Here is a 193459-nt window from a genome sequence, read left to right as displayed (position 1 = left end):
GCCCGCTCGGACGTATTTGACTATATCGAGCGCTTCCACAATCCTTGGATGCAGCGTAGGCTGGATGCTCAGGATCGGAAGTTCAGTGTCTTAACTCAACTGTCCGCGGAAACGGGGTAGAACCCAACCAAGATCAAAACTTCATTCTCTGTATCCGCACTGCATTGATGATGGCCAACAAGGCCACGCCGACATCGGCGAACACGGCTTCCCACATAGTGGCCAGGCCACCGGCACCAAGCACCAATACGATTGCTTTCACGACGAAGGCGAGAATGATGTTTTGCCAGACAATTCTCTTGGTTTGCTTGCCAATATTGATGGCCATGGGAATTTTGCTAGGCAAGTCATCCTGAATCACCACGTCAGCGGTTTCAATCGTTGCATCGCTGCCCAGTCCGCCCATGGCGATACCTACATCGCTGAGCGCGACCACTGGCGCATCATTGACACCGTCGCCTACGAAGGCCACCGATTCATTTCGCGCTTTGATTTCTTTTACTTTGTTGACTTTATCTTCCGGCAACAAATCACCAAAGGCGCTTTTAATACCTAAAGTATCAGCTACCAATTTCACCACACTGCCTTTATCACCACTGAGCATCGTCGTTTTGACTCCCAATGCGTTGAGCTTGTCGATGGTGAGTTGCGCATCTTCTTTGATACTATCGGCAATGGTGATATGTCCGACAAACCTATTGTCGTAAGCAATGGCAATGGTGGTGTAAACAATGCTGGCCGGATCAATGTCATAAACAATGGCAAATTTATCCATCAACTTGAAGTTGCCTACATGTAGTGCCTTGCCATTCACCTCGGCGACAAGCCCATGCCCGGAGATTTCTTCGACATTGTCGAGTTTGATCGAGGTATCCACGTTGCCAACATATTCATGGATGGCAGAAGCCACGGGGTGAGTACTCTGGCTTTCCAACGCATTCACCATGGCCATGATGTCGGCTTGGTTAAATTTGGGATTGAGAACGACTTCCTGAACTTTGAATACGCCCTCGGTCATGGTGCCGGTTTTATCCATCACCACACTCTGTACATTGGCAATGATGTCCAGGAAATTACTACCCTTGAATAAAATACCGTTCCGACTGGCAGCACCGATGCCACCGAAATAGCCCAGCGGAATTGAGATGACCAGAGCGCACGGACAGGAGATCACCAGGAATACCAAAGCACGGTATATCCAATCGTGGAATACGTAGTCGTCCACAAAAAACAGCGGAAGTACGCAAATGGCGATCGCCAGGAAAACGACAATCGGCGTGTATATTTTTGCGAACTTGCGGATGAACAACTCAGTCGGTGCTTTTTGTGCAGCCGCGTTTTGCACTAAATCCAGAATTTTGCTTAGCTTGCTATCGGTATAGGCGGTGGTGACTTTTACCTGCGCCACCGAATTGAGGTTAATCATTCCGGCTAGCACAGTATCGCCCTTGGCTTTGGTATCGGGCTTGCTTTCACCGGTTAGCGCGGCTGTGTTGAAAGAGGCTGTGTCAGACAATAGCTCACCGTCTAGGCCGAGCTTTTCACCCGCCTTTAGTTGTATGATATTGCCGATAACTGCCGTGTCGGCTTTGATAGTTTTAGCCTGGTTGTTTTCCAGAATCGTGACTTCATCCGGCCGCTGATCAAGCAACGACTTGATATTTGCTTTCGCACGCTTCACTGCCAACGTCTGGAACACTTCACCGACGGCATAAAACAACATCACCGCCACGCCTTCGGGATACTCGCCAATGGCAAAGGCACCAATGGTGGCAATGCCCATCAGGAAAAATTCAGAGAATACCTGGCCTTTACTAATGCTTTGAAAGGCTTCTTTGAGTACCGGCACACCGACCGGCACATAAGCGACTATGTACCAGACAACGCGAATCCAACTTGTAAACCAGTCGGGTTTCACATAGGAGTCCAGCGCGATCGCAATCAGTAGCAAAACCAGACTGATAATAGCGGGCCGAAACATATTTATCGGACTATCGCTGCTTGATGCATGGTCGTGACCATCGCCATCTTCGTGGCCGTGGTCATGGCCATCATTTTCGGAATGCCCTTCTTTTAATAACGCCGAAGCGCCCGCTTTGGAATAGATTTTTTCTTCCTGCGTGCAGCAAAGTTGTTTGCCATCTTTGTCGTATTTGTGTTGGTGTGGCATCTCTATACTTCCTGCAGGTAGATGAATGGAATTCCCTTGTCACCCAGCGTGCGCTGGGTGACCGGACTTTTCATCGGGTTGTGATTGTTCGCCCTAATCGATGCGAATGCTTTGCCCAATCTCGCTCACATAAATCCAGCCAGCATCGGGTTTGCCGGTGCGGGCGACTTTGCTAAAAATAGCAATGGCAGCTTCGACTTCATCGTCTTCACAGAACAATTCCATCTGGACTTCGTTGATCATTTTCTCGCCGAGCTCGACCGAGTATTCCTGCTCGCGGGTACTAAGTGCCTGCAACATGCCTTTGACATCGAACAAACTCAGTCGCGTGAAACCCGCGGCATCCAAGGCGTGTACGATGTCGCCCATACGGTTACGGTGTACGAAAGCTTTTAACTGTTTCATTGGGCAATCTCCTTGGCTTTATTTTCGGCGCGGGTTTCCATCCATTCGTACAACACGGGTAACAAAATCAGCGTGAGCAAGGTGGAACTAATCAATCCGCCGACAACCACCGTGGCTAAGGGTCTCTGCGTTTCTGCACCAACGCCACTTGAGAGCAGCATAGGCACAAGCCCAAGAATAGCTACGCTGGCGGTCATCAGCACCGGCCTAAGTCGCAAGGCCGTGCCTTGTACAACGGCTTCACGCACCGACAGCCCACGCTCACGCTGTTCATTCAAGAAGCTCACCAACACGATGCCGTTCAACATGGCGACACCGAACACCGCAATAAAGCCAATGGCTGACGGCACCGACAAATACTGCCCGGTGACAAACAATGCCAACAATCCACCGATGGTGGCAAACGGTACGTTAGCCAAAATCAAGGCCGCGTATTTGATAGAGTTAAAGGCGGTATAGAGCAAAACAAAAATGAAGAAGATTGTGACCGGTACAATCAGACTCAGTTTTGCCAAGGCACGCTGCTGGTTGGCAAAGGCACCGCCCCATTCAACCCAATAGCCAGGCGGCAATTTGACTTGCTGCTTGATGGCCGCACTGGCTTCGGCCACAAAGCCGTCGACATCGCGCCCCTTCACATCCATTTGGATGACGGCGTAGCGTTGCAATTGTTCGCGTCGAATAAATGAATAGCCTTCTGCCACGCTGACATTGGCAACTTCCGACAAAGGCACGATTGCACCAGAGGCCGCTTTCAATGGAATGCGACGTAGCGACTCGATGGAATCCCGTGTTTTGTCGTCCAAACGTACGGCAATATCAAAGCGTTTGACACCATCGAGCAACACACTGACCGGCTCGCCACCTAAACCATTACGGACGATGGTCAGTACTTCTTCGGCATTCATGCCGTGGCGTGCCAATTCACCGCGATTCACCTCAATTTTAATTTGAGGTTTGCCCAAGTTCGCTTCCAATGAAAGGTCAGCAACGCCTTGTACTTTTGCCAGCACGGGTTTGAGCTGCGCACTTATACGATCGAGTTCTTTCAGATCTTGACCATATAATTTCAAAGCCAGTGTGGCTCGCACGCCGGAAATCAGCTCTTCCACCCGCATTTGAATCGGCTGGGTAAAGCCCGACACCACGTTGGGGACTACTTCCTCAATGGTTTCCTGCATCGCCACTTCGAGCTCTTTAATGCTGCGTCCGGTTGTCCACTCATCTTCGGGTTTCAGCGCCGTGTAAATTTCCATGTAATTCACGTCCGCTGTTTCACCTTTTTCGGCACGACCAATCATGGCCAGAGTCGTTTCAACTTCGGGAAACTTTTTGAAGGCTTCGGCAATTTTATTACTGGTGTTTATCGATTCATCGAGTGAAGTGGACGGAATGCCCGTGACGCGCCACATGATCGAACCTTCCTGCAATTGCGGCATAAACTCTTTACCCAGGAACGGAAATAAAGCCAAGCTGCATACCAAAGCGATACTGGCAGTAACCACCACGACCTTTTTACGGGCCAACGCCTTGTCCAACAACGGGCGATAGTGTCGCTTTAGAAACGCCACCAGCCAGGTGTCTTTCTCGGGTTTGGGTTTGAGAATCATTGAGGCCAATACCGGAATCAGGGTCAAACTTAATACCAAAGAACCCGCCATCGCAAAGGCAATATTGAACGCCATTGGCTTGAATAATTTGCCTTCCAAGCCTTCCAGACTAAATAGCGGCAGGAACACCACAATAATAATCATGATCGCAAACGAGATCGGATTTGCGACTTCTTTGGCCGCGGCTAACACCGCCGAAGTTTTGTTGACCTTTTCACCGTGCTCGAGTCGCTCGGCCATGATGCGAAAGGCGTTCTCGACCAAGACCACCGAACCATCGACCATCATACCGATACCGATTGCCAAACCGGCCAACGACATCAGGTTTGCCGATAAGCCAAATTGCCCCATGCCGATAAACGCAATGAGCATCGCCAAAGGCAGTGTGATCACGACCACAATCGCCGATCGCAATTCGCCCAAAAACAGGAACAAAATAATCGCGACTAAAATGGAGCCTTCGATCAAGGCTGCCGTCGCAGTACCAACCGCTTTATTGACCAAATCGGTGCGCTCATAAATTGGCTTGAGCACAATTTCTTTCGGCAATGCACCAGACACCGTTTCCATTTTCTTTTTGACTTCTTCGACCACGTCTTTGGCATTTTCACCCATGCGGGAGAGTGCCATACCGAGTACGACTTCTTCGCCGTCGCGAGTCACTGCACCAAAGCGCGGTGCAGGGGCTTGTACAATATTGGCCACATCGCGCATATATACCGGCACGCCATCTTCGGCTTTCAGTACGATAGCTCCGATATCGTCGCTGGAAGCCAATAAGCCCAGGCCGCGCACGAGATATTGCTCGCGACCGACGTCCATCACATTGCCGCCGACCTGTCCGTTATTCGCAGGCAAGGCTTCAATGACGTCACGAAAGCCCATGCCACGGGCATACAGTCGTTGCGGATCAATTTGAATTTGGTATTCGCGTTCACCGCCGCCCCAAGACATTACATCGTCGACGCCTGGCGCCGTGCGCATGATTAAACGCACGGTCCAATCTTGCCAGGAGCGCAAGTCCATATCGGTAACTTGTTCTTTTGTAACGCCGGGTCCTCGTTCAACGGTGTACCAGAATACTTGCCCCAAGCCCGACGAGTTCGGTCCCATACTCGGCTTGCCGTAACCGTCGGGTAAACGATCGCCGACTTCCTGCAAGCGTTCATTCACCAATTGGCGAGCGAAATAGATATCCATGTCGTCTTCGAAATATACCGAGACATACGACAAACCAAACAAGCTTACCGAGCGAATTTCCTGCACTTTCGGAAGGCCAGCCATCGCGGACTCTACTGGAAAAGTCAAAAGTTGCTCGACGTCTTCTGCCGCCAAGCCTGGCGATTCCGTGTAGATATTGACCTGTGCCGGTGTGATATCGGGAAACGCATCAATCGGCACATTGCGTACGGCTTGGATGCCAAGAAACGCAATCACGGCAAAAACAATCAACACCAAAAATTTATAGCGCAGGGAAAGTTCAACTATTCGATTCAGCATGACGGGCCTCCTAACGTATCGGGGATAGCACGATTAGTGCCCATGACCTTCTCCCATTTGTGCTTTAAGAATTTGCGCTTTGAGCGTGTAAGCACCCTCAATCACAACCACATCGCCCACTTTTAAACCTTCGGTAATGACAGTGCGATTGCCAATCACGCTGCCTGTGCGAACGGAAACGGGATCAAGCGTGTTGTCGGCATTTTGACGAAAGACAATGGTATCGCCTTCCAGTTGCAGCACCGCTGCGGTCGGCACGGCGAGCTGGGTGTCTTTGCTGGCACCGGCATCTAGGTAGGCATCGACATAATCGCCGCCGTGCAAGCTATCGTCTATATTCATGACTTCAATGCGCACCAACGAATTACGGGTGCCTTCAGCAGTCCGGTGAGAGCGTTGCACGACTTTCCCGGTCAAGCGAACGTCTCCGTGAACAATGTCGGCTTTGCTTCCGACGGCAACGCGCTGGGCGTTTTCGGCGGGGAGTTTGGCATCGACCCAAACAATGGATTCATCTACTAAACGAAATAAGGTGCGACCTGGTTCAATGCGCTCACCAACCACAAAATTATCTTCGGTAACACGTCCGGCATGCGGTGCAGTTAAGGTGAATTCACCATTGGCACGCCCCACGGCGGAACCCGGCAAACCATAAGCACGGGCGGCGGCGCGGGCTTGCTCCACAGCGACTTGGGCTTCGCTATAACGACGACCCGAAACCGCATCGCGGCCCAGGGACTGCATGCGTTTCCATTCCTGTTCGGCAATCAGTAACGCGCCTTGGGTCTGTGCGACTTCAACCGACGACAAGGTCACCAAGGGAGCGCCTGCTTTGAGTTCATCGCCCAATTTGGCATGACGACGCACGACGAGGGAGTCCACGCGAGGGGTAATTAAGGTGGTGCCATAGGCGTTGTCGACGACTTCACCCGGTGTGCGCAACTCTTCGTTTAGCAATGTTTTTTCCAGCTTGGCCACACGGATACCGGCTGCTGCCATAGCTTTGGCGTCCATACTGATCGGCTTTGCTACTTCTTCGCCATGCTCGCCACCTTCTTCTTCGGCATGCTCGCCAGCCGCTTCTTCCTTGCCGTGTTCTTCTTTAGCTTCGCCGACATGTTGTTCGGTGGCTTTTTCTTTTGCTGCAGCTTCCGTTTCAGCTGTCTTTGATGAACACGCCGACAGAGTGATTAATAGGGCGACCATCACAGTCAGGCCAAAATATCGATTCAAATTCATTTGGAAGTGTCTCCGTTAAATGGGGTGTCCAAGCCGAGCCAGCTTTCGAGCTGGCCGGTGGCAGAAAGGTATTCGGTGCTACTGCGCCATAAACGGCTTTCAAGTTCTGCACCGGCTAATGCCGTGTCCAGCGTTTGTTTCAGTTGCAATAAATAATCGGCAGTCGAGATTTCGCCTGCGCGCCATAGTTTTTCGAGTAGTTCTGATCGGCTCTCTACGCTAGTGCCTTTGCTGCTGCGCCAAAGTTGTGCCGCTTTTTGCATGGCTGCGTAAGTGGTCCTGGCGCGTGTTGCCCGTGATTGCAGCTCGGTATTAACCCGTTCAACATCGATGTTGGCGGCATCCGAGTCGGCTTGTGCGGCCACCACTTCGGCACGATAGCTATTGCGGACATACAAGGGAATGCTGAGCTTAATTCCAACGATATTATCGGTAACATTGCCATAATCGATTCGCCCACTGGTAAAGCCGAGAGTTGGATCGGCAATGCGATCCTTTTTGGCGACGGCAATCAGGCGCTGCGCCGCTAATGCATTGGCATTAACCAGCTGCCATTCTGGAAGTGATTCCAGCTTGATGGCATGCTCGGTGTTAATGCTTGGCAGGTTGTTGGCCGACATCAAATTCATACTGCTGTGGTCGGGCTGTCCACCAACATTACGAAAGCTTTCTTCCTGCTCGGCCAGATCGGCCAGCAGATTGGCTTGTTCGCTTTGGGCTTCATCGCGTGCCAGCAATGCCAAGTCTCTTTCCAAGGATGAAATGTCGCCGACCTTGAATTGCTTTTCCGCCAAGTCAGCAAACCGAATCATCAAATCCAAGCGTTTATTGCCCACCTGCACGGCTTGCTGTGCACCTTGCAACGAAGACCAGGCAGTTAGCCAGTTGACGGCGAAGTCACGTCGGCGCAATTGTGCCTGCGCTTCGTCGAACTGCAATTGGGCCGCACCGGCATCGCGACGAGCCCGGCGTTTGCCACTGATATCAATTGCCATACTTAGTTCGGCCGAGGACGCGCGGTCAGTGCCTTCTTTATCAGAAACCAATTCCAGCTCAGGATTGTAAAGCGGACGGCTGGCCGCATCGGCTCTAGCTCTTGCTGCGGCCAATTGCGATTCGGTAATACGGGAGTTGGGGTGATTGTTCCAAGCGGATTGCAGGGCTTGTTTGATCGGTGCAGGTGCAGTGGTAGTGAGAACTGGCGCTACATTGGCTTTGCTGTAGCTGGCGAAGGCCAGCAAACACATGCCAAGCATCACCTCGATTCCTGGGAATCGAAAATGGGGGAACACAGACATTAGTAAATCCTCTAAACGGAGCTAAGCCGGCGAGTGTATCGTCGGGGAATTGTTTTTAGCTTGTTTAGATAATCGGCGGTCTGAAATCAGGCTGTAAGGCAGCTTGTTTAAAATAAATCGCTGATGGGAAATAATTCGATTGCGATATATAAATGGTTATGCCCTGTGCTGATGGCAACATGGCGGTAATATTATGACAGTTGTAATCAGGGCAGGCGTCTGACGCATGTTTTTGTGGATTAGTGGCATCACTTTCGGCAGTAGAACTAAAATTAGTTTCAGCACCTTCTAGATGCTTAACCTGCTCGCTGTTGGTTAAATGTTCGATAGGTTCGTAATTATCGAAAGTACTTGCCAATCCTAGCTTCATCACAAACAACAAAACTATTGCCCACATGTGTGGTCCCGTCCTGAGGCGAGCAATTAAGGGTAGTGAAGCAATAGGCATTTAATATTCTAGAATTTATAAGTCATGTTATACAATTCCAAAAGTCCACTTAAATCTGTCAATTTATACATTTTAAAATAGTTACTATAGTAAATCTACGTAATGCTATAAAGCCCAGTCTGTATATTTGCATCTAATTTTGACCCGCCATTTGCATTAAATATTGCCCCATTCAAAGCTTTAATAATTAGGCAACTGCCGATTTTAACTGGTCCAGATAGTCCGCCCACGCCTGCATCATAATTTTGCGCTCAGGAAGGTGCTTGGTGCGGTTGTATGCGCGGCCATTGGCGTCCTTAACGGCATGTGCCAATTGCTGTTCGATGAAGTCAACCCGGAACCCAAGCCCCTCATCCAGGATGGTGCGGGCGGTGGCACGGAAGCCGTGCGGTGTGACCTGTTCGTTGCTGTAGCCCAATGTTCTCAGTGCTATGCGAACGGCATTTTCTGACATCGGACGCCCACCCCGCCGGGCACTGGGAAAGACATAGCGGCCATAACCTGTCTGAAGCTGCAAGTCCCGCAGGATCGAGAGCGCCTGAGTACTCAGCGGCACGATATGGGGCTGGCGCATCTTCATCTTGTCGGCTGGGATGTCCCAATACGCCTGATCCCAGTCAATTTCAGCCCATTCCATGAAGCGAATCTCGCCCGGACGCTGAAACAGCATAGGCGTCAGCTGCGCTGCGGCCTTAACCACGTTTGTGCCCTTATACGCATCAATCGCCACCAGAAGCTTGCCCAGTTCGGCAGGATCGGTAATCGCCGCCCGGTGCTTGACCTTGAGATTAACCAAGGCCCCCTTCAGGTCCTGGGTCGCATCGCGCTCGGCACGACCCGTCGCAACGGCATAGCGCAACACCTGGCTGGCAACCCGCTTGGCCCTATTCGCCGTTTCATGCAGGCCATCGGCTTCAATCAACCGAAAGGCCGAAAGCAGTTGCATCGGCTTCAGCTCCGAAACGGAAAACCCGCCGATAACCGGGCAAAGCTTCTTGCCCAGTATCCATTCCAGCTTCGCAAGCGTGACAGTCGCAGCACCTTCTTTTCTGCATTTCTCAACATACTCACCGGCCACCAGGGCGAAGGTGTTGGCGGTAGATATTTGCTTCAAGTGCTTGTTATGCTTCTTCAGGGCGCTCGGATCGACACCCGAAGCCAGCTCAAGCTTGGCCATCCGCGTCTTCTCTCGGGCTGCTGAGAGCGTCACGGTCGGATAGACCCCCAAGGCCAAACGCTTCTCTTTGCCACCATAGCGGTACTTAAAGCGCCAGTATTTGGCACCCGTGGGCATCAGCTCCAGATACATCCCGTTGCCGTCAGCGAGCTTGTAAGGCTTGTCCTTGGGTTTTGCCTGCTTAATAGCGGCTTCGGTTAGCTTATTTTGACCTGCCATGATGACCGCGCCCCCAAGAGAATCGTCTTATGCCCCCTATTGTGCCCCGTAGTTGTTTCGGTTGCAATAGCATCTCTTTGGACGTCTTGGGATATAAAACCAATAAAAAACCCGCATTTACGCGGGTCTTTGGACATCGTTGAATTTTACAAAACTATATTATGGTGCCCCGGGCCGGACTCGAACCGGCACGGCCGCGAGGCCGGGGGATTTTAAGTCCCATGCGTCTACCAATTTCGCCACCGGGGCGGTGGATTGGCTGTATTTGGAGGCCTGGGTCGGAATCGAACCGGCGTACACGGCTTTGCAGGCCGCTGCATGACCACTCTGCCACCAGGCCGGTGGACTTGCGATTCTATCGGAAAACCGGGGCGGGTTCTACGCTAGAAAATGAAAAACCCCGGCGGACCGAGGTTTTTCGAAACTGGAGCGGGAAACGAGACTCGAACTCGCGACCCCGACCTTGGCAAGGTCGTGCTCTACCAACTGAGCTATTCCCGCGGAGAAGAATATTATCGGTTTTGGCGGATTTATTGTCAAGCCCGTGGGCGAAAATTTTTCATTTACTCATGCGCGGCCAGGCGGCGCGCAGGTAATCCCAGCCGGACCACAGGGTCAGGAACGCCGCGACCGACAGCAACACCTGTCCGATCAGGAAAATCGGCAGGCCGAACAGGTCCTGCTGGTAAAGCAGACAGCCCAACGCGACCATCTGGAAGATGGTCTTGAGCTTGCCCAGCGAAGCGACCTTGACCAGGCCGTGCGCGCCGACCTGCGCCATCCATTCGCGCAATGCCGAGATGGTGATTTCGCGGCCGACGATGACCGCGGCCAGCATCGCCATGTACACGGTATTGTGGCGCTGCACCACGATGAACAGGGTGATGGCGACCGCGAGCTTGTCGGCGACCGGATCGAGGAACGCGCCGAAATCCGAGCCCATGTTGAAGCGGCGCGCGATCCAGCCGTCCAGCCAGTCCGAGAGCGCGCCGAGCACGAACACCGCGGTGGTGACGATGTGGCTGGCCGGATGCTGCCAGTAGAACGCCGCCACCATCAGCGGGATGGTGACGATGCGGAACAGGGTCAGCCAGGTCGGGATGGTGATCGTCATCCGGACACCCGGTCGATGCCGTGCAGCTGCGCGTAGATGCGCTCGGCCAGAGCCCGGTTGATGCCGTCGACGCGCGCGATTTCCTCCACACCAGCCCCTTTCAAGCCTGACAGGCCGCCGAAATGCTTCAGCAGCTTGGCCCGGCGTTTGGCGCCGATGCCTTCGATGCGCTCTAGTGTACTCGTATCGCGCGCTTTTTGCCGCCGGCCGCGGTGGCCGGTGATGGCGAACCGGTGGGCTTCGTCGCGGACCTGCTGGATCAGCTGCAACGCCGGGGACGCCGCGCCGGGCTTGAGCTGGCGGCCGTCCGGCAGGATCAGCGTCTCGTCGCCGGGCTTGCGCGCCACGCCCTTGGCCACCCCCACAAGATGCACCGCGCGGCCATCGATGCCGAGTTCGGCCATGACGCCGCGGGCCTGTGCCAGTTGTCCTTCGCCGCCGTCGATCAGCAGCACGTCCGGCAGCACGCCCTGCTCCAGCGCGCGCTTGAAGCGCCGGCTCAGCGCCTGCTGCATGGCGGCGTAATCGTCGCCGGGGGTGATGCCGTCGATGTTGAAGCGGCGGTATTGGCCGGGCACCGCGCCTTCGGCGTCGAACACCACGTTGGAGGCGACCGTGGCCTCGCCCTGGGTGTGCGAGATGTCGAAGCATTCGATGCGCTGCGGCGGCGTCTCCAGGCCCAGCATCCGCTGCAGGTCCTGCAGGCGGTGGAGCTGGGCCTGCTTGCCGTGGCGCTCGGTGGCCAACGCCATCTGCGCGTTCTGCATCGCCATGGCCAGATAGCGCGCGCGTTCGCCACGGACCTGGTGCTTGATCTCGACCTTGCGGCCGCCGGTCTCCGAAAGCACCTTCTCGAACAACCCGAGGTCCTCGACGGCGTGGCTGAGCACCAACTCGCGCGGCGGCGTACGCTCCAGGTAATGTTGGGCGAGAAAGGCGGACAGCACCTCTTCCGGGCTTTCGGCGCCGTTGCATTTCGGGAAATACGAACGCGTGCCGAAGCTCATGCCGTTGCGGAAGCTCAAAACCATGACGCAGGCCGTACCCGCCTCCATGGCGACCGCCAAGACGTCCATGTCGACCTGTTCGCCCTCGACGTATTGCTTGGCCTGCACGGTGCGGATGGCGGCGACGGTGTCGCGCAGGCCGGCCGCCTGCTCGAACTCCAGGCGCTGGCTGGCTTCTTCCATGGCGCGGGTCAGGTCGTCGACCAGCTCGCCGCTGCGGCCGTTGAGGAACAGCGCCGCGCGCTTGATCGCCGCGTCGTAATCGCGGGTGCCGATCAGGCCGACGCAGGGCGCGCTGCAGCGCCCGATCTGGTGCTGCAGGCAGGGCCGCGAACGGTTGCGGAACACCGCGTCTTCGCAAGTGCGCAGGCGGAATATCTTCTGCATGAGGTCGAGCGTGGCGCGCACGGCGTTGACGCTGGGGTACGGCCCGAAATAGGTACCGGCCAGGGTACGCGCGCCGCGGTGGAACGCGATGCGCGGCCAGGTCTCGTCGGTGATCACCAGATAGGGATAGCTCTTGTCGTCGCGCAGCAGGATGTTGTAGCGCGGCTTCAGCGACTTGATCAGCTGGTTCTCCAGGATCAGCGCCTCGGCTTCGGTGCGCGTGACGGTCACCTCCATGCGCGCGATCTGCTTGACCATGTGGCCGATCCGGCGCGACGGCAGGTCGTCGCGGAAATAGCTGGCGACCCGCTTGCGCAGGTTGGCGGCCTTGCCGACGTACAGCACGGCGTCGCCGGCGCCGTACATCCGGTACACGCCGGGCGCGTTCGACAGGTCCTGTGCGAACAGCCTGCCGTCGAAAGTGCGTTCCTGCTCCGCTGCGTCCATGTTCAGGCCATCTGGATGTTCAGCCGCGACAGGAACTCGGATTCGAAGAAATACCGGTAGACCTGGTCGCCGGCGCCGTCGGCGATCCACAGCGATTCGCCGTCCAGCGCCAGCGCCGAGGGCTGGCGCAGCGTCTGCATCAGGGCAAGCGTCGACAGCTGGTTGTTGTTCATGCCGAGCATGCGGATCTTTCCGTTGTACGCGTCCGCGATCCAGATCACGCCGCGTTTGTCGTCCACCGCCAACGCGCGCGGATGCTGCAGGGCCGCGGACTGACGCGGGCCGTCGACGTCGCCGAACTGGTACAGCCCCTGCCCGAGCACGGTATTGATGCGGCCCTCCGGAACGGCCACGCTGCGTACGCTCGACGTGCTGCCTTCGGCCACATACAGCTGGCTGCCGCCGCCGGCCAGCGCCAGGGGATGCGCCAGCTTGGTGCGTGCGCCGACGCCATCGAGCAATCCCAGCGAGCCGGATCCGGCCAACGTGCTGAACGCGTGCGAGGCCAGGTTGTACAGCGCAAGCCGGTTGTTGCCGGCATCCGCCACCACCAGTGCGTCGTCGCGGACGCACAGCGCCGTGGGGTTGTTGATCCGCGGCGCGGCGGAATCGTCGCCGTACCCGTGGGAAACGCCCGGCTTGCCGTCGCCCAGCACGGTATCGACGCCGCCATGGCGCAGGTCGATCCGGCGTACGGCGTGATTGCCGGTGTCGGCCACGTACAGATGGCCTCGATAGACGTCCATGCCGGATGGGCGGTTGAAGCAGGCGTCGCCGGCCGGGCCGTCCAGGAACAGGGGGATGCCGTTGCCGAACACACGTTGCACGCTGCCGTCCGGCGCGCACTCCAGCACGCGGTGATGGCCGGTATCGGCGATATACAGTTTTCCGTCGGCCAAGGCCAGGCCGCCGGGGCAGTTCAATGCGGCGAACTGCTTGTGACCCGGCCGCACATGCAGGCCGGCTGGTTTGGGCGGAATCGCACCGGCCTTGGCGATCAGTTCCTGCAACAGGATTTCGATCGCCGGCAGCTGGTCGTCGCCGGCGAAATCGCCGGCACGCATTCCATTGTGGTCGATCAACACCGTGGTCGGCCAGGATTGCAGCGCGTAATGCTGCCAGACCGCCCAGTCGCGGTCGTTGGCGACCGGCAGATGGACGTCGAGACGGCGCAGGGCCTCCTGCAGGGTGGCGGCGTCGCGCTCGGCGTCGAATTTCGGCAGATGGATGGCCAGCACCGACAAGGCGTCCGGATATTTGCGCTGGATGGCGGCGAATCCGTGCAGCAGATTATGGCAGTACACCGACGAGGCGCTCCAGAACAGCAGCGCCACTACCCGTCCCCGGTGCGCGGCAAGCCGCTGCGGTTCGGCATTCAGCCATTCCAGCGTCGTGCTCAACTCATAGGCGGCTGACGGACCCATGGCCACTCCTCGCTTCAGGCGTCTCCGGCGGCGCGCGCGGAATCCGATGCCCGCCAGATACGCTCCGCCCGCGCCAAGTCTTCCTGAGTATCCACGCCGGGCGGGAATTCGGCAAGCGCGCGCGCCACCGCGATGCCGAAACCGTTTTCCAGCACGCGCAGCTGCTCCAACGATTCGCAACGCTCCAGCGGGCTGGCCGGCAAGGCGCTCAGCCGCTTCAGGAAGCCGGCGCGGTAGGCGTAGATGCCGATGTGGCGCAGGGCGGCTTCGGGCACCTGCCCGACCGCATCGCGCGGCCAGGGCGCCGGCGCGCGGGTGAAGTACAGCGCCCTGCCTCCGGCGTCTGCCACGACCTTGACCGCGTTCGGATCGGTGAACTGCGCCCAATCGCGGATCGGTGCCGCGAGGGTCGCCATCTCCAGCCCGGAGCGCTTCAGCAATTCGGCGACCTGACGGATACCCTCGGCCGGCGCGAACGGCTCGTCGCCCTGCAGATTGACGATGACGGCGTCGTTCGGCCAGCCGAGCGCGCGGGCGCATTCGGCCAGGCGATCGGTGCCGGATGGGTGCTCGGCCGAGGTCATGCATACCCGCACGCCGGGCAGATGCAAGGCCTCGGCGATGCGGGCGTCGTCGGTGGCGACCACCACCTCGCGCGCGCCGGCGGCCAAAGCGCGCTCCGCCACATGCTGCAGCATCGGCTTGCCGCCGATCGGCAGCAGCGGCTTGCCCGGCAGGCGGGTCGAAGCGTAACGCGCCGGAATGGCGACGATGAAATCGGTCATGGCATGCTCCTGGCCGCCGGCAAAAGGGCCGCCAGCCGTTCGAAAAAAGCGTCCGATAGGCGGGCTTCGACCGGCACCGCCCAGACATCGGCATGCGCGAACGGCGCGCATTTGACCGCGTCCTTTTCGGTCAGCAGCACCGTACCGCCCGGTAAATCATCCGTGCGGAAAGCATGATGATCGGGAAACACATGCGTGTCGACGGCCAATCCGGACTGGCGCAGGCTGCTGAAGAAGCGCTCCGGATTGCCGATGCCGGCCACGGCCTGCACCGTCTGGCCGCGGAATCGGTCGAGCGGTAATACGCGGCCGTCGCGCAGGTTGCGGCACAGGCCCGGCCGCATCGACATCGCATAGGCATCGTCCGCATCGGCGGCGGCGCCGTTGGCCACACGCAAATCCACGGCGCGCACCGGCTCGCGCAAGGGGCCCGCCGGCAACAGCCGGCCGTTACCGTAGCCGCGCGCGGCATCGAGCACTTCGATTTCGAGCATACGCGGCAGATTGCGGTGCTGCAGACCGTCGTCGGCGATGATGACGTCGCAGCCCTGCGCGACCAGGAAACGGGCGGCGGCCAGACGGTCGGCATCGACCCGCACCGGCACGCCGGTGCGCCGCGCGATCAGCAGCGGTTCGTCGCCGGCCTGCTGCGGCGTGCTGCTGGGCGCCACCGAATGCGGCAAGCGCAGTCGCCGGCCATAACCGCGGCTGACCACGCCGGGCCGATATCCGCGCTCGCGCAGATGCTCGGCCAAGGCGATGATCAGCGGCGTCTTGCCGGTGCCGCCGACGGTGAAATTGCCGACCACCAGTACCGGCGCCGGCAGGCGCTCGGCGTTGAACGGACGGCGGCGATTGAGGGCAACCGCATACAGGGAGGCCAGTACGCGCAGAATCCAAGGCGGCGTCGAATCGCCGTACCAGATCGCCTCAAGCCGCGATGCCAGGCCGGACATCAACCGGCATCCGGTTCCCGGAACTGCATCCGGTGCAGATGGCTGTACAGCCCGCCGCGCGCCAGCAGCTGCTCATGGGTACCGACCTCGGCCAAACGCCCTTCATCGAGCACCAGCACCTGATCGGCGTGTTCCACGGTGGACAGCCGGTGCGCGATGATCAAGGTGGTGCGGTCGGGAATCAGATGCGACAGCGCGTCCTGCACCAAGCGCTCGGATTCGTTGTCGAGCGCGGCGGTGGCCTCGTCCAGGATCAGGATCGGTGCGTCCTTGAGGATGGCGCGGGCGATGGCCAGGCGTTGCTTCTGGCCGCCACTCAAACGGCCGCCGCGTTCACCGACCGTGCTGTGGATGCCCTCGGGCAGCTTTTGCACGAACTCTTCGGCGTTGGCGGCGCGCAATGCCTGCCAGACCTCGGCTTCGCTGGCGTCGGCGCGGCCATAGCGGACGTTGGCCAGCACCGAATCGTCGAACAGCATCACCTGTTGGCCGACCAGCGCGATCTGCCGGCGCAGGCAGGCCAAGGTGAATTCGCGCACGTCGATGCCGTCGATCAGCAAGCGGCCGGCGCTGGGCTCGTAGAAGCGCGGCAACAGCCGGATCAAGGTCGACTTGCCGCTGCCCGAACGGCCGACGATGGCGGTGACCGTGCCGGGACGCGCGAGGAAATCGACGGTGTCGAGCGCCGGCCGGGACTGGCCGCGATACTGCACGCTGACGCCCTCGAAACGGATCTCGCCCTTGACCCGCGCGATATCGAGCGTGCCGGTATCCGGCTCATCGGGCTGGTCGAGCACCGCGAACAGGCGCTCGCTGGCCGCGATGCCGCGCTGGATCACGCTTTGCACGTTGGTGATGCGTTTCAGCGAGGGCAGCAGCACCATCATCGAGGTCATCAGGGTCACGAACGCGCCGGCGGTCATGCGGCCGTTCATGGCCTCGAACCCGGCCACCACCAGGATGATGGCCAGCGCGGCGGCGGCCAGCAGCTGCACGATCGACGAGGCGCTGGCGCGCGTGGACTCGACCTTCAGGTGCATGCGCAGGTTGTGGCCCGCGAGCCCGGCGTAGCGCGCCTCCTCGGCCTCGCGCATGCCGTAGATCTTCACTTCCTGGTGTGCCGACAGCGCCTCTTCGGCAGCCTGCGCCATATGCCCGACGCCTTCCTGGATGCCGCGGTTGATGCGGCGGTAACGGCGGCCGACCCGGCTGGAGATGTAGCCGATCACCGGCGCCACCAGCAATACCGCCAGCGTGACCTTGACGCTCTGCATCAGCATCACGCCGATCATCACCAAGATGGTCAGGGTATCGGTCAGCGACACCTTGATGGCTTCGCTGGTGGCGCTGGAGACCTGCTCGGTGTCGTAGTTGAGCCGGCTGACCAGCGCCGGGATCGGCTCGCGGTCGAAGCGGTCGCTGGGCATGCGCAGGAACTTGCCGAGCACCTGCCGGCGCAGGTCCAGCACCACGCTGCGGCCGGTGCGCGCCATGCCGTAATCGGTGACGAAGGTGGCGACGCCGCGCAGCACGAACAGGCCGAGGATTGACAGCGGCAACACCCAGCGCACGTCGGGATTCTTGGCCACGAAGGTCTGGTCGACCATCGGCTTCATCAGATAGGTGAAGGCGCCGGCCGACGCCGCCTCGACCAGCATGCCGAGCACGGCGATGCCGAGGAACGGCACATACGGCCGCGCGTAACCGAGCAGGCGTCGGTATATCGGCCATGCCGCCGTGGCATGGGGCGCGGCGTCACTCATCGCGGGCCTCCGGCGCGGTGGCGATCGACAGCCGGGTGAAGCCCAACTGTCCGGCGGCGTCCATGGCGGTGACCACCGACTGGTGGCTGGCCTTGGCGTCGGCCTGGATCACCAGCGTGCGCCCGGTATCGTTGCCGGCCTGCTGCCTGAGCGCATCCTTGAGGCTGGCCAAGTCCTTGCGCGCCAACGCATGGTCGCCGACGTAGTAATTGCCGGAGCGGTCGATGAGTACGGTCAAGGGCTTGCGTGCCGCTTCGGTCTGGTTGGCGCTGCTGCTGGGCAGGCTGATCTTCAGCGCCGACCGGTTGTTGAAGCTGGTGGTGACCACGAAGAAGATGATCAGGGTGAACACCACGTCGATCAGCGCGGTGAGGTTGATCTCGACCTCGTCGTCGGCGTTGGCGGTATCCAGTCGCATCGCAATCAGGCGCTCTGGCGGGCTTCGAGCACATCGAGCAGGTTGATCGCCACCTTCTCCATGGCGATCACGTAGCCGGCGACCTTGCCGCGGAAATAGCGGTGCAGAAGCAGCGCCGGAATCGCCAGGCACAGGCCGGCCGCAGTGGAGATCAGCGCCTGCCCGATGCCGCCGGCCAGCTGGTTGGCGTCACCGACGCCGGTGCTGAGGATGGTCAGGAACATCTGGATCATGCCGATCACGGTGCCGAGCAGGCCCAGCAGCGGCGCGACCGCGGCGATGGTGCCCAAGGTCGGCAGGAACCGGTTCAGGTCGTGGCTGATATGGCGGCCGACGTCCTCGATGCGCTCCTTGATGACCTCACGCGGCTTGTGCCGCACCAGCAGGGCCGCGGCCAACAGCTCGCCCAAGGGCGAATCCTGGCGCAGACGCTGGATTTCCGAACTCTCCAAGGTCTTGCCGCGCGACCAGTGTTCGATTTCCTGCACCATGCCGTGCGGAATCACTTCCGATGCGCGCAGGGTCCAGGCACGTTCCAAGGCGATGGCGGTGGCGGCCACGGCCAGCACCAGCAACGGCAGCATGACCCAACCCCCGGAGATCAGCAGCTCCAGCATAAACCCTCGATTTTCCGGTTACTTGTGCCATAGCATAGCCTGAGACGGGCGGGTCCGGCGAGATTTCCGCGGTTCAATGGCCATCGTGCGCTTCCCGCGGAATCGGCCGCGACCAATACCGGCGGCCGTGCTCGCGCTCCCGGCGTTGCAGCTGCCAGCCGGCCGAATCGCCCGCCAGTTCGACCCAGCCCTCAGCCGCGCTGTTCCATACCGTTGCGCCCCGCATTCGATACCGGCCGACGACCTCGGCGCGCGGATGCCGGAAGCGGTTCTGGAATCCGCTGGAGACCAACGCCTGCTTCGGCCGCACGGCATCGAGAAATTCGGCCGTGGAGGAGGTGGCGCTGCCATGGTGCGGCACGGTCATCAGCTCGGCGCGCAGTCCGGCGCCATGACGCGCGACCAGCGCCGCTTCGGCGTGTTCGCCGATATCGCCGGTCAGCAACAGCGTGCGTGCGCCGGCTTCGATCCGCAACACGCAGGAGGCGTCGTTGTCGGAGCCGACGGCGTCCGACCCGGGCCAGAGATAACTGAAACGCACGCCGTCCCATTGCCAGGATGCACCGGCACGGCAAGGCGAAGCCGTGTCGCCGGAAGCGTCCACCCGCCGCACGACGATGCCTTTGCGGATGGCCGACAGGCCGCCGGCATGGTCGTTGTCGCCGTGGCTGATCACGACTTTATCCAGACGCCCGACGTCGAGCGCGCGCAAGGCCGGCAACACGGTCGATTCGCCGCGGTTGAAGCCCTTTTCGCGGCCGGCGCCGGTGTCGTACAGCAACGCGTGGTTGCGGGTCCTGACCAGCACCGACAGCCCCTGCCCCACGTCGATCATCGCCACGCGCACGTTCTGATGCGGAATGTCCGGCATGGTCGGCCACAGCAACGGCAGCATCAGCGGCAAGCCCAGCCAGCGCCCGGGCACCCCGGCCGGCAACAGACACAGACCGGCGCCCAACATCGCCGCCAGCACCGCAACCAAGCCGCCCTCCGGCAGGAAGACCGCCGCGCCGGGCCACTGTTGCAGCCACAGCAGGCCTTGCCAGAACAGCGCCATCAGCCAGGCCGAAAGCCCCCAGAACACGGCCGCCAGCGTCGGCAGAAACGCGAATACGCAGCCGATCAAGGCCAGAGGCACGATCGCCAGGCTGATCAGCGGGATCGCCAGCAAATTGACTGCGGGGCTGACAAGACTGGTCTGCCCGAAGAAGGCCAAGGTCAGCGGCAACAGCACCAAGGTGCAGATCCACTGCGCCCACAGGAATGGGCCCAACAGGCCGGACTCGGCGCGTGGCATGAAGGCGACCAAGGCCAGCACACCAGTGAAGCTGAGCCAGAAGCCGGAAGCCAACAGCGCGAATGGATCCCACAACAGGATGGCGGCCATGCTCATGGCCACCGCTTGGACGACCGTTCCGCTCCGGTGCAGCAGCCGATGCGCCATGAACACCGCGATCATCAGCGCCGTGCGCACCGTCGGCACCGCGAAACCGGCCAACGTGGCATACCCGGCCGCGGCGGCGATGGCGACCATGGCCGATGCCATCGGCCGCGGCAGGCGCAGACCGAGCGCCGGAAACAGCCGATACAGCCCCGACAGGCCATACATCGCGAACAAGGCCACGATGCCGACATGGAAGCCGGAGATGGCGATCAGGTGCGTGATGCCGGTACGGCGCAGCACATCCCAGTCGTCTTCGGTGAGAAAACGCGTATCCCCCAGGGCCAGCGCGCGCACGAAACGCGCATCGCGACCCGGCATCGCCGAGGCGATCCGCCGCGACAGCCGTTCGCGTACGGCGTCGATGCCGCCGTCGTTGCCGATGCGGCGGGCCTGCCCGCGTACATAGCCCTGCGCGGCCCAACCTTTCTGCAGGGCGCGCATTTCGGCGTCGAAGCCGCCGGGGTTGCGGACGCCGTTCGGCGTACGCAACAGCAGCTCGAAGCGCCATACATCGCCGGCCGATAAACGCTCCGGTGTGCGGTACCAGGCCAGCTTGACGCGCTCGCCGGCAAGACGCGGAAAATCGGCGGACTCCAGGATTTCGGCCTCGAACTGCCAGCCGTCCTCGGCCTGCCGCGGCAAATCGACGATGCGCACCAGCGCCTGCCCGCGCTCGCCGGAGGCTTCCAACGGCAGGCGGCGCGACAGCGCATCCTGAGCGCTCAGGCCGGCGAAAGCCAGGCCGCACACCAGGGCGGCGGGCACGGCCAGACGCGGCAAAAGCAGCAGGCCGGCCAAAGCCGGCAACAGGAAAATTCCGAACGGGATGTCCGGCAAAACCGGCAAGAGCTGTAAGAGCGCGACGCCGGCGGCGAAGGCGAACAATGCGGTCGGGCGACAGGGACTCGGCCTGTGCGCCCGGGCGGTCATCCGCCGCGTTCCCGCAGGCGGCCCTGCGACAGTTCCAGCACGCGGTCACAGCGCGAGGCCAGCCGGACGTCATGGGTCACGATCACCAGAGCCGATTCCTGTTGGTCTTTCAACGCCATCAGCATGCCGAACACGGCATCGGCCGTGTTTTCATCCAGATTGCCGGTCGGCTCGTCGGCCAATACGCAGGCCGGACGGTTGACCAGGGCGCGCGCTACCGCCACCCGCTGGCGCTCGCCGCCGGATAGCTCCCCGGGCTTATGCCGCAGTCGGTGACCCAAGCCGACCTGCTCCAGCAGGGCCTGCGCCGGACCGGCCGCCTGCCGGCTGCCCTGCCCCGCGATCAGCAGCGGCATCATCACATTCTCCAATGCGCTGAATTCGGGCAACAGATGGTGGAACTGGTAGATGAAGCCGAGATGGCGGCTGCGCAGACGGCCGAGCGCGGCCTCTGAATGCCGATACAGGTCCTCGCCGAGCAGGCGTACATGCCCCTCGGTCGGCCGATCGAGCCCGGCCAGCAGATGCAACAGCGTGCTCTTGCCCGAGCCCGAGGCGCCGACCACCGCCAGCGATTCGCCGGCACGCACGGCGAGCTCGATGCCGGAGAACACGGGGGTGACCAAGTCGCCTTCGCGGTAGGTCTTGGCCAGGCCGTGGCCGGACAGAATGACCTCACTCATAGCGCAGCGCCTCCACCGGATTGGTGCGCGCGGCGCGCCAGGCCGGATACACGGTGGCCGACAGGCACATGACGATGGCGACCACGACCACGGTCAACACGTCGCCGGGCGCGACCACGGTCGGCACGCCGCTGATGTAGTACACGTCGGCCGGCATCAGTTCGGTGCCGGTCAGCCGTTCGACCACGCGCACCAGGTCGCTGAGGTTCAGCGACAGCAGCACGCCGGCGACGGTGCCGAGCGCGACCCCGAGCAGGCCGATGACCAGCCCCTGCACCATGAACACCTGCATGATCTGGCCCGGCGCCATGCCGAGGGTGCGCAGGATGGCGATGTCGGCCTGTTTGTCCTGCACCAGCATGACCTGCGAGGACACCAGATTGAACGCCGCGATGGCCACCACCAGCGACAGCAGGATGAACATCACGGTCTTTTCCATCTTCAGCGCGCGGAAGAAGTTGGCGTGGTCGCGCGTCCAGTCGCGCACCCGGTACACGCCTTCCATGCGGTTGGCCAGGTCGCGCGCCACGTCCCAGGCCTGCCAGATGTCGGCCAGCTTCAGGCGCACGCCGCTGACGTCGTCGCCCATGCGCAGCAGCGTCTGGCCGTCGCGCATGTGGATCAGCGCCAGGCCGTAGTCGTATTCCTGCGCGCCGACCGAGAAGATGCCGGTGACGGTGAAGCGCTTGGCGCGCGGCACCGAACCGAACGGCGTGGCGACCGATTCCGAGACGAAGGCGTTGACCGAGTCGCCGACGCGCACCTGCAACGCCGCCGCCAGCTCGCTGCCGAGCACGATGTTGAATTCGCCGGGCTTCAGGCTGTCGATGCGGCCCTGCACCATGCGCTCGGGCAACACCGAGACGTCGCCCTCCAGCGCCGGGTCGACGCCGCGCAACAGCGCGCCCTGGCGTTTACCGGCCTGCAGCAGGGTTTCGGTCTCGACATACGGTGCCGCGCCGACCACGCGCGCGTCTTCACGCGCCAGCGCCACCGCACCCCGCCAGTCCGACAACGAGCCGTCGGCGCCGGAAATGCTGGCGTGTGCCACCGTGCCGAGGATGCGGCTGCGCAACTCCTCCTGGAAGCCGTTCATCACCGACACGGTGGTGATCAACGCCACCACGCCGATGAAGATGCCGAGCACCGACGCCAGCGAGATGAAGGAGATGAAGCCGTTGCGGCGCTTGGCGCGCAGATAACGGAGACCGATGGCGGCGGAAAGGGGCTGGAACATGCGGTTTATAGTAGCGGGTTTGCGACGGTTGCAGGCAACGCCTGGGCGCGTTGCGTTCGATTGGCGTTCATCGCCTGCCGCAACGCACGCCGCTGCGTAGCCGGCATGGCGGCTGTCCACCAGACCAGGCTCAGGCGCCGTCCGGAATCCGGCAGGCGTGCCTGCAAGCGCACGAGATAGCCGTAATCACGCCAAGCCATGCGCTCCAGACGCTGCCGGTCGTCGTTGCGCGCCAGCCAGCACACGCCGCAGGCATCGCGGACCACGGCGATGACCGGCCGGCGCCAAAGCAGGACGGCACTCCGCGTGCCATAGCCCGACACGACCACAGCGATGCCGGCTTTGATGGCAGTGGGCAATCCGCACAGCGCCACGGCTGAAAGCGCCGCAATCAGCAATGCAAGGATGACTAACGCCTGCGGCCTGCCCGGCGGGCAATCAAGCCGGCAGGTCGGCGATGAGGGTGACGATGGCATCGAGCGTGGCGTCCTCCGGGCGTTCGCGCCCCATGAACCATCGCCACAGCTTATCGTCTTCGGTGTCGAGCAGACGTAGGAAAAGGTTTCTTTCGGACTCATCGGCCGTCGGCCAGCGACGGTCCAGATACCGCAGCATCAGCTGGTCGAGTTCGCGCATGCCGCGCCGGCAGCGCCAGCGCAGGCGCTTGATTTCGGGCGAATCGGATTCGACCGACATGATCAGCCCAGCCAGGACGCCAACAACACCACCCAGAACGCCCACAGCGCCAAGCCGCCGAGCAGATAGGCCTTGAAGCGGTCCAGCACCCGGTTGTAACTGCAGTGGATGACGCTGTGCAGATAGCGTAGGGCCACGAAAGCCCAGGCCAAACCGAGCAGCCAAGCGCCACCGGCTCCGGACTGAATGGCCAGCAACACGCCGGCGTAGAACAGCACCGGCAGCTCGAACAGGTTGCGGAAGTTATCGGCGGCGCGGCTGTCTTCCACGCCGGCGGCCATCTGCGCGCTGGTGGCCACCGACTGCGGGTGGATGCGCCGGCGCTTCATCTCGCCGATGCGGGTCTGGTACAGGCGCAGCCAGACCAGCAGGGTCAGCAACACCATCGCGACCAGCGGCCAGACCAGCGGATTCGGCACCTCAGGCTCCCTGACGTTGCAGGATCAGCTTCTTGATCTCGCCGATGGCTTTGGCCGGGTTCAGGCCTTTCGGGCAGGTACGGGCGCAGTTCATGATGGTGTGGCAGCGGTACAGCTTGAACGGGTCTTCCAGCTCATCCAGGCGGGTGCCGGTGTCCTCGTCGCGCGAATCGATGATCCAGCGGTAGGCCTGCAGCAGGATGGCCGGGCCGAGATAGCGGTCGCCGTTCCACCAGTAGCTGGGGCAGGACGTGCTGCAGCAAGCGCACAGAATGCACTCGTACAGGCCGTCGAGCTTGGCGCGGTCTTCCTTCGACTGCAGGCGCTCGCCGGAGGCCGGCGCCGCCGACTGCGTGCGCAGCCAAGGCTTGATCGAGGCGTATTGCGCGTAGAAGTGCGACAGATCCGGCACCAGGTCCTTGATCACCGGCATGTGCGGCAGCGGGTAGATCGGCACCTCTTTCTTGCCGCACTCGTCGATGGCCTTGGTGCAGGCCAGCGTGTTGCCGCCGTCGATGTTCATCGCGCAGGAGCCGCAGATGCCCTCGCGGCAGGAGCGCCGGAAGGTCAGCGTCGGATCGATCTCGTTCTTGATCTTGATCAGCGCGTCCAACACCATCGGGCCGCACTGGTCGAGATCGACCTCGTAGGTGTCGACGCGCGGGTTGGCGCTGTCGTCCGGATTCCAGCGGTAGATCTTGAAGGTGCGCAGGTTCTTGCCGCCCGATGCGGCCGGAAAGTGCTTGCCCTTGGTGATTTTCGAGTTTGCCGGCAGTGTGAATTCAGCCATGGTTGCGTCTCACCTCAGTATTTGCGTTCTTTCGGCGGGATGAAGGCCACGTCCGAGCTCAGCGTGTTCAGATGCACCGGACGGTAGTCGATGGTGGTCTCGCCCTTGTCGTCGATCCAGCACAGGGTGTGCTTCATCCAGTTCTCGTCGTCACGGGTCTTGAAGTCCTCGCGCGCGTGCGCGCCGCGGGATTCCTTGCGGTTCTCGGCCGACACCATGGTGACCACGGCCTGGCCCAGCAGGTTCTGCAGTTCCAGGGTTTCGATCAGGTCCGAGTTCCAGACCAGCGAGCGGTCGGAAACCTTGACGTCCTCGAAGCTGTTGAACGCCTCGCGGATCTTGCTGACGCCCTGTTGCAGGGTTTCGCCGGTGCGGAACACGGCGGCGTCGTTCTGCATGATGCGCTGCATGTTGTCGCGGATCTCGGCGGTCGGGGTGGAGCCGTTGGCGAAGCGCAGCTTGTCGAGGTTGGCCAGCGATTTGTCGAGCGCCGAGGCCGGCAGCGCCTTGTGCGGCTGACCGGGCTTGATGGTCTCGGCGCAGCGGTTGGCCACCGCGCGGCCGAACACCACCAGGTCGAGCAGCGAGTTCGAGCCCAGACGGTTGGCGCCGTGCACCGAGACGCAGGCGGCCTCGCCGATCGAGTACAGGCCCGGCACCACGGTGTCCGGGTTGCCGTTCTTGAGGGTGACCACTTCGCCGTGGTAGTTGGTCTGCAGGCCGCCCATGTTGTAGTGCACGGTCGGCAGCACCGGGATCGGCTGCTTGGTGACATCGACGCCGGCGAAGATCTTCGCGGTCTCGGCGATGCCCGGCAGCTTCTCGTGGATCACGGCCGGATCGAGGTGGGTCAGGTCGAGGTGGATGTGGTCGGCCTTGGCGCCCACGCCGCGGCCTTCGCGAATCTCGATGGTCATCGAGCGGCTGACCATGTCGCGCGGGGCGAGGTCCTTCACGCTCGGCGCGTAACGTTCCATGAAGCGCTCGCCGGAGGCGTTGCGCAGGATGCCGCCTTCGCCGCGCACGCCTTCGGTGATCAGGCAACCGGCGCCGTAGATGCCGGTCGGGTGGAACTGCACGAACTCCATGTCCTGCAGCGGCAGGCCGGCGCGCAGCGCCATGCCGCCGCCGTCGCCGGTGCAGGTGTGCGCCGAGGTCGCGGAGAAATAGGCGCGGCCGTAGCCGCCGGTGGCCAGCACCACGCCATGGGCGCGGAACACGTGCAGCGTGCCTTCGGCCATGTCGAGCGCGATCACGCCGCGGCAGACGCCCTCCTCGTCCATGATCAGGTCGAGGGCGAAGTATTCGATGAAGAAGCGGGCATCATGCGCCAGCGACTGCTGGTACAGGGTGTGCAGGATGGCGTGGCCAGTGCGGTCGGCGGCGGCGCAGGTGCGCTGTGCCGGCGGGCCTTCGCCGTACCGGGTGGTCATGCCGCCGAACGGGCGCTGGTAGATCTTGCCCTCTTCGGTGCGCGAGAACGGCACACCGTAGTGTTCGAGCTCGATGATGGCCGGAATGGCCTCGCGGCACATGTATTCGATGGCGTCCTGGTCGCCCAGCCAGTCCGAACCCTTGACGGTGTCGAAGAAGTGGTAGCGCCAGTCGTCCTCGCCCATGTTGGCCAGCGCCGCCGAAATGCCGCCCTGGGCCGCCACGGTATGCGAGCGGGTCGGGAACACCTTGGAGATGCAGGCGGTCTGCAGGCCCTTGGCGGCCAATCCGAACGTGGCGCGCAGGCCGGCGCCGCCGGCGCCGACCACGATCATGTCGTATTTGTGTTCGATGATTTTGTAGGCTTGGCTCATATCGGTCTCAGGCGCTCAGCGCGAGGCGGGCGATGGCGACCAGGGCGGCCACCGCGGCGAAGGAATAGACGATCTTGACGACGATCTGCAAGGCGACTTCCAGGCCCGGCGCATGGATGTAGTCCTCGACCACCACCTGCAGGCCCAGACGGGCGTGCCAGAACAGCGCCAACACGTACAGCGCGCAGGCCGCGCTGAACAACGGGTTGGCGAACAGGGCTTTCAACAGGGCGTAATCGGCGATGCCGTATTTGGCCAGGCAATACACCACGAACGGGGTGAACAGCGCCAGCACCACGGCACTCAGGCGCTGCGCCCACCAGTGGCCGAAGCCGGACTTGGCCGAGCCGAGGCCGCGCGCGGTCGCGATCGGATTGCGGTATTTCATGCAGCACCTCCCGTGCCCAGAGCCAGCCACCAGATGCCGGCGGTGGCCAACACGGTGAGCGCGATCACGGCATAGCCGGAACGGTACACCGACGGCAGGTCGAAGCCCTTGCCGGCGTCCCAGGCCAAATGGCGGATGCCGTTGAACAGGTGGTACATCAGCGCCGCGGAATAGGCGGCGAGCGCCAAGCGGCCCAACGGCGAGGCCAAACAGGCCTGCGTGGCGGCGAACGCCTGCTCGCCCATACCGGCCGAGACCAACACCCACAGCAGGCCCAGGCTGCCGACAGCCAAAATCACGCCGGTGATGCGGTGGAGGATCGACATCCCGCCGGTCATCCGTTGCGGATGGATCGACAGATGCGGCGACAAGGGGCGTTTTTGCGCGGACATAGGCTTACCCGTAGAGGTTAAAAATCGATGCAGCGGCCGTTCTTTTCCCAGTCGCCGAAACGGGTCGGTTCCGGGCCCTCGCGGCCGCCGATTTCCGGCGGCGGTTCCGGATGGAGCGCCGGCGCCGCCGACTCGGGCTCCGGGCTGTGCGCCACCGCGGTAATCTCGCTAGAATGGGGCGTTTCAATCATCCGACTATGTTAAATCCCATTGCCATGCCGTTCAAGTTAAATTTGCGTCCCGCACGGGAGTTCGCCCTGCCCGGCCATGCCGTGATCGGCGTCGACGGCCTTGATGCGCCTGTATTTTTGCAGTCGCAATGCATGAACGACGTGAACGCGCTGACGCCCGGCGCCTGGCAATACAACGGCTGGCTCAATCCACAAGGCCGCGTTCTGGCCCTGTTCTACCTCGCCAGGCTGGCTTCGGGCGCGTATCTGATGATCCTGCCGGCCGGCGATCCGGCGGCCTTGATCGACAGCTTGCGGCGCTTCGTGTTCCGCGCCAAAGTACGCCTGCAGCATATCGAGGAATGGCACGTCTGCGGCGAAATTGCCGGAGACGGCACAGCGCGGCCCGATGTGCTGAGCGAGGACGCCGACCGCCACCACCTAAATATTCCCGGCCAACGCTGGCAGCGGACGCTGCACGTTTCAACCCGGCGTTTCGCGCCCGACGCCGACGCGGCCGAGGTCTGGCACGCCTTGGACATGGCCATCGGCTGGCCGTGGCTGCATGCCGAGCAACTCGGCCGCTGGACGCCGCAGATGCTGGGTCTGCAGCGCCTATCCGCGTTCAGCCTGAAAAAAGGCTGCTATCCGGGCCAGGAAATCGTCGCGCGCACGCATTATCTCGGCAAGAGCAAACGCGATCTGTTTACGGTGCGCGGAACGGGCCTGCGGGCCGGGCAGCTGTTGCATGCAGGTGCGCAGGAAGCCGGCACGGTGGTCGATGCCGCTGCCGGCGGCGACTGGGGCGTGGCGGTTCTGCCGGCGCCGATGGAAGCCGCTGCGGAACTGTCGAATCAGGCCGGCCGGGTCGACGTCGTGGCGATTGAAATATGCTAGGCTTTGGTTTTGTGACGTCCCGTTACGGAGCCCCAGCATGTTGCGTAAAGCCCTGATCCTCGCCGGATTATCCGCGCTCAGCCTGAGCGCATCGGCCGCCAATTACACGGTCACCGTCGAGCCCAACTATCCCGCCAGCCAGGCGCAGGAAATCTACAAGCCGCTGATGGCCTACCTCGGCCGCGCCACCGGACACACGTTCACGCTGAAGACCGCCAACAACTACCATGGCTACTGGCGCGACATCCTGGCCAACGCGCCGGTCGATTTCTCGTTCGAGGAAGCCCATTTCGCCGACTTCCGCGCGCAGCGCCAAGGTTTCATACCGCTGGTGCGCGTCGCCGAACCGACCCAGTTCTCGCTGCTGGTGAGCCCGGAAAACACCGCCGGCGGCACGCAGGGCCTGATGGCCGGCACCATCATCAGCATGCCGTCGCCGAGTCTGGGCTATCTGTTCCTGGGCGAGTTGTATCCCAATCCGATCGCCCAGCCGGAAATCGCGTCCTCGGCTCAGACCCTGAAAGATGGCGTCGACGCGGTGTTCGCGCAGGAAGCCATGGCCGCCATGGTGCCGATCTACATCGCACAGCAATATCCGAACCTGGAATCGGTGCACCTGTCGCGCAGCCTGCCGGGCCGATCCTTCAGCGCCTCGGGCAAAGTGCCGGCCACTGTCCGCACCGCGGTGACCGACGCCATGCTGAAACTGCACGAGAACCCGAACCTGATCGACGTGTTGACCGAAATCGGCACTACGCAGTTCGTCAAGACCTCGGCCGCGGAAATCGCCGGCAACGAACGCATGCTGCGCCGAGTGTTCGGTTATCCGAAAACGACGCCGAAACCGGCCGCCGCGCCGGCACCGGCGGCAAGCGCGAAACCGGCGGCCGCGGCCGCCGTCAAGAAATAAGCCTTACACCAGCTCGATGGCGGCGCTGACGATGTCGGCGTCGGCCGGGATGACCGCGAAGGCGGCGCCCGCCAACGGCGTGTAGGTATCGGCGCCGACCACGCGGCGCAAGGGCTTGGCGCCGTGGCCGGACTCGACGATGGCGGTGATCACGCCCTCGCCCACGCCGGCGCTGCGGCGGCCTTCATCGACCACCAGAATGCGTTTGCATTCACCGGCATGCTTGGCGATGGCGTCCGCGTTCAGCGGCTGCAACCAGCGCAGGTCGACCACGCGCACCTTCCAGTTCAACGTCTGCTCGATCTGGCGGGCGGCGCGCAGGCTCATCGGCACGCCGTTGCCGAAGGTGAACACCACGACATCGCTGTTCTCCGGGAAATACACGCGCTCTGCGCCGATTTCCATCGCCTCCGACGGTTCCGGATAGGCCGTCTGCCACAGGCCGTCGCCGGCTTCGTACAGGTCCTTGGTCATGTACAGCGCGATCGGCTCCAGATAGGCGCAGACCCGGCCGTCGACCTTGGCCAGCGCCATCATCGAGCGCAGCATGGTCACCGCGTCGTCGCCGCGCGACGGGCAACCGACCAGCAAGCCGGGGATGTCGCGCAGGGCGGTGATCGAGTTGTCGTTGTGGAAGTGGCCGCCGAAGCCGCGCTGGTAGCCGAGCGAGGCCACGCGCATCACCATCGGATTGCGGTATTGGCCGTTGCTGAAGAACTGTAGCGAGCAGGCTTCGCCCCGGATCTGGTCGCAGGCGTTGTGAAAGTAGGCCAAATACTGGATTTCCGGCAACGGCAGCATGCCGAGGTTGGCGAAGCCCTGGGCCAGACCGAGGATCATGGTCTCGTCGAGCAGCGTGTTGAACACGCGGGCGCCCTTGAACGCCTTCTGCAGCCCCTTGGTCACGGTGTATACGCCGCCCTTCTGGGCCACGTCCTCGCCGAACAGCAGGCTCTCTGGGTATTTGCAGAACAGATCGTGCAACGCGTTGTTGATCTGGATCGCCAGATGGCGCGGCGGCTGCTTCTCCGGCAGTTTCTGCTCGGAACCGAACACCGCCAGGCGGCGCTCGGCGTAATCGGCGCGGCGGGCCTCGGCGCGCACGGCGTCCGGGGTGTACGGCGCCAGCGGCGCGATGACCTCTTCCAGCGTCTCCAGCTTCGGACGCTTATCGGCCTCCTCGGCGGCGGCGAAGCACTTGGCGCGGGTGGCCTCGTACAGATCGAGCACCGCCTGCTTGGACATCCAACCCGACTGCAGGGCGATTTCGGCCGAACGCAGCAGCGGATCGGTGGCTTCGACCGCCATCAGCTCCTCGAAGCTGCGCCATTCGATCTCGAAGTCGGTACCGGCGTGGCCCATGATGCGCGTGGTGCGCAAATGCAGGAAAGTCGGCCGGCGGGTACGGCGACAATGCTCCACCGCGGCTTGCACCTGGCCGTAGCCTTCGGCGATGTCGAGGCCGTCGGCATAGAAGTAATCCAGGCCGTCGCGGTGGCGGAAGGCGTTGTTGACCCAACCGGTCGGCGTCTTCACCGAAATGCCGATGCCGTTGTCCTCGCACACGTACAGTACCGGCGCCGGCAGCTTCTGGTAAGCCGTCCACTGCGCGGTGTTGAACGCGGTCTGGGCGCTGGCGTGGTTGCTGGAGGCGTCGCCGAACGAGCAGATCACGATCGAGTCGTCGGGGATCGGCGAGGCGTGGCCGATGCGCTTGGCCTGCTCGACGGCGATGGCGGTGCCGAGCGCCTTCGGCAGGTGCGAGGCGATGGTCGAGGTCTGCGGCAGCACCCACAGCGGCTTGCTGCCCCAGACTTTGTGGCGGCCGCCGGAAATCGGGTCTTCCTTGCTGGCGGCGAAGCTCAGCGCGGAGTCCATGATCGGATCCATGCCCGGCAGTTTGCGGAAGCGCTCGGCCATGAAGCCGCCGCTGCGGTAGTGCAGGAAGGCCGGATCGGTGTGGCGGGTCAGGCGCGCCACCATGGCATTGCCCTCGTGGCCGCTGGAGCCGATGGTGTAGAACACCTTCTGCTGCACACGCAGCACGCGCGCCATCAGATCGAGATGGCGTGAGATCAGCTGCGAGCGGAACAGCTCGTCGAAGTCGCGGGCGCTGCAGGCGCTGCCGTCGAGGATGGGCTCGTCGGGCGTCGGCTTGGGCAGGACGTCGCCCTGCCAGTTACGCACGAATTCGATGAAGTTGTCGTCGCAGACCTTGGCCCGGTTGACGTCCTTGTGGCGGGCCGGAATCGGCGTGACAGCGCTCATGTGCGGTACCTGTGTGGTTCGGTCAGAATGCGTTGATGCCGGTCAGTTCGCGGCCGACCACCAGCTGGTGCACGGTTTCGGTGCCCTCGTAGGTGATGACCGATTCCAGGTTCAGCGCATGGCGGATCGGGCAGTATTCGGTGGTGATGCCGGCGCCGCCGAGGATGTCGCGCGCTTCACGGGCGATGTCGATGGCCATGCGGCAGTTGTTCCACTTGGCCAGCGAGACCTGGGTCGGCTGCATGTTGCCGGCGTCCTTCAGGCGGCCGAGCTGCAGGCTGAGCAGCTGCGCCAAGGTGATGCGGCGGGCCATGTCGGCCAACTTGACCTGGATGGCCTGGTTGGCGGCCAGCGGGCGGCCGAACAGGATGCGGTCTTTGGTGTAGTTCACCACTTCGGTCAAACAGGCCTGGGCGGCGCCGATCGGGCCCCAAGTGATGCCATAACGGGCCTGGGTCAGGCAGCCGAGCGGACCTTTCAGGCCCTTCACGTTCGGCAGGCGCTGGCTGTCGGGGATGCGCACGTTGTCGAAGAACAGGCCGGAAGTGACCGAGGCGCGCAGGCTCATCTTGTGCTTGATCTCCTGGGCCACGAAGCCCGGGGTGCCTTTCTCGACGATGAAGCCCTGGATGCCTTCATCGGTCATCGCCCAGACGATGGCGATGTCGGCCAGATTGCCGTTGGTGATCCACATCTTGGCGCCGTTGATGACCCAGTCGCCGCCGTCCTTCTTGGCGTGGGTCTTCATGTTGGCCGGATCGGAGCCGCCGTGCGGTTCGGTCAGGCCGAAGCAGCCGATGATCTCGCCGCGGGCCATGCCCGGCAGGTATTTACGGCGCTGCTCTTCCGAACCGTAGGCGTAAATCGGGTACATGCACAGCGAGCTCTGAACCGAGACGAAGCTGCGGATGCCGGAATCGCCGCGCTCCAGCTCCTGGCAGATCAGGCCGTAGCTGACGCCGTTCAGGCCGGCGCAACCGTATTCTTCCGGCAAAGAGGAGCCCAGCAGACCCATGGCCGCGATTTCCGGCACCAGCTCCTTCGGGAAACGGCCTTGGTCGAACGCCTCGCCGATGATCGGAATGACCTTCTCGTCGGTGAAGCGCGCCACCGCGTCCTGGATCATGCGCTCTTCTTCCGAGAGCAGCGAGCGGATGTCGTACAAATCGTTCGGGTTCAGGGCCATACGGGGTTCCTCTGCGGGTTCAGCCCATCATTCTAACCGAAATCCCGCGGCCGAATTGTGCCAAAATGGCGAAAGCATTCCTGCCCTCGCGGAGCCCCGGCCATGATCAAGTTACTGGTTACCCGCTTTCTGGCCTACGCCGCCAAACTGCGTTTTCCCACCCTGTTCAAACTGACCGCGATCCTGTTCGCGCTGAACCTGCTGGTGCCCGATTTCATCCCGTTCATCGACGAGATCCTGCTGGGTCTGGGCACGGCGCTGCTGGCCAGCTGGAAAGCGCGCCGGAACCCGGACACGCCGGACGATGCGGCTGGTTGACAGCCACTGCCACCTGGATGTGGCCGACTTCACCGATGACCTGCCGCAGGTGTTGGCTCGCGGCCGCGAGGCCGGCATATCGGCGTTCGCGGTGCCGGCCATCGCGTTCGCCGGCTGGCCGGGATTGGCCGCGCTGGCGACCGCCGAGCCGGACATCAAGCCGGCCTACGGCCTGCATCCGATGTTCATCGCCGAACACACCCAGACCCATCTCGACGCCCTGCCCGATTGGCTGGCCCGTCCGGAGTGCGTGGCGGTCGGCGAATGCGGTCTGGATTTCTTCGTGCCGGGGCTGGACGTGGCGCATCAGGAGCGGGTGTTCATCGAACACATCCGCCAGGCCAAAGCTTTCGGCAAACCGTTGATCATGCACGCCCGCAAGGCCACCGAGCGGGTCATCCAGCTGCTGCGGCGGCATGGCCCGGTCTCGGGCGTGGTGCATTCGTATTCCGGCAGTCTGGAGCAGGCACGGCAACTGGCTGACATGGGCTTCCTGCTCGGCATCGGCGGCCCCATCACCTACCCGCGCAGCACCCGCTTACAAGCCATCGTGCGGGAACTCCCGCTCGCGCATCTATTACTGGAAACCGACGCGCCGGACCAGCCGATGTGCGGCGAACAAGGCCAGCGCAACGAACCAGCCAAACTGGCGAAGGTGTTGCAGGCAGTGGCCATGCTACGCGGACGGCCGCCGGCCGACATCGCCGAGGCGACCACCGCCAATGCCGAACGCCTATTTGGCTTTGCGGCTTAGCAGCAGCTCCACGGCCTTGGCCGCGGCCGCGAACGCGAACGCGCCGGTCACGTGCGTGGCGGCGCCCAGGCCATCACCGCAATCGAGCTTGAAGCCGCCCTCGGGGTCGATGGCCGGGCGGATGCCGCAGACCGAACCGTCCGGTTGCGGGTACTGCACGTTCTCCAGCGAATACACCGCCGGCACGCTGAAATAGCGGTTCTTGTTCTTCGGGAAATTGAATTCGGTGCGCAGCTTGCGGCGGATCAGGGCCAACAGCGCGTCGTGCTCGGTCTTGGCCAGATCGCGGATGCGGATCTGGGTCGGGTCAGTGCGGCCGCCGGCGGCGCCGACCACCACCAGCTTCTGCTTGCGGCGCCGGCACCAGACGATCAGTTCGACCTTGACCCGGAAGCTGTCGCAGGCGTCGATGACCAGATCGAACGGGCGATCCAGCAGCTTGGCCATATTCACGGGTGTGACGAACGACGCCACCGCCTCGACCTGCATGGCCGGATTGATGGCCAGGCAACGCTCACGCATGACGTCGACCTTGTTGCGGCCGAAGAAGCCGTCCATCGCGTGCGACTGCCGGTTGCTGTTGGAGACGCAGATGTCGTCGGCGTCGAGCAGGGTCAGGTGGCCGACGCCCGAGCGCGCCAAGGCCTCGACCAGCCAGGAGCCGACGCCACCGATGCCGATCACCGCGACCCGGCACTGCGCCAAACGGGCGAGCGCGCCCTTGCCGTACAGGCGCTCGACGCCCGCGAAGCGTTCCAGGGTAGTTTCCATGCCGCTATTGTAAGCCCTGCCCCGGTCTTTTAACATGAAGGCCTGCCCCCCAACGGACGCCACGCCATGCGCTTTCTGATCGCCCTACTGGTCGGCCTGTTGGCCGGCGCCCTGCTCACCTCGATACTGATGCGCAGCCTGGCCGCGGGCAGCGCGTATCCGAAAGGCGTGATGGCGGTGCAGGCCGCGCATTTCAGCGCCTTGAACACATTGGCCAAGGACAACCGCTGCAGCGCCGCGGAAATCCAGAAAGACCTGTTGCCGATGCGTATCCTGGCCGCCGACGTCGAACCGGCCTTCAAGACCCTGGCCGAGCAGGACCCGCAGTTCGTGCGCTATGCCGCCGACCTGCGCCGCGTGCTCGACCTGCAGCTGGCCAAAGGCATCGACAACTGCGCCGACCTGAACACCGGCCTGAGCTCGGTCAAGCAGGCCTGCGAGAACTGCCACCGGGATTACCAATGAGCGGCGTCGACACCCAGCTGGTGCTGTATGTCCTGTCGGGGCTGATGATTCTGTTCGGCCTGCTCGGCACCGTGCTGCCGATGCTGCCGGGCGTGCCGTTGGCCTTCCTGGGCATGCTGTTGGCGGCCTGGGTCGGCGGTTTCCGCGAAATCTCGGTATTCACCGTGGTCGTGCTGGGCGTGCTCACCGCAGCGTCCCTCGCCGTCGACTTGCTGGCCAGCGCTTGGGGCGCCAAACGCGCGGGCGCCAGCAAAACCGCCATGCTCGGGGCCGGCTTGGGCGGCGTGGTCGGCGTGATGCTGTTTAACCTGCCCGGTCTGATCATCGGCCCGTTCATCGGTGCGATGACGGTAGAGCTGGCCAAAGGCAAGCCGCTGAAGCAGGCCGGCAAGATCGGCGTCGCCACCTGGGTCGGCATGACGGTGGGCATGGTGCTGAACATCGGTCTGGCGTTCGCCATGCTCGGCATCTTCCTGTTCGCGCTCTGGTTCTGACGCGCCGCGTCCGGAATTCCATATGCTTCCGATTCTGCTGACCAGCCTGCTGGTCGCCAACCAGAGCCCGCCCGTGTTACCGGCGCCGCCCGCACCGCTGCCGGCGATGCAGGCGCTGGATGGCAGCGGCAGCGGCCGTTTTGAAATCCGCGACGGCGCCGGCAGCGAAAGCTGGCTCGGAGAGCGCTTTAAGGAAGCGACGTGGCGGCAGGACAACATGCTGCGCGGATTGAACGGCCGCAGCCCGCGCACGCAGGAGAAGTACCTGAGCAGCCCGGACTACGCGACTGTCAAGCAGAACCTATCCATGCTGGGGCGCTGGAAAGTGGGCGATGCCACGCATGCCTGGGTATTCGATGCGCCGAATCCGGAGGGCGGCATGAGCACCCGGGCGCTCGAACTGGAAGATCTGTCCGGCCCCGACGGCTACCATGTGCGCGCCACCGTGCATTGCTACGATCTGCCGGAGACCTGCGCCGTTTTCCAGGCAAAACAACAGAATCTGCTCGCGCCGAAACCGGCGGCGGCCGCCGGCGATCTGGCGCTTCGGCAGTGGCGTAACCGGGTATACGCCGAAACCTGCACCACACGGCAGACCGACATGGCCCACCCGCGCTACCCGATGGATGCCCTGCGCGAAGGCAAAGGCGGCACGGTGATCGTCGGCCTGTTGTTCAACACCTGCGGCAATGTGCGCGACGCGTGGTTGCTGCAGAGCGCCGGTCACCGCAGCCTTGACCGGGCCGTGCTCCGCAAAGCGCTGGAATGGCAACTCGACATGACCGCGATGCCGCAGGACGGCAGGCAAAAGCGCATCGCGAAAGTGCCGGTGCGATTCGAAGTCCAGAATTAAGCATTCCCAGCCAAGCCTCGACTCGACCGGGGCTCACGCCCACTCGCTCAAGCCTTCCGATTCGTACAGCGCCTTCCAGCTCGGACGAGCCTTCATCAGGTCGGCGAGGCGCGCCAGATTCGGGTAATCCAGCGCGGTCTTCGGCATGTTGCGCGACCAGCGCATCAGCATCACCAGCATGAAATCGGCCGCGCACGGCGCATCGCCCAGCAGATAAGGGCCGTTCTTGCCCAAATGCGCGTCCAGATTGGCGAACACGCCATGGATGCGCGCTTCGGCGGTGGCCTTGCCGGCTTCGGCATAGGCTTCGCCGGCGGCCTCCTGCGGATACCACCACAGGCGGAACGGCGGCTGCAGGCTGTTGGCCAGATGGAACATCCATTGCAGGAATTCGGCGCGGCGGGCGCTGCCGGGCGCCGGAATCAGACCGGCCTCGGGCTTGGCCTCGGCCAGCAGCACCGCCATCGCGGCGGCTTCGCACATCGGTTTGCCGTCGACCAACAACGTGGGCACCACGCCGCTCGGATTCAGCGCCAGGTATTCCGGGGTCTTGTGTTCGCGGGCGGCGATGTCGAGCTTGACCAGCGTGTGCGGCAGCTCGAGATCGATCAACAGCCAATGCACCGCCAGACTGGCGGCGCCGGGAGCGTAATACAGGGTGTACATAGGCGGACTCCTTCAGGTGCCGTGGCGGGCGCGGTAATCGGCGAGGAAGCGTTCGATGCGGTCGAGCGCCTCGGTCATTTCGTCGGTGTTGGGCAGGAACACCACGCGCACGTGATCGGGCTTCGGCCAGTTGAAGCCGGTGCCCTGCACCAACAGCACCTTCTCACGCTCCAGCAGTTCGGTGATGAACGCCTGGTCGTCGGCGATCGGATACACCGCCGGATCGAATTTCGGGAACAGGTACAGCGCGCCTTTCGGCTTCACGCAGCTGACGCCGGGGATCGCGGTCAGACGCTGCCAGGCCAGGTCGCGCTGGCGCGCCAACCGGCCGTCGGCGGCCACCAGGCGCTCGATGCTCTGGGTGCCGCCGAGCGCGGTCTGGATGGCGTACTGCGCCGGCACGTTGGCGCACAGGCGCATCGAGGTCACGATGTTCAGGCCGTCGATGTAATCCTTGGCGTGCGCGCGCGGACCGCTCAGGATCATCCAGCCGGCGCGGTAGCCGCAGGCCCGGTAGTTCTTCGACAGGCCGCCGAAGCTGATGCAGAACACGTCGTCGGCCAACGAGGCCATGGCGGTATGGCTTTCGCCGTCGAACAGGGTCTTGTCGTAGATCTCGTCGGCGAACACGATCAGCTGGTGCTCGCGCGCGATCCGCAGCAGCGCCTTCAGCATCGGCTCGGGATATACCGCGCCGGTCGGATTGTTCGGGTTGATCACCACCAGCGCCTTGGTGGCGGGCGTGATCTTGGCGCGCAGGTCGTCCAGATCCGGCTGCCAATCGGCCGATTCGTCGCACAGGTAATGCACCGGACGGCCGCCGGACAGCGACACCGCCGCGGTCCACAGCGGATAATCCGGCGCCGGCACCAGCACCTCGTCGCCGTCGTCGAGCAGCGCGTTCATCGCCAGCAGGATCAGCTCCGAGACGCCGTTGCCGATGTAGATGTCCTCCATGCCGACGCCGCGGATGCCGCGTTCCTGCGCGTAGTTCATCACCGCCTTGCGCGCCGAATAGATGCCCTTGGAATCGCTGTAGCCGCCGGCGCGCGGCAGGTTGCCGATGACGTCGCGCACGATGTCGTCGGGCGGATCGAAGCCGAACACCGCCAGGTTGCCGATGTTGAGCTTGATGATGCGGTGGCCGTCCTCTTCCAGCTGGCGGGCGCGTTCCAGCGCCGGACCGCGGATCTCGTAGCAGACCTCGTCGAGCTTGCGGGATTTCTTCAGGATCTTCATGGGCTACTCGAGCACCACCGGAATCTTGCCGATGCGCGCCTGCCACTGCTTCGGACCGGTCTCGTGCACCGATTCGCCGCGGGCGTCGACCGCGACGGTGACCGGCATGTCCTTCACGGTGAATTCGTAGATGGCTTCCATGCCCAGGTCCTCGAAGCCGACCACCTTCGCGGCCTTGATCGCCTTCGACACCAGATAGGCGGCGCCGCCGACGGCCATCAGATACACCGATTTGTGCTTCTTGATGGCCTCGATGGCGGCCGGTCCGCGCTCGGACTTGCCGATCATGCCGATCATCCCGGTCTGCGCCAGCACCTGTTCGGTGAACTTGTCCATGCGCGTGGCCGTGGTCGGGCCGGCCGGACCGACCACTTCGTCGCGCACCGGATCGACCGGACCGACGTAGTAGATCATCTTGCCGCGGAAATCGACCGGCAGCGGCTCGCCGCGGTTCAGCATCTCCACCATGCGCTTGTGCGCGGCGTCGCGGCCGGTATACATCTTGCCGCTCAGCAGCAGGGTCTCGCCCGGCTTCCAGGTCGCGGTCTCGGCCGGCGTCAGGGTGTCGAGGTCGACCGGGCGCGACTGCTTGAACTCCAGCGCCAGCTTCGGCCAATGCACCAGCGACGGCGGTTCCAGGCTGACCGGACCGCTGCCGTCGAGGGTGAAGTGCGCGTGCCGGGTGGCGGCGCAGTTGGGAATCAGCGCCACCGGCAGGTTGGCGGCGTGGGTCGGGAAATCCTTGACCTTGACGTCGAGCACGGTGGTCAGGCCGCCCAGTCCCTGCGCGCCGATGCCGAGCGCGTTGACCTTCTCGTACAGTTCCAGACGCAGCTCCTCGGCGCGGTTGGAGGCGCCGCGCGCCTTCAGATCGTTGATGTCGATCGGCTCCATCAGCGCTTCCTTGGCGAGCAGCATGGCCTTCTCGGCGGTGCCGCCGATGCCGATGCCGAGCATGCCCGGCGGGCACCAGCCGGCGCCCATGGTCGGCACGGTCTTGATCACCCAGTCGACGATCGAGTCGGACGGATTGAGCATGGCGAACTTCGATTTGGCCTCGGAGCCGCCGCCCTTGGCCGCGACGATGACGTCGACCGTGGCGCCCGGCACCACTTTCATGCTGACCACCGCCGGAGTGTTGTCCTTGGTGTTGATGCGCTTGCCGGCCGGATCGGCCAGCACCGAGGCGCGCAGCTTGTTGTCCGGGTGGTTGTAGGCGCGGCGCACGCCTTCGTTGACCATGTCCTCGACCGACATCCTGGCGTCCCAGCGCACGTCCATGCCGATCTCCAGGAACACGGTGACGATGCCGGTATCCTGGCACAGCGGCCGGTGGCCCTCGGCGCTCATGCGCGAGTTGATCAGGATCTGCGCCATCGCGTCCTTGGCCGCGGGCGACTCCTCGCGCTCGTAGGCGGCGGCGAGGTTGGTGATGTAATCGACCGGGTGATAGTACGAGATGTACTGCAGCGCGTCGGCGATGCTTTCGATGAAATCGGCTTGTTTGATGACGGCCATGGCGTTCTCCTTGGTCCGTCATTATAAACCGCGCCGGGGCGCGGTTCATGGCGTCAGTTCAGGTTATCGGGCGGCCAACGCGGCCTGCATGTAGGCCCGGGCCTCGTCGGCCAGGTCATCGTGGTCGAGCGCGTACTGGATGGTGGCCTCGATCAGCCCGATGCGGGTGCCGCAGTCGAAACGGCGGCCCTCGAACTGATAGGCCAGCACGCGTTGCCGTTCCAACAGCGTGGCGATGGCGTCGGTCAGCTGGATCTCGCCGCCGGCGCCGGAGCGCGTGGTCTCCAGGATCGGGAAGATGTCGCCGCTGAGCACGTAGCGGCCGACCACCGCCAGATCGCTGGGCGCGGCTTCCGGCTTGGGCTTCTCGACGATCCGGCGGATCTCGCCGAAGCGTCCGGTGAAATCCGGCGCGGCCACGATGCCGTAGCTGGAGGTCTGCTCGCGCGGCACCTGCTGCACCGAGACCACGCTGGCGTTCTGTTGGCCGGCCAGGTCGACCATCTGGCCGAGCGCACCGCGGCCCTTGCTCCAGATCAGGTCGTCCGGCAACAGCACCGCAAAGGGCTCGTCGCCGACCACCGGCCGGGCGCACAGCACGGCATGACCCAGGCCAAGCGCCTCGGCCTGGGTCACGAATACGCAACGCACGTGCTTGGGCAGCACGTCGCGGATCATCGCCAGCAACTCGGACTTACCAGCTTTCTCCAGCTTCTGCTCGAGTTCGTAGGCTTTGTCGAAGTAATCGGCCACCGCGTGCTTGTAGCGGTTGGTGACGAACACCAACGTGTCGATGCCGGCCTCGATGGCCTCATCGACCGCGTACTGGATCAGCGGCCGGTCGACCACCGGCAGCATCTCCTTCGGCACGGTCTTGGTGGCCGGCAGGAAACGGGTACCCAGTCCGGCGACCGGAAACACGGCTTTTTTCACGCGGAATGCCATAAATCGTCCTTGGTTTATGCGGTTTGGTGCGTTGGATTCATGAGCCGAGCAGGTTCAGCAGCGGCTTCACGCTGCCCCAGTGCTTGCAGCTGGGACACTGCCAGTGATGCGCGCGGGCGCCGAAACCGCAATTGCCGCAGCGGTAATTGGCGGAGCGCACCAGCAGCTGGTCGGTGATCTGCTTGAGCGTGCGCAAGGTCTCGTTGGCGTCGCCGACCGGCTGCGCCACCGCCTTTTCCAGCAATGCCGCCTCGCCGCGCACCGACGGCCGCTGCAACAGCTGCCGGGCCAGGAATTCCTGGGCCGCGGCCGGGCCGTCGTCACGCTCGATCAGTTCGGTCAGCGCCAGCAGCGGGGTCACGCCGGCGTAGCGCTCGATCACCTCCTGCAGGAAGCCGCGCGCGCGCAGCAGCTCGCCGCGGCGCTCGTAGCATTCCATCAGTTGCGGCAGCACCTCCGGCAGGAAATCGACGTCGTGCCGGGCCACGCGCTCGAAGGCGCGGATGGCGGCGGTGTCGTTGCCTTCCAAGAGGTCCAGCCGGCCCTCGATCATGCCGGCGCGCACGCACTGCGAATCGGCCGAATACGCCAACGCGATCTGGTCGCGGGCGGCCTTCGGGTTGCCGTCGTGCAGGTGCTTCTCGGCCATCTCGCAGTAATAATGCGCGACGCTCTCGCCCATCGGCTCGCCGGAGATCTGCTCGTACTTCAGCGCGTGCGCGATGGCCTGCGGCCAGTCGCGTTCGGCCTGATAGATGGATATCAGCTGCTGCAGCGCTTTCGGCGCGTGCACGCCCATCTGCACCAGGTCGTTGAACAGGGTTTCGGCGCGGTCCAGCAGGCCGGCGCGCATATAGTCCTCGCCGAGCTCGAGCGCGGCGCGGGTCTTCTGCTCCTCGCTCAGCCCGGTACGCGCGACCAGGTTCTGGTGCAGGCGGATGGCGCGGTCGACCTCGCCGCGCCGGCGGAACAGGTGGCCGAGCGCGAATTGGGTCTCGACCGTGTCCTTGTCGACTTCGGCGATCTGCAGGAAGATCTCCAGCGCCTTGTCCTGCTGCTCGTTGAGCAGGTAGTTCAGGCCACGGAAATAGGTGTTGGACAGGCGCGAAATCTTGGCGCCGCCCTTGATTTCGCCGCCGCGGCGGCCGAGCAGCCAACCGATGGCGACGGCGGCCGGAATGAGCAGCAGCCAGGCGGCATGGGTCATCATGGGGCGTCGTCTCCGTCTACCGTGCCGCGTTTCGGTGCGTTTTCAGCTCGGCGGTTGAGCAGCAGGCCGATGCTGGCCAAGGCGCCGCCGACCACCGCGCCGGCGAGCACGCACAAAAGCAGCACCAGGCCGAGATGGGCCTGGATGCGGGTGAAGAACAGATCGATGTCGACCGTCTGCCGGTTCAACGCGCCGATCAACAGGCCGGCTACGGCGAACAGCAGGGCGATGAGGGCTTTGAGGACGCGCATTTCCGTCTCCGATCCGATGCCTACAGCTTAACCGAAAAGACGGAACGGAATCAGGAGTGCGGCTGGATTTCGGTGACGTTGTTGACGCGGTCGCGCAGTTCCTTGCCCGGCTTGAAATGCGGCACGTGTTTGCCGCTGAGCTGGACCGCTTCGCCGGTCTTGGGGTTGCGCCCGGTGCGTGCCGGACGGTAATGCAGGGAGAAGCTGCCGAAGCCGCGGATTTCGATCCGCTTGCCGTCGGCCAGCGACGAGCTCATCATTTCCAGGATGGTCTTGACCGCGAGGTCGACGTCATCGGCTTTCAGCTGCGGTTGCTGCTTGGACAGGAATTCAATGAGTTCGGATTTGGTCATGTCGGGATACCCGGTAAAGTCCGGTCCGGCGCGAGGCCGGACCGGATGGTGCTGGATTACTCGCCTTTACCCATCTGTTCGCGCAGCAGCGCGCCCAGCTTGGTGGTGCCGCTGGAGGCGTCGGCCTTGTTGACCTCGGCCAGGGTCTCGGCCAGTTCGGCCTCGTCCTTGGCGCGGATCGACAGCTGCATGACGCGGCCCTTGCGGTCGTTGCCGATGTACTTGGCTTCGACCACGTCGCCCACCTTCAGGTACTGGGTGGCGTCCTCGACGCGCTCCTTGGCGATGTCGTTGGCCTTGATGTAGCCTTCGATGCCGCCTTCGAGCTCGACCACGGCGCCCTTGGCGTCGACTTCCTTGACGGTGGCCTTGACGATGGCGCCTTTCTGGGTGTTCGCGGCGAACTGGCCCATCGGATCCTGTTCCAGCTGTTTGACGCCCAGCGAGATGCGCTCGCGTTCCGGATCCACGGCCAGCACGACGGCTTCCAAGGTGTCGCCCTTCTTCAGGTTGCGCACGGCTTCTTCGCCGGTCGAGTTCCAGGAGATGTCGGACAGGTGGATCAGGCCGTCGATGCCGCCGTCCAGGCCGATGAACACGCCGAAATCGGTGATCGATTTGATCTGGCCGGAGACCTTGTCGCCCTTCTTGTGGATGGCGGCGAAGGCTTCCCACGGATTGGACACGCACTGCTTGATGCCCAGCGAGATGCGGCGGCGTTCGGCGTCGACGTCGAGCACCATGACTTCGACTTCGTCGCCCAGCTGCACGACCTTGCTCGGGTTGACGTTCTTGTTGGTCCAGTCCATTTCCGACACGTGCACCAGGCCTTCCACGCCCGGTTCGATTTCCACGAACGCGCCGTAATCGGTGACGTTGGAGACCTTGCCGAAGCAACGGGTGTTGGCCGGGTAACGGCGGGCGATGTTTTCCCACGGATCTTCGCCCAGCTGCTTGAGGCCCAGCGAGACGCGGTTGCGTTCGCGGTCGTACTTCAGCACTCGGACCTGCAGTTCGTCGCCGACGTTGACCACTTCGGACGGATGGCGCACGCGCTTCCAGGCCATGTCGGTGATGTGCAGCAGGCCGTCCACGCCGCCGAGGTCGACGAACGCGCCGTAATCTGTCAGGTTCTTGACCACGCCGGTGATGATGGTGCCTTCGGTCAGGCGCTCCAGCATCTGCTCGCGCTCGACGCTGTTTTCGCTCTCGACCACGGCGCGGCGGGAGACCACCACGTTATTGCGCTTGCGGTCGAGCTTGATGATCTTGAATTCCAGCTCTTTGCCTTCCAGGTAGCCCGGGTCGCGCACGGGGCGCACGTCCACCAGGGAACCCGGCAGGAAGGCGCGCACTTCGCGGATGTCGACGGTGAAGCCGCCCTTGACCTTGCCGCTGATGCGGCCGGTGACGATTTCGCCGGCGTCCATGACGGTTTCCAGCTCGTCCCAGACCAGGGCTTTCTTGGCTTTGTCGCGGGACAGCACGGTTTCGCCGAAGCCGTTTTCGACCGCTTCCAGCGCCACCTTGACGATGTCGCCGACGGCGACTTCGATTTCGCCTTCTTCGTTGCGGAACTGATTGATGTCGATGACGCCTTCCGATTTCAGGCCGACGTTGACGACGACCACGTCGGCGCGGATTTCTTCCACGGTGCCGGTGACGATGGCGCCGGATTTCAGGTTGTTCAGGGATGTTTGGCTTTGCTCAAACAGTTCGGCAAATGATTCAGTCATGATGTTTTCTCGAGTTGATGATCAGGCGACCCGCGAAGGGGTGCCCACCTGTTGTGTGCGGAATGCACGTGGATGAACCCTGCGAAGCCGCAGGGACCGGGGCCTATCGCGGAAAGCGCGGCCGCTCAGCGGCGGAAGCGCGGCGGCAGGGCGGAAAGCACCTGGCCGATCACCGCGTCGATGGGCATCGAGGTCGAATCGATGACGATGGCGTCATCGGCCGGCTTCAAGGGCGCCACCGCACGGTTGGCGTCCCGTTCGTCGCGGGCCACGATTTCATGCAATAGGGCGTCGAGTTTAACAGAAACCCCTTTTTCCATCAACTGTTTATACCGCCTCTGAGCACGTTCCAGCGGGCTGGCGGTCAGGAAGAACTTGTAGGGCGCATCGGGAAAGATCACCGTACCCATATCGCGGCCGTCGGCCACCAGCCCCGGCGGTTGCCGGAAACCCCGTTGCAGGGCGACCAAGGCCTGGCGGACCAAGGGCTGGGCGGCCAAGGCCGACGCCATCGAGCCGGCCAATTCCGAGCGGATTTCGGCCGTCGCCTCTTTTTCATTCACGAAAATCTTAGGTTCTTCATGCTGTTGCGTGACGAACTTGATGTCGGTTCGAGCTGCGCAGGCCGCCAGATTTTCCGGCTCATCCAAGCCGATACCCTCCCACGAGGCCGCAATGCCGACCGCCCGGTACAGGGCGCCGGAGTCTAGATAGCCCCAGCCCAAGGCCTGCGCCACCAGACGGCTGACCGTGCCTTTGCCGGCGCCGGCCGGGCCATCGATGGTGACAACGGGGACGGCATGTTCGCTCATTCAGGCTCCAGTGGGGTTCAGGCAGGGTCCAAGCGCATGCCGGCGGCATGGGCCAGCGCGATGAACCCGGGAAACGAGGTGGCCACATTAGCGCAATCGCGGATGCGCGTCACGCCTTGCGCGCATTGCGCCGCCACCGCAAAGCTCATCGCCAAGCGGTGGTCGCCCAAGCTGTCGATGTCGGCGGCCTGCAGCGGACCGCCGGTGATTTCGACGGCATCCGCCGATTCCGTAACCGCCGCGCCCATGGCGCGCAGGCCGCGGGCCATGCCGCCGAGCCGGTCCGACTCCTTGACCCGCAGTTCGGCAAGCCCCGTGGCGCGCGTGCGGCCTTCGGCCAGCGCCGCCGCGATGAAGAAGATCGGGCATTCATCGATCATGTCCGGCACCAACGCGTCCGGCAGGTCGATGCCGTGCAGGCGCGAGCTGCGCGCGCAGATGTCGGCCACCGGCTCGCCGTTCTGCAGGCGCTCGTTTTCGAAACGCAGGTCGGCGCCCATCAGACACAGGGCCTGGAACAGACCGGTCCGGCGCGGATTGACGCCGACGTCGGTGACGGTGACATCCGAACCGGGCACCAGCAGCGCCGCCACCAAGGGGAACGCCGCCGATGAGGGATCGCCGGGGATGCGGAAGGTTTGCGCGGACAGCCGGCCGCCGCCACGCACCGCCACCCTGCCCGGCCCGTACTCGATCGGCCAGCCGGCCGCCTTGAGCATGGCTTCGGTGTAATCGCGGGTCGGTCGCGGCTCGGTGATCACGGTTTCGCCCTCGGCGTACAACGCCGCGAAGATCAGCGCCGATTTGACCTGCGCGCTGGCCACCGCGGTGTCGATGGCCTGGCCGTGCAGGCGCTGCCCACCCCGGATGCGCAGCGGCGCGAACTCGCCGTCGCGGGCTTCGATGCGGGCACCCATGCGTTCCAGCAGGCGGATCACACGTGCCATCGGCCGCTTGGACAGCGATTCGTCGCCGACCAGCAGGCTATCGAAGGCCTGCGCGCCGAGCAGACCGGCGAGCAGGCGCATGCCGGTGCCGGCATTGCCGCAATCGAGCGGTTCGGGGTTTGGCTTCAGGCCGTGCAGGCCGACGCCATGCACGATGCGCGTCTGCGGATTCGGGGTGTCGATGCGCACGCCGAGCTGGCCGAAGATGCGCGCGGTGGCGCGGGTGTCCTCGCCTTCCAGAAAGCCCTCGATGCGGCTTTCGCCCTCGGCCAAGGCCGCCAGCATGATGGCGCGGTGCGAAATGGATTTGTCGCCGGGCACCTGCAACACGCCCTGCAGCCCGTGCGAAGGACCGGCCGACCAATCGAGCGTCACGCCAGCACCTCGCATAGCGCGGCCAGCAGGCGGTCGTTCTCGGCCGGCGTGGCCACGGTGACCCGGAGGTACTGGCGGAGTCCATAGCCGGCCATCGGCCGCAGGATCACGCCGCGCGCGAACAACGCCTGCTCGATGGCGGCGGTGTCGGGGCCGAAACGCACCAGCAGGAAATTGGTCTGCGACGGCAACACCGTCAAGCCCAGACCGGCTAGGCCCTCGGCCAGACGGGCGCGTTCGGCGGCGTTGCCGCGCCGCACCGACTCCAGATGCGCGGCATCGGCCAAGGCCGCTTCGGCCGCAGCCAAGGCCATCGCATTCAGATTGAAGGATTCGCGTACCGGTTCCATGGCGCGCACCACCGAAGCGTCGGCGACCAGATAACCGGCGCGCAGGCCGGCCAAACCGTAAGCTTTGGAGAACGTGCGCGCCACCACCAGATTCGGGAAGCGCGCGCGCAAGGCCATGGCCGATTGCAAGGCTGGATCGGTGACATATTCGATATACGCCTCGTCGGCCACCACCAGAACATCGGGCGGAACCTGCGCCATGAACGCGGCCAACGCCTCGGTGCCGAACCAGGTGCCGGTGGGGTTGTTCGGGTTGGCGAAGAACACCAGCTTGGTGGCCGGGGTGATGGCCGCGGCCAAAGCGTCCAGATCATGGCCGAGCGGCATGTCGGCCTGTTCACCGAACGCATCGGCCGATACCAGGCGCGCGCCGGCGGCCTGCGCCGCAATCGGATATACCGCGAAGCAGTAGCGGCTGACCACGATGCCCTCGCCGGGAGCGCTGAACACCTGCGCCAACTGCATCAACAGCTCGTGCGAGCCGTTGCCGAGCAGGATCTGGTCTTCTCTCACGCCGTGCAGACGCGCGATGGCGGTCTTCAGCGCCTTACCGGCCGGATCGGGATAGCGGTGGAGCTCCGGCAACACGGACTGCACGACGGCACTCACCGCCGGACTCGGGCCATAGGCGTTTTCGTTCGAACCCAGTTCGAGCAGACCGCCGTGACCGGCGAAACGCAGACGCAACGCCGGAATGTCGTGTCCGGGATCGTAGGCGGTCAGCGCGCGGATGGCCGGCGTCGCGCGCGCGCGGAAGTCGTACGCTTCCGCCATGGTTACAGCAGCGCCACCGGATAGGAACCGAGCACCACCACGTCGGAGGCGTACTCGCCCAGTTCGGACATGGCCTGGGCGACGTTGCCTTCCTCGACATGGCCGCTGACGTCGATGAAGAACACGTACTGCCAGCGACCGCTGTGCGCCGGCCGCGACTCGATGCGGTTCATGCTGACGCCGTGACGGGCGAACGGGCTGAGCACGTTGTACAGTGCGCCGGGTTGGTCGCGCACGAACACCAGCAGCGAGGTGCGGTCGTGCCCGGACGGCGAGAAGAACTCGCGGCCGATGACCAGGAAGCGCGTGGTATTGTCCTGCCGGTCCTCGATCGGGCCGGCGACCACCTTCAGGCCGTACACCTGGCCGGCGGTTTCGCCGGCGATGGCGGCGCAGTCGTCGGCCACGCGCGCGCGGCGCGCGGCTTCCGCGTTGCTGGACACCGGCACCTTCTCGGCGTGCGGCAGGTTGGCGCGCAACCAAGCCTTGCATTGCGCCAGCGACTGCGGATGCGAGTACACGCGCTCGATGTCCTCCAGCCGGCCGGTGCGCGACAGCAGATGCTGGTGCACGCGCAGTTCGACTTCGCCGCAGATCTTGAGCCTGGAGGTCAGGAACATGTCGAGCGTGGACTGGATGGTGCCCTGCCCCGAGTTCTCGACCGGCACCACGCCGAAGTCGGCGTTGCCGCTTTCGATCTCCTGGAACACTTCCTCGATGCTCGCCAGCGGCAAAGCCTGCGCGGAATGGCCGAAATGCTTGTGCAGCGCCTGCTGCGAGAACGTGCCTTCCGGGCCGAGGAAGCCGACTTTCAGCGGCTCCTGCTGGGCCAGACAGGCCGACATGATTTCGCGGAACAGGCGCAGCAGCACCTCGTCGCTGAGCGGCCCTTGGTTGCGGTCGAGCACACGACGCAAAATCTGCGATTCGCGCTCGGGACGGTAATACTCGACCGCGGCCTTGAGCTCGCCTTTGGCCTTGCGCACTTTCGCGGCCCAATGCGCGCGTTGGGTGATCAGCTCCTGGATCCTGCGGTCGATGCCGTCGATCTCGGCGCGTACTTCCTGCAGCCGGCCGGTATCGCCTGCGGCCGCATTCGGCGCGCGCTTGGCGGTCTTGGGCACGGCCTTGCCGGCGGCTTTCTTGGCCGGACGCTTGCGCTTATCAACCATGCCGCACCGCGAAATCGCGCATGAAATCGGCCAACGCCTGCACACCGGCCAACGGCATGGCGTTGTAGATCGAGGCGCGCATGCCGCCCAAGGCGCGGTGGCCCTTCAGGCCCATCAGGCCGGCGGCTTCGGTTTCGGCCAGGAACGTCTTGTCGAGCGCCTCGTCGTGCAGGGTGAACGGCACGTTCATGGTGGAACGCGCGGCCGGGTCGACCGGATTGCGGTAGAAGCCGCCGGAGCCGTCGATGGTCGAATACAGCAGGGCCGCCTTCTCGGCGTTGCGGCGGGCGAAGACCTCGACTCCGCCCTCGTCCCTCATCCACTGCAGCACCAGACCGGTCACGTACCAGGGGAAGGTCGGCGGGGTGTTGAACATGGAATCGTTCTTGACCTGGTTCTGCCAATCGAAGATGGGCGGCAGCTCGCGGCCGTGACGGCCGAGCAGGTCCTTGCGGATCACCGCCACGGTGATGCCGGCCGGCCCGATGTTCTTCTGGGCGCCGGCATAGATCATGCCGAAACGGCGGACATCGACCGGGCGGGCCAGGAAATTCGAGGAGAAATCAGCCACCAGCGGCACATCGGTCACGTCGGGAAGGCTGCTGAACTCGACGCCGTGGATGGTTTCGTTGGAGGTGTAATGGAAGTAGGCCGAATCGGCGGCGCGCGTCCAGGCGGCGGCGTCGGGAATCCGGCGATAGGCGTTGTCGGCATCGCTGGCGACCACATGCGTGCGCACCGAGGCTTTGGCGTTCTCCAGGGCCTTCTCGCCCCAATGGCCGGTCAACAGGTATTCGGCGGTCTGGCCGGCGCGGGCCAGATTCATCGCCAACAGCGCAGACACGGTGGTGGCGCCGCCCTGCAGGAACAGCACGGCGTAATCGTCCGGCACGCCCATCAGCTCGCGCAAGTCGGCTTCGGCCTTGGCGGCGCAGGCGATGAACGCCTTGCCGCGGTGGCTGACCTCCATGACCGACGCCCGCTCGCCCTGCCACTCCAGCAACTCGCGCTGGACCTGAAGCAGAACCGGTTCGGGCAACGTGGCCGGACCGGCACTGAAATTGAACGCGCGTGACATACTGAAAACTCCTGGCGGTGAGTTTTCTAGCCTAGCACGCGCGACAATCGCCGCGAAAGCCGGAATCCCGATATTTTTTAATAGTTCAGGGCGAGTACGTTAATAACAGGATCAGCAGGCCCGAGACCGCGACGGCGCTGGCCAACAGCAGCCATTGGGCGCGGGTGAACAGGCGCGGCGGCGCTTCGGGCGGCGCGGGTTGCGCCGTATCCGGCGCCGGTTCCTGCGCGTCCGGCGCATCGGAGAGCGACGGCGCAAGATCCGGTTGCGGCGCTTCCAAGCGGAACCGGTGCTGCTCGATGCCCAGCTGCGAGCCCGGTTGCAGCAGCGCTTCGGTGCAGACCCAGCCATCGACCCGCATCTCCAGCACCGGGCTGAGGTTCTTGACCAGAATGGCATTGCCTTGACGCTGCAGAAGCACGTGGCGCTCGGCCAAGGCCGGGTCGTCGATGCGGATTTCGGACAGCGTCGAGCGGCCCACGCACAGGCTGTTGACCAACGGATAGGCGCGGCCGGTCTCGGCGCCGGACAGCACGCGCAGCACCACGCGACCGGCGAAATTGAGCGGGCGCCCGGCGTCGGTGCGTGCGTCACCCGGTTTCAGGGCGGATTGCAGGCGCAGCGCCAGCGTGCCGAGATGGATGTCGTCGCCGGCGGACAGCAGGGCGGCGGCGGCGATGCGGCGGCCGTTGACATGCACCGGATGGCCGTCCTCGGCGGCGGCCGGTTCCAGCCACAGGGTCTGCGCGTCGGCATGCAACACGGCGTGCACCGGCGCCAGCTGCGGATGCGGCAGATAGATTTCACAGCCCGGATCGGCGCCGATGCGCATCCGTGGCCGGTCGAGTTCGACCGGCGGATGGCCGGCGATGTGGAAAACGTGGTGCATGCGGAAACCTTTTCGGAGAATTTACCACAGGCGTCCTGACAAAGCGGACGTTTCATTGTATTTTCTAGCGATTCCATTGCGAGAAGCGCCATGTCCGCCATCGACCTTACCCGTCCGCACAACCTCCCTCTGGCCGAGGCGAAAACCAAAGTCCAGCACGTGGCCGACCAGATCGCCGCCAAATTCGACGTCGATTGCGCCTGGGACGGCGACATGCTGAATTTCAGCCACTCGGGCGTCGACGGCCACATCACGGTCGACGCCAAATCGGTGCACGTGTTCGCCGAACTCGGCTTCATGCTGTCGATGATGAAAGGACCGATCGAAGACGCGATCGGCCGCTATCTGGACGACGAATTCAGCTGAACGGCGGCGCGAACGGCTCGGCGGCACCGGCCGCCAGACGCCGCGCGATGCAATGCTCCTGCCGATGGATGCGTGCCAAAAACGTCTCGGCGCCGCCCAGATGGTTGAAGGCCGTGAAGCCGCGCTCCAGAAATCCTTGAAGATGCTGCAAGCCGAGCAAGCGCGCCGGCAAGCGCGCGCTGGCCAACAACTTACCGACGCCATGGCGCTTGACCACGGCATCCAGGCGCTGGCCGACTTCGAGCACCAGATCGATCTGCCGCCGGCGCAGGCGCGGCAGGCCGACCGCGCGATAGACCTCGCCATAACGGCGTCCATCCAAGGCCTTCGGCTTCACCCCGGCTTTCAGCAAAGTGCGCGCCATGCGCAAATCGAGGGCATGGCTGAGCACCGAGAGCTCGATGGCATCGACCGCCGCCTGCAACAGGCTTTCCGGCAGGATGCGCGCCATTTTCGGCAGGATGCGCGCGGCTTCCAGGTCGCGCTGCAGGAAATCGGCGTCGCCGTACAGATCGGACAGGAAGAACGCCGCCGCCGGACGCGTCGCCGGATCGGCCAGGAATTCCGCAAAGCTGCTCGCCAGGCGTTCGGCCTGCCAGGCGCGTAGCGCCGACAGGCTGTTCGCCAGCCGCGGATCGTCGCGCTCCAGCCGGTGCGCGTCCTGCTGCCAGCGCAGGCGGCGGGCCAGCCGGGATTGCAAGTCGTTGAGCGCCATGGGCATTCCGGATTGCGTTGGATTGAGCTCATTTTAACCGTACAATGCCGGAGTACCGGTTTACTTGGCCATTCCATGCTCGTACTGCAACGCGCCACCCAACCCGTCCGCAACCAAGGCCGCATCGGATTGGCCATCGCCGGCGGCGGGCCGATCGGCGGCATGTACGAACTCGGCGCCCTGCGCGCGCTGGAGCGCGCCATCGACGGACTCGACCTGACCCGCCTGGACGTCTATGTAGGCGTCAGCTCCGGCGCGTTCCTGGCCGCCGGCCTGGTGAACCGGCTGAGCACGGCCGAGATGTGCCGCATCTTCATCACCGGCGACCACCCGGACATCCGTTTCAAGCCCCGCATGTTCCTCAAGCCCGCGTTCGCCGAATACGGCAAGCGCGCGGCCGCACTGCCTGGCCTGGCCTTCGACTGGTGCAAAAGCCTGATCACCGATCCGGCCGGCGCGCGCATGAACGAGATGATGCCGCGGCTGACCGGCGTGGTGCCGACCGGCCTGTTCGACAACGCCCCGATCGCACGCTTTCTCGAGGGCGTGTTCAGCGGCCCCGGGCGCAGCAACGACTTCCGCGCGCTCGAACGTCCGCTGTACGTGGTGGCGGTCGATCTGGACGCCGGCAAAGCGGTGCGCTTCGGCAGTAAAGGTTGGGACGGCGTGCCGATCTCGCAGGCGGTGCAGGCCAGCTCCGCCCTGCCCGGCCTGTATCCGCCGGTCGACATCAACGGCCACCATTTCGTCGACGGCGCGCTGCGTCGCACCATGCATGCCTCGGTCATACTCGACCACGGCATCGACCTGATGATCGGCTTGAACCCCTTCGTCCCGTTCAACGCCAAGAGCGACGCGACCACGCCGGAACCGAAAACCAAACTGGCCGACGGCGGCCTGCCGATGGTGCTGTCGCAGACCTTCCGCACCTTGCTGCAATCGCGCATGCAGGTCGGTCTGGAGAAGTACGCGCGCCAGTACCCGGAAACCGACCAGCTGGTGCTGGAGCCGAACGAAGACGACGCCGAGATGTTCTTCACCAACGTGTTCAGCTACTCCTCGCGCCACCGCGTCTGCGAACACGCGTTCCAGAGCACCCTGCGCGACCTCAAAAAGAACGCCAAGACCCTGGCGCCGGTACTGGCCAAGCACGGCATGCGCCTGAACAAGACGGTATTGGACGACCCGACCATCACGTTGCTGGACGACATCGGACCGGTTTCGCGCCGAACCGCGACCACCGCGCAGCTCTGGCACGACCTGGACGACATCGAGCACGCCCTGCGCAGCCGGAAAGCCTGACACGGCGCGGCCAGGGCCGCTTTTTTCTGGTGTGTTTGCTCTAGACAAAGCACCGAGACTGGCGTCATTCGGGTGCATCCCGCATTCCGAACCGACAACCACCGAGGACGTCCGCATGGCCACGCTCAAGAAGACCGCCCGCACGAAAACCGCCGCCCGCAAACCGGCCAAGGCCGCCTCGGCCCGCGCCGAGTCTGCTTCGCGCAACCTGCTCGAAACCGCCCAGCAGATATGGGCCGCCGGCGTCGGCGCCTTGGCCCGCGCCCAGGGCGAAGGCACCGACCTGTTCGAAGCCTTGGTCAAGAAGGGCATGAGCCTGGAAACCCAGACCCGCAAACTCGCCACCGGCAAGGTCGGCGTGGTGCGCGATGCGGTCGAAGACCGGGTCGACGATGTGCGCGAAAAGGCCGCCGACACCTGGGACCGCATGGAGAAGGTGTTCGAAGACCGCGTGCAGCGCGCGCTGACCCGTCTGGGCGTGCCGACCCGCGAAGATCTGGGTGCGCTCAGCAAACGCGTGGAGACGCTGACCGCCGAGTTGCGCAAGCAGAACGGCAAACCGGCGGCCGCCAAGCCGAAGACGGCGGCGAAGGCGCCGGCGAAGAAGCCCGTTGCCAAGAAATCGCCGACGAAGGGCGCCAGCGCGCAAGCCAAGGTCGCGAAGAAAGCCGGCAAGGTGGCCCTGCCGAAAGCCGCCACGCCGCACAACCCGAAAGCCTGACCCCCTGCTTCGGTACCCGTGAAAAAGCACCGCATCGCGGTGCTTTTTCGTTACGGGCAACAGGCCGGAACTACCAGTGCACGCCGCGCATCAGCGAGGCAAACGCGATCTGCTCGTTGGTCGGCTGCGCGGCTTCGCTCCGGCCGGCCATGCCCTTGGCGGCGGCCGAATCCGGGAACAGTTCGAACGCGGTACTGACCACCACTTCGTAGGCTTTCGGGAACAGCGCATGCGCGACCCCGGCGAACACGCCCAGGCGCGTGGCGATCCGGCGCGGCTTGTCGATGATGGCCTTGACGATCAGGTCGGCGGCCTCCTCCGGCGTCAGCGTCGGCACCGACTCGTACATCTTGGTCGGCGCGATCATCGGCGTCTTCACCAGCGGCATGTTGATGGTGGTGAAGTTGATGCCCTTGCCCGACAGCTCGCCTTGGGCGCAATGGCTGAAAGCATCCAACGCCGACTTGGAGGCGACGTAGGCCGAGAACCGCGGCGAGCTGGCCAGCACGCCGATCGAGGAGATGTTGATGATGTGGCCGCTGCGCTTGGCGATCATGCCCGGCAGCGACTGCATGATCAGCCGCAGCGCGCCGAAGTAGTTCAGCTGCATGGTGCGCTCGAAATCGTGGAAGCGGTCGAAACTGAGCTCGATCGAACGGCGGATCGAACGGCCGGCGTTGTTGACCAGGATGTCGATGCCGCCGTGCTCCTTCTCGATCTGCTCGATCAGGCGGTCGCAGGATTCCAAGTCGGCCAGATCGGACCGGTAGGCGAAGCACAGATGCCCGGCCTCGGTGATTTCGCGGCGGGTCGCCTCCAGCTCCTCCTCGCCTCGGGCGGCGATGACCACCTTGGCGCCGGCTTCGGCGATCTTGATGGCGGCGGCCTTGCCGATGCCGGACGAGCCGCCGGTGATCAGCACCACCTTGCCCTCGACCTTGCCGCGCAGCGAGCGGTCGATGAACAGATCCGGGTCGAGGTGGCGTTCCCAGTAATCCCACAGGCGCCAGGCATAGCTGTCCAGCGCCGGCACGGCGATCTTGCTGCCTTTCAGCGCGCGCTCGGCCTCGCGGCTGTCGAAACGGGTCGGATAGGTAATGAACGACAGCACCGACTGCGGGATCTTGAGGTCGCGCAGGACCATGTTGGTCAGGCGCTTGACCGGCGGCAGGCTGCCGACCGCCATGCGCATCGGGGCCGGGATGAACGCGAACATGCGCGCGTCCAGGCGCATGGTCATCTCCGGGGCATGCGCGGCGCGGGCGAAGGTGTTCATCAGCTCGCCGAAGCGCATCGGCTCGGGATCGACCAGATGGAAGCAATGGCCGTCCAGCCCGCGCTTGTGCGCGATGTGGTCCATCGCGTCGGCCACGAAATCGACCGGCACCACGTTGATGCGGCCGCCCTCGATGCCGAGGGTGGGCATCCACTGCGGCAGGGTCTGGCGGATCTTTTTGATCAGGGTGAACAGGTAGTACGGGCCATCGATCTTGTCGATCTCGCCGGTCTTGGAGTGGCCGACCACCATCGACGGGCGGTAGATGCGGTACGGCACCGCGTTCTGCCGGCGCACCAGGCCTTCGGATTCGTGCTTGGTCTTCAGGTACGGATCCTTCAGACCCTCGGCCTCCTCGAACATGTCTTCGCGGAATACGCCCGGATACAGGCCGGCGGCGGCGATCGAGCTGGCATGGTGGAAGCAGCCGGCCTGGATCGCGGTGGCCAGGTCCAGCGCATGCCGCGTACCGTCGATGTTGGCGGTCTTCTGGCTTTCGGCATCGGCGGTCATGTCGTACACGGCGGCCAGATGGAAGAAGTGCCGGATCTTGCCTTTCAGCATCTTGAGCTGCGCCGCCGAAACGCCGAGCTTGGCCTTGCCCAGGTCGCCGGTGACCGGAACTACGCGCTTCATGTCCCAACCCATGCGCGCGCCGATGTCCTGCAGCTTGCCGAGCGAGCCCTTGCGAACCAGCACGTACACCGTGCCTTTGCGCTTGAGCAGATTGCCGACCAGGAAGCGGCCGATGAAGCCGGTGGCGCCGGTGACGAAATAAGCCATGTCGATACCCGATCCCTTGGATGTGCCCGAAATTATTGGAATAAGCGCTTGATTTTTTACCGCAAAACGCATTCTAATGCATAATACTGGAATCCGACTTGACGTCAAAGACATCGCGCATGGCCACTTTGAAAGAGCAGTTCGAGCAGGCGGCGTTGGCCGCCAAGAACCTGGGCAAGCGCCCCGACAACGACACCCTGCTGCGCCTGTACGCCCTGTACAAGCAAGGCTCGGAAGGCGACGTCAGCGGACCGCCGCCGGGCATGTTCGATTTCGTGGCCTCGGCCAAGTACCAGGCCTGGCAGAAACTGGAAGGCACCAGCCCGGAATCGGCGATGAAGAAATACATCGCCCTGATTGAATCCCTGCAGGCCTGACGTGTCCGGCAAGACCCGCACGCGCATCCTGGACGCCGCCCTGCGCCTGTTCAACGAACAGGGCGAATCCAACATATCGACCAACCACATCGCAGACGAGCTGGAAATCAGCCCCGGCAACCTGTACTACCACTTCCGCAACAAGGACGACATCATCGAGCAGCTGTTCCAACGCTTCGAGGAGCGCATGGATACCGCCCTGCAGGTACCCGAGGGCCGGCCGGCCACGCTCGAGGACGTCTGGCTGCAGCTGCACCGGGTGTTCGAGTGCATCTGGGACTACCGGTTCCTGTACCGTGACATCATCAACATCCTGAGCCGGAACCGGAGCCTGCGCCTGCGTTTCGCGCGCATCCTGAAGCGCGGCTCGGCCAATGCGCACGGCATCATGCAGGGACTGAACGAGACCGGGGTGATGCGCGCCAGCGCCCGGGAAATCGAGGGTCTGGCCACCAACATCCTGGTGTTGGCCACGTTCTGGCTGAATTACGCGGGCGTCCGCGGCGAAAAGGACGAACAGAAGGCCATCCGCCAGGGCATCGTGCAGGTGATGATGCTGGTTTCGCCCTTCCTGCGCGACAGCGAACGCCTGCACCTGCATACCCTGTCGGCCGCCTACGCCGAATAATTAAGGAATTATTCAACAAGTTATTGCCTGGGCTCGGGTTTTGCCTTATAATTCCCGCTCCCGTTTCACCCGAACACTTAGGAATCCCCATGAAAGTCCTGTCGTCCCTCAAGTCGGCCAAGACCCGCCATCGTGACTGCAAGGTCGTGCGTCGGCGCGGCAAGGTCTTCGTGATCTGCAAGTCCAATCCGCGCTTCAAGGCCCGTCAGCGTTAATCGCCGGCCCTGCCGCGGTATCGAAAAAGCCGGCTGACGCCGGCTTTTTCGTGCCCCGCCCCTACCCCGAACCCGGAGCCCGCCGATGTCCGAACCTCTCCGTTTTCCGGCCGAATGGGAGCCGCAAGCCGGCATCCTGATGGCCTGGCCGCACGCCGGCACCGACTGGGCCGAGCGTCTGGAAACCACCGCCGTCTGCTTCGCCGCCCTGTGCGGCGCCATCACCCGCTTCGAGCCGCTGCTGCTGTTGGTGCCCGATGAATCCGTGGAGGCCGATGCCCGCGCCGCGCTGACCGCCGCCGGCTGCGATTTCAGCCGGCTGCGCCTGATTCGGATGCCCTACGACGACACTTGGCTACGCGATAGCGGCCCGATCACCCTGCGCGAGGGCGAGGGCTTCCGCCTGCTCGACTTCCATTTCACCGCCTGGGGCGGCAAGTTCGAGGCCGGACTGGACGACCAGATCGTGGCGCGCCTGGCCGAACAGGGCCATTTCGGCGCCGCCCGCCACCAACGCATCGAGTTCGCCCTGGAAGGCGGCGGCATCGAGACCGACGGCGACGGCACCCTGCTGTCGACCTGGCACTGCCTGCACGAGCGCCATCCGGACAAATCCCGCGCGGAAATCGAGGCCGTGCTGAAAGAAACGCTGCACCAGCACCGGGTACTCTGGCTGGAGCACGGTCATCTGGAGGGCGACGACACCGACGCCCACATCGATACCCTGGCCCGCTTCGCCTCGCCGTCGCGCATCGTGTACCAGGGCTGCCAGGACACGGCCGACAGCCATTACGGCGAACTGCAGGCCATGGCCGCCGAACTGCGTGCCCTGCGCCGCACCGACGGCACGCCTTACGAACTGTTCGAACTGCCCTGGCCGCAACCGGTGTTGGACGGCGGCCGCCGCCTGGCCGCGTCGTATGCCAATTTCCTGATCGTCAACGGCGCCGTGCTGATGCCGGTGTACGGCGATGCCGCCGACGCCGAGGCGCTGGCGGTGATGGCGCGCGCCTTCCCCAGCCGCGAAATCGTCGGCATCCCCTGCCGCGACCTAATCTGGCAGAATGGCAGCCTGCACTGCTGCACCATGCAACTCCCCGAAGGATTGTCGACATGAGCGCCCGAACCCTGAAAGCGGCCCTGATCCAGGAAATCGACCACGGCAGCGCCGAGGCCAACCTGACCGTGATCGAGCAGCGCGTGGCCGAGGCCGCAGCCGGCGGTGCCCGTCTGGTGCTGTTGCAGGAACTGCACAACGGCGCCTATTTCTGCCAGCACGAATCGCCGGCCGAATTCGACCGCGCCGAACCGATTCCCGGCCCGAGCACCGAACGGCTGTCGGCGCTGGCCGCCAAGCACGGCGTGGTGCTGGTGGCGTCATTGTTCGAACGCCGCGCCGCCGGCCTGTACCACAACACCGCGGTGGTGTTCGAGCGCGACGGCCGACTGCTCGGCAAATACCGCAAGATGCACATCCCGGACGATCCGGGTTTCTACGAGAAGTTCTACTTCACGCCCGGCGACCTCGGCTTCGAACCGATCGACACCAGCATCGGCCGCCTCGGCGTGCTGGTGTGCTGGGACCAGTGGTATCCGGAGGCCGCCCGCCTGATGGCGCTGGCCGGTGCCGAACTGCTGGTGTACCCGACCGCCATCGGCTGGGATCCGGACGATACCGAGGAGGAAAAGGCGCGCCAGCGCCAGGCCTGGCTGCTCAGCCACCGCGGCCATGCCGTGGCCAACGGCATCCCCGTGTTGAGCTGCAACCGCACCGGCTTCGAGCCCTCGCCGCTCGGCGCCAGCGGCATCCGTTTCTGGGGCAGCTCGCACGTGCTCGGTCCGCAGGGCGAATACCTGGCCGAGGCCGGCCTGGACGCGCCGGAAATCCTGATCGCCGACATCGACCTGGCGCGCAGCGAAAGCGTGCGCCGGATGTGGCCGTTCCTGCGCGACCGCCGCATCGACGCCTACGCCGACCTGCTCAAACGCTACCGCGACTGAGCCGATGAGCCTGCCCGATTTCGCCGGCCAGCCGGTCAAACAGGTCACCGTCGGTGCCGTCGAGTACACCCTGCTCGGCACCGCGCACGTCTCGCCGAAAAGCCTGGAGGCGGTCAAGGCCGCCATCGACAGCGGCCTATACGACACCGTGGCGGTGGAACTGGACGCCAACCGGCACCGACAGCTGACCGAACCGGACGCGCTGTACCGGCTCGACATCTTCCAGATCATCCGCGACGACAAGATCGGACTGGTCGCCGCCAACCTGTCGCTGGCCGCCTACCAGCGCCGGCTGGCCGATCAGCTCGGCATCGAGCCCGGCGCCGAACTGAAGGCGGCTTCGACCGAGGCGGTCGAGCGCGGTCTGCGCCTGGAGCTGATCGACCGCGACGCCGGCATCACCCTGAAACGCACCTGGGCCAAGCTCGGCTTTTTCCGGCGCGCGCAGTTGGCGGCCGGCTTGGGCGTCAGCTTGATCAGCTCGGATGACATCGGCGAAGCCGAAATCGAGCAACTGAAACAGGGCGACCTGCTGGAATCGAGCTTCGGCGAATTCGCCAAGCAGACGCCGCAGCTGTTCGAGAGCATCATCGCCGAACGCGACCGCTACATGGCCGCCAAACTGCTGACCCTGCAGGGCGCGTCGTCGGTGCGGCGGGTGCTGGCGGTGGTCGGCGCCGGGCACTTGGCCGGCCTGGCGCAGGCGCTGCAGGATGCGGACAACCGCAATCCGGAAATCCTGACCGCACTGGATGCGGTACCGGCCGGCTCGAACATCCCGTGGTTCACCCTGCTGCTCGTTGCCTTTCTCGGCCTGGGCTTCGCCTGGGGCTTCCAACAGGGTGGTCTGGCCTTGGCCGGCACCTTGCTGCTGCAATGGATCCTGATCACCGGCACCGGCGGCCTGATCGGCTGCCTGGCCGCGCGCGGGCACTGGCTGAGCTGCCTGGCGGCGTTCGTCGCCTCGCCGCTGACGCCCCTGCACCCGGCGCTGAGCTCCGGCATGGTCTCGGCCTATGTCGAGGCCAAGATGCACAAGCCGACCTACGAAGACCTGCTGCGGCTGAAGGACGACACCACCGAAATCGCCGGCTGGTGGAAGAACCGCTTCGCGCGCATTTTGGTCAACTTCATCCTGACCAACACCGGCACCGCGTTGGCGGTCTGGGCGGCCGGAGCCGCCCTGTTGCTCAAGGTCGGTTGAGTCGCGCTCAACCGACCCCGCGTGCGGCGCGCAATCCGCGCACCGCGCCGGTACGCAGATCGTCCAGGATCGCGTAGATGGTCGGCAGGAACAGCAGACTGACCACGGTCGAGAACGCCAGGCCGCCGGCGATGGCGCGCGCCATCGGGAAATACGGCGGACCGTCGCCGGCCATCTGGGTTTGGCCGAGCGAGATCGGCACCATGGCCAAAATCGCGGTGCCCATCGTCATCAGGATCGGCCGCAGGCGCTCGCGGCTGCCCTCCACCAGCGCATCGGTGCGCGACATGCCGCCGCGGCGCAGGTTGTTGATGTGCTCGATCATCACGATGCCGTTGTTGACCACCACGCCCATCAGCACCAGGATGCCGATGAAGGCCATGACGTTGAATTCGGTGCCGGTCAGCCAGAACAGCCAGAACACCCCCAGCACCGAGAACACCACGCCGCTCATGATCGCCGACGGGAACAGCAGCGATTCGAACACGGCCGCCATCACCACATAGATCATCACCAGCGCCAGCAACAGATTGAACAGCATCTGCTGCATCGCCTCGTTGTCGTCCTGCCCGCCGCCACCGTCGAAGCTGAAGGTGTAGCCGGGCGGGAACGCGACCTGCTTGAGACGCTCTTCCATGGCCTTGCGCGCTTCCGGCGGGGTCACCTTGTCGGCCATGTTGGCCTCGATGGCCAACGTGGTCTGGCGGTTCGAGCGCTGGATCTCGGTGGCCGCGGCCTTGACCTCGACGTCGACCAGGGCCAGCAGCGGTACGCTGTTGCCGTCCGGCGCCAGCACGGTGAAGCCCGCGATGTCCTCGGTGCCGAAATCCTCGGCGCCGGCGAAACGCACCCAGACCGGCACTTCCGTGTCGTCGCGGCGGAACTCGCGCAGCGGCGCGCCGCGCAGGGCCAGGCCGACGTACTGCGAGACCTGCTCGGCGCTGAAGCCGAACGCGGCCGCGCGCTCGCGGTCGACGCGCACGGACAGCTCGCTGTTCTTGTCGCCGACGTTGACACGCACGTCGCGCAGCTGCGGCAGCGTGGCCAGCATCGGTACGATGTCGGCACCCAGCGCCTTCAGCGTCTCCGAGGAGTCGCCGACCAGCTGGACCTGCACGGTATTGCCGCCGAAGCCTCCGCCGCCGCCCGGTCCGCCGCCCTGGTTGCCGATGCCGAGCTTGGCCCGGGCGGATTTCGGCAGTTCCTCGCGGATGCGGTCGACCAGCTTCTTGCTGTCTTGGGCGCTGTCGGATTCGAACTTGATGTTGGTGCCGCCCCAGCCCTGCTCGCTGAAGTACGAATAGATCTGGGTGATGCCGTAGGCCTTGCGGTTGGCCTCCAGGAAGGCCTCGACGCGGGCGATTTCGTCCGACATCTGCTCCTTGGTGTAGGCCCCGTTCCACTGGTAGAACACGCTGGTTTCGCCGATGTCCTCGCCGCCGAACATGTTGGTCTTCATCTGCGTCATCGGCACCAGGCTGACCGCGACGATCAGCAGGATGCCGAGCACGCTCTTGCCGCGGTGCTCCAGGGTCCAGCGCAGGAAGGCCGCATAGCGGCGCTGCAGGCGCGGGATCAGGCCGTCGTCGTTACGCACCGCCGGCGGCGTCTTCAGGCGCGCCGACAGCATCGGAATCAGGCTGACCGCGACCAGCCAGGAGGCCAGCAGCGAGACCGAGATGGTGATGGCGATCTGCGACATGAAGATGCTGAGCATGTTGCGTTCGCCGAACAGGTTCGGCACGAACACGATGCAGTGGCAGAGCGTGCCGGCCGACAGCGCGATGGCGACGTTGCGGGTGCCGATCAGCGAAGCGCGCACCGGCTGGCCGGGCATGCGTTCGCGCTCCTGGTAGATGCTCTCGACCACCACCACGGCGTTGTCGACCAGCATGCCGACCGCAAGCAGAAGGCCCATCATGGTCAGGATGTTGAGGGTGACGCCGGCGAAGTACATGAAGCCGAGGGTCATCACGAAGCAGATCGGAATGGCGGTGGTGACCATCAGCGTCGACGGCCAATGGCGCAGGAAGAAATACAGCACGATGATCGACAGCAGCAGACCGACCAGGCCGGCCTCGGCCAGTTCCAGCAAGGAGCCGGTCACCGCCTCGCCTTGGTCCTCGACCACCAGCACCTGCACGCCGTCCATTTCCGGATCGCGCGAGATGGTGTTGACCTCGGCCAGCACGTCGCGCGCCACCTGCACCAGGTTGGCGCTGCGCTCCTTGAAGATGTCGAGTCCGACCGCCGGTCGGCCGTCCAGGCGGCGGCCGTAATCCATGCGCGCCGGCTTGAGCTGCACGTCGGCGACGTCGGCCAGACGCGTGCCCTTGCCGTCGATGACGATGTCACGGTACTGCTGCAGGTCGTCGATCTCCCCGACCGGCTGCACCCGGAACCGGCGTCCGCCGTCGTCGATCTGACCGGCCGACACCGAGAAGTTGGCGTCGCGCAGGCGGCTGTTGAGCTGGTTCAGGCTGATGCCGCGGGCGTCGAGCCGGTCCTGCGCGATGGCGATCTCGACTTCGTTCGGCGGCGCGCCGGTGACCTCGACCCGGGCCACGCCGTTGATGCGTTCCAGCCGGCGCTTGAACTCGCGTTCGATCATGTCGTATTCGCGGGTCAGGTCGCGGTTGCTGGCCAGACGCACCTTCAGCACCGGTTCGTCGCTGGTCGAGAACTTCAGCACGAAGTAGCGTTGCAGGTCGTCCGGCAACTCGTCGCGGATGGCGTCGATGCGCTCGCGCGCCTCCGACGCGGCAATCGAGGCGTCGCGCTCCCAGTCCGAAAACTGGATGAACATCGAGGCGCCGTCGGCGCGTGCGCTGCCCTCCATGCGCTTGACGCCGGTCATGGTCGACACCGCCTCCTCGACCGGGCGCAGCACGGTACGCTCCACTTCCTCGGGCGTCGAGCCGCTGTACGGCAACTGCAGGAAGATACCCGGGAAGGTCACCGCCGGAAAGGCCTCCAGCGGCAGGCGCACGGCCGCGATCAGCCCGACCACGAACATCGAGACGAAGAACATCACCGTGGTGACGGGGCGCTTGATGCTGAATCCGGCGACGCTCATGCCGCACCGCCCTCCGCGTCCAGCTCGTCCTCGGAACGGGCGCGGGCCAAGCGGCCGCGGGCCACGTAGAAATCATCCGATTTCCGGTCGAGCAGGTCGTACACCACCGGGATGACCAGCAGGGTCAGCAAGGTCGAGACCAGCAGGCCGCCGATCACCGTGATGGCCATCGGCGCGCGCACCTCGGCGCCGTCACCGGTGGCCACCGCCAGCGGCAGGAAGCCGAACAGGGTGCACAGCGTGGTCATCACGATCGGGCGCAGGCGCGAGCGCGCGCCTTCGATCAGCGCCTCGCGTTTGGGCAGACCGGCCTCGCGCGCCTGGTTGACGCGGTCGACCAGGATGATGGCGTTCTTCACCACCAGGCCGACCAGCAGGATCAGGCCGATGAACACCACCACGGACACCGTGGAGCCGGTCAGCAGCAGGGCCAGGATCGCGCCGACCAGCGCCAGCGGAATGCTGAACAGGATGACGAACGGGTGCAGCAGCGATTCGAACTGCGAGGCCATCACCAGATAGACCAGGAACACCGCCAGCCCGAAGGCGAACAGCAGGGAGCCGATCGACTCGGCCAGCTCCTCGCCCTGCCCGCCGATGTGCATCCGGATGCCCGCGCTGAGCGGATCGGTACGCACCATATCCTCGACCTCGGCGACCGCGGTGCCCAGATCGATGTCGCGCAGGTTGGCCGACACCACCGCCACGCGCACCTGATCGGCGCGGTGGATCTCGCTCGGGCCGGTGGTGGCGACCACGTCGGCCACGGTGGACAGGGTCACCGGATTGGCGGCGCCGGGATTGACGATCAGGTTGCGGATGTCGTCCACGCTGGCGCGGTCGTTCTGGCTCGCCCGCACCAGCACGTCGATCTTGCGGCTGCGGAAGCTGTAGCGCGTGGCCACGTCGCCGCGCACGTTCTTCACCACCATGTCGGCGATCTGGCGCGTGGTCAGGCCCAGCGCGCCGGCACGTTCCTGGTCGAAGCGGATCTGCACTTCCGGGAAGCCCTGCTCGACGGTCGACTTGACGTCGGCGTAATGCGGGTTGGCGCGCAGCATGTCGGCCAACTTGCGGCCGGCGACCTGGATTTCGGCCAGATCCTGGCCGCGCAGCTCGATTTCCAGCGGCGCCGAGAAACTGAACAGTTCGGGGCGGCTGAAGTCGATCTGCGCGCCGGCCACCGCCTGGCCGCTGCGGCGCAACGCTTCGGTCAGGGCCGTTTCCTGCTTCTCGCCGCCGCCGGCCATCACCACCGTGAGCTTGCCGATGTTCTCGCCGCTCTCGGTCGGGCTGGCGTCCAGCCGGGTGCCGGAACCGCTGACGCCGTACAGCGCCTTGATGCCAGGATCGCCGGCATGCGTCTGCTGCAGCGAACGCACCACCTGGTCGGTGTCGCGCAGCGGCGTGCCCGGCGGCAGCTTGACCGTCATTTCGAAGCGGTCCTGCGCCAACTGCGGGATCAGGTCGGTGCCCAGCAGCGGGACCGCCAGCAGGCTCAGCGCAAACGCCGCGCCGGCCACCGCCAGCACGCCCGCGCGCCGCTCGAGCGCGCGCGGCAGCTGCCGCAGGTAAGCCTGCTCCAGCCGGTGATAGGGCGACATCGCCAGATCGCTCAAGCGGCCCATCACCGGACCGACGATCCGCGATGCCAGACGCCAGGCGCGTACGGCAAGCCAGAAGAGGCCGGTGTACAGCCAGCGCACGGCGGTGCCGGAACGGTATGCGAGCCAGGCCAGGGGCCGCTGCCAGGCGCGCGTCGGCTGCCAACGCGGATGCGCGGGCTCCTCGGCGAACGCCATCGGCGCGGTATCGCGCCAGCCGCTCAACATCGGGATCAGGGTCATCGAAACCACCAGCGAGATGCCGATGGCGGTCGCCACGGTCAACGCCTGGTCGCGGAACAATTCGCCGGCGATGCCCTCCACGAACACCAGCGGCAGGAACACCGCCATGGTGGTCAGGGTCGAGGCCACCACCGCCAGACTGACCTCTCGGGTGCCCTCGATGGCGGCGCGGAACACGCCCAAGCCGCGCTCACGCGCCTTGGCGATGCTCTCCAGCACCACGATCGAGTCGTCCACCACCAAGCCGGTGGCCAGCGCCAGGCCGCCGAGCGACATCACGTTCAGGGTCAGGTCGAACTGGTCCATGAAGAAGAACGTGGTGATGATCGACACCGGCAGCGACAGCGAGATCACGAACGTGCTCCAGCCGTCACGCAGGAACAGGAAGATGATCAGCACCGCCAACAGGCCGCCCAGCACGGCGTCGAACTTGACGTCGCTGATGGCGCTGCGGATGAACTTGGATTGGTCGTCGACCACGGTCAGTTCGATGTCGGACGGCATCTCGCGTTGCAGCTGCTCGAGTTTGGCAGAGACCGCATCGGCGGTCGAGACGGTATTGGCGTCGCCTTCCTTGTAGATGGCGAGCTCCACCGCCTCCTTGCCGCCGAGCCGGATGATCGATTCGCGCTCCTTGTGGCCTTGGCGCACCTCGGCCACGTCCTTCAGGCGCACCGGCATGCCGGCCGCCGGCGTGCTGCCGGAGCCGCCCGAACTGCTGCGCACGTTGCTGGCGGCGGCGATGGCCTCGGCCGAGCCGGTGCGCGCCGCGATCGCCATCATCTGCTGCGCGGCGCTGGCGGCACCGTTGTCGCTGGCCGACCGGGTGGTGACCAGCATGTCGCGCATCTCCTCGACGCTGGCGAACTGGTTCACCGTGCGCACCAGATAGCGTTGGTTGCCCTCCTCCAGGCGGCCGCCGGAGACGTTGATGTTCTCCTGCTTCAGGCGCTGGATCACGGTGTCGATCGGCAGGTTGAGCTGGGCCAGCTTCTGCTGGTCGATCTCGACCTGCACTTCGTCCTCCAGGCCGCCGCCGACCTTGACCGCGGCCACGCCTTCGACCGGCTCCAGCTTCTTTTTCAGGTCGTCGTCGGCGAAACGGCGCAGCTCGGTGAGCCGGCGCAGGTCGTCGGGGTTGCCGCCCTTGGCGGTCAGCACCAGACGGGTGATCGGCTCGGTGGTGGGATTGAAGCGCAGCAGCACGGGGGCCTTGGCCTCCAGCGGCAGTTGCAGGGTCTCGATCTTGTCGCGGACCTCCAGGCTGGCCTGGTCCATGTCGGTGCCCCAGGCGAATTCCAGCACCACGTCGCTCTGGCCGGTGCGCGAGACCGATTTCAGCTTGCGCAGGCCCTTGACCACGCCAAGCGCCTCTTCGGCGGGCTCGGTGATCAGCGTCTCCACTTCCGCCGGCGCCGCACCGGTATATTCGGTACGCACGGTGAGCGTCGGATAGCTCAGGTCCGGCAGCAGGTTGACCTTCAGGTTGGACAGCGCCAGGAAGCCGAACAGCAGGAACGTCAACGTCGCCATCAGGATGGTGACGCGCCGCCGGGTGGAGAACTCCACCAGGCTGAAGCCGCCGTCGGAACGTGCGGCCGGGTCGTGTTGAGCGCCGTCCATCATTTGGCGTCCGGTTTGGCGGCCGCCTTGGGCTTGTCGCCCAGGACCTGCACCGGGGTGCCGTCACGCAGCGCGACCTTGCCGGCGGTGACCACGCGGTCGCCGGCGTTCAGGCCGCCGCGGATTTCGATCCACTCGCCTTCGGTATAGCCGGCGCGGATGCCGACCCGGGCCGCTTTGCCGTCGCGCACCACGAACACCGCCGGATTGTTCTCGTCGTCCAACAACGCCGAACGCGGCACCACCAGGGCGTCGGCGCGTTGGTCGTAGTCGATGCGCAGGCGCCCGAACATGCCGGGCTGCAGCAGCTCGCCGGCGTCGAACGAGCAGACCACGCGGAAGGTGCCGCTGCCGGAATCGATCACCGGCGCGATGCGGTCGACGCGGCCTTCGAAGCGCTGGCCCGGCAGGGCATCGACGGTGAGCGCCACCGGTTGGCCGGCCTTCAGCGTGGCCAACTCGCGCTCCGGCACGTTCAAGGTGGCCTCCAGGCGGGAGATGTCGACGATGCGGAAGATCGGGGTGTTGATCTGCACGAAATTGCCCGGCTTGATCGAACGCTCGGCGATCACGCCGGAAATCGGCGCGGTCACGTTCGCGTAGGAGACCTCGAGATTGGCCAGGCGGTTGACCGCGCGCGCGTTCTCCAAGTCGTATTTCAGCTGGTCGACGTCGTTTGCCGACACCAGCTGCCGCTTCGACAGCTCCAGCGCGCGGTTGTAGTTGGCCTCCAGCTTGCGCACCTGGGCGTTGCTCTGCGCCGCCTGCAGGCGCGAACGGTCGGAGTCCAGGCGGACCAGGACCTGGCCGGCATGTACGCGCTGGCCGATTTCGGCGGATACCGCGAGCGCCACGCCGGAGGTCTTGGCGACCACCTGCGACTCGCCGCGCGCCTCCAGCGGCGCGGTGCCCGAGTAGCTGGCGGCGATGGCGCGCCGGCTGACCGGCACCGCCTCCACCGTGACCGGATCCGGCGCCTTCTGCCCGGCGCCCGGCTTGCCGTCCTGGGGTGCGCCTTCGGCCTTGGCATCGGGCTTGCCGCCGCAGGCGCCCAGCGCCAGACTCAGGCCGATCAGCAGAAAAGCGGATTTGACGTTATTGGAAGAAGATTGCATGGAGTGCCTGCCGGTTGCGCGAAGGTGGGAAATTACCGGCCATGCTAGCGTTGCGCCGGTCGCCGTGTATCTGCCTAAAGTCACGGATACTTGCCTGATACCGGTGAATTCTGGGTATAATTGCCCCACTCGAACCATTTCCCGGCCCCGATATGAGCAAAACACCCCTTCTTCTCGGCCTCGTGCTGGCGCTTGCCGCCGGTAACGCCCTGGCCAAAGGCGATGCGCGGAAAGGCAAGTCCCTGGCGTATACCTGCACCGGTTGCCATGGCATCGCAGAATACAAGAACGCCTACCCGAGCTACCACGTGCCGAAGATCGCCGGCCAGAACGAAGCCTATCTCGTCAGTGCGTTGACCGCCTACGCCAAGGGCGAGCGCAGCCATCCGACCATGAAAGCGCAGGCCATGAGCTTCAACGCCCAGGAAATCGCCGACATCGCCGCCTACATCTCCGCGCAGACGCCGGCGAAGAAATAAGGGAAGCCACCAGATGAAGACCCAACTCGCTCTCGCGCTTGCCGCATTCGTCCTCGCCGGACAAGCCTCCGCCATGGGCGTCAAAGGCAACGCCGCCGCCGGCAAGCAGAAGGCCGTCGTTTGCGCCGCCTGCCATGGCGCCGACGGCAACAAAACCCTCGACAACACCTACCCGAAGCTGGCCGGCCAGTATCCGGACTACCTGCTGAAAGTGCTGAAGGACTACAAGTCCGGCAAGCGCAACAATGCCGTGATGGCCGGCCAAGTCCAAGCCCTGAGCGAAGCCGATATGGCCAACCTCGCGGTGTACTTCGGTTCCTTGCCGGGTCAGATGGGCGTGGTCAAATAAACCGACTCGCATGATCTTAAAAAGCGGGCTACGGCCCGCTTTTTTCATGGCCGGATTTCGGCCTGCGGTTTGCGGCACTCCTGCTCGTACAGCGCGCGCGTGCGGCGCCAGACCGCCTGGGACTTGGCCGATACGATCAGATCCCACCAGGCCCGGCATTGGCGCTCTTCCTCCGGCGTGAGCGTATCCGGGTCGTCCTTGGCCACGAAATAGCCGTCGTCGTTGGCAGTGAAGCCGCAGGCGCCGCCGGCCGCCAACACCACCAGCTTGCATTGCAGGAAGGCGCCGGGACGGCCGGGAATGGGGATCCTGACCGTGGCCGTGGTCTTTTCCACCGCCGTCTCCAGCACACGCTCCAGACGCGGCCGGTCGCCCTGCCAGTCGGCCTCGAAGCGGGTGGCGCGATACTCCAGCGCCACCGGCCGCTTCAGCAACGCATCCATGTCGTCCAGGCCCGGCCGTTGCACGTCGAAATCACGCGATTGGCCGTTACGCAGGAACGCGTCCAACGCCGGTTGCGGAACCAGCAGCCGGCCGTCGGCGGCATGGATGCGCGGCGCATCGGCTATCGGCGCCGACTCGACGGCCGCTTTTGCCGGCGAAGGCTTGGCGACCACGGAATTCAGCGAACGCGGGCCTGCAGCCGGCGGCTCGGCGGCATGAATGGCGGCCGGCCTGTTCGGCGGCTTACGGCGCACCACGAACTCGACCGCGGTGATGTCCTGGAAAGCCGGTGCCGCAAGCCGTACCGTGCTGGCGTCGGCCAGCCAGACCAGCAAGGCCGCATGCGCGGCGATGACGGCGGCCAACAGCGCGGCGTTTCGGCTCAACGCGGAATGAAAGGCGCCGTGCCGGAGCCGTGGTCGGTGGCGTCGCGCACGGCGGTGATGGCGGGGATCTTGGCCATCATCGTTTTTTCGATGCCCTGCTTCAGGGTCACGTCGGCCATGCCGCAGCCGTGGCAACCGCCGCCGAAGCGCAGGTAGACCACGCCGTCGGCGTCGATCGAATCCAGGCTGACCCGGCCCTTATGCGCCGCCAACTGCGGATTGATCTCCGACTCGATCAGCCACATCACCTGCTCGGCCAGCGAACTGCCGGCATCGGGCGCGCGGCCTTTGATGTTCGGCGCGCGGATGGTGAGCTGGCTGCCGGTGGCGGTGGCGGTGATGTCGATATGGGCGCCGTCCAGGAATTCGACGCTGGCGGCGTCGACGTACAGCATGAAGCCCGGGCACTCGACCTGCCATTCGTCGCCCAACAGGTCGCCGCTCTCGGCGAACTCCAGCCGCGCGTCGGCCGACGGCGTGCCCGGATTGACGGCGCTGATGCGGATGCCGACGGCATCGCTGCCTTGGCTCTGCAGCAACTTGCGGAAATGGTTCTGCGCGTTTTCGGTGATTTCGATCATGCCGGCATTTTACCTTAAACTGTCAGCCTTCCCGTGAATGGAACCCGCCATGGACCTGCCTTTGGAACAACAGCATTGCCGACCGCTGCGCGGCGCCGAACACCGCCTGCCGGCCGAAACCGTCGAGGTCCTGCTGGCGCAGTTGCCGGCGTGGGAACTGGTGGAGGATGGACAGGCGATCCGCCGGAAGGTTCCGTTCGCGGACTACCACCGCACCATGGCGTTCGTGAATGCCTTGGCGTACATCGCGCACCGGGAAGACCACCACCCGGACCTGGGCGTGCATTACGACCGTTGCGTGATCCGCTTCTCGACCCACGACGTCGGCGGCCTGAGCCTGAACGACTTCATCTGCGCGGCCAAAGTCGAAGCCTTACTCGCCGGCTAAGCGGTTCAGCACCTCGTTCAGCTCCGGCGCCAGCGGCGCGTTCAGCGTATACGGCGCGCGGCCCTCGTCGAGCGCGAACTGCATCGAGGCGGCGTGCAGGAACAGGCGTTTGAGGCCGAATTGGGCCGCGAGCTTGCGGTTTGCCTCCTTATCGCCGTATTTGTCGTCGCCGGCGACCGGATGCCCGATATGCGCGGCGTGCACGCGGATCTGGTGCGTGCGTCCGGTCTCGATGCGGACCTTGCAGAAGCTGTGGCCGCCGCGGCGTTCCAATAAAGTGAAGTGGCTGACCGAGGGCTTGCCCTTCGGATCGACCCGGACCATGCGTTCGCCGCCCTGCAGCACCGATTTCTGCAGCGGGGCCTGCACGGTCATGGTGCCGGATGGCATCTTGCCGACGAGAAGCGCCAGATACTGCTTCTCCGGACCCTCGTCCTCGTCCTGTTCGCGCATCAGCGCCTGCAGCTGCAGCAGGGCCGAGCGTTTCTTGGCCAGCACCAGCACGCCGGAGGTGTCGCGGTCGAGCCGGTGCACCAACTCCAGCGGTTCGCCCGGACGCAGCGCGCGCAGGCCTTCGATGACCCCGAACGAGACGCCGCTGCCGCCATGGGTGGCGATGCCGGACGGCTTGTTCAGCACCAGCAGCGCCTTGTCCTCGAACACGATGCTAGCCGCCAGGCGTTCGAGCATGCCCTTGGGCGGTGCCCGGTTCGGGTCGGCCTGTTCGATCTTGACCGGCGGGATGCGGACCTGGGCGCCGGCCGTCAACCGGCTGTCGGGCTTGGCGCGTTTGCCGTCGATACGGACCTGCCCGTCGCGGATTATCTTGTAAATCAGGCTTCTGGGGGCGCCCTTGAGCTGGCCGAGCAGGAAGTTGTCCAAGCGCTGACCATCCCTGTCCGCCGGCACGGCCACCGTCTTCACGCCGGGATTCAAGGAAATAGTGGTCATTTTTGTTCCATCTTGTTAAACTGGGACGGCAAGTAAGGTGTTGATTTCACTTGTTGCCGGCCGAAAGCCAGTGCCTAGTGTATCCCAATACGCGCCCCGCACTCCCAGGGAGTGACCATGAAAAGCGCGTAGCGGGCTTCACCCGACCTGCATATAGTCCGAACGACGCTCGGCGTGGTTTGGCCCCTTTAACGAAACACTAGATGTGCGCTCCCGTGGGTCCGCCCGTGGTCTTGCAGCGCTGAACAATTTGGCAACGTCTTGCACAGACTGCCGAACTCGGCGTCCTCGCGGTAGAGCGCGTGAGGATAAGTACAATGAAACGGATGTTAATCAATGCCACGCAGGCCGAAGAACTGCGCGTGGCCATCGTCGACGGCCAACAGCTCTACGACATCGACATCGAACAGCCTGCCAAAGAGCAGAAGAAGTCGAATATCTACAAAGGACGCATCGTCCGCCTCGAACCCTCCCTGGAAGCCGCCTTCGTCGATTACGGCGCCGGCCGCCACGGCTTCCTGCCGCTGAAGGAGATCTCCCGCGACTATTTCGTGCCCGGCGTCGACGCCAACAAGGCGGGCATGAAGGAATACCTGCGCGAAGGCCAGGAAGTCGTGGTCCAGGTCGATAAGGAAGAACGCGGCAACAAGGGCGCCGCCCTGACCACCTACATCTCGCTGGCCGGCCGCTACATGGTGCTGATGCCGAACTCGCCGACCGCCGGCGGCGTGTCCCGCCGCATCGAGGGCGATGACCGCCAGGCCCTGAAGCAGACCATGGACGCCTTGGTCATCCCCGACGACATGGGCGTGATCATCCGCACCGCCGGCATGGGCCGCGACGCCGACGAGCTGCAATGGGATCTCGACTATCTGATCCAGGTCTGGAAGGCCATCAGCCAAGCCGCACTGTCCAAGCCCTCGCCGTTCCTGATCTACCAGGAATCGCGCCTGATCATCCGCGCCCTGCGCGACTACATGCGCCCGGACATCGGCGAAGTGCTGGTCGACACCGACGAGATCTACGAGCAGGCGCAGGACTTCATGCAGCTGGTGATGCCGCACAACCTGCGCAAGCTGAAGATGTACAAGGACGACATCCCGCTGTTCAACCGCTTCCAGATCGAATCGCAGATCGAACAGGCCTACGAGCGTACCGTGCGACTGCCGTCCGGCGGCTCGATCGTGGTCGACCAGACCGAGGCGCTGACCGCCATCGACGTCAACTCCTCGCGCGCCACCAAAGGCGGCGACATCGAGGAGACCGCGCTCAACACCAACCTGGAGGCGGCCGAGGAAGTGGCGCGCCAGATGCGCCTGCGTGATCTGGGCGGCCTGGTGGTGATCGACTTCATCGACATGAGCTCGGGCAAGCACCAGCGCATGGTCGAAGACCGCCTGCAGCAGGCGCTCAAGCTCGACCGCGCCCGCGTGCAGATCGGCAAGATCTCGCGCTTCGGCCTGCTCGAACTGTCGCGCCAGCGCCTGCGTCCCTCGCTTGGCGAATCCAGCCAGATCGTCTGCCCGCGCTGCGACGGCCACGGCCGCATGCGTAGCGTCGAATCGCTGTCGCTGTCGATCCTGCGTCTGGCCGAAGAACAGGCGATGAAGGACAAGACCGCGCAGGTGCTGGTGCAGGCGCCGCCGCAGATCGCCAACTACCTGCTGAACGAAAAACGCCGCGCGCTGGTCGAGATCGAAACCCGCCACGAGGCGCCGGTGATCATCGTCGCCGACGAGGCGCTGGAGACCCCGCACTTCAACGTCACCCGCATCCGCGAAGGCGACCAGCCGGAAGACGTGGCCAAGCCCAGTTACCACCGCGGCGTACCCCGCAAGCTTGAAGTGCACGCCCTGACCAAGGCGCAACTGAACGTGCCGTCCGAACCGGCGGTCACCCACGTCAAACCGGCGCAGATGGCGCCGGCCCGCCAGGTCGTGGCCGAGCCCGAGCAGCCCGCGGCCAAGCAGCAGGCGCCCAAGCCCGGCCTGCTGTCGCGCCTGAAAGCCGCGATTTTCGGCGAGGAAGCCGAAGACGCCGGCCGCAAAGGCGGCGAACCGCAATCGCAGCAGCGAAAACCGGAAGGCAAACGCGAACGTCCGGACGGGCGCAACAATCCGCGCCAGAATCCGCAGGGCCGCAACAAACCGAAACAAGGCAACCGGCCGGAGCGCTCGGAGGAAGAGCGCCGGCAGCAGGACGAGCAGCGCAAGCTCGAGCAGCAGAAGCGCCGTGAAGAGCAGCAGAAGCGCGAGGCCGAGCGCAAAGAGGCGCAACGCGCCGAGAACCAACGCCGCGAGGCCGAACGCCGCGCCCAGCGCGAAGCCGATGCCGCCGCCAAGGCCGCCGGTATGATCGTCGGCGAGGTTTCGGAAGCGGACGTGGATATGGCACCGGTCGCCGATACCGGCATCACGGCAAACGAAAACGCCGTACCGAACACGGAACTGAACAGCGACGGCACTCCGCGCCGCCGCCGCGGCCGCCGTGGCGGTCGCCGTCGCCGCCGACAAGAAGGCGATGCCGCGCTCGACCCGAATGCCGCCACCGATCAATCGGAGATGGATTTCGATGATGGCGACGATGTGGTGATCACGCTTGACGCGCCGCAAAACGGCACGCCGGACCTGTTCGGCGGCGCATCGGCGCCGGCCAAACCGGCCGTGCCTGTAGCGGCCGCCGTCATCGCCGCGACCGCGCCGGTTTCGCTGGCCGAATCGGACTTCAGCGATATCGAGGCCGAAGCCCCGGCCACCGTGGAAACGGTGCCGGCAACCGAAGCCCAGCCGGTGTTGCCGGCGGCAGTATCCGCGCCGGTTACGGCCGAAACCATCACGGCGCCGAAGGTTGAAGTATCGGCTGAACCGGCTCTGGAAGCGGCAGCCGAAACCGTCGAAACGGCCGATGAACCGGTCGAGCAGTCCGAGCCTTCCGTTCCGGAACCGAAGCAGCCGGGTTACGTGCCGGCCGCGCCGCCGTCGTTCGCGATGCCGAGCACGCCGAGCACCGGTTTCGACTTCACGGTGCGCATCAGCCCGGAGAACAAGGGCGATTAAATCATCTTGCCGGGCTCGGTGACGCCGTATTGCGCGGCCAACCGGGCTAGGGCGATGGTGTCTTGGATGCCGAGCTTCTCGAGAATCCGGTACTTGTGCGTGGCGATGGTCTTCGAGCTCACGCACAGTTTCTTGGCCATGTCCTCGGCGCGCCAACCTTGGCAGAACAGCAGCGCCACTTCCGTTTCGCGTGCGCTGAGCAGGTCGAACGGCGATTCGGGCTGCTTGCCGAACGCCAGGCGCTGGGCCAGCTCATTGGCCAGATAACGCCGGCCGCGCGCCACGTCGCGGATGGCGCGCACCAGCTCGTCGGCATCGCAGCCTTTGCCGAGATAGCCGCTGGCGCCGGCATCGATCAGGCGCTTGGGCATCGGACCGTCGAGCTGCACCGAGACGATCACCACTTTCGTCTGCGACGCGGAGCGCGACAGCCGGTCGGTGATTTCCAGACCGCTCAGGCCGGGCATGTGCAGGTCGCACAGGACCACATCGGGTTTCAGGCTGCGGATCTTCTGCAGGCCTTCCTCGCCGGTCTCGGCCTCGCCGACGACCTGGATGTCCAGATGCTGCTGCAGGATGAGTTTGTATCCGGTACGGACCAACGCATGGTCGTCGAGCAGGAACACGGTGATCATGGCAACCTCCTTGAATGGGGATGGGTCCAGAGTAGAGCCGGCCGAAACCCATGGTAATCCGGTTTTTCCCGCTAAGTCGCTAGGAATTTTCCTATAATGACGACTGCCCACCCTGTTGCCGGCCGATGAACCTAGACACCTTGAAAGCCGAATCCGTCCGCCTGTTCGGGCGCTTGCGCGATACGCATTGGCCCCGCTTGGTGCTTTGGCTGGAAGACCGTAGCCCGCGCCGGCTGTTCCTCAAAGCCCTGCTCGCCGGCCTGCTGGTATCCGTGCCTTGGCAATGCAGCCGGGTGCTGTACGACGCCTACTTCGCCGAAGAAGAAGGCCAGGTCTCCGTGGCCAGCGGCCCCCTGCCCGGTCCCGCCGCGCAACGCGGCAGCATCACCGGCATGCCCGGACCGAAAGCCCCGCGGACCGAGCCGGCACCTGCGCAAACCGTACTCGCCGAAGGCCCGGGCGCCGCGGCGGGCGGACCGACCCCGACGCCTGTCGATGCGCCGGCCATCGCCGCCGATGGCGAGGCCACGGTACTGCAACGCGTACCGCCGGAATATCCGGCCAGCGCCTTGCGCGACGGCCGTAGCGGCACCGTGGTGCTGAAGGTGCGCATCGACGCCGAAGGCAATCCCGGCGACATCGAGATCGAGAAAAGTTCGGGCACCCGGGCGCTCGATCGGGCCGCGCGGGATGCCGTCCGCCAATGGCGTTTCAGCCCGAGGACGGTCGGCGGCACGCCGGTCGCCAGTGAACTCAGCGTTCCGGTCGACTTCAAGCTCGAGCCCTGATACGCCACCCGCCGAATCGGTTTAAAATGAAGCACCCGGAGAGATGGCCGAGCGGTTTAAGGCAGCAGTCTTGAAAACTGCCGTAGGTGCAAGCCTACCGTGGGTTCGAATCCCACTCTCTCCGCCATTCTCATGCCACGGCGGTGCCTCGCCATGAACGCGCTTCCCGCCTTTCTGCTTGCCCTCGCCCTGTCGTCTGCGGACGGTCCGTCGCACGCACGCGGTGCGCCCTGGCCAAGACATCAGATCGGCGCCGGTGCCGGCGCGGACGGCATCCGTCTGGCGGACATGGACGGCGATGGCCTGCCGGATGCCGCGGTCGGCTTCGAGGAGGAAGGCGTTACCCGGCTGTATTTCAATCCGGGCCCAGAACGCGCGAAGGCGCCTTGGCCGATGCTGACGCTGGGGCCCACGCCCGGCGTCGAAGACGCGTCGATCGCGGATATCGACGGTGATGGACACAGGGATCTCATCAGCCTGACCGAAGGGCGCGACCGTGCCGTCCATCTGTTCTTCGCTCCGGCCGAACCGCATGGCAACGCCGCCTCGGCTTGGCGCCATGCCATGCTCGGCAATCGCGTCCGGGTCCCGCGCATGGCGTACATGTTCGCGCAGGCCGTCGACTTGGACGGCGACGGGCGCGTCGAAATCGTGGCCGGCGGCAAGAACGACGCCACCCTCGGCATCCTGTACGCGGACGGCGACCGCCGCAATCCGGCGAATTGGCGCTTCCAGGCGCTGCGCGCCATCGGCTGGACGATGTCGATTCTGGCCGAAGACATGGACGGCGACGGTGACGTCGACATCCTGTTCTCGGACCGCAAGCCGCTGTCGGACGGCACCGACCTGCGCGGCATCCATTGGCTTGAGAATCCGGGCACAGAGGGCCTGCGCGACGGCGCGGCCTGGCGTTCGCATACGGTCGGCATGCGTGGCGAGGAAACGATGTTCCTCGCCGTCGCCGATGTCGATGGCGACGGATACCGCGATGTGGTCGCGGCCGGCAAGGATTCATCGGCGCCGAGCGTGTTCTTCGGCCTCGACCGGCGCGGGCGCGCCTACCGGCGCATGACGCCGGATGCCGCGCCATCGGCCGCGTTCGGCACCGGCAAAGCCGTGACTGCGGCCGATTTCGACGGCGATGGCCGGCTCGAACTGGCGATCAGTGCGGAATCGGCGGACGGCGCGAAAGCGGGCGTGGCGATCTGGTCGACGGCGGGCGATCCGAGAAATCCCGCCTCCTGGTCCCTGCGCGGCATCAGCGGCGAGGCCGGCATCAAATTCGATCTACTGGTCGCCTACGATCTCGATGCCGACGGCGATCTGGATATCCTGAGCACGGAAGAAAGCGAAGGCGGGACCGGCTTGGGCGTGGTCTGGTACGAGAATCCGCGGTTGTAAGCGGGCAGGATGGCGCCGGTTTACTCCCGGCGCCAAGCGGACTAGAATCGCCTGAGGCATCGCATGCGGAGGCGGATATGTGGATCGGACTGTTCTTCCTGTTGGTCTTGTCCGTGGCCGGCTACCTGCTTTACAGCAGCCGGACGTCCTCGAAATCCAGGCCGGCGCCCGCAGCGGGCACCGGCCTGGCCGACATCCCCGCCCGGGTGTTCAATCCGTCGCGCTACAAGGACATGCGTCCGGTACTGGCCTGGGAGTTTGTGGCCCCGAACCTGAGCACCGCCTGCCAATACGCCAAAAACCATGACGGCGTGCGCCGGCAAGCGTTCGAATGCCCCAGTCTGCCCTTGGCCGACTGCGGCTCCCATACCTGCCAGTGCCACTATCGCCCGATCGTCGAGGAACGGCGCCGGGAGCGGCGTAAGGTCCACGACCGGCGCGGCGAACTCCGCCTCGAAGGCGGCGAAGACCGCCGCAAGCTGCACGACCGCCGCAAGGACCAGGCCGAGTGGCATGAAAAGACCATCCGTTGACACGTTGAGAGGCGGCGTTAAAGCCGCGTTCAGGAGTTCCTCGACAGGCTCATACCCCGTTCAGGGAGCCGGTAGCATACTGTACATACTCTCTCTTTGTTGATTGCTCAACAAATTCAATTCAGGACATTTTCCCGACGCCAGGCCCGCCCTGGCGTTTTTTTTGGTCCGACTCAGGCCGATTCGAATCGGTAACCGAAGCGTTCGATGCAGTAGCGGAAGCGCTGGGCGACCGCAGCCACGCAGGCATCGTCGTAATAGGTGGCGTAATGCCCGCGCCGGGTGGCGTTACGACGCTCGATGCGCACGCCCTTCGGCACCCTGACGTATTCGCCGAGACGCGCCAGCAGCGTGTCGATCTCCTCGTTGCGCACGATGAAGTCGACCATGTCGCGCCCCTCCGCGTCCTGGAACCAGTGTTCGGGCTCGCCGATGAACTCGTTGATCCGCCGCGCGCCCAAATCGTCGCGCAGGAACGCGTTGAAGCCGCCCAACGCCGCGACCCGCCGCGAGGTCTCGCGCAGATGCGGGAACCTCGGCGCCAGCTGCAGCCACCAGTGATAACAGGACACCATCTGCTCGAACGGATTGCGCACCACGCAGAAGGTGAATGCCTTGTCCCAGATGTCGCGCTCGAGGTGGTCACGGTAGGCCAAGGCCTTGGCATGCCGGTTGTGCTTGCGGAGCGGCAGTTCGAATTTGGCCGGCTGACCGTCCAGCCGCAGGTATTCGTCGATCTGCGCCAAGGCGGCGGACACCGACGTGCCGGCGGTCTTCGGGATATGGATGAAGATGCAGCCGATATGCGGAAAATAGTTCAGCCGGGCTTTCGGCGTCAGCAGAAACCGGTCACCGACGATTTCGACCTCCCGGCGGCCGAGCTGGATATGGTGCGCCGGCGCGTCCTGCCCGGACATATCAGCCGATCCGCTCCTTGCCCTGCATGTACGGACGCAGGACCTCCGGCACGGTGATGCTGCCGTCGGCGTTCTGGTAGTTCTCCATCACCGCCACCAAGGCGCGACCGACCGCCACGCCCGAGCCGTTCAAGGTATGCAGCAACTCGGTCTTGCCGGTTTCCGGGTTGCGCCACCGGGCCTGCATGCGACGGGCCTGGAATGCTTCGCAGTTGGAGATCGAGCTGATCTCGCGGTACGTGTTCTGGCCCGGCAACCACACTTCCAGGTCGTGGGTCTTGGCCGCGCCGAAGCCCATGTCGCCGGTACACAGCAGCATGCGCCGGTAGGCCAGGCCCAGCTTTTCCAGAATCGCCTCGGCGTGACGGGTCATCGCCTCGTGCACGGCGTAGCTTTCGGCCGGACGCGCGACCGCCACCAGCTCGACCTTCTCGAACTGGTGTTGGCGGATCATGCCGCGCACGTCGCGGCCGTAGCTGCCGGCTTCGGCGCGGAAGCACAGGGTGTGCGCGGTCATCATCATCGGCAACGCGGCGTCCTCGACGATCTCGTCGCGCACCAGGTTGGTCAGCGTCACTTCCGAGGTCGGGATCAGGTAGCGCTTTGACTCGCCGACCTGGGTGCTGAACAGGTCTTCCTCGAACTTCGGCAGTTGGCCGGTGCCGGTCATGCTTTCGGCGTTCACGATCAGCGGCGTGTTGTGCTCCATATAGCCGTGTTCGCGCGTATGGGTGTCGAGCATGAACTGCGCCAGTGCCCGGTGCAGCTGCGCCAGCTCGCCACGCAGCACGGTGAAGCGCGAACCGGACAGCTTGGCGCCGGCGCCGGCGTCCAGCCAGCCGTCGCGCTCGCCGAGCGCGACATGGTCCTTGACCTCGAAATCGAACGCCGGCGGCTGGCCGACGCGCTTGAGCTCGACGTTGCCGTGCTCGTCGCCGCCCATCGGCACCGACTCGTGCGGAATGTTCGGGATCACCGCCATGGCCTCGTGCATCGCCTGCATCAACGCATCCAATGCCTGCTCGGAGGCCTTCAGCTCGTCGCCGTATCCCGCGACTTCGGCCATCAGCGCCGCCACGTCTTCGCCCTTGGCTTTGGCTTGGCCGATGGCCTTGGACCGGGTGTTGCGCAGATTCTGCAATTCCTGGGTACGGGTCTGTAGCCGCTTGCGTTCGGACTCGAAGGCCTCGAAACGGGCGGTATCGAGCGCATAGCCGCGCGTCTGCAGCAACTTGGCCGCGGTTTCGTGCAGTTGGCTGCGGAACAGGACGGGATCGAGCATGGGCGAATCCAGGAAAAAGAGCGGTAAACGGCCATTATCGCCCCGCCGGCACCCGGCCGGCAAGCGTCAGCCGCGCGCTTTGCGGGCCTGCTCGCGCAAGGCGCGGATACGCGCCAGCTTTTCGCCGATTTTCAGTTCGGCACCCTGCTCCACCGGCCGGTAATACATCTTCTCGCCCAAGGTATCGGGAAAGCCGGTCTGCGCATAGTCGATGCCGCCCTCGACGTCGGGATCATAGGCGTAGCCTTTGCCGTAACCGAGCGATTTCATCAGCTTGGTCGGCGCGTTGCGGAAATGCAGGGGCACGTCCAAGCTGCCGGTCTCGTGCACCTCGGACTTGGCGGCCTTATAGGCCACATACGCGGCGTTGGACTTGGCCGCCACGGAAAGATACAGCACGCATTCGGCCAGCGCCAGCTCGCCTTCGGGCGCACCCAGCCGATCGAACGCGTCCCAAGCCTGCAGCGCGATGCCGAGCGCGCGTGGATCGGCCAAGCCGATGTCCTCGACCGCCATGCGGGTCAGGCGCCGGGCGATGTAGCCCGGGTCGCAGCCGCCGTCGATCATGCGCGTGAACCAATACAACGCGGCGTCCGGATTGGAGTTGCGTACCGATTTGTGCAGGGCCGAGATCTGGTCGTAGAACTGGTCGCCGCCCTTGTCGAAACGCCGGGTGCGGTCGGCCAGCACCTGCTGCAGGATGCCGTCGCTGACCGTACCATCGGCCGAACCGGCGACCTCGGCCGCGATCTCGAGCAGCGTCAATGCTCGCCGCACGTCGCCGTCCGCGGCCTGCGCGATGTGCCGGAGCTGTTGCGCGGAAACCTTCACATCGGCGGCGATGCCATGGTCTTTGTCGGCCAAGGCCGCCTGCAGGGCATGTTCGATGTCCTCGACCGAGACCGCCTCCATCACATGCACCCGGCAACGCGAGAGCAGCGCCGAATTCAGCTCGAAGCTCGGGTTCTCGGTGGTGGCGCCGATGAACACGATGCTGCCTTTTTCGATGTAGGGCAGGAACGCGTCCTGCTGCACCTTGTTGAACCGGTGCACTTCGTCGACGAACAGCACGGTGGCCTCGCCGCGCTGGAAGCACTGGTCGGCCTCGGCCAGCACCTTGCGCACCTCCGGCAGGCCGGAAAGCACGGCGGAAATGGAGACGAAACGGGCCTTGGCGTACTGCGCCACCAACAGCGCCAGCGTGGTCTTGCCGCAGCCGGGCGGGCCCCAGAGCACCATCGAATGGATGCGCCCGGACTCGATGGCCTGGCGCAGCGCGGAGTCCGGCGACAGCAGGCGCGCCTGGCCGACCATCTCGGCCAGCGACTTCGGCCGCATGCGTTCGGCCAGCGGCTGCAGGGCCTTGCCGGCGAACAGATCGCTCATGCCCTACTCGACCACGTCGACGCCTTTCGGCGGTTTGAAGCGGAAACGCGTCTCGGCGATGGCGGCGTTGCGCCGCCAGGTGCCGAAATTGAACTCCGAAACCTGGCCCATCGCATCGAACAGCCGCATGCTGCGCAGCGCGCCGTCGCGGAAGCCGAGTTCGGCCTTGTCGAACGGCGAGTCGGCCTTGCGCACCGGCAGCAGTTGCAGCCACTGCAGACCTTGCCGCGCCGGCAGCTCGGAAACCCGGTAGAAGCGATCGACCGTCTCCGGCCGCAACAGCGCGCTGAGCGGGTTGTCCTGGTTCATCGCGTCCTGCGGCTTGACCGTGACCTGGCGCAGCTCCGGATCGTAGATCCAGACCTTGCGGCCGTCGGCCACGATCAGCTGCGGCGACGGCGCACGGTATTCCCAACGGAAGCGGTCCGGGGCGCGCATTTCCATGTTGCCCTGCGCCGACTGCACTTTCTCGCCGTTGGGGCCGGTGACGGTCTGGCGGAATTCGGCGGCGGCGCTGTTCAGCCCGGTGGCGAACTGCAGGTACTGGCGGCGGGCGTCCTGCGCATGGGCGGCGGATGCCAGCAACAGGAGGGCGGCGAAACAGAAACGGCGCATGCTTAATCCTTCGGCGGCGGTGGTGCTAGGACCGCGCGGTCGCCGTTATGTTCCGGCCTGGAGACGATGCCGGCCAGCTCCATGGCCTCGACCAGACGGGCGGCGCGGTTGTAGCCGATCTTGAGCCTGCGCTGCACGCCGGAAATCGAGGCGCGCCGGGTTTCGGTGACGATCTTGACCGCTTCGTCGTACAGCGGATCGGACTCGTCGCCGCCGCTGGCCTCCGGCAGGCCGGTGGCGCCGACCACCACGCCGTCGCCCATGGTCTGCACTTCCTCCAGCACGCCGGGGATGTATTCGCTGCCGCCGCCGTGCTGCTTGAGGTGCTCGACCACGCGGTGCACTTCCTCGTCGCTGACGAAGGCGCCGTGGATGCGTTCCGGCATCGAAGTGCCGGGCGGCATGTACAGCATGTCGCCGTGGCCGAGCAGGGTCTCGGCGCCGCTCTGGTCGAGGATGGTGCGCGAGTCGATCTTGCTCGACACCTGGAACGCCACGCGGGTCGGGATGTTGGCCTTGATCAGGCCGGTGATGACGTCGACCGAGGGCCGCTGGGTGGCCAGGATCAGATGGATGCCGGCGGCGCGGGCCTTCTGGGCCAGGCGCGCGATCAGCTCCTCGACCTTCTTGCCGACAATCATCATCATGTCGGCGAACTCGTCGATGATGACCACGATGTACGGCAGCGTCTCCAGCGGACGCGGCTCGATGCCGAGTTCGGGATTGGCCTTGAACAACGGATCCATGATCGGCTGGCCGGCCTCGGCGGCGTCCTGCACCTTGCGGTTGAAGCCGGCCAGGTTGCGCACGCCGACCGCGCTCATCAGCTTGTAGCGGCGCTCCATCTCGGCCACGCACCAACGCAGGCCGTTGGCGGCTTCCTTCATGTCGGTCACCACCGGCGCCAACAGGTGCGGAATGCCCTGGTACACCGACAGCTCGAGCATCTTCGGATCGATCATCAGCATGCGCACGTCTTTGGCGCTGGCCTTGTACAGCAGGCTGAGCACCATGGCGTTGACCGCCACCGATTTGCCCGAGCCGGTGGTACCGGCCACCAGCAGGTGCGGCATGCGCGCCAGGTCGGCCACGCTCGGGCGGCCGCCGATGTCCTTGCCAAGCGCGATGGTCAGCGGGCTGTTGGACTTGTCGTATTCCTTCGAGCGCAGCAATTCGGACAGGTAGATCATCTCGCGCTGGGTGTTCGGGATTTCCAGGCCGACCACCGACTTGCCGGGGATGACGTCGACCACACGCACGGATTTCACCGACAGGCCGCGCGCGATGTCCTTGTCGAGCGAGGAAATCTGGCTGCCCTTCACGCCCGGCGCCGGCTCCATCTCGAAACGGGTGACCACCGGGCCGGGATAGGCGCCGACCACCTGCACGTCGATGCGGAAATCCTTGAGCTTGAATTCGATCTGACGCGACAGCGTCTCCAGCGTTTCCTCGGAATAGCCTTTGGCCTGCGGTTTCGGGTCGTCGAGCAGCGACAGCGGCGGAATCTCGCTGATGCCGCCGGCGTTGAACAGCGGAATCTGCTGCTCGCGTTCGGCGCGGTCGCTTTTCTCGACCAGGGTCGGCGCCGGCGTCTCGATCTTGATCGGCTCGCGCTTGGCGCGGCGCTGGGTCTCGACCTTGCGCACTTCTTCGCGCTCGGTGCGCAGGGCGCGGGTGCGGCTCCAGGCCTGGGCCTCGTCCTTGGTGCTGCCGAGCTTGTCGACCAAGGCCAACACCAGGCCGCCGATCCAATCCATCACCGCGAACCAGCTCAGGCCGGTGGCCAAGGTGATCGACAGCAGGAACAGGCTGAGCAGGAACAGGTTGCCGCCGAGCCCGCCGAACAGCGACGCCATGCTCTTGCCGACCAAGGCGCCGATGAAGCCGCCGGAGGCCGCCGGCAGATCCGGGGCCGGACCGCCGACCAGCTGGCACAACCCGGTGCCGCTGATCAGGAAACCCACGATGCCGATCAGGCGCAGGGCCGGACCGAAATCGACGTGGCCGTCGCCGTCCGAATCCAGGCCGAACAGCCCGATCCAGGCCACGCCGGCCAGGACCACCGGGATGCTGTAGGCCATGTAGCCGAACAGCCAGAAGCTGACGTCGGCGATGTAGGCGCCGACCAGGCCGCCGATGTTGCGCACGGAGCCGTCGAGGCTGTCCAGGCTGTCGGTACGCGACCAGCCCGGATCCTGGGTGGCGTAGGTGAACAGGCTGGCCAGCAGATACAGCAGAATCGGCGCGATGGCGACCAGCGCCAGTTCCTTCCAGAGTTTCTGACGCTGCTGGTCGGCCGGGGATGCGGTCTTTACGGTCGGTTTGGCCACAGGCGCTCACGTGATTGCAGAGGCTTCCAGTGTACCCGTTGCGCGCGTTTTTCGCATCCGGCGGAGCGCCGGCGAGGCTTGATAAAAGCCGCCGCAAGCCCCAAGCTATTGGCCTGTCCTTTTCCGAACGAAGCCCATGTCCGCCAGCAAGCATTGCCAACTCCTGATCCTCGGCTCCGGCCCCGCCGGCTACACCGCCGCCGTCTACGCCGCACGCGCCAACCTCAAGCCGGTACTGGTGACCGGCCTGCAACAGGGCGGCCAGCTGATGACCACCACCGAGGTCGACAACTGGCCGGGCGACGCCCACGGCCTGATGGGCCCCGACCTGATGACGCGCATGCAGGCCCACGCCGAGCGCTTCGAGACCGAGATCGTGTTCGACCACATCCACACCGCCGACCTGTCGCAACGGCCGTTCCGGCTGAAAGGCGACGCCGGCGAATACAGCTGCGACGCGCTGATCATCGCCACCGGCGCCAGCGCCAAATACCTGGGCATCCCGTCCGAACAGGCGTTCATGGGCAAGGGCGTCTCGGCCTGCGCCACCTGCGACGGCTTCTTCTTCCGCGATCAGGACGTCGCGGTCATCGGCGGCGGCAATACCGCGGTCGAGGAAGCGCTGTACCTGTCCAACATCGCCCGTAAAGTCTATCTGGTGCACCGGCGCGACAAGCTGCGCTCGGAGAAGATCCTGCAGGACAAGCTGTTCGCCAAGGCCCAGGCCGGCAAGGTCGAGATCATCTGGAACCACGCGGTCGATGAAGTATTGGGCGACGCCACCGGCGTGACCGGCATGCGCATCAAGGACGTGCACAGCGGCGCCACGCGCGAAATCGCGCTGCAGGGCTTCTTCGTCGCCATCGGCCACACCCCGAACACCTCGCTGTTCGAAGGCCAGCTGGAGATGCGCAACGGCTACATCGCCATCAATTCCGGGCTGGAAGGCGGCGCCACCGCCACCTCGGTGCCCGGCGTGTTCGCCGCCGGCGACGTGGCCGACCAGGTCTACCGGCAAGCCATCACCTCGGCCGGCTTCGGCTGCATGGCCGCGCTCGACGCCGAGAAGTTCCTCGACAAGGACGCCTGACCGCAGGCGCCGGAACCGCGCGCCGTGACCGGATTCAGACTGCTCGATTCGCTGGCCGAGGTGGATGGCGGCGTCTGGGACGCCCTGCATGACGGCGGCAATCCGTTCCTGGCGCATGCGTTGCTGGCTGGATTGGAACACACCGGTTGCCTGCGCCCGGACTGGGGCTGGACGCCGCGCCATGCCACGCTGTGGCGCGACGGCCGCCTGATCGCGGCGGCGCCGGGTTACCTGAAAGCCAATTCGCACGGCGAGTTCGTGTTCGACCACGTCTGGGCCGACGCCTACCAACGCGCCGGCGGCCGCTATTACCCGAAATGGCTGGTCGGCATTCCGTACACGCCGGTCACCGGCCCGCGCCTGCTGGCGGCGGACGACGACGCGCGCCGCGCGTTGCTGGCGGCCATCGTCCAACAGGCGGCGCAGGATGGACTGTCCTCGGTGCACATCAATTTCCTGCCGGAATCGGAACAATCGGTATTCAATGGCGAATGGCTGGTCCGCGGCGACGTGCAGTTCCATTGGCGAAACCGCGGCTGGCCGGATTTCGAGGCCTTCCTGGCCAGCCTGCAGGCCAAGAAACGCAAGAACATCCGCCAGGAACGCGCCAAGGTCGCCGCCGCCGGCTACCGCTTCCGCATCCGGCACGGCGATGAAGCCAGCGAGGACGAATTGGCCGCGATGTACGGGTTCTACCTGCGCACCTTCGCCGATTACGGCAACTCCCCTGCCCTCACGCTCGACTTCTTCCGCCATCTGGCCCGCGCCATGCCCCGGCAGCTGGTGTTGATTCTGGCCGAACGCGACGGCGCCCTCCGTGCCGGCGCACTGTGCCTGCGCGGCCGCGATACCCTGTACGGCCGCTATTGGGGCAGCGCCGAGGACGCGCCGGGGCTGCATTTCGAGACCTGCTACTACCAAGGCATCGACTATTGCCTGCGCGAAGGCCTGCAGACCTTCGAGCCCGGCGCCCAGGGCGAACACAAGATCGCCCGCGGTTTCCTGCCGGCCGACACCCATAGCCGGCACTGGGTCGCCGATACGCGCTTCGCGCAGGCCTTGGCGCCTTGGTGCGCGGCCGAGCGCGCCGCGGTCGTGGATTACCGGTTACGGGCCGAGGCCATGGGGCCCTACGCATGAGCCCGATCCAGCTGCCGCAACTGGACATCGACCGCCCGGGCATGTTCCCGCCGGCGGAATCGGCCCTGCATGAACCGGAAGGCCTGCTGGCTTGGGGCGGCGGGCTGTCGCCGATTTGGTTGCTGAGCGCCTACCGGCAGGGCATCTTTCCCTGGTACAACCCGGGCGAGCCGATCCTGTGGTGGAGCCCGGACCCGCGCTACGGCTTCGTGCCCGGCACCGTGCACCTGGGCCGCAGCCGGCAACGCCAGCTGCGCCGGATGGACTGGCGGGTGCGCGCCGACACCGCGTTCGACGCGGTGGTGCGGCAGTGCGCCGAGGTGCCGCGCGCCGGCCAAGGCGGCACCTGGATCGACGACGCGATGCGCGCCGCCTACGGCCGGATGCACGCACTGGGCTTCGGCCACAGCATCGAAGTGTTCGAGGGCGAGGTATTGGTCGGCGGCCTGTACGGACTGGCCATCGGCCGCGTGTTCTTCGCCGAAAGCATGTTCAGCCTGCGCAGCCAGGCCTCGGCGCTGGCGCTGTATGCGCTGAGCAGGACCCTCGCCGATTGGGGCTGGCGTTGGATCGACGCGCAGTTGCATAACCCGCATCTGGCCCTGCTCGGCGGTCGGTCGATGGCCCGGACCGGTTATCTGCGTCTGCTGGCGGAAGACACGGTGCTTCCGGGCCGAGAAGGCCCCTGGTCGGCGGCCTTTCCGGATCGCGGATTCGGGCACTATGTGGGCTGAGACGCCGGCCGGCCGCGCTTTGCACTTATCGGCCAAACCTGTCAAAATAGCGCCTTATTTCAACCCAAGCACCCATTCTGAATGTCTAAAGACGATTCCATTGAATTCGACGGCACCGTACTGGAAACCCTGCCCAACACCATGTTTCGCGTCAAACTCGAGAACGGACATGTCATCACGGCGCACATTTCCGGCAGAATGCGCAAGAACTACATCCGGATCCTGACCGGCGACAAGGTCAAGGTCGAAATGACGCCCTACGACCTGACCAAGGGCCGCATCACCTACCGCGCCAAGTAATCACGGCTCGACCGGCGCCGCCAGCAGGCGCTCGGCTTCCGGCAAGGCGCTCACCACCAATTCGTTCCCGCTCACCGCGACCGTGGCACGGCCGCCGTTGACCAACGCGCCGAACAGCAGTTCGTCCGCCAGCGGCCGCTTGATGCGGTCCTGGATCAGCCGCGCCATCGGACGCGCGCCCATGGCGGCGTCGAAACCGTTCTCGGCCAGCCACTGGCGCGCTTCCGGCGTCACGCTCAACACCACGCGCTTCTCGTGCAGCAGCGCCTCCAGCTCGATCAGGAACTTGTCGACCACGCGCAGGATGTGGTCCGGCGCAAGCGCCTGGAACTGCACGATGGCGTCGAGCCGGTTGCGGAACTCCGGCGTGAACTGCTTGCGGATCGCCTCCATGGCGTCGGTGGTATGGTTCTGCTCGACGAAACCCATCGAGCGGCGGGCCGCCACCTGGGCGCCGGCATTGGTGGTCAGCACGATCACCACGTTCTTGAAGTTGGCCTCGCGGCCGTTGGTGTCGGTCAGCACGCCGCGGTCCATGATCTGCAACAGGATGTTGTACACGTCCGGATGCGCCTTCTCGATCTCGTCGAGCAGCAGCACGCAATGCGGGGTCTTGACGATCTTCTCGGTCAGCAGGCCGCCCTGGTCGAAGCCGACGTAACCCGGAGGCGCGCCGACCAGGCGGCTGACCGAATGGGCTTCCATGTACTCGGACATGTCGAAGCGCACCAGCTCGACGCCGAGCTGCATGGCCAGCTGTCGGGTGACTTCGGTCTTGCCGACGCCGGTCGGACCGGCGAACAGGAAGCTGCCGATCGGGCGTTCGGGATGCCCCAGACCGGAGCGTGCCAGCTTGATGGCGGCGACCAGCGTCTCGATGGCCGGATCCTGGCCGAAGATCAGCATCTTCAGGTTGCGGTCGAGGTTGCGCAGCACGTCCTTGTCGGACGCCGACACCTGCTTGGCGGGAATGCGCGCCATCTTGGACACGATCAGCTCGATCTCCTCCATATCGATCACCGACTTGCGCGAATCCTCCGGCAGCAGGCGCTGGCGCGCGCCGGCCTCGTCGATGACGTCGATGGCCTTGTCCGGCAGCAGACGGTCGGTGATGTGCTTGACCGACAGGTCGACCGCGGCCTGGATGGCGTCGGCGTTATAGCTGACGTTATGGTGCGACTCGAAGCGCGACTTCAGGCCGTTGAGGATGGCCACCGCCTCGCTCATCGAGGGCTCGGTGACGTCGATTTTCTGGAACCGGCGCGCCAGCGCGCGGTCCTTCTCGAACACGCCGCGGTATTCCTGGAAGGTGGTCGAACCGATGCAGCGCAGCTCGCCGTTCTGCAGCACCGGCTTGATCAGGTTGGAAGCGTCCATGGTGCCGCCGGAGGCCGAACCAGCGCCGATGATGGTGTGGATTTCGTCGATGAACAGGATGGCGCCGGGCTCTTTCTTCAGCTGCGCCAGCACCGCCTTCAGCCGCTTCTCGAAATCGCCGCGGTATTTGGTGCCGGCCACCAGCGCGCCCAGGTCGAGCGACCAGATCACCGCCGACTGCAGCACCTCCGGCACGCGGCCTTCGACGATGCGCCAAGCCAAGCCTTCGGCCAGGGCGGTCTTGCCGACGCCGGGATCGCCGACGTACAGCGGGTTGTTCTTGCGGCGGCGGCACAGCACCTGGATGGTGCGCTCCACCTCCTCCTCGCGACCGATCAGCGGATCGATCTTGCCCTCGAGCGCCAGCTCGTTGAGGTTGGCAGCGTACTCGGCCAGGGCGTTGCCCTTGCTTTCGCCCTCGCCGTCCACGGCGCGGTTTTCCTCCGCGGGCTCCTCGGGCGGCTCGTTGCCGCGGGCGACGCCATGCGACAGGTAATTGACCACGTCCAGACGGGTGATGTCCTGCTTCTGCATCAGGTACACCGCATGCGAATCCTTCTCGCTGAAGATCGCCACCAGCACATTGGCGCCGTTGACCTCTTTCTTGCCTGAGGACTGCACGTGGTAGACCGCGCGCTGCAGCACGCGCTGGAAGCCCAGCGTCGGCTGGGTGTCGCGGGCGTCGTCCTCCGGCAGCACCGAGACGTTATCCTCGATGGCCTGGCGCAGTCCGGCGCCCAGCGCGTCGAGGTCGGCGCCGCAGGCGCGCAGCACGCCGGCGGCGGAGGCATTGTCGAGCAGGGCCAACAGCAGGTGGTCGACGGTCATGAATTCATGCCGCGATTCCCGCGCCTGCTTGTAACACTGACCGATCGAGACTTCGAGTTCCTTGCTGAACATGTTCGGCTCCTGCGCCTTTACTGCAGCGGTTCCATAATACTTAACAGAGGATGGTGGTTCCGACGTGAAAATTCATTGACCTGGTTTACTTTGGATTCAGCGACCTCGCGCGAGTACACGCCGGCGACGGCACGGCCGCGGGTGTGGATCTGCAGCATGACCTGGGTCGCCTTCTCCTGGTTCATCGCGAAGAACGCCTGCAGCACATGCACCACGAAATCCATCGGGGTGAAGTCGTCGTTCAGCAGCAATACCTGGAAGCGCCCGGGCGGCGCGGTTTCGGCGCGCGCCGGTTCCAGCACGATGCCCGTGCCGCCGCGGCGCTCGATGTCCTTTCTTTCGCTCATCGGCTATAAATAGGGCATGCCCGGGCAAAATACAAGGGCCGGCAAATCGGCGATAATACGGCATTGCCGAGCCGGCATCCCGACCCCATATCCCGCGCATGAGCTACCGTTCCGGACAATTCTGGCAACCCGACGTCACCGTGGCGACCGTGGTCGAACGCGATGGCCTGTTGTTGATGGTCGAGGAGCGCGTGGCCGGCAACGCCGTATTCAACCAGCCGGCCGGCCATCTGGAACCGGACGAATCGATCGTGCAGGCCGCCATCCGCGAGACACTGGAGGAAACCGGTTGGCAGGTCGAACCGCAGGCCTTCATCGGCGCCTACCAGTGGGCCGCGCCCGAGAGCGGCCGCCACTACCTGCGCATGGCGTTCGCCGCGGCGCCGGTGGCGCATGTGCCCGAACGCGGCCTGGACGAAGGCATCATCGCCGCGCACTGGCTGAGCCCGGACGCCATCCAGGCGCTGTCCGAACGCCATCGTAGCCCGCTGGTCTGGCGCACCGTGCGCGATTACCTCGACGGCCGGCGGCATCCGCTGTCGATCCTGCAGAGCCTGTGAGCGCGGCCATGAAGGTGATGCTCGGCGTATCCGGTGGCGTCGACTCCTCGGTCAGCGCCCTGCTGCTGAAGCAGGCAGGCTACGAGGTCTCCGGCCTGTTCATGCAGAACTGGGACGAGGACGACAACGGCGAATGCCGGGCCGAGGAGGACCGCAAGGACGCCCTCGCCGTCTGCGGCAAGCTCGGCATCCCGTTCTATTCGCGCAATTTCGCCAAAACCTACTGGTCGGAGGTGTTCGCGCATTTCCTGGCCGAATACCGCGCCGGCCGCACGCCGAATCCGGACGTGCTGTGCAACCGCGAAATCAAGTTCAAGACCTTTCTGGACGAAGCCCGTGCGCTCGGCGCCGAGAAGATCGCGACCGGCCACTACGCGCAGGTGCGCGAACGCGATGGCCTGTTCGAACTCGTGCGCGGGGCGGACGCCGGCAAGGACCAGACCTACTTCCTGCACCAGCTCGGCCAAGCGCAGCTGGCCGCCACTCTGTTCCCGATCGGCCATCTGCCCAAAGCGCAGGTGCGCGAGCTGGCGCTGGCCGCCGGCCTCGGCACCGCGCGCAAGAAAGACTCCACCGGCATCTGCTTCATCGGCGAACGCGATTTCCGCGACTTCCTGTCGCAATACATCCCGGCCCAGCCCGGCGTGATCCGCAGCGTCGACGGCCAGGACCTCGGCCGACACGCCGGCGTGTTCTATTACACGCTCGGCCAGCGCGAGGGCCTGCAGATCGGCGGCGTGCGCGGCCGACCGGCGGCGCCCTGGTTCGTGGTCGGCAAGGACATCGCGCGCAACGTGCTGTACGTCGATCAGGGCATCGACTCGGAATGGCTGCACTCGCGCCGTCTGCGCAGCGAAGCCGCGCACTGGATTTCCGGCGCGGCGCCGGCCGACGAATTCCGCTGCACCGCCAAGACCCGCTACCGCCAACAGGACGTCGACTGCACGGTGCAGGTGCTGGCCGACGGCACGCTCGATGTGGTGTTTGACGCGCCGCAGCGGGCGGTCACGCCCGGGCAGTCGCTGGTGTTATACCAAGGCGACGTCTGCCTGGGCGGCGCGGTGATCGCCGAAACCGACGCCCCGTTCGAAACCCGCTTACGACACGGTGAACTGCCATGAAAGACCGCATCATCGCCCTCGCCGCCCTGCTGCAGGCGGTCGAACAGGTCCAGCTGATGGCCAACCAGGGCCAGGCCCAGACCGACCCGCTGGCGACCTGCATCAACAGCCTGTTCGCTTTCGATGCCGCCGACGCCGAAAGCGTGTACGGCAACCGGCACCAACTCAAACCCGGGCTGAAGCGCCTGAGCGCCCAGCTGCTCGGCGAGGGTGGACGCGACAACGCGCTCACCCGCATCGCGCTCAACCTGCTGCATCTGGAGCGCCAGTTCCAGCGTCGGCCGGCCGCGATGGCCGAGGTACACGAGCGGCTGCAGACTATCCGCGATGAATCGGCCGGCAACGATAGGCCGGTGACCCACCCGGACACCTTGGCCGCACTCGGCAGGCTGTACGCCGAAACGGTCAGCCCGCTGGGGCCGAAGATCATGGTGCAGGGCAATCCGGTCTATCTGGCGCAGGCGCAGGTGGTAGCCGAAGTGCGCGCAGCGCTGCTGGCCGCCCTGCGCGCGGCCGTGCTCTGGCGCCAGAGCGGCGGCACCTACTGGGATTTCTTCCTGTCGCGCGGCAAGATGCTGCAGGCCACGCGCGAACTGCAGGGTTTGGCTTAAGCCTTGAGCGCCGCCGCGATGTCGGCGTCGATGTCTTCCGGCTTGTCGGTCGGCGCATAGCGCTTCAGCACCGCGCCGTCGCGGCCGATCAGGAACTTGGTGAAGTTCCATTTGATGGCGCCGATGCCGAGCAGACCGGTCTTCTCCTTCTTCAGCCACTGGAACAGCGGATGCGCACCGGCGCCGTTGACCTCGACCTTGGCGAACATCGGGAAGCTGACGTCGTAGCTCAGCGAGCAGAAATTGCGGATTTCCTCGGCGTCGCCCGGCTCCTGGTGGCCGAATTGGTCGCAGGGGAATCCCAGCACCGCGAAACCCTGCGCCCGGTATTTGCGCCAAAGCGCCTCCAACCCGGCGTACTGCGGGGTGAAGCCGCATTTGGACGCGGTGTTGACCACCAGCAGCACCTGGCCGCGGTACGCGCTGAAATCCTGCGGTTGGCCGTCGAGGTCGAGGGCGGAGAAATCGAAGGCGTCGGTCATGGCGGCAATCCTGTTGGAATATCGCTCAGCATAACGCAAAAGAAAAGGGCCGGTTTCCCGGCCCTTTCCGATTTTCACGCGATGATCACCGCTTAGAAGCCGGCTTTGAACTCCACGCCGACCGTGCGCGGCTCGTTCACCATGCCGGTCAGGTTGTTGAAGTCGATGCCCGACAGGATGGCCAGCTCGTCGGTGATGTTGCGGCCGTACACGGCCAGCTCGCGGCTGCCGTCGTTCCAGCTGTAACCCACGCGCAGGCCGCCTTCCAGCATCGAGGCGCCGGTGAACTCGACCGACTCGTACAGGAAGAAGTTCAGCTCGCTGCGGTACACCCAGTCGGTGAACACGAAGAACTCGGCGCCGTCGCCGGCCGGCATGCTCCAGCGCGCGGTCAGGCTGTGCGTCCATTTCGGCGCCTGCGGCAGCGGGTTGCCGTCGATCAGGGCCTTGCCGTTGCCGTCCAGCGGATCGGTGACGTCGCACTGCGCACACACCGACACCGCCAGGTTCTTGTCCTGGATCTCGGTGTCGTTGTAGCCGGTGCCGAGGGTGACCAGCAGGTTGTCGGTCAGGTAGGCCTGGAAGTCGAGCTCGAAGCCCTGGCCGGTCGATTTTTCGGCGTTCAGCAGGATATTGGCGTTGTTCGAGCCGCCGACCGCGGTCAGCTGCTGGTCCTTCACTTCATAGTAGAACACGCTGGCGTTCAGGCGCGCGCGGCCGTCCCAGAAGTCGGCCTTGACGCCGAACTCGGCCGAGGTCGAGGTTTCCGGCGAGGCCACCGACTTGGCGTTGAACGCGCCGGCGCTCTGGATGCTGCTGCCGCGGTAACCGGTGGCGACGCGGGCGTACAGGTTCACGTCGTCGCTGAGCGTCCAGGTGCCCGACAGGTCCCAGCTGACCTTCTTGTCTTCCGGGGAGGCCGACAGATCGCCGTCCGGCTCCAGGGCCGCCAGCTGCGACAGGGTGCACTTGCCGTCCAGCACGCACGGCACGAAACCGGTGTTCCAGTAATCCAGCACGGTCAGTTCTTTCTTGTCCACCGTGTAACGCACGCCGGCGCGCAGTTCGAACGCGTCGCTGACGTCCCAGGTGGTGGCGCCGAACACGGCCCATGAGTCGTTGGTCTGGCGGATGCGCTGGTAACCGTCCTGGGCGCCGCCGAAGGTCGAATCGTAGCTGAAGCTCTCGACTTGGTAGTCTTCGCTGAACAGGAACACGCCGGCCTGCCAGTTCAGGGCCTTATCCGAGTTGGACTCGATGCGGAACTCCTGGGTCCACTGCGAATGCTCGGGGATGCCGTCGGCGGTTTCCGAGGCGAACGGAATCAGGCCCGGGCCGGACACCGGCAGGAACGAGGCGCCGTAGCCGCCGTCGACGTCGCCGCGGCTGTAGGTCTCGACCGACTCGTAGCCGGTGATCGAGTGCAGGTCGAAGCCGTCGAAGCGCCAGCGCAGGCGGGCGTTGGCGCCGAACTGCGACAGGTCCTGCGAGTTCTGGCCGTCGATGGCGATCTTGTCGCGGTCGAAGCCGGCGACCGGCTTGTTGGTGCCGGGCTGGATCATGTTGGCGCGGAACAGGCGGGCGGTGCCGTCCAGGTCGCGCGCGTGCACGTTGAACAGCGCATCGAAGCCGTCGCTGGCGTATCCCAGCTGGGCGCGGGCGGCGAATTCGGTGTAGCCCTCGTAGGCGTTGTCTTCGCCGGTGTAGGTGTTGTCGACGAAGTTGTCGCGGTGCTGGTACAGGCCGGACAGACGGGTCGACCAGCCCTCGCCCAGGCCGCCGCCGATGGCGCCTTCGGCGTTGATGCCGCCGTAGGAGGCGACCGAGACCTTGCCGTAACCGGTCACGTCCTCACCCGGCTTGACCGAGTTGAACTTGACCACGCCGGCCGGCGAGTTGCGGCCGAACAGGGTGCCCTGCGGACCGCGCAGCAGCTCGACCTGCTCGACGTCGAACACCGGGAAGCCTTTCAGGATCGGGTTTTCCTGCACCACGTCGTCGTACACCAGCGACACCGGCTGCGAGGTGTTCAGGCGAAAGTCGGTGTTGCCGTAGCCGCGGATGTAGAAGCGCGGGAAGGCGCGGCCGAACGAGGATTCGATGTTCAGGCTCGGGGCGCGGTTGGACAGGAAGCGCACGTCGGCGCCGCCGGAGGCCAGCACGTCGAGGTTCTCGCCGCTGAGGGTGCTGACCGAGACCGGGACGTCCTGCAAATTTTCCACGCGGCGGTCGGCGGTGACCTGCACTTTATCGAGCACGACCGCGTCCTGCGCGGCGGCGATCGGGGCGAAAACGGCGGCGGAAACCGCCGCGGCAAGCACGTGCTTGCGGAGTTGTTGGGTTGCCATGGGAGCCTCTAAAGGGTGATGTAAGGAACGTGTCGGTTTTTTCTTGGAAACAAACAAACTACCTGGCCTGAAGACCCTTCTTCGGGCAAACGCATCGGTCGCTGGGCTCGACCATTATACTTAAATTTCCGTTAACGGCCGCCCCGAATGCGTGCGACGGACACCGCTTCGGCATTTTCGATCAAGCACTTATCAGACCCTGGAGTAGCTCCAGGACTTCATTTCGCCGTTTTCATACGGCATCACGCCATGGAACGGCCGCGGGTCGCCGTCGAACACCAGCGGCAGGAAATGGCGGTCGCCGTCCCACATCGGCAGTTCCATGATCCGCTCGACATCGACCCAGCACAGGTCGCCCTCGGCGTTCTGCGTGTAGGGCGTGCCGGTGAACGACTCGACCAGGAAGATCAGGCCGTACCAGTGTTCGCCGTTGCGGCCGAAGAACGGCCAGGAGATGGTGCCGCGCAGGCTGAGTTTCTCGCAGTGGATGCCGGCCTCCTCCATCACCTCGCGGCGGATGCTGGCCAGTACGTCCTCGTCGGCCTCGACCTTGCCGCCGAGCCCGTTGTACTTGCCGAGGTGTTCGTCGTGCGCGCGGGCGTTGCGGTGCACCAGCAGCACCTGCTTGCCGTCGGGCGACAGCACGTACGCGAGCGTGGCGAGGATCGGGCAATACGGCATGGGCGGTCCGATTTGGTTAAACTGAAGTGCCATTATCGCTGGAATAGCCATGAGCGCCGAGGCCACGCCGAAAAAAATCGCCATCATCGGCGGCGGTCCCGCCGGCCTGATGGCGGCGCAGACCGCGGCCGGACACGGCGCCGAAGTACATGTCTACGAGCGCAAACCCTCGGTCGGCCGCAAATTCCTCATCGCCGGCCGCGGCGGCCTGAACCTGACCCATGCCGAACCGCTGCCGGCCTTCCGGAACCGTTTCCGTGCGCAGAGCCCGGCGGTCTCGGCCTGGCTGGCGGAGTTCGACAACCAGTCCCTTCGAGACTGGGCACAGGATCTGGGCATCGCCACCTTCGTCGGCAGTTCCGGCCGCGTGTTCCCGACCGACATGAAAGCCGCGCCGTTGCTGCGCGCCTGGCTCAAGCGCCTGCGCGAACTCGGCGTGCAGTTCCATGTGCGGTACGAGTGCCGAGGATTCGATGGCGACGGCCGGCTGCGGCTGCACACCCCGGACGGCGACACCACGATAGCGGCCGATGCCGTCATCTTCGCCATGGGCGGCGCCAGCTGGCCGCAACTGGGTTCCGACGGCGCTTGGCAGGATTGGCTCGGCACACAAGGGCTGGCCATCGATCCGCTACAGCCGGCCAACTGCGGCTTCGAGCACGCCTGGTCGGATTTCTTCCGTGCCAAATTCGCCGGCCAGCCGCTGAAACCGCTGCGCATCCGGCTGCCGGACGAAGCCGGCGACGGCCTGCAGGGCGAATGCGTGATCAGCGAATACGGCATCGAAGGCAGCCTGGTGTATGCGCGCAGCGCCGAGATCCGCGAACACATCGCGCGCGACGGCCACTGCAACGTGCAGCTCGACCTGCTGCCCCACCACGACCCGGCCCGTATCGCGAATATCCTGTCGCGGCCGCGCAACGGCCGCAGCCTGAGCGATTTCCTGCGCCGGCAATTCAGCCTGCCGCCGGTCAAGACCGCGTTGCTGCACGAGCTGACCGACCGTCAGCCGCCGACCGATGCGTCGGCGCTGGCGAATCTGCTGAAGCGCCTGCCGCTACGGCTTGAGCGGCCGCGCCCCATCGCCGAGGCGATCAGCAGCGCCGGCGGCGTGCGCTTGCCGCAACTCGATGACGCGCTGATGTGGCGCGAGCGGCCGGGTCTGTTCTTCGCCGGTGAAATGTTGGACTGGGAGGCGCCGACCGGCGGCTATCTGCTGACCGCCAGCATGGCCAGCGGCCGTTTGGCGGCGCTGGGCGCCTTGCGGCACCTGCAGGTCTGAGGCGCACACGATGACGGTCCACGGCAAGAAAAAGAAGCGGCACATCCAGCACCTGCTCCGCCGGCGCGAGGGCGCGCCGGCGCACGGATTGGCGCACCACAAACGCGGCATCACCTTCCAGTTCCAGCGCCTGCGCGCCGCCGGCATCGGCGCGCTGGCGGCGTTCTTCGCGGTGCTCGGCCCGGGTCTGTTGGCCGGGCTGTCCGACGACGACCCGGCCGGCATCACCACCTACTCCGTGTTGGGTGCCGAACACGGCTACCGGCTGCTGTGGATCATCCCGGCCTCCACCCTGCTGCTGATCCAGTTCCACCTGATGGCGGTACGCATCGGTGCCGCTACCGGCAAAGGCTTCGTCGCGGTCATCCGCGCGCATTGGGGCAAAGGCTGGGGCTACGCCGCGGTGCTCGGCCTGCTGTTCGCCAACTTCGGCACCATCTGCGCCGAATACGCCGGCATCTCGGCGGCGGCTTCGCTGGCCGGCGTTCCGCCCTGGATCAGCGCGCCGCTGGCGGCGGTGTTGATCTCGCTGGTGGTGGTGCTCGGCTCGTTCTACCGGATCGAGCGCGTGTTGCTGTTCATCTCCTCGACCTTGGCGCTGTACATCGTCGACGGCATCCTGGCCGGGCCGGATTGGTCCTTGGTCTGGCGGCACTCGCTGGTGCCGAGCATGCCGACCCATCCGGCCGGCTGGATCGCGATCGCGGCGGCACTCGGGACCACGCTGGCACCGTGGGGACTGGCTTTCATCCAATCCTATGCGGTCGATAAGAAAATCACCGTGGCCAACCTCGGTTGGGAACGGGTCGATGTGGTCATCGGTTCGATCCTGACCGGCCTGATCGGCCTAGCGATCGCGGTGGCCTGCGCGGCCACCCTGCACCGCGCCGGCATCGCCATCACCGACGCCAAGGACGTGGCGCTGGCGCTGGAACCGCTGGCCGGCCGTTTCGCCACCGTGCTGTTCGGCGCCGGCCTGCTCGGCGCATCGCTGCTGGCGGCGGCGGTGGTGCCGATCGCGACCGCCTACTCGATCGCCGAAGGCATCGGTGCGCCGGCCTCGCTCGACCTCGACTCCCGGCACTTCCAATTGTTCTATGCCGCCTTCGTCGGCCTGGTGGTGGCGGCCGCCAGCGTGGTGTCGATTCCCGGCCTGCCGCTGATTCCGCTGATCTACACCAGCCAGGTGGTCAACGCGGTGATGCTGCCGCTGCACGCCATCGCGCTGATCCTGCTCTCGGGCAATGCCGCGCTGATGGGCGCGGCCAAAAGCAGCCGGGCCGATTTGATTGCCGGCTGGGTCAGCGTGACCCTGATCCTGGCCTGCGTCGGCGCCTTGGCCGCGAGCTGGCTTGGCGGCGTCTGAATCCATCCACGGCCGGCGCGGATGGCAAATGTCGTCCGAATTCGACTATAGTCAAACACCGTCCCGCACACCGACACCGACCATGCCGAACCACCGCCTGCCGACCGCCCTCGCCCTCCTGTTGTCCGCCGCGCTGACGCCGGCATTGGCCGCCGCACCCGACAAGCCCTACACCGTCGCGATCTGGGCGAGCGTCGAAATCGGCACGGAGGGCACGGTCACCGCCTCGGAAATCAAGAAGGCATCTGACTATCCGGCACCGTTCCTGGCCGCGGTCGAAAAACGCATCGCCGCCCTGCGCATCGAGCCGCCGACCGACGCCGGCGCGCCGGCCACGCTGCGTTCCGGCCTGCTGCTGAGCTATACCGTCACGCCCTCGGCCACCGGCGGCTCGGTGTCCCTGGATTCGATGAACCTGTCGCCGCTGCCGGTGCGCGAGCAGTTCGCGCCCTACCCGCGCGAGCTGTCCGGCCCCGAGGACTGGAAGGGCAAGCTGACCGTGTCCTGCCTGGTCGGCGTCGATGGCATGTGCGGCACCATCGAGGTGGTGTCCGACAACGGCGTGTTGCCGGAACCGGCCCGCCGCTTCGCCCGCGACTCGCTGCAGAAATGGAAGTTCGAGCCGCAGCGCCTGAACGGCAAACCGGTCGAGGCCCGTTTCAGCACGGTGCTCGACATGACGGTCGAGAAGACCGAAATCAAGGATTTCCGCGACGCGCGTCGGCTGTAAAGGCCGTACTCACCACTCCGTGCGTTCGGGCAGCAGGCCTTTCAGCTCGGCGTCGGTCAGGTTGCGCCACTGGCCGATCTTCAACGCGCCGAGCTTGACGTTGATGATGCGCACCCGACGCAGCTGGGTCACGCGGTAGCCGAACGCCGCCGCCATCAGCCGGATCTGCCGGTTCAGGCCCTGGGTCAGGGTGATGGCGAAGCCGTAGGGCGCGATGCGCCGGGTCTTGCACGGCAGCGTGGTCTCGCGGTGGATGCGCACGCCCTTGGCCATGCCGCGCAGGAACTCCTCGGTCACCGGCTTGTTGACCGCCACCAGGTATTCCTTCTCCTTGCGGTTCTCGGCGCGCAGCAGCTCGTTGACGATGTCACCGTTGCTGGTCAGCAGGATCAGGCCTTCGGAATCCTTGTCCAGACGGCCGATCGGGAAGATGCGCTGCTCATGGTCGACGAAGTCGACGATGTTGCCCTTCACCGTCTCGTCGGTGGTGCAGGTGACGCCGACCGGCTTGTTCAGCGCGATGTACACATGCTTGCGCTGGCCGGGCTTGGCCTTGCGCACGCGCAGGCTCTGGCCGTCGACCAGCACGCTGTCGCCCTCTGCCACGCGCGTGGTCAGCGAGGGCTTGTGGCCGTTGACGGTGACCCGTCCGGCCTTGATCAGCTCCTCGGCCTCGCGCCGGGAACAGAAACCGGTATCGGCGATGAATTTATTGACCCGGACCGACACGCTCAGGGCTCCTGCACCACGGCGTGCAGGGTGACGTCGAACACCAGGTTGCCTTTCGGCGTGTCGCCGCCGGGCAGGCCGTCATAGGCCAGTTTGCCGGGAATCCAGAAGCGGAAGGTGTCGCCGGTGCGCATCAGCGGCACGCCCTCCTGCCAGCCCTTGATCAGGCCGGTCAACGGGAATTTCGAGGGCGCGCCGCGCGGCAAGGTGCTGTCGAAGGCGCGGCCCTGGAAATCCCAGCCGATGTAATCGATCTCGACGGTATCGGTCGGCAACGGTTGGCGGCCGCCCTTGCCCGCTTGCAGCACCACATAGCGCAGACCGCTGGCGGTGCGCACGGCATTGGCCGGCGGCAGGCGCAGATTGTCCGGCGGCAGCAGGCGCTCGGCCACCGGCAGGGCGCGCGCGGCCGGCTCCAGGCCGGTGGCGGCCGACAGCGGCGAGGACAGGACGAGGGCGGACAGCAGCATGAGGTAGCGCAGGCGCATAAAGGGTTCCCGGAATCAGTGGTCGAGCACGCGGACGCGGAAGTTGCGTCCCTTGATTTTATCCTGCCGCAGGGTCTGCAGGGCCTTGTCGGCCACCGCGCGGCGGATGCCGACATAGGCGCGGGTGTCGAACAGCGCGATTTTGCCGACGTCGGCGCCGGCCACCGCCTGCTTGCCGGTCAGTGCGCCGAGGATGTCGCCGGGCCGCAGTTTGTCCTTGCGGCCGGCGTCGATGATCAGGGTGCGCCACTCGGCCTTCAGCGGCTTCAACGCGATCTGCCCGAGATCGATCCGCTGCCACTGGGCGCTGAAGCCCATCTGCTCCTCGATGGCCTTGACCCGGCCGATTTCGGCCGGCGCCACCAGCGCCAGCGCGCGGCCGGCCATGCCGGCGCGGCCGGTGCGGCCCACGCGGTGCACGTGCACGTCGGCCTGGTGCGCGAGCTCGTAGCTCAGCACCAGCTCCAATCCGGCTACGTCCAAGCCGCGGGCGGCCACGTCGGTGGCCACCAGCACGCGCACGCTGCCGTTTTGGAAGCGCACCATGGCCTCGTCGCGCTCGCGCTGTTCCAGATCGCCGTGCAGCGCGGTCACGTCGAAGCCGGCCTTGGCCAGATGCTGTTCCACGCTTTGGCAATCGAGTTTGGTATTGCAGAACACCAGCGCCTGCGCCGGCTGCAGACGGCCGAGCAGTTGCACCAGCGCGTCGTTCTTGCGATTGCCCGGCACCTCGAAGAACAGCTGTTCGATGTGTTCGGAGCGGGTGTCGGCGTCCAGCAGGATTTCCGACGGCTCGCGTTGGTAGCCTTTCGACAGCGCGCGCACCGCCTCCGGGAAGGTGGCCGAGAACAGCAGCGTCTGGCGCCGCGCCGGCAGGGTCTTGCAGATGGCCTGGATGGCCGGTTCGAAGCCCATGTCGAGCATGCGGTCGGCTTCGTCCAGCACCAGCGTATTGAGCGCGTCCGGCTTCAGCGCGCCGGTCTCGATCAGCTCCAGCACCCGGCCCGGCGTACCGACCACCACCGCCGGCTCGTGCACCAGCGATTCGACATGCACGCGCAGCGGGATGCCGCCGTAGAACGCCGACACCTTCAGGTTCGGCAGGCGCGCGGCGGCGCGGCGCACGGCCTGCGCCACTTGGTCGGCCAGCTCGCGCGTGGGGCACAGCACCAACGCCTGCACGCCCGGCACCGGCTGCAGGCGCGACAGCAGACCGAGCGCGAACGCCAGGGTCTTGCCGCTGCCGGTCTTGGCCTGGCCGAGCACGTCGCGGCCGGCCAGGATGTCGGCCAAACTGGCCTGCTGGATCGGCGTCGGCGCGCTGATGCCCTGCCCGGCCAGCGCCTCGAGCAGTTCCGGCCGCAGCGGCCATTGGGTGAAATCGGACATGGGGATACTCGGAAAACGGATGGACAGTATGACCGGTTCAGGCCGGAAGCGCCTGCAGGCGCGCCTGCTTGTCCTGCCACAGGCCGTTCAGCCAGCCCTGGAATTCGGCGCGGAAGGCGCGGTCGTTCTGGTAATCGCCCGCGCGGATGGCCTCGGGGATCTCCAGCACGCGCACGTGCACGTGCACGTCCTTGATGCGGTCGGCGAACAGGTCGTAGATGCTCGGCTTGCCGTTCGGGTAGTGCAGGGTCACGTCGATGATGGCATGCAGGCCGCGGCCCATGGCGTCCAGCGCGTAGGCCATGCCGCCGGATTTGGGCTTGAGCAGGCCGGCGAACGGCGAACGCTGCTGGGCATGCTTGCCGGCGGTGAAGCGGGTGCCTTCCGGGAAGATCATGATCGACACCGGCTTGCCCAGGAACTTCTCGCAGGCCTTGCGGGTGGCGGCGATGTCGCGGCCGGCCAGCTCCGGGCGCTTGGCCAGCTGCGATTTGGTGTGCCGGGCCATGAACGGGAAATCCAGCGCCCACCAGGCCAGGCCCAACAGCGGCACCCAGATCAGTTCGCGCTTCAGGAAGAAGCGCATGAACGGGATGCGGCGGTTGAACGCCGCCTGCAGGATCGGGATGTCGGTCCAGCTCTGGTGGTTCGACAGCACCAGGTAATGGCCCTGCGGATCGAGCGCGGGCTCGCCCTGGCGGTGGATGCGCAGCGTGCTGAAGTGCCCGATCATCCAGGAATTGAAGCCGATCCAGGCTTCGGCCAGAGCCACGATCCAGCGGTCCAGCCGGGATTGCAGCGCCGGCACCGGCAACCCCCACTTCAGCACGGACAGCAACAGCAGCAGCGACACCCGGACCAGGGTGTTGGCGCCGATCAACACGACGATGAGGGGCAGACGGAGCGGAAGCGGGATGCGGGCGAACATGGCGGGAACCGGAAAGGGCCGAGGCCGAAATGGCTATACTGCAGGCAGTGAATGACCGGAATTTTACCATGCGCCCGCTGAATGCCCTGCCCCTGCTCGCCACCGCCCTGTGCCTGTCCGGCCCGATCATGGCCGCAACCCCGGACCTGAGCACCCACGCCGAACGCAGCGGCTACGCCGAAACCGGCCGCTACGCCGAGGTCGAAACCCTGTGCCGGGATTTCCAGGCCGCCTATCCGGCGCAGGTGCGCTGCTTCGATTTTGGCCGCACGCCCGAAGGCCGGCCGATGTGGGCGCTGGCCGCCAACGCCGACGGCGCGCTGACGTCCGGGCAGGCGCGCGCCAAGCGCCTGCCGGTGAGCCTGTTCCAAGGCGGCATCCACGCCGGCGAGATCGACGGCAAGGACGCCGGCTTCCGGGTGTTGCGCGAGCTGTTGGAACAGCCGGGCAAGCACGATCCGCTGCGCCGGCAGGTGATGCTGTTCGTGCCCGTGTTCAACGTCGACGGCCACGAGCGCTTCGCGGCCTGGAACCGGCCGAACCAGCGCGGCCCGAAGGAGATGGGCTGGCGGGTGACCGCGCACAACCACAACCTCAACCGCGACTACGCCAAGGCCGAGTCGCCGGAGATGCAGGCCATGCTCGGCCTGGTGAATGACTGGGATCCGCTGTTCTACGTCGACCTGCACGTGACCGACGGCGCCCAGTTCCGGCACGACATCTCGGTGCAGGTGGAACCGAAGTTCGCCGGCGATCCGGCCCTGCGCGCCATCGGCCGCCGCTTCCAGGACGCGGTGCTGGCCGAGTTGCGCCGCGGCGGCTCGTTGCCGCTGCCGTACTACCCTTCCTTCCGCGAAAACGACAACCCGGCCTCGGGCTTCGCCGACGGCGTCTCGCCGCCGCGCTTCTCGACCGGCTATTTCCAGTTGCGCAACCGCTTCGGCGTGCTGGTGGAAACCCACTCCTGGCGCACCTACCCGGAACGCGTGGACGCCACCGCGCGCGCGGTGCGCGCCATGCTGGCGCAGGTGGCCCGTCACGGCACCGATTGGCGGGCCGCCGCGCAGCAGGCCGACCGCGACGGCATGCGCCTGGCCGGCACCGCCGTGGCGCTGGACTACGCCGCCGGCCCGACGGCGCGCACCATCGACTTCCTCGGCTACGCCTACACCCGCACGCCATCGGAGGTATCCGGCGCGCTGATGACGCGCTACGACGAGCGCACGCCAGCGGTCTGGAAACTGCCGCTGTACGACGATGTGCAGCCGAGCCTTGCGGTGACCGCCCCGGCCGGCGGCTATGTGGTGCCGGCCGCCTACGCCGCGCTACTGGCCGGCAAGTTCGATACGCACGGCATTGCCTATACCGTGTTGGCCACGCCGCAACGCGCGCCGGTGGAACAGTACCGCGCCGAATCGGCCGAGTTCGGCGCGGCCTCCGTGGAGGGCCGCCAGCGCCTGAGCGTACGTGGCCAGTGGCAGCCGGCCGGGGCCGAGATCGGCGCCGGCAGCCTGTTCGTGCCGATTGCGCAGGCCAAGGCCCGGCTGGTGATGGCCTTGCTGGAGCCGCAGGCGCCGGATTCCTATCTGGCTTGGGGCCTGTTCAACAACCACTTCGAGCGCAAGGAATACATGGAGGATTACGTGGCCGAAGCGGTGGCGCGCGAGATGCTGCGCGACCCGGCGCTGAAGGCCGAGTTCGACGCCAAGCTGGCGGCCGATCAATCTTTCGCCGATTCGCCCGGCAAGCGCCTGGAGTTCTTCGCGCGCCGGCATCCGTCCTGGGACGACCGCTACCGCCTGTATCCGGTGCTGCGCAGCGCGCGCGTGCTCAGTCGCTAAGGTCCGGCTTCACCGGCCAGGGCTCGGGCTTGAGCGTGGCGCGGTAGGCGTGCCAGGCCGAATACGCCAGCCAAGGCATGATCAGCACGAAGCCCAGATAGCCGGTCAGGAAGCCGGCGGCGGTGAGCGCCACGATGCACACCGCCCACACCGCCATCGCCGGTTTGTTGCGCAGCACCGCGTGCACGCTCGACAGACAGGCGGTGACCATGTCGGCGTCGCGGTCGACGATCATCGGCAAGGAGAACGCGGCGCTGGCGAAGATCAACGCGGCGAAACCGGTGCCGATCACGCTGCCGACCGCCAAAAACTCCAGCAGCACGGCGCGTTCGCCCTCCTCGACCGGAAAGAACGCGTACAGCATCATGCCCGAGCGCGACCAGACGAACAGGATCACCAGCAGCATCAGCGCGTACACGCCGCCGTGGCCGAGTACGCGCAGCATGTGCGCGGCCGAGCGCCGGAAGCTGACCGGCCGGCCGGATTCCAGGTCCTTGCCGACCGAATGCAGGCCGACCGCCAGCATCGGCGCGATGTAGATAAAGCCCGACAGCAGCGCCGCCAACAACGCGAAGCGGCCCAGCCACCAGGCCAGCAGCGACACGCCCCAGCTGACCGCGAAGATGATGGCGCCGTAGGTCAGGGTCAGCCGCGGCGTGCGCATCACATCGCGCCAACCGGCCGCCAGCCAACCGAAGGCGGCGTTCCAGGGCAGCTCGTTGCTGTCGGCCACGAACGGTAGTTCTTGGCGCTCAACTTCCATCCGGCGCACCCTCGAACAGCAGGCTGCAGCAGGTGACCGCGCCTTCGGCTTTCTGCAATTCGGACACATCGACCGCGGTGACGGCGAAGCCGGCGTCTTCGATGGCCGCGCGCGTGGCCGGGAACGCCGAGGGCATCAGAATCCGGCCGCCGATCCGCAGCACATTGGCCGCATGCGGTTCATCCGGCGCGGTCTCGATCTGCAGGTAATCCTCGAACACGGCGGCGTCCAGCCACGCGGGGTTGAGCAGCACGGTGTCGTCCGACAGCGCAGTGACCGCCGATTTCAGGTGCAGACAGCCGCGCATCGGCACCGCCAGCACGCGATAGGCGTACGGCGCCAGGATCTCGGCCAGCTGGGCGATGGCCTCCGGGCTGCTGCGCCGCGACAGCCCCACATACACCCGCCGGCCGATGCGCAGCACGTCGCCGCCGTCGAGGGTGCCGGGCGCGTCGATGCGCGCCACCTGCGCGCGCACGGCCTGTACCGCCGGCGCGATGGCGTCCACTTCCGCGCGCCGGCTGTCGGCGCCGGGCCGGGTCAGCACCGCCAGTTCGTCGAACAGCACCGCGGTGTCTTCCACGAACACCGAATCCGGCTGTTCCGGCAAGGCCGGCAGTTCGGTGACCGCCACGCCCAAGGCGCGCAACGCGGCCACATAGTCGGCGTGCTGGCGCACGGCCCGGTCCACGTCGATCGGTTCGCGGCCGATGAAGCTCAGCTCGCAGGCCGCGATGGCCGGGCTGACCGCGCGGCAGAGGGCGTGCAGGCTCATGGCGGCAGGATCTTCCAGAACACGCCGCGGCGCAGCTGCACCGGCTGTAGCGGCGTGCGTTTGGCCGCCGGCAGGTTGCCGCGCAGCATCTGCCGGATGTCCTCCATCACCTTCTGCGATTCCATGAAATACGAATGCGCCAGGATGCTTTCGTCCACGCCGGATACGTCGACGGTGTCGATGCCCGGCAGCAGCAGGATGCCGTCGCCGGAATCGCCGGCGCGCGGGCCGCCGTTGACCTGCTTGGAGGCCTTCAGCGCCAGGTCTTCCGAGGAAGAATACAGGGTGACGCGCTGGCCGGCCTGGCGCAGGGCCGGCGCCAGCTGTTCGCGGAACACCTTGGCGTCGATGTCGGGCGCGGCCAGGATGATGCCGCGGAAGCGGCCGCGCAGCTCGGGGCGTTTGGCCACCAGGTTCTTCAGCGCCTGGGTCACGCCGCGGGTGCCCATGCTGTGGCCGATCACGTACAGGTTCCTGGCGCCGGAGCGGTCGGCCATGTCGGCCAGGAAGTGCTCGATCTGCGGCACCGAGGCGGCGATGGCCTTCTCGTCGCTGAAATAGCCCGACAGCGCGGCCTTCGACGGCCAGCTGTAGAACACCGGCGCGCCGTCGAACTTCAGGTCGTAGGCCAGCTGCGCGGTGCGCCGGGCGGCGTCGGCGAAGCTGACGTTGTAGCCGTGCACGAACACGAAGGCGTTGCCGCCCTTGGATTCCCGGACGTCCAGCGCGAGCGCCGAGAAGTACATCTTGACCGGCAGCTGGAACACATCGTCCAGCACCACATGGCGCGCGGGGTCTTCGTCGAATTCGAGCAGGTACCATTTCGGCGATTCCAACTCGCCGGGCACGTGCGATTTCGGGATGCTGACCACCGCCTGGCCGTAGGTGATGGCCTTCGACACCTCGGCGCCGAAGCGCTCGGACGGCGGCAGTTTGGCGAAGTCCGCCACCGGCGTGCGGTTGGTGGCGTAAAACACCTGGACTTTGACGAAGTCGGCTTTCGGTGCCGGCGGCGGTGGAGGTGGTGGCGCCATCGGAGGCGGCGGCGGCGGGGGTGGCGGAGGCGGCGGCACCGTGGCACAGCCGACCATCATCGAAACGAGCACCAACAGACACAGACGCAGTCGCATGCGATCACCTTGGGCGGAAACGGGAACCGGGCGCGTTCCCCCGCGCCCGATGCCCTGATGATAGCACCGCCGCGGCCCGGTTCAAGCCGGGCGCAGGCTCAGTGCGTCAGCGCGTAGTCGATGGCGGCGCACACGGCCGCCACCTGGGCCGCGTTGCATTGCGCCGGGGTAGCGCGCGGGCTGTCCGGGTAGACCTCGGTGGTGGTGGTGAAGCGCGCGTCGGTCATGCCGGCGCACAGGCCCAGGGCTTTGTAGTCGTACAGGATCACGCCGGGGGCGACCACCTTTGATCCGATGATCTCGCCCTTGTCATCGCTCGGGGCGATGTGGGTGACCTTCGCCACCGCGGCGTTGACCGCGGCCTGGAACGCCAGCTGCGGGTTCTTTTCGTCGCCGCACAGGTAGAAGCCGTCCGGGATGGTGCCGGGCACGAACGGCTTGCCGTCGCGCGCGGCCAGCGCCGGGCGGAATTCGGTCTCGTCCGAGTCGGTGGTTTCGTGCAGGTCGATGTGCAGCAGCACCCTGCCCTGCAACGGCGCCACCAGCCGCATCAGCGCGGCCGATTCCTGCGCCGGGCTGTTTGCCACGAACGAGCGGTTCGGGTCGATGGCGTCGGCGTTCCAGCGCTGGATGTGTTCATACGCCCAGGGGCTCACGCACGGCGCCACCAGCAGGTTCACGCGACCGGCATAGGTCTCGGCGCTTTGCTCCAGGAACATCAGCGCGCCGTGCACGCCGCTGGTTTCGTAGCCGTGTACGCCGCCGGTCACCAGCACCACGGGCAAAGCGTCGTTCCAGTTCCGGCTGCGCACCGCGAACAGCGGATGCGCCACGCCTTGGTATTCCACCTGGCCGTATTGTTCCACATCGAAACGCGCACGCAGGGCGTCGATGCGGGTCAGTACATCGTCGGCGTAGCTACGTAGCTTAACGCGCGAGGTCAACCAAGCAGCGAAATCAAAAGAAATTTTTTGGAGATAAGGCATATATTTATATCTAAATTTTATGTTTTACCTATATAGCCATTAATTGCACTTCTAAGCTCTCTTTTTAAAGCAGACTCACCGCTTGAACCAGGCGGGAACGCGTCAGCAGTAAAACCTCCATCTTTGATGTTTACACTTTTAAGAATTGGGATATATTCACGAGCGTGCACAAATGATCCAATTTTTTCTCCAGAAAGAACTTTTTTGTATATTTCAGCAAAAACAGCCATAAACGCTCTAAATCCATTTGTTCGGCGAATAATATTTCCGCGCTCATTAGAGCTCCAAGAATTCGGCCAAACAGTTCGAACTGCATCAAAGTACGCCCACAATATTTTAGCAATTTCGCCCTCTTTTTCTTCAGCAAAAAGCCCCCGAAAAACGTATCGCTCAAGCTCTTCTTGACTTGGATATTTCAGTCGACCGCTAAGGCTCCGCAAAAAGAAATCCCGATCATTTACTGCATTCGGAGTTATATGATGGAGCAGCGCCTCCACAAATGTGGATTGCGTGAGATACTCATCGAACTCTCCACGCCCAGGAGTAGCCACACCAAGGCGCTTTAAAGATTTATAAAAAGGACTACCAGACTCTTTATCTAGAGCAACTGCAATTGCATGTGCCGACTTTTGCGGAGACCTGCTCTTAGCGAGAGAAAAAAGATCATAAACTAAGCTTTTGTTAACTTTTGTTTGCGCCAAGTTAACGGTGGAAAATATCGTAGCCTGTTGAGCTATGTCGGCCTCAACAAAAACAACCACATTCAGCTCAAAAGGAACATCATCAGGCAAATCAAAAGAAAACTGATCGCCATCCGGTTGCGCCAGCCCTCTAAGCCTGTGCTGTCCATCTAAAATTTTCGCAATTCTATCAAAATTTACATTTTGACTAGGATCATCTGAATTCTTGTACTCAAATATAGATAATTCACGCTTTTCCTCATTCCATCTTGCGCACCTGCCCGGTATGGCAACAATGATTGATGTTGGAAATGTAGCGTCAAGAGTTTTTACATACCGCCTAATTTGCTTAACTCTCGACTCAGATATTTTTCTTTGTATTCCGAGATAATCATCGATTTCCCCCGCTTCACTCGAAATTTTTCTTACATCCACCCAGGATATTTTTATTAAATCCCTAGCAGAAAATGAACATACAAAAAACTCGCCGATCGGCTGCCTTACCTTCAAAGCCGGAACTGAAATAGAACTCATAAATCACCCCCGTCATTCATAGCAGACAATGAACTAGAAATTTTTGAAATCATTTCATTCTGATCTGAAGAATGACCTGAACTGCCTTCTAAAGATTCATTTTCTTGAGAACTATCACCGTCCTCTGATACCTCATCTATTCCTATTCGGGAATATAAGATATCTACGAACCAAACATATAGTGAAATAACGTAAATAATTGACGAAGACCAATATATAAGATCAACATTCTTTGTCTGCTTTAGGTGGTATACACACAAAATGATTGCAGAAACAACAGGCACCACATATAAATACAAAGAGAACCATGTTCGTTCAGTCCTCATTCTAATTTCGCCATTTGTTAGCGAATTAGAATTAACACGACGATGATCTTCACGAAAATTATCTCTGACTAAAATAAAAGCAGCGCCCAGGATTGCGCCAATTAAAAAATAAATTTGCCCTGCATCAGTATATTTTGAAACTGAATACCATATACCCTGCTTGTCCATCGAAATAAAATCTAATGCGACAATCAAAACAAATGGACTAATAGAAAACAAGACAACGAAAATAAATCTAATGAAAGCCTCTTTTCTCTGAGGAGCATTAGTCATTAAAAAGGCAGGAGCCCCAGGAAGCTTAAATTTTATATCTAACAATCTAAGCCTTAAATTTTCTAATCGCACAATCGCCTCCCCCAACAATTGGCAAAACTTTTTTTGGCGCATAAAACCTCAGTAATTCGTAATAAGCACTTCCGGATAAGTTCCACGGCCTTTTGCCTGGCCAGAAATTATAGAAGCCCGATTAACCTCTCTAATCTTATATCTGGCATACAAATCAATGATGCTCTTATGCTTAGCATTTGATACTGCAAATAGTACACCACGCTTATCTGCTCGATCTAATGAAGATGCAAGCCTCTCCTGATCACTCCAAGTAAAAATTTTTTCGTTATATTTAACAAAGCCATTATTTTCATGCTTAACCGTATAAGGGGGGTCACAGTAAACAAAATCTCCGGACCGAGAAAAACTGATGGCGTTTGAAAAATCTCGGCAGCTTAGCCTTGCTGACTTAAGCAAACTAGAAACAGCCTCGAAATCATCTCCGGCTAGCACGACTGACGTCTTGCTTCCTATAGGAACATTAAATTGGCCTTGAGAATTTACTCTGTACAATCCATTCCAACATGTACGGTTTAGATATAGAAATCTAGCCGCTCTAGCTATTAGACTGCCAGGAGACCTTGAACGTACAGAATAAAAATGCTCGGCAGAATGATTCTGGCCAAGCTTGATCAGCTCCTTCCATACTTCAGAAGGACAATCCCTTATAGCCTCGTATGTTTCAATCAATTCTTTATTCGAATCAGAAAGAAACGCACGCAAAGGCTGTACCGCAAAAAAAACAGACCCTCCACCTAGAAACGGTTCAAAATAGCGATTAAACCTAGATGGCAACCAGTCATCTTGTTCACCTACTAACCATCGCTTTCCTCCGGCCCACTTTAAAAACGGGCCAGCATTTATCTTATTTTCTCTACAGTGAAAATAGGAGTCAGATGAGTGCACACAAAGCCTTGAAATGTTTCTTGTGATTATCAGCAAGGGTTATTCTTACATATTCCGCCGGTATTCCCCACCCACGTCATACAGCGCATGGGAAATTTGACCCAGACTATGCGTTTTCACAGCATCCAGCAAGCCGGCGAAGATGTTGCGGCGTTCGCGGGCAATGGCCTGCAGCGGCTTCAGGCCGTCGGCCGCAAGCGGGTTGCGCAGGCGCTGGAACGCCGCCACCTGGCTAATCTGCTGGCGCTTCTCGTCTTCGGTGGAGCGGATAAGCTCCAGCTTGCCGATGCCGTCGGTGCCGCCGTCCTTCGGCAGGAAGGTGTTCACGCCCACCAGCGGCAGGCTGCCGTCGTGCTTCTTGTGCTCGTAGTACAGCGACTCCTCCTGGATCTTGCCGCGCTGGTACATGGTGTCCATCGCGCCCAGCACGCCGCCGCGCTCGCTTAGCGCGTCGAACTCCTTATAGACGGCCTCCTCCACCAGGTCGGTCAGCTGGTCCACAATGAAGCTGCCCTGCCAGGGGTTCTCGTTGAAGTTCAGGCCCAGTTCCTTGTTGATGATCATCTGGATGGCCACCGCGCGCCGCACCGAATCCTCGGTCGGGGTGGTGATGGCCTCGTCGAAGGCGTTGGTGTGCAGGCTGTTGCAGTTGTCGAACAGCGCGTACAGCGCCTGCAGCGTGGTGCGGATGTCGTTGAACTGGATCTCCTGCGCGTGCAGCGAGCGGCCGGAGGTCTGGATGTGGTACTTCATCATCTGGCTGCGCTCGTTGGCGCCGTAGCGCTCGCGCATGGCGCGCGCCCAGATGCGGCGCGCCACCCGGCCTATCACGGTGTATTCCGGGTCCATGCCGTTGCTGAAGAAGAAGCTCAGGTTCGGCGCGAAGTCGTCGATCTTCATGCCGCGCGCCAGGTAGTACTCCACGATGGTGAAGCCGTTGCTTAGGGTAAACGCCAGCTGCGAGATCGGGTTGGCGCCGGCTTCGGCGATGTGGTAGCCGGAGATCGACACCGAATAGAAGTTGCGGACCTTGTTCTCCACGAAGAACTGCTGGATGTCGCCCATCATGCGCAGCGCGAACTCGGTGCTGAAGATGCAGGTGTTCTGCGCTTGGTCTTCCTTCAGGATGTCGGCCTGCACCGTACCGCGCACGCTGGCCAGGGTTTCGGTGCGGATGCGGGCGTAGGTATCAAAGTCCAGCAGCTGATCGCCGGTCAGGCCCAGCAATGCCAGGCCCAGGCCGTCGTTGCCCTCGGGCAGTTCGCCCAAGTAGCGCGGTTGCTCACCGTTCGGGAACAGCGCGGCGATCTTCTTTTGCGCCGCCGCCCAGCGGCCTTCGTCGGCGCGCAGGTATTTCTCCACCTGCTGGTCCACCGCGGTGTTCATGAACATGGCCAGAATCATCGGAGCGGGCCCGTTGATGGTCATGCTGACGCTGGTGTTCGGCGCGCACAGGTCGAAGCCGGAATACAGCTTCTTCATGTCGTCCAGCGTGGCGATGGACACGCCGGAGTTGCCGATCTTGCCGTAGATGTCCGGGCGCGTGGCCGGGTCTTCGCCATACAGGGTCACCGAGTCGAACGCGGTCGACAGGCGGATGGCCGGCTGGCCGAGCGAGAGGTAATGGAAGCGGCGGTTGGTGCGCTCGGGCGTGCCTTCGCCGGCGAACATGCGGATCGGGTCCTCGCCGCTGCGGCGGTACGGGTACACGCCGCCGGTGTACGGATAATGGCCCGGCAGGTTTTCCTTGGACAGGAACGTGAGCAGTTCGCCCCAGCCGGTGAACTTCGGCGCGGCGATCTTCGGGATGCGCTGGTGCGACAGCGATTCGCGGTAGTTGTCGACCCGGATCAGCTTGTCGCGCACGCGGTATTCGTTGAAGTCGTCGGTCACCGACTTCAGCCGCGCCGGCCACTCGCGCAGCAGGTTCACCGACTCGGCCGACAGCGCCTTGACCGCCTCGTTGTAGCGCTGGCGCAGCAGCCGCATCGAGCCGTCGGCGTCGTCGCCGCCGGCTTGCAGGTCGGCCAACTCATACAGCGCCAGCGCCGGCGGCAGTTTGCCGTCGCCGATGGCCTGCAGGGCCTGCCAGTACGATTGCGCCAGATCGGCCTGCGCCGCCTGGTGCCCGATGGAGCGGTTGACGCCACGGCCCTGCTCGGCGATCTCGGACAGATAGCGCGTGCGGTTGCCGGGAATCAGCACGGTGGCGCGCGGTTCCTTCAGCGCGGTGTCCACCGTCGGCGCGAAATCGCAGCGCGCGGAAGCCGGCGCCAGCTTGGCCTTCAGCAGCCGGCACAGATTGGCGAACATCCAGCTCACGCCGGGGTCGTTGAACTGCGAGGCGATGGTCGGATACACCGGCACCTCCTCGTCGGCCAGCTGGAACGCCACGCGGTTGCGCTTCCACTGCTTGCGCACGTCGCGCAGGGCGTCTTCGGCGCCGCGGCGGTCGAACTTGTTGAGCACCACCAGCTCGGCGAAGTCGAGCATGTCGATCTTCTCCAGCTGGCTGGGCGCGCCGAAATCGGAGGTCATCACGTACACCGGGAAGTCGACCAGGTCGACGATCTCGGAATCGCTCTGGCCGATGCCGGCGGTCTCCACGATCACCAGGTCGGCGTCCTGCGCCTTCAGGCAGGCGATGCAGTCCTTCAGCACGGCGTTGGTGGCCATGTGCTGGCGGCGGGTCGCCATCGAGCGCATGAACACGTTCGGCGAACGCAGGGTGTTCATCCGGATGCGGTCGCCCAGCAATGCGCCGCCGCTGCGGCGGCGGGTCGGATCGACCGAGATCACCGCGATGCGCATCTCCGGGAAATGCTGCAGGAAGCGGTTCAGCAGCTCGTCGGTGACCGAGCTCTTGCCGGCGCCGCCGGTGCCGGTCAGGCCCAGCACCGGGGTGCGCGCGCCGGCCAGCTGCCACTGCCGACGCAGGGCCTGCAGCTCGTGCTCGGCGAAGCGCTCCTGCTCGATGGCGGTCAGCAGCTTACCGAGCGCCACCTCGCCCTCGCCGGCCGAATCCGCGCGCGCGGCGCGGGCCGCGGCGGTGCGCGACACCAGGTCCTCGATCATTGCCACCAGGCCCATCTGCATGCCGTCGTTCGGGTGGTAGATGCGCTCCACGCCGTAGGCCTGCAGCTCGGCAATTTCATCCGGGGTGATGGTGCCGCCACCGCCGCCGAACACGCGGATGTGGGAAGCGCCGGCGTCCTTCAGCCGGTCGATGACGTACTTGAAGTATTCGACGTGGCCGCCCTGGTAGCTCGACAGCGCGATGCCGTCGGCGTCTTCCTGCAGCGCGGCGCGCACCACGTCGTCCACCGAGCGGTTGTGCCCCAGGTGGATGACCTCGGCGCCCTGGGCCTGGATCAGCCGGCGCATGATGTTGATCGCGGCGTCGTGGCCGTCGAACAGCGAGGCGGCGGTGACGAAGCGCAGCGGCGCGTTCTCGGGCAGCGGTTGACCGGACGGCATGGAGGGAACGGACGACATGAGGCACCTGCGATACGGTTGGGACAGCGGATGACAATTGTACCGTGCGCCCGCATAATTGCGCGAAAGCACACCGTATGCCATCCATGTCCATCACCGATTCCAGCCACGCCCTGCACGCCGCGCACGCCCTGCTGCGCGATAACCGCATCGCCGAAGGGCTGCAGGCGCTGACGGTATTAGCAAATCAAAACAACGCGCAGGCCGCTTTCGATCTGGGCAATGCTTTGTTAATGTTCGCCACCGATGCCGCCCAAATCGGGCAAGGCCTGCAGCGCCTGCGCCAAGCCGAAGCGGCCGGATACGCACCGGCCGCGTACCGCATGGCCTACACGTCGCTGGTCGAGGTCACCGAAACGTTCGACTGGCGCGTGCTGGCCGAACGGTTGGCGTTCTGTTGCCGGCAGCAACATCCGAACGCGCTGTGCGACGCCGCCGTGTTCTTCGCGCGCTTCGGCACGCCGGCGCAGCAGCGCGCCAGCACCGGATTACTGGAGTTGGCGGCATTGCGCGGCAGCACCGTGGCCATGGCCCTGCTCGGCGAGCGCCTGGCCATCGGTACGTTGTGCGACACCGATCCGGCGCGGGCCAACAGCATCCGCCGGATCGCCGCGCAACTCGGCATGCCGGTGCCGCCGCCGGATCCGCAGGCCGGTTTCGCGCCGCCCGAACCGGCCACCCCGCCACCGGCCTTCGATGACTGGGATTTCAGCGCCTTGCCGGCCGCGGTCGCGGCCGAGCCCGGCGTCTGCCTCGACGGACCGACGCAGCTGTATCTGCACACCGGCTTCCTGTCGGACGAGGAGTGCCTGTACATCAAATGCCTGGGCGGGCCGGACGTGGCGCCGTCGGTATCGGTCGACGAGAACGGCCGCCAGCAACTGAACCAAATCCGCACCAGCCACGACTTCGCGTTCCTGCCGGAGTTCGAGCAGGTGTACCTCAATCTGCTGCAGCGGCGCATGGCCGCGGCCGCCGGCCTGCCTTTGCGCCAGGCCGAACCCTTGATTCTTCTACGCTACACGCCCGGCCAGGAATACCGGCCGCACCGCGACGTGCTGCCGCCCTCGCACGTCATCCCGGTCGAAGCCGGCGGCGCCGGCCAGCGCCTGCGCACCGTCATCGCCTACCTCAACACGCCCGAAGCCGGCGGCGAAACCGCGTTTCCGCTGTTGGAGCGCACCATCGCCGCCGAACAGGGCCGGATCGCGCGTTTCGACAGCCTGGACGCCGATGGCGGCACATGCCGCACCAGCCTGCATGCGGGCATGCCGGTAAAACAAGGAGTTAAGTGGATTTGCACGCTCTGGTTCCGCCAACGCACGCACCGCATGCTGTGAGCGCCGGGCCGGCCGCTAGAGCAATTGCTTTATAATACGGCGCGCCCTGAGGCGTTACACATCATTACCGCAAGCCGGAGTCCGACATGATTTTCGAAAGCATCAGCAAGACCGAACACGAAGAAGTGGTGTTCTGCCATAACAAAGACGCCGGCCTGAAGGCCATCATCGCCATCCACAACACCGTGCTGGGTCCGGCCCTGGGCGGCACCCGCATGTGGCCCTATGCCACCGAACAGGAAGCGCTGAACGACGTGCTGCGCCTGAGCCGCGGCATGACCTACAAGGCGGCGGTGTCCGGCCTGAACCTGGGCGGCGGCAAGGCCGTGATCTGGGGCGACCCGAACAAGGACAAGTCGGAAGCGCTGTTCCGCGCCTTCGGCCGCTTCGTCAACTCGCTGAACGGCCGCTACATCACCGCCGAGGACGTCGGCATCGACGTCAACGACATGGAATACGTGCTGCGCGAGACCGAATACGTGACCGGCGTGCATCAGGTGCACGGCGGCTCGGGCGATCCCTCGCCGTTCACCGCCTACGGCACCCTGCAGGGCCTGATGGCCGCGCTGAGCGTCAAGTTCGGCAACGAGGACGTCGGCAAGTATTCCTACGCGGTGCAGGGCGTCGGCCACGTCGGCATGGAGTTCGTCAAGCTGCTGCACGAACGCGGCGCCAAGATCTTCGTCACCGACATCAACAAGGACGCGGTGCAGCGCGCCGTCGACGAATGCGGCGCCGAAGCCGTGGGCCTGGACGAGATCTACGACGTACCGGCCGACATCTACTCGCCGACCGCGCTCGGCGGCACCCTGAACGAGAACACCATCGACCGCATCAAGGCCAAGGTCATCTGCGGCGCGGCCAACAACCAGCTGGCCAACGAGGCCATCGGCGACGAACTGCACCGCCGCGGCGTGCTGTACGCGCCGGATTACGCGGTCAACGCCGGCGGCCTGATGAACGTGTCGCTGGAGATCGACGGCTACAACCGCGAGCGCGCGATGCGCATGCTGCGCACCATCTACTTCAACCTGGGCCGCATCTTCGAGATCAGCGCCCGCGACGGCATCCCGACCTACCGCGCCGCCGACCGCATGGCCGAGGAGCGCATCACCGCCATCGGCAAGCTGCGTCTGCCGCACCTGGGCCAGAACGCGCCGCGCTTCCAAGGCCGCCGCGCCGGTTGATGCCGGCCGGAGCGAACGCATGGCCTTGACCGAGCTGTCCGAGGAACTGGACGCGTTGCGCGAGGCGGTGCGCCGCTTCGCCGAGACCGAGATCGCGCCGCAGGCGGCGCGCATCGACCGCGACAACCGCTTCCCGCGCGAACTGTGGCCGAAGATGGGCGAACTCGGCCTGCTCGGCATCACCGTGCCGGCCGAATACGGCGGCGCGGAGATGGGCTACCTGGCGCATCTGGTGGCGATGGAGGAGATCTCGCGCGCGTCCGGCTCGGTCGGCCTGAGCTACGGCGCGCACTCCAACCTGTGCGTGCAGAACCTGTACCTCAACGGCAATCCGGCGCAACGCGCGAAATACCTGCCGAAGCTGTGCAGCGGCGAATGGCTGGGCGCGCTGGCGATGAGCGAACCCGGCGCCGGCTCCGACGTGGTCGGCTCGATGGCCTGCCGCGCCGAACTGCGCGACGGCGTGTGGATCGCCAACGGCAGCAAGATGTGGATCACCAACGGGCCTGAGGCCGACGTGCTGATCGTGTACATGCGCACCGCCGGCAAAGAGGCCGGCAGCCGTTGCATGACCGCCTTCATCGTCGAGAAAGGCATGCCCGGCTTTGCCACCGCCCAGAAGCTGGACAAGCTCGGCATGCGCGGCTCGGACACCTGCGAGCTGGTGTTCGAAGACTGCGCGATACCGGCCGAAAACGTGCTGGGCGAGGTCAACCAGGGCGTCAAGGTGCTGATGAGCGGCCTGGACACCGAACGCCTGGTGCTGTCCGGCGGGCCGCTCGGCCTGATGCAGGCCGCGCTCGACCTGACCCTGCCGTACGTGCGCGAACGCCGCCAGTTCGACGCCGCCATCGGCAGCTTCGGCATCATGCAGGCCAAGCTGGCCGACATGTACACCGCGCTGCAGTCGTCGCGCGCCTTCGCCTACGCGGTCGGCCGCGACTTCGACGCCGGCCGGCGCTCGCGCGTCGACGCCGCCAGCTGCCTGCTGCACGCCAGCGACGCGGCGGTGCAGGTCGCGCTGGAGTGCATCCAGTCGCTGGGCGGCAACGGCTACATCAACGAATACGACGCCGGCCGCCTGCTGCGCGACGCCAAGCTGTACGCCATCGGCGCCGGCACCAACGAGATCCGCCGCATGCTGATCGGACGCGAACTGTTCGACGGCCACCATTAACCGAAAAAGGAAAACACCCATGTCTCCGATCGTCATCCTCGGCGCCAAGCGCACCGCCCTCGGCGCCCTGCTCGGCCAATTCACCGGCGTGCCGGCCACCCAGCTCGGCGCCACCGCCATCCAGGCCGCGCTCGGCCAGGCCGGCGTCGCCGGCGACGGCGTCGACGAGGTGATCATGGGCTGCGTGCTGCCGGCCGGCCTCGGCCAGGCCCCGGCGCGCCAGGCCGCGCTCGCCGCCGGCGTGGCGCAGAAAGCCGGCGCCACCACCCTCAACAAGGTCTGCGGCTCGGGCATGAAGGCGGTGATGTTCGGCCACGACCTGATCCGCGCCGGTTCGGCCGAGGTGGTCGTCGCCGGCGGCATGGAATCGATGACCAATGCGCCGCACCTGCTGATGAACTCGCGCACCGGCATCCGCTACGGCAGCGCCGAGATGCTCGACCACATGGCCTGGGACGGCCTGACCAACCCGTACGACAAGCAGTCGATGGGCGTGTTCGGCGAACTGTGCGTGGCCAAGTACGGCTTCAGCCGCGAACAGCAGGACGCGTTCGCCGCCGAATCGGTGCGCCGCGCGCTGGCCGCGCAGCAATCGGGCGCGTTCGCCGCCGAAATCGCGCCGGTGACCGTGGCCGGCCGCAAGGGCGAGGTGCAGATCGCGGCCGACGAACAGCCCGGCAAATGCAGCATCGAGAAGATCCCGACCCTGCGTCCGGCGTTCAAGAAGGACGGCACCATCACCGCCGCCAGCTCGTCCAGCATCAACGACGGCGCCGCCGCGCTGGTGCTGAGCTCGGAAGCGCACGCCGCCGCCAACGGTCTGAAACCGATCGCGCGCATCGTGGCGCAGGCTTCGTTCGCGCAGGCGCCGGAATGGTTCACCACCGCGCCGGTCGGCGCCATCCAGTCGGTGTTGGCCAAGGCCGGCTGGTCGGTCCCCGACGTCGACCTGTTCGAGATCAACGAGGCCTTCGCCACCGTGGCCATGGCCCCGATCGAAGATCTGGGCATCCCGCACGCCAAGGTCAACGTCAACGGCGGCGCTTGCGCATTGGGCCATCCGATCGGCGCGTCCGGCGCCCGCATTCTGGTCACCCTGATCCATGCCCTGCAGGCCCGCGGTCTGCGCAAAGGCGTCGCAAGCCTTTGTATTGGCGGGGGCGAAGCCACCGCCATGGCCATCGAGTTGGTCTGATCCGAGGCCGGGTTAAGCCCGGCCTCACAATTTTTTTACTTTTTACTCACAAATACTTGACTATTTGAAAAATACTGGCATGATTAATTCTACGTGCGTGATAACGCACGTTTTTTTAATCAAATTCAATATTGAAACCTTGAGGAATTATCCATGTCCCTGAACAAGACCATCATCGCTCTGGCTTTCGCTCTGGCCCTGACCGCCTGCTCGAAGCAAGAAGAAGCCGCCGCCGAAGCCCCGGCCGCTGAAGCCACCACCGAAGAAGCTGCCCCGGCCGCTGACGCCGCCGCCGAAGCCGCCCCGGCTGCTGACGCCGCCGCCGACGCCGCTGCTCCGGCCGCTGACGCCGCTGCTCCGGCCGCCGACGCTGCCGCTCCGGCCGCTGAAGCCGCTCCGGCTGAAGAAACCAAGTAATTCTTCGGAATCGCTTGTAAAGAAAACCGCCGGCAACGGCGGTTTTTTTTTGGCTACACTAAACGTCTTTTCCGAAACGTCGAACGCCATGCCCATCCTGTCCAGCCAGATCGATTCCCGCTCCGACGAATTCGCCGACAACCGCGCGGCCATGCTGGCCCAGGTCGATGCCCTGCGCGCGAAGCTGGCGGCGGTGCAGGCCGGCGGCGGCGAGGCGGCCTGCACCAAGCACAGCGCGCGCGGCAAACTCCTGCCGCGCGAACGCGTCGACGCCCTGCTCGACCCGGGCAGTCCGTTCCTGGAACTGTCGGCCCTGGCCGCCGACGGCCAATACGACGACCAAGCGCCGGCCGCGGGCCTGATCACCGGCATCGGCCGGGTCAAGGGCGTCGAGGTCATGGTGGTGGCCAACGACGCCACCGTGAAAGGCGGCACCTATTTCCCGATGACGGTGAAGAAGCACCTGCGCGCGCAGGAAATCGCGCTCGAGAACCATCTGCCCTGCATCTACCTGGTCGACTCCGGCGGCGCGTTCCTGCCGCTACAGGACGAAGTATTCCCGGACAAGGAACATTTCGGCCGCATCTTCTACAATCAAGCGCGGCTGAGCGCGCTGAACATCCCGCAGATCGCGGTGGTGATGGGTTCCTGCACCGCCGGCGGCGCCTACGTGCCGGCGATGTGCGACGAAAGCGTGATCGTGCGCAACCAAGGCACCATCTTCCTCGGCGGTCCACCGTTGGTGAAGGCCGCCACCGGCGAGGTGGTCGACGCCGAAACGCTGGGCGGCGCCGAGGTGCATACCGGCGTGTCCGGCGTGGCCGACCATCTGGCCGAGAACGACGAGCACGCGTTGGCCATCGCCCGCGACATCGTGGCCGGCCTGAACCGCCGCAAGCAGGTGCCGCTGGCGCTGCAACCGCCGCGCGAACCGGCCTACCCGACCGAGGAGCTGTACGGCATCGTGCCCAAGGACGCGCGCCGTCCGTTCGACGTGCGCGAGATCATCGCGCGCCTTGTGGACGGCTCGGAGTTCCAGGAATTCAAGGCGCGTTACGGCAAGACCCTGGTCACCGGCTTCGCGCACATCCACGGCTTCCCGGTCGGCATCGTGGCCAACAACGGCATCCTGTTCCCCGAGAGCGCGCTGAAGGGCGCGCACTTCATCGAACTGTGCAACCAGCGCGGCATCCCGCTGGTGTTCCTGCAGAACATCACCGGCTTCATGGTCGGCCGCAAGTACGAACAAGCCGGCATCGCCAAGGACGGCGCCAAGATGGTGACCGCGGTGGCCTGCGCGCACGTGCCGAAGTTCACCGTGCTGATCGGCGGCAGCTTCGGCGCCGGCAACTACGCCATGTGCGGCCGCGCCTACGGCGCCCGCTTCCTGTGGTCCTGGCCGAACGCGCGGATTTCGGTGATGGGCGGCGAACAGGCCGCGGCGGTGCTGGCCACGGTCAAGCGCGACGGCATCGAAGCCAAGGGCGGCAGCTGGTCGGCCGACGAGGAAGAGGCGTTCAAGGCCCCGGTGCGCGAGCAATACGAACGCCAGGGGCATCCGTTCTACGCCAGCAGCCGGCTGTGGGACGACGGCGTCATCGACCCTGCCGACACCCGCCGCGTGCTGGCCTTGGCGATTTCGGCGTCGATGAACGCGCCGATCGAACCGGGCCGCTACGGCGTGTTCCGGATGTGATCGGCGGATGAGCGCCGCTTCCGCGCCCTTGCATCTTGGCACGCTGCAACTGACGTATCAGGTGCTGGCCTTGCTGCTCACGGCCTTCAGCGTGGGCGGCGCATTGCTGGCCAAAGGCCGCTACGGGCTCTGGTTCTGGGTCGGTAGCTTCGCAACGTTGGCGCTGTTCCAGATTTCCGGCGCAGCCGTCCTGCCGGCCTGGGACAAAAACGCCGGCTATCTGATCGGTCATCTCGGCGGCATGCTGTCGTCGCTGTGCGTGCTGCTCGGCATCCGCGCCTACCTGGGGCTCACGCTACGCTGGAAGCAGGGCCTGGCGTTCGTGCTGGGCGCGGGCGCGGTGTGCGCGGCGCTGATGGCGGCCGGGCTGTCGCCGCGGATGTCGCTGGCTCTCAGCCTGCTGGTCTCGGCCGTCCTACGCTGGCAGGCGTTCACGCACTTGCTGGCCGCTTTCCGGCGCCATGGCGGCACGCCGATGGGCTTCGCCACCGCCATCATCCTGCTGTCGGTCGTCTCTCATCTGGTGCGCACCGGCGCGCTGCTTTCGCCGCTGGGCGCCGGATACGAAAACGGCTTCCAGAGCAACGCCTTCGGCATGCTCGGACTGATCGTGGTACTGGTGATGCACGGCTTCGTCATCCTGCTGTTGGTGACGCACGCGCTGCAGCGCGAGGTGCTGTCGCTGGCCGAGCACGATTCGCTGACCGGGTTGCTCAACCGCCGCGGCATGGACGCCCGCTTCGAACGCCTGCGCCGGCGCGCGGCGATGCAGGGCGGGCAGTCGATGAGCCTGGCCTTGATCGACGTCGACCATTTCAAGGCGGTCAACGACCGGCTCGGACACGGCGCCGGCGACGACGTGCTGAAGGGCCTGGGCGCCCTGCTCGACACCCTGATCCGGCCGACCGATCTGGCGGTGCGTCTGGGCGGCGAGGAATTCGTGCTGCTGTGGAACGGCATCCAGCCGGGCGTCGAAGGCGCCATGGCCGAGAAGATCCGGCAGGCCGTGGCCCGGCATCCGTTCGAGACCCGCGAAGGTCCGGTCGCGGTCACCGTCAGCATCGGCGTGACCGGCATGCCGGCGCACGACGGCGATCTGGAAAGCGTGCTCAAGCGCGCCGACCGCGCCCTGTACCGGGCCAAGCAGGACGGCCGCGACCGCGTCGCGGTCGACCCCGGCTGATCAGGTCAGGCGCAGCGGTTGCAGGCGTTACAGTGGCTGGCGCAACCGGAAGGTATCGCCAGCGCGGGACGCAATGCGCGGCCGAGACGCTTCAGCGTCGGCAGCCGGCGGCATTCGAAGAAATAACTGAGCTTGGCCTGCACGCGCCAGCTCGGGCCGGGCGCGTACTTGCGCAGCAACCGCCAGAGGCACCACAGCACCAGCGCGTAAACCAGCAGCTGTTGCCAGAGCGGATTCATGCCAATAACGCCGACGCGGTCTGGTAAACCAGCAGCGAGAAGCCGTAGGCCAGCGCGAACAGATAGGCCACCGCGAAGCCGGTGACCTTCCAGGAGCCGGTCTCGCGCTTGATGGTGGCGATGGTGGAGATGCACTGCGGCGCGAACACGTACCAGGTCAGCACCGACAGCGCGGTGGCCAGGCTCCAGTCGGCCGCGAGCAGCGCGCCCAATTGGCCAATGCCGGCCTCGTCGTCGGACAACGCGTACACCGTGGCCAGGCCGGACACCGCCACCTCGCGCGCGGCCATGCCGGGAATCAGCGCCAGCACGATCTGCCAGTTGAAGCCGATCGGCGCGAACACCGGCGCCAGCAGATGGCCCAGGCGGCCGGCGAAGCTGTAATCGATGGCCGGACCGGTGAAGCCCTCCGGCGGCGCCGGGAAGGTCGACAGGAACCACAGCAGCACGGTCAGGGTCAGGATGATGCCGCCGACCCGGCGCAGGAAGATGCGGGCGCGGTCCCACAGGCCGATGGCCAGGTCGCGCGGATTCGGCAGACGGTAGGACGGCAGCTCCAACAGCAGCGCGTGGTCGGATTTCTGCCGGTTCAGCAGTTTCAGCACCCAAGCCACCGCGAACACCGCCAGGATGCCGGACAGGTACAACGCGAACAGCACCAGACCCTGCAGATTGAACCAGCCGAGCACCTTCTGCTCGGGAATGAAGGCGCCGATCAGCAGCGCGTACACCGGCAGGCGCGCAGAACAGGTGGTCAGCGGCGCCACCAGGATGGTCGCGAGCCGGTCACGCGGGTCCTGGATCGAGCGCGTGGCCATGATGCCCGGCACCGCGCAGGCGTAGCTCGACAGCAGCGGGATGAACGAGCGGCCGGTCAGCCCGCAGGCGAACATCAGGCGATCGAGCAGGAACGCGGCGCGCGGCAGATAGCCGGTTTCCTCCAATGCCAGGATGAAGGCGAACAGGATCAGGATCTGCGGCAGGAACTCCAGTACCGTGCCGAGACCGGCGAAGATGCCGTCCTGCAACAGGCTGCGCAGGATGCCGTCCGGCAACAGCGCGCTGGTCTGCGCCGAAAGCCAGGCGACCGCGGCCGAGATGCCGTCCTGGAACGGAGCCGCCCAGGCGTATACCGCCTGGAACATCAGGAACAAGATCACCGCCAGCGACAGCAGGCCGAACAGCGGATGCAGCAGCACGCGGTCCAGGCGCTCGTCGAGCTCGGCGGTGGCGCGCGGCATGCTGACCGCGGCGGCCAGCGCCCGGCGCACGCTCTGGTGGTGGTCGCCGTCACCGACGTCGATCGGCGGCAACGGCAATCCGCCGTCGGCCAAGGCGCGCTTCAGGGCCTCGGCGCCGTCGGCGGCCACCGCCACGGTCGGCACCACCGGCACGCCCAGCGCCTGCTCCAGCTTGGCCAGGTCGATGTCGATGCCGCGTTTGGCGGCGGCGTCCATCATGTTCAAGGCGACCAGCATCGGCTTGCCGAGCGCGCGCAGCTCGAACGCGAAACGCAGGTGCAGACGCAGGTTGGTGGCATCGACCACGCACACCAACAGGTCCGGATGCACACCGTAATCGTGCGTACCCAGGCAGATGTCGCGGGTGATGGCTTCGTCCGGGCTGCTGGCGTTCAGGCTGTACGCGCCCGGCAGGTCCAGCACCTTGACGACGCGGCCGTCGTGCACGAACTCGCCTTCCTTGCGCTCGACGGTGACGCCGGCGTAGTTGGCGACCTTCTGCCGGCTGCCGGTCAAGCGGTTGAACAGCGCGGTCTTGCCCGAATTCGGGTTGCCGACCAGGGCGATGCTGAGCGGTCTCATGCGGCGGGCTCCACGGCCACGCGCGCGGCCTCGCTGCGGCGCAAGGCGAAACGGGTGAAGCCGACCTGCACCAGCAACGGATCGCCGCCCCAAGGCGCCAAGGCGACGCAGGTCACCACTTCGCCGGGCACGAAGCCCAGATCGAGCAGGCGATGCGCGATGGCGTCATCCGCCGATGCCTTGCTGACGCCGACGACGCGCGCTTGGCGACCTTTGCCGAGTTGGGTCAAGTCCATCCGAAACGGTCCAAATGGGAACAATTCTCATTATAGTACCAACCCGGTAGAAAAAGGGGTTGATTTACCTCAAGCGGGCGTGAAAAAACCGGCACACGGGCAATCCGTTATCATTCCTCTTTTGCCCGGCTACGCCCATGTCCGACTCCGTCCTGCTCAGCCGCCACGGCGGCATCGCCACCCTGACCCTGAACCGGCCCGGAACGCACAATGCCTTCGACGCCGGCCTGATCGCCGATCTGGACCGGGCCTTGGCCGAATTGGAGGCCGATCCGGCGCGTGCGCTGGTGTTGACCGGCGCCGGCAGCACCTTTTCGGCCGGCGCCGACCTGAACTGGATGCGCGCCATGGCGCAGGCCGACGAGCAGGAGAACTTCGCCGACGCCATGGCCTTGGCGCGTTGCCTGCGACGGCTGAACGAGCTGCCGATACCGACCCTGGCGCGCGTCAACGGCTCGGCCTACGGCGGCGGCGTCGGCCTGTTGAGCTGCTGCGACATCGCCGTCGCCGCCGATTCGGCCAAATTCACCTTGAGCGAGGTGAAGCTCGGCTTGGTGCCGGCGGTGATCTCGCCCTACGTGATCGCCGCCATCGGCGCGCGCCAGGCGCGCCGCTATTTCCTGACCGCGGAAATCATCGAGGCGCCGCGCGCGCGCGAAATCGGTCTGGTGCACGAATGCGTGCCGGTCGCGCAACTGGACGAAACCGTCGAGCGCATCCTGCATTGGCTCGGCAAGGCCGGGCCGCAGGCCGTGCGTGAGGCCAAGCAGCTGATCGCCGGCCATGCGCCGGCGCAGACCGAACTGCAGCGGGAAAACCAGGACCGCGACAACGCCGCGCTGATCGCCCGCCTGCGGGTCGGCGCCGAAGGCCAGGAAGGACTCGGCGCGTTCCTGGACAAACGCGCGCCGCACTGGGTGTCCGGCCGATGAAACGCATCGTCAACCTCGACAGCCTGCAACCCGGCTTGATCGGCGCGCGCCTGCCGGGCGCGCCGGCATTGTATGACGGCGCCGCCGTGGCGCCGATCGCGCCGTTGGTCGGCGCGCGCCGCCTGGGCTACAACCTGACCGTGGTACCACCGGGCAAGGCCGCGTTCCCGTTCCATAGCCACTACGGCAACGAAGAGATGTTCTTCATCCTGGAAGGCCGCGGCGAGCTGCGTTACGGCGACGAGCGCCATCCGCTGCGTGCGGGCGACGTTGTGGCCTGCCCCCCCGGCGGGCCGGACAGCGCGCATCAGATCCGCAACACCTCGGTGGATGCCGAACTGCGCTATCTGGCGGTGAGCACCACGCAGAGCCCGGACATGTTCCATTACCCCGACTCGGGCAAGACCGGCGCCAGCCACTATCCCGAATCCGGCGACGCCGGCGTCGTACGCCTACGCAACCGCATCGACCACAACCTCGACTACTGGGACGGCGAATGAGCCTGTTCGACAAAATCCTGATCGCCAACCGCGGCGAAATCGCCTGCCGCGTCATCCGCACCTGCCGCACGCTCGGCATCCGCACCGTGGCGGTGTATTCCGACGCCGATGCCGGCGCCCTGCACGTGGCGATGGCCGACGAGGCGGTGCGCCTCGGCCCGGCCGAAGCCGCGCGCAGCTACCTCGACCAGGACGCGGTGCTGGCCGCGGCCGCGCAGACCGGGGCGAACGCCATCCATCCGGGCTACGGCTTCCTGTCGGAGAACGCCGAGTTCGCCGAACGGGTGGAAGCCGCCGGCATCGTGTTCATCGGCCCGAAGGCGGCCAGCATGCGCGCCATGGGCTCGAAAGCCGGCGCCAAGGCGCTGATGCAGGCGCATGGCGTGCCGGTGGTTCCGGGCTACAACGGCGAGGCGCAGGACGCGGCGCACCTGAAGGCGCAGGCCGACGCCGTCGGCTACCCGCTGATGATCAAGGCCGCGCACGGCGGCGGCGGCAAAGGCATGCGCATCGTGCGTGCGCCCGAGGACTTCGCCGCGGCGCTGGAATCCTGCCGGCGCGAGGCGCTCGGCGCGTTCGGCAAAGACCGCGTGCTGCTGGAACGCTACGTCGAAAACCCGCGTCACATCGAATTCCAGATCTTCGCCGACGGCCACGGCAATACCGTGCACATCGGCGAACGCGAATGCTCGGCCCAGCGCCGGTTCCAGAAGGTGCTCGAGGAATCGCCCTCGCCCTTCCTGAACCCGGAACGGCGCGCGCGCATGGCCGCAGCCGCAGTGCAGGCCGCCAAGGCCGTCGACTACCGCAACGCCGGCACGGTCGAATTCATCGTCGCGCCCGACGGCGAGTTCTTCTTCATGGAAATCAACTCGCGGCTGCAGGTCGAGCATCCGGTCACCGAGATGGTCACCGGCCTGGACCTGGTGCGCTGGCAGATCGAAGTCGCGGCAGGCCTGGCCCTGCCGCTGGCGCAGGACCAGATCCAACACCGCGGCCATGCCATCGAAGTACGCCTGTACGCCGAGGACCCGCAACGCAACTTCATGCCCGGCAGCGGCCGCATCCGCGGCTTCCACCTGCCGTCGGCGACGGGCGTGCGCATCGACACCGGATTCCGCCAAGGCGACGCCATCAGCGTGCATTACGACCCGATGCTGGCCAAGCTGATCGTACATGCCGACGACCGGCCGTTGGCCCTGCAGGCGATGCAGGACGCGTTGGCGCATTGCCATATCGCCGGCCTGCCGAGCAACATCGCCTTTCTGGAACGGCTGATCGCGCATCCCTCGGTGCAACGCGCCGAAATCGACACCGGCTACCTGGACCGGCATCTGGACCAGGTGCTGGCCGAAGACGGCGCCCTGCCCGACAGCCACCGGCTGGCGGCGGCGTTCTTCAGCCTGAAGCGCGCCGAAGCCGCGCACGCCGCAGAGGGCACCGACCCCTGGCAGGCACGCGATTTCTGGCGCCCGCACGGCCACGGCCGTTTCCGCGTCCGCCTGCGGCACGCCGAACGTTACGAGACGCACCGTTGCCATCTCGCCGGCGGCGAATTGCAGGTCGAGGCCGACGGTCGCCTGTTGCGCGCCAACATGCTGTCCGGCGATGAACGCCGGCTGACACTGGCCATCGACGGCCGACACGCCGAGCTGCATGCCTTCCATGACGGTGAGGCGATGGTGGTGCACGACGGCCGCCGACGCACGCACTGGTGGCGGCAGCAGCCGGGCGCGGATGCTACCGAAGACGCCGGCTCCGACGGCTTCACCCGCGCGCCGATGCCGGGCAAACTGGTGCTGCTGAAAGTCGTGCCCGGACAAGCGGTGGCCAAGGGCCAGGAAGTGGCCGTGATGGAAGCGATGAAGATGGAACTGAGCATCAAGGCCTTGGCGGACGGTACGGTGCAGGCCGTGCTGGCCGAGCCGGGCCGGATCCTGGACGCCGACGCGCCGATCCTGCAATGGGAGCCGAGCGATGGCTGAACACGTCCGTGTCGTCGAAGTCTCGCCGCGCGACGGCCTGCAGAACGAGGCCGCGTTCGTCGCCACCGCCGACAAACTGGAATTGATCCGGCGCCTGGCGGCCAGCGGCCTGCGCAGCATCGAGGCCACCGCCTTCGTCAGCCCGAAATGGGTGCCGCAGATGGCGGACGCCGCCGAGCTGTTCCCGCAGCTGCCGCGCGACGACGGCCGCCGGTATCCGGTGCTGGTGCCGAACCTGCAGGGCTACGAGCGCGCCGTGGCCTGCGGCGTGCGCGAGGTCGCGGTGTTCACCGCCGCCTCGGAGGCGTTCACCCGCAAGAACATCAACGCCGGCATCGAGGAAAGCCTGCAACGCTTCGAACCGGTGCTGGAACGCGCCCGCGCCGACGGCGTGGCGGTGCGCGGCTACGTCTCGACCGTGCTGGGCTGCCCGTATCAGGGCGCGGTGCCGGTGTCTGACGTGGTGCGCGTGGCGGCGCGTCTGCACGCCATGGGCTGCTACGAGATCTCGCTCGGCGATACCATCGGCGTCGGCACCGCCGGCGCGGCGCGCGCCATGCTGCAGGCGGTGGCCGGCGACATCCCGATGGCCGCCTTGGCGGTGCATTTCCACGACACCTACGGCCAAGCGCTGGCCAACGTATTCGCCTGCCTGGAGGCCGGCGTACGCACGGTCGACGCCTCGGTGTCCGGCACCGGCGGCTGCCCGTACGCCAAAGGCGCCAGCGGCAATCTGGCGACCGAGGACCTGGTGTACGCCCTGCACGGCCTGGGCTTTGACACCGGCATCGACTTGGCTACACTGGTCGAAACCGGCAGTTGGCTGAGCGCCAAGCTCGGCCGCGACTCCCTCAGCAAAGCCAACCGGGCCCTGCACGCATGAAAGAACAGAACTGGAAAATCCGCCCGATCACGCCGCATGACGACATGCGCATGGCCTACATCATCCGTACCGTGATGCCCGAATTCGGCGCCGGCGGCGACGGCTTCGCCATCAACGACCCGGAAGTGGACTGGATGAGCAGGGCCTATAACGCCCCGCGCTGCGCGTATTTCGTGGTCGAACTGGAAGGCCAGGTGCTGGGCGGCGGCGGCGTGGCGCCGCTGGAAGGCGCCAGCAACCCGCGCATCTGCGAACTGCGCAAGATGTACTTCCTGCCCGCCTTGCGCGGTCAGGGCGCCGGCATGGCGCTGATCGAGACCTGCCTGGCCAAGGCCCGCGAACTGGGCTTCGAGCTGTGCTATCTGGAAACCCTGACCGGCATGGACAGCGCCATCGCGCTGTACCAGAAGGCCGGCTTCCGCTCGATCGACAAGCCGATGGGCGACACCGGCCACGGCGGCTGCGACCGTTACTTCGTCAAAAGCCTCTGACCGGCACAGCGAATGGCCGGCGCCGGATTTTGCTAAAATACGCCTTTTCGATCAAAGGCTTTGCCATGAATCTTGCGGAAGTCCGTGCCGTCGTCACCGGCGGCGTCTCCGGCCTCGGTTTCGCCGTCGCCCAACATCTCGTGCAACACGGCGGCAAGGTCGCCCTGTTCGACCTCAATGACGCCAAAGGCGAGGAAGCCGTCAGCCTGCTCGGCGCCGGCCAGGCCGCGTTCTTCAAAACCGACGTGTCCGACGAAGCCGACGTCGCCGCCAATCTGGCCAAGGCCAAGGACTTCCTCGGCGGCCTGAACGCCGCGGTCAACTGCGCCGGCATCCTCGGCGCCGGCCGCGTGCTCGGCCGCGAAGCCAGCATGCCGCTGGCGCAGTTCGCCACCACGGTGAAGGTCAACCTGATCGGCAGCTTCAACGTGGCCAAAGCCGCCAGCGAACTGATGCAGCACAACGCGCCGGGCGAAGACGGCGAGCGCGGCGTGATCGTCAACACGGCCTCGGTCGCGGCGTTCGACGGCCAGATCGGCCAAGCCGCGTACTCGGCCTCGAAAGGCGGCGTGGTCGGCATGACCCTGCCGATGGCGCGCGAGCTGGCGCGTTTCGGCATCCGCGTGATGACCGTGGCGCCCGGCATCTTCTGGACCCCAATGGTGGACTCGATGCCGCAGGCGGTGCAGGAGTCGCTGTCGGCATCGATTCCGTTCCCGTCGCGTCTGGGCCGGCCGGAGGAATTCGCCGCCACCGTCGCCTTCATCCTGCAGAACCGCTACCTCAACGGCGAAACCATCCGCTTGGACGGCTCGGTGCGCCTGGCCGCCAAATAATCCCCTCATTCACGAGAACCTCCCATGAAAGCTGCTGACGTCAAGAAAGGCAACGTGGTCGAACACAACAACACCGTATACCAGGTGCGCGACATCGAGCGCTCCTCGCCGCAGGGCCGCGGCGGCAACGTCACCTTCCGGTTCACGCTGTACTCGGTGCCGGCCGGCAACAAGTTCGACCTGAGCCTGCGCGCCGACGACGAACTGAAGGAAATCGAACTGGTCCGGCGCGAGGCCAGCTTCTCGTACATGGACGGCGACGCCTTCGTGTTCCTCGACGCCGAGGACTTCACGCCCTACCAGCTCGACGCCAACGTGGTCGGCGACATGGCCGGCTACATCACCGAGGGACTGGAAGGCGTGTACGTGCAATTGATCGACGACGCGCCGGTGGCCATCCAGCTGCCGCCGAGCGTGGTGCTGGAAGTGGTCGACACCCCGCCCGAGCTCAAGGGCGGCACCGCCACCAAGCGCCCGAAGCCGGCCAAGCTCAGCACCGGCTTGGAGATCCAGGTGCCGGAATACATCAGCAACGGCGAGAAGATCTACGTCTCCACCGTCACCGGCGAGTTCAACGGCCGGGTCTGATCCGACGCCTCAGGCGATTCGCCCGCGAAGGCGTGCTCCGGCACGCCTTTGTTTTTTGCTCAGGCCGCTGGCGACCGATGTGCCAACCAGCGCCGCGCCATGCGCCGCAGGGATTCGTCCAGGTCCGGCCGCTCGGCCAGTTCGGCGATGTCGAACCAGGCCAGCGCCAGGGATTCCGCGTTTTGGCTGAAGTCCTCGCCGTCGGCGGCACGCACCACGAAGCGCAGGTCGTAATGCCAGTGCGCCGGTTCCGTGCCACGCGCCGGAATCTGATGCCGGTCCAGATCGAAGATGCCGCCCTCGCACACCAGTCCAGCCAAACCGGTCTCCTCCCCGGCCTCGCGCAGGGCTACCGCCGCCAGATCGGCGTCGCCGTCGGCATGCCCGCCCGGCTGCAGCCAGCGGTCCAACTTGCGGTGGTGCATCAATAGCGCACGCCGGCCGTCGGCCGAGACCAGCCAGGCCGAGCCGGTCAGGTGGCCATGGGCCAGGCTACGCTCGCAGCACGCGGGATGGGCTATGACGAATGCCGCGAAATCGGCACGCAGGGCGTTCTGGCCGGGGTCTTCCGGCCGGTACTGCGCCAAGGATTCCAGCAACTTGCGTTGAATCGCGTCCAGCATGGCGGTTTGCCCTCCGTTTTTCGGCCAAGGGGCTTTACCGCCGCGCCCAACTGCCTTATGGTAATCGGGTTCAACGGCATTGTGCCGGAACGACGTATTTTTCCTAAATAAAACAATTCAGAGGGCAGAATTAATGGCCAACAATCCCAACCCGGGACTCCTTTCGCGCATGCTGATGCGGAAAAGCGTGGAGCAGGTCCAACGGGAAAGCGAAACCAGCACCTTGAAGCGGACGCTCGGTCCCTGGAACCTCGTGTTCCTGGGCGTGGGCTGCATCATCGGCGCCGGCATCTTCGTCCGTACCGGCAACGCCGCCGCGCTGCATGCCGGTCCGGCCGTGCTGCTGTCCTTCCTGGTGGCCGGCATCGTCTGCGCCCTGGCCGGCCTGTGCTACGCCGAACTGTCCTCGACCCTGCCGGTTTCCGGCTCGGCCTACACCTACAGCTACACCACGGTCGGCGAATTCGCGGCCTGGATCATGGGCGGGCTGCTGCTGCTCGAATATGGGCTGACGGTCTGGTGATTCCGCCGGAGCTGACCGGTCCCTACGGCCACGCGCTGATGCGTGACGGCGCGGCGGTGCTCGGCGCCGACGGCAATCCGGTCACCACCCTGTTCAACCTGCCGGCCTTCCTGATCTGCCTGCTGCTCGGCGGCCTGCTGATCATCGGCGTCTCGGAAAGCGCCAAGGTCAACAACATCATTGTCGCCATCAAGGCCTCGGTCATCATCGCCTTCATCATCATCGTGGGCTGGTACGTGATCCAGCACCTCGACACCCTGAAGGCCAACTGGGATCCTTTCATCCCGGAACCGACCGGCAAGGAAGGCGAATACGGCTGGGGCGGCATCTTCCGCGCCGCGTCGATCGTGTTCTTCGCCTACATCGGCTTCGAGGCGGTGTCCACCGCCGGCCAGGAGGCCAAGAACCCGAAACGCGACATGCCGTTCGGCATCATCGGTTCGCTGCTGATCTGCACCGTGCTGTACATCCTGGTGTCGATCGTGATGACCCTGATGGTCAACTACAAGCTGCTGAACGTGCCGGATCCGGTCGCGGTCGCGGTCGACGCGCTCGGCCCGGCCTGGGGCTGGTTCGCCAAGATCATCAAGATCGGCGCCATCATCGGCCTGACTTCCGTCATCCTGGTGCTGATGTACGGCCAGACCCGCATCTTCTACACCATGGCCCGCGACGGCCTGCTGCCGCGGGTGTTCTCGACCGTGCATCCGAAGTTCCAGACCCCGTGGGTCAACACCATCCTGGTGGCCGTGCTGACCGCCGTGTCGGCCGCGTTCTTCGACATCAACACGCTCGGCGACATGACCTCGGTCGGCACCCTGGCCGCGTTCGGCATCGTCTGCCTGTCGGTGATCTGGCTGCGCACCACCCACCCGGAAATCCCGCGCGGCTTCAAGGTCCCGCTGTATCCGGTGCTGCCGGCGCTGGGCATCATCGCCTGCTTCGCGCTGATCTTCACCGTGGAGAACCGCGTACTGGTGTTCTTCGGCTGGTACGTGCTGGCCGCGGTGGTGCTGTACTTCCTTTACGGCCTGCGCAACTCGCAGCTGCAGAAAGGCCTGCAACAGCACGACTGATGCCGACTGCTGCAGTGAAACGGAAACGGCGCCCTCGGGCGCCGTTTTTCATTCCTGCGGATCGTCTTCGCCGGCAGGCTCCGGCCCGGAATCCAGCCCGAGCATACGCAGGGCATCCTGCTCGCCGAGTCCTTCCACGCCTTTGAGCTTGCGCTCGATCGCGCGGCTTCGCGTGCCGGCGCCGTCGATGATATTGGATGCCTCGTCCAATTTCTTCCGGGTCTTGGCAAGCACGTCGCCGAACTTGCCGAATTCGGTCTTCACCGCACCCAGGACCCGCCATACCTCGCTCGAGCGTTTCTCGATCGCCAGCGTGCGGAAGCCCATCTTCAGTGAATTGAGCGTCGCCGCCAGCGTGGTCGGGCCGGTCACCATGACCCGGTATTCGCGCTGGAGGGACTCGACCAGACCCGGCCGCCGCAATGCTTCCGCGAACAGGCCCTCGGTCGGCAGGAACAGGATGGCGAAATCGGTGGTGTGCGGCGGCGAAACGTATTTTTGCGCGATGCTTTTGGCCTCGTCCTTCAGCCGCCTCTCCAACGCGGCACCGGCCGCCGCCGCGGCTTCGGCATCCGCTCTTTCCTGGGCGTCCAGCAGGCGCTCATAGTCCTCACGCGGGAATTTGGCGTCGACCGGAATCCAGACCGGGGTTTCGTCGTCTTTCCGGCCGGGCAGGCGGATGGCGAACTCGACGCGGTCATTCGAGCCCGGACGGGTGGCGATATTGGCGCCGTACTGGTCCGGCGTGAGCATTTCCTCCAGGATCGCGGCCAACTGCACTTCGCCGAAGATGCCGCGGGTCTTGACGTTGCCAAGTACGCGTTTAAGATCGCCGACGCCGACCGCAAGCGATTGCATCTCGCCGAGTCCGCGGTGGACCTGCTCAAGCCGCTCGGAAACCTGCTTGAAGGAAGCGTCCAGCCGCGTCTGCAGGGTGCTTTGCAACTTTTCATCGACCGTCTGCCGCATCTGGTCGAGTTTCGACGCATTCTCGGTCTGCAACTCCTTGAGGCGCCCTTCCAGCGTCAGGCGCACTTCACCCAAGCGGTTGTTGGTCGTCAACTGCACGCTTTCAAGCTGGGCGGCCAGCTGCGCGCGGATGCCGTCCAAGGCGGTGGTGTTCTCCTGCCGGCTTCCGCGGATCTCCTCGCGCATGCCGCGTTCGAGGCGGTCGATGTCCTCGCGTAAACGGTTCATGGCGGGCTCGAAGGCCCCCGAAACGGACGCGGCCGGATCTGCTTGGCGCAATGCGCGTACATTCCAGATCAGGGCAAGGACCAATCCGGCCAATATGGCAACGGACACGATGACGACGAATTGAATGGACATAAAAAATAAGCCAAGCTCGAAGGGAACTTGGCTTATCTTACGGCATGGCGGTCTCGTAACCCGAGACCGCCGCGATTGCGGGATGGATCAGGCTTTCTTGACCCAAGCCGAGCACCAGCCGGCCGGCGCCACGGCGAAGCCCGGGAAGATGCTGCAGCCCTTGGTGGCGGGTACGTACAACTTGCAGTTGGCGCAGTTGCTGCCCGGCTTGGCGCCCACGGCTTTCTTGGCGTCGGCCACGTATTTCAGCGCCACGGCCTGCGGATTGGTGGCCGGCAGCGGCTTCAGGGCCTGGGCCGACACGGTGGCGCTCATCATGGCGCCGACGAACGGCAGGGCGGCGGCGGAAACCAGGCCGCGGATCAGGAACTGGCGACGGCTGTTTTGTTCGGCTTTCATGGCAAACTCTCCTGTATTCATGAGAAAATGGAACTCGGGTGAATCATACGCTTTCCGCGTGTATCGTGGCTTAATCCAAATCAAGAAAGCGTGTGTTTTTTCTCCTGACTTTTCAATCAATTGAGAATGAATCTTATTACGATGACAGACCGTAAAGCACAATTGGTCGACGAGCTGATCCGGCACACCGGCGAGTTGGCGCGTGCCGGTCTGACGCCGGCCACCAGCAGCAATTTCTCCGCGCGTCTGGACGACAGCCGTTGTGTCATCACCGTCAGCGGCCGCGACAAGGGCCGGCTGACGCCGGATGATTTCATGGACGTCGACATGGACGGCAAACCGGTGGAACCGGGGCGCGTGTCGTCGGCCGAAACCCTGCTGCACACCCAGATCTACCGATTGCGGCCGGAGGCAAGCGCGGTGCTGCACACGCACTCGCTGGCGCAGACCCTGCTGTCGATGCGGCACGAGCGCGCCGGCTACATCGAACTCGCCGGCTACGAGCTGCTGAAAGCCCTGCACGGCATCAAGACCCACGATGCCCGCGTGCGCGTGCCGGTGGTGCCGAACTCCCAAGACATGCCGGCGCTGTGCGCCGCCATCGAACCGGCATTCGCCGACGAGCCGTTCTGGGGCTATCTGATCGCCGGCCACGGCCTGTACGCCTGGGGCCGCGATCTGGCCGAAGCGCGCCGCCATCTGGACGCCTTCGAATTCCTGCTGACCGCCGAAATGACCAAACTGGGGTTCCGCGCATGAGCCGTTTACGCACCTTTTCCGAAACCGATCCGTCCACCGTGCTGTTCGAAAGCGGTGACGGCATCGAAATCGCCGCCCGCCTCGGCGCGCTCGGCATCAGCTTCGAACGCTGGCCGGTGCGCGACATCGCCCCGGACGCCACGCCGGAGCGGATCATGGAACTGTATCGGCCGGAGATCGACCGGCTGGTGGCCGAGAACGGCTTCCGCTCGGTCGACGTGGTCAGCATCAATCCGGATCATCCGGACCGCGAGGCGATGCGCGCCAAGTTCCTCGAGGAACACAGCCACAAAGAAGACGAAGTGCGCTTCTTCGTGCGCGGCAGCGGCCTGTTCACCCTGCACATCGGGCATCAGGTGCATGAGGTGCTGTGCGAAGCGCAGGACCTGATCCGCGTGCCGGACGGCACCAAGCACTGGTTCGACATGGGACCGGAACCGCTGTTCACCGCCATCCGCTTCTTCACCGAGCCGGACGGCTGGGTCGGTTACTTCACCGGCTCCGGCATCGCCGCCCGCTTCCCGCGCTACGAGCCGGCGGCATGAGCGGCATCGGCGCCGTCGTCACCGACATCGAGGGCACCACCAGCTCGATCGCGTTCGTACGCGAGGTGCTGTTCCCGTACGCCCGCCGCGCCCTGCCCGGCTTCCTGCAAGAACACCACGACCGCCCGGACGTGGCGCAGTGGCTGCGGCGCGTGGCGGAGGAAACGCAGCAATCGGCCGACGACCTGGACGGCATCACCGAAACCCTGCTGGCCTGGACCGACGCCGACCGCAAGCACACCGCGCTGAAGGCCTTGCAGGGCATGATCTGGGTCGACGGCTACGAGAAGGCGACCTATGCCGCACCGGTGTATGGCGACGCCGCCGAGGCCCTGCGCGCCTGGCACGCGCGCGGCATTCCGCTGTATGTGTACAGCTCTGGCTCGGTGCCGGCGCAGAAGCTGTTCTTCGGCTTCACCGAACACGGCGACCTGCGTCCGCTGTTCAGCGGCTACTTCGACACCGAAACCGGCGGCAAGCGCGACGCCGCCAGCTACCGCGCCATCGCCACGGCGATCGGCAAGCCGGCCGCGGAACTGCTGTTCCTGTCGGACATCGTGGAAGAGCTGGACGCCGCGCGCGAAGCCGGCTGGCGCACGGTGCTGGTCGACCGCCGCAGCGATTATCCCGAAGCGCGCACCCGCGAGGCCGCCAACGGCCACCCACGGGTGGAACGCTTCGACCAGATCGCCGGGCTTTAAGGGCCGGCGTCCTGCAGGCGGTAAACGGCAGTCTCCAGCACCTCGCCCAACCACGGGTCACGGGCCCGGACGTCGATTTGGTGCTCGCCGACCGGTAAATCGGTCGGTAACGGCAGGCGCCAGAGATGGCTGGACGGCGTGGCTTCCGGCAGGCGGTCATCGCCGCGCAACGCGTTCGCGTCATCATCGGCCAGATTCTCGGCCAGCACGCGCGGATCGGGTTGCAGCACACGCGTCATCGGCCGCCATGCGCCGCCATCGACGCGGGCTTCGACCACGGTATCCGGCCGGGCCATGAACACGTTGGCGTACAGACCGAAACCGGGATAGGCGCCGCGGCGCAGCACCTTCGGTGCATGCAGTGCCATCGCGGCCTGCGGCGCTTGCCGGGCGTTGAACCACTGCAGGCGGTAATCGCGGGCGGCGACGGTCAGCCGCGCATAGCCGTTCGGCGTGCCGTCGCTCATGGTGCTGTCCGGAATGCCGGCGGCGTCTTTCACGCCGGACCAGAACGCACCGCAGGCGGCGCCGGCGTTGTATTCGTGCAGGCGGCCTGCCCCGTACCAGTCGCTGTCGGGTCCGTGGCGCAGATGCGTCTGCGTGTGCGAATGCGCGGTCAGCAGCAGCACGTCGCGGAACGGCTCCAGCAGCCGGAACAGGCGCTGGCGGTCGGCGCGGCGGAAGGTGTCGCGGTCGCTGCGGGTCTGGAACAGCGGGATGTGCGCGGCGATCACCAGCAGCTTGTTTTTGTCGGCGCCGGCCAAGTAGCGGGCCAGGAAATGGAACTGGCTTTCGCGCAGGCCGCCGATGTAATCCGGCGTTGCGCCCGGACGGTAGATGACGTCGTCGAGCACGATGAAATTGGCCTCGCGCTCTTCCCAGGCGAAGGTGTCCGGGCCGAACTGAGCGCGGAAGCTTTCCAGCGAGCGCGCGTCGTCCGGCGCGTCGAAATCGAGATCGTGGTTGCCCGGGGCATACAGCCACGGCACGCCCAGGGATTTATCGACGGCCTTGACCGCCGGCAGCAGCATCAGGTCGTCGTGCACGATGTCGCCCAAGCTGATGCCCAGACGCGCGTTGGCGTTGCCGATCAGCGGTTCGACGATATCGCGGCGGTAATAGTCGACGTCCTGCGCCGATTTCGGCTGCGGGTCGCCGAACACCAGCACCGACAGCGGCGAGGTCGCGGCCGCCTCGGGCAGTAAGGCGAAGTCGCGGCAGGCGCTGTCCGAGCGGCGCACGCCGCCGTACTTCAGGTCGCCGGCTTGGTTGGCGAAGCGGTCCGGCAGGCCGTCGGCACGGCGCGGCAGATCGAATCCAGGCGGTTTGATCACGAACAGGGTTCGGCCGGGGCGCGCCTTCAGCCGATAACGGCCGGCGCCGTCGGTACGCACGATATGCTGGCCGTCGGACACCGCGATATTGCGCAGGCCGCGTTCGCCGGCATCGAACACGCCGTCGCCGTCGGCATCGAGAAACACATGGCTGCGGCAGTCGCGGGCCGAAGCCGCCAGCGCCAAGGACGACAGCAGCACGGCCAGCGCGATGCGCGCCGAGCGGTTCATGCGGCGGCGCGCGCGGCCATCAACAGCTCGCCGTGCTTGATCAGCTCGACCATGCGCTGGACCTCGCCATCCATCGCGCGGTCGGCCGGCATGAAGGCGATGTGCCTGCGCAAGGCCCCGAGCGCGGCGCGCACGGCCTCGCCGGCGCTGAACTCGCCGGCCTCGGCCAATTCGGCCCGCAACGCCGCGACCTCCTGCAGGAACACCGGATAGTCGGGATGCTCCGGTGTGGGCGCGCCGTTGATCTTGCCGGCCAGTGCTTCAACCCCATGCCGCGCCGCCAGACTGCGCGCGGCGTTGATCATATCGCGGCGGAAATCCAGGGCCTGCGCGGCGGTATAGATCTCCAGCGCGATGACCTTGGCCAGGTCGTGCGTCATGTCGAGCACGTGCCGCGCCTCGTTGGCGCCCATCGACACGTGATCCTCGGCGTTGGCGCTGGTCGGCACCGAATACACCGAGGCCGGATGCGCGCGCGTGGCGAGGTCGTTGACGATGGCGGCGGCGGTGTACTGCACGATCATGAAGCCGCTTTCGGTGCCGTCTTCGTTGCCGATCAGGAACGCCGGCAAGCCGTCGTTGGTGGCCGGATCGACCAGCTTGTTCAGGCGGCGCTCCGAGATCGAGGCCAGCACCGGGATGGCGGCCTTGACGTAGCTCATCACCAGCGCCAGCGGCATGCCGTGGAAATGGCCGGCCGAGACGATGCGGTCCTCGATGTTGCGCGCGCCCGGCAGGTCCGGGAAGATCAGCGGGTTGTCGGTGACCGCGTTCAGCTCGATCTCCAGCACGCGCTTGGCCTGCGCGATGGCGTCGCGCACCGCGCCGTGCACCTGCGGGATGCACCGCAGCGAATAGCTGTCCTGCGGCTGGTGCTTCTTGCCACCGCGGAATGGCATGAAACGGGTATAGAACTTCTCGCGGCCGTGGCGCTGGCCCGGCGGCACCCAATCCCAAGCGATGTCGAAATTCAGCGCGTCCAGCTCGGCATCCGGCCAGCAACCCGGCAACCAGCTCTTGAACTTCGGCACCAGGTGGTAGGCGATATCGGTCAGCGTCGAGCCGCGCAACAGCGTCTGCAGGTGCGCGGCGACGTGCACCTGCCCCGGATGCGGGCGCAGCGCGTGCACATGCTCGTCGAAGGCACGCAGACGGCCGGCGAAGGCGTCGAGAGTCATCGCCGCGGCCAAATCGGCGGTATCGCACAACTCTTCCAACCGGGCCACGGCCAACACGCCGGTGGCCAGCATCTGCGCAGTGCCGTTGTTCAGCGCCAGACCTTCCTTATGCGACAACGCGATCGGCGCCAGACCGGCCTGCGACAAGGCCTCGGCGCCCGGCAGACGCCGGCCTTGGTAGAACGCCTCGCCGCCGCCGAGCAGCACGATGGCCAGATGCGACAGCGGCGCCAGATCGCCGCTGGCGCCGACCGAACCGAGCATCGGCACCACCGGCACGACGCCGGCGTTGAGCATGGCGGCCAGGGCCTGCAGGGTCTCGACCCGGATGCCGGAGTGGCCGCGCATCAATGTGTTGATGCGGATCGCCATCATCGCGCGCACCACCTCCGGCGCGAACGGCTCGCCGACGCAGACCGCATGGGTGATGATCAGGTTGCGCTGCAGCTCTTCCAGCAAGGATCCGCCGCCGCGCCGGCTGTCGCGGATGTGGTGGGCGCCCAGCAGCTTGTCGGCGTTCGAGCCGAAGCCGGTGGACACGCCGTACAGCGGCTCCTGCTGCTTGACCTGTTCGGCCAGGAACTCGGCGGTGTCCGCCACGTTCGGCAGCTGCGCCGGATCCAGCACCACGCTGGCGCCGTAGGCGACGGCGACCAGCTGGTCGTGGTTCAGGGAATTGCCGTCGAGCGTGATCGACTTCATCACAACCCCCAGTCGCGCGCTTGGCTCAGGCACGGCAGCAGATCGCCGCGGGCGATCTCGACCTGCTTGCCGGTCGCCAGGTTCTTCAGGCTGACCACGCCCTTGGCCTGCTCGCTCTCGCCGTACAGCACCATGTAGCTGAAGCCGACCTTGTCGGCGTACTGGAACTGCTTGGCCAGCTTCTTGGCCTCCAGCTGCACTTCGCAGTCTATGCCGGCGCCGCGCAGTTCGCGCGCGATGGCCAAGGCCTCTGGCAGGTCCTCGTCGCGCATCAGACCGACCAGCACCATGTGGCTCTGCGCGTCCGGGGTAATCAGGCCCGCCTCGCGCAATTGCCAGAACAGCCGGCTGGCGCCGATCGAAATGCCGACGCCGGGCAGCTTGGACTTGCTGTAATGGCTGGCCAGGTTCTCGTAACGGCCGCCGGAACAGATCGAGCCGATCTGCGGGTAGTCGTCGAGCGTGGTCTCGTACACCGTGCCGGTGTAGTAATCCAGGCCGCGCGCGATCGAGAAGTTCAGCGCGTAGCGGTTTTCCGGCACGCCTAGGGCTTTGATCAAAGTCAGCACCTCGGCCAGCTCATCGACGCCCTCGGCGGTCTGCGGGTGCTCGGCCTTGAGCTCGGCCAGGATCGCCATGGCCGAATCGTGCGTGCTGGAGCGGCGCAGCACGAAGCCGAGGATCTTCTCGACGGCGGCGTGCGGCAGGTTGAAGCCCTCGCCTTTCAGGGTCTGCGCCACCGCTTCGGCACCGCGTTTGTCGATCTTGTCGATTTCGCGCAGCACCAGCGCCTGATGCTCGCCGTCGCTGATGCCCATGGCCTCGAAGAAACCGCGCAGGATCTTGCGGTTGTTGAGCGAGATGGTGAACGGACCGATGGCCAGTTCGGAGAACACGGCGTGGATGACCGCCGGGATCTCGGCGTCGTAGCGCACCGGCAGCGAATCCTTGCCGATGACGTCGATGTCGCACTGGTAGAACTCGCGGAAGCGCCCTTTCTGCGCGCGCTCGCCGCGGTACACGCGCTGGATCTGGTAGCGGCGGAACGGAAACGCCAGCTGGTGCTCGTGCTCGGCCACATAACGGGCCAAGGGCACGGTCAGGTCAAAGCGCAGCGCCAGTTCGGGCGCGCCGCCCTGCTCCAGCGCGCCGGTCGACTGCACGAAATAGACCTGGCGCTCGGTCTCGCCGCCGGTCTTGGTCAGCAGCACCTCGGTAAGTTCGAATACCGGGGTTTCGATCGGCTGGAAGCCGAAACGGCGGTAATTGCGGCCGATGACCTCGAGCATGTGGTTGAAGGCGCGTTGTTCGCCGGGCAACAGTTCCAAGGTGCCGGCCGGGGTACGGGGCTTGATCACGGGTGTCTCCAGAGTTCCAAGCCGCCATTCTAACGGTTTGGCGCGGAGGCGGGCGTTTTGGCGACCGCCGAAAACCGGCTCGCATGGCGGTTGCGGAGGCTTCCCCGGAATTTTTCGCGCGAAACCCTTTTCCTCCGGCACCGAAATGCAGTAAAATATCCGGACATCGGGGTGTAGCTCAGTCTGGTAGAGCGCTACGTTCGGGACGTAGAGGTCGCAGGTTCGAATCCTGTCTCCCCGACCAATTCAACATCGTCAGGACCGCATATGGCCGTCAGCCGGGTTCCGGAGCAGAAAGCCATTCTGCTGAACGACAGCAAGGACCTTCGCGAGTATCTGAAGTTCGTGCGAGCCGGCCAGTTCATCTGGAACGCGTTCGAGCACCGCATCTCCCGCCATGAGTGGCTCAAGCTCAACGACGACTTCACCGAGTCCGAATTCCAGACCTCGGTCACCTTCGGCATCCCCATCGTCCGCCTGTCCCGGTTCAAGCCGGACGGCAACGCCGTATCGCTGATCGACGCCAAGGCCGCGCGACGCTTCCGTGCGGTGCCGGTGATGCTCGACGGCGACGATTGCGTGATCGCCATGGAACACCCGGACGACAAGGCCGCGCTGGAGTCGCTCGGCTTCCTGTGCAAGCCGAAAGTGGTGCCGCTACTGGCCAGCGCGGCCGAAATCCGCGACGCCATCGCCGAATGCTACGACCGCGTCGAGGACTCCGAACTGCTGGCCCAGCTCGGCATCGACCCCAACAGGACCGAAGCCGACACCACCGAGGAAGAGGAACGGCGCTACTCCAACGAGCGGCCGATCGTGCGCGAGGTGGCCGCCCTGCTGGCCGATGCCGCGGCCCGGCGCGCGTCCGACATCCACTTCCGGCCCGGGCCGGAAGGCACCGACATCCTGTTCCGCATCGACGGCGAACTGATGCCGGTGCGGCGCCTGGTGTCCAGCCTACATCGGGCCGTCACCGCGCGGGTCAAGGTGCTCGGCCGCATGAACCTGGCCGAGCACCGCAAGCCGCAGGACGGCCGCTCCAACTTCACCCTCGACGACGGTCGCGTAATCGACCTGCGCATCTCGGTGCTGCCCTCGATTTACGGCGAAAGCGTGGTGATTCGCCTGCTCGACACCATGGAAAGCCTGTGGAGCATCGACCAGATCGGCTTGGAACCGGCCGACCGGCAACGGCTGGAAGACGTGATGGAACGCAGCCACGGCATCTTCCTGACCACCGGCCCGACCGGCTGTGGTAAGTCGACCACGCTGTACGCGATGCTGATGGAGATGCGCAAGCAGCGCGTCAACATCCTCACCATCGAGGATCCGGTCGAATTCCACATCGCCGACATCCAGCAGATGCAGGTCAACCGGCCGGCCGGCTTCACTTTCGCCTCGGCGCTGCGCAACTTCCTGCGCCACGATCCCGACATCATCATGGTCGGCGAGATCCGCGACCGCGAGACCGCCTCGATCGCGGTGGAAAGCGCGCTGACCGGGCATCTGGTGCTCAGCACGTTGCACACCAACACCGCCGCCACCACCGTCACCCGCCTGCTCGACCTCGGGGTCGAACCCTACCTGCTGCGCGCCTCGCTGTTGGCGGTGATGGCGCAGCGTCTGGTGCGGCTGACCTGTGAGCGCTGCAAGGAACCGGAAACGGTGCCGGCGCATGTGCGCGCTTATTTCGATCTGGCCGAGGGCGAGGTGTTCCACAAGGGCCGCGGCTGCACGCACTGCGACGGCCTCGGCATCAAGTTCCGCAAGGCGGTGTACGAGCTGCTGGTGGTGTCGCCGAAAGTGCAGGAACTGATCGTGGCCGGCGCCGAAGCCGAGAAGATCCAGCAGGTGGCGGTGGCCGAAGGCATGCGCCCGCTGACCCAAGCCGCGCTGGCCATGGCCCGGCGCGGCGAGATTTCGCTGATGGAGGCCTGGCGCGTGCGCGCCGAGTGATCAACCGGCGGTGAAGACCGCCAGCCGCGCCGCCAACACGTCCAACCCCAAATTGACGCCGGAACCGGCCGAGGTCCGCGCCTGCAGGCTGTCATCGGCCGAGCGACCCTGCCACAGCGCAGGATCGGCCGCTTTCACGTAAGCCTCGCGGAACGGCAGGCCGTCGCGCGCGAACTCGATGGCCAGGTCGGTGGCGTGCATCGACGGCTCGATGGCCGCGTCCAAGGCCTCCGGATGCCATTCCAGCTTGGCCAGCAGTTCCGGCACCAAGGCCAAGGCCGCCAAGCCATGTCCGAAACCGCGCAGCACCGGCGCCTTGGTGAACTGCAGATCGCGGTGGTAGCCGGACGGCAACGACAGTACCTGCTCCAGCTCATTGCGCGCGCCGGACACCACGGCATAGGAAGCGCGCAGCAATTCGACCAGATCCGGATTGCGCTTGTTCGGCATCAGCGAACTGCCGGTCTGGTAGGCCGGCGGCAAGCGCACGAAGCCGAACTCGCTGCTGGTGAACAGCGACAGGTCCCACGCCAACCGGCGCAGGTCGCCCATCGCCGACAACAAGGCCTCCAGCGCCGCCAGCTCGAACTTGCCGCGCGACAGCTGGGCATAGGTGGCGACCTGCTGGGTGCGCGCGAAGCCGAGCGCCTGCGTGCTGTGCGCGCGGTCGAGCGGCAGGTTGACGCCGAAGCCGGACGCCGAGCCGAGCGGATTGGCGTCGATCCAAGTCAGCGTCTGGCGGGCGCGTTCGGCATCATCGAGGAAGGCCTCGGCCCAAGCGCCCCACCACATGCCGAGCGAGGACACCATGGCGCGCTGCAGGTGGGTATAGCCCGGCATCGGCACCAGCGCTTCGGCGCGGGCGCGTTGCAGGGCGCCGGCGGCGATGCCGGCGCACAGCGACGCGAGCTCGTGCAGCTGGGCCTTCAGCCACAGGCGCGAGGCGACCAGCACCTGGTCGTTGCGGCTGCGGCCGGTGTGGATCTTGCGGCCGGTATCGCCCAAGCGCTCGGTCAGGAACTGCTCGATGGCGCTGTGGCCGTCCTCGAAGCGCTCATCGAGCGTGAAGCCGCCGGCGGCGTACAGCGCGGCCAAGGCATCCAGCTCGCGCAGCAAATCGGCGCATTCGGCTTCGCTCAGGATGCCGATGCGCTGCAGGCCCTCGGCATGCGCCTTGCTGGCCGCGATGTCGTACACGAACAGGGCGCGGTCGGACTGGATGTCCTCGCCGGCCAGGAAGCGCTGGATGGCGGCGTCGATTTCGAAGCCGGGCTTGGCCCAGATGACGTTGTCGTTCATAGGATTCCCGTGGTTTCCGGCAGGCCGAGGCCGAGATTGATGTTCTGCAGCGCCTGGCTGGCCGCGCCCTTGAGCAGGTTGTCGAGCACTGAGATCACCACCAGACGGCGGCCGTCAGCGGCTAGCGTGAAGCCACCGACCAATGCCTTCGGCGTACCGGCCACGGCACTGGTCCACGGCACGGCATCGCTGACCTCGAGCAACGGCTCGTTGCCGTAGCATCCGGCATAGCGCGCGCGGATTTCGTCCAGATCGAACGCGCGCGCCAGCGGCAGGTTGGCGGTGATCGACAGGCCACGGAAATGCGGCGCCACATGCGGCATGAACTGGATGTCGCAAGCCATCCGCGCGGCGACTTCGCGCTCGTGGATATGGCCGACCAGGCCATACGGCATCAGGTTGTCCTTCAGCTTGACCGGATCGTTCTTGTCCGAGGGCGTGGTGCCGGCGCCGGAATAACCGGACACGCCGAAGCACTGCACCGCGCCGGCCAGCGCATCGCGCATCGGCGCGACGGCCAGCTGCATGGCGGTGGCGTAGCAGCCCGGATTGCTGATGCGGCGCTGCAGCGCGTACGCACTGCGGGTCAGTTCCGGCAGACCGTAATACCAACCGGCGTCGAAGCGGTAATCGGCCGACAGGTCGAGCAGCAGGGTGTCCGGGCGGATGCGGTCGAAAGCCTCGATCCACGGCGCCGCCAAGCCGTTCGGCAAGGCCAATACCGCCACATCGAGCGCCTCGCGCGCCACGTCCAGCGGACCGAGATTGCGGTAATGCAGGCCGGCCGGCGCCGCCGGCTCGAAGCGTTGCACTTCCAGTCCGTCGCGCTCGCGCGAACCGACGTAAGCCAGTTCCAGCGCCGGATGCGCGGCCAGCAGACGGATCAGTTCGCTGCCGACGTAGCCGCGGGCGCCGATCAAACCGATGCGGAGGCGTTTCGGCGGCGCGTTCATGCGCCCTCCGCTTCGTGGAAGCTGGCCGGCTTGTCCAGGCAGTAGGCCACCGCCCGTTCGATTTCGGCGAAACCCTCCAGCCCGTACCAGAACACCGTCCAATGCCCGCACTTCAGGCAGCCGTCGGCGGCCTGCAGGTAGAAGGCATTGATCGGATTATCGTGCCGCGAACGCCAGAACAGCTTGGGCGTCTCCTGCCGCATCACCGACCAGGCGGCGGCGCCCAGGCCCTCGCCCTGCGCGTCATCGGCGACCGCGAACTTGTCGAGATAACGGCCGCCGGGCGCGTCCAGCAACACCAGCGCGGCGCGGTAATCGGCACTGTAATAGACCTTGGCCGGGCTGTTGTCGCGGAAATAGCCGGCGCGCATCTTCTTGCCGAAGCCGGACTCCAGCAGCTTCTGCAGTTTTACCTTGTCGATCCTGGACCAGCCCTTCGCCGACTGGATGCGCTGGCCCTTGCGCACCAAGGTGCCGGAACCGCGGTGGGTGAACAGCTCCTTGGCCAACTCGGACGGCTTGGTGATCGACACCGAGCTTTCCTTCGGCAGATCCTCCAGCAGGGCGGCGATCTGTTCGATCTTGACCTTCATGCCCGAATGCAGCCAGGGCTGGCGGATCAGCTGCGCGTAGTCGGTGGACAGGTTGATCGAATCGATGATGCGTCCCTCGCCGTCGAGCAAGCCGCCGGTGCCGGTCAGGAAGATGATCTTGTACGGCTTGAGGGTCTTGACCACTTCGTTGGCGGCCCAGTCGGCGTTGATGTTGACGATCTGGCCGTCGGCGGTTTCGCCCAGCGAGGAGATGACCGGGATCGAGCCGGACTTGATCGCCGAATAGATGGCCTCGGTATGCACCGTCACCACCTTGCCGACCATGCCGTAGCGCTTGGCATCCAGCAGTTTGGCTTCCAACACGCCGGAATTCAGCGACACGGCGCGGATGCCCTGCACCTGCAGCGCTTCGACCAGGCGCAGGTTCTCCTGCAGGCAGACCCGGCGCACGGTCTTCAACACCTTGCCGGTGGTCACCCGCAGGCCGTCGACGGTGCGCTTGCGCACGCCCTGCGCGGCCAGCTCGGCATCCAGCTGCGGACCGGCGCCGTGCAGCACGATCGGCGTCAGGCCGACCTGCTGCAGGAACCCGAGCGAGGACACCAACGCGTCGAGGTCGTCGCGCAGGATGGCGCCGCCGACCTTGACCACGGCGAAGCGCGAGGCGTCGCGCTGCGAGAAGCGCTTCAGGTACTGTTGGATCTCCTTGGCGCTGCCGATGTTGCTGAGCAGGCGCACGATGGTGTCGCGGACTTGGCTATCGGCGCTCATGCGCGGCCTCCGAGGATGCGGACGTAATGGCGGACGGCGGTTTGCAGCTGCTCCAGCGCCACCCACTCGTCGGCGGTGTGCGCCTGCGCGATGTCGCCGGGGCCGAACACGAGGGCGTTCAGGCCGGCGGCCGAGAACAGCGAGGCCTCGGTCCAGAAGTCGACCGCGTGGCCGACCGGCAACTCCAGCGCCTCGGCGAAATCACGGGCGCGCAACCGGCGGGCTTCAGCTTGGGCGGTGTCGCCGGCCGGCAACGTCGGACCGGCGAAGGTGATTTCGTAGTCTTTCGCGACCTCCGGCAACAGGGCCGCGAACGCGGCGTGCAACGCCTCCGGCGACTGCGTCGGCAACGGCCGGAAGCCCAGGCGCAGCTCGGCTTCGCCGGCAATCATGTTGGCCTTGATGCCGCCGTCCATCCTGCCGATGTTGAACGGCATGCCGGTCAGGCCGCCGAAGCGCTGATGGTTTTCCCGTTCGGCCAACGCCAGCGCCTGCCCGCCCCAAAGCAGGGCCTGGTGCACGGCGCTCTGCATCGGATTACGGATTTTCGAGGCATGGCCGGATTCGCCGCGGAACCGGACCATCGCCGCGGCGATGCCGCGGTGCGCCAACACCGCTTCGCAGCGGGTCGGCTCGGACACGATGACATCGGTAAAGCCGTGATCGCCGGCCAGGAAGGCCGCGATGCAGCGCGGGTCATTGGCCTCCTCGTCGCTGCTGAACAGGAACGCGGCGTCGCCGGTCGCCGATTCGGCCGCGGCCAGCAGGCCGGCGGCGGCGCCCTTGATATCGCAGGCGCCCAAGCCGATGGCACGGCCGTCTTCGACCAGCAGTTCATGCGGATTCCGGCTCCAACCCGGCGCCGACGGCACCGTGTCCAGATGTACGTTGAACAGCGTGGTCGGCGCGCCGCGCACGGCCAACAGGGACACCGCGCCGGCGCCGTGGTCGGTCAGCGTGCAGCTGAAGTCCGGCAGGTTGGCGCGCAGGTAATCGAAGATGCCGCCGGTGCCGATGGCACGCGGCGGATTGCGGGTATCGAACGCGACCAGATGCCTCAGGTGCTCGAGCGTCCGCGCCAGCAGGGCCTCGCTCATGCACGGTCTCCGTTGACCTTGGCCCACAGGTTCGAGCTCATGCCGAACAGTTGGATGAAGCCCTCGGCCTCGGCCGCGCCCCAGTTCGCGGACTGCGCGTAAGTGGCGCCCTTGGCCTGCAGGATATGCGCGGATTCGACCGCCACGGCGGTGACCGAGCCGCCCTCGGTGCGCAGGGTGACCTCGCCGTTGATGCAACCCTGGCTGGCGCGCAGATAGGCCTCCAGATCGGTCTTCAGCGGATCGAAGAAGAAGCCTTCGTACACCAGCTCCACCCATTTACGGCCGACGGTGGGCTTGAAGCGGTTCTGCTGTTTGCTCAGCACCGCCTCTTCCAGCGCGCGGTGCGCGGTCTGCAGGGCGGTCAGTCCCGGGGCTTCGAACACGATGCGGCCCTTGAGGCCGATGGTGGTGTCGCCGGTGTACAGGCCGGTGCCCACACCGTAGGCGGCGAACAGGCGGTTCAGTTCCTTGAGCATCGCGCCCCCGGCCATCGGCTGGCCGTTCAGGCGCACGGCCACGCCGTTCTCGAAGCCGAGGCGGACCTGCAGGGCCTCGATCGGCCACTCGGCGCGCTTGGCGCACCAGCCCTTCAGTTCCGGCGCCGGCGCCTGCCATTGGTCGATCTCGCCGCCGGACAGAGTGATGCCCAACACGTTCTCGTTGATGGTGTAGGCCTTCTGCTTGGCCGGCACCGCGAAGCCGCGGGCTTCCAGGTATTCCTGCTCGTACTGGCGCACATGGGTGTGCTGCTTCTGGATCTCGCGGATCGGCGCCAGGATGGTGTAATCGCCCAGCGACTGGATGGCGACGTCGAAGCGGACCTGGTCGTTGCCCATGCCGGTGCAGCCGTGCGCCACGTAGCGGGTGCCGAGCTCGCGGCAACGGGCCAAGGTATGCTGCACAATCAGGTAGCGGTCGGACACCAGCAGCGGATACTGGTTCTGGTAGTTCTCGCCGGCCCAGACGAAGGGCGTGACGAAGGATTCGAACAGATCCTGGGCCAGATCCAGCGTGCGGTGCGACGCCGCGCCGAGTTCGGCCGCGCGCTGCTCGATGTAGGCCAGCTCCTCGGCGCTGACGCCGCCGGTGTTGGCGAACACGGTATGCACGCGGTAGCCCTGCGCCTGCAGGTAGGGAATGCAGAAGCTGGTGTCCAGGCCACCGGAGAACGAGAGGACGACGTCTTTCATGGGGGATTTTCCTTAGCGGATTTCGGGATGGTTGATGAGGGTGTCCATGACCGCCTTCTGCACATGCAGGCGGTTTTCGGCTTCCTGCACGGCGATGCAGGCCGGCGAGTCCATGACCGCGTCGGTGGCCTTGATGTTGCGGCGCAGCGGCAGGCAGTGCGAGAACACGCCGCCGTCGGTCAGCGCCATCTTGGCCTCGTCGACGATGAAGTGCTTGTATTGCTCGCGCATCGGCTGTTCGGCGCCCCAGTTGCCGAAATACGGCAGCGCGCCCCAGCTCTTGGCGTACACCACGTGCGCGCCGGCATAGCTGCGCTCGATGTCGTGGCTGACCGTGAACGAACCGCCGGCGGCGCGGGCGTTGTCCTCGGCCCAGCCCATATAGCGTTCGTCCAGCAGGTACTGCGCGTTCGGGCACAGCAGGGTCACGTCCATGCCCATGCGGGTGGCGATGGTCAGCGCCGAGTTGGCCACGGCGGTATTCAGCGCCTTCGGGTGATAGGTCCAGGTCAGCACGTATTTCTTGCCGCGCAGGTCGCGGGTGGCGAATTGTTCCTGCAGGGCCAGGATGTGCGCCAGTTCCTGGCAGGGATGCGTGATGGTCTCCATGTTGATGACCGGCACCGTGGCGTAGCGCGCGAAGGCGTTCAGCACCTTGTCCTGGCGGTCGTCCTGCCAATCGATGAATTTCGGGAAGGCCCGCACCGCGATCATGTCGACATAGGAGGACAGCACCTTGGCGACCTCGATGATGTGCTCCTCGGTGTCGCCGTCCATCGCGGTGCCGAGTTCGAACTCGATCGGCCAGGCGTCCTTGCCGGGCTGCAGCACCACGGCGTGCGCCCCCAGCTGGAAGGCGCCGAGCTCGAAGCTGGTGCGGGTGCGCATCGAGGGATTGAAGAACAGCAGCGCGATCGAACGGCCCTTGAGCTGGTCGCCGAGTTTGTTGGCCTTGAACTCGCTGGCCTTGGCCAGCAGGTGCTGCAGGCCGTCGACCGACCAATCCTGGGTGTTGAGGAAATGCTGCATGGTGGGATCCTTGTGGGGGCGCGGAAACGAAAAAACCCAGCCTGGGCTGGGTTTCTATGGAAAATGCGAATGCTCCGGAGACCCAGCTATCTTGTCGGCAACGGTCGGCGGGCACGCGAGGTCATCGACGACGCCATGCGGGCGGACGACAGGAACTCGACGGCGGAGAAATTCGGGCACATGCCGGCGATTATGGGCCAAAACCCGCGTACGGGCAAGGCGCGGCGCTGAATTCGGGCTAAATCGGCGGCCAAAGCTTGCTAAAATGCCGGCATGAGCATCCATTTCCACAACAACCTGACCCGCCGTCTGCAGGTCTTCGAACCCGCCGATCCGTCCAACGTCACCGTGTACCTGTGCGGCCCTACGGTGTACAGCTACGTGCATATCGGCAACGCCCGCGGCCCGGTGGTGTTCGACGTGCTGGTCAAGCTGCTGCGCCGGCGCTACCCGAAAGTGACCTACGCCCGCAACATCACCGACGTCGACGACAAGATCAACGCCGCGGCCAAGGACGCCGGCGTGCCGATTTCGGCCATCACCGACAAATACACCGCCATCTACCGCGCCGACATGGCCGCGCTCGGCATCCAGCCGCCGGACATCGAACCGCACGCCACCGCGCACATCCCGCACATCATCGCGATGATCGAGCGCCTGATCGATTCCGGGCACGCCTATGCCGCCGAAGGCCATGTGCTGTTCGCGGTCGACAGCTACGCCGAATACGGCCATCTCTCGCGCCGCAGCCTGGACGAAATGATCGCCGGCGCGCGCGTGGACGTGGCGCCGTACAAGCGCCATCCAGGCGATTTCGTGCTATGGAAACCGTCCACGCCCGACCTGCCGGGCTGGGATTCGCCGTGGGGCGTGGGCCGGCCGGGCTGGCACATCGAGTGCTCGGCGATGAGCGAAGCCCATCTGGGCGAGACCATCGACATCCACGCCGGTGGCGTCGACCTGCAGTTCCCGCACCACGAGAACGAGATCGCGCAGAGCACCTGCGCGCACGGCGGCAAGGTGTTCGCGCGCTTCTGGCTGCACAACGGCATGCTCAACTTCGGCGGCAGCAAGATGTCGAAGTCGGTCGGCAACGTCAGCGTGCTGCACGAGCTGCTGGCCAAACATCCGCCGGAAGCGCTGCGCTATGCCCTGCTCTCGGCGCATTACCGGCAGCCGCTGGATTGGTCGGATGCGCTGATCGAACAGAGCGTCAAGACGCTCGACCGCCTGTACGGCACCCTGCGCGACCTCGCCGACGTCGACGCCACGCCGGGCGAAATCCCCGAGGCCGTCGAAGCCGTGCTGTGCGACGACCTCAACACCCCGCAGGCCTTGGCCGAACTCGCCAATCTGGCCGGCCAGGCGCGCCGCAGCGAAGACGCGGCCGAGCGCGCGGCGCTGAAATCGCAGTTGCTGGCCGCAGGTGAAGCGCTCGGCCTGCTGCAGCAGTCGCCGGAAGCCTGGTTCACCCGCGGCGCCGACGGCAGCGACGACAGCCGCATCCAGGGCCTGGTCGACGAACGCACCGCCGCCAAGGCCGGCAAGGATTTCGCGCGTGCCGACGCCATCCGCAAGCAGCTGGCGGATGAGGGCATTCTGCTGGAGGACACGCCGCAGGGCGTGCGCTGGAAACGGGCATGATGCTGACGCCGCCCGAAGCCAGCGCCGCCGAAGCGCAGGCCGCCATCGTCGAGGAGTTCGGCTTCTTCGGCGACTGGTCCGAACGCTATCAATACCTGATCGACCTGGGCAAGCGCCTGCCGGCCTTCCCGGACGACTGGAAGACCGAGGCCAACCGCCTGCAGGGTTGCCAGTCGAAAGTCTGGATCGTGCCGGAGGCGCGCGACGGCCGGCTGTTCTTCGCCGCCGCCTCCGACTCCAGCATCGTGTCCGGCCTGGTGTATCTGGCCCTACGCGTGTATTCCGGGCGCACGCCGGCCGAGATACGCGCCACCGCGCCGGATTTCGTGCAAGCCATCGGCCTGTCCAAGCACCTCTCCCCCACCCGCAGCAACGGCTTCGCCGCCCTGCTCGCCTTCATCCAACATACCGCGGAGTCCGCATGAGAATCCCCGCCGCCGGCCTGTCCTTGGCCATCGCCGCCGCCCTCGCCCTGCCCTCGCAGGCCAGCAGTCCGATGGCGCCGGCCGTCGTCCCATACGCGTCCGAGATTCCGCGCCAGCAGCACATGCTGGCGTTTTTCGTGGAACGCTTCAGCGCCGACCTGGCCAGCACCGAACACGTGTACGACATCGACGCCGGCCGCGGCCGCGAAGCCGCATTGCGCGCGCTGTACACGGGCTGGCAGACGCGCCTGCACGGGTTCAAGCCGGCCGAGCTGACCTTGGAGGACCGCGTCGATTACGCCCTGTTCGACCGCGAATTGGGCTATCGGCTGAAGCAGCTGGACTTCGAGCGCCAACGCCATGAGCAGGCGCTGGCTCTGCTGCCGGAGCTGGCGCCGCTGATCGATCTGGCCGAACAGCGCCGGGCGCTGAAGCCGGTGTTGCCGCTGCAGGCCAAACGCCTGATCGAAGCGGCCGACGCGTCGCTGCAGGCCAGGCAGGCCGAGCTGCAAACCGATGCCGCCGGCACCTCGCCCATCGTCGCCCTGCGCGCGGCGCGCCTGCTGGCCGCGTTCCGCGAAGACTTCAGGCAATGGCACACCTTCTACGACGGCTACGATCCGGCCTACACCAAACATGTGGCCGCCGCCTATACGGCGCTGGACAAGCGCATGGAGGCCTACGGCACCTTCCTGCGCAACGACGTGGCCAAAGCCGCCGACCCGGAAACCATCATCGGCGATCCGATCGGCCGTGACGCCGTGGAAGCGGCGCTGCGCTACGAACTGATTCCCTATACGCCGGAAGAGATCGTACGCCTGGCCGAACGCGAACTGGCCTGGTGCCAGGACGAGATGCGCAAGGCCGCCGCCGAGATGGGCTATGCCGACTGGCACGAGGCCCTGGAGAAGGTGAAGCAGGACGGTCCGCCGCGCGGCGGCCAGCCGCCATACGTGGTCGAGTTGGCCGACGAAGCCATCGCCTGGCTGGAGCGCAACGGTTCGGTGACCGTGCCGGAACTGGCCAAGCGCGACTGGCGGATGACCATGCTGACCCCCGAATACCAGTTGCAGGCGCCGTTCTTCCTCGGCGGCGAGGACGTCTGGGTCGCCTACCCGCACGACAGCATGCCGGCCGGGAAACAGGCCATGGCCCTGCGCGGCAACAACCGCCATTTCTCGCGGGCGGTGGTGCACCACGAGCTGATTCCCGGACATCACCTGCAGCATTTCTACAACAGCCGCTACAACACCCAGCGCCAGCTGTTCGACACCCCGTTCTGGACCGAAGGCTGGGCCCTGTACTGGGAATTCGTGATGTACGAAAAGGGCTTCGCCGCGACGCCCGAGCAGAAGATGGGCATGCTGTTCTGGCGCAGCCACCGGGCCGCGCGCATCCTGTTCTCGCTGTCGTTCCACATGGGGCAAATGACGCCGCAGCAGGCCATCGACCTGCTGGTCGAACGCGTCGGCCACGAGCGCGAGAACGCCGCGGCGGAAGTGCGCCGCAGCTTCGCCGGCGACTACGGCCCGCTGTATCAGGCGGCCTACATGCTCGGCGGCCTGCAGTTCCGCGAACTGCGCCGGGAACTGGTCGAATCCGGCCGGATGGGCGAGCGCGAGTTCCACGACGCCATCCTGAAAGGCGGCCCGATGCCGGTCTCGATGGTGCGCGACCGGCTGCGCGGCGAGGTGCCGGACGCGCCGCTGGCGCCGCATTGGCGCTTCTATCCGGCGCTGGACGCGAAATGAAAAAACGCCCCGAACGGGGCGTTTTTTCCGGCCTGGCGGAAATCAATCGCCGAGCTGTTTCTTCTTGTGTTCCCAGCGCTCCTGGGCGTCGACGGTGCGCTCGGCCATCGGGCGCCCTTCCAGGCGCTTGATGCCGATCTCCTCGCCGGTATCGACGCAATAGCCGTAGGTGCCGTCGTCGATGGTGGCGATGATCTTGTCGATCTTGTACAGCAGCTTTCGGTAACGGTCGCGGGTGCGCAGCTCGAAGAAGTTCTCGGTCTCGCGCGAGGCGCGTTCGGCCTCGTCGCCAACGTCGCGCGCTTCTTCCTTCAGCTCGTTGATGGTTTCCTGGGTGGCGCTCAGCAGCTTCTCGCGTTCGGCCAGCAGCTTCTGGCGGAAATACTCGAGCTGGTAATCGTTCATGTACTCTTCGCTCTCGCTCGGCTTGTAGCCGGGCGGCAACTGGACGCGCCGCACCGACTTCTGCTTCAGGGCGGTTTCGGCGACGATCTCGCGTTTGACGTAACCGGCACGCGCGCCTTTGCGGGCAGGCTTGGCGGCGGGTTTCGGAACGGGTACGGCGGGCACGGCTTTTTCGGGGGTCTTTACGGCTTGGGGCACGATCTTCTTCGCTTGCGGTTTCTGGACTTCGGACGTCTTTACGGCAGGAACCTTGGCGATGGGCTTGCTCGGTTTTACTGCGGACTTCGGTACGGGCTTGGGGGCCGGCTTGACGGGCGCCTTGACGGCGACCTTCTTGACCGGTGCCTTGACGACGGGCTTTTTGGCGGGTTTCGCCGCCGGCTTCTTCGGCAAGGGCTTTTTGGTTTTCGCCGGCGCCGGCTTGACCGCTTTCTTCTGCGGCTTGGCGGCGGGCTTTTTCTGCGGCGCTTTTTTGATCGGCGCTTTTTTGATCGGCGCTTTCTTGACGACGGCTTTCTTCGCCGGCGCTTTTTTGACGGCGGGCTTCTTGGCCGCGGCCTTCTTCACGGGAGCTTTTTTGACCGGCGCCTTCTTGGCGGCGGCTTTTTTGACCACGGCCTTTTTCACGGGCGGCTTGGCTTTCACGGCCGGTTTCTTGACGGGCTTGGCGGCGGCTTTCTTGACCGGCTTCTTGCCGGGTTTTACCGTTTTCTTGTTGGCCACGTGGGGGTTTCCTCTTCGTGTTTAGGCTCGAGACACCTTTTATAGCCTACACTATAGACCTTCGCAAGATGCGCGGTGCTATTTTATGCTGAAATCGCTGGCCTTGCTATTGATACGCGGATATCAGCTGATGATCAGCCCGATGCTCGGCAGCAATTGCCGCTTCTCGCCAACCTGTTCGGCCTACGCCATGCAGGCCATCGAGCGCTTCGGCTTCTTCCGCGGCGGCTGGCTGACCGCGCGCCGGATCGCACGCTGCCATCCCTTCCACCCCGGCGGCTACGATCCGGTGCCCGAGCGCACCGGTACGATCCGCCATTGATTCCCGCCGAACCGACGCCATGACCGATACCCTGACCCTGATCCGCCCGGACGACTGGCACATCCATTTCCGCGACGGCGCCGCCATGCACAGCGTGCTGCCGGATACCGCGCGCGTGTTCGCCCGCGCCATCGCGATGCCGAACCTGAAGCCGCCGGTGCTGACCCTGGCCGACGCCCAAGCTTACCGCGACCGGCTGCTGCAGGCCGCGCGCGGCACCGCGTTCCAACCGCTGATGACGCTGTACCTGACCGACAACACCCGGCCGGAAGACATCCGGGCCGCGCAGGCCAGCGGCGTCGTGCAGGCGGTGAAGTACTATCCGGCCGGCGCCACCACCAATTCCGACTCCGGGGTGACCGACATCGCCAAGGCCGCCAAGGCCATCGCGGCGTTGGAGGAATGCGGCATGCCGTTGCTGCTGCACGGCGAAGTCACCGATGCCGAGGTCGATATCTTCGATCGCGAAGCGGTGTTCATCGAACGCCATCTGGTCCCGCTGCTGCGCGACTTTCCGAACCTGAAGATCGTGCTCGAGCACATCACCACCCGCCAGGCCGCGGAGTTCGTGGCGGCCGCGCCGGCGAACGTGGCCGCCACCATCACCGCGCATCACCTGCTGTACAACCGCAACGCGATCTTCCAGGGCGGCATCCGGCCGCATATGTATTGCCTGCCCGTGCTCAAGCGCGAACCGCACCGGCTGGCGCTGGTGGCGGCCGCCACCGGCGGCAGTCCGAAATTCTTCCTCGGCACCGACAGCGCGCCGCATGCGCTCGGCGCCAAGGAATCGGCCTGCGGCTGCGCCGGCATCTACACCGCGCACGCCGCCATCGAGCTGTACGCCGAGGCGTTCGAGGACGCCGGCGCACTCGACCGTCTGGAAAGCTTCGCCAGCCTGCATGGCCCGGACTTCTACGGCTTGCCGCGCAATACCGACACCATCACGTTGAAACGCGAAGCCTGGACCGTGCCGCAAACCCTGCCCTTGGGCGAAGAATCGCTGTCGCCGCTGAAAGCCGGCGAATCGCTGCGCTGGAAAGTGGTCTAAATTTTAGCGCGAACGCACGGCGCGCCAGGCATCCCAGACATGCCCCGGGCCGGGGCGTGGGCCGGCATCGGCAGCAAGCGCCCTGATGCGACGGCGCAGGAAGCGCCGCTGCGCCTCGCGGAACCAGTTGCCGGCCGCCGTACGCGGCACCGCCGCCTCGAGTTCAGCCAACCAATCGCGGCGCAACGCCGGCGGCGGCGCATTGTCGGCGAACGCCGCATAACGCGCGCGCAGATGCAACGGCAGCATGCCGCGGTCGAAAGCGGCCAAACCATCCGGCAGCCGCAACACCAGCCATTCGGCGATCAGGCTATCGGCATCCGTGGCGTGCGCGCGGCTGGCGAACACCGCGGCCTCGCAGGCCGATACGGCCTCGGCGAACGGCCGCAGTCGGGCGAACAATGAGGTGGTGTCGCCGGCGAGGAGCGGCACGTCGCGGACCACGGACAGCATCGGCACCGCCATCGCCGCGAACGGCGCATCGACATCGGCCAAGGCCTGCGTGAGCGGATGGCGCGGCGCGCCGCCTTGCAGGCGCTGCAGTTCCTCGGCCCACCAACCGGTCTTGCCGTCGCGCACGGCCTCATGCTCCAAGGTGAACGCAGCCGAATGCAGTTCGAACAGCAGACTGGCCCAGGCCGCGGCCGACAGCCGCTGCGCCGGCGGCACGAACAGGTCCAGCACCGTCTGTTCCGGCCAGGCGGCGCGCCATTTGGCGGCGAATGCCTGCAGGGAATCGCCGGCGTCCATCACAGACCGTGCAGCAGGCCGCGTTCGATCAGCTCCAGCGGCGCCTCGATCAGGGCATCGGCCCGCCAACGGGCCGGGTCATCGTCGAGCGGACGGTAACCCCAGAGCGCGCCGACCGAGCGCATGCCGGCGGCGTTGGCGGCCTGCACGTCGCGCTCGTCGTCGCCGACATATACCGTACGCACCGGCGGTACCGTCAGTTGCGCGCAGGCATGCAGCAGCTGGTCGGGCTCGGGCTTCTTGCGCGGCAGGCTGTCGCCGCCGAGCAGGATGGCGCTGCGCGACTGCCAGCCGAGCTTGCGCACCAGCGGCTCGGCCAGATAGTACGGCTTATTGGTGACGATGCCCCAGCGCGGACCGAGCGCCTCGATGCGCTCGAGCAGGTCGGCGACGCCGTCGAACAGGCGGCTGTGCTCGGCCAGACGGCGCTCGTACTCGGCCAGGAATTCCGGCAGCAAGGACTCGCGCGCGGCCTCGTCGGCCTGCTTGAAGCTCTGCTTGAGCATGGCGCGGGCGCCTTTGGACACCACCGGGCGGAATTCCTCAAACGCCACCGGCGGCTCGGACTTCGCGGCCAACAGGGCGTCCATCGCGGCATGCAGGTCGCGCGCGCTGTCGAGCAGGGTGCCGTCCAGGTCGAACAGCACCAACGGGGCGATGGTTTCAGACATTCGGTTTTTCGGCCGCCATCAGATAGTTCACCGCGGCGTTGCCGGTGATCGCGGCGCGGCGGGTGATCGGATTGTAAGACAGGCCGCTGACGTCGCGCAGTTCGAAGCCGGCCGCGCGCAACGCCGCCGCCAGCTCCGAGGGCTTGATGAAGCTGCGGTAGTCGTGCGTGCCCTTGGGCAGCAGGCGCGCCACGTATTCGGCGCCGACGATGGCCAACGCGAAGGCGGCCGGGGTGCGGTTCAGGGTGGACAACAGCAGCATGCCGCCGGGCGCGAGCAAGGTGAAACAGGCGCGCAACACCGACGCCGGATCGGGCACGTGTTCCAGCATCTCCATGCAGGTGACCGCATCGAAGCTGCCGGGACATTCCGCGGCCAGGTCTTCGGCAGAGACCACGCGGTATTCGGCCTGACGGCCGGATTCGAGCAGATGCAGCTGCGCCACGTCGATCAATTCCGGCGACAGGTCGATGCCGGTGACCCGGGCGCCCTCGCCGGCCATGGCTTCGCTCAACAGACCGGCGCCGCAGCCGACGTCGAGCACGCGTGCTCCGCGCAGAGCGTGGTGCCGGCGGACGTAGTCCAGACGGACCGGATTGAGTTCATGCAGCGGCCGTTGCGGGCCGTTCGGATCCCACCAGCGGCTGGCGAGCGCGCCGAATTTGGCGATTTCCTGCGGGTTGACGTTGGCGTTCATGCGCGGGGTACCTGTCGGATGGTCTGTTGCCAGTGGCGGGCATTGGCGGCCAAGCGGTCGGTGTCGATGTCGACGAGCCGGCGGTCGCGCAGTTTGGCGCTGCCGGCGATCCAGACGTCGCGCACCCAATGGCGGGCGCCGGCATACACCAACTGCGACACCGCATCGTACAGCGGCAGGGCCTCCAACGCCGACAGCTCGACGGTGATCAGATCGGCCTGCTTGCCGACTTCCAGCGAGCCGATTTCGGACTCCAGGCCCATGGCGCGGGCGCCGCCCAGGGTCGCGGCGTACAGCGCCTGGTCGGCGTTGAACACCGTGGCGTCACGCGACACCGCCTTGGCCAGCAGCGCGGCGGTGCGCAGTTCGTCGAACATGTCGAGGTCGTTGTTGCTGGCGCAGCCGTCGGTGCCGATGGCGACGTTGACGCCGGCGGCCAGCAGGTCGCCGGTCGGGCAGAAACCCGAGGCCAGTTTCAGGTTGGACTGCGGGCAATGCACCACCGACACGCCACGTTCGGCGCACAGGGCGATTTCGGCCGGATCCAGCTGGGTCATGTGCACGGCGGTCAGGCGCTCATTCACCAAGCCCAGGCGCTCTAGCCGCGCCAACGGCCGCTGGCCGTATTGTTGCATCGAGTCGGCGATTTCCTGCGCGGTCTCGTGCACATGGCAATGCACCGGCAGGTCGAGCTGCTCGGCGTAGCGGCGGATGCGCTCGAAGCCGGCGTCGTTCACCGTGTACGGCGCGTGCGGCGTCATGCTGAAGCTCAGCAGCGGATCGCTGCGGTAGGCGTCATGCACGGCCAGACCCTTGTCGAAGTATTCGTCCTGGCTGGCGGCCCAAGCCGAGGGGAAATCGATGACCGGGATGCTGACCGCGGCACGGAAGCCGAGGCGGCGGTAGGTGCGCGCCAGGGCGTCGGGGAAGAAATAGTTCTCGTTGCAGCAGGTGGTGCCGCCGCGCAGCATCTCGGCCACCGCCAGCTCCACGCCGTCGGCGATGAAGTCCGGTGCCATCACCGCGCGCTCGATCGGCCAGATGTGCTCGTTGAGCCAAGGCATCAGCGCCAAATCGTCGGCGACGCCGCGCAGCAGCGTCATCGGATTGTGGCAATGGGCGTTGACCAGCCCGGGCAACAGCGCGGCGTCCGGGCGGCTGACGGTCTCGGCCAGCGCGAAGCGCGCACGCGCCTCGGCTACAGGCAATACGGCGACGATGCGGCCGGCGCTGACCGCGACGGCGTGGTTTTCCAGTACCGCGCCGGCGGGCCGGACCGGAATCACCCAGCCGGCTTCGATCAGCAGATCACAGGCCTGCGGGGCGCCGGTCATGGCTTACTTGACCCGGCTGACGTATTCGCCGGAACGGGTGTCGACCTTGATGATTTCGTCCTGGCCGACGAACAGCGGCACGCGCACCGTGGCGCCGGTCTCCAGCTTGGCCGGCTTGCCGCCGCCGCCGGAGGTGTCGCCGCGCAGGCCGGGGTCGGTCTCGACGATCTTGAGCTCGACGAAGTTCGGCGGCGTGACCGCGATCGGCTGGCCGTTCCACAGGGTGACCACGCAATCCTCTTCGCCCTTCAGCCATTTCCAGGCGTCGCCGGTGGCGTTCTTGTCGGCCTGCACCTGCTCGAAGGTCTCCTGCTGCATGAAGTGCCAGTATTCGCCGTCGCTGTACAGGAACTGCATGTCGGTATCCATGACGTCGGCGGCCTCGACGTTGTCGGTCGCCTTCATGGTGATTTCCTGGATGCGGCCGGACTTGATGAAGCGGAACTTCATGCGGGTGAAGGCCTGACCCTTGCCCGGCTTCACGTACTCGGTTTCGGTGATGACGCAGGGTTCGTTGTTGACCAGGATCTTCATGCCGTTCTTCACATCGTTCATGCCATAGCTGGCCATACTTTCGCTCCCGAATTCCCCGCGCCGAAGCCGGCGGGGTACAATAAGTCGTTGATCGACGCGGCCGGACGGCCGCCCTAGCCCTCTATGATAACCGCCAAACCCCCTTCCCCTCAAATGCCGGACTGGCAGCGGCTCTGGCGCGACAGCCTGCGCGATCCGGCCGAACTGCTGCGGCTGCTGGGACTGGAGGGCTACGCCGACCGTCTATCGGAGGCCGGGCGCACCGAATTCGCGTTCCGGGTGCCGCGCGGGTTCGCCGCCAAGATGCGCCCGGGCGACATCGACGACCCGCTGCTGCGGCAGGTGCTGCCCCTGCGCGGAGAGGAACTGGACGTGGCCGGATTCGGCGTCGATGCGGTCGGCGACCTGGCCGCGCGCGGCGGCCCGGGCATCCTGCACAAATACCGCGGCCGCGCCCTGCTGGTGGCCACCGGCGCCTGCGCCGTCAACTGCCGCTATTGCTTCCGCCGCCACTTCCCGTATGCCGAGGAAACCGCGGCGGCCGGCCAGTGGCAGGCCGCCGTCGACTATCTGGCGGACGACGAATCGATCCACGAGGTGCTGCTGTCCGGCGGCGATCCGCTGTCGCTGTCGACCGCCAAGCTCAAGACCCTGACCGACGCCTTGGCCGGCATTCCGCATCTGCGCCGCCTGCGTATCCACACCCGGTTGCCGATCGTGCTGCCGGAGCGCGTCGATGCCGAATTCACCGGCTGGCTGGCGGCCCTGCCTTGGCCGACCACGGTGGTGGTGCATGCCAACCACGGCAACGAACTGTGCGGCGAGGTGGCCGCGGCGCTGGCGCGCTTGCGCGCGGCCGGCGCCGTCCTGCTCAACCAATCGGTGCTACTGGCCGGCGTCAACGACGACGGCGACGCGCTGAGCGCGCTGTCGGAGCGCCTGTTCGAATGCGGCGTGCTGCCTTATTACCTGCACCAGCTCGACAAAGTGCGCGGCGCGGCGCATTTCGCGGTCGAGGACGCCCGCGCGCGCGGCCTGCATCAGGAGTTGATGCGGCGACTGCCCGGTTACCTGGTGCCGAAGCTGGTGCGCGAAATCGCCGGCGAGCCGCATAAAACCCCGCTGGCTTAGCCCTTTCCGCCGGTTTTTTGCTATTGTTACGGACAGCAAGAGAATACGGAAGTCTCCCCATGTCGAAACTCGAACAGGCGCTGCGCCTGCTGATCGTCGAAGTGCAGCTGGAACAGGCCGAGTTCATGATCAGCCACATCCGCAACGGCGGCATCGCCGTGCGGCCGGAGCGCGCCGAGGACGACGCCCAGTTCGACGACATCGTGGCCAACAGCCGGACCGACATCGTGCTGGTCGCCGCCAATCCGGTGCTGCCGCTGGAGCAGGCGGTCGAGCGCATCAAACGCCAGGGCAAGGACATTCCGGTGATCGCCGTGCTCGAGCACCTGAGCGACGAAGCGGTGCTGGACGCGCTCGGCAAGGGCGCCGCCGACGCGGTCATCCGCGGCGAGCCGGCGCACATCCGGCACGTCATCCGCCGGCAGTTCCTGGCCCTGCTCAACCGCCGCTCGGTGCGCCATTTCGAGGCCGACCTGCGCGAATCGGAGCGCCGCTGCGACGCGTTGATCGAATCCTCGCGCGACCCAATCGCCTACATCCACGACGGCATGCACATCCGCGCCAACGAATCCTACCTGCAGATGTTCGGCTACGAGAGCTTCGACGAGCTGGAGGGCATGCCGATCCTCGACCTGATCGACGCCGGCCAGCAGGCCGCGTTCAAGCAGATCGTCAAGGACTTCGCCAAGACCCGCCAATGCCCGCCCTCGATCCGCGTCGGCATCCATCCGGCCGACGGCTCCGCGGCCGAGGTCGAATTCGAGATGATGCCGGCCAGCTACGACGGCGAACTCTGCCTACAGCTGGTGGCGCGCCCGCAATTGGCCGACAGCCAGCTCAGCGAGCAGCTGCGCGAACTCAAGGACCGCGATCCGAACACCATGCTGTTCAACCGCAAGTACTTCATGGGCCAGCTGGAGACCGCCGTCGGCCGCGCCGGCGCCGGCACCGGCAACCAGGCGGTGCTGCTGGTGGAGCCGAACCAGTTCGAGCAGCGCACCCGCAACCTGGACATCGGCTTGGTCGACCAGCTGATGATCGAGTTCGCCGCGAAGCTGACGACGCTGACCGCCGAGGACGGCGTCTGCTTCCACCTGCGCGACCACACGCTGGCCGTGCTCTGCCCCGACAGCCGTTTCGAGGACACCGTGGCCCTGTGCGAACGCATCCACGCCGGCTTCGACAACGTGCTGCTGGAAGTCGGCGACAGCTCGATCGGCTTCAGCGTCAGCGTGGCCGGCGTGCAGATCACCGAACAGAACGCCAGCGTGCCGGAAATCCTGAACACCGCCAACCGGCTGCTGCAGTCGATGGACGGCCTGGGCGGCAACCGCTTCGAGGTGTTCGACCCGGCGGCCGGCGAACGCGCCGACGCCGAACTCGACAAAGCCTGGCGCGAACGCATCCTGAAGGCGTTGGCCGGCGGCGAGTTCGTGCTGAACTACCAGCCGGTCATCAATCTGACGCAGGAAAGCGACATCGAGAGCTATGAGCTGCTGATCCGCCTGCCCTCGCAGGAAGGCGAGCAGATCGCGCCCGACCATTTCCTGCCGATCGCGCAGCGCCACGGCCTGATCGACGACATCGACCGCTGGGTGGTCGGCCAGGCCATCGCCCTGCTGGCCGAGCGCCAACGCCGCGGTATCGACACCCAGATCTTCGTCAAGATCTCGCCGGAATCGGTGCAGGACATCTCGCTGGCGCATCTGATTTCCGCCGCCCTGCGCGCGCACGAGGTCGAAGGCCGGCGTCTGATCCTGGAATTGCCGGAATCGCAGATCATCACCCGCCTGAAGGACGTGCAGGCGTTCAAGGCCGCCATCAAGCCGCTCGGCGTGCGCCTGAGCCTGACCCAGTTCGGCACCAGCGTCGACTCGCTGAAGATGCTCGGCCACTTCGACGCGGACATGATCAAGATCGACCGCAGCTTCATCGAGGACCTGGACAAGAACCCGCAACACCAGGCCAAGATCCGCGAATTCGTGCAGCACGCGCGCGACCTGGACAAGGCCACCATGGCCGAATTCGTGTCCGACGCCGCCACCGTCGGCCTGCTGTTCAGCGCCGGCGTCGACTGGATCCAAGGCAATTTCCTGTCGCCGCCGCTGACCCAGATGACCTTCGACTTCAGCACCTGAGCCGCGGACGCCGGCCATGAAAAAACCGCCGTCGCCGGCGGTTTTTTTCGTTTCGGAACGCCGCCGGGCTCAGCGGCTGACCGCCGAACCGGCGTCGCGCAGGGCCTGGATGCGGACTTCCAGCGGCGGGTGGGTCATCATCAGCGCGCCGATGCCCGACTTCAGGCCGCCGGAGATGCCGAACGCGGCGATTTGGGTCGGCAGGCTACTTTGGCCGTGGTTTTGGGCCAAGCGCTGCAGCGCGGCGATCATCTTCTCGCGGCCGGCCAGGCTGGCGCCGCCGGCATCGGCGCGGAACTCGCGCTGGCGGCTGAACCAGGCGGTGATGAAGGACGCGAACAGGCCGAACACCAGGTCGAGCACGAACACCACGATGAAGTAGCCGAAGCCCGGGCCGTTGTCGCGGTTGCCGAACACCACGGAATCGACCACGCGGCCGACCACGCGCGACAGCACGATGACGAAGGTGTTCATCACGCCCTGCAGCAGGGCCATAGTCACCATGTCGCCGTTGGCGACGTGGCTGACCTCGTGGCCGAGCACGGCCTCGGCCTCGTCGCGGCTCATCGAGCGCAGCAGGCCGGTGGACACCGCCACCAGCGAGTTGTTGCGGCTCGGGCCGGTGGCGAAGGCGTTGATTTCCGGCGCGTCGTAGATGCCGACTTCCGGCATGGCGATGCCGGCTTTCTCGGCCTGGCGGCGAACGGTGGACACCAGCCACTGCTCGAGTTCGCCCTGCGGCGTTTCGATGATGTGCATGCCGGTCTGGCGCTTGGCGACCCATTTCGAGATCATCAGCGAAATCAGCGAACCGCCGAAGCCGAAAACGACCGCGAACACCAGCAGGGTGCCGTTATTGCCGAGGGTGATGCCGAACACGTTCTGCAGCACGCTGAGCACGATGCTGAGCAGCAGCAGGACGGCCAGGTTGGTGGCGAGGAACAACGCGATGCGTTTGAACATGGTGAAACCCTTTGTGGATTGGCTTGGATTGACGATAATGAATTGTAGCCAAATTCCGAAAAATCAAGTGAAATTTCCGTGACCCAGACCTCCCCGCCCCGCGGCCGCTTCGCGCCCTCGCCCACCGGCCCGCTGCACTTGGGCTCGCTGGTGGCGGCGCTGGGCAGCTACCTGATGGCGAAAAGCCACAGCGGGCAATGGCTTATCCGCGTCGAGGACATCGATCCACCGCGCGAAATCGCCGGCATGGCGCGCCGTCAGCTGGACGAACTGGCCCGCTTCGGGCTGGAATCGGATGAACCGGTGCTGTACCAGTCCGGGCGTTCGATGCACTACGATGCGGCATTGGCGCGCTTGTTGGCCGACGGCAAGGCGTTTTACTGCAGCTGCACCCGTACGCAATTGGCCGCCGCCGGCGGCATCCACCGCGCCTGCGTGGCGCCGGTCGATCCGCGGCACGCCGCCATCCGGCTACGGGTGCCGGATGCCGAAATCGGCTTCGACGACCTGCTGTACGGCCGGCAGATGCAACGGCTCGACGAAGCCGTCGGCGATGTGGTGCTCAAGCGCGCCGACGGCCTGTACGCCTATCAGTTGGCGGTGGTGGTGGACGATGCGTTGCAGGGCATCACCCAGGTCGTGCGCGGCGCCGACCTGCTGGACTCGACCCCGCGCCAGATCTTCCTGCAACGCCAGCTCGGCTACCCGCAGCCTGAATATGCGCACATCCCGCTGGTGCTGGACGTCGGCGGCCACAAGCTGTCGAAATCGCACTGGGCCGCGGCCCTCGCCGATGAAGACCGGTTCGAGGCGTTCCGCGCCGCCTGGCGGCATCTGGGCCAGGACGCGGCGGTACTGGCGCGCGGACGCCCGATGGCGGCCAATCTGGCCGCGGCCGTCGCGCATTTCGATCATGCGGCGCTGGCCGTGACGGTTACAGCTCGCGCGCGACCCTGAAGCCCAGACGCGGGTTGCTGCGGTCGGCATCGGCCGGCAGACGGAAGGACATCCGGGATTGATCGACCGAACTCAGCCAGGCGCTACCGCGCTGCACGCGCTGCCGGCAACCGGGATTGACCCAAGCGTCGCCGTCGGCCGGCGCGCGGCGGTAGTTTTCATGCCAGCAGTCCTCGACCCACTCCGAGACGTTGCCGAGCATGTCGAAGGTGCCGAACGGCTCGCTGGCGTAGCTGCGCACCGGCGCCAGCGCCCAATGGCCGTCGGCGTAGTTGGTGATGGCGTTGCGCCAGTTGCGGCCGTTCGGAAAGCGGTCGCGATCGCCGGCCAGATTGCCCTGCCGCGGATGCTTCGGTTTGTCGCCCCAGGGATAGACGCTCTCGCCGCCGGCGCGCAGCACGTATTCCCACTCGGCTTCGCTCGGCAGGCGATAGCGGCGGCCGCTGCGCTCCGACAACCAGCGCGTGTAAGCATGCGCATCGGCATACGCCACATGCACCACCGGCTGTTCGGGTCGCGCCGGCTTGCCGAGGTGGTCGTGGCGCCAGTCGACCCCCACGCCGCGCACCAACCGGCCGCTGGCCAGATCGAACACCTCGCTGTAGCCGCGCCGCTCGGCCAGGCTGACGTACCCGCTGCGGCGCACGAATTCGGCGAACTGCGCCACCGTGGTTTCGGTGCGCGCCAGCGCGAACGGCTGGGCGAACACGACCCGATGCGCCGGCTTCTCGCTGTCGGGCGCCTGCTTATCGCGTTTCGAGGCGCCGAGGTCGAAGTCGCCGGCCGGAATCACCACCAGATCCGGCCCGTACCATCCCGGCGCCAGACGGTCGGCGAAGATGCGGCCGGGCACCAGATCGCCGTCGGACGTGGCGGACATGGCCGGCGCGATCGCCGGCGCGCGCTCGCGTCGGCCGCAGCCGGCCGGCAACAGCAGGACGAGCAACAGAATCCACGCGGGGGACGGCGAACGGTGCGGCATCGGCGGTGCGGGCTTGGGTGGGGCAAGTGTTAAGCTACCTTATCCCATGACACAAGAAACCGCTATGCTTTGGCTGGACACGCCTGACGACTTAACCCGATTTTTACAAAAACACCCCAGCCCCCGCTTCGTCGGGATGGATACCGAATTCGTCCGCGAACGCACCTATTTTCCGCAATTGGCGCTGGTACAGATCGTCATCGACGACGATATCGCCCTGATCGACGCCGCCAAGCCCGAGGTGGCGGCGCTGCTCAAGCCGATGCTGGAAGATCCCGGCATCCTCAAGATCATGCATTCCTGCAGCGAAGACCTGCAGGCTTTCAAGGCCGGTTGCCGATCGGTACCGAGCCCCGTGTTCGATACCCAGATCGCCGCCGCGCTGTGCGGCTTGGGCGCCGGCCTGAGCTACCTCAAGCTGGTCGAACAGCTGTGCGGGGTGACGTTGGAAAAGGGCGAGACCCGCTCCGACTGGCTGCAACGTCCGCTGACCGAGTCGCAGAGGCATTACGCCGCCGACGACGTGCGCTTCCTGATGCCGATTTACGCGCAGCTGCAGGAACGGCTGGCGGCTCTGGGCCGGGAAGCCTGGTTGCAGGCCGATTGCGCGCGGGCCTCGGCCGCAGCCGCCGAGGAGCGCCCGGACGCCAATCCGCACCTGTCGATTCGCAGCAACCAGCCGCTGGACGCCGAAGCCCAGATCCGCCTGCGCCGCCTGCTGCTGTGGCGCGATGCGCGCGCCATCGAACGCGACAAACCCAAACGCTGGATCATCGACAACGACGCCGCTTTCGCCTTGGCCCGTGCCCCGATCGCCCGCATCGAGGACCTGGACGCGATCCTGTCGCGCTACCCGAAATCGCCGAAAAGCGCGCGCCAACACCTGTTCGCACTGCTGGAAAAACCGATCGACGCCGAGGAGCGCCGGATTCCGCTGGCCGGCGAACCGGATGCGGCGCAAAAGGCCCGGCTCAAGGCCCTGCAGCAGGCGGTGGCGGCCAAGGCGGCCGAACTGGGCGTGCCGGACGGACTGCTGTGTTCGCGCAAGCACCTGGAATACCTGCTGGATACCGGCGAATGGCCGCCGGTGCTGGCCGGCTGGCGGCGCGAATTGCTGGCCGGATCCTTCGCGCCGATCCTGGCCACGGCTTGAACCGGAACCCCGATTGGATTAGCATATGCGTACGGGTCCGTAGCTCAGCTGGGAGAGCGCGTCGTTCGCAATGACGAGGTCAGGAGTTCGATCCTCCTCGGATCCACCAAATCCAAAGGCCGCCTCCGGGCGGCCTTTCCACTGTTGACGACGGAGGAACCGCCGATGGCCGCCCGCCCCCTGCTTCTGGCCCTTGCCCTGCTCGCCCCCGGCGCGGCGCAGGCGCAACAATCCGCCGCCGAACCGAAATCGGTCAACAGCCCGTACCCGCGCTTCTACTACAAGCTCGGCACGGTCAAGGGCGCGGTGCTGACGGTATACGTGACCGGCGAGTTCTACGAGCTGTACATCTGGGAGAAGGAAACCCTGTTGGCGCCGGTGTTCGCCGAAAGCCAGGCGAAAAACAAACTGCTGGCCACCATCGCGCTGCGCGACGCCAAAAGCGGCAAGACCGTCGGCACCTATTCGCCGAAAGACGGCCTGAGCATGCTGTAAGGCCCCCGCGCCTCAGAAACCCGGATCGGCGATCAGCGGTTGCAGTTGCGGATCGAGCGCGATGCGGTCGTCGAACACGAAACAGCGGCCGTCGTAATGGGCGCCGCCCACTTTCTCGAAATAGCCCAGGATGCCGCCTTCCAACTGGTAGCAGTGCGCGTAGCCTTCGGCCTGCATGCCCAACACCGATTTCTCGCAGCGGATGCCGCCGGTACAGAAACTGACCACGGTTTTGCCGGCCAGCGCCTCACGCCGTTCGGCGATGGCCTGCGGCAGCTCGGTGAAGCGCGTGATACCGAAGTTCAGTGCGCCTCGGAAGGTGCCGTATTCGACCTCCTCGGCGTTGCGGGTGTCCAGCAACGCCACTTCCCGGCCGTCGTCGTCATGCCCCTGCGCCAGCCAGCGCGCCAGAGTTTCCGGCGCCACCGACGGGGCGCGGCCCTCATCGGGGCGCAGGCTCGGGTCGCGATAGGTGATGATTTCGGCCTTGCGCTTGACCCGCAGGCGCCCGAATGGCACGAACGCGCTGCGGCTGTACTTCACCTCCAGCCCGGCGAAGCGCGGATCGGCCTGCAGCTCCGCCAGGAACCCGACGATGCCGGCATCACTGCCCGCCAGGAAGATGTTGATGCCCTCCGGCGACACCAGCACGGTGCCGAGCAGATCCTGCGCCCGGCACAGATCCGTGATCCACGCGGCGACGGCATCGACGTCGGCGATGCGGACGAAACGGTAGGCGGCGATGTTCTGGATGTCGGGCATGGGTGCGCTCGCGTGGGGCGGCTATTTTAACCCGCGCGCCGCCGGCCTGACCGCCCGCGGCCTCAGAAGCGCTGACGCACCCGCCGGAACGGCACGTCGCCGGCATCGCCGTTCTCGCCCGGGGCGGCCTCGAATTCGCGCGCGAAGCGGTGGCCGGCGTACACGGCATGCGCGATCAGGCCCGGCGCTTCGGCGTCGCCCAGGCAGCGCACCTGCGTGATGCCGGCGGCCTGCCAGTCGCCTTGGCGCGCCAGCAGATCCTGATACAGCGCATCGTTCGGCAGACGCATGGTGACGGTCACCACCGAACTCACCGGCAGCCGCAGCGTGTCCTCGGACCAGACGCAGGCCAATCGCGCCTGGCCGCCGTCGAACGCCTCCAGCGTTTTCGCGGTGTGCAGATGCACGCCGAGTTTGCGCAGGCGCTTCTGGATATGCCGGTAATCCAGCGTATTGGCCGTCCAGCCGGCGATGGTATCTTCCGGCGTGACGTAATGCACTTCATGGCCGCGCGCGGCCAGCACTTCGGCCAGCACGCTGGCCAGGTAGAAACCGTCGTCGTCGTACAGCAATACCGGGCCGGCGTCCGGGAAACGGCCGGCCATCAGGTCGTCGGGGGTGAACACCTGCGCCGAATCATGGCCGATGAACGGCGCGCTGGCCGCGCGGCCGATGCCGGTGCGCACCCAGTGCGCGCCGGTGGCGATGACCACGGCGTCGGCGCCGATGGCCAGCACATCCTCGGCGCCCAGCTCGTTGCCGCGGAACACCGACACGTTCGGCATCGGCTCGATACGGCCGACCCGCCAATCGCGCACCCGGCGCCATTCGCTCAGGCCCGGCAGCGCCGATTCCTTCAGCACCCGACCGCCGAGCTGCTCGCCGGCTTCGGCCAGCATCACCTCGTAACCGCGCTGGCCCAGCGCGCGCGTGGCCTCCAGCCCGGCCGGACCGGCGCCGACCACCAGCACGCGCTTCTCCGACTTGCGCGCCGGGATGTGTTCCGGATGCCAGCCCTTGCGCCACTCCTCGCCCATGCTCGGGTTCTGCGTGCAGCGGATCGGGGTGATGGTCATGTCGCCGGACACGCAGATGTTGCAGCCGATGCACTCGCGGATGCTGTCGATGGCGCCAGTCTCGATCTTCTTCGGCAGGAACGGATCGGCGATCGACGGCCGCGCCGCGCCGATCAAATCGAGCGCGCCTTCGCGCACCAGGCGCGCCATGGTGTCCGGCGAGGTGAAGCGGCCGACGCCGACCACCGGCTTGGAGGTGGCCTGCTTGACCCAGGCGGTGAACGGCTGCTGGTAGCCTTCGGCGCCGAAGCGCGAGGTCAGCGAATCGTTGTACCAGGCCGCGACGTTGACATCCCACAGATCCGGCAGGTCGGCCAGATGCTGCACGATCTCCTTGGCCTCGGCGTTCTGCACGCCGCCTTCGCCCAGGAACTCCTCGGTGGCGAAACGCAACGCCACCGCGCAGGTGTCGCCGACCGCGTCCTTGGTGTCCTGCAGCACCTCGCGCAGCAGGCGCAGGCGGTTCTCCAGGCTGCCGCCGTAGTCGTCGGTGCGCTGGTTGCGGCGGCGCTGCAAAAAGTGCATGGCCAGCGACAGGTCGTGCGCGGCGTACACGTACACGATGTCGAAGCCGGCCCGCTTGGCGCGGATGGCCGCGTTTTTGTGCCAACGCCGGTACTCGCGGATATCGTGCAGGGTCATCGCCCGCGCCTGCAGCGGATAGCCGTACTTCAGCGGCGTCGGCGACGGCGACAGCGGCACTTCCCGGCTGTACAGGTTGGAGGCGGTGTAGCCGTTGTGGGTCAGCTCCACGGCCGACAGCGCGCCGTGCGCCTTGACCTTCTCGCACATCAGCGCCAAGGTCGGGATGTCGCCGTCGTCCCACAGCCGGGCTTCCACGTACGGCGTGACATCGCCGCTGGGGTGGATTTCGCATTCTTCGGTGCTGACCACGGCCCAGCCGCCCTGGGCCTTGATCTCGCGCATGGCGGCGTGCGCCTCGGGCATCTGATGGCCCATGCCGTTGCAGTGCGGTACCTGATAGAAGCGGTTGCGGGCGGTGACCGGGCCGATTTGGACCGGCTCGAACAGGATGTCGTAACGGGGATCGCGTGCCATGGAAATCGATCTCAAACGGAGAAATGGGTCAATACGTGCAAAGCCGGCACTGCCAGCACCAGCGGCAGGCTGGCCAACGCCGCCAAGCGGCGGCCGCGGCGCAGGAAGAACAGCGGTACCGCCAGGGAGAGCAGGAAGAAGCCCCATTGCACGGCATCGCGGCCGGCGCCGGCCAAGGCCCAGAGCACATACAGCGCCGCCAACGCGGCGATCGGCAGCAACAGCGGCAGCCGTCCGCCGAGGCGCAGCACGCCGCGGTGGTGCAAGACCAGCGCGCCGAGCGCGCAGCCCAGATACATCACCAGCGTTGCGGTGGTCGAGATCAAAATCAGAAAGTTGAAGATCTGCACCATCGACTTGCCGTAGTTAGTCAGCACCACCGCGCTCAGCAGCACACCGGACACCACCAACCCGAACGCCGGCGTGCCGTGCGCCGACAGCCGGCCGAACGCGGCCGGGAACACGCCGGCCTTGGCCATCTGGTACGGCAGTTCGCCCTGCAGCAGGATCCAGCCGCTGAGCGCGCCCAAGCCGCTGATGGCCGCGAACGCCGCCAGCCAGTGGCCGCTGGATTCGCCCCAGAAGCGGCCGATGACCTCGGCGAACGGCGCGTTCGACGCCGCCAGGGTGTCGCTCGGCACCAGCAGCAGAATCAGGGTGCAGACGCTGATATAGACCACGGCGGTGATCGCCGTGCCCCAGAGCGTGGCGCGCGGGATATTGCGCTCGGGATCGATTACCCGCTCGCCGGCGACCGAGGCCGACTCCAGGCCGAGGAACGCCCACAGCGTCAGCGTGGCGGCGGCGGTCACGCCTTCCAGCCGGTACTCGTGCGCCAGGATGCGCGCCGGCTGCAGGCGCGCATCGCCCTGCAGCAGTAGCCAGACGCCGAGCGCGATCACCGCCAGAAGCGGCAACAGCTTGAGCGCGGTGGTGACGATCTGCAGGCCGCCGGTCTCGCGGGCGCCGCGCACGTTCAAGGCGATGAAGGCCCAGACGAAGCCGAGCGTGACCGTGGCCGCCAGCGCAGTGGACGACGCGATGGCCGGAAACAGGTTGGACAGGTAGCTGACCGCCATGGTGGCGATGGCGGCGTTGCCGATCACCAGCGAAACCCAATAGCCCCAAGCCACCACGAAGCCGGGCAGTTCGCCGAAGGCCATGCGCGTGTAAGCGTACGGCCCCTGCTCCTGCGGCACGCGCTGCGACAGCGAGGAGAACACCGCCGCCATCAACAGGCTGCCGGCGGCGGTCAGCACCCAGCCGAGCACGCTGTCCAGGCCGTACGGCGCCAGCGAGGCCGGCAGCAGGAACACGCCCGAGCCGATCATATTGCCCATCACCAGCGCCAGGCACATCCAGAATCCGAGTTGCTTGCCGCGGCTCATAACGACTCCTTGCCGGCGTGCAGCACGCCGTCCTTGACCACCCAGCGCACGCGGGCGGTGCATTCGATGCGCTCGACCGGATCGCAGGCCAAGGCCACCAGGTCGGCGGCTTTGCCCGGCGCGATCGAGCCGAGCTCGCGTTCGCGGCGCAGCAGCTCGGCCGCGCGCACGGTGGCCGACTGGATGGCCTGCATCGGCGTCATGCCGTAACGGACCATGTACGGGAACTGCTTGGCGTTGTCGCCGTGCGGATACACGCCGGCGTCGGTGCCGTAGGCGATGCGTGCGCCGGCCCGCACCGCCTTGGCGAAGGCCTCGCGCTGGGCGCGGGTGGTAGCCAGGTTCTTGCGCAGCGCCTCGTCGCTCCAGCCTTGGGCGCGGCCGACGCTGTCGATGTAATCGCCGTTGTAGATGTCCATCACCAGCCAGGTACCGTGCGCGGCGGCCAGCGCGATGCCGTCGTCATCGAGCAGCGAGGCGTGCTCGACCGAACGCACGCCGGCGCGGATGGCGGATCGGATGCCTTCGGCGCCGTGCGCGTGGCCGGCCACGTCGCGCTGGCGCCGGGACGCGGCGGCCACCGCGGCGCGGATTTCGTCTTCGCCGTATTCCGAGGTCTTGACGTCGGTACCGTCGGTCAGCACCGCGCCGGTGACAATCATCTTCACCCAATCCACGCCATGGTCGAGGATGGCGTCGGTGCGGGCAGCGACCTCGTCCGCGCCGCGCGCCACACCTTGGCGCATGCGCGCCGGGATGCGCTCGGCATCCACCAAGCCGGACACTTCACCGCCACCGCCGGGCACCGTGAGATACGCGCCGGACACGAACATGCGCGGCCCCGGCACTTGGCCCTTGGCGATGGCGTCGCGCAGGACGATATCGCTGAAGCCGTTGTAGGCACCGACGTCGCGCACGGTGGTGAAGCCGGCCTGCAGGGTGACGCGCGCGTTGGCGACGCCGGCCAGCACGTCGCCCTCGGGCGTGGCCTTCAGGTAGTCCTCGACGTCGGCGTACAGGATGTCGCCGAGCAAGTGCGTATGCATGTCCATGAAGCCCGGCGTCACGGTGTAGGCCGACCAATCAAGCAGACGCGCGCCCTTTTCAGCACCGCTGCGGTATGGCGCGACCGAGACGATGCGGCCGTTTTCGACGCGCACGGCTTGGTCGCCGAGCACCTGGCCGCGGTCGACGTCGACCAGACGGCCGGCACGTATCAGCAGGGATTCGGCTTGTACGCCGGGCGCGAGGCAAAACGCCGCCAGGACGGCGGCGCTGCGGGCAATCGTGTGCAACAGGGAGTGGTTCATCAAGGGGTCTTCGTCGGCTTGCGGTAGCGCCGATACTGCTTCAGCAAGTCTACCAGAGCGGCATGCTCGATGGCCTTGGCGTAGCGGCCGTCGACGCCGTCCATCACGTCCTCGGCGGCGACCAGGGAATTGACGATGGCTTCCTCGCAGGCCTGCACGGTGGCCTCGAACAGCGGATCGAGCGCGTCGTTGGCCAGGAACCCGGCCTGGCGCAGGCCGCCCTGCCGGGCGCCGGTGTTGGCGGTGGAGAATGCGATGAAGATGTCGCCCGAGCCGTTGCCGGCGTACGAGCCCATGCGCGCCAGCCCCATGGTGGCGCGCTTGGCGATGCGTTTCAGCTGGTGCGGCAGCAAGGGCGCGTCGGTGGCGACCACGATGATGATCGAGCCGGTGTCGGCCGGGGTTTCCATCGATTCGCTGTACACGCGGTCGGCGCGCAGATGCCGGCCGACCGGCACGCCGGCGACCAGCAGCGAATCGCGCAAGCCGTAATTGGCCTGCACCAGCACGCCCAGCGTGTAATCGGCGCCGTCGACGCGGATGCGGCGCGAAGCGGTGCCGATGCCGCACTTGAATTCGTGGCAGACCATGCCGCTGCCGCCGCCGACGTTGCCTTCGGCCACCGGGCCGGAACGCGCGCCCTCGATGGCCTGCACCGCGTGCTCGGGCGTGACGTGGAAGCCGTTGATGTCGTTCAGGTGTCCGTCCCAGGTTTCGGCCACCACCGGCAACGACCACCAGTAGCCGGTGTCGTCGGCGCCGCCGCGCGCCACCCGCCAGGCGATGGTGGCGTCGCGCACCACGCCGACGCTGTGGGTGTTGGTCAGCAGGATCGGCCCTTCCACCTGGCCGGACTCCTCGATCCAGGCGGTGCCGGTCATCTCGCCATTGCCGTTCTGCGCGAACCAGGCGCCGAATACCGGCGTATCGGCGGTATCCGCGCCGCGCGGCAGCACCGCGGTGACGCCGGTGTGGATGGCCTTGCCGGCGCCGGAGCGGCCATGCAGGGTGCTGTGCCCGACGGTCACGCCGGCGACATCGGTGATGGCGTTCAGCGGACCGGGCGCGCCGTCGAACGGCACGCCGAGGTCACGCGCGCGCTCAGCCGCCGACAGCGGCAGGCTCAGGGCCAGAAGCAGGGTCAGGCAGGGTTTCATATTCAATTCCTCGGCATCAGATAACGGGAATACCAGTCGATGTGGCGTTGCAGGCGGTCGACCAGATACGACGGCACCGACAGGCCATGGTATTGGCCCGGATACACCACCAGCTGGGTCGGCACGCCGCGCGAACGCAGGGCTTGGTACATCTGCATGGCGCCCAGACAGGGCACGTTGAAGTCGCGTTCGGCGCACTGGAACAGGGTCGGCGTGGCGATGCGGCCGGCCTGCAGGAACGGACGGCTGACCCGCGCGTAGGCGTCGGGATTGTCCCACGGCGTGCCGAGCTCGGCTTCGTACTCGCGGGTGTATTGGTCGAAGCCGTAGGACGCGAAGGTGTTGGTGGCGCCGGCGCCGCTGACCGCGGCCTGGAAGCGCGCATCGGCGGCGATGACGTAGTTGGTGAGGATGCCGCCGTAGCTCCAGCCGCCCACGCCCAGCCGCTGCGGATCGGCCACGCCGAGCGCGACCGCATGATCGACGCCGGCCAGCACGTCCTGCACGTCCCGGTTGCCCCAATCGGCGTAGATGGCCTTGGCGAATTCGAAGCCGCGGCCGGAGCTGCCGCGCGGATTGACCGCCAACACCGCGAAACCGGCGGCGGCATAGGCCTGCCAATCGGCCATGAATTCGCGGCTGAACTGGTAGACCGGCCCGCCATGCAGGCGCAGGATGGTCGGATAGCGGCGGCCGGGCACGGCATCCAGGGGCTTGAGCAATAAACCGTCGATTTCGGTGCCGTCGGCGCTGCGGAACCGGATGTCTTCGACCGGCGCCAGCGTCAGCGCCGACAGCCAGGCGTTGTGAGCGGTCAGCGCCGTCAATCGGCCGCCGGCGCGCACCCGGCTGAGCTCGAACGGCCGCAGCGGCGTACTGCCGTTCACCACCACCTCGCCCTGCCGGCTCACCGCCAGTCCATAGTCGTATCGGCCGCCACGGGTCAGCATCGTCGTCTTGCCGCTGCCGACATCGACCTTGACCGCGTGCATGGCCTGCGGCGCTTCGACCAATACCGCCAAGTGCCGGCTGTCCGGCAACCACTGCGGCTTGATGCTGAAGCGGTCGGCCAGCGCCGGCGGGTATTCGCGGCCGGTATCCAACTCGAGCACCGCCAACTGCCAGGGCGCGTAGTAAATCCACTGGCCGGCTTCGCTGCGCACATAGGCGATGCGGCGGCCGTCCGGGCTCCAGGCCGGGCGGGTTTCCCAATACGGATCGAGGTCGCTGCCCGGATAGCGGGTGAGCTGGGTTTCGGCGCCGCCGGCCACGGCCTCGACCATGAACAGGTCCCAATTGCTGTGCCGGTCCGGATCTTTGCCGCGCTTGCTGACATAGGCGATGCGCGTGCCGTCCGGCGAAAACGCCGGCAGGTAGTGGTCGTAGGGGCCACGGGTCAGCGCCACCGGTTCGCCGCCGGCCAGATCGAGCAGATACAGATGCAGGCGGCGTTCATCCAAGTAACCGGTCACGTCTTCCATGAACTGGAAACGCGTGCTGACGAACGGCTTGGGATTCGGCGGCCGCTTGCCGTCCGGGTACTCGGCGTCGCGCACGATCAGCGCCAGATGGCGGCCGTCGGGCGATAGCGCGTAATCGTCCACGCCCTGCGGCACGCGGGTCACCGCCAGCGCCGGGCCGCCACCATGCAAGGTCATGCGCCAGACCTGGGTGATGCCGTCCTCGCCGGCGTCGGACAGGAAATACAACGCGTGCCCGTCGGGTGCGTACACCGGCTGCCATTCACTGTGCGGGGTGGCGGTCAGCCGCCGCGGCGGCGTGCCGTCCAAGGCCACCGTCCACAGGTCGCTGCTGAATACGTCGCGCCCGGCGTCGGCGGTTTCCACGCTATAGGCCAGGTGTTTGCCGTCCGGCGCGAACACCGGATCGGACACGTTCTGCAGCCGGTTCACATCGTCCGGGCGAAAGCCGCGCGTCGGCGGCGCGGCGGCCGCAACCGACATCGCGGCCAATACCAAGACGGCGGCGGACAAAGCGTTCAGGACGGCTGGGCGCATGTTCGGATTGTTATCGGGGCCAACGGGCATCATAATACGGCGCAGGTCCCCGTAGCTCAGCTGGATAGAGCGGCTTCCTCCTAAGAAGCAGGTCGTGCGTTCGAATCGCGCCGGGGACGCCATTTCGCGCCGATGCCCGACACGCGCTAGAATCGGCGCATGTGCGGCCGTTTCGTCCAACTCCCGATCCATGCCGGGGCGCCCCTGCCCTGGCCGGACCTGCGTGCCGGGTTCGCGCTGCTGCCGGCACGCTACAACCTGGCGCCGGGGCAAAGCGCCGCGGTGCTGGTACAGGACGGCGACGCGCCGGCGCTGAAGAACATGCACTGGGGCCTGATGCCGTTCTGGGCCAAGGAGCTGGCCTTGGGCCAGCACACCTTCAACGCCCGGCTGGAGACGCTGGACGACAAACCCGCGTTCCGTGCCGCGTTCAAGGCCCGGCATGCCGCGGTGCCGATGGCCGGCTACTACGAGTGGCGCTCCACGCCCGAGGGCAAGCAACCCTACTATTTCCATCCCGAACGCGCCGGCGATACTCTGTGGGTGGCGGCGCTGTGGGAGCCGAAGCACCCGCTGTTGGAAGACGGCCGCGAAGGCAGTTTCACCCTGATCACCCAGGCCGCCGACGGCCTGCCGGCCGAGGTGCATCCGCGCATGCCGGTGTTCCTGGAGCCGCGTGACGTGGCGAAGTGGCTGACGCTGGCGCCCGGGCCCTCGATGCCGTTCCTGCTGACCCGCGCCCTGCCGGCGCTGAAGATGCACGCGGTGGCCAAACGCGTGAACGCCGGCCGCGAGGACGACGCCGCGTTGATCGAACCGATCGCGCCGCCCTGAGCTTCACCCCGCGTTGCCTTGCCGCGGCGATACAATGGCGCGACAAGGAGACGCCATGAAAAACGCCATCACCGCCCTCGCCGCCCTGCTCGCGCTGTCGGCCTGCAGCGAACCGCCCAAGCACCAGATCGTGTTCACCCACGAGGACACCTGCCGGATCCAGATCAACGACCTGCAGTACGGCCAGGCCAACGACACCGACCGGCCCTGCCAGCGCATCACCGAAGACGGCGACACCGTGGCGGTGACGGTGAATTTCCTGAGCGAAACCTGCAACGCCTACCGCTACGACCGCGTCGGCGCGCGCGAGGGCAGCGAGGGCGTGTTCGCGTTCAAGCCGGAACAGAACGAACCCAACGTCAATTGCCGCTTCATCCCGCAATACGCCGATTCGGCCGCGCAGTGGGTGCTGCTGACCCAGCCGCCGCCGGAAGACTGAGCCTCAGCGCGCGACCTGCGCCTGCGGGCCGAACAGTTCGGACACCGGACGGGTTTCCGGCAGGATGTAGACCGTGCCGTTGGTGCCGGCGAATTGGCTGCGCACCACCTCGTCGAAGAAGCGCGCCGGCACGTTGATGCAACCGAACGAGATGCGGTTGTCGTCCACCGTCGGACTGTCGAGGCGCTGCTGGCGCGCCTCGCGTGGATTGCCGGTGGCGACCCGGTGCAGCGAGAGCGCGGAGTCGTAATCGACCCACAGGATATCTTCGCCTTTCAGGTTGCGCCCGATCTGCACGCGGAAGCGGCCGGCCGGGGTGATGCGCATCTCGGGCGTGATCTGCGACAGCGGCAGGCTGCCGATGCCGGGCACGTCCTCGTCGCCGACCGCCAGGCCGAGCAATACCGGCGCGTCGCCGCGCAGGCGGCCGCGGCCGTCGAACACGAACACCCGGGCCGCGCGCTTGTCGATGATGGCGAACGGCAACTGGCCGTGGTCGGCCACGCTCAGCACCCAGGACGCGACTGCTTCGGCGTCCGGCGAAGGCTCGATGCCGGCGAAATCCGGCGCGCCCGGCAGATGCGCCGGTTGCGCGCCGCTCCCGGTGCCGATGGCCGGCGTACGGTTCTGCGCCGTGGCGGACGCCGACAGGCACAGCCACACGGCAATCAGCGATAGATGGCAGAGGTGACGGCAAATCGGTTTCATGGCGTATAGCTTACGCAGGCACTTTGGATTTAACCAGCCGGCGCGGGCGCACCGCCGGCCAGCACGAACGGCAGGAAGCGGCGCAGGCTGGCTTCCAACAGGGCCGGATCCAGCGTCGGATCGCGCGTCTGGCGCACTTTCATGCCTTCGAACAGCAGCTGCAGCAGCAAGGCGGCCTCGCGTGCGCGCGCTTCCGGCAGGCCATGGCCGCCGGCGTGCTTGCCGCGCATCAACCACTGCACCAGGGCATCGCGCAGATTCTGGTCGAAATGGCGGACCACGGCGTGGATTTCCGGGTCGCGGGTGGCTTCGGCCGACAGCTCTAGCAGCAGCGCCGGGCTCAGGTCGTTGCGGTCGCAGCCGTGGCCACCGACGAACTTGGCGGTCATCTCCGCGGCCAGGTCGATCGGCCGATGCAGGCTGATGTCCTGGTTCAGGCGTTCGAGCTGGCGCGCGATGATGGCGCGGATGATGGCGGCTTTATTGTCGAAATAGCGGTAGATCAAACCCGGGCTCATGCCGGCGGCCTCCGCGATGCGCGCCATGCCGGCGGCATGGAAGCCCTGCTCGATGAAGCACCGCTGCGCGGCCGACAGGATGCGCTCGCGCTGGGCCTCGGTACGCGCCAGCGCCTTGTCGCTCTTGGCCCGTTCCGCGCTCACGCTCACTCCTTCCAGCCGCCGCCCAGCACGCGGTACAGCGCGATGCGGTTACCCTGCTCGGCCAGACGCACGGCCACCAGCCCTTGGCGGGCGGCGAACAATGTGCGCTCGGCATCCAGGCGCGCCAGCTGGCTGTCGCGGCCGGCACGGTAGCGGGCCGCAGCCAAGGTATCGGCGCGTTCGGCGGCGGCCACCAGGGCTTCCTGCGCCTGCCGTTGGCGGGCCAAGGTGCCGGTCAGCGCCAAGGCATCGGCCACATCACGGAATCCGGCCTGGATGGCGCGCTCATAGCCGGCCAAGGCGATGTCGCGATCGACCTTGGACAACGACAGGTTGGCCAGCAAGCGGCCGCCCTGGAAGATCGGCAGATTCAGTTTCGGCACGAAGCTCCAGCCGCGGGTACCGGCATCGAACAGGCCGGACAGCTCCGGGCTGGCGGTTTCGGTCGCGCCGGTCAGGGTGATCGACGGGAAGAACGCCGCACGGGCGGCGCCGATGTCGGCGTTGGCGGCGCGCAAGGTGTTTTCCGCGGCGCGGATGTCGGGTCGGCGCAGCAGCACCGACGACGGCAATTCGGCCGGCAGCGGCAACAGACCGGTGGCGCCGTCGTCCAGCGCGGCCGCGGTCAATCCGGCCGAGACCGGCTTGCCGACCAGCAGATCGAGCGCGTTGCCGGCCTGCGCGGTCACGCCGGCGATGCGTGCCGCTTCGGCGCGCGCCGATTCGACCTGGGTTTCGGCCTGCGCCAGTTCCAGCGCCGAAATCGCACCGGCCTGATGGCGTTTGCGATCGAGTTCCAACGCCTGTTCGCGGCTGCGCAGGGTGCGTTCGGCCAGCTGCTGCAGCTCGCGGTTGGCGCTCAGGCCCAGATAGGCCGTGGCCACTTCCGCGACCAGGCTGATCTGTGCCGCCTGCCGGTTCTCGACCTGCGCGAAGTAGCGCTGGCGACCGGCTTCGCTCAGGTTGCGCACGCGCCCGAACAGGTCGAGCTCGAACGCGGCCAGGCCGAAACCGGCGCTGAAGTCTTCGCTGACCGGCACGGCGTCGCCGCCGCCGCGGCGCATCTGCGCCGTGGCATCGACCGACGGCAGGCGGTCGGCGCGCCGGATGCGGTACTGCGCCCGCGCGCGTTCGACGTTCAGTACCGCCACGCGCAGGTCGCGGTTGTGTTCCAGCGCCTGCCCGATCAGGTCCTGCAGCACCGGATCGCGGAAGAAGCCGCGCCAGCCGATGTCGGCCACCTCGCCGGCTTCGGCGTCGACGGCGCGCTCGGCCGCCGCCACCGGCAACTGCGCCGGAATGCCGGCGTCGGCCGCGGGCAGTTTCGGTTCCAGGGCGGCACAGCCGCCGGCCAGCAGCGCGACGGCCAGGGCCAGGCGCTTGGGAGTCGCGTCAATCATGGGAATCCGCTCCTTGGCCGCCGCGCGCGGACGACAGCCGGTCGATCAAACGCCGCACGCTCACGAAGAACAGCGGGATGAAGAAAATGCCGAGGAAGGTGCCGGCCAGCATGCCGCCGATCACGCCGGTGCCGATGGCGCGTTGCGCGCCGGAGCCGGCGCCGGTGGCCAGGGCCAGCGGCAACACGCCGAAGCCGAACGCGATCGAGGTCATCAGGATCGGGCGCAGGCGGTCGCGGATGGCGGCGACGGTGCCCTCGACCAGGCCCATGCCCTTCTCCAGGTTGGACTTGGCGAACTCGATGATCAGCACCGCGTTCTTGCTCGACAGGCCGACGGTGGTCAGCATGCCGACCTGGAAGTACACGTCGCGCTCCAGACCGCGCAGCCAGGTGAACAGCACGGTGCCGAGGATGCCGAGCGGCACCACCATCAGCACCGAGCTCGGGATCGACCAGCTTTCGTACAGCGCCGCCAGGCACAGGAACACCACCAGCAGCGACAGCGCGTACAGCATCGGCGTCTGCGCGTTGGCCACGCGTTCCTGATAGGACTGGCCGCTCCATTCCAACGTGAAGCCCGGCGGCAGCTGCGCGGCCAAGCGTTCCATCTCGGCCATGGCGTCGCCCGAGGACACGCCCGGCGCGGCCTGGCCGGTGACGTTCACCGCCGGCACGCCGTTGTAGCGTTCCAGGCGCGGCGAGCCGTATTCCCAGCGCTGGCTGGAGAACGACGACACCGGCACCATGTCGCCCGCCTTGTTGCGCACCGACCAGCGTTGGAAGTCCTCCGGCACCATGCGATATTCGGCGTCCGATTGCACGTACACGCGCTTGACCCGGCCGCGGTCGATGAAGTCGTCGATGTAGCGTCCGCCCCAGGCCACCGACAGCGCGCTGTTGATGGCGTCGACGGTGACGCCGAGCGCGGCCGCCTTCTCGGTGTCGATGTCGAGGCGGAACTGCGGCGTGTCCTCCTGGCCGTTAGGGCGCACGCCCTGCAGCAGCTTGCTCTGCGCCGCAGCACCGAGCAGCTGGTTGCGCGCCGCCATCAGCGCGTCGTGGCCCTGGTTGTTGCTGTCCTTCAGGTACAGGTTGAAGCCGCCGGTGGTGCCGAGCTCGGTGACCGGCGGCGGCGCGATGGCGAACACCATGGCGTCCTTGATCTGGCTGAAGGCGCCCATGGCGCGGCCGGCCATCGCGTTCACGCTGGCGTCGGCGCTGGTGCGTTCCTCCCAGTCCTTGAGCTTGACGAACACCATGCCGTTGTTCTGGCCGCTGCCGGCGAAACTGAAGCCCTGTACCGCGAAGGTCGATTCGATGTGGGTGCTTTCGTTCTTGAGGTAGTGCGACTCGACCTGCTCCATCACCTTCTGGGTGCGCTGCTGGGTGGCGCCGACCGGCGTCTGCACGATGGTGAACAGCACGCCCTGGTCTTCGTCCGGCAGGAACGAGGACGGCACGCGCGCGTACAGCAGCGCCATGGCGCCGGCCAGCGCGGCGTAGACCAGCAGGAAGCGGCCGCTGCGCGCCAGCATGCGGCGCACGGTGCCTTGGTAGCGCGCGTTGCCGCTGTCGAACTTGGCGTTGAACCACTTGAAGAAGCCCTTCTCGCCGTGGTGCTCGCCTTTCTTCAGCGGCTTGAGCAACGTGGCGCACAGGGCCGGGGTCAGCACGATGGCGACCAGCACCGACAGCGCCATGGCCGAGACGATGGTGGCGGTGAACTGGCGGTAGATGACGCCGGTCGAGCCGGTCAGGAACGCCATCGGCACGAACACCGCGGCCAGCACCAGGCCGATGCCGACCAGCGCGCCGGTGATCTGGTCCATCGATTTGCGGGTGGCCTCGAGCGGACTCAGGCCCTCCTCGCTCATCAAGCGCTCCACGTTCTCGACCACCACGATGGCGTCGTCGACCAACAGGCCGATGGCCAGCACCATGGCGAACATGGTCAGCATGTTGATGGAGAAGCCGAGCGCCAGCAGGATGCCGAGCGTGCCGAGCAGCACCACCGGCACCGCGATGGTCGGGATCAGGGTGGCGCGGAAATTCTGCAGGAACAGGAAGATCACCAGGAACACCAGCACCACCGCTTCCAGCAGGGTCTTCAGCACCTCGTTGATCGAGACCCGCACGAACGGCGTGGTGTCGAACGGCACCACCACCTTCAGGCCTTTCGGGAACGAGGGCTTCATCTGCTCCATCAGCGCGGCCACGGCGTCGGAGGTCTGCAGCGCGTTGGCGTTGGTGGCCAGCGAGACGGCGACGCCCGAGGCCGGCTGGCCGTTGTAGCGGCTGATCACCGAATAGCTCTCCGAGCCGAGTTCGACCCGGGCCACGTCGCCGAGCTTGAGCGCCGAGCCGTCGGCGTTGGCGCGCACCACGATGTCGCGGAACTGCTCGGGGGTCTGCAGGCGGTCCTGTACGGTGATGGTGGCGTTGATCTGCTGGCCGTCGATGGCCGGCGTGCCGCCGAGCTGGCCGACCGCGATCTGCGCGTTCTGCGCCTGGATGGCGGCGATGACCTCGGCCGGCGCCAGCTTGTAGGCCGCCAGCTTGTCCGGGTTCAGCCAGATGCGCATGGCGTACTTGCCGCCGAACACCTGCACGCCGCCCACGCCGGGCACGCGCGACAGCGGCTCGACGATGGTCGAGGACACGTAGTCGGAGATGTCGTTGCGGTCCATGCTGCCGTCTTCGGACACGAAGCCGAGCACCTGCAGGAAGCCGGTGCTGGCCTTGTTGACGCTGATGCCCTGCTGCTGCACCACCGCCGGCAGCAGCGGCGTGGCGGCCTGCAGCTTGTTCTGCACCTGCACCTGCGCGGTGTCGGGGTCGGTGCCGGTCTTGAAGGTCAGCGTGATGCCGACCGCGCCGTTGGAATCGCTGGTCGAGGACATGTAGTCCAGGCCGTCCAGGCCGGTCATCGACTGCTCGATGATCTGGGTCACCGAGTTCTCGACCGCCTGCGCCGAGGCGCCCGGATAGACCGCGTTGATGGAGACCGTGGGCGGCGCGATCTGCGGGTAGCGCGAGATCGGCAGGCGGGTCAGCGCCAGGGCGCCGGCCAGCATGATGATGATGGCGATGACCCAGGCGAAGATCGGCCGGTCGATGAAGAAGCGTGCCATGGATGCGTTTCCTTAGTTGGCGGCCGGAGCGGCTTTGGCCTCGACGGCTTTCACCGGCGCGCCGGGGGCGATCTTCTGCAGACCTTCGACGATGACCTTGTCGCCGGCTTTCAGGCCGGACTCGACCAGCCACTGGTCGCCGACGGTGCGGCTGACGGTGACGGTGCGGGCTTCGACCTTGCCGTCCTTGCCGACCACCATCGCGGTGGCGGCGCCGCGCGGATCGCGGGCGATGCCCTGTTGCGGCACCAGCACGGCGTCGGCGCGCAGGCCGCTGCCGATCACCGCGCGCACGTACATGCCGGGCAGCAACAGGCCGTCCGGATTCGGCACCACCACGCGCAGGGTGCTGCTGCCGGTGGACGGATCGACCGTGGCCTCCGAGAACGCCAGGCGGCCGGTCTGCGCGTATTCGCTGCCGTCTTCCAGCAGGATCTTGACCGGCAAGGTGTCGGCGCCGCTCAAGGTGCCGGCGGCGATGCCTTTGCGCAGGGCCAGCAGTTCGGCGCTGGATTGGGTCAGGTCGACGTGCATCGGATCGATCTGCTGCACGGTGGCCAAGGCCTCGGCCTGGCCGGCGCTGACCAAAGCGCCTTGGGTGACGGTGGAGCGGCCGATGCGACCGCTGATCGGCGAGCTGATGCGGGCGTAACCGACATTGATGCCGCTGGCGCGGACCGCGGCTTGGGCCGCCTTCACGTCGGCTTCGGCCTGGCGCAGGGCGGCCTGCGCGGCGTCGTCGTCCTGCTTGCTGACGGCGTCGATCTTGACCAATTCGGCGCTGCGCTGCGCGTTCAGGCGGGCGGTGGTCAGCGCGGCCTGGGCGCGGGCCAAGGTGGCGCGGGCGCTGTCGTCGCTGGCGCGGTACACGGCGTCGTCGATCTGGTACAGGGCTTCGCCTTGGCGCACGCGGCCGCCCTCGGTGAACAGCCGGCGCTGGATGATGCCGCTGACCTGCGGCCGGACTTCGGCCACGGCCGAGGCCATGGTGCGGCCCGGCAGTTCGCGGGTCAGGGTGACCGGCGCGGCTTTCAGGGTGACCACGGCCACCTCGGTGGCGCCGGGCGGCGGCGGTGCGCCCTCGCCACCGCTACAGGCGGCGAGCACGAGAGCCAGGGCAAGCGGGGTCAGACGGGGCATGGAGATGGCCATAGAAGGGTCCGGAAGGTCAGAAATTAGGGGCGTAGTGTAAACGTTCATTCTCTTTTTGGCAATAATCCAAAGCCAAGCAAGAATGAACCTTCGCTCAGGGCCGAGCCCTGCCTGCGTAGCTAATCACCAATCCGGGGCCGGGAACAGGGCCATTGGTCATGATGCAGGTCAAGCGCTCACGCGATGGCCACCCCGCGCACCGCGCCGATGGGTAGAATGCCTGCATCCCCAGATTCCGGAGCCCGCCATGACCGCTTTCCGCCTGCGCCTGTTGACCGCCCTGCTCGCCCTGACCGTGGCCGGCGCCGCGTTCGCGCAATCCCTGCTCGGCGTCACCGTGTACAAGAGCCCGTACTGCGGTTGCTGCCATCTGTGGATCGAACACCTGCAGAAAAACGGCTTCCAAGTGACCGCCAAGGACGTGGACGACACCGCGCCGCAGCGCCAGCGCCTGGGCATGCCGGCCAAACTCGGCTCCTGCCACACCGCGGTGGTGGGCGGCTACGTCATCGAGGGCCACGTGCCGGCCGCCGACATCCGCCGCCTGCTGAAAGAGAAGCCGAAGGCCGTGGGCCTGGCCGTGCCGGGCATGCCGCTGGGCTCGCCGGGCATGGAATCGGCGCGGCCGCAGCCGTACGACACCCTGCTGGTGCTGAAGGACGGTTCGACCAAGGTCTGGGCGAAGCACTAAGTTTTACCCGGCCCCAAACCCGGCCTCTCAGCTTCTGAGACGCCGGTCCCGTATCGTGCATCTGCCGACAACCGCCGGCCACGACACGGAGAATAACAATGACAAACGCGAAATCCACCCACATCACCCTGATCCTCGACCGTTCCGGCTCGATGGGCGACATCCAGGACGACATCATCGGCGGCGTGAACGCCTTCTTCGACACCCAGGCCGCGCAGGACGGCCCGGTGACCGCCACCCTGGTGCAGTTCGACGGCCAGGATCCGTTCGAACTGCTGGCCGACAACGTGCCCGTGGCCGAAGTGCGGCCGCTGACCGCCGCGACCTACGTGCCGCGCGCCGACACCCCGTTGCTGGACGCCATCGGCAACGGCATCCATCGCCTTGAGAGGCAACTGAACGAGTTGCCGACCGCCGATCGCCCCGGCGGCATCGTGTTCGTGATCGTGACCGACGGCATGGAGAACGCCAGCCGCAAGTTCACCCGCGCCCACGTGGCCGACCTTATCAAGGCCAAGCAGGCCACGGGCTGGGAGTTCGTGTTCCTGTCCAGCGATTTGTCGGCGGTGCAGGAAGCCCGCGATTTCAACGTGCAGACCGATTCCTCCATCCGCTTCTCCAAGCGTAATACCCGCGAAAGCATGGAAGTGGCGGCGGAGAAAGTGGTGGTCTACCACCAGCGCCGCGAACGGGTGAAGTTCAGCGACGGCGAGCGCAAGCGCTTGGACGACGGCGCGTAAGCGTCGGAGCGGCAACCGGAAAAAGCAGGCTTCGGCCTGCTTTTTTCATGCCCGGGCTTATTCCTGCTCGGCGGCTTCGCGGCCCTGCTGGCGGATGATGGCCTCCTGGCGCGCGTCCTCGATCGACATCAGCACCGCGTCCAGATCGGCCTCGTGGCTGTCGAACACGAACTCGCCGCTCAGCGCGGAATCGGCCAGCAGGTCGCCTTTCTCGTACAGCGCCCACATCTCCTCGCCGAAATGCGTGTCGGCCAGTTCCGGCGCGAAGCGCGCCAGGCTGGCGCGCAGGTTGTGCACGTCGCGTAGCAGCATGGCGCGCGCGGCGTTGTTGCCGGCGGCGCTGACCACCTGCGGGAAGTCGATGATGACCGGACCCTGCCCGGTGACCAGCACGTTGTATTCGCTCAAATCGCCGTGGATCAGGCCCAGGCTGAGCATGCGCACCACGTCGCGCACCAGTTCGGCATGGAACCACCGCGCCTGCTCGGCCTCCAGCTCCACCTCGCCCAGGCGCGGCGCGCTGGCGCCCTCGTCGTCGGTCACCAGTTCCATCAGCAGCACGCCGTGGAAATAGCCGTGCGGCCGCGGCACGCTCACGCCGGCCTCGTGCAGGGCGTACAGCGCGTCCACTTCGGTGTTCTTCCAGGCGGTTTCCTGTTCCTTGCGGCCGAACTTGGTAGCCTTGCCCATAGCCCGCATGGCGCGGCTGCCACGCACTTTGCGGCCTTCCTGGTATTGCACGCGGGCCTGGAAGCTGCGCTGGGCCATGTCCTTGTAGACCTTGGCGCACAGCACCTCGTCACCGCGCTGCACCACATACACGGCGGCTTCCTTGCCGCTTTTCAGCGGACGCAATACGGCGTCGATGACGCCATCGTCGATCAGGGCCTGCAGGCCGGCGGGGGTTCTCATGCGGCCATTATCGCCGATTGAGGGCTCGACCTACCTTTTGAGCAACGTTAATTTTCAGCGTGCGTTGTTTGCTTTATGTTGTTTTCGAATCCCAGGATCGATGACATCGATTTGGCGTTCCTTCTGCATGAAGGCTCTGTCGCCGGGCTCAAGTTGACAGTTTCGGCTAAGAATTTCGAGTTCATCACCGTTTCGTGCCGCTCCGCTCTGAAGATTCACAACTACGCCCAATGTGTCGCCTAATGGCTCCAGCTTCAAACAGATGGCATCAATGGTTTTGTAAGATTTTTGATCATTCTGTTCAACTATTGCAAAAAGATTCTCGCGGTCAAACCAGACCACGGAACGAACGCCCGGAACGGTTTTGGCTACCTCCCGGGCTTTTTCCCGGTCAACCGCTCTTGCCGGATCAGCAAGCTTTATAGAACGCTTGAAGTCATCCGTAATACCTTGAACACCTGCTTGCACTGACTGCTGGTCGCCCGCAAGCGCTGCCGCATGCACACCCGCGACTTTCGAGGCCGTACTTAGAGGATTCAAGGGCTGGCCGGCTTTTTGCAGAGTTTCATTTTGATTTTGAGATTCGGAACAACCAGATGTGATAACCAATCCGATTAATCCAAACAAAATGAATAGCGATTTGTTCATTGGATGACCTCCAAACCAACGCTTTTCAAATACTTAAAGGTCTCATCATAGAAATGAGGGTAACGAGTAGGATCATCAGTAGAACCTTCCGGAACAACAATCACCATACCCTGCCTTGCCCGAGTCAACAGAACACGATACGCGTTCTTTAAATATGCCTTTCGCTCATTCTTGTTAATGTTTTGCCATTTCTCACCTACAAAAGATGAGTGCTTCCAGCCGGAATCTGTCATTCGAAAATCCGCATCCCAAACAACACAAACCCAGTCCAACTCTAGGCCTTGAACGACAAATTCAGTAGCGACATCCTCTAGATACCAAGACGACCGAACATCCGATTTATCGCCAAGAAACCAATGCTTGGGGTCAACATTGACTCGGATATCAATTGCTAACGGCTTTAAACGCGAAGCCTGCGAGGAAACGATCATTCCGTAACGCTGATTTGCACGCGCTGTAGATCGAATCCAATTTTTTGCAGAATCTAAATTGCGTGTAACTTTAATTGGATATTTATCATTGAACCCGGAAACTAAGGCTGTCGCATCATCATGATTCATATCCAAAAGCGATTTAACGAAACTAGAAACTTTCTCCGCACGATAGGAACGCATAGAAACAGAAAGATGCAAACTATCTCTCACATGGCTATTTTTTCTGGCGCTTAGCTTTTTAATTGCGGACTCTGCCCGATATTCAGAATCGGTCATATGTGTAGAGATATATGCATCCCACTCTGGATAATTTGAGTAAATGGCATCTATCCACGCTGAAATACCAGCCTCACCCGTATTGATTTCTTGACCACCACCAACCAGACAAACAATTACCGCCCAATCCTGATGGCGGTCCATACAAGAAATCAAGAAATCAGGCTCTGACTGATTAAATCCTGGAATTCCCTTTTTCCTGCTCATGAAATTGGATGTCTGCTCAACATTCCATGCCCGCTGAGCCTCATCAAAAATTACAACATGATCAGATGGCGGTGACTTGTCATCAGCAATGTACGCATCACGAAAATGGTGCACATTCTGAATAAATTGCTCTACCGGCCTAGCCGCATCTTTTTTCGTAAGCCTTAGGCCAGACTTCTTAGCCTCCGAAACACAATCCCTAACCAAAGACTCCCTAAGAACAGTTACCAGCGGCCCATTACCAGACAAGAAAACGCTGTGAAATCGGTCGTCTTTATTTCTGTGCTTTGTCGCGATATTAAGACCAACCAACGTTTTCCCGGCGCCAGGAACGCCGGTAACGAAACAAATAGCTTTACGGCTATTCGCTTTTGAGTACTCAATAATTTTTTCTATAGCTTCAGTTGTTTCAGTTAAATTTATCTTCTCAGCCGAGTGCGTAGAAATATCCTTAACATCATGATTTTTGTAGAGCGCGCTAGCGGCCTCGATAATTGTGGGTGTTGGCTCATACGAACCATTCTCCCAATCGCCTATATCAATAAACTTCCCCTCAGGGAAGGAATCGCGCACCAAAGCAATTGAATCACCAATCATGCTTGAATCGATGGCAAATGGCTTGCATACCCCATCGTGATCCACATGAATTTTTTCAGGCACTTTAATTTTCTTAGATTTTTTACCCGTTATGACTAATATTGGGCAAATCGTCTTGCCGTGACTGGTCTTGTGGAATGCCTTAAGATCCAAAGCATAGTCCCAAGCCTGATCAAGCGCCTGATTCGTATATTCCGAATCGCCCGTTTTGAATTCCAACACATAAATAACTGAACCGGTTATCAACAAAACGTCGATACGCTTTCCTAAGCGTGGAATCGAAAACTCGAAAAATAATTTACCTTGCGTTACAACACCATTTAGCTGGTCTTTTAAAATCTCAACCTCTTGTATCCAAGAGTTTCTTGTTGCTATGTCTAAGTCAAAGTTTGTGTTCTTAGACATGCGCCCGAGAACAATGTCAGCAGGGTCCTGCAAGAAGCTAGAAACATCTTCTGAGTAGTATGACTTGAGAATAGGCATTCCTTTACCTCATCTATTTCACGACCGGCAGCTCGGTTAGACTACCGCATTAAAATCCTTTGAGCACCCCATGGCCGCCCCCAACGCCACCGTCTACAAGTGCGAACTCCAGGTCACCGACATGGACCGGCACTACTACGCCAGCCACAACCTGACCCTGGCCCAGCACCCGTCGGAAACCGACGGCCGGCTGATGGCGCGCCTGATCGCCTTCGCCCTGTTCGCCGAGGAGCGCCTGGAAATGGGCCGCGGCCTGAGCACCGAGGAGGACCCGGACCTGTGGCTGCGCGACTACACCGGCGAGGTGGACCTGTGGATCGACCTGGGCCAGCCGGACGAGTCGCGGGTGAAGAAGGCTTGCGCGCGGGCCAAGCACGCGGTGGTGTTCGGCTACAACGGCAACGCCTTCGACATCTGGTGGGGCAAGAACGCGGGCGCCCTGGGCCGCTTCAAGAACCTGAGCGTGGTGGACATCGCCGCCGAGGACCTGGAAGCCGCCACCGCGGCCTTCCTGCAGCGCGGCATGCGCCTGACCGCCATGATCCAGGACGGCGAGCTGCAGCTGATGAGCGAAGACGTGACCGTGACCATGCGCCCGAACTGGCGCCAGCACGCGGGCTGAGTTCTCGCCCGGTGAGACGGGCGGGTGTAAAATGGCAATCAAGGGACGGAGGTACCTCCGTCCCCGACCGAAAGATTGGCCCACTCCACGGGCCGGGCGGATTTAACCCGACTTGCCGGGCCCGGCGCAGCGCCAAACCGGCTAAACAGGAGACTGAGCATGCGCATCCGCATCCGGATCGGCGAATCCGCCGTCCGCTATATCTTCATCGAACTGGTGCCCGGCACCGACGAAAACCACCGCCCGGTGTTCGACTACATCGCCGACGGCCGGCGCCTGCGCATCAGCCGTCGGGAATACGAGGCCATACGCCGCCATCCGGCCCGCCACTACTTCAGCACCGAGGCCAAGGTGAACCAGCGGTGCCTGAGCGAGGGTGCATTAAACAGGGACGGAGGTGCCTCCATCCCCTGCTACTAGTCCGATTGCCCGGCTCTGCCTGACATGCTGACGAATATAGCCGAGCTCGCCGGCGGCAATCGGCTGCTGTAGAAAGTCGCTGTAAACCGCTGCGCGCTCCTCACGGGTCGCACCCAATTCCAGATAGCACACATGCGGAACCAAAGACGGATCGGCGGCAGTACCCAGGCTTACGCGAGCGGAAGACCACTGGTACAAGGCTGGATCCGATACCAGGCCGGCCCTGACCGGATTAAGCTCGATGTACCGTTGCACATTCAGAAAGTACCGGCTGGATTGCACTAGGCAGGATTTGAACCGCCCCTCCCAAAGCGCACCGCTGCGGCCGTGCCTCCAGTTGTAATAGGGCACATAGCGGGAGCCGACGCGGCGCATGGCGCAGGCCAAACGACCGGGGACCGGCGAGGTCAGCAACAGATGATAGTGGTTACCCATCAGCGCATAAGCGTGCAGTGGGGTTCTACCCCGTTAATGCGGACACTTCAAAAAAGCCTCAAAATGGGGCAGGAGGAGTGTCATGGCAAAACGAAAGAAGTACAGCGAAGAGTTTAAACGCGAAGCGGTTAATTTGATACGTCA

The 193459-nt window shown here is 65.4% G+C and carries 181 protein-coding genes, 7 tRNA genes and 1 pseudogene; 75 read left to right on the top strand and 114 right to left on the bottom strand.

The genetic code is table 11. The annotated features are described in order from the left end of the window. A pseudogene (locus IEV56_RS09800) lies at positions 1-120 on the top strand (IS3 family transposase); the annotation flags it as partial. Between the two features lie 13 nt (positions 121-133). Here IEV56_RS09800 and IEV56_RS09795 read toward each other — a convergent pair. The 29 genes from IEV56_RS09795 to IEV56_RS09655 form a co-directional block, all read right to left on the bottom strand. Beyond that, positions 134-2170 carry a heavy metal translocating P-type ATPase gene (locus IEV56_RS09795; RefSeq protein ID WP_188450176.1) on the bottom strand — a complete coding sequence of 679 codons (2037 nt, stop codon included), beginning with the start codon at positions 2168-2170 and terminating at the stop codon, positions 134-136. Between the two features lie 93 nt (positions 2171-2263). Next, the gene (locus IEV56_RS09790) at positions 2264-2575 is read right to left on the bottom strand and encodes a P-II family nitrogen regulator (protein ID WP_188450175.1); all 312 of its coding nucleotides are present in this window, start codon (positions 2573-2575) and stop codon (positions 2264-2266) included. Then, entirely contained in the window at positions 2572-5685 is a 3114-nt protein-coding gene (locus IEV56_RS09785) for an efflux RND transporter permease subunit (protein ID WP_188450174.1), read from the bottom strand. The genes IEV56_RS09790 and IEV56_RS09785 overlap by 4 nt, the downstream gene beginning before the upstream one ends. Before the next feature lie 33 nt (positions 5686-5718). After that, the gene (locus tag IEV56_RS09780) at positions 5719-6924 is read right to left on the bottom strand and encodes an efflux RND transporter periplasmic adaptor subunit (RefSeq protein ID WP_188450173.1); all 1206 of its coding nucleotides are present in this window, start codon (positions 6922-6924) and stop codon (positions 5719-5721) included. Further along, a complete protein-coding gene (locus IEV56_RS09775; RefSeq protein WP_188450172.1) occupies positions 6921-8222 on the bottom strand; it encodes a TolC family protein in 1302 nt (433 codons plus the stop codon). Before IEV56_RS09775 ends, IEV56_RS09780 begins: the two co-directional genes overlap by 4 nt. A 64-nt stretch (positions 8223-8286) precedes the next feature. Then, positions 8287-8670: a hypothetical protein gene (locus IEV56_RS09770; protein ID WP_188450171.1), complete on the bottom strand. Its 384-nt coding sequence runs from the start codon at positions 8668-8670 to the stop codon at positions 8287-8289. 187 nt (positions 8671-8857) lie between these two features. Beyond that, complete coding sequence (locus IEV56_RS09765; RefSeq protein ID WP_188450170.1) at positions 8858-10066, bottom strand: tyrosine-type recombinase/integrase; 1209 nt, start codon at positions 10064-10066, stop codon at positions 8858-8860. 162 nt (positions 10067-10228) lie between these two features. Then, positions 10229-10315: transfer RNA gene (locus tag IEV56_RS09760), tRNA-Leu, on the bottom strand. Between the two features lie 17 nt (positions 10316-10332). Beyond that, a tRNA-Cys gene (locus IEV56_RS09755) sits at positions 10333-10406 on the bottom strand. 85 nt (positions 10407-10491) lie between these two features. Next, positions 10492-10567, bottom strand: a tRNA-Gly gene (locus IEV56_RS09750). A gap of 58 nt (positions 10568-10625) precedes the next feature. Further along, entirely contained in the window at positions 10626-11180 is a 555-nt protein-coding gene (pgsA, locus tag IEV56_RS09745; RefSeq protein ID WP_188450169.1) for a CDP-diacylglycerol--glycerol-3-phosphate 3-phosphatidyltransferase, read from the bottom strand. Continuing rightward, positions 11177-13021: an excinuclease ABC subunit UvrC gene (gene uvrC, locus IEV56_RS09740; protein ID WP_188450168.1), complete on the bottom strand. Its 1845-nt coding sequence runs from the start codon at positions 13019-13021 to the stop codon at positions 11177-11179. Before uvrC ends, pgsA begins: the two co-directional genes overlap by 4 nt. A 2-nt stretch (positions 13022-13023) precedes the next feature. Next, positions 13024-14445 carry a thioredoxin-like domain-containing protein gene (locus tag IEV56_RS09735; RefSeq protein WP_188450167.1) on the bottom strand — a complete coding sequence of 474 codons (1422 nt, stop codon included), beginning with the start codon at positions 14443-14445 and terminating at the stop codon, positions 13024-13026. 14 nt (positions 14446-14459) lie between these two features. Beyond that, a complete protein-coding gene (kdsB, locus tag IEV56_RS09730) occupies positions 14460-15230 on the bottom strand; it encodes a 3-deoxy-manno-octulosonate cytidylyltransferase (RefSeq protein ID WP_188450166.1) in 771 nt (256 codons plus the stop codon). Further along, positions 15227-16186 carry a tetraacyldisaccharide 4'-kinase gene (gene lpxK / locus IEV56_RS09725; protein WP_188450165.1) on the bottom strand — a complete coding sequence of 320 codons (960 nt, stop codon included), beginning with the start codon at positions 16184-16186 and terminating at the stop codon, positions 15227-15229. The genes kdsB and lpxK overlap by 4 nt, the downstream gene beginning before the upstream one ends. Continuing rightward, positions 16186-17949 (bottom strand): lipid A export permease/ATP-binding protein MsbA, encoded by a 1764-nt coding sequence (gene msbA / locus IEV56_RS09720; RefSeq protein WP_188450164.1) that lies wholly within the window; start codon positions 17947-17949, stop codon positions 16186-16188. Before msbA ends, lpxK begins: the two co-directional genes overlap by 1 nt. After that, on the bottom strand, positions 17942-18367 hold the full coding sequence (locus tag IEV56_RS09715) for an ExbD/TolR family protein (protein WP_188450163.1): 426 nt from the start codon (positions 18365-18367) through the stop codon (positions 17942-17944). Before IEV56_RS09715 ends, msbA begins: the two co-directional genes overlap by 8 nt. Positions 18368-18372: 5 nt before the next feature. Then, positions 18373-18984, bottom strand: a complete 612-nt coding sequence (locus IEV56_RS09710) for a MotA/TolQ/ExbB proton channel family protein (protein ID WP_188450162.1) — start codon at positions 18982-18984, stop codon at positions 18373-18375. A gap of 73 nt (positions 18985-19057) precedes the next feature. Beyond that, complete coding sequence (locus tag IEV56_RS09705; protein WP_188450161.1) at positions 19058-21235, bottom strand: DNA internalization-related competence protein ComEC/Rec2; 2178 nt, start codon at positions 21233-21235, stop codon at positions 19058-19060. A 119-nt stretch (positions 21236-21354) separates the two neighbouring features. Next, positions 21355-22041 (bottom strand): lipoprotein-releasing ABC transporter ATP-binding protein LolD, encoded by a 687-nt coding sequence (lolD, locus tag IEV56_RS09700; RefSeq protein WP_188450160.1) that lies wholly within the window; start codon positions 22039-22041, stop codon positions 21355-21357. Continuing rightward, entirely contained in the window at positions 22034-23278 is a 1245-nt protein-coding gene (locus IEV56_RS09695) for a lipoprotein-releasing ABC transporter permease subunit (protein WP_188450159.1), read from the bottom strand. Before IEV56_RS09695 ends, lolD begins: the two co-directional genes overlap by 8 nt. 5 nt (positions 23279-23283) lie before the next feature. Further along, positions 23284-23637: a hypothetical protein gene (locus IEV56_RS09690; protein ID WP_188450158.1), complete on the bottom strand. Its 354-nt coding sequence runs from the start codon at positions 23635-23637 to the stop codon at positions 23284-23286. 79 nt (positions 23638-23716) lie between these two features. Next, positions 23717-23974 (bottom strand): FAD assembly factor SdhE, encoded by a 258-nt coding sequence (locus IEV56_RS09685; protein ID WP_188450157.1) that lies wholly within the window; start codon positions 23972-23974, stop codon positions 23717-23719. Positions 23975-23976: 2 nt separating this feature from the next. Further along, the gene (locus IEV56_RS09680) at positions 23977-24393 is read right to left on the bottom strand and encodes an MAPEG family protein (RefSeq protein WP_188450156.1); all 417 of its coding nucleotides are present in this window, start codon (positions 24391-24393) and stop codon (positions 23977-23979) included. A 1-nt stretch (position 24394) separates the two neighbouring features. Beyond that, entirely contained in the window at positions 24395-25183 is a 789-nt protein-coding gene (locus tag IEV56_RS09675; protein WP_188450155.1) for a succinate dehydrogenase iron-sulfur subunit, read from the bottom strand. Between the two features lie 14 nt (positions 25184-25197). After that, entirely contained in the window at positions 25198-26991 is a 1794-nt protein-coding gene (gene sdhA / locus IEV56_RS09670) for a succinate dehydrogenase flavoprotein subunit (RefSeq protein ID WP_188450154.1), read from the bottom strand. A gap of 7 nt (positions 26992-26998) precedes the next feature. Beyond that, complete coding sequence (gene sdhD / locus IEV56_RS09665) at positions 26999-27379, bottom strand: succinate dehydrogenase, hydrophobic membrane anchor protein (RefSeq protein ID WP_188450153.1); 381 nt, start codon at positions 27377-27379, stop codon at positions 26999-27001. After that, the gene (gene sdhC / locus IEV56_RS09660; RefSeq protein ID WP_188450152.1) at positions 27376-27771 is read right to left on the bottom strand and encodes a succinate dehydrogenase, cytochrome b556 subunit; all 396 of its coding nucleotides are present in this window, start codon (positions 27769-27771) and stop codon (positions 27376-27378) included. The genes sdhD and sdhC overlap by 4 nt, the downstream gene beginning before the upstream one ends. Positions 27772-27788: 17 nt before the next feature. Next, positions 27789-27962 (bottom strand): DUF1674 domain-containing protein, encoded by a 174-nt coding sequence (locus IEV56_RS09655; protein ID WP_229730244.1) that lies wholly within the window; start codon positions 27960-27962, stop codon positions 27789-27791. A gap of 42 nt (positions 27963-28004) precedes the next feature. On the opposite strand from IEV56_RS09655, the gene ygfZ reads away from it, so the two are divergent. Both ygfZ and IEV56_RS09645 read left to right on the top strand, forming a co-directional pair. Next, positions 28005-28838 (top strand): CAF17-like 4Fe-4S cluster assembly/insertion protein YgfZ, encoded by an 834-nt coding sequence (gene ygfZ, locus IEV56_RS09650; protein WP_188450151.1) that lies wholly within the window; start codon positions 28005-28007, stop codon positions 28836-28838. Between the two features lie 37 nt (positions 28839-28875). Continuing rightward, positions 28876-29748, top strand: a complete 873-nt coding sequence (locus IEV56_RS09645; protein WP_188450150.1) for a phosphate/phosphite/phosphonate ABC transporter substrate-binding protein — start codon at positions 28876-28878, stop codon at positions 29746-29748. A 3-nt stretch (positions 29749-29751) separates the two neighbouring features. On the opposite strand, the gene IEV56_RS09640 is transcribed toward IEV56_RS09645, so the two are convergent. After that, complete coding sequence (locus IEV56_RS09640; protein ID WP_188450149.1) at positions 29752-32016, bottom strand: thiamine pyrophosphate-dependent enzyme; 2265 nt, start codon at positions 32014-32016, stop codon at positions 29752-29754. Between the two features lie 22 nt (positions 32017-32038). Beyond that, positions 32039-33202, bottom strand: coding sequence for an acyl-CoA dehydrogenase family protein (locus IEV56_RS09635; protein ID WP_188450148.1), 1164 nt, complete (start codon positions 33200-33202; stop codon positions 32039-32041). A gap of 102 nt (positions 33203-33304) precedes the next feature. Between IEV56_RS09635 and IEV56_RS09630 the strand changes: the two genes are divergently transcribed. Both IEV56_RS09630 and IEV56_RS09625 read left to right on the top strand, forming a co-directional pair. Then, on the top strand, positions 33305-33520 hold the full coding sequence (locus IEV56_RS09630; RefSeq protein ID WP_188450147.1) for a DUF6116 family protein: 216 nt from the start codon (positions 33305-33307) through the stop codon (positions 33518-33520). Next, on the top strand, positions 33507-34274 hold the full coding sequence (locus IEV56_RS09625; protein ID WP_188450146.1) for a TatD family hydrolase: 768 nt from the start codon (positions 33507-33509) through the stop codon (positions 34272-34274). Before IEV56_RS09630 ends, IEV56_RS09625 begins: the two co-directional genes overlap by 14 nt. Here IEV56_RS09625 and IEV56_RS09620 read toward each other — a convergent pair. After that, positions 34254-35045: a tRNA threonylcarbamoyladenosine dehydratase gene (locus IEV56_RS09620; RefSeq protein WP_188450145.1), complete on the bottom strand. Its 792-nt coding sequence runs from the start codon at positions 35043-35045 to the stop codon at positions 34254-34256. The two genes, IEV56_RS09625 and IEV56_RS09620, sit on opposite strands and share 21 nt — an antisense overlap. A gap of 66 nt (positions 35046-35111) precedes the next feature. Between IEV56_RS09620 and IEV56_RS09615 the strand changes: the two genes are divergently transcribed. Genes IEV56_RS09615 through IEV56_RS09605 form a run of 3 tightly spaced genes read left to right on the top strand, consistent with a single transcriptional unit; the run spans position 35112 to position 36857 of the window. Beyond that, the gene (locus IEV56_RS09615) at positions 35112-35510 is read left to right on the top strand and encodes a hypothetical protein (RefSeq protein WP_188450144.1); all 399 of its coding nucleotides are present in this window, start codon (positions 35112-35114) and stop codon (positions 35508-35510) included. After that, a complete protein-coding gene (locus IEV56_RS09610; RefSeq protein ID WP_188450143.1) occupies positions 35507-36004 on the top strand; it encodes a DUF456 domain-containing protein in 498 nt (165 codons plus the stop codon). The genes IEV56_RS09615 and IEV56_RS09610 overlap by 4 nt, the downstream gene beginning before the upstream one ends. A 22-nt stretch (positions 36005-36026) precedes the next feature. Next, positions 36027-36857 (top strand): energy transducer TonB, encoded by an 831-nt coding sequence (locus IEV56_RS09605; protein ID WP_188450142.1) that lies wholly within the window; start codon positions 36027-36029, stop codon positions 36855-36857. Positions 36858-36890: 33 nt separating this feature from the next. Here the strand turns inward: IEV56_RS09605 and IEV56_RS09600 are convergent, their stop codons facing one another. From IEV56_RS09600 to IEV56_RS09535, 14 genes are all read right to left on the bottom strand, one after another. Continuing rightward, a complete protein-coding gene (locus tag IEV56_RS09600; protein WP_188450141.1) occupies positions 36891-37523 on the bottom strand; it encodes a glutathione S-transferase family protein in 633 nt (210 codons plus the stop codon). A 12-nt stretch (positions 37524-37535) separates the two neighbouring features. Then, a complete protein-coding gene (locus IEV56_RS09595; protein ID WP_188450140.1) occupies positions 37536-38762 on the bottom strand; it encodes a pyridoxal phosphate-dependent aminotransferase in 1227 nt (408 codons plus the stop codon). A 3-nt stretch (positions 38763-38765) separates the two neighbouring features. Further along, complete coding sequence (locus tag IEV56_RS09590) at positions 38766-40280, bottom strand: fumarate hydratase (protein WP_188450139.1); 1515 nt, start codon at positions 40278-40280, stop codon at positions 38766-38768. A 63-nt stretch (positions 40281-40343) separates the two neighbouring features. Continuing rightward, positions 40344-41225: a UTP--glucose-1-phosphate uridylyltransferase GalU gene (gene galU / locus IEV56_RS09585; protein ID WP_188450138.1), complete on the bottom strand. Its 882-nt coding sequence runs from the start codon at positions 41223-41225 to the stop codon at positions 40344-40346. 37 nt (positions 41226-41262) lie between these two features. Further along, positions 41263-42435, bottom strand: a complete 1173-nt coding sequence (lapB, locus tag IEV56_RS09580) for a lipopolysaccharide assembly protein LapB (protein ID WP_229730243.1) — start codon at positions 42433-42435, stop codon at positions 41263-41265. Continuing rightward, positions 42432-42686: a lipopolysaccharide assembly protein LapA domain-containing protein gene (locus IEV56_RS09575; RefSeq protein WP_188450137.1), complete on the bottom strand. Its 255-nt coding sequence runs from the start codon at positions 42684-42686 to the stop codon at positions 42432-42434. Before IEV56_RS09575 ends, lapB begins: the two co-directional genes overlap by 4 nt. A 50-nt stretch (positions 42687-42736) precedes the next feature. Next, on the bottom strand, positions 42737-43039 hold the full coding sequence (locus IEV56_RS09570; protein ID WP_188450136.1) for an integration host factor subunit beta: 303 nt from the start codon (positions 43037-43039) through the stop codon (positions 42737-42739). A gap of 56 nt (positions 43040-43095) precedes the next feature. Continuing rightward, entirely contained in the window at positions 43096-44775 is a 1680-nt protein-coding gene (gene rpsA, locus IEV56_RS09565; RefSeq protein ID WP_188450135.1) for a 30S ribosomal protein S1, read from the bottom strand. A 125-nt stretch (positions 44776-44900) separates the two neighbouring features. Next, complete coding sequence (cmk, locus tag IEV56_RS09560) at positions 44901-45587, bottom strand: (d)CMP kinase (RefSeq protein ID WP_188450134.1); 687 nt, start codon at positions 45585-45587, stop codon at positions 44901-44903. Between the two features lie 17 nt (positions 45588-45604). Next, the gene (gene aroA / locus IEV56_RS09555; RefSeq protein ID WP_188450133.1) at positions 45605-46924 is read right to left on the bottom strand and encodes a 3-phosphoshikimate 1-carboxyvinyltransferase; all 1320 of its coding nucleotides are present in this window, start codon (positions 46922-46924) and stop codon (positions 45605-45607) included. Further along, entirely contained in the window at positions 46906-48033 is a 1128-nt protein-coding gene (gene hisC / locus IEV56_RS09550; protein WP_188450132.1) for a histidinol-phosphate transaminase, read from the bottom strand. The genes aroA and hisC overlap by 19 nt, the downstream gene beginning before the upstream one ends. A gap of 2 nt (positions 48034-48035) precedes the next feature. Next, positions 48036-49205: a prephenate dehydratase gene (pheA, locus tag IEV56_RS09545; RefSeq protein WP_188450131.1), complete on the bottom strand. Its 1170-nt coding sequence runs from the start codon at positions 49203-49205 to the stop codon at positions 48036-48038. After that, entirely contained in the window at positions 49198-50283 is a 1086-nt protein-coding gene (gene serC / locus IEV56_RS09540; RefSeq protein ID WP_188450130.1) for a 3-phosphoserine/phosphohydroxythreonine transaminase, read from the bottom strand. Before serC ends, pheA begins: the two co-directional genes overlap by 8 nt. Before the next feature lie 85 nt (positions 50284-50368). Next, a complete protein-coding gene (locus tag IEV56_RS09535) occupies positions 50369-51172 on the bottom strand; it encodes an FHA domain-containing protein (RefSeq protein ID WP_188450129.1) in 804 nt (267 codons plus the stop codon). A gap of 90 nt (positions 51173-51262) precedes the next feature. Between IEV56_RS09535 and IEV56_RS09530 the strand changes: the two genes are divergently transcribed. Further along, on the top strand, positions 51263-51538 hold the full coding sequence (locus IEV56_RS09530) for a polyhydroxyalkanoic acid system family protein (RefSeq protein WP_188450128.1): 276 nt from the start codon (positions 51263-51265) through the stop codon (positions 51536-51538). Here the strand turns inward: IEV56_RS09530 and IEV56_RS09525 are convergent. After that, entirely contained in the window at positions 51531-52253 is a 723-nt protein-coding gene (locus IEV56_RS09525; RefSeq protein WP_188450127.1) for a DUF8198 family protein, read from the bottom strand. The two genes, IEV56_RS09530 and IEV56_RS09525, sit on opposite strands and share 8 nt — an antisense overlap. Positions 52254-52328: 75 nt before the next feature. On the opposite strand from IEV56_RS09525, the gene IEV56_RS09520 reads away from it, so the two are divergent. Beyond that, positions 52329-53555, top strand: coding sequence for a patatin-like phospholipase family protein (locus IEV56_RS09520; RefSeq protein ID WP_188450126.1), 1227 nt, complete (start codon positions 52329-52331; stop codon positions 53553-53555). A gap of 115 nt (positions 53556-53670) precedes the next feature. Then, positions 53671-54276, top strand: coding sequence for a phasin family protein (locus IEV56_RS09515; protein WP_188450125.1), 606 nt, complete (start codon positions 53671-53673; stop codon positions 54274-54276). A 70-nt stretch (positions 54277-54346) separates the two neighbouring features. On the opposite strand, the gene IEV56_RS09510 is transcribed toward IEV56_RS09515, so the two are convergent. Continuing rightward, the gene (locus tag IEV56_RS09510) at positions 54347-56335 is read right to left on the bottom strand and encodes an SDR family oxidoreductase (protein ID WP_188450124.1); all 1989 of its coding nucleotides are present in this window, start codon (positions 56333-56335) and stop codon (positions 54347-54349) included. A 119-nt stretch (positions 56336-56454) separates the two neighbouring features. Here IEV56_RS09510 and IEV56_RS09505 point away from each other — a divergent pair, with 119 nt between their 5' ends. From IEV56_RS09505 to IEV56_RS09480, 6 genes are all read left to right on the top strand, one after another. Further along, complete coding sequence (locus tag IEV56_RS09505) at positions 56455-56712, top strand: acyl-CoA-binding protein (protein WP_188450123.1); 258 nt, start codon at positions 56455-56457, stop codon at positions 56710-56712. 1 nt (position 56713) lies between these two features. After that, on the top strand, positions 56714-57340 hold the full coding sequence (locus IEV56_RS09500) for a TetR/AcrR family transcriptional regulator (protein ID WP_188450122.1): 627 nt from the start codon (positions 56714-56716) through the stop codon (positions 57338-57340). A gap of 89 nt (positions 57341-57429) precedes the next feature. Beyond that, positions 57430-57555 carry a type B 50S ribosomal protein L36 gene (gene ykgO / locus IEV56_RS09495; RefSeq protein ID WP_005913193.1) on the top strand — a complete coding sequence of 42 codons (126 nt, stop codon included), beginning with the start codon at positions 57430-57432 and terminating at the stop codon, positions 57553-57555. A gap of 85 nt (positions 57556-57640) precedes the next feature. Continuing rightward, a complete protein-coding gene (locus IEV56_RS09490) occupies positions 57641-58672 on the top strand; it encodes an agmatine deiminase family protein (protein WP_188450121.1) in 1032 nt (343 codons plus the stop codon). After that, the gene (locus IEV56_RS09485; RefSeq protein WP_188450120.1) at positions 58669-59556 is read left to right on the top strand and encodes a carbon-nitrogen hydrolase; all 888 of its coding nucleotides are present in this window, start codon (positions 58669-58671) and stop codon (positions 59554-59556) included. The genes IEV56_RS09490 and IEV56_RS09485 overlap by 4 nt, the downstream gene beginning before the upstream one ends. A 4-nt stretch (positions 59557-59560) precedes the next feature. Next, positions 59561-60760 carry a TraB/GumN family protein gene (locus IEV56_RS09480; RefSeq protein WP_188450119.1) on the top strand — a complete coding sequence of 400 codons (1200 nt, stop codon included), beginning with the start codon at positions 59561-59563 and terminating at the stop codon, positions 60758-60760. A gap of 7 nt (positions 60761-60767) precedes the next feature. Here IEV56_RS09480 and IEV56_RS09475 read toward each other — a convergent pair whose 3' ends face one another. From IEV56_RS09475 to IEV56_RS09465, 3 genes are read right to left on the bottom strand one after another with little or no spacing between them, the layout of a single operon-like run. Further along, positions 60768-63836, bottom strand: coding sequence for an efflux RND transporter permease subunit (locus IEV56_RS09475; protein WP_188450118.1), 3069 nt, complete (start codon positions 63834-63836; stop codon positions 60768-60770). After that, positions 63833-67306 (bottom strand): efflux RND transporter permease subunit, encoded by a 3474-nt coding sequence (locus IEV56_RS09470; protein ID WP_229730241.1) that lies wholly within the window; start codon positions 67304-67306, stop codon positions 63833-63835. The genes IEV56_RS09475 and IEV56_RS09470 overlap by 4 nt, the downstream gene beginning before the upstream one ends. Continuing rightward, on the bottom strand, positions 67306-68421 hold the full coding sequence (locus IEV56_RS09465; RefSeq protein ID WP_188450116.1) for an efflux RND transporter periplasmic adaptor subunit: 1116 nt from the start codon (positions 68419-68421) through the stop codon (positions 67306-67308). Before IEV56_RS09465 ends, IEV56_RS09470 begins: the two co-directional genes overlap by 1 nt. Before the next feature lie 152 nt (positions 68422-68573). Between IEV56_RS09465 and IEV56_RS09460 the strand changes: the two genes are divergently transcribed. Together IEV56_RS09460 and IEV56_RS09455 are read left to right on the top strand one after the other, a co-directional pair. Continuing rightward, positions 68574-68900, top strand: coding sequence for a c-type cytochrome (locus tag IEV56_RS09460; RefSeq protein ID WP_188450115.1), 327 nt, complete (start codon positions 68574-68576; stop codon positions 68898-68900). A 13-nt stretch (positions 68901-68913) separates the two neighbouring features. After that, the gene (locus IEV56_RS09455) at positions 68914-69249 is read left to right on the top strand and encodes a c-type cytochrome (RefSeq protein WP_188450114.1); all 336 of its coding nucleotides are present in this window, start codon (positions 68914-68916) and stop codon (positions 69247-69249) included. A 44-nt stretch (positions 69250-69293) separates the two neighbouring features. On the opposite strand, the gene IEV56_RS09450 is transcribed toward IEV56_RS09455, so the two are convergent. After that, positions 69294-70079, bottom strand: a complete 786-nt coding sequence (locus IEV56_RS09450) for a hypothetical protein (protein WP_188450113.1) — start codon at positions 70077-70079, stop codon at positions 69294-69296. Then, the gene (locus IEV56_RS09445; protein WP_188450112.1) at positions 70076-70660 is read right to left on the bottom strand and encodes an NfuA family Fe-S biogenesis protein; all 585 of its coding nucleotides are present in this window, start codon (positions 70658-70660) and stop codon (positions 70076-70078) included. Before IEV56_RS09445 ends, IEV56_RS09450 begins: the two co-directional genes overlap by 4 nt. Before the next feature lie 49 nt (positions 70661-70709). Here IEV56_RS09445 and IEV56_RS09440 point away from each other — a divergent pair, with 49 nt between their 5' ends. After that, positions 70710-71048 carry a 4a-hydroxytetrahydrobiopterin dehydratase gene (locus IEV56_RS09440; protein ID WP_188450111.1) on the top strand — a complete coding sequence of 113 codons (339 nt, stop codon included), beginning with the start codon at positions 70710-70712 and terminating at the stop codon, positions 71046-71048. On the opposite strand, the gene IEV56_RS09435 is transcribed toward IEV56_RS09440, so the two are convergent. Further along, positions 71034-71999, bottom strand: coding sequence for an RluA family pseudouridine synthase (locus tag IEV56_RS09435; protein ID WP_188450110.1), 966 nt, complete (start codon positions 71997-71999; stop codon positions 71034-71036). The two genes, IEV56_RS09440 and IEV56_RS09435, sit on opposite strands and share 15 nt — an antisense overlap. A gap of 317 nt (positions 72000-72316) precedes the next feature. Between IEV56_RS09435 and IEV56_RS09430 the strand changes: the two genes are divergently transcribed. Further along, complete coding sequence (locus IEV56_RS09430; RefSeq protein ID WP_188450109.1) at positions 72317-75055, top strand: Rne/Rng family ribonuclease; 2739 nt, start codon at positions 72317-72319, stop codon at positions 75053-75055. On the opposite strand, the gene IEV56_RS09425 is transcribed toward IEV56_RS09430, so the two are convergent. Further along, entirely contained in the window at positions 75052-75690 is a 639-nt protein-coding gene (locus tag IEV56_RS09425) for a response regulator (RefSeq protein WP_188450108.1), read from the bottom strand. The genes IEV56_RS09430 and IEV56_RS09425 overlap by 4 nt on opposite strands. 140 nt (positions 75691-75830) lie before the next feature. Between IEV56_RS09425 and IEV56_RS09420 the strand changes: the two genes are divergently transcribed. The 4 genes from IEV56_RS09420 to IEV56_RS09405 all read left to right on the top strand — a co-directional run bounded on the left by IEV56_RS09420 (position 75831) and on the right by IEV56_RS09405 (position 78412). Continuing rightward, entirely contained in the window at positions 75831-76478 is a 648-nt protein-coding gene (locus tag IEV56_RS09420) for an energy transducer TonB (RefSeq protein WP_188450107.1), read from the top strand. A gap of 37 nt (positions 76479-76515) precedes the next feature. Then, a tRNA-Ser gene (locus IEV56_RS09415) sits at positions 76516-76605 on the top strand. 26 nt (positions 76606-76631) lie between these two features. Next, a complete protein-coding gene (locus IEV56_RS09410; RefSeq protein ID WP_188450106.1) occupies positions 76632-77879 on the top strand; it encodes an FG-GAP repeat domain-containing protein in 1248 nt (415 codons plus the stop codon). Positions 77880-77956: 77 nt separating this feature from the next. Next, positions 77957-78412: a hypothetical protein gene (locus tag IEV56_RS09405; protein WP_188450105.1), complete on the top strand. Its 456-nt coding sequence runs from the start codon at positions 77957-77959 to the stop codon at positions 78410-78412. 173 nt (positions 78413-78585) lie between these two features. On the opposite strand, the gene IEV56_RS09400 is transcribed toward IEV56_RS09405, so the two are convergent. From IEV56_RS09400 to IEV56_RS09380, 5 genes are all read right to left on the bottom strand, one after another. Then, positions 78586-79329: a sulfotransferase family 2 domain-containing protein gene (locus IEV56_RS09400; protein ID WP_188450104.1), complete on the bottom strand. Its 744-nt coding sequence runs from the start codon at positions 79327-79329 to the stop codon at positions 78586-78588. Position 79330: 1 nt separating this feature from the next. Beyond that, the gene (gene serS / locus IEV56_RS09395) at positions 79331-80611 is read right to left on the bottom strand and encodes a serine--tRNA ligase (RefSeq protein WP_188450103.1); all 1281 of its coding nucleotides are present in this window, start codon (positions 80609-80611) and stop codon (positions 79331-79333) included. Positions 80612-80677: 66 nt separating this feature from the next. Then, positions 80678-81997 (bottom strand): replication-associated recombination protein A, encoded by a 1320-nt coding sequence (locus tag IEV56_RS09390; RefSeq protein ID WP_188450102.1) that lies wholly within the window; start codon positions 81995-81997, stop codon positions 80678-80680. 3 nt (positions 81998-82000) lie between these two features. After that, positions 82001-82612, bottom strand: a complete 612-nt coding sequence (gene lolA / locus IEV56_RS09385; RefSeq protein WP_188450101.1) for an outer membrane lipoprotein periplasmic chaperone LolA — start codon at positions 82610-82612, stop codon at positions 82001-82003. 2 nt (positions 82613-82614) lie between these two features. After that, the gene (locus tag IEV56_RS09380; RefSeq protein WP_188450100.1) at positions 82615-84942 is read right to left on the bottom strand and encodes a DNA translocase FtsK; all 2328 of its coding nucleotides are present in this window, start codon (positions 84940-84942) and stop codon (positions 82615-82617) included. 136 nt (positions 84943-85078) lie between these two features. On the opposite strand from IEV56_RS09380, the gene trxB reads away from it, so the two are divergent. From trxB to infA, 4 genes are all read left to right on the top strand, one after another. Next, entirely contained in the window at positions 85079-86032 is a 954-nt protein-coding gene (gene trxB / locus IEV56_RS09375) for a thioredoxin-disulfide reductase (protein WP_188450099.1), read from the top strand. Positions 86033-86056: 24 nt separating this feature from the next. After that, positions 86057-87172, top strand: coding sequence for a GNAT family N-acetyltransferase (locus IEV56_RS09370; RefSeq protein ID WP_188450098.1), 1116 nt, complete (start codon positions 86057-86059; stop codon positions 87170-87172). After that, complete coding sequence (gene aat, locus IEV56_RS09365) at positions 87169-87906, top strand: leucyl/phenylalanyl-tRNA--protein transferase (RefSeq protein ID WP_188450097.1); 738 nt, start codon at positions 87169-87171, stop codon at positions 87904-87906. Before IEV56_RS09370 ends, aat begins: the two co-directional genes overlap by 4 nt. 81 nt (positions 87907-87987) lie before the next feature. Continuing rightward, on the top strand, positions 87988-88206 hold the full coding sequence (gene infA / locus IEV56_RS09360; RefSeq protein WP_188450096.1) for a translation initiation factor IF-1: 219 nt from the start codon (positions 87988-87990) through the stop codon (positions 88204-88206). On the opposite strand, the gene clpA is transcribed toward infA, so the two are convergent. Next, positions 88207-90483: an ATP-dependent Clp protease ATP-binding subunit ClpA gene (gene clpA / locus IEV56_RS09355; RefSeq protein WP_188450095.1), complete on the bottom strand. Its 2277-nt coding sequence runs from the start codon at positions 90481-90483 to the stop codon at positions 88207-88209. A 17-nt stretch (positions 90484-90500) separates the two neighbouring features. Further along, positions 90501-90830: an ATP-dependent Clp protease adapter ClpS gene (clpS, locus tag IEV56_RS09350; protein ID WP_188450094.1), complete on the bottom strand. Its 330-nt coding sequence runs from the start codon at positions 90828-90830 to the stop codon at positions 90501-90503. Positions 90831-90928: 98 nt separating this feature from the next. Between clpS and IEV56_RS09345 the strand changes: the two genes are divergently transcribed. Genes IEV56_RS09345 through hflD form a run of 3 tightly spaced genes read left to right on the top strand, consistent with a single transcriptional unit; the run spans position 90929 to position 93122 of the window. After that, entirely contained in the window at positions 90929-91390 is a 462-nt protein-coding gene (locus IEV56_RS09345; protein WP_188450093.1) for an NUDIX hydrolase, read from the top strand. An 8-nt stretch (positions 91391-91398) separates the two neighbouring features. Beyond that, positions 91399-92511, top strand: coding sequence for a tRNA 2-thiouridine(34) synthase MnmA (mnmA, locus tag IEV56_RS09340; RefSeq protein WP_188450184.1), 1113 nt, complete (start codon positions 91399-91401; stop codon positions 92509-92511). Next, complete coding sequence (gene hflD, locus IEV56_RS09335) at positions 92508-93122, top strand: high frequency lysogenization protein HflD (RefSeq protein ID WP_188450092.1); 615 nt, start codon at positions 92508-92510, stop codon at positions 93120-93122. Before mnmA ends, hflD begins: the two co-directional genes overlap by 4 nt. Here the strand turns inward: hflD and IEV56_RS09330 are convergent. The 3 genes from IEV56_RS09330 to IEV56_RS09320 all read right to left on the bottom strand — a co-directional run bounded on the left by IEV56_RS09330 (position 93119) and on the right by IEV56_RS09320 (position 96633). Next, positions 93119-93604, bottom strand: a complete 486-nt coding sequence (locus tag IEV56_RS09330) for a glutathione peroxidase (RefSeq protein ID WP_188450091.1) — start codon at positions 93602-93604, stop codon at positions 93119-93121. The genes hflD and IEV56_RS09330 overlap by 4 nt on opposite strands. Positions 93605-93696: 92 nt before the next feature. After that, positions 93697-95952, bottom strand: coding sequence for a TonB-dependent receptor (locus tag IEV56_RS09325; protein ID WP_188450090.1), 2256 nt, complete (start codon positions 95950-95952; stop codon positions 93697-93699). A 192-nt stretch (positions 95953-96144) separates the two neighbouring features. Continuing rightward, positions 96145-96633: an NUDIX hydrolase gene (locus tag IEV56_RS09320; RefSeq protein WP_188450089.1), complete on the bottom strand. Its 489-nt coding sequence runs from the start codon at positions 96631-96633 to the stop codon at positions 96145-96147. 49 nt (positions 96634-96682) lie between these two features. On the opposite strand from IEV56_RS09320, the gene IEV56_RS09315 reads away from it, so the two are divergent. From IEV56_RS09315 to IEV56_RS09305, 3 genes are all read left to right on the top strand, one after another. Further along, positions 96683-97915, top strand: a complete 1233-nt coding sequence (locus tag IEV56_RS09315; protein WP_188450088.1) for a BaiN/RdsA family NAD(P)/FAD-dependent oxidoreductase — start codon at positions 96683-96685, stop codon at positions 97913-97915. Positions 97916-97925: 10 nt separating this feature from the next. After that, on the top strand, positions 97926-99281 hold the full coding sequence (locus IEV56_RS09310; protein WP_188450087.1) for an NRAMP family divalent metal transporter: 1356 nt from the start codon (positions 97926-97928) through the stop codon (positions 99279-99281). Between the two features lie 82 nt (positions 99282-99363). After that, complete coding sequence (locus IEV56_RS09305) at positions 99364-100011, top strand: energy transducer TonB (protein WP_188450086.1); 648 nt, start codon at positions 99364-99366, stop codon at positions 100009-100011. 9 nt (positions 100012-100020) lie between these two features. On the opposite strand, the gene IEV56_RS09300 is transcribed toward IEV56_RS09305, so the two are convergent. From IEV56_RS09300 to IEV56_RS09285, 4 genes are read right to left on the bottom strand one after another with little or no spacing between them, the layout of a single operon-like run. After that, positions 100021-100740 (bottom strand): pseudouridine synthase, encoded by a 720-nt coding sequence (locus tag IEV56_RS09300; protein WP_188450085.1) that lies wholly within the window; start codon positions 100738-100740, stop codon positions 100021-100023. A 2-nt stretch (positions 100741-100742) separates the two neighbouring features. Further along, positions 100743-101228 (bottom strand): FKBP-type peptidyl-prolyl cis-trans isomerase, encoded by a 486-nt coding sequence (locus IEV56_RS09295; RefSeq protein WP_188450084.1) that lies wholly within the window; start codon positions 101226-101228, stop codon positions 100743-100745. Positions 101229-101243: 15 nt separating this feature from the next. Continuing rightward, positions 101244-102617 carry an ATP-dependent RNA helicase DbpA gene (gene dbpA, locus IEV56_RS09290; protein ID WP_188450083.1) on the bottom strand — a complete coding sequence of 458 codons (1374 nt, stop codon included), beginning with the start codon at positions 102615-102617 and terminating at the stop codon, positions 101244-101246. Positions 102618-102654: 37 nt separating this feature from the next. Next, the gene (locus IEV56_RS09285; protein ID WP_188450082.1) at positions 102655-103545 is read right to left on the bottom strand and encodes an acyltransferase; all 891 of its coding nucleotides are present in this window, start codon (positions 103543-103545) and stop codon (positions 102655-102657) included. A 68-nt stretch (positions 103546-103613) separates the two neighbouring features. Between IEV56_RS09285 and IEV56_RS09280 the strand changes: the two genes are divergently transcribed. Beyond that, entirely contained in the window at positions 103614-105386 is a 1773-nt protein-coding gene (locus IEV56_RS09280; protein ID WP_425488574.1) for a M14 family metallopeptidase, read from the top strand. Here the strand turns inward: IEV56_RS09280 and IEV56_RS09275 are convergent. From IEV56_RS09275 to IEV56_RS09240, 8 genes are all read right to left on the bottom strand, one after another. Further along, positions 105376-106149: a DUF2189 domain-containing protein gene (locus IEV56_RS09275; RefSeq protein ID WP_188450081.1), complete on the bottom strand. Its 774-nt coding sequence runs from the start codon at positions 106147-106149 to the stop codon at positions 105376-105378. The genes IEV56_RS09280 and IEV56_RS09275 overlap by 11 nt on opposite strands. Next, positions 106139-106924, bottom strand: coding sequence for a dimethylarginine dimethylaminohydrolase family protein (locus tag IEV56_RS09270; protein ID WP_188450080.1), 786 nt, complete (start codon positions 106922-106924; stop codon positions 106139-106141). Before IEV56_RS09270 ends, IEV56_RS09275 begins: the two co-directional genes overlap by 11 nt. Further along, complete coding sequence (locus IEV56_RS09265) at positions 106921-108054, bottom strand: alpha/beta hydrolase (protein ID WP_188450079.1); 1134 nt, start codon at positions 108052-108054, stop codon at positions 106921-106923. The genes IEV56_RS09270 and IEV56_RS09265 overlap by 4 nt, the downstream gene beginning before the upstream one ends. Positions 108055-108152: 98 nt before the next feature. Then, complete coding sequence (locus IEV56_RS09260; protein ID WP_188450078.1) at positions 108153-109040, bottom strand: M14 family metallopeptidase; 888 nt, start codon at positions 109038-109040, stop codon at positions 108153-108155. A gap of 17 nt (positions 109041-109057) precedes the next feature. Next, positions 109058-110254: a DGQHR domain-containing protein gene (locus IEV56_RS09255; protein WP_188450077.1), complete on the bottom strand. Its 1197-nt coding sequence runs from the start codon at positions 110252-110254 to the stop codon at positions 109058-109060. Next, complete coding sequence (locus IEV56_RS09250; protein ID WP_188450076.1) at positions 110251-110967, bottom strand: hypothetical protein; 717 nt, start codon at positions 110965-110967, stop codon at positions 110251-110253. Before IEV56_RS09250 ends, IEV56_RS09255 begins: the two co-directional genes overlap by 4 nt. Positions 110968-110973: 6 nt before the next feature. Further along, on the bottom strand, positions 110974-111813 hold the full coding sequence (locus IEV56_RS09245) for a DNA adenine methylase (protein WP_229730240.1): 840 nt from the start codon (positions 111811-111813) through the stop codon (positions 110974-110976). 45 nt (positions 111814-111858) lie between these two features. Next, positions 111859-115290, bottom strand: a complete 3432-nt coding sequence (locus tag IEV56_RS09240; RefSeq protein ID WP_188450075.1) for a methylmalonyl-CoA mutase family protein — start codon at positions 115288-115290, stop codon at positions 111859-111861. A gap of 104 nt (positions 115291-115394) precedes the next feature. Here IEV56_RS09240 and IEV56_RS09235 point away from each other — a divergent pair, with 104 nt between their 5' ends. From IEV56_RS09235 to IEV56_RS09205, 7 genes are all read left to right on the top strand, one after another. Then, positions 115395-116648 carry a 2OG-Fe(II) oxygenase gene (locus IEV56_RS09235; RefSeq protein ID WP_188450074.1) on the top strand — a complete coding sequence of 418 codons (1254 nt, stop codon included), beginning with the start codon at positions 115395-115397 and terminating at the stop codon, positions 116646-116648. Positions 116649-116734: 86 nt separating this feature from the next. Continuing rightward, a complete protein-coding gene (locus tag IEV56_RS09230) occupies positions 116735-117835 on the top strand; it encodes a Glu/Leu/Phe/Val dehydrogenase (protein WP_188450073.1) in 1101 nt (366 codons plus the stop codon). Between the two features lie 19 nt (positions 117836-117854). Further along, on the top strand, positions 117855-119012 hold the full coding sequence (locus IEV56_RS09225; protein WP_188450072.1) for an isovaleryl-CoA dehydrogenase: 1158 nt from the start codon (positions 117855-117857) through the stop codon (positions 119010-119012). 19 nt (positions 119013-119031) lie between these two features. Continuing rightward, positions 119032-120207 (top strand): thiolase family protein, encoded by a 1176-nt coding sequence (locus IEV56_RS09220; RefSeq protein ID WP_188450071.1) that lies wholly within the window; start codon positions 119032-119034, stop codon positions 120205-120207. A 153-nt stretch (positions 120208-120360) separates the two neighbouring features. Next, positions 120361-120624: a hypothetical protein gene (locus IEV56_RS09215; RefSeq protein ID WP_188450070.1), complete on the top strand. Its 264-nt coding sequence runs from the start codon at positions 120361-120363 to the stop codon at positions 120622-120624. An 88-nt stretch (positions 120625-120712) separates the two neighbouring features. Continuing rightward, the gene (locus tag IEV56_RS09210; protein WP_188450069.1) at positions 120713-122320 is read left to right on the top strand and encodes a carboxyl transferase domain-containing protein; all 1608 of its coding nucleotides are present in this window, start codon (positions 120713-120715) and stop codon (positions 122318-122320) included. A 7-nt stretch (positions 122321-122327) separates the two neighbouring features. After that, positions 122328-123503: a GGDEF domain-containing protein gene (locus IEV56_RS09205; RefSeq protein WP_188450068.1), complete on the top strand. Its 1176-nt coding sequence runs from the start codon at positions 122328-122330 to the stop codon at positions 123501-123503. A 5-nt stretch (positions 123504-123508) separates the two neighbouring features. On the opposite strand, the gene IEV56_RS09200 is transcribed toward IEV56_RS09205, so the two are convergent. Genes IEV56_RS09200 through IEV56_RS09190 form a run of 3 tightly spaced genes read right to left on the bottom strand, consistent with a single transcriptional unit; the run spans position 123509 to position 125801 of the window. Further along, entirely contained in the window at positions 123509-123742 is a 234-nt protein-coding gene (locus tag IEV56_RS09200; RefSeq protein WP_188450067.1) for a DUF6587 family protein, read from the bottom strand. Next, a complete protein-coding gene (feoB, locus tag IEV56_RS09195) occupies positions 123739-125565 on the bottom strand; it encodes a ferrous iron transporter B (RefSeq protein WP_188450066.1) in 1827 nt (608 codons plus the stop codon). Before feoB ends, IEV56_RS09200 begins: the two co-directional genes overlap by 4 nt. Next, positions 125562-125801, bottom strand: a complete 240-nt coding sequence (locus tag IEV56_RS09190) for a FeoA family protein (protein WP_188450065.1) — start codon at positions 125799-125801, stop codon at positions 125562-125564. The genes feoB and IEV56_RS09190 overlap by 4 nt, the downstream gene beginning before the upstream one ends. A 137-nt stretch (positions 125802-125938) precedes the next feature. On the opposite strand from IEV56_RS09190, the gene IEV56_RS09185 reads away from it, so the two are divergent. The 7 genes from IEV56_RS09185 (at position 125939) to efpL (ending at position 132016) form a co-directional block, all read left to right on the top strand. Continuing rightward, positions 125939-126733, top strand: a complete 795-nt coding sequence (locus tag IEV56_RS09185; RefSeq protein WP_188450064.1) for an enoyl-CoA hydratase-related protein — start codon at positions 125939-125941, stop codon at positions 126731-126733. Next, complete coding sequence (locus IEV56_RS09180) at positions 126730-127233, top strand: cupin domain-containing protein (RefSeq protein WP_188450063.1); 504 nt, start codon at positions 126730-126732, stop codon at positions 127231-127233. Before IEV56_RS09185 ends, IEV56_RS09180 begins: the two co-directional genes overlap by 4 nt. Further along, the gene (locus IEV56_RS09175) at positions 127230-129218 is read left to right on the top strand and encodes an acetyl/propionyl/methylcrotonyl-CoA carboxylase subunit alpha (RefSeq protein ID WP_229730239.1); all 1989 of its coding nucleotides are present in this window, start codon (positions 127230-127232) and stop codon (positions 129216-129218) included. The genes IEV56_RS09180 and IEV56_RS09175 overlap by 4 nt, the downstream gene beginning before the upstream one ends. Then, a complete protein-coding gene (locus IEV56_RS09170; protein WP_188450062.1) occupies positions 129211-130101 on the top strand; it encodes a hydroxymethylglutaryl-CoA lyase in 891 nt (296 codons plus the stop codon). Before IEV56_RS09175 ends, IEV56_RS09170 begins: the two co-directional genes overlap by 8 nt. Next, positions 130098-130592, top strand: a complete 495-nt coding sequence (locus tag IEV56_RS09165) for a GNAT family N-acetyltransferase (RefSeq protein ID WP_188450061.1) — start codon at positions 130098-130100, stop codon at positions 130590-130592. Before IEV56_RS09170 ends, IEV56_RS09165 begins: the two co-directional genes overlap by 4 nt. A gap of 65 nt (positions 130593-130657) precedes the next feature. Continuing rightward, positions 130658-131428 carry an SDR family NAD(P)-dependent oxidoreductase gene (locus IEV56_RS09160; protein WP_188450060.1) on the top strand — a complete coding sequence of 257 codons (771 nt, stop codon included), beginning with the start codon at positions 130658-130660 and terminating at the stop codon, positions 131426-131428. Positions 131429-131452: 24 nt separating this feature from the next. Next, positions 131453-132016 carry an elongation factor P-like protein EfpL gene (gene efpL, locus IEV56_RS09155; RefSeq protein WP_188450059.1) on the top strand — a complete coding sequence of 188 codons (564 nt, stop codon included), beginning with the start codon at positions 131453-131455 and terminating at the stop codon, positions 132014-132016. 59 nt (positions 132017-132075) lie between these two features. On the opposite strand, the gene IEV56_RS09150 is transcribed toward efpL, so the two are convergent. Further along, positions 132076-132639: an NUDIX hydrolase gene (locus tag IEV56_RS09150; protein WP_188450058.1), complete on the bottom strand. Its 564-nt coding sequence runs from the start codon at positions 132637-132639 to the stop codon at positions 132076-132078. Between the two features lie 169 nt (positions 132640-132808). On the opposite strand from IEV56_RS09150, the gene IEV56_RS10670 reads away from it, so the two are divergent. Then, the gene (locus tag IEV56_RS10670; RefSeq protein WP_268235762.1) at positions 132809-133162 is read left to right on the top strand and encodes an amino acid permease; all 354 of its coding nucleotides are present in this window, start codon (positions 132809-132811) and stop codon (positions 133160-133162) included. After that, positions 133159-134238 (top strand): APC family permease, encoded by a 1080-nt coding sequence (locus tag IEV56_RS09145; protein ID WP_268235761.1) that lies wholly within the window; start codon positions 133159-133161, stop codon positions 134236-134238. The genes IEV56_RS10670 and IEV56_RS09145 overlap by 4 nt, the downstream gene beginning before the upstream one ends. Positions 134239-134286: 48 nt before the next feature. Here IEV56_RS09145 and IEV56_RS09140 read toward each other — a convergent pair whose 3' ends face one another. Next, positions 134287-135435 carry a DNA recombination protein RmuC gene (locus tag IEV56_RS09140; RefSeq protein WP_425488573.1) on the bottom strand — a complete coding sequence of 383 codons (1149 nt, stop codon included), beginning with the start codon at positions 135433-135435 and terminating at the stop codon, positions 134287-134289. 219 nt (positions 135436-135654) lie between these two features. Next, positions 135655-135966: a high-potential iron-sulfur protein gene (locus IEV56_RS09135; protein ID WP_188450056.1), complete on the bottom strand. Its 312-nt coding sequence runs from the start codon at positions 135964-135966 to the stop codon at positions 135655-135657. Between the two features lie 141 nt (positions 135967-136107). Between IEV56_RS09135 and IEV56_RS09130 the strand changes: the two genes are divergently transcribed. From IEV56_RS09130 to mtnC, 3 genes are read left to right on the top strand one after another with little or no spacing between them, the layout of a single operon-like run. Continuing rightward, positions 136108-136725, top strand: a complete 618-nt coding sequence (locus IEV56_RS09130; protein WP_229730238.1) for a methylthioribulose 1-phosphate dehydratase — start codon at positions 136108-136110, stop codon at positions 136723-136725. Further along, a complete protein-coding gene (locus tag IEV56_RS09125) occupies positions 136722-137270 on the top strand; it encodes a 1,2-dihydroxy-3-keto-5-methylthiopentene dioxygenase (RefSeq protein ID WP_188450054.1) in 549 nt (182 codons plus the stop codon). The genes IEV56_RS09130 and IEV56_RS09125 overlap by 4 nt, the downstream gene beginning before the upstream one ends. Then, positions 137267-137971, top strand: a complete 705-nt coding sequence (mtnC, locus tag IEV56_RS09120; protein WP_188450053.1) for an acireductone synthase — start codon at positions 137267-137269, stop codon at positions 137969-137971. The genes IEV56_RS09125 and mtnC overlap by 4 nt, the downstream gene beginning before the upstream one ends. On the opposite strand, the gene IEV56_RS09115 is transcribed toward mtnC, so the two are convergent. Genes IEV56_RS09115 through hisS form a run of 3 tightly spaced genes read right to left on the bottom strand, consistent with a single transcriptional unit; the run spans position 137968 to position 142774 of the window. Next, positions 137968-139536 carry a calcineurin-like phosphoesterase C-terminal domain-containing protein gene (locus IEV56_RS09115; RefSeq protein WP_188450052.1) on the bottom strand — a complete coding sequence of 523 codons (1569 nt, stop codon included), beginning with the start codon at positions 139534-139536 and terminating at the stop codon, positions 137968-137970. The genes mtnC and IEV56_RS09115 overlap by 4 nt on opposite strands. Next, the gene (locus IEV56_RS09110) at positions 139533-141416 is read right to left on the bottom strand and encodes an HAL/PAL/TAL family ammonia-lyase (RefSeq protein WP_188450051.1); all 1884 of its coding nucleotides are present in this window, start codon (positions 141414-141416) and stop codon (positions 139533-139535) included. The genes IEV56_RS09115 and IEV56_RS09110 overlap by 4 nt, the downstream gene beginning before the upstream one ends. Beyond that, positions 141416-142774, bottom strand: a complete 1359-nt coding sequence (hisS, locus tag IEV56_RS09105; protein WP_188450050.1) for a histidine--tRNA ligase — start codon at positions 142772-142774, stop codon at positions 141416-141418. The genes IEV56_RS09110 and hisS overlap by 1 nt, the downstream gene beginning before the upstream one ends. 167 nt (positions 142775-142941) lie before the next feature. Between hisS and IEV56_RS09100 the strand changes: the two genes are divergently transcribed. Together IEV56_RS09100 and IEV56_RS09095 are read left to right on the top strand one after the other, a co-directional pair. After that, a tRNA-Pro gene (locus tag IEV56_RS09100) sits at positions 142942-143018 on the top strand. A gap of 23 nt (positions 143019-143041) precedes the next feature. Further along, positions 143042-144730 (top strand): GspE/PulE family protein, encoded by a 1689-nt coding sequence (locus IEV56_RS09095; RefSeq protein ID WP_188450049.1) that lies wholly within the window; start codon positions 143042-143044, stop codon positions 144728-144730. On the opposite strand, the gene IEV56_RS09090 is transcribed toward IEV56_RS09095, so the two are convergent. From IEV56_RS09090 to IEV56_RS09065, 6 genes are read right to left on the bottom strand one after another with little or no spacing between them, the layout of a single operon-like run. After that, positions 144731-146029, bottom strand: coding sequence for an argininosuccinate lyase (locus tag IEV56_RS09090; RefSeq protein ID WP_188450048.1), 1299 nt, complete (start codon positions 146027-146029; stop codon positions 144731-144733). It lies immediately after the preceding gene. Then, complete coding sequence (gene argC / locus IEV56_RS09085) at positions 146026-146982, bottom strand: N-acetyl-gamma-glutamyl-phosphate reductase (protein WP_188450047.1); 957 nt, start codon at positions 146980-146982, stop codon at positions 146026-146028. The genes IEV56_RS09090 and argC overlap by 4 nt, the downstream gene beginning before the upstream one ends. Continuing rightward, on the bottom strand, positions 146979-148307 hold the full coding sequence (locus IEV56_RS09080; RefSeq protein ID WP_188450046.1) for an acetylglutamate kinase: 1329 nt from the start codon (positions 148305-148307) through the stop codon (positions 146979-146981). The genes argC and IEV56_RS09080 overlap by 4 nt, the downstream gene beginning before the upstream one ends. Then, a complete protein-coding gene (locus IEV56_RS09075; protein WP_188450045.1) occupies positions 148304-149404 on the bottom strand; it encodes an acetylornithine deacetylase in 1101 nt (366 codons plus the stop codon). Before IEV56_RS09075 ends, IEV56_RS09080 begins: the two co-directional genes overlap by 4 nt. Further along, positions 149401-150597: an argininosuccinate synthase gene (locus IEV56_RS09070; RefSeq protein ID WP_188450044.1), complete on the bottom strand. Its 1197-nt coding sequence runs from the start codon at positions 150595-150597 to the stop codon at positions 149401-149403. Before IEV56_RS09070 ends, IEV56_RS09075 begins: the two co-directional genes overlap by 4 nt. Positions 150598-150609: 12 nt before the next feature. Further along, positions 150610-151626: an N-acetylornithine carbamoyltransferase gene (locus tag IEV56_RS09065; protein WP_188450043.1), complete on the bottom strand. Its 1017-nt coding sequence runs from the start codon at positions 151624-151626 to the stop codon at positions 150610-150612. Between the two features lie 273 nt (positions 151627-151899). On the opposite strand from IEV56_RS09065, the gene cysS reads away from it, so the two are divergent. From cysS to IEV56_RS09050, 3 genes are read left to right on the top strand one after another with little or no spacing between them, the layout of a single operon-like run. Next, positions 151900-153270: a cysteine--tRNA ligase gene (gene cysS / locus IEV56_RS09060; RefSeq protein WP_188450042.1), complete on the top strand. Its 1371-nt coding sequence runs from the start codon at positions 151900-151902 to the stop codon at positions 153268-153270. Then, positions 153267-153695, top strand: a complete 429-nt coding sequence (locus IEV56_RS09055) for a SufE family protein (protein WP_425488572.1) — start codon at positions 153267-153269, stop codon at positions 153693-153695. Before cysS ends, IEV56_RS09055 begins: the two co-directional genes overlap by 4 nt. After that, on the top strand, positions 153692-155446 hold the full coding sequence (locus IEV56_RS09050; RefSeq protein WP_188450041.1) for a DUF885 family protein: 1755 nt from the start codon (positions 153692-153694) through the stop codon (positions 155444-155446). Before IEV56_RS09055 ends, IEV56_RS09050 begins: the two co-directional genes overlap by 4 nt. A gap of 42 nt (positions 155447-155488) precedes the next feature. Here IEV56_RS09050 and dksA read toward each other — a convergent pair whose 3' ends face one another. Further along, a complete protein-coding gene (gene dksA, locus IEV56_RS10700; protein ID WP_188450040.1) occupies positions 155489-156574 on the bottom strand; it encodes an RNA polymerase-binding protein DksA in 1086 nt (361 codons plus the stop codon). An 85-nt stretch (positions 156575-156659) separates the two neighbouring features. Here dksA and yidD point away from each other — a divergent pair, with 85 nt between their 5' ends. Together yidD and pyrC are read left to right on the top strand one after the other, a co-directional pair. Then, positions 156660-156896, top strand: a complete 237-nt coding sequence (yidD, locus tag IEV56_RS09040) for a membrane protein insertion efficiency factor YidD (RefSeq protein ID WP_229730235.1) — start codon at positions 156660-156662, stop codon at positions 156894-156896. Between the two features lie 19 nt (positions 156897-156915). Further along, complete coding sequence (gene pyrC, locus IEV56_RS09035; RefSeq protein ID WP_188450039.1) at positions 156916-157947, top strand: dihydroorotase; 1032 nt, start codon at positions 156916-156918, stop codon at positions 157945-157947. A 3-nt stretch (positions 157948-157950) separates the two neighbouring features. Here the strand turns inward: pyrC and IEV56_RS09030 are convergent, their stop codons facing one another. The 5 genes from IEV56_RS09030 to efp are packed head-to-tail and all read right to left on the bottom strand — an operon-like array spanning position 157951 to position 161969. Next, the gene (locus tag IEV56_RS09030; protein WP_188450038.1) at positions 157951-158697 is read right to left on the bottom strand and encodes an isoprenoid biosynthesis enzyme family protein; all 747 of its coding nucleotides are present in this window, start codon (positions 158695-158697) and stop codon (positions 157951-157953) included. Then, positions 158697-159368, bottom strand: a complete 672-nt coding sequence (gene gph, locus IEV56_RS09025) for a phosphoglycolate phosphatase (RefSeq protein ID WP_188450037.1) — start codon at positions 159366-159368, stop codon at positions 158697-158699. The genes IEV56_RS09030 and gph overlap by 1 nt, the downstream gene beginning before the upstream one ends. Then, complete coding sequence (gene ubiG / locus IEV56_RS09020) at positions 159361-160065, bottom strand: bifunctional 2-polyprenyl-6-hydroxyphenol methylase/3-demethylubiquinol 3-O-methyltransferase UbiG (protein ID WP_188450036.1); 705 nt, start codon at positions 160063-160065, stop codon at positions 159361-159363. Before ubiG ends, gph begins: the two co-directional genes overlap by 8 nt. Continuing rightward, positions 160062-161399 (bottom strand): TRZ/ATZ family hydrolase, encoded by a 1338-nt coding sequence (locus IEV56_RS09015; RefSeq protein WP_188450035.1) that lies wholly within the window; start codon positions 161397-161399, stop codon positions 160062-160064. Before IEV56_RS09015 ends, ubiG begins: the two co-directional genes overlap by 4 nt. A gap of 3 nt (positions 161400-161402) precedes the next feature. After that, positions 161403-161969 carry an elongation factor P gene (gene efp / locus IEV56_RS09010; protein WP_188450034.1) on the bottom strand — a complete coding sequence of 189 codons (567 nt, stop codon included), beginning with the start codon at positions 161967-161969 and terminating at the stop codon, positions 161403-161405. 87 nt (positions 161970-162056) lie between these two features. On the opposite strand from efp, the gene epmB reads away from it, so the two are divergent. Further along, positions 162057-163064: an EF-P beta-lysylation protein EpmB gene (gene epmB, locus IEV56_RS09005; RefSeq protein ID WP_188450033.1), complete on the top strand. Its 1008-nt coding sequence runs from the start codon at positions 162057-162059 to the stop codon at positions 163062-163064. Between the two features lie 59 nt (positions 163065-163123). Further along, the gene (locus IEV56_RS09000) at positions 163124-165202 is read left to right on the top strand and encodes an EAL domain-containing response regulator (protein WP_188450032.1); all 2079 of its coding nucleotides are present in this window, start codon (positions 163124-163126) and stop codon (positions 165200-165202) included. A gap of 69 nt (positions 165203-165271) precedes the next feature. On the opposite strand, the gene htpX is transcribed toward IEV56_RS09000, so the two are convergent. Then, on the bottom strand, positions 165272-166165 hold the full coding sequence (gene htpX / locus IEV56_RS08995) for a protease HtpX (RefSeq protein ID WP_188450031.1): 894 nt from the start codon (positions 166163-166165) through the stop codon (positions 165272-165274). Between the two features lie 78 nt (positions 166166-166243). Between htpX and gluQRS the strand changes: the two genes are divergently transcribed. Continuing rightward, positions 166244-167122 carry a tRNA glutamyl-Q(34) synthetase GluQRS gene (gene gluQRS, locus IEV56_RS08990; protein ID WP_188450030.1) on the top strand — a complete coding sequence of 293 codons (879 nt, stop codon included), beginning with the start codon at positions 166244-166246 and terminating at the stop codon, positions 167120-167122. Here gluQRS and IEV56_RS08985 read toward each other — a convergent pair. After that, the gene (locus tag IEV56_RS08985) at positions 167100-168068 is read right to left on the bottom strand and encodes a formylglycine-generating enzyme family protein (protein ID WP_188450029.1); all 969 of its coding nucleotides are present in this window, start codon (positions 168066-168068) and stop codon (positions 167100-167102) included. The two genes, gluQRS and IEV56_RS08985, sit on opposite strands and share 23 nt — an antisense overlap. An 82-nt stretch (positions 168069-168150) precedes the next feature. On the opposite strand from IEV56_RS08985, the gene rnd reads away from it, so the two are divergent. From rnd to IEV56_RS08970, 3 genes are all read left to right on the top strand, one after another. Beyond that, on the top strand, positions 168151-169257 hold the full coding sequence (gene rnd, locus IEV56_RS08980; protein WP_188450028.1) for a ribonuclease D: 1107 nt from the start codon (positions 168151-168153) through the stop codon (positions 169255-169257). Positions 169258-169290: 33 nt separating this feature from the next. Continuing rightward, positions 169291-169366 (top strand) — tRNA-Ala (locus IEV56_RS08975). 56 nt (positions 169367-169422) lie between these two features. Then, a complete protein-coding gene (locus tag IEV56_RS08970; protein ID WP_188450027.1) occupies positions 169423-169752 on the top strand; it encodes a hypothetical protein in 330 nt (109 codons plus the stop codon). A gap of 12 nt (positions 169753-169764) precedes the next feature. Here IEV56_RS08970 and IEV56_RS08965 read toward each other — a convergent pair whose 3' ends face one another. The 6 genes from IEV56_RS08965 to IEV56_RS08940 all read right to left on the bottom strand — a co-directional run bounded on the left by IEV56_RS08965 (position 169765) and on the right by IEV56_RS08940 (position 178522). Further along, positions 169765-170514 carry a sulfurtransferase gene (locus tag IEV56_RS08965; RefSeq protein ID WP_188450026.1) on the bottom strand — a complete coding sequence of 250 codons (750 nt, stop codon included), beginning with the start codon at positions 170512-170514 and terminating at the stop codon, positions 169765-169767. Between the two features lie 62 nt (positions 170515-170576). Next, positions 170577-172649 carry an oxidoreductase gene (locus IEV56_RS08960; protein WP_188450025.1) on the bottom strand — a complete coding sequence of 691 codons (2073 nt, stop codon included), beginning with the start codon at positions 172647-172649 and terminating at the stop codon, positions 170577-170579. A gap of 11 nt (positions 172650-172660) precedes the next feature. Next, on the bottom strand, positions 172661-174037 hold the full coding sequence (locus IEV56_RS08955; RefSeq protein ID WP_188450024.1) for an amino acid permease: 1377 nt from the start codon (positions 174035-174037) through the stop codon (positions 172661-172663). Continuing rightward, positions 174034-175347 (bottom strand): metal-dependent hydrolase family protein, encoded by a 1314-nt coding sequence (locus IEV56_RS08950; RefSeq protein ID WP_188450023.1) that lies wholly within the window; start codon positions 175345-175347, stop codon positions 174034-174036. Before IEV56_RS08950 ends, IEV56_RS08955 begins: the two co-directional genes overlap by 4 nt. Then, positions 175347-176504 (bottom strand): DmpA family aminopeptidase, encoded by a 1158-nt coding sequence (locus tag IEV56_RS08945; protein WP_188450022.1) that lies wholly within the window; start codon positions 176502-176504, stop codon positions 175347-175349. The genes IEV56_RS08950 and IEV56_RS08945 overlap by 1 nt, the downstream gene beginning before the upstream one ends. 2 nt (positions 176505-176506) lie before the next feature. Continuing rightward, positions 176507-178522 carry a S9 family peptidase gene (locus IEV56_RS08940; RefSeq protein WP_188450021.1) on the bottom strand — a complete coding sequence of 672 codons (2016 nt, stop codon included), beginning with the start codon at positions 178520-178522 and terminating at the stop codon, positions 176507-176509. Between the two features lie 45 nt (positions 178523-178567). On the opposite strand from IEV56_RS08940, the gene IEV56_RS08935 reads away from it, so the two are divergent. The 3 genes from IEV56_RS08935 to IEV56_RS08925 all read left to right on the top strand — a co-directional run bounded on the left by IEV56_RS08935 (position 178568) and on the right by IEV56_RS08925 (position 179795). After that, positions 178568-178644 (top strand) — tRNA-Arg (locus IEV56_RS08935). 37 nt (positions 178645-178681) lie between these two features. Continuing rightward, complete coding sequence (locus tag IEV56_RS08930) at positions 178682-179356, top strand: SOS response-associated peptidase (RefSeq protein ID WP_188450020.1); 675 nt, start codon at positions 178682-178684, stop codon at positions 179354-179356. Between the two features lie 55 nt (positions 179357-179411). After that, complete coding sequence (locus IEV56_RS08925; RefSeq protein WP_188450019.1) at positions 179412-179795, top strand: hypothetical protein; 384 nt, start codon at positions 179412-179414, stop codon at positions 179793-179795. 3 nt (positions 179796-179798) lie between these two features. On the opposite strand, the gene IEV56_RS08920 is transcribed toward IEV56_RS08925, so the two are convergent. From IEV56_RS08920 to IEV56_RS08900, 5 genes are read right to left on the bottom strand one after another with little or no spacing between them, the layout of a single operon-like run. After that, on the bottom strand, positions 179799-180503 hold the full coding sequence (locus tag IEV56_RS08920; protein ID WP_229730234.1) for a L,D-transpeptidase: 705 nt from the start codon (positions 180501-180503) through the stop codon (positions 179799-179801). Positions 180504-180532: 29 nt separating this feature from the next. Beyond that, complete coding sequence (locus tag IEV56_RS08915) at positions 180533-181165, bottom strand: TetR/AcrR family transcriptional regulator (protein WP_188450018.1); 633 nt, start codon at positions 181163-181165, stop codon at positions 180533-180535. Between the two features lie 2 nt (positions 181166-181167). Further along, on the bottom strand, positions 181168-182565 hold the full coding sequence (locus IEV56_RS08910) for an efflux transporter outer membrane subunit (RefSeq protein ID WP_188450017.1): 1398 nt from the start codon (positions 182563-182565) through the stop codon (positions 181168-181170). Next, positions 182558-185698 (bottom strand): efflux RND transporter permease subunit, encoded by a 3141-nt coding sequence (locus IEV56_RS08905; protein ID WP_188450016.1) that lies wholly within the window; start codon positions 185696-185698, stop codon positions 182558-182560. The genes IEV56_RS08910 and IEV56_RS08905 overlap by 8 nt, the downstream gene beginning before the upstream one ends. Before the next feature lie 12 nt (positions 185699-185710). Further along, positions 185711-186844, bottom strand: a complete 1134-nt coding sequence (locus IEV56_RS08900) for an efflux RND transporter periplasmic adaptor subunit (RefSeq protein ID WP_188450177.1) — start codon at positions 186842-186844, stop codon at positions 185711-185713. A gap of 253 nt (positions 186845-187097) precedes the next feature. Here IEV56_RS08900 and IEV56_RS08895 point away from each other — a divergent pair, with 253 nt between their 5' ends. After that, the gene (locus IEV56_RS08895) at positions 187098-187541 is read left to right on the top strand and encodes a DUF411 domain-containing protein (protein WP_188450015.1); all 444 of its coding nucleotides are present in this window, start codon (positions 187098-187100) and stop codon (positions 187539-187541) included. Between the two features lie 98 nt (positions 187542-187639). Next, the gene (locus IEV56_RS08890) at positions 187640-188281 is read left to right on the top strand and encodes a VWA domain-containing protein (protein ID WP_188450014.1); all 642 of its coding nucleotides are present in this window, start codon (positions 187640-187642) and stop codon (positions 188279-188281) included. Between the two features lie 57 nt (positions 188282-188338). Here IEV56_RS08890 and IEV56_RS08885 read toward each other — a convergent pair whose 3' ends face one another. The 3 genes from IEV56_RS08885 to IEV56_RS08875 are packed head-to-tail and all read right to left on the bottom strand — an operon-like array spanning position 188339 to position 191838. Further along, positions 188339-189193, bottom strand: a complete 855-nt coding sequence (locus IEV56_RS08885) for a PA4780 family RIO1-like protein kinase (protein ID WP_188450013.1) — start codon at positions 189191-189193, stop codon at positions 188339-188341. A gap of 54 nt (positions 189194-189247) precedes the next feature. Beyond that, the gene (locus IEV56_RS08880) at positions 189248-189841 is read right to left on the bottom strand and encodes a hypothetical protein (RefSeq protein WP_188450012.1); all 594 of its coding nucleotides are present in this window, start codon (positions 189839-189841) and stop codon (positions 189248-189250) included. Beyond that, positions 189838-191838 carry a DUF2075 domain-containing protein gene (locus tag IEV56_RS08875; protein ID WP_188450011.1) on the bottom strand — a complete coding sequence of 667 codons (2001 nt, stop codon included), beginning with the start codon at positions 191836-191838 and terminating at the stop codon, positions 189838-189840. The genes IEV56_RS08880 and IEV56_RS08875 overlap by 4 nt, the downstream gene beginning before the upstream one ends. Positions 191839-191908: 70 nt before the next feature. Here IEV56_RS08875 and IEV56_RS08870 point away from each other — a divergent pair, with 70 nt between their 5' ends. After that, complete coding sequence (locus tag IEV56_RS08870) at positions 191909-192460, top strand: YaeQ family protein (RefSeq protein WP_188450010.1); 552 nt, start codon at positions 191909-191911, stop codon at positions 192458-192460. A 159-nt stretch (positions 192461-192619) separates the two neighbouring features. Further along, positions 192620-192880 carry a hypothetical protein gene (locus IEV56_RS08865; protein WP_188450009.1) on the top strand — a complete coding sequence of 87 codons (261 nt, stop codon included), beginning with the start codon at positions 192620-192622 and terminating at the stop codon, positions 192878-192880. Positions 192881-193459: the final 579 nt, after the last annotated feature.

This window comes from Arenimonas maotaiensis (genome assembly GCF_014638745.1).
Lineage (GTDB): Bacteria > Pseudomonadota > Gammaproteobacteria > Xanthomonadales > Xanthomonadaceae > Arenimonas > Arenimonas maotaiensis.
The sequence above is the reverse complement of the archived record's forward strand: the minus strand, read 5'-3'. Positions and strand labels throughout refer to the sequence as shown.

What these genes read in the sequence shown, in the direction of transcription:
- IEV56_RS09795 (WP_188450176.1), bottom strand. Translation starts at nt 2,170, where the DNA reads ATGCCACACCAACACAAATACGACAAAGATGGCAAACAACTTTGCTGC.
- IEV56_RS09790 (WP_188450175.1), bottom strand. Translation starts at nt 2,575, where the DNA reads ATGAAACAGTTAAAAGCTTTCGTACACCGTAACCGTATGGGCGACATC.
- IEV56_RS09785 (WP_188450174.1), bottom strand. Translation starts at nt 5,685, where the DNA reads ATGCTGAATCGAATAGTTGAACTTTCCCTGCGCTATAAATTTTTGGTG.
- IEV56_RS09780 (WP_188450173.1), bottom strand. Translation starts at nt 6,924, where the DNA reads ATGAATTTGAATCGATATTTTGGCCTGACTGTGATGGTCGCCCTATTA.
- IEV56_RS09775 (WP_188450172.1), bottom strand. Translation starts at nt 8,222, where the DNA reads ATGTCTGTGTTCCCCCATTTTCGATTCCCAGGAATCGAGGTGATGCTT.
- IEV56_RS09770 (WP_188450171.1), bottom strand. Translation starts at nt 8,670, where the DNA reads ATGCCTATTGCTTCACTACCCTTAATTGCTCGCCTCAGGACGGGACCA.
- IEV56_RS09765 (WP_188450170.1), bottom strand. Translation starts at nt 10,066, where the DNA reads ATGGCAGGTCAAAATAAGCTAACCGAAGCCGCTATTAAGCAGGCAAAA.
- pgsA (WP_188450169.1), bottom strand. Translation starts at nt 11,180, where the DNA reads ATGACGATCACCATCCCGACCTGGCTGACCCTGTTCCGCATCGTCACC.
- uvrC (WP_188450168.1), bottom strand. Translation starts at nt 13,021, where the DNA reads ATGGACGCAGCGGAGCAGGAACGCACTTTCGACGGCAGGCTGTTCGCA.
- IEV56_RS09735 (WP_188450167.1), bottom strand. Translation starts at nt 14,445, where the DNA reads ATGGGTCCGTCAGCCGCCTATGAGTTGAGCACGACGCTGGAATGGCTG.
- kdsB (WP_188450166.1), bottom strand. Translation starts at nt 15,230, where the DNA reads ATGACCGATTTCATCGTCGCCATTCCGGCGCGTTACGCTTCGACCCGC.
- lpxK (WP_188450165.1), bottom strand. Translation starts at nt 16,186, where the DNA reads ATGTCCGGCCTGGCATCGCGGCTTGAGGCGATCTGGTACGGCGATTCG.
- msbA (WP_188450164.1), bottom strand. Translation starts at nt 17,949, where the DNA reads ATGAGTGACGCCGCGCCCCATGCCACGGCGGCATGGCCGATATACCGA.
- IEV56_RS09715 (WP_188450163.1), bottom strand. Translation starts at nt 18,367, where the DNA reads ATGCGACTGGATACCGCCAACGCCGACGACGAGGTCGAGATCAACCTC.
- IEV56_RS09710 (WP_188450162.1), bottom strand. Translation starts at nt 18,984, where the DNA reads ATGCTGGAGCTGCTGATCTCCGGGGGTTGGGTCATGCTGCCGTTGCTG.
- lolD (WP_188450160.1), bottom strand. Translation starts at nt 22,041, where the DNA reads ATGAGTGAGGTCATTCTGTCCGGCCACGGCCTGGCCAAGACCTACCGC.
- IEV56_RS09695 (WP_188450159.1), bottom strand. Translation starts at nt 23,278, where the DNA reads ATGTTCCAGCCCCTTTCCGCCGCCATCGGTCTCCGTTATCTGCGCGCC.
- IEV56_RS09685 (WP_188450157.1), bottom strand. Translation starts at nt 23,974, where the DNA reads ATGTCGGTCGAATCCGATTCGCCCGAAATCAAGCGCCTGCGCTGGCGC.
- IEV56_RS09675 (WP_188450155.1), bottom strand. Translation starts at nt 25,183, where the DNA reads ATGGCTGAATTCACACTGCCGGCAAACTCGAAAATCACCAAGGGCAAG.
- sdhA (WP_188450154.1), bottom strand. Translation starts at nt 26,991, where the DNA reads ATGAGCCAAGCCTACAAAATCATCGAACACAAATACGACATGATCGTG.
- sdhD (WP_188450153.1), bottom strand. Translation starts at nt 27,379, where the DNA reads ATGAAATACCGCAATCCGATCGCGACCGCGCGCGGCCTCGGCTCGGCC.
- sdhC (WP_188450152.1), bottom strand. Translation starts at nt 27,771, where the DNA reads ATGTCCGCGCAAAAACGCCCCTTGTCGCCGCATCTGTCGATCCATCCG.
- IEV56_RS09655 (WP_229730244.1), bottom strand. Translation starts at nt 27,962, where the DNA reads ATGATTGAAACGCCCCATTCTAGCGAGATTACCGCGGTGGCGCACAGC.
- IEV56_RS09645 (WP_188450150.1), top strand. Translation starts at nt 28,876, where the DNA reads ATGTTGCGTAAAGCCCTGATCCTCGCCGGATTATCCGCGCTCAGCCTG.
- IEV56_RS09640 (WP_188450149.1), bottom strand. Translation starts at nt 32,016, where the DNA reads ATGAGCGCTGTCACGCCGATTCCGGCCCGCCACAAGGACGTCAACCGG.
- IEV56_RS09635 (WP_188450148.1), bottom strand. Translation starts at nt 33,202, where the DNA reads ATGGCCCTGAACCCGAACGATTTGTACGACATCCGCTCGCTGCTCTCG.
- IEV56_RS09630 (WP_188450147.1), top strand. Translation starts at nt 33,305, where the DNA reads ATGATCAAGTTACTGGTTACCCGCTTTCTGGCCTACGCCGCCAAACTG.
- IEV56_RS09625 (WP_188450146.1), top strand. Translation starts at nt 33,507, where the DNA reads ATGCGGCTGGTTGACAGCCACTGCCACCTGGATGTGGCCGACTTCACC.
- IEV56_RS09620 (WP_188450145.1), bottom strand. Translation starts at nt 35,045, where the DNA reads ATGGAAACTACCCTGGAACGCTTCGCGGGCGTCGAGCGCCTGTACGGC.
- IEV56_RS09615 (WP_188450144.1), top strand. Translation starts at nt 35,112, where the DNA reads ATGCGCTTTCTGATCGCCCTACTGGTCGGCCTGTTGGCCGGCGCCCTG.
- IEV56_RS09610 (WP_188450143.1), top strand. Translation starts at nt 35,507, where the DNA reads ATGAGCGGCGTCGACACCCAGCTGGTGCTGTATGTCCTGTCGGGGCTG.
- IEV56_RS09605 (WP_188450142.1), top strand. Translation starts at nt 36,027, where the DNA reads ATGCTTCCGATTCTGCTGACCAGCCTGCTGGTCGCCAACCAGAGCCCG.
- IEV56_RS09600 (WP_188450141.1), bottom strand. Translation starts at nt 37,523, where the DNA reads ATGTACACCCTGTATTACGCTCCCGGCGCCGCCAGTCTGGCGGTGCAT.
- IEV56_RS09595 (WP_188450140.1), bottom strand. Translation starts at nt 38,762, where the DNA reads ATGAAGATCCTGAAGAAATCCCGCAAGCTCGACGAGGTCTGCTACGAG.
- IEV56_RS09590 (WP_188450139.1), bottom strand. Translation starts at nt 40,280, where the DNA reads ATGGCCGTCATCAAACAAGCCGATTTCATCGAAAGCATCGCCGACGCG.
- galU (WP_188450138.1), bottom strand. Translation starts at nt 41,225, where the DNA reads ATGGCATTCCGCGTGAAAAAAGCCGTGTTTCCGGTCGCCGGACTGGGT.
- lapB (WP_229730243.1), bottom strand. Translation starts at nt 42,435, where the DNA reads ATGATGACCCATGCCGCCTGGCTGCTGCTCATTCCGGCCGCCGTCGCC.
- IEV56_RS09575 (WP_188450137.1), bottom strand. Translation starts at nt 42,686, where the DNA reads ATGCGCGTCCTCAAAGCCCTCATCGCCCTGCTGTTCGCCGTAGCCGGC.
- IEV56_RS09570 (WP_188450136.1), bottom strand. Translation starts at nt 43,039, where the DNA reads ATGACCAAATCCGAACTCATTGAATTCCTGTCCAAGCAGCAACCGCAG.
- rpsA (WP_188450135.1), bottom strand. Translation starts at nt 44,775, where the DNA reads ATGACTGAATCATTTGCCGAACTGTTTGAGCAAAGCCAAACATCCCTG.
- cmk (WP_188450134.1), bottom strand. Translation starts at nt 45,587, where the DNA reads ATGAGCGAACATGCCGTCCCCGTTGTCACCATCGATGGCCCGGCCGGC.
- aroA (WP_188450133.1), bottom strand. Translation starts at nt 46,924, where the DNA reads ATGCGAGGTGCTGGCGTGACGCTCGATTGGTCGGCCGGTCCTTCGCAC.
- hisC (WP_188450132.1), bottom strand. Translation starts at nt 48,033, where the DNA reads ATGGCGGAAGCGTACGACTTCCGCGCGCGCGCGACGCCGGCCATCCGC.
- pheA (WP_188450131.1), bottom strand. Translation starts at nt 49,205, where the DNA reads ATGGTTGATAAGCGCAAGCGTCCGGCCAAGAAAGCCGCCGGCAAGGCC.
- serC (WP_188450130.1), bottom strand. Translation starts at nt 50,283, where the DNA reads ATGTCACGCGCGTTCAATTTCAGTGCCGGTCCGGCCACGTTGCCCGAA.
- IEV56_RS09535 (WP_188450129.1), bottom strand. Translation starts at nt 51,172, where the DNA reads ATGCACCACGTTTTCCACATCGCCGGCCATCCGCCGGTCGAACTCGAC.
- IEV56_RS09530 (WP_188450128.1), top strand. Translation starts at nt 51,263, where the DNA reads ATGTCCGCCATCGACCTTACCCGTCCGCACAACCTCCCTCTGGCCGAG.
- IEV56_RS09525 (WP_188450127.1), bottom strand. Translation starts at nt 52,253, where the DNA reads ATGGCGCTCAACGACTTGCAATCCCGGCTGGCCCGCCGCCTGCGCTGG.
- IEV56_RS09520 (WP_188450126.1), top strand. Translation starts at nt 52,329, where the DNA reads ATGCTCGTACTGCAACGCGCCACCCAACCCGTCCGCAACCAAGGCCGC.
- IEV56_RS09515 (WP_188450125.1), top strand. Translation starts at nt 53,671, where the DNA reads ATGGCCACGCTCAAGAAGACCGCCCGCACGAAAACCGCCGCCCGCAAA.
- IEV56_RS09510 (WP_188450124.1), bottom strand. Translation starts at nt 56,335, where the DNA reads ATGGCTTATTTCGTCACCGGCGCCACCGGCTTCATCGGCCGCTTCCTG.
- IEV56_RS09505 (WP_188450123.1), top strand. Translation starts at nt 56,455, where the DNA reads ATGGCCACTTTGAAAGAGCAGTTCGAGCAGGCGGCGTTGGCCGCCAAG.
- ykgO (WP_005913193.1), top strand. Translation starts at nt 57,430, where the DNA reads ATGAAAGTCCTGTCGTCCCTCAAGTCGGCCAAGACCCGCCATCGTGAC.
- IEV56_RS09490 (WP_188450121.1), top strand. Translation starts at nt 57,641, where the DNA reads ATGTCCGAACCTCTCCGTTTTCCGGCCGAATGGGAGCCGCAAGCCGGC.
- IEV56_RS09485 (WP_188450120.1), top strand. Translation starts at nt 58,669, where the DNA reads ATGAGCGCCCGAACCCTGAAAGCGGCCCTGATCCAGGAAATCGACCAC.
- IEV56_RS09480 (WP_188450119.1), top strand. Translation starts at nt 59,561, where the DNA reads ATGAGCCTGCCCGATTTCGCCGGCCAGCCGGTCAAACAGGTCACCGTC.
- IEV56_RS09475 (WP_188450118.1), bottom strand. Translation starts at nt 63,836, where the DNA reads ATGAGCGTCGCCGGATTCAGCATCAAGCGCCCCGTCACCACGGTGATG.
- IEV56_RS09470 (WP_229730241.1), bottom strand. Translation starts at nt 67,306, where the DNA reads ATGGACGGCGCTCAACACGACCCGGCCGCACGTTCCGACGGCGGCTTC.
- IEV56_RS09465 (WP_188450116.1), bottom strand. Translation starts at nt 68,421, where the DNA reads ATGCAATCTTCTTCCAATAACGTCAAATCCGCTTTTCTGCTGATCGGC.
- IEV56_RS09460 (WP_188450115.1), top strand. Translation starts at nt 68,574, where the DNA reads ATGAGCAAAACACCCCTTCTTCTCGGCCTCGTGCTGGCGCTTGCCGCC.
- IEV56_RS09455 (WP_188450114.1), top strand. Translation starts at nt 68,914, where the DNA reads ATGAAGACCCAACTCGCTCTCGCGCTTGCCGCATTCGTCCTCGCCGGA.
- IEV56_RS09445 (WP_188450112.1), bottom strand. Translation starts at nt 70,660, where the DNA reads ATGATCGAAATCACCGAAAACGCGCAGAACCATTTCCGCAAGTTGCTG.
- IEV56_RS09440 (WP_188450111.1), top strand. Translation starts at nt 70,710, where the DNA reads ATGGACCTGCCTTTGGAACAACAGCATTGCCGACCGCTGCGCGGCGCC.
- IEV56_RS09435 (WP_188450110.1), bottom strand. Translation starts at nt 71,999, where the DNA reads ATGACCACTATTTCCTTGAATCCCGGCGTGAAGACGGTGGCCGTGCCG.
- IEV56_RS09430 (WP_188450109.1), top strand. Translation starts at nt 72,317, where the DNA reads ATGAAACGGATGTTAATCAATGCCACGCAGGCCGAAGAACTGCGCGTG.
- IEV56_RS09425 (WP_188450108.1), bottom strand. Translation starts at nt 75,690, where the DNA reads ATGATCACCGTGTTCCTGCTCGACGACCATGCGTTGGTCCGTACCGGA.
- IEV56_RS09410 (WP_188450106.1), top strand. Translation starts at nt 76,632, where the DNA reads ATGAACGCGCTTCCCGCCTTTCTGCTTGCCCTCGCCCTGTCGTCTGCG.
- IEV56_RS09405 (WP_188450105.1), top strand. Translation starts at nt 77,957, where the DNA reads ATGTGGATCGGACTGTTCTTCCTGTTGGTCTTGTCCGTGGCCGGCTAC.
- IEV56_RS09400 (WP_188450104.1), bottom strand. Translation starts at nt 79,329, where the DNA reads ATGTCCGGGCAGGACGCGCCGGCGCACCATATCCAGCTCGGCCGCCGG.
- serS (WP_188450103.1), bottom strand. Translation starts at nt 80,611, where the DNA reads ATGCTCGATCCCGTCCTGTTCCGCAGCCAACTGCACGAAACCGCGGCC.
- IEV56_RS09390 (WP_188450102.1), bottom strand. Translation starts at nt 81,997, where the DNA reads ATGAGCGATCTGTTCGCCGGCAAGGCCCTGCAGCCGCTGGCCGAACGC.
- lolA (WP_188450101.1), bottom strand. Translation starts at nt 82,612, where the DNA reads ATGCGCCGTTTCTGTTTCGCCGCCCTCCTGTTGCTGGCATCCGCCGCC.
- trxB (WP_188450099.1), top strand. Translation starts at nt 85,079, where the DNA reads ATGTCCGCCAGCAAGCATTGCCAACTCCTGATCCTCGGCTCCGGCCCC.
- aat (WP_188450097.1), top strand. Translation starts at nt 87,169, where the DNA reads ATGAGCCCGATCCAGCTGCCGCAACTGGACATCGACCGCCCGGGCATG.
- infA (WP_188450096.1), top strand. Translation starts at nt 87,988, where the DNA reads ATGTCTAAAGACGATTCCATTGAATTCGACGGCACCGTACTGGAAACC.
- clpA (WP_188450095.1), bottom strand. Translation starts at nt 90,483, where the DNA reads ATGTTCAGCAAGGAACTCGAAGTCTCGATCGGTCAGTGTTACAAGCAG.
- clpS (WP_188450094.1), bottom strand. Translation starts at nt 90,830, where the DNA reads ATGAGCGAAAGAAAGGACATCGAGCGCCGCGGCGGCACGGGCATCGTG.
- IEV56_RS09345 (WP_188450093.1), top strand. Translation starts at nt 90,929, where the DNA reads ATGAGCTACCGTTCCGGACAATTCTGGCAACCCGACGTCACCGTGGCG.
- mnmA (WP_188450184.1), top strand. Translation starts at nt 91,399, where the DNA reads ATGAAGGTGATGCTCGGCGTATCCGGTGGCGTCGACTCCTCGGTCAGC.
- hflD (WP_188450092.1), top strand. Translation starts at nt 92,508, where the DNA reads ATGAAAGACCGCATCATCGCCCTCGCCGCCCTGCTGCAGGCGGTCGAA.
- IEV56_RS09330 (WP_188450091.1), bottom strand. Translation starts at nt 93,604, where the DNA reads ATGACCGACGCCTTCGATTTCTCCGCCCTCGACCTCGACGGCCAACCG.
- IEV56_RS09325 (WP_188450090.1), bottom strand. Translation starts at nt 95,952, where the DNA reads ATGGCAACCCAACAACTCCGCAAGCACGTGCTTGCCGCGGCGGTTTCC.
- IEV56_RS09320 (WP_188450089.1), bottom strand. Translation starts at nt 96,633, where the DNA reads ATGCCGTATTGCCCGATCCTCGCCACGCTCGCGTACGTGCTGTCGCCC.
- IEV56_RS09315 (WP_188450088.1), top strand. Translation starts at nt 96,683, where the DNA reads ATGAGCGCCGAGGCCACGCCGAAAAAAATCGCCATCATCGGCGGCGGT.
- IEV56_RS09310 (WP_188450087.1), top strand. Translation starts at nt 97,926, where the DNA reads ATGACGGTCCACGGCAAGAAAAAGAAGCGGCACATCCAGCACCTGCTC.
- IEV56_RS09305 (WP_188450086.1), top strand. Translation starts at nt 99,364, where the DNA reads ATGCCGAACCACCGCCTGCCGACCGCCCTCGCCCTCCTGTTGTCCGCC.
- IEV56_RS09295 (WP_188450084.1), bottom strand. Translation starts at nt 101,228, where the DNA reads ATGCGCCTGCGCTACCTCATGCTGCTGTCCGCCCTCGTCCTGTCCTCG.
- dbpA (WP_188450083.1), bottom strand. Translation starts at nt 102,617, where the DNA reads ATGTCCGATTTCACCCAATGGCCGCTGCGGCCGGAACTGCTCGAGGCG.
- IEV56_RS09285 (WP_188450082.1), bottom strand. Translation starts at nt 103,545, where the DNA reads ATGTTCGCCCGCATCCCGCTTCCGCTCCGTCTGCCCCTCATCGTCGTG.
- IEV56_RS09280 (WP_425488574.1), top strand. Translation starts at nt 103,614, where the DNA reads ATGCGCCCGCTGAATGCCCTGCCCCTGCTCGCCACCGCCCTGTGCCTG.
- IEV56_RS09275 (WP_188450081.1), bottom strand. Translation starts at nt 106,149, where the DNA reads ATGGAAGTTGAGCGCCAAGAACTACCGTTCGTGGCCGACAGCAACGAG.
- IEV56_RS09270 (WP_188450080.1), bottom strand. Translation starts at nt 106,924, where the DNA reads ATGAGCCTGCACGCCCTCTGCCGCGCGGTCAGCCCGGCCATCGCGGCC.
- IEV56_RS09265 (WP_188450079.1), bottom strand. Translation starts at nt 108,054, where the DNA reads ATGCGACTGCGTCTGTGTCTGTTGGTGCTCGTTTCGATGATGGTCGGC.
- IEV56_RS09260 (WP_188450078.1), bottom strand. Translation starts at nt 109,040, where the DNA reads ATGCCTTATCTCCAAAAAATTTCTTTTGATTTCGCTGCTTGGTTGACC.
- IEV56_RS09255 (WP_188450077.1), bottom strand. Translation starts at nt 110,254, where the DNA reads ATGAGTTCTATTTCAGTTCCGGCTTTGAAGGTAAGGCAGCCGATCGGC.
- IEV56_RS09250 (WP_188450076.1), bottom strand. Translation starts at nt 110,967, where the DNA reads ATGCGCCAAAAAAAGTTTTGCCAATTGTTGGGGGAGGCGATTGTGCGA.
- IEV56_RS09240 (WP_188450075.1), bottom strand. Translation starts at nt 115,290, where the DNA reads ATGCCGTCCGGTCAACCGCTGCCCGAGAACGCGCCGCTGCGCTTCGTC.
- IEV56_RS09235 (WP_188450074.1), top strand. Translation starts at nt 115,395, where the DNA reads ATGTCCATCACCGATTCCAGCCACGCCCTGCACGCCGCGCACGCCCTG.
- IEV56_RS09230 (WP_188450073.1), top strand. Translation starts at nt 116,735, where the DNA reads ATGATTTTCGAAAGCATCAGCAAGACCGAACACGAAGAAGTGGTGTTC.
- IEV56_RS09225 (WP_188450072.1), top strand. Translation starts at nt 117,855, where the DNA reads ATGGCCTTGACCGAGCTGTCCGAGGAACTGGACGCGTTGCGCGAGGCG.
- IEV56_RS09220 (WP_188450071.1), top strand. Translation starts at nt 119,032, where the DNA reads ATGTCTCCGATCGTCATCCTCGGCGCCAAGCGCACCGCCCTCGGCGCC.
- IEV56_RS09215 (WP_188450070.1), top strand. Translation starts at nt 120,361, where the DNA reads ATGTCCCTGAACAAGACCATCATCGCTCTGGCTTTCGCTCTGGCCCTG.
- IEV56_RS09210 (WP_188450069.1), top strand. Translation starts at nt 120,713, where the DNA reads ATGCCCATCCTGTCCAGCCAGATCGATTCCCGCTCCGACGAATTCGCC.
- IEV56_RS09205 (WP_188450068.1), top strand. Translation starts at nt 122,328, where the DNA reads ATGAGCGCCGCTTCCGCGCCCTTGCATCTTGGCACGCTGCAACTGACG.
- IEV56_RS09200 (WP_188450067.1), bottom strand. Translation starts at nt 123,742, where the DNA reads ATGAATCCGCTCTGGCAACAGCTGCTGGTTTACGCGCTGGTGCTGTGG.
- feoB (WP_188450066.1), bottom strand. Translation starts at nt 125,565, where the DNA reads ATGAGACCGCTCAGCATCGCCCTGGTCGGCAACCCGAATTCGGGCAAG.
- IEV56_RS09190 (WP_188450065.1), bottom strand. Translation starts at nt 125,801, where the DNA reads ATGGACTTGACCCAACTCGGCAAAGGTCGCCAAGCGCGCGTCGTCGGC.
- IEV56_RS09185 (WP_188450064.1), top strand. Translation starts at nt 125,939, where the DNA reads ATGTCCGACTCCGTCCTGCTCAGCCGCCACGGCGGCATCGCCACCCTG.
- IEV56_RS09180 (WP_188450063.1), top strand. Translation starts at nt 126,730, where the DNA reads ATGAAACGCATCGTCAACCTCGACAGCCTGCAACCCGGCTTGATCGGC.
- IEV56_RS09175 (WP_229730239.1), top strand. Translation starts at nt 127,230, where the DNA reads ATGAGCCTGTTCGACAAAATCCTGATCGCCAACCGCGGCGAAATCGCC.
- IEV56_RS09170 (WP_188450062.1), top strand. Translation starts at nt 129,211, where the DNA reads ATGGCTGAACACGTCCGTGTCGTCGAAGTCTCGCCGCGCGACGGCCTG.
- IEV56_RS09165 (WP_188450061.1), top strand. Translation starts at nt 130,098, where the DNA reads ATGAAAGAACAGAACTGGAAAATCCGCCCGATCACGCCGCATGACGAC.
- IEV56_RS09160 (WP_188450060.1), top strand. Translation starts at nt 130,658, where the DNA reads ATGAATCTTGCGGAAGTCCGTGCCGTCGTCACCGGCGGCGTCTCCGGC.
- efpL (WP_188450059.1), top strand. Translation starts at nt 131,453, where the DNA reads ATGAAAGCTGCTGACGTCAAGAAAGGCAACGTGGTCGAACACAACAAC.
- IEV56_RS09150 (WP_188450058.1), bottom strand. Translation starts at nt 132,639, where the DNA reads ATGCTGGACGCGATTCAACGCAAGTTGCTGGAATCCTTGGCGCAGTAC.
- IEV56_RS10670 (WP_268235762.1), top strand. Translation starts at nt 132,809, where the DNA reads ATGCTGATGCGGAAAAGCGTGGAGCAGGTCCAACGGGAAAGCGAAACC.
- IEV56_RS09140 (WP_425488573.1), bottom strand. Translation starts at nt 135,435, where the DNA reads ATGAACCGTTTACGCGAGGACATCGACCGCCTCGAACGCGGCATGCGC.
- IEV56_RS09135 (WP_188450056.1), bottom strand. Translation starts at nt 135,966, where the DNA reads ATGAAAGCCGAACAAAACAGCCGTCGCCAGTTCCTGATCCGCGGCCTG.
- IEV56_RS09130 (WP_229730238.1), top strand. Translation starts at nt 136,108, where the DNA reads ATGACAGACCGTAAAGCACAATTGGTCGACGAGCTGATCCGGCACACC.
- IEV56_RS09125 (WP_188450054.1), top strand. Translation starts at nt 136,722, where the DNA reads ATGAGCCGTTTACGCACCTTTTCCGAAACCGATCCGTCCACCGTGCTG.
- mtnC (WP_188450053.1), top strand. Translation starts at nt 137,267, where the DNA reads ATGAGCGGCATCGGCGCCGTCGTCACCGACATCGAGGGCACCACCAGC.
- IEV56_RS09115 (WP_188450052.1), bottom strand. Translation starts at nt 139,536, where the DNA reads ATGAACCGCTCGGCGCGCATCGCGCTGGCCGTGCTGCTGTCGTCCTTG.
- IEV56_RS09110 (WP_188450051.1), bottom strand. Translation starts at nt 141,416, where the DNA reads ATGAAGTCGATCACGCTCGACGGCAATTCCCTGAACCACGACCAGCTG.
- IEV56_RS09095 (WP_188450049.1), top strand. Translation starts at nt 143,042, where the DNA reads ATGGCCGTCAGCCGGGTTCCGGAGCAGAAAGCCATTCTGCTGAACGAC.
- IEV56_RS09090 (WP_188450048.1), bottom strand. Translation starts at nt 146,029, where the DNA reads ATGAACGACAACGTCATCTGGGCCAAGCCCGGCTTCGAAATCGACGCC.
- argC (WP_188450047.1), bottom strand. Translation starts at nt 146,982, where the DNA reads ATGAACGCGCCGCCGAAACGCCTCCGCATCGGTTTGATCGGCGCCCGC.
- IEV56_RS09080 (WP_188450046.1), bottom strand. Translation starts at nt 148,307, where the DNA reads ATGAGCGCCGATAGCCAAGTCCGCGACACCATCGTGCGCCTGCTCAGC.
- IEV56_RS09075 (WP_188450045.1), bottom strand. Translation starts at nt 149,404, where the DNA reads ATGAGCGAGGCCCTGCTGGCGCGGACGCTCGAGCACCTGAGGCATCTG.
- IEV56_RS09070 (WP_188450044.1), bottom strand. Translation starts at nt 150,597, where the DNA reads ATGAAAGACGTCGTCCTCTCGTTCTCCGGTGGCCTGGACACCAGCTTC.
- IEV56_RS09065 (WP_188450043.1), bottom strand. Translation starts at nt 151,626, where the DNA reads ATGCAGCATTTCCTCAACACCCAGGATTGGTCGGTCGACGGCCTGCAG.
- cysS (WP_188450042.1), top strand. Translation starts at nt 151,900, where the DNA reads ATGAGCATCCATTTCCACAACAACCTGACCCGCCGTCTGCAGGTCTTC.
- IEV56_RS09055 (WP_425488572.1), top strand. Translation starts at nt 153,267, where the DNA reads ATGATGCTGACGCCGCCCGAAGCCAGCGCCGCCGAAGCGCAGGCCGCC.
- IEV56_RS09050 (WP_188450041.1), top strand. Translation starts at nt 153,692, where the DNA reads ATGAGAATCCCCGCCGCCGGCCTGTCCTTGGCCATCGCCGCCGCCCTC.
- yidD (WP_229730235.1), top strand. Translation starts at nt 156,660, where the DNA reads ATGCTGAAATCGCTGGCCTTGCTATTGATACGCGGATATCAGCTGATG.
- pyrC (WP_188450039.1), top strand. Translation starts at nt 156,916, where the DNA reads ATGACCGATACCCTGACCCTGATCCGCCCGGACGACTGGCACATCCAT.
- IEV56_RS09030 (WP_188450038.1), bottom strand. Translation starts at nt 158,697, where the DNA reads ATGGACGCCGGCGATTCCCTGCAGGCATTCGCCGCCAAATGGCGCGCC.
- gph (WP_188450037.1), bottom strand. Translation starts at nt 159,368, where the DNA reads ATGTCTGAAACCATCGCCCCGTTGGTGCTGTTCGACCTGGACGGCACC.
- ubiG (WP_188450036.1), bottom strand. Translation starts at nt 160,065, where the DNA reads ATGAACGCCAACGTCAACCCGCAGGAAATCGCCAAATTCGGCGCGCTC.
- IEV56_RS09015 (WP_188450035.1), bottom strand. Translation starts at nt 161,399, where the DNA reads ATGACCGGCGCCCCGCAGGCCTGTGATCTGCTGATCGAAGCCGGCTGG.
- efp (WP_188450034.1), bottom strand. Translation starts at nt 161,969, where the DNA reads ATGGCCAGCTATGGCATGAACGATGTGAAGAACGGCATGAAGATCCTG.
- epmB (WP_188450033.1), top strand. Translation starts at nt 162,057, where the DNA reads ATGATAACCGCCAAACCCCCTTCCCCTCAAATGCCGGACTGGCAGCGG.
- IEV56_RS09000 (WP_188450032.1), top strand. Translation starts at nt 163,124, where the DNA reads ATGTCGAAACTCGAACAGGCGCTGCGCCTGCTGATCGTCGAAGTGCAG.
- htpX (WP_188450031.1), bottom strand. Translation starts at nt 166,165, where the DNA reads ATGTTCAAACGCATCGCGTTGTTCCTCGCCACCAACCTGGCCGTCCTG.
- rnd (WP_188450028.1), top strand. Translation starts at nt 168,151, where the DNA reads ATGACACAAGAAACCGCTATGCTTTGGCTGGACACGCCTGACGACTTA.
- IEV56_RS08970 (WP_188450027.1), top strand. Translation starts at nt 169,423, where the DNA reads ATGGCCGCCCGCCCCCTGCTTCTGGCCCTTGCCCTGCTCGCCCCCGGC.
- IEV56_RS08965 (WP_188450026.1), bottom strand. Translation starts at nt 170,514, where the DNA reads ATGCCCGACATCCAGAACATCGCCGCCTACCGTTTCGTCCGCATCGCC.
- IEV56_RS08960 (WP_188450025.1), bottom strand. Translation starts at nt 172,649, where the DNA reads ATGGCACGCGATCCCCGTTACGACATCCTGTTCGAGCCGGTCCAAATC.
- IEV56_RS08955 (WP_188450024.1), bottom strand. Translation starts at nt 174,037, where the DNA reads ATGAGCCGCGGCAAGCAACTCGGATTCTGGATGTGCCTGGCGCTGGTG.
- IEV56_RS08950 (WP_188450023.1), bottom strand. Translation starts at nt 175,347, where the DNA reads ATGAACCACTCCCTGTTGCACACGATTGCCCGCAGCGCCGCCGTCCTG.
- IEV56_RS08945 (WP_188450022.1), bottom strand. Translation starts at nt 176,504, where the DNA reads ATGAAACCCTGCCTGACCCTGCTTCTGGCCCTGAGCCTGCCGCTGTCG.
- IEV56_RS08940 (WP_188450021.1), bottom strand. Translation starts at nt 178,522, where the DNA reads ATGCGCCCAGCCGTCCTGAACGCTTTGTCCGCCGCCGTCTTGGTATTG.
- IEV56_RS08930 (WP_188450020.1), top strand. Translation starts at nt 178,682, where the DNA reads ATGTGCGGCCGTTTCGTCCAACTCCCGATCCATGCCGGGGCGCCCCTG.
- IEV56_RS08925 (WP_188450019.1), top strand. Translation starts at nt 179,412, where the DNA reads ATGAAAAACGCCATCACCGCCCTCGCCGCCCTGCTCGCGCTGTCGGCC.
- IEV56_RS08920 (WP_229730234.1), bottom strand. Translation starts at nt 180,503, where the DNA reads ATGAAACCGATTTGCCGTCACCTCTGCCATCTATCGCTGATTGCCGTG.
- IEV56_RS08910 (WP_188450017.1), bottom strand. Translation starts at nt 182,565, where the DNA reads ATGATTGACGCGACTCCCAAGCGCCTGGCCCTGGCCGTCGCGCTGCTG.
- IEV56_RS08905 (WP_188450016.1), bottom strand. Translation starts at nt 185,698, where the DNA reads ATGGCACGCTTCTTCATCGACCGGCCGATCTTCGCCTGGGTCATCGCC.
- IEV56_RS08895 (WP_188450015.1), top strand. Translation starts at nt 187,098, where the DNA reads ATGACCGCTTTCCGCCTGCGCCTGTTGACCGCCCTGCTCGCCCTGACC.
- IEV56_RS08890 (WP_188450014.1), top strand. Translation starts at nt 187,640, where the DNA reads ATGACAAACGCGAAATCCACCCACATCACCCTGATCCTCGACCGTTCC.
- IEV56_RS08885 (WP_188450013.1), bottom strand. Translation starts at nt 189,193, where the DNA reads ATGAGAACCCCCGCCGGCCTGCAGGCCCTGATCGACGATGGCGTCATC.
- IEV56_RS08880 (WP_188450012.1), bottom strand. Translation starts at nt 189,841, where the DNA reads ATGAACAAATCGCTATTCATTTTGTTTGGATTAATCGGATTGGTTATC.
- IEV56_RS08875 (WP_188450011.1), bottom strand. Translation starts at nt 191,838, where the DNA reads ATGCCTATTCTCAAGTCATACTACTCAGAAGATGTTTCTAGCTTCTTG.
- IEV56_RS08870 (WP_188450010.1), top strand. Translation starts at nt 191,909, where the DNA reads ATGGCCGCCCCCAACGCCACCGTCTACAAGTGCGAACTCCAGGTCACC.
- IEV56_RS08865 (WP_188450009.1), top strand. Translation starts at nt 192,620, where the DNA reads ATGCGCATCCGCATCCGGATCGGCGAATCCGCCGTCCGCTATATCTTC.